Below are 230,686 nucleotides of genomic sequence, written 5' to 3'. Positions count from 1 at the left end.
CGGAGGAGCCGATCCGCGGCCGGCTCGGGCATCCCGGCCGTGCGACGATTGACGGCCTCCCACCAGAGCTGTTGTTCCGGCCCCGTCCAGACCGTGCCGGGCGGGCCGTCGAGGACCTCGCGGTAGTAGACCTCGTTGTTCGCCAGGGCCAGCGTGTAGCCGCCGTGCGTGGTCGTCCAGACGAACTCGCCGAGGGCGAGCCGATTGCGGACCGCCCACGGCGTCAGGACGACCGCGAGGGCGAGGCCCAGGCCCAGGCCGCGCATCGTCCGCTCGCGCCGCGTCCCCGGCGAGACGAGCGCCGCGGCCAGGGCGGCCAGCCCCGCGCCGGGCAGGATGCTCGGCCGGCAGAGCGAGGCCAGGCCCAGCAGCAGGCCGCAGCCGGGGGAGGCCCAGCGGTCGTCGGACGCGGCCCTCGCCAGCGCCGCGGCGAGCAGGAACGCCGTCAGCGTCTCGGTCATCACGGAGCGAGCCTGCCAGACCAGGACCGGGTCGAGCGCCACGATCAGGCCGGCGATCATCGCCCGCAGCGGCGAGGCGCCGAGCCTTCTCGCGGCGAGCATCGTGCAGCCGGCGGTCCCCGCCCCCAGGGCCAGGTGGAGGATCGTCAGGCCGATCGCCGGCCGATCGCCCGAGGCGGCGACCAGCGGGGCGAGCACCAGGGGATACAGCGGCGGCCTGTACGCCGTCGCCCGGCCTCGCTGGGTCAGCCCCTCGCCGTCCGCCAGCGACCGGGCCAGGGGGAGGTAGTTGTCCGGGTCCTCGAACCGGGCCCCGGCGGCGGCGACGACCGCAAGCCGTGCGACGACCGCCGCCAGGAGCACCAGCGAGGCGAGCAGGGCGGGCGTCCACCGGTTGTCACGACTCATGGGGGGGCTTAATCTAGGATCACCCGAACCCGGGCCCGACGTCCGGGGTCCACGCCATGATACTCGCTCCCCCTCCGGGCGTCAGCGACCCTTCCCCGACGTCCTGGCTTCCCGAACCCCCTGCCTGGTGACGACCATGTCCGACCGGCCGCTCGTTCTCATGTTGACGGATATGGATCAGTACGGCATGCGGCTGCTCGAAGAAGTCGCCGAGGTCCGCCGGGTCGACCCCAAAGACCGCGCGGCCGTCGAGGCCGGGATTCGCCAGGCCGACGGCCTGATCACCCGCACCGCCGGCGCGATCGACGCGGCGCTGCTGGCGCTCGCGACGAGATTGAAGGTCGTCGGCCGGCACGGGGTCGGCTTCGACCACATCGACGTCCCCGCCGCCACCGCGCGCGGGATCCAGGTGGTCTACACGCCGGGCGCCAACACGCAGGACGTCTGCGAGCACGTCGTCGCGATGATGATCGGCCTCTCCAAGCACTTCCCGACGATGATGCGCGAGTTGGAGGCGGGGAACTACGCCGTCCGCACGACGATGCGCGGCCGCGAGATCCTCGGCCGGACGCTCGGCATCGTCGGCTTCGGCCGGATCGGGCGACGGCTCGGCGAGATCGCACGCCTGGGCTTCGGGATGCGGGTGATCTACCACGACATCGTCCAGGCGCCCGAGGAGGTCGAGCTCCGCGCGGGGGCGGTGCGCGTGGGGCTGGAGGAGCTGTTGCGGGCGTCCGACTACGTGAGCCTCCACGTGCCGCTCGACGCGAGCACCCGGAGGCTGATGAACCGCTCCGCGCTGGCGCACATCCGCGAGGGCTGCATCCTCATCAACACGAGCCGGGGGCCGGTCGTCGATGAGGAGGCCGTCGCCGACGCTCTCGACGCCCGCCTGCTCTGGGGCTACGGCGCCGACGTGTTCGACGTCGAGCCGCCGCCGGCCGACCACCCCCTGATCGGCCGGCGCGACGTGATGCTCACCCCCCACAGCGCCGCGCAGACCGAGGAAGGGCTGCGGAACATGGCGACGTTCGTCGCGCGCGGCGTGCTGGACGTCCTCGCCGGCCGCACGCCCGAGAACCCCGTGAACGACCCGACCGAGGTCGAGCGCAGTCGGCTCGGCCTCGGCCTGGAGCGACTCTACCGACCGGCGGTCTGAGCGACCGAGGCCGGAGCGGCCTGGGCGGCCGCCGTCCGGGCCTTCTCCAGGCCCCTGGCGAGAAAGTCCTGGAACACGGCCGGCTCGTTGTAGCCGCCGAGCGAGGCGACGACCTTCCCGTCTGGCGAGAGGATCACGTAGAACGGATTCGTCTGCTCGGCCGCCAGGTCGAGCTGGCGTTCCTGGTTGGCCATCGCCAGCTCCTCGCGCTGCTCGGCCGTGAGCGAGGCGATCGGCACCCGATCCGTGTAGAGCTGGACCGCGACGAACTCCTTGAGCAGCCTCGTCACGTCCGCCTTGGGCAGGACGTTTCGCTCCATCAGCCGGCAGTTCGCGCAGTTGACGCCGGTGAAGTCGATGAGGACCGGCAGGTTCTTCGCGGAGGCTTCCTCCTTGGCCTGGTCGAGGCTCATGCCCCAGAGCACGCCGTGGAAGTTCTTCTGCTCGCGCTGGGCCTTCTCGGGGTCCGTCGAGGTGGCCTTGACCTCCTCGTCGGTCGCCCCGCCGGCCACGCGGACCTCGGCGACCAGCTCGTTCGAGTCGGGCGGCAGGATGCCGACGATCATGCGATCCCAGATCAGCCCTTGCGGCGGGCGGCCGAACAGGGCGGGGGCCATGTAGAGCGCCAGGCCCAGGAAGAGGCAGCCGAAGACGATGCGGCCGGGGCCGACCTTCACCTCGTCATAGTCGTGGTCGGTGCGGAAGAGGCCCAGCAGGTAGATGCCGCAGACCGCCGAAAGCACGATCCAGGCGGTGAGGACGAGCTGGGCGTCGAACCAGGCGTTCTCGGGTGTGACGTAGCCGAGTTCCGCCGTGTTGAGGAACTTGAGCGCCGCGCCGATCTCCACCAGGCCGCCGACGACCTTGACCGAGTTCATCCAGTCGCCGCTCCGGGGCATCTTGGCCATCAGTCCGGGGGCCAGGGCCAGCAGGAAGAACGGCAGCGCGATCACGGACGCGAAGGTGGCGAGCCCGACGATCGGATAGAAGAAGTCGCCCCCGGCGGCCATGACCAGCAGCCCGCCCACGACCGGGAAGGTGCAGGTGAACGACGTGATCGTGAGCGTCAGCGCCATGAAGATCACGCCCAGGAGGCCGCCGCGGCCCTCCCCCTTGGACGAGGCGTTCAGGAGGAAGCTCGGAAGGCTGACCTCGAACAGGCCGAGCAGGCTGAGGCCGAACGCCAGGAAGAGGGCGGCGACGACCAGGTTCAGCCACGGGTTATTGGCCAGGTTCTGGAGGAAAGCGGCCGAGAAGAAGAACGAGAAGAAGACGCCCACCAGCGTGAAGATGCCGATGATCGCCGCGCAGTAGGCGAAGGCCAAACCCGTCGTCTTCGCCTTGCCGTCCTTCCCCTGCTTGATGAAGAAGTTCACCGTGATCGGGATCATCGGCCAGACGCAGGGCATCACGAGCGCGAACAGGCCGCCGAAGGCGGACGCGATCAGGAAGGGGACGAGCCCCTGCTGCGCCGTGCGCGCGATCTCGCTGATGGGTGCCGCGCCGGCGGCGGGCTCGGCAGGCGCGGTTTCGGTGACCGAGGGGGAGGCGGCGGCCGGAGCGACGGCCGCCGTCGAGGCGTCGGCCGACGGCGCCGCCGGGGTGGTCAAGGTCGTCTCGGTCATGGCGACGGCCGGACCCTGGGCCACCTTCACGACGACCTCGTCGAGCGTCTGGTAGGTCGGCGGGAAGCAGGCGTTCTCGTTGCAGATCTGGTAGAGGATCTGCGAGCGGACGGGGTGGTCGCCGGCCTTGGCGTCGGCGGGGACTTTCAGGTCGACGGACCAGGTCACCTCGTCCTCGAACGACTCGACGATCACGCCGGGGCCGAACGCCGGCTCGGGCTTGACGTTCGGCTCCTGCGAGGCCTTCCAGGTCTTCCCGGCTTCGAGCGATCCGGTCTCGAACAGGTCGAACGCGGTCCAGATCGGGCCGTTGTCGCCCGCGCCGGGCTTGGCGACCTCGTAGATGTGCAGGCCCGGGTCCATCTTCACGGTCACCTGGTACTTCACCGAGCCGCCGGGACGGACCTCTGCCGGCTCGACGGAGGGGGTGATCGTCACCCCCTTGGGACGCATCCGCTCGGGCGAGTCCTTCTTCTTGGGGGCGGCGGCCGGCTTGAGGGCGACCTCGACGGCGGCCGGCGGGGCTTCGGGCTTTGCGACCGGCTCGGGGGCGGCGGCGGCCTGGCCGCCGGTCACGGTGAGGGTCGCCTCGGGGAGGGTCCATCGGCCGGGGAAGCTGCAGCTCTGGGCGTTGCAGATCTGGTAGCTCGCCTGGACCCTGACCGCCCTCGCGCCGGGGGCGGCGTCGGCGGGGACCTTGAGCGGAAGGCTCCAGACGACCTCGTCCTCGAAGAACTCGAAGGTCTTGTTCTCGAAGGCGGGCTCGGCCTTGGCCTCGGGCTCCTTCGAGGCCGACCAGTCACCGGCCTTCTCCAGACCGCCGAGGTCGAACGGATCGAAGAGGGTGTGGCGGGGCCCCTCGTCGCGCTGGGCGGCGGCGTAGGTGTAGATGTGCCACCCGGGCTTGAGCTTGGCCCGGACCCGAAGCTGGACCACGTCGCCGGGAGCGGCCTCGGCCGGCTCGATCGCGGCCGTCACCTCGACGTCCTTGGGCTTCGCCCGGGGGCTGCTGTCCTTCTGGGCGGGCTTCGGAGCGTCGGCCGTCGCGGACGGGGTCGCGAGCGAGGTCAGCAGCAGGCCGAGCGCGAAGGCGCGGGCCAGGCCCGGCGCGCGGCGGCCGACGGGCGACCCGGCGAGGGGGAGTAGCGGCATCGGGGGGGCCCCTGAGTGGACACGGTCGCGGCGATTGGCCGCGCACATCTGAACTCCTTAGTCAGCCTTATCGTATGTCCGGGCCGCCGGGGGGGCAAGTCGTCCGGCGACGGCCCGCCGCGCGGCGCCCGCGGTTCGCATTGACCGTTCCGGCCTCCTCGCCTACCATGCCCGACCGCCTCGGATCGGCTTGCTCCCCTGCGTCCCCACCCGCGCCCTCGGCGTCCGAGCGATCAGGAACCCGGAACGGTTCGACTCTTCAGACAGGATGGGGCCGAATGCGCAGAATCCTCCTCGGCGCGATCCTCGCGGCGAGCGCCGTCGCCGCCGCATGGATGGCCGTGCTCGACCGCCAGAATCGCCTGCGATGGGACCACTGGGACGTCGTGAAGCCCGGCGTCCTCTACCGGAGCGGCCAGCTCACGAGCGACCAGCTCACGGAGGCGGTGCGGCGCTACGGGATCAAGACGGTCGTCAACTTCCAGCTCCCCGGCGGCGAGGCGGCCGAGGAGCGGGAGCTGACCAAGAAGCTCCACGTCGGCTTCGTGAACCTGCCGATGCCCGGCGACGGTTTCGGCCGCGAGGAGCAGTTCCGCAAGGTCCTGGAGGTCATCGACGCTCCCGACCGTCGGCCGGTCCTCGTCCACTGCGCCCGGGGGACCTGCCGCACCGGGTCGGCCGTCGCCATGTATCGCTTCGAACGCGACGGCTGGACCATCGACGACGTGTCGGCCGAGGCCCGACGCCAGACCTACCGCGAGGGCTGGATCCCGGGCTACATCTTCGCGATGGCTCGCAACAAGCCGGATTCGGACCTCCACCACCCCATCACCATCGACGAGCGGAACCTCCCCGAAGAGCCGATCGCCGAGGAGGCCGCCGATGAGCGTTGACGGCATGAAGACCCAGACCCCGCGCCCCGAAGCCCTCCGCCGCTTCCGCGCCGACGAGGGGAAGGTCGTCCTGAAGATCCCCGAGGCCCGCGCCTGGTGCGGCCCGGCGCTCGTGGTGCTCGGGCTCGTCTACGTGCTCGTCGGCGGGGCGGATTCCGACCTGACGGGGGCCGACGCCCGCACCGGACTGGCCGCCAGCTCGGGCTTCGGCCCGCTGGGGCAGGTCTACGGCCAGTGGAAGCCCGACGTCTGGCCGCTCCGCGCGGCGGTCTCCCGCCTGGTCTACCTGCTCGGCGAGCCGGGGAAGACGGAGAACGGGGCGGTGCTCTGGCCCTCGGCCGTCGCCGGCCTGGTCGCCGGCTGGCTGGTCGCGCGTCGGCTCATCGCGGCCGGCAAGACGACCGCGGCGCTCCTGTTCGGGTTCGCCTGGTTCGGTTCCGGGGCCTTGATGAGCCACGCCGCCAGCTCCGGGGTCGATTTCCTGACCGGGATGGCGACCATCGCCGCGCTCGACCGGCTCGTCGGTCGCAGGTCGGATTGGATCGCGGGCGTCTGGGCGTCGGTCGCGTTCCTGGCAGGGGGTTGGCCGCCGCTGGTGGTCCTCGCCCTGGCGATCATCGTCTTGGGCCGTCGCGACGCGGACTTCTCGCTGAAGTTGGTCGTCCCGCCGGCGCTCACGGCCGTCGCCTGGCTCGCCTGGACGGTCCAGGTCGCCTCGGTCGAGGCCGCCGCTGCGGCCTTGGTGTGGCCGGTCACCCAACGCCTGGCCTGGACCCTGCCGACGTCGTTCGGCGCGTTCGCCGCCGCGCTGGCCTCCCCGCTCACCCAGAAGCCGGCCTGGGCCGTCCCGATCGGCGTGTTCCTGCTGGGCCTGCCGCTCTCGCCGTTCGGCTTGCTGCTGGCCGGCGGGGCGCTGCGACGCGATCTCAAGCAGGAGGGCTCCACGATCGAGCTGGACTGGCTCCGGATCGCCGTCGCGGTCTTGATCGGCGGGACGGTCGTCCCGGGCCTGACGTCGGCCGCCGCCTTGCCGGCGCTGGCCGGGCTGCTCGTGGCCGCCGCCGCCGGGTTGGAAGCCGCCTGGAACGGCCGGCTTTCTACCCCCGCGCGTCGGGCGTTCTTCGCGATCGTCATCGCCCTGACCGCGGCTTGGGTTTTCGTCTCGCTGTACGCGACGTTCGTGCTGACGATCGTCTTCACCTACTACCGACCCGTCGGCGTGGTGCTCGCGGTCGGGACCCTGGCCGTCGCGGCCCTGGTCTGGCGAGCCGTGGAAACCTGGAGCGCCCGCCGCTCGGTCGTGGCGATGCTCGTCCTGACCGCCTGCCTGAAGTGGCTGCACTGGGGCTTCTACACGCCCGAGTGGAGCTATCGATACGGCCAGGGCCCCTGGGGCCGGGCGATCGGCCAGTGGACCTTGCCGCACTGGACCATCCACACCCTCCACGAATGGCCCGAGGACCTGGCCTGGGCCGTCGGGCGGCCGATCCGCCTGATCCACAGCCCCCAGCACCTCGCCTTCCCGGAGACCGCCGAGAGCAAGCACGTCCTGCTGCTCGAATCCGAGTTCGACAACTGGCCGCCGAGCGCCCCCCGGCTCACCAAGGTGGCCGCCTTCGAACCGCCCAACCCGTTCGGGAGCCGCCGCATCCTGGCCCGGACCGAGGGCGTGCTCCTGACCCCTTCGGGTCGCCTCGTCTCCCGGGTGCCCGCCCCAGAATAGCCGGTTGCGACGCGAGCGGGCGACTCATCGCGAAAGGAGGAGGGGACCGAACCCTCTTCCTTTTCTCTTTTCACAACATTCGAAATCTTCGACCAATCCACGAAGCACGAACGATTTAAGGGACCTCGGCTTCATTATGATGGGATCGTCACCCGAGCTTCGGATCCCGGGCCGGCTTCGCTCTCGGTCACAACCAGGAGAATCGGTCGTAGGGATGAATTGGGGATGGTTCGCATTGCGGACAAAGGTCGCCGAAGTCGACCTCTGCGGGAAGGCGCGGCCGGCGAGGGCCGAGGCGACCTGAACGCGGCCGCATCGCGAGCACCCCCGACGAGGGCTCCGGGAAAGCCCGGCACCTTCCGGCACCGAACAGGAGGCGCGGCGACATGATCGGCAAGCTCAAAGGCATGTTCGCCCCGGCCCCTCCCCAGGGGGGCAGCCGTCGCACCGGGGTCAACGTCCAGAAGCGGTTCCTGATCCAGTCGGACGTCTCCTCGCAGGGGAGCATGTCGCACGTCTACAAGGCGCTCGACACGGAGACCGGCAAGACGGTCTGCCTGAAGATCCTGGATCAGGAGAAGAACGACGCCGCGCAGGCTCGCGCCTCCCGGCACGAGGATCGCCCCGCCGAGGGCGCGATCGCGGTCCAGATCCGCCACCCCCACGTCGTCCGCACCCTGGAGCATGGGACGACCTCGCGGGGCGAGCAGTACCTCGTCATGGAATATCTCAACGGGATCAGCTTCGAGCAGATCCGCGACGGCCGCCTGGCGCGGACCGCCGAGAAGCTGGAATGGCTCGCCCAGGCGGCCGAGGGCCTGAACGCGGTCCACCAAGCCGGCTTCATCCACCATGACGTCAACCCGCGGAATTTCCTGGTCCTCCGCGATCGCGACCGTCAGGCCAAGGTGATCGACTTCGGGCTGGCCGTGCCGAACACCCCCGCGTTCCGGAAGCCGGGGAACCGTACCGGCTGCCTCGCCTACATGGCCCCCGAACTCCTGCGCCGCGAGCCGATCGACGAGCAGATCGACGTCTTCGGCTTTGGCGTCGTCGCCTTCTCCCTCCTCACCGGCAAGCTCCCCTACGACGCCCCAGCTTCCCCCAACGCCCTCCTCCAGCGGTTCGCCACCCCCCCGAGCGATCCCCAGGCGATCAAGGCCAAGCTGTCCGACGAGGTGCGGGACGTGCTCCTGAAGCTCGTCGCCGTCAGGAAGAGCGACCGCTGGCCCTCGCTGGCGACCCTCGCCGACCACCTGCGAGCCATCCCTCCCAAGCGCCCCCTGCGCTGATCGAGCCCGCCCGACGGTCCCTACAGTCCGCTCCAGCCGACCGCGCCCCCGGTACGCGCACGTTTTCCATCCCCGCCATTCGCGATCGCCTCGGCCCTTCATGGCCCAAGCCAGGTACCTCACGGAATTCTAGAGCCGGGATGCTTGACACGCAATCGCTGCCCCGCTAGATTTTGGCGCTGAGATTGAATCTCAATCGCACGACAAGCCCGGTCAGGCTCGACATTGCGAGTCGATCGGGAGGTCGTTCCCCACCACGAGTGGGGCGCGGGCACGCCGGGGGGTCGCCTTTCGGGAAGTCGGAAGGCGTGGGACCACTCCCCGGCGGCTCGCCCTTGAGGTTTGAGACATCGCGTTCGACATCGCTTCCCGACTCGACACCAGGCAACGGAGCCCCTCGATGACGAAAAGTTCCCGGCGCAGCAGAGGTTTCACGCTGATCGAGCTGCTGGTGGTGATCGCGATCATCGCCGTGTTGATCGCCCTCTTGCTGCCGGCCGTTCAGGGCGCCCGCGAGGCGGCCCGTCGAATCCAGTGCACGAACAACATGAAGCAACTCGGCCTGGCCATCCACAACTACCTGGACTCGAACAACGCGCTCCCCCCGGCCGCCCAGGGCGGGATCATGCGGGTCTACATGAACTACACGGGGTACAGCTTCCTGCTGCCGTACATCGAGCAGACGAACGGCTACAACCTGTTCAATTTCAGCCTGGGGCAGTACTCGGGCGGGACGAGCTATCAGGGCTGGTCGGAGTGGGGGAACAGCACGGGGTACGCCTTGCAGCTCGGCATGTTCCTGTGCCCGAGCAACCGGGCCACGGGCGAGGTCGGAACCACGGCGAGCAACGGCTGGTCGGTCCCGAAGGCGGCGGTGACGGATTACCTCTTCAACGGCGGGGCCAACCGCTACGTCGTCAAGGGCTATGGCGAGACGAGCCGGATGGGCCCGTTCGGCATCGACACGGCGACCCGGCTGGCCGAGATCCAGGACGGGACGAGCAACACCTTCCTGATGGGCGAGGCCGCCGGGGGCAATCAGCGGAACAGGTTCTACGCCTCCGGGACGACCAACCGCGTCTGCCTGCCGCTGGCCGCGTACAGCTCGGCGGGCCCGGTTTATTACGACAACCTGATGTTCATGGCCTATGGCCGGTCCCGCACCTGGACCGTCGGCGGCGCTCCCGCGCGGATCATCGGCGGCCTGGTCGCCCGAACCGTCGACTCGGTGGGCAACGCCTACGCGGTGAACGACTGCGGCGGCGAGTCCTACACCGACGCGGCCGAGCCCGCCCCAGGGTTCCCCTTCCCGACCTCCGCCCAGCGGCTGCCGAATTTTCGCTCGGCCCACCCCGGGACGACCAACTTCCTGTTCGGCGACGGCACGGTCCGCAACGTCAAGGACTCGATCTCGCCGACCGTCTACCAGGCCCTCTCCACGATGGGCGGCGGCGAGGTCGTCTCGTCCGACGCGATGTGAACCGGCCCCGTTCCGGCGGTCCTTCCTCCAAGGAGAGCGAATGTTGATGTTCCTGAAGCGTCCCAGGCCGTGGCTGGCCTGCGTCGTCCTCGTCGGGGCGACGGGATGCGACGCGACCTCGCCGCCGGCCAGCCCGGTCGTCGCGATCGACTCGGACGAGGGCCGCAAGGCCCGCGCCGAGGACGAGGCCGAGCGGGCGCTCCGCAAGCAGATGGAAGCCAAGGCCCTCTCGCGGAAGAAGAACCTGAAACTCCCCGAGGACGGCTGAGCCGCGTCGCCGCGCCGGCCCCTCGGATCCCGACTCTGATACGACCACGAACGACCCCACCGAATTCCTCAGCGAGCCCAGACCGATGAGTTCCCCACGCCTACGCATCTTCCTCGCCGCCGCCGTCCTGGCGGCCGTCGCCCCCCAGGCCGCCCGGGCCCACTTCATCTGGCTCAAGGCCGAGTCGGGTGCGAAGCCCGGGACGACCGTCATCCAGGCGTTCTTCAACGAGGCCCCGGAGCCGGATCCGAAGTTCGTGAAGTACGTCAAGGAACTTCGCCTGTCCGTCGACGGCCAGACGGTCCCCTCGGAGACGACCGAGGCGACCCGAAAGGCGACCTGGGCCGGCAAGCCTCCCGTCCTGGTCGACGCCGAGCGCGACCTGGGCGTGATGGCCAAGGGGAGCGCATCCTATCGTCTCTACTACACCGCCAGGGCCCAGACCGAAGTCGTGGGCGAGAAGGTCAAGGAGGCCGGCGAGAAGCTCCGGGTCCGCCTGGTCGCGACCGACTCCGCGCCGGTCCTGGAAGTCCTGTTCAACGGCGAGCCGGCCGCCAACGCCCGCGTGAAGGTCTATTCGTCCGAGGCCACGGACGAGGTCACGACCGATGCCCGGGGCAGGGCGGTCGTCGACGGATTGGCCGACGGCCGGACCGCCGTGTGGGCGAACCACGTCGACCCGACCGGCGGCGAGCTGGAGGGCAAGTCGTACACCGAGACCCGCTACTACGCCACGCTGACCTTCACCCCCGCCGCCGCGCTCCTGGGGGGCAAGACCCCGCTCGAAGCGACGACCCTCGCCAACATCCCCGACCCGGCCGTCAACAGCTTCGGCGGCGCGGTGGTGGGCAAGTGGCTCTACATCTACGGCGGCCACGTCGGGAAGACCCATAGCTACGACGTGAACACCACCGCTCGGAACTTTCGCCGCCTCCACCTCAAGGACGGCAAGACCTGGGAAGAGCTGCCGATGGAGCAGGACCTCCAGGGCCTGGCCCTGGTGACGGACGGCCGGTTTCTGTATCGGGTGGGAGGGATGGTCGCGAAGAATCAGCCCGGCGAGGAGCACGACCTCCACTCGGTCGCCGACTTCGCGAAGTTCGACCCCGAGACCAAGACCTGGACGCCCCTCGCGCCGCTTCCCTCGCCGCGCTCGACTCACGACGCGGTGGTGATCGGCCGCACGATCTACGCAGTTGGAGGTTGGAACATGAAGGGGGCGGACGCGGAGAACGCGTTCCTGGAAGACGTAGCCGCGTTCGACTTGGATCGGCCCGCAGCCGGCTGGAAGTCCATCCCGCAGCCGTTTCGCCGGCGCGCCCTGTCGGCGGCCGGCCACGACGGCAAGCTCTACGTCCTGGGCGGATTGGTCGGCGGCGCCATGTCGGTCGACCGCCGGGTCGACGTCTACGATCCCGCCACCGGGGCGTGGTCGACGGGCCCTGAGCTGCCGTCCGGCGGGCGTACCGAGGGCTTCGGGACATCGGCCTTCGAGATCGCCGGCCGGATTCATTACAGCGGAGCCTCCGGCCGGATCTTCCGCCTGGGCGACGGCGGCACGTGGGAAGCCGTCGGGTCCTGGGCGCTCCCCCGGCTGACCCATCGCCTGCTTCCCGGGCTGGGCGACACGATCCTGGCCGTCGGCGGCAACGCCCGAGGCGCGGCGCAGACGCCGGTCATCGAGGCCGTCCCGGTCGTGACCGTGGGGCCCGCGGCGACCGTCTCGACCAGCCGCTGATCGGCCGTTACCGAGGACGCTCGCATCGGGCCGCGGTCGAGGCCGGAGGGCCTCGACCGCGGCTCACGCGCCTCCCGGATTGACTCGCCTCCCGCAAAGACTAAGATTATTTCATCAAGATGCCGCGTCGACGCGGGTCGTCTCCTCTCCCTCCGAGACGATCTCGACGGCACCCGACGACCCGACCGGGCCCCAGCCCGCAACGGTCGCGACGCTCGAGCCGTCCGATGTGGGGCGGGCTCCGGCATCCTCCCCGCGCGTCGGGAGGCTTCACGCCATGTCATCGGGATTCGCTTGCTGGCCGATTCGACGCGTTGAACGCGTCCCGGGGGTCGAACTCCCGTGAACCTTCCCGACGTCGAGGCGGTTGAAGGACGACCGCGAGCCGGCGCGGGGCCGGACCTCGAAGCGTTGAACAGCTGGATCGAGCACGCCGCGCACCTCCTGCCGTCGCAGGGCCCGATCACGGTCTTCGTCCACCACAACACGCTCCACGCCTTCGAGGATCTTCCGTTCGATCGGGCCGTGGTCGAGGCGGCCTCGATGTTCGGCTGCGAGCCCTACCTCGGCGAGGAGACGTTCCGCGACGCCCTGTCCCGGGGCCGCATCCTCCCGGAAGACCTGAGCTGGGCGCTCCTGGAAGACCTGGGCGACGAGGCCGATCGCCTGATCGGCTTCATGGGCACCCGCTACCACCTGCGGATGGCGATGCTCGAACACCCCCTGCGATTGGGGAGCGACGCCGAGCTTCACTGGGTGATCGCCGAGACCGATGCCCTGCACCGATTCCGGGACGAGACCTCGCCCGAGATCCGCCTGCGGCTCGTCGACCAGACGCGGCGCTGGATCATGCGGGAGTATGCGGGCGGCCGCGAGTCGATCGGCAAGGCCGGCCGCGACGTGGTGGACGCGCTGATGGCCTCCCGCGAGTTCCGGGCGTCCCGAGTCGAGCAGTGGTCGCCCGCGACGTGGGAGGCATTCACGCTCACGCTGCTCTGGCGGATCTGCCACAACGGCACCCACGGAGTGAAGCGGAAATCGGCCGCCGACCCCGCCCCCGTCCGCCATCGCGACCTCTTGTTGGCGGCCTCGGGCGTGGACCTCGACCTCCTCGTCAATGAGGTGGCGATCCGCTTCACGTCGGCGTTCCTGGATCAGGGTTTCGCCGCCTGGGAGTTGCCGGGGCGCGACGGCGGCTATTACCGATCGTTCCTCGACATCCATCGCGACGCCCGCCCGATCGCCGAGTGGCTGGCCCCGCTGCCGGCGGAGGCCAGGCGGATCCAGGCGGACGGGCTCACGCCGCTGGCGTCGATCGCCGAGTCGCTCCACCTGCTGAACGTCCCGGCATCCGAGGCGCCCGGCTATCTCCAACGCACGCTGCTGGCGCTCCGGGGCTGGGCGGGGATCGTCCGCCAGATGGAGACGAACGCTGAGTGGGCCGCTCGCCCGGCCCCGCCGGGGACGCTCGTCGAGTTCCTGGCGATCCGACTCGTCCTGGAGCGGCTGGCCCTGAGGTGGACAAGTTCGGGCTTCCTCGGCTTCGACGCGCCTCTGCCCGATCTGCGGCGGCTGCTGGGCCAGCAACGCCCACACGCCCCGCGATCGAGCGTGGACCAACGGGCCTATCTCGTCTTCCAACTCGCCCAGGTCCGGGGCTGGGGCCCCGTGGAATTGGCGAGGCTCTCGAAGGACGAGTGGGCTCGGCTCGTCACCGAGATCGAATCGTTCGACGGCGTCGGTAGACGCCGGGTCTATCAGCTCGCCTACGAGCGACGGTACGAGGTCCAGGCCATCCGTGCGCTGCTGGCGCACCATCCGACGCGACGGGCCGCGACCGTCGCCGGCACCGCATCGGGGGCGGACGCGGGCCCGGCGCGGTTCCAGGTCGTCTGCTGCATCGACGAACGCGAGGAGTCGTTCCGGCGGCACCTGGAGGAGGTGGAACCGCGCTGTGAGACCTTCGGCATGGCCGGCTTCTTCGGCGTGGCGATGTATTACCGCGGCGTGGCCGAGGCCCAGTTCCGGCCGCTCTGTCCGGTGAACGCGAAGCCGCGGATCTACGTCCGCGAGGAGCCGATCCGCTCGCTGACCGGGGCGAGCCGATTCCAGCAGGCGCTGCGGCGCGGCCTGGGGCGGCTGGCGCATCGCGTCCATGTAGGGTCGCGCACGTTCGTCGGCGGCGTGTTGACGGGGCTTCTGGGCTCCGTCGCCACGCTCCCCCTGCTGGCGAGGGTGCTCCTCCCGCGCGACACGGCCCGGGCCCGCGGGCTCTGGGATCGGATCGTCACGCCCCAACTGACCCAGCTCAGACTGGAGCGGATCGCGCCGGACCCCGGTCCCGAGAACGGCCGGCTCGGCTACAGCGTGCCCGAGATGGCCGTCGTGGTCCTCGGCGGCCTGCGGGCGATCGGCCTGACCGCGGCGGAGCGTTTCGCGCCGCTGGTCGTGATCCTGGGCCACGGCTCGTCGAGCCTGAACAACCCGCAGGCGGCGGCGTACGATTGCGGGGCCTGCGGCGGGGCGCGCGGCGGCCCCAACGCCCGCGCCTTCGCGCAGATGGCCAACGACCCGCGCGTCCGAACGGCGCTGGCCGCTCGCGGGGCGGCGATCCCCGACGCGGTTCACTTCGTCGGCGCCTTCCACAACACCTGCGACGACTCGATCGCCTGGTACGAGCTGGACCGACTCCCCGCCTCGCACGAGGAGCGTTTCGAGGAGGCCTCGGCCGCACTCGACGCCGCGCGCCGACGCAACGCCCACGAGCGTTGCCGGCGGTTCGAATCGGCCCCGCTGTCGCAGTCGTGCGACGAGGCGGTCCGGCACGTCGAGGGGAGGGCGGGGGACCTCTCGCAGACGAGGCCCGAGCTGGGCCACGCGACCAACGCGCTGTGCATCGTCGGCCGTCGCGAGCGAACCCGGGGGCTGTTCCTGGATCGTCGCGCGTTCCTGACCTCGTACGACCCCTCGGGGGACGACGAGGCCGGGACGATCCTCGCCGGGCTTCTCCGTGCCGTCTTCCCCGTGTGCGGCGGGATCAACCTGGAATACTACTTCTCGCGGGTCGATCCCGGCGGCTACGGCTGCGGGTCGAAGCTGCCTCACAACATCACGTCGCTGCTCGGCGTGATGGACGGCCCGTCGAGCGACCTGCGGCCGGGCCTCCCCTGGCAGATGGTCGAGCTTCACGAGCCGATGCGGATCCTGATCGTCGTGGAAGCGACGACCGAGCGGCTGGCCCGGGTTCTGGAGGCCGACGCTTCGATGACGCGGATGGTCCGCAACGGCTGGGTGCGCGTCGCCGCGCTGGACCCGGACGGCCCCGTGGTCTACGTCCATCGCGGCGACGGATTCGAGCGACACGACGGGCCCGTCCCGGACCTCCCGCGGGCCGCCTCCTCGCTCGATTGGTATCGGGGCTGGCGCGACCACCTGGGCTTCGCGTCGATCGTCCCGGCTCCGACCGCCTCGCCGGCCGGGATCACGCCCGACCAGGAGTCTCGATCGTGAACGAGTGGGTCGCGCGATTCTTCGGGCTCGGGGCCGTCGCCGCCCCCGCGCTCTTGCTGGCGGTCTTCGGGCTCTCGACCTTCTTCACCCGGAGGCTCGGCGAGAAGGCGATGGCGCGGTGGACGGCCGCGTGCGTCTCCTACGGCCTCTTTTCGGTCGTCGGCATGCTCCTGGCGATGCTCTGGACGGGCGATCGCGAGGTCCCGGTGGAGATCGGCGATTGGGTGGCGCTCCCGGCCGAGGGGTTCCACTTCCGCCTGAAGTTCCTGTTCGACCGCCTCTCCGTGCCGTTCGCCGCCCTGACCTTCGTGCTGGTGGGCGTCACCGGGGCGTTCGCCGACCGCTACCTCCACCGCGAGCCGGGCTACCGGCGGTTCTTCCTCTACTTCGCCGTGTTCCTGCTGGGGATGGTGGTGGCGTCGCTGGCGGGGACGATCGAGACCCTGTTCCTCGGCTGGGAGCTGGTCGGTTTGGCCTCGGCGCTGCTGGTCGCCTTCTTCCACGAGCGCGCCGCGCCGGTGTTCAACGCCCAGCGGATCTGGACGGTCTATCGGTTCTCCGACGCCGCGTTCCTGATCGCCGCCCTCACGCTCCACCACCTTTCGGGAGCGGGAGACTTCGCGACGCTGACCGGCTCGGGCCCCTGGCCGGCCTCGCGACCGACGATCGCTCCGGGGCCGGCCCTGGGGATCGGCCTGCTGCTGCTGCTGGCGGCGGCGGGGAAGTCGGCCCTGGTTCCGTTCTCGGGGTGGTTGCCGCGGGCGATGGAAGGCCCGACGCCCTCCAGCGCGGTCTTCTACGGGGCGCTGTCGGTCCACCTGGGCGCCTACTTGCTGCTCCGCGTCGACCCGATCCTGAAGGCGTCGCCTCCGCTCTGTGCGTGCGTCGTCGCGATCGGCGCGGCGACGGCCGTGTTCGGGGTGGTGGTGGGTCGCGTCCAGACCGATGTGAAGACGGCGTTGGCCTATGCGTCGCTCACGCAGGTCGGCGTGATCACGGCCGAGATCGGCCTGGGGTTCCGCTACCTGGCTCTGGTCCACATCATCGGCCACGCCTGCCAGCGGACGCTCCAGTTCCTCAGATCGCCCTCGCTGCTCCAGGACTATCGAGTGCTGGAGAACGCCCTGGGCGGGCCGATCCCGCATGTCGCGGGCATCGCCGAACGTCGATTCCCCGCCGAGCTTCGGAGGCGGCTCTACCGCTTCGGCCTGGAGCGAGGCCGGCTCGACGAGGCCCTCGACCGCTTCCTCGTACGGCCGTTCGTGCGCGCGTTCCGCTGGTGCGACGGCATGGAGCGGCGCTGGACGGATTTCCTCTCCGGAGGCCGCCGTCCTCATCACGACCACGACCACGACCGACCCCGCCGCCACGCCGCCGTCCCCCAGTCGTCCCCGGACGGCGAGGCCCTCTCATGAACACGATCCGACTCCCCTGGCTGGAAATGGCGATCCTGGCACCGGCGCTGGGCTCGATCTGGGTGAAGTTCCGCCGCGATCCCGAGGTCGCCCGGGGTCACGCCCTGGCGATCGGTGGGCTGAGCCTGGCCTTGACGATGGCCGCCTGGGTCGACTTCAAGCTCCTGGGCGGGCGAGACGCATCAGGTCCCTGGCCTTTCTCGGCGCTCGGCCTGGGCGCCCCGCCGCTGGCGGTCGACGAGCTGAACGCGCCGCTCATGCCCCTGGGCGCTCTGCTCTATCTGCTTACGATCCTGGGGACGCTCCGGACGAAGTTCCGCGAGTTCTCGCTGCCCCGCACCCTGGCCTCCGAGTCGATCCTCCTAGCCCTCTTCGCCGCTTCGACGTCGTGGGGCGTGGCGTCCATGATGGCCCTTTCGGTGGCGCCGCGCTACCTGGAGCTGGCTTCGAATCGGCTGCCGTGCCGGGTCTACCTGATCCACATGGGGATGTTCATCGCCTTCCTCGTCCTGGGCGAGCTGGGCGTCGAACGCGGCTCGGGGCCCGGGGATCAGCCGGTGTGGGCGATCCTGCTGCTCACGCTTGCGATGCTCATCCGCGGCGGGGCGGCCCCGTTCCACTGCTGGATGACCGACCTGTTCGAGCGTGCGACCTTCGGAACCGCCTTGCTGTTCGTCACGCCGATGACGGCCGCCTTCGGCGTCGCTCGCCTGGTCGTGCCGGTCGCGCCGACGTGGGACCTGCGGATGATCTCGGTCCTGTCGCTCGCGACCGCGATCTACGCCGCCGGCATGGCCCTTGTCCAGCGCGACGCGCGGCGGTTCTTCTGCTACCTCTTCCTCAGCCACTCGTCGCTGGTGCTGGTGGGGATCGAGACCGCCACGCCGATCGGGCTGACGGGGTCCTTGAGCCTCTGGCTGTCGGTCTCGCTCTCCCTGACCGGCTTCGGCCTGGTGCTGCGATGCGTCGAGGCGAGGGTGGGGAGGATCTCGCTGGCGGAGTTCCTGGGCCTGTACCAACAGATTCCGACCCTGGCCGGGCTGTTCCTGCTGACGGGGCTGGCGAGCGTCGGTTTCCCCGGCACGGCCGGTTTCATCAGCATCGAGATGATCGTCGAGGCCGCGATGGAGACGATGCCGGTCGTCGGCGCGCTGGTCGTGATCATGACCGCACTCAACGGCCTGGCGGTGATCCGGGTGTATTTCCAGATCTTCGCCGGGAGGTCGGACTCGTCGTCGATCGACCTGAGGATCCGACGGCCGGAACGGATCGCCGTGGTCGTCACGTCGCTCCTGATCTTTGGCGGGGGCCTGTGGCCGCAGTGGGGCGTGGAGGGCCGCTACCACGCCGCGCTGCGGCTCCTGGAGACGCGATCCGGCAGCGGCGAGCGTGCCGATGCGCGCGAGCCCATGGGCCGCTCGGCGGCGATCCGCCGCGCGGCCGATGGCGGAGGCGATCGAACTCAAGGCTTGCCGTCGGCGCCGACGGCCACGGCCTTCGGCTTCAAGTGAGTGGCGATCTCCCTCGCCACCGCCGCCAGCTCCTCGGGACCTCGGGGCGCGTGGGCGAGATTGACGTGATCCTCGCTCGACTGCTCGTAAGGGAGAGTCGGCATGCAGACCTGATGGACCCGCACGTCATAGACCCCGTACAGCACCTCGATCCCCTTATGCCCGCTCTCCTCGACCTCCTGCTGGATCGCCAGCGCCGTGTGGGCGGCGTTCAGGCAGACGGCCGACTCGATCAGCGCGTCTTCGTAGCCGGGCATCGTGGAGGCGTTCGGGCCCCAGACCTCGCGGAGCATGTTGTCCGACTCGCGGACCGCCACGAAGATCTCCTGGAAGATCGACCGCAACTCCGGCGAGTAGTCCGTGGACCAGAACGAGCCCGGATTCAGATAGGCCTTGACCGCCCCCTTCACCGCGCCGCAATTCGTGTGGCCGAGCGAGACGATCACGCGGACGCTCTCGCGGAGCGCCAGCAGCGTGAAGTCGATGCTCCCCATCGCCACCTCGCCCAGGACGTTGCCCGCGTTGCGGACCACGAACAGGTCGTTGAAGCCCTGGCCGAAGAGCATCTCGGTCGGCACCCTCGCGTCGGAGCAGCCCACCACGACGGCGAACGGCTTCTGGGTCGGGAACTCATGGGCCTCGGAAGTTAGGATCGACCGCAGGCCGCTGGCGTTGGTGATGAACTGCTGGGGTTCGGCCCCGGCCCCGGCCTCGCGGCAGGACTTCATCCATTCGGCGAAGGCGCGGTTGCCGGCCATCAAGGTCTGCCGGGCCTCCTCCCCTGTCGCGGGTTGGGCGGCGGGCTCTTTCTGCGAAGGATCGTAACGGAACGTGTAATCGATCATCCAGAAGGCTCCATGTGCTCGTCGATTCGATTCGGCCGGACGGCCCGGCGCCCCCGCACCATCATCAACGGGAAAGCGACGGCGCTTCGAGCACAATCAGATAAAAATTCGTCAACCAATCGGCGCGGCCTGGCTCTCGTCTCGCTAGACGCGGGCGGCGTGGACCACTCGGGGGTGGCCTTGCAAATCACGAACCGTAGGCAGGACTTGATATTCGGGGTGACGAGAGAGGATGGCGCGAGCGGCCTCGTCCTGCCCGGCTCCGATCTCGATCATTAGTCGTCCGCCCGACTTGAGGAGCGGGATCGCCTGGGCCGCGAGGCGTTCGATCAGCTCCAGCCCGTCGGCGCCGCCGTCGAGGGCGAGCCACGGCTCGTAGTCGCGGACGTTGGGCTCGAGCCCCGCCAGGTCGCCGGAAGGGATGTAGGGTGGGTTGGAAACGATCAGGTCGAACGGCGGCCGATCAGCGACGGCGGCGAGCAGGTCGCCTTGCACGAACTCGATCCGATCGGCCACGCCGTGCCGCTCGGCGTTCCCGCGGGCCACGGCCAGGGCGTCGGGCGACACGTCGATCGCCGCGAAGGAGGCCGTCGCGTGCTGCTTCGCGCAGGCGACGGCCAGGCAGCCGGAGCCGGTGCCGACGTCGGCGGCGCGCGGGGATTCGAGGCGCTTGGCGGCTTCCACGAAACCCAGCACGAGGTACTCGGTCTCGGGCCGGGGGATGAGGACGGCCGGCGAGACGTCGAACCTGAGCGAGAAGAATTCCTTCCGACCCACGAGATACGCCACCGGCGCGCCGTCGGCCCGGCGTTTCACCAGGTCGCGGTAGGCGGCGCGGGGGGCGTCCTCCACGACGTCCTCGTAATGCGTGTAGAGCTGCACCCGCTCGAAATCGAGGACGTGGGCGAGCATGACCTCGGCGTCGAGGCGGGGGCTCTCGGCCCCTCGCTTCTTGAGGTAGTCGGCGGTCCAGGCGATAAGCCGGCCGATGGTCCACTCGGCGTCCGGCCTGGGGGCCGGCGTCGCGGGCCCGGCGTCGTCGGTCGGCGCGGGGTCTCGGGTGTCGGGCCGCATGTCCCCTCTTTCCGTGGCGTGAGGGCCGTTCAGAGGTCGCCGAGCTGCTCGCGACGGTCGTGGTCGACCAGTGCCTTGAGCAGCCCCGCCAGGTCGCCCTGGATCACCTGGTCGAGGTTGTAGAGCGTCAGGCCGATCCGATGATCGGTCACGCGGTTCTGCGGGAAGCTGTAGGTACGGATCCGCTGCGAGCGATCACCCGAGCCGATCAGCGTGCGCCGGGCCTGGTCCCGCTGGGACCGCGTCCGCTCCTGGAGCAGGTCGTAGATGCGCGAACGGAGCACGCGGAACGCCTTCGACTTGTTCTTGTGCTGGCTCCGCTCGTCGCGACAATTCACGACGATGCCGGTGGGCATGTGCGTGAGCCTCACGCCGCTCTCGGTCTTGTTCTGGTGCTGGCCGCCGGGACCGCCGGAGCACATCAGGTCGATGCGGACGTCCTCGTTGCGGACGTCGATCTCGACGTCCTCGGGCTCGGGGAGGACGGCGACGGTGGCGGCGGACGTGTGGATGCGGCCCTGGGTCTCGGTCTGCGGCACGCGCTGGACGCGATGGCCGCCGCTCTCGAACTGGAGGAGCCGGAACGCCCCCTCGCCGGAGACGCTGAACGAGACCTCGCGGAAGCCGGCCAGCTCGGTGGCCTCCATGTCGAGCAGCTCGATCTTCCAGCCCATCGACTCGGCGAAGCGCCGGTACATCTCGTAGAGGTCGCGGGCGAAGAGCGCGGCCTCGTCGCCGCCGGCGCCGGCGCGGATCTCCATGATGAGGGCCGCATGGTCGGTGCCGGACTCGCGGTCGTACAGCATGTTGCGGAGCGACTCGGCGTCGACCTCGCGGCGGTCCCGGAGCCCGGCGACCTCGCCCTCGGCATAGGCGCGCATCTCGGAGTCGGCCTCGCCGGCGAGCAGGCCTTCGGCCTCGTCGATCTGGCGGCCGAGGTCGAGATAGCGGCCGTAGAGGGTCGCCACCTTGGCGATCTTGCCACGCTCCCGCGACAGGGCGGTCACCCTCGCGGAGTCGGCCGCGACGGCGGGGTCGAGCAGGGCCTGCTCGATCTCGAGGAAGCGTCGATAGTCCGCCTGGAGCTTCTCGAACACGGGGGGATGACCTGCCAGGGGCCGGGGACCGAGGGCGACCGTCGCGATGCGCCGTCACGCGAAACGGCCCGGCGGTGGCGGTCGGGGAATCCGCCACGCGGGCCGTGGTTCGTGAGATCCTCGCGGAAGGACTAGGCCTTGGCGGGCTCGGCGGCGGCGGGCTCGGCGGCCTTCTTGGCCTTGCCGTAGGTGCCCCCGAACTTCTTGTTGAACTTGTCGACCCGGCCGGCCGCGTCGACGAACTTCACCGACCCGGTGAAGAACGGATGGCACTTGGCGCAGACTTCGACCGAGATCTTCGGCCGGGTGCTGCGGGTCTGGAAGGTGTTGCCGCAGCCGCAGGTGACCGTGGACTCGACGTAATTGGGGTGAATGCCGTCTTTCATCGCCGTCTGTTTTCTCGATTGAGAGTGGCGACCGGGCGGAATCTCGCGCTGGCCCCGGCCGAAGTCGTCATCTTATCACATCCCGACGCCGCTTCCCAAGGTCATTTCGGGGCCGACAGCCGCGCGGCGACTTCCTTCTCGACCTCGTCGTAGGTGAACTGGTTGTTGGGATCATCCATGGTGAACCGCTTCACCTCCTTGCCGTCGGGGCCGTACAGGAAGACGGCCGGGATCGCGCTGATGTCCAGCCGGTCGAACCCCGCGCCGAACTCTTCCTTCAGCAGGACGTTCGTGAAGGTCGCGTGCTTCTCCTTGAGGAACTTCTCGGCCTCGGCGATCGCCTTGGAGTCCTCGGCGTCGTCGAGCGAGAGCGAGACGACGGCGAGCCCCTTGGGGCCGTACTTCTCGTGCATCTCGACGAGGTGCGGGAAGTTCTCCTTGCAGGGCGCGCAGGTGGTGGCCCAGGCGTCAACCAGGGTGTACTTGGCTCCGTCCGTCGAGGCGAGGTGCTTCTCGAACTCGGCCCAGGTGAGCTGCTGGAGCGCGATCGGGCCGGCCTTGGGATCGTCGGCGCGCCCCGGGGCCGCGAGCGAACCGGCCAGGCAGGCCGCGAGGACGAGGGCGGACTTGCGGAACATGGTGTTCGATTCCTCGGAGTGGCCGGGGGGGGTAAGCGAATCGAGCCGCCGGACGAGGAGTCCGGCGGCCCGAGGGGGTTTCAGGAGCGGCGAGGCCGAGGGGCCTCCTCGGCTCACTTCTTGGTGTACTGGATGCCGCAGCCGAAGGGCTTGGTCTCTTCGATCGCGGGGGACTTGCCGGCGAGCAGGGCGTCGACGGCGTCCTTGACGTAGTGCTTGGTCGCCTTGGCTTCCTGCATGTTGTCGTCGAAGGAGCCCAGGTAGCGGATCGTGCGATCCTTGTCGAGGACGAAGAACGACGGCGTGTTCACGGCGCCGTAGGCCTTGCCGACGGCCTGGGTCTCGTCGTACCCGTAGATGTAGTTGATCTTGCCGTCGTTCTTGTCGGCGACCCGCTTCTTGATGGCGGGGAGCTTGTCCTGATCGATGTCGTTGACGCAGAGGCCGACGACGCGGACGCCCTTGTCCTTGTACTCGCTGGTGAACTCGTTGAGGCGGTCCTCGCAGCCCACGACCGCGGGGCAGTGGTTGGCCAGGAAGACCACGACGACGACGTCTTCCTTCACGTCGGACAGCGTGAGGCTGGTCTGCTCGCCCGAGGGCGAGACGGCCGGGATGCCCGAGAAGTCGGGGGCCTTGTCGCCCGGCTTCACGACCTTGTTGTAGCGTTCGCCCGCGAAGGCCGGGGCCACGATGGCCAGGGCGGCCAGGCTCAGGAGGACTTTCCGCATCGATGCTGACTCCGTCTGGGGTTTGAGGTCTGGGCCGGTAGTCGAAGGAGCGACTCCCTCGCCCACAGGACGAACCACCGATCGGTCCACGCGAGAGGCTCGCCGTCCGTCGGCGCGCCCGTCGGTACGCTCAGCTTTCTGGAGAAAGCGTTGTCGCTGGTCTACTGGGCCGGTGAAACTGCAGGCTTTCGAAGGCTTTGTATTTTGCGGCCGTGTTGGAATCGTCGCCACTCGCCGACGCGACGATCGCTCGATTATAGGTCGCACCCGCGGCCAGTCAACAACCCAGTCAATCCCGCCCAGACGCCCGTGGACGAGAGGTCGCATGCAGTCTGGGTGCCTGCGAATCGCTCAGGACCGCCGGCCGCTCCAGAACACCGCGTTCGTGATCGAGAGCCGGACCGAGGGGTGGAAGAGCACCGGGAACGACTCCGAGCCGGTGCGGAGGTAGACGACCCGGCCCTTGTCGACGGTCCAGGTCATCCCGCTGCGGACGGTCTCCCCGCGCTCCCACGACGAGACGAAGACGACGGTCTCGGGCTCGGGGACGGCGAAGGGCTCGGAGAACATGTCGGTCTTGGGGATGGAGAACGAGGTCACGCCGGCCGCGATCGGGTGCTCCGGCGCCTTCACCGTGATGAACTCGGGCCGACCGTCCTCGCGCCAGCTCCCCGGCTCGCACGGCATGCTGTCCATCAAGAGGCGGAACGGCTTGCTGCCGCACGACGCATAGAGGGCCACCAGACCGAGCCTCCCCTGGCGGACGCGGCCGGCGACGGCCTGGGCGCGGGCGTCCGGGACCTCGTCGTGGCGGGCGCGGCCCCACCAGACCAGGACGTCGGTCCGGTCCAGGTCCGAGTCCGAGAGCCCGTCCTCGGGCTCGCCGAGGCGTGCGCGCGTCACCGCGAGGCCCGGCTGGCGGGCCAGGGAGTCGGCCAGGACGACGTCGACCCCGTCGGGATACGCCGAAGGGGACGACTCCCCCTCGCACCAGACCCGGACGCGGACCGGGGCGACCGACTGCGCGCCGGCCGCCGAGACGCCGAGGGACGCGGCCAGGAGGGCGGCGGGGAAGAGCCGGCGCACGAAGGATCGGCGTTCGATGTTCACGGCGGTTCTCCTGGATGGGGGCGGGTTCCAGGTCGCGGGCGGGGCGGGGGGCGGGGCGGATTCGGAGGGTTCCGTCGAGAGGCGTCGACGGATGGGGGCCGGAAGTCTCGCCGTCTCCAACGATTAATCATCGTACGGGAGCGGCGTCGCGATCACAACTCCTTCCCGGCCCGGGACGGAAAGGTTCTGAAGGCGCGGATTGCGAACGGGCCGGGACGCCCCGCCGCGATCGGCGGGGGCCCGGCCCGGAGGCGGATTGGTCGTCGGGTCGCCGCGACTGCGGGCGCGGCCCGCGGATCAGCGGCCGTTGAAGCGAACGTCCTGGATCACGTCGCCCTGGGCGTGCTCGATGAAGTGCCAGGAACACTCGTCGGCGACGACCTGCAGCAGCTTGTTCTTGAAGGTGGACTCGCCGACGCCGGAGTCCATCGGGATCGGCCCCCGGATCGGGAAGGTCGTCTCCTGGTAGTCGTCGTAGATCGACTCCGACTCCTTGGGCTGGTCGGTGATCGGCTTCCCCTTGCTGTTCGTGGGGTGCTTCAGCTCGAAAGCCTGAATATGCACCTTGGCCGATCCTTCGAGGACGTTCAGGCTCCCGGGGTGCCGGGTCTGGAACATCTCGACCTCCAGCACGACGACGACGTCGGCCTCGAAGTCCTTGGCGGCCTCGGAGGGGTCGGACCACTTGGGATGGCCCTGGATCCAGTCGGCCACCTTTTCGCTGTCGACGGTGGTGATCTTCTTGTTCTTCTTGAGGTTGTTGGCGAACTGCCGCGCCAGGTCGCGTTCGAGCCCGGGGAAGCGGGCCAGGGTCCCGTCGTCGGCGGCCGAGAGCACGACGACCTTCTTCCCCTTAAGCGAGGGGCCGGGGGCCGGGATCGTGGGCTCGAAGGGCTGCAGGAAGTAGAAGAGCGTGCGCGGGTCGCAACCCGTGAGGGTCACCAGCAGGCTCAGGGCCGCCACGGTGGCGGCGAGACGTCGCATCCTCGTCATCGTATGGGGGTGCATCCTTCGCCCCCTCCTTCCTTGGTTCGGGCGCGGGCGGGACCGGGCCGGTGGCCGGCGCCGCGCCGGCGGGGGCCAGGTGGGCCGGGCCGTCAAGAAATCGCTTCAACCAGAATGCGGAACCCACCAGGACGATCAGGAACAGCAGGCCCACGAGCGGCTCCCCCGGCGACCGGAAGCCCCAGGGCTTCCGCGTCCAGGCGGCCACCAGCAACCAGGCGATCAGCGGGCCGGCGAGCAGGCCCACGAGCGCACCCGCCGGGTTCGCCCCCCAGGCCCGATCCAGCCGCCCCCTCGTCGCATGAGCCACGGCCGTCGTCGCCCCGCAGAAGGGGCAGTAGCGTCCCGTGTCGACCAGGAAGGAGCAGGGAGCGAGGCCGAGCTGCTCGTGCGAGCCATACCCGCGAGGGTCCGGCTCCAGCGAGCGGGCGACCGCCAGCATGATTCCCAGGCCGACCGCCAAGGCCGTCAGGAGCCACCGGACCGGCTGCGAGATCGGGGGCCGATTCAAGGGGTGTGCGTGCATCGCAGGGGATGGACCGAGGGCCTATCGAGACGCCGGCGGTCGGAACGCGAATCATGCGGAAATGCCGACGCAACGTACCGGGCCGCCCGATTCCTGGCAACCCCGGTTCAGAGCTTCTCCACCCACTCCTCGGCCTCGATCATGGCCGACTGCATCCGACGCTCGATCTCCAGCCGGCCGGCCTCCAGCGCCTCGCGGTCGGCGTCGGGGGGGATGAAGACCGGCGCGGGGGTGACGGCGGCCGCCTTGGAGCCGGGCTTGGGGACGCAGAAGCGGTCCCAGCTCTTCGCCCGCCAGGCGTCCTTGAACGCCAGACCCGTCCCGACCACCGGCAGCCCCGTCCGGCTGGCCAGGTAGGCAATCCCCTGGTGGACGTGCCGACGCGGGCCCCTCGGGCCGTCCGGCGTCACGCAGAGGTTCCCTTCGAGCTTCCCCGTCATCTCGCGCAGGGCCCGCGCGCCGCCCCGCGTGCTGGAGCCCCGGACCACGCCGAATCCCAGCCTCTTGACGACCTGCGTGATCATCTCGCCGTCGCGATGGTCGCTGATGAGGATGTTCATGCTCGGCCAGTTCCAATAGTAGGCCGGGAAGAGCATGACCTCGTGGAAGAACGCGTAGATGTAGCGTTGACCCGCTCGACGGGCGACCTCGGGGTCGACCGCGGGGTCCTCGTATCGGAAGTGGAAATCCCAGGTTCGGCCCAGCCCGCGGATCAGCTGCGAGCCGACGCATCCCACGGCCTGGATCAGGAGCGGATGCTGGATCTTCATGCCCGCCTCGCCTTCCTTCCCTGGAAGTGAACCGTCCGCCCCGATCGGCGACGACGCACCGGGGGCGCGAGGTGGAGACTAGGCGAAAGCCGCCAATCCCGCCAGTCCAGTTCGCGTCCCCGCCGCCCAACTCAACCTCGCTCGTTGCGGCGAGCCAGGGCGTCGGCGGCGGCGAAGATGAGGATCACCAGGCCGGTGACGAACGTCCGATACTCCTCCGGGAACCCGCTCATCGTGATCTGTGTGCGCAGGGCCTGGAGCAGCAGGCAGCCGGCCGCCGCGCCGAGGACGCTCCCGCGCCCGCCCTGGAGCGAGACTCCGCCGACGACGCACGCGGCGATCGAGTCGAACTCGTAGCCGACGGCCGTGTCGGGCTTGGAGACCCGAAGCCAGCTCAGGAAGAGGACCGTCGCCAGGCCGGTAGCCAGGCCGCTGAGGGCGAACGTCCAGGTGCGGAGCCGCACCGTGCGGACCCCCGCCAGCCTCGCCGCGTCGGCGTTGCCGCCCAGCGCGTAGACGTGCTGGCCGAACACCGAGCGTCGCAGCACGAGCCACGCGGCCAGCGCGACCGCCAGGAAGACCAGGCCACGATAGGGGATGTAGGTCGACCCGATCTGGAAGCCCGAATCGACGGCCTGGAAGACCCGGATGTTGGAGATGGGCCGCCCGCCGAGGGCGATGAATGCGGCACCCCGGAAGATCAGAAGCGTGCTCAGGGTGGTCACGAACGGGTTCGTCCGCACCACCGAGACGAAGAACCCATTGATCGCCCCGAGCGCGAGCCCGACCGCCAGCGCCGCGGCGATGCAGGCCGGGCCCGACCAACCTGCCTCCGAGAGGCGCCCCACGGTCGCCGCCGTGAGCGCCAGCATCGCCCCCTGCGACAGGTCGAATCCTCCGCCGATCAGCACGAACGACTGGCCGATGGCCAGCACGCCGACGATGCTCGCCTGGGTCAGGATGCTCGTGAGCGTCCCGGGCGTGAAGAACCGCTCGGTCCGCAGCATCAGGACCAGGGCGCCCGCGATCAGGAGGATCTGGGGGAGGCGGCTGAGGACGGAGCGGAGCGGGCGCGGCATGACGATTCCCTTGGGGCTTCGGCTTCGATGCGGGCGGGCCGTCTCAGCCCTCGACCATGGCGGCGACGACGGCGTGCTCGGTGAGCGCGGGGGGTTCGAGGACCTTCGCGACCCTCCCCTCGCGAAGCACGAGGCAGCGGTCGGCGAGTCGGACCATCTCCTGGGTGTCGGACGTGATCAGGAGCACGCTGCGGCCGGCGTCGGCCAGCTCGTCGACCCAGCGGTGGATGGCCTCGCGGGTCTTGACGTCGATGCCCCGCGTCGGCTCGTTGAGGATGAACAGCTCCGGGTTCCGCGCCGCCCAACGCGCCAGCAGCACCTTCTGCTGGTTTCCGCCCGAGAGCGTGAGCACGCGCTGGGAGAGCCCCGAGGCGGCCACCTCGAACTTCTCGCACCACGTCCGGGCCAGCTCGCGACGGCGACGGCCGTCGATCCATCCCCAGCGCGACAGGTCCCGGTCGCTGGCGATCGTCATGTTCTCCAGGACGCCCTGCGTGGGGATCAGGCCCCGGCCCCGGCGGTCGGCGGGGACCATCGCGACTCCCCGACGCGCCGCCTCGACCGGGTGGCGGGGCCGGAACGGCCGACCTTTCCAGGCGATCTCGCCCGCCGCCCGCGAAGCATCCCCGAAGAGGATGGCCGCCAGCTCTTCGTGCCCCGCGCCGGCGAGGCCGGTGAGGCCGACGACCTCGCCGGCGGCGACGGTCAGGTCGAGCCCGCGGAGCGTCTTGCCCGCGACCCGGGTCGCGTGCAGGAGCGGCTCGCCGGCGGGCTTGCGGGGCGGGCGCTCGCGGACGTCGACGGCCTCGCCGACCATGTGGGCGACGACCTCGCCGAGCGTCGTCTCGGGCGTCGGCCACGAGCCGACCCGCGAGCCGTCGCGGAGGACCGTGATCCGGTCGGCGATCGCGAAGACCTCCTCCAGATGGTGCGAGACGTAGAGGATCGCGAGGCCCCGGGCCCGAAGGTCGCGAAGGACCGCGAAGAGTCGCTCGGCCTCGGCCCGCGAGAGCGCGGCGGTCGGCTCGTCGAGGACCAGCACCCGGACGTCGCGGCCGAGGGCCTTGGCGATCTCCACCTGCTGCCGCTGGCCGATCGCCAGCGTGCCGACGTGGGCGTCGGGGTCAAGCGCGAAGCCAAGTTCGTCGAGCCGTCGCCTCGCCTCGCGGGCCATCGCCCGGCGGTCGATCCAGGGTCCGAATCGGGGCTCGGCCCCCAGCGCCAGGTTCTCGGCCACGGTGAAGGGGTCGACCAGGCTCAACTCCTGGTGGATGATCGCGATCCCCTCGGCGATCGCCGAGGCCGGGTTCGCGAACCGGACCGGACGCCCGTCGATGGCGATCGAGCCCGAGTCGGGACGCACCACGCCCCCGAGGATCTGGATGAGCGTGGACTTTCCCGCGCCGTTCTCGCCGCAGAGGGCGTGGATCTCCCCGCCGCGCAGCTCCAGGTCGACCCCCTTGAGCGCGCGGACGCCGGAGAAGGAACGGGTGAGGCCGTTCAGCGAGACGCGGCGAAGCTCATGCGGGTCTTGGGGCATCGGGCAGTCGGGGTCGGAGAGGTTCGCGACGGGCTCACGGGCGACGACGGGGCGAATGCGCGGGGAATTTGACCTCCGGCTCGTCGGCGGTCGGGCCCTTCTTGCGCTTCGCCGGGGCCTCCCGGCCGGACGACGGCTTGACCGGGGCGGCCCGGGCCTTCTTGGCGGCCGGGTCCTCGAACAGCTTGGGGATGACGTCGTCCAGCGTCTCGACGAACCGGAAGGTCAGGTCGGCCTTCACGTCGGCGGGCAGCTCGACGAGGTCCTTCTCGTTGTGGTGCGGCAGCAGGACCGTGCGGATGCCCGCGCGGCGGGCGGCCAGCACCTTGTCGCGGACGCCGCCGACGGGGAGGACGCGGCCGGTGAGGGTGACCTCTCCGGTCATCGCCAGCTCCATCCTGATCGGGCGGTCGCGGAAGAGGCTGATGAGGGCCGAGGCGATCGCCACGCCGGCCGACGGCCCGTCCTTCGGCACCGCGCCGGCCGGGACGTGGATGTGGACGTCGGTCTTGGCCATCTTGGCCGCGTCGAGCCCGAGCTGCTTGGAGTGGCTGCGGAGGTAGCTCATCGCCGCCTGCGCGCTCTCGCGCATCGAGTCGCCGAGCAGGCCGGTGAGCGTCAGGCCCCCCTTGCCGGGCATGCCCGAGGCCTCGATGAACAGGATCTCGCCGCCGGTCGGGGTCCAGGCCAGGCCGGTGGCCACGCCGGGGACGCCGGTGCGGTCGGCCAGCTCGCGGAAGTATCGCGAGGGGCCGAGCAGCTCGCCGACCTGGACGGGGCCGACGGTCACGGCCTTCTTCTTCCCCTCGGCGCGACGGCGCGCGACCTTCCGGCAGACGGCGGCCACCTCGCGCTCCAGGTTCCGAAGGCCGGCCTCGCGGGTGTAGTCGGAGATCACCTTGCGAACGGCCTGGTCGGTGATGTCCAGGTCGTCGGGGACCAGGCCATGGGCTTCCAACTGCTTGGGGATGATGTACTTCTGGGCGATCAGCGTCTTCTCCTCCTCGCTGTAGCCGGGGAGGTTGAGCACCTCCATCCGGTCGAGGAGCGGGGACGGGATCGACTCCAGCACGTTGGCCGTGGCGATGAACATGACCTTCGAGAGGTCGAAATCGACGTCCAGGTAGTGGTCGCGGAAGGTCCCGTTCTGCTCGGGGTCGAGCACCTCCAGGAGCGCGGCGGACGGGTCGCCTCGGAAGTCGTTGCCGAGCTTGTCGACCTCGTCGAGCATGAAGACGGGGTTGTTGGTCCCGGCCTTGCGGATCCCCTGGATGACGCGGCCGGGCATGGCGGCGACGTAGGTCCGGCGGTGGCCGCGGATCTCGGCCTCGTCGTGGACGCCCCCCAGGCTGACCCGGACGAACTCCCGACCCAGGGCCTTGGCGATGCTCTTGCCCAGCGAGGTCTTGCCGGTCCCAGGCGGGCCGGCGAAGCAGAGGATCGGGCCCTTCATGTCCTGCTTGAGCTTGCGGACCGCCAGGTATTCGAGGATCCGCTCCTTGATCTTCTCCAGGTCGTAGTGGTCCGTATCCAGAATCTTCCGCGCGCGGCGGAGGTCCAGCCTATCCTTGCTGGCCTTGTCCCAGGGGAGCAGCGCGAGCCAGTCGAGGTAGGTGCGGACGATGGAGTACTCGGCCGAGCTGGGGTGCATGCCGACGAGCCGCTCCAGCTCGCGCTCGGCCTCGCGCTGGACCTCCTCGGGAGGGTTGGCGGTCTTGATCCGCTCCCAGAGCTCGGCGACCTCGGGGTTCTCCCCCTCGCCCTCCCCCAGCTCGTCCTGAATGGCCTTGAGCTGCTGGCGCAGGAAATGGTCGCGCTGGGCCTTGGACAGCTCGGAGCCGACCTGCTCCTGGATCTTGGTGGAGAGTTCCAGCACCGCGAGCTGCCGCGAGAGGAACTGGGCGAGCCGCTCCAGGCGGACCCGCACGTTCACCTCGCCGAGCAGGACCTGCCGCTCCTCGATCGAGAAGGGGAGGCTCGACGCCAGCAGGTCCGCCAGCCGGCCGGGCTCGTGGGTGTTCATTGCGGCGACCTGCAGCTCCTCGGGGATCTGCTGGCTCTGGTCGACCATGCGCTGGAACAGGCGGTTGACGTGGTGGACCAGGGCGTCGACCTCCACGCCTCCCTCGTCGACCTCCTCCAACGGCTCGACTTCGCCGATCAGGTAGGGTTCGGTCTGAACGACGTTCACCAGGCGGGCCCGAGTCTGCCCCTGGCAGACGATCCGGGTGGACCCGTCGGGGAACTTGAGCATCTTCAGGACGGTGCCCACGCAGATCGTCGGGAAGAGGTCGTGCATCCCGGGATCGTCGATCTCGGGATGGAGCTGGCTAGCCAGGCCCACCAGCCGCTCGCCGACCATGATCTCGTCGATCAGCCGGATCCCGCTCGGGCGGTTCACCACCAGCGGCACCACCGTCTGCGGGAAGACCAGGTCCGACCGCAAGGGCAGGAGCGGCAGGCGATTCGGACGCCCCGAGGGCTCGTCCCCCGCCCCGGCCGAGGCCGACTCCGCGCGTGCCTCGTCTCGCCCCCCCCGATGCATCCCTTCGTCCCGCGCCGTCGGACGCTTCCGTGCCGACGACTTCTTCGTGCGTGAGTGCATGAAACCCTATTCTGCTCTCTCTCGAAAGCACGCGGATGAGGCCACGCCCCGGCGAGCCTCGGTCGGGGCGGACTCGTGAATTGTGGTCCAACATGCCGCGAAAGGGAAGAGGTGACCCGACGACCCCCGGCGCTCCGACGTAAATTCACAACCCGCCGTCACCTAGGGCGTCGATCGACGTACCGGCCGGTGTTCAATTCGAAACGAATGTTCACTGCCGCCACCAGTCGTCGTCGCGTTGGCCGAAGGCCCTCATTTCGTGCATGGACTGGAGCATCTGGAAGTTCAGGAACGCGAAATAGCCCATGAACACGGCGAGGAACAGGTTCCCCGATCGGACCCCCAGGAGGAGGGCGAGCACGCCGGCCGTCAGCAGGGAGAGGATGTGGCTGCGTCGGACGCCATGGTTCGGGTCCACCTTCGACCAGACGACCTGCGTGGCCTGGCCGCCGTCGAGCGGCCAGATGGGCAGAAGGTTGACGAGGGTCCAGTAGAGGTTGATCTGGAGGAGGTCGAAGTAGAACTCGCCGGCGTTGCGCCCGGGGAGCTTCCGACCGGCCTCGACGAGGGTCCCCATGTCCGGCGTGACGCCGACGACCAGTTTCATGAACTCCAGGTGGTCGCCGGGGGTCATCCCGGTGGCCAGGCTGGTGACGACGAGCGTCAGGAGCAGCAGGAGTAACCCCGCGCCGGGCCCGGCCAGGATCACCGCGAACCGCTGCCAGGGCGTCCGCTCGGTCCCGGAATAGCAGAGCCCGCCGAGGCCGTACAGCACGATGGAGGGGGAGCCGCCGAACCGCTTGCCCATCAGCGCGTGGCCCATCTCGTGGACCACGATCGAGGCGAAGACGCAGGCCATCCAGATCGCGACCCTGCCGATGTCGCCGTCCTGCCATCCGAGGATCGCCGTGACCAGCCAGAAGAAGGGATGGACGCGCACCGGCACGTCCAGGAGCTGGAATCGCAAATCGTAGGGCGTACTGGGCGCGACGCTGCTCATCAGATCCTCGCAGTTCCCCGTCGCCGGACGACGGGCCTGGAAGCGGGTTCGGGGTCGAGCCTACAATGGTACCGTCGCGCCCGGCCCGTCGGCCAACCGATCGCGGACGCCCCGGGCGGACCTCCTCCCTCCGACTTCATCGACCTGCTCATGAAATTCACGAAGATGCACGGCCTCGGCAACGACTACGTGTACGTCGAGACCTTCTCCCAGCCCGCGCCGGCCGACCCGGGCGCGCTGGCCCGCGCGGTCAGCGACCGCCATTTCGCCATCGGCTCGGACGGGCTCATCCTGATCATGCCGAGCGAGCGGGCCGACGCCCGGATGCGCATGTTCAACGTCGACGGCTCCGAGGGCGAGATGTGCGGCAACGGCGTGCGCTGCGTCGCCAAGTTCATCCACGACCACGACATCGCCCGCAAGCCCCGCGTCACGGTGGAGACCGGCCGCGGGGTGCTCACGCTCGACCTCACGGTCGAGGCCGGCGAGGCGAAGCTGGTCCGGGTCGACATGGGCGTCCCCATCCTGGCCGGAGCCGAGATCCCGACGACGCTCCCCGGCGACCCCCCGATCGACGTGCCCCTCGAGATCGGCGGCAAGGAGCTGCGGCTCACCGCCGTCTCCATGGGGAACCCTCACGCCGTCCTGTTCGTGGACGACGTGGACGCCTTCCCGCTCGAAGCCCTCGGCCCCCTGATCGAGCGCCACCCCACGTTCCCGAAGCGGGTGAACGTCCACATCGCCCAGGTGATCTCGCCGCGCGAGGTCCGCATGCGGACCTGGGAGCGGGGGTCGGGCATCACCCTGGCTTGCGGCACCGGCGCGTGCTCGGTCGCCGTGGCCGGCGTGCTGAGCGGCCGGACGGAGGGCCGCGTGCTCGCCCACCTGCCGGGCGGCGACCTCCACCTGGAATGGCCCGCTCGCGACGCCTCGGTCTTCATGACCGGGCCCGCCACCGAGGTCTTCTCCGGCGAATGGCCCGACGCCTGATCGCGACCCACGTCACGGTCCCCCCTCGAGGACGAGGGGGGGGCCGTCGTCAATACGCCGGCTGGTGCTGGTCGACGTTCGCCTTGTTGATGAGGCGGAGCGGCGTCACGATCTCTCGGTCGACAGTCTCGCCCTTGAGCTTCGCGGCCATGACCTCGACCGCCCGGGCACCCTGCTCGCGCGGGTCTTGCAAGATCGTGCAGCTGAGCCGGCCGTCGCGGACGGCGTCGAACGCGGCTTTGCTGCCGTCGAAGCCGAGCACGACCACGTCCTTCCAGCCTTCCGCCTGGGCGACCTCGGCGGCGGGGAGGGCCATCTCGTCGGACTGGGCGACCACGGCGCGGATGTCGCCGGGCTTGAAGCGGCGGACCAGGTCGGTCATCACGCTCTTGGCCTTGTCCTCCTGGAAGCCGGCGAACCGGCTGTCGGCCAGTTCGATCTCGGGGTGCTTCTGGAGGATCGCCGAGAGCCCCGCGTTCCGCTTGCGCTGGGGGCTGGACCCCTCGGTCCCTTCCAGGTAGACGATCTTGCCCCCCTTGGGGCCGAGCAGCCGGACCAGCTCCTCGCCCTGGAGGACGCCCCCCTCGGCGTCGTCCGCGCCGACGTAACTGACGACCTCGCCGCCGTTGATCCGACGGTTGAGCGCCAGGATCGGCACGTTGGCTCGGTTCGCGGCCTCGACGGCCGGGACCAGGGCGTCCTCGTCGCGGGGGCAGAGGATCACGGCGTCGCGGCCCAGGTTCAGCAGGGTTTCGACCTGCGCGATCTGCTTGGCGTCGTCGTCCTGTCCGTCGCGGACGTCGACCTCCACGCCCAGTTCCTTCGCCTTGGCCTCCATCCCTTCCTTCATCGCGAGGAAGAACGGGTGGTTGAAGGTCGGCAGGACCGCGCCGATCCGCCCGGGGCCAGACCGCGTCGAGGACGACGACGGCCCGCCCCCCCCGGGGCCGGTCGATTCGGCGCATCCGAGGGAGAGCAGGGGGGCCACAAGCAACAGCAAGGCCGGCAGCGCCGGCCGCTTGAGGGGGGGCATCGGTTCGGCTCCGGGGGCGCGACGCGACGGCCTCGGAGGGTCGCGTTCGGGAAGGTTCGCCTGGCCGGACCATTGTGCCCCCCCGGCCAGGGTCGGTCAACGCGTCACCGGATGTCCTGGGGTTCGATCGTCACCTTCCCCTGGACGCGGAGGATGGGCAGGAACGACTCGAACGGCGAGACCCCCTCCAGGCTCGACTCCGACAGCTTGATGTGCGTGGCGTCCACCTCGGACTGGTCGAACGACGAGTCGAGCGCGACCCAGCGGTTGTTGACGTAGACTTCGTGCCACATGTGGAAGCCGAAGCCCTTGGTCTTCATCTCCTTGCTGTCGACGTAGATCAAACCCACGGCGACCCGCGCCGGGATCCCCCGGGCCCGCGACATCGCGGCGGCCAGGACCGAGTGCTCGGTGCAGTCGCCGGTCAGGTTGAGCGCGGCCTCGCTCGCCGGGGCGAACGTCGTCTCGAAGTTGCTCCGCATGTTCTGGAAGACCCAGCGGTTGATGCGGACGGCCGCGTCCCAGGGGTCGGAAGCGTTCCCCGCGGCCCGATCGGCCAGGCGCTTCACGCGGGCGTCGCCGCTGGTGATCATGCCGTTGGGGCGGAGGAACTCGGGGTCGACGGCCGCCGTCCCCGCCTCACCGTCGTTCGGGCCCATCGTCTGGATCGTCAGGGTGGCCGACTTGCCGTCTCCCGAAGCCTGGAGCGACTGCCGACGGTCGGCGGGGATGATCTTGGTCGGGTCCTCGTCCTTCAGCGTGACCAGGTACTTGATGGAGCGGGTCTGGTAGGGGGTGGGGATCTCGCGGGCCGTCTTGACGATCGTGCCCCGGATCTGGTCGTACTTGATCCGGCCGCCGGGGGCCTTGGCCCCTTGCTCGGTGGTCCGGTAGGTCGTCATCCCGCCCAGCAGGTCCACGTCCTGCTTCAGCACCTGTCCGCCGGCGTCGACCCAGAGGACCGCGCTCAGCTCGGGCCGGGCCTGGCCGTCGAGCGTGGCGAGCTGCTCGACCTTGCGGAGCGGGCGCTTGGCGCCGTCGCCCAGCTCGATGTCCGAAGTCGGCCCAGCCTTCAGCTCGATGTCGACCACCCGGTTCAGGTCGGGGATGTACATCTTGAGCGTCCGGCTCTCCCCTTCGGTCATGGGCTTCGCGGCCATGCTCTGCTCGGCCGCGTAGGGGCCGCGGACCTCGGGCCCCCAGGGGATCACCTGCTCCTGGCGCTGCTTCGTGCCTTCGAGGATCAGCTTCATCTGGCCCTTGATCGCATCGCCGTAGACGCGGATTTCGTTGTCGCTGGTGAGGGTCCGGGTGTCGAGCCGGAGGACCTCGCCCTCGGGCGTCTCGATCGTGCCGTACATCATCTTCTGGGTCACCACGTCGTCGCCGCGGCGGAAGCTCAGCACCGTGTCGACCCGGACTCGGTGCAGGGGCCGGCCCTTCTCCGTCACCTTCTCGATGAAGGTGTGGATGTAGCCGATCTTGTTCCCCGCCAGGAAGACCGCGTCCCAGGCGTCCTGGGCCCGTGCCGCGGGGCCCGCGCCGAGCATGGTGAATGCCGCGGCGAGAGCGAAGGCGAGGAGCCGCGGCGAGGAGCCCAGCAGGCGCGGGCGGCGAAGTCGAATCCGGTTCATGACCCTGGACCCTTTCCCTGGACGAGCATCGAGGCCGACTCGGACGCGCCCGGCGCGCGGAATCCCCCCGTCCCACTATCGGCGAAAGCCCGGCGGGGCCTCAAGCTCAAGTACCGCCCCGCTCCTCGGCGCGGACTGAGTCGGCTGCTAGACTGGGGCTCGAACACCCCGCCCGCCATCCCGCAACCACGACCGCCGGTCGGCTGGACGAGCCCCCATGGAGATCCTGGAGACCGAGCGGCTGATCCTCCGTCAGTTCCGCGACTCCGACCTCGACGCCTACGCCGAGATGACGAGCGACCCCGAAGTCATGCACTACCTGGGCTCCGGGCCGATGAACCGCGCGGAGGCCTGGCGGAACATGGCCACGATCCTCGGCCACTGGACCCTGCGCGGCTTCGGGATCTGGGCCGTCGAGGAGCGCGACGGGGGCGCGCTGATCGGCCGGGTCGGCTGCTGGCGGCCCGAGGGATGGCCGGGCCTGGAGATCGGCTGGATGCTCCGCCGCGCCTCGTGGGGGCGAGGGTTCGCCACCGAGGCCGCGAAGGCCTCGCTCGACTTCGCCTTCGACCGGTTGGGGGAGCGCCACGCCATCAGCATGATCCACGGCGACAACCAGCCCTCGGTCCGGGTGGCCCGACGGCTGGGGATGCGGCTCGAAGGCCGGACCGAGGTCTTCGACATCCCCGTCGCCGTCTACGGCATCCGTCGCGGCGGCCGGATCGCGTCCCCCGCGCCACGCTGAAATCATCGGGAGCGGCGATCAGCCCGCGTCCTTCTCTCTGTTGCGCCTGCGGGTGGCGGCGGCCTTCGTCGCGGCCTCCGACCGCGCCGAGGCCGGCCTCGCGGCCGAGGCGGCCCCGCCCGCCTTGCCGCCCTTCTCGCTGGAGACGTTCGTGTCGGGCACGCCACGCCCGCTCCCGGACTGGTTCCCCCCGCCGGTCTCCTTGTTCACCGTGGCCCAGGCTCGGGCCTCGGCTTCCTTCTCGGGGGTCCCGCGTTCCTCATAACTCCGGGCGATGTGCTCGGCCTGACGCTTCTGCTTGTCGGTGTACTTCGTCTTGTCCCCGCGCGGCATGATTGAAATCTCCTTCACGCGACGATGCCCCAGGTTTCGGCCGCCGTCGGGTGAAGATTCTCTCAATTCGCATTCCCAATGGATGTGAGATCCTGCGGAATTTTTCAGGATCTCCGGGTCGGTGGGAAGGCGTCTGTATGTTCGCGGACGGTCCTGGTGGTTAGAATGGGAGAATTTCGAGAATCCGGCCCGGAAGCCGGATTCGATCTACCATTGGACCCGCAATATCTCTATACTTTGGCTTGGCTGGAAACCGAACGAGCGCGTGCCGAAGATCCCACAGAGCTTCTCGTCTGCCTCTTCCGCCTTTCCACCGCATGGGCCGGACCGCCGGCCCCTTTCTGGACCCGGAAAGTGAGAGTAGTGGGTCGAGTCGAGTCGCCACGCTAGGAGTTTGCAAGGTGGGCAAGAAACTGTACGTCGGGAATCTTTCGTACCGCGTCAACAGCTCGGACCTCGAGCAGCTGTTCTCGCAGTACGGCACCGTCGAGAGCGCCGAGGTCATCTCGGACCGCGAGACCGGCCGCAGCAAGGGCTTCGGGTTCGTTGAGATGAGCTCGGACGCCGAGGCTCAGGCCGCCATCGACGGCCTTCATGATCATGAGTCCGACGGTCGTCGTCTGACCGTCAACGAGGCTCGTCCCCGCGAGCCCCGCTCGGGCGGCGGCGGCGGCTACGGCGGCGGTGGTGGCGGTCGCGGCGGCTACGGCGGCGGCGGCGGCTACGGCGGTGGCGGCGGCTACGGTGGCGGCGGTGGCCGCGACCGCTATTGATCGCGAACGGCCTCCCAGCCTGAAACACAAATCATGAACGTCCCCCGGGCCTCCTCTCCCGCGAGGCCCGGGGGACGTTTCGCTTTCGAACCGGTTCGTCCGCCTGGCTCAGCCTTCGGGCTTGGTGCGCATCACGGCGAGCGGGCGGAGCACCGCCAGCATCGTGTTGAGGTGCGCCAGCCGGGGGCCGAAGCGGTCGACGAAGTCGCTGAGCGCGAAGTCGCCGTCGACGAGGTTCTCGTGGTTCTCCTCGACGTAATCGGCCATCTCGCCGATCAGCGCGGCGTGGACCTGCTCCAGCCTGCCGAGCGCGTCCCGGCTCGCGTCGAGGACCCGCTGGTGGCCGTTCTGCCAACGCTCCAGCTCCGCGATCTGGCGGGCCCGCTGCTCCCGGTTGACCTGGACGATCTCGCGGGTCAGTTCCAGCTCCTGGCGATTGACCTCCAGGTTCTGGCGGAGCACGTCGAGGGTCTGATTCTGCAGGTTCACCAGATGATGCAGGAGGACGATCGGATCGTTCGGGCCGGGCGACGGGTTGGTGGGGCCCTGGCCGGTCGGCGAGACTTCCATGCGGTACGTCCACGACGCCGAGGATGGGTTCTCGGGAGTTGACACTCCGACCTCCTTCGCTGGGACAGGCGGGGCCGACGGAAAGGACGAGCGTCGAAGGACGGCCCGGAAGATCGGCCCGACCGAAGAGTCGCTCGGGCCGTGGAAGACGGACGTCCTCAGTATAGGCGACGCCCCGCCGACCGTACAGGGGACGTACGGCGGGGCTCGGACCTGCCCGGCTCACAGCGTCAGGTCTTCGTCCTCTTCTTCTTCGTCCTGATGCACCGCGTAATTGAAGGCGTCTGGCAGGGCGTCGACGAGATCGCCGGCGATCAGGCCGACCTCGCCCGACTGGTCGCGCGCCATGTCCCCGGCCAGGCCGTGCGAGTACACGGCGAGCTGGGCGGCCTCGAAGGCGGCCAGCTTCTGCCCCAGCATCGCGGCGACGACCCCCGTCAGCACGTCGCCGGCGCCGCCGGTCGCCATGCCAGGGTTCCCCGACGTATTGACGTAGACCCGCTCGCCGTCCGTCACCAGGGTCCCCCGCCCTTTGAGGACGACGACGAGGTGCTCGTTCCGGGCGGCGAATGCGGCCGCGCGGGCCTCGCGCTCGGCCTGCACCTGGACCGTGGTCAGCCCGGTCAGGCGGGCGAACTCGCCGGGGTGCGGGGTGACGATGGTCGTCCGGCTCAGCCGCTCGACGAGCGCGAGGTCCTTCGCCAGGGCGTTGAGCGCGTCGGCGTCCAGGACCAGCGGCTTGCCCAGGGAGACGGCCCAGCGGACCAGCTCCAGGATGTCGGCCGATTCGCCCAGGCCCGGGCCCATCGCCAGGACGTCGGCCTTGTCGGCCAGCCGCTCCAGCGCCGGGCGGGAGGCGTGGAAGTCGACGAACCCTTCGGCGTCGTTCGGCAGGGGGTAGGTCATGTACGACGGCTCGAACGAGGCGACCGTCGGCTGGACCTCGGCGGGCGAGGCCACGCGGACGAGCCCGGCCCCCGATCGGATGGCGGACGCCCCGGCCAGAGCGGCGGCGCCGGCCATGCCACGGCCCCCGGCGATGATGAGCAAGGAACCGTAACGCCCCTTGTGGCCGTCGGGGGATCGCTTCGGGAGCTTGGGGATCGATTCGACGCGCTTCAGAGCCATTTCAGTCCGACTTTCCATTCGAAGGGCCGCCGGCCTGCCCGCGCGCCGTCCCGGCGCGTTGGGCGATGAGGCCGGCCACGTATCCGCCGTTGAATCCGGCGTCGATGTTCACGACCACGACGTTCGACGCGCAACTGTTGAGCATCCCCAGGAGCGCGGCGAGCCCCTGGAAGTTGGCCCCGTAGCCGATGCTCGTGGGGACCGCGATCACCGGGCAGGACGTCAGCCCTCCCACCACGCTCGGCAGCGCGCCTTCCATCCCGGCCACGACCACGAGGGCGTCGACGTCGGTGAGGCGGTCGCGACGGCTGAGCAGCCGATGCAGCCCGGCGACGCCGACGTCCACCAGCATGTCGACCTCGCAGTTCCGGGCCTCGGCGGTCACGCGGGCCTCCTCCGCGACGGGGAGGTCGCTCGTGCCGGCCGTCACCACGGCCACCCGCCCGACCTTCGGCCCCTCGGCCTCCGGCCCCGGCTTGTGGAAGGTCCGCGCGACCGGGTTGTAGACCCCCTCGGGAAACGCGGCCTGGATCCGATCGGCGCTCCGGGGATCCACGCGCGTCACGAGGCAGCCCTGGCCGTGCTCGACCAGCTTGCCGACGATGGCCACGATCTGCTCGGCCGTCTTGCCCAGGCCGAAGACCACTTCCGGGAACCCGCAACGGGCCCGACGATGGAGGTCGACGTGCGCGAAGCCGCCGGTCTCGGCGAACCCCTGCTGCTGCTGCTCGAACGCCTGCGCGGCCTGCTCGGGCGTAGTCTTCCCGGCCGCGACGGCCTCGAAGAGCTGCGCCAGGTGACGTGGGATCATAGGGCCCGGATTCCACCTGCGAGGGAGAAGGATTCGCGACGTCCGCCCACCGCGGCGATCGCCGATCAACCGTAACAGGGGGCGCGGGGAGACCGCAACCGGATTGAGCTACCGGCGCCGACCGCCGTCGTGCTAGCCTCGGTTCGACGACGCGCGTCGCGGTCGGACCAATCGACGCCCCCGGGACCTCGACCGAATGTCGACCCTCCCCCCAGAGCGCTCCTCCGCCGGCCGGGGTCGCCCCCCGATCCCGGTCGCCTATCCTCCCCGCCCCTCTGCGCGCCCGACCAAGCCGACCCCGGCGATCGTGCTCCCGCCCTCCGAACCGGTCCCGCAATCGCGCGCGAACCTCTGGAAGGTGGCCACCCTCAAAAGCTGGGGAGGCTCGGTCGGCCTGCACGCGGCGCTCCTGCTGACGCTGGCCCTCTGGTACTTCGTCCCGCCGTCGCGACCCCCGATCGAGTTCGACTCGCGGCTGGGAGGCTCGCCCTACGGCGTGCCGGAAGGGCTGACGCTCCTCGGAGGCCTCAACACCCCCGACGAGCAGCCGGGCCTGGCCGACGAGCTGCTCGAAGCTTCGCCCACGCCCGAGCCCCTGCTGGAGACGACACCCGTCGCGATCGAGCGACCACCCCTGAACGGTCGGACCGCGAGGCCGACGGCCGGCGGCGGCCCCCCCAACGAGGAGAACCCCGGCGCGGGGGACGGCTCGGGCTTCGGCCTCGCCCGATTCGGCGACGGCAGCGAATCGATCCGAGGCGTGGCGGTCAAGGTCGGCGACCCCCAGTTCACCCTGCTCTGGGACGCCGACGTGGACCTCGACCTGCACGTCATCGAGCCCGGCGGCAAGGAGATCAACTGGGAGGAACGCAAGGGAGAGCAGGGGGGCGAACTCGACGTCGACAACACCAAGGGCTACGGGCCCGAGAACGTCTACTGGCTGGTCGAGACCGACGGCCCCGGCTCGGCCAAGGTCCGGGGCGCCGGGCCTCCAGGCGTCTACCGATGGTATGTCTCCTACTACGGCGGCTTCGGGGGCATCCCCAAGCCGACCTCCTGGCAGGTCCGCATCAAGCACGCCGGCCGGGTCAGCATCCAGCGCGGCAAGCTCCGGTCGCTGGACGAACACAGCAAGACCTTCACCTTGACCGTAGGCCCCGGGGTGCCGGGGCTCGCCAACGAGGCCGACGAAGGCTCCGCGCTGCCCCCGGAACGCCCCTGAATCAAGGGACGCATCCAATCAGGCGGTCGTGCGGAAAATGGAAATCATGCTGAATGATGCGACGTTCGCGTCGAATATCGACGGTACACTCGGGGTACGAGTGATCAGGTGAGGGAATCGCTCTCGCGGCAAGGGGCGATTGATTGTAGAGTCGGCCCACATCCTCCATTCCGCCGCCGAGGAACCGTCGCGTTCCTGCGTCCACCCCACGGGCCTCTTGAGGTCAATCATGGCGAGCAGTCTTCGCGAAGAGCTGGCGTCGCTCCGAATCGAGAGGTCGAACAACGCCCGATCCGTCGAGCGCGGCCCCGTCGCGGCCGATCGCGGCCCGGGGTGGGACGCCGGCCCGAAACTGGCGACGGAATACCGCCGTCGTCGCGGGCTGGGCCTGAAACTCGTCTCGCTCCTGTTCTGGCTGATCCCGCTGGGTGTCGTCGGGGGTGCCGGCTTCATCGCGTATAAACAATACGATCAGATGCGATCCAAGCCCGAGGTGACGCTCGGCCTGGTCCAGACGATGACCCTCGGCGAGGCCGAGAAACTGCTCAGCTCCAAGGGCTACCTGAAGTCGCGCTACCAGGCCATGATCGGCACGAAGATCGCCGGCCGGGTTGAGGAGATGCGCGTGGTCGAGCGGGCGACCGTCAAGAAGGGGGAGATCCTCGCCGTCATCGAGCACCACGACATGGACGCCATGCTCCTCCAGCGCCAGGCCGCCCTGAAGCGGGCCGAGGCCGAGCTCGAGGAGGCCAAGGTCGACGTCTGGGACAAGGACCGGCAGGAGAAGCGGCTGGCCCGGCTGTTCGAGAAGCACATGACCCCCCAGGAGGACTACGACAAGGCGGTCGCCGCCCGCCGCTCGGCCGAGGCCCGGATCGCCGCCACCGAGGCCGCCATCCAGGTGACGAGGTCGAACATCGAGGAGATCGAGGCCACGATCAAGCACCAGATGTACCTCTACGCACCGTTCGACGGCACCGTCGTCGAGAAGCAGGGCGAGGTGGGCGAGATCATCAGCCCGATGGCCATGAGCTCGTCGCTCGGCCGCTCCGCCGTGGTGACGATCGCCGACCTGCGGAACATGGACGTCGAGGCCGACATCCCCGAGGAGCAGATGTACCGCGTGAAGGAGGGCCAGCCGGCCGAGATCTCCGTCACCGCCGTCCCGACCAAGCGTTATCGGGGCCGGCTGCGGCAGATCACGCCGATGGGCGACCGGACCCGCGCCACGGTCAAGGTGAAGGTCGAGATCCTCGACCCCGACGACAAGCTCTTCCCCGAGCTGGCCGCGACGGTCCACTTCCTCCCCGACAAGCAGTTCGCCGAATCGGAGGCCAGCCGGTCGTTCCTGTACGTCCCGAGCGAGGCCGTCTTCCAGGAGAACGGCCACGACTGGGTCTGGCTGTTCGACCGCAATTCCCGCATCGCCCGCCGGAAGATCGAGGTCGCCAACTCGAACCGGGGTTCCACTCGCGTCGAGTCCGGGCTCCAGGCCGACGACAAGGTCGTCCTAAACCCCCCGTCGACCCTCCGCGAGGGCGACCTGGTCCGCGAAGCAAGCCGCTGAGGCCTGCGCCGGGCGAGAAGCTCACCGATGGGTCCGGACCGCCGGCGGCCTCCCCCGAGGCCCCGCGCGATCGGACGGAGTCCGATCCGCCATCCCTTTCCGAGAGGACGTTCATGGCCGCGTCGTCGATCGAGCTGCGAGGGGTCGAGAAGGAATATCGCCGCGACGAGTTCGTGGTCCCGGTCCTCTCGGACCTCGACCTGACCGTCGCCGAGGGCGAGTACCTGGCCCTCATGGGGCCGTCGGGCTCGGGGAAGACCACCTTGCTGAATCTGGTGGCCGGCCTCGACGTCGCCACCCGGGGCCAGGTGATCGTCCACGGCCAGGACCTCGGCCGGCTCTCCGAGTCCGAGATCACCCGCTGGCGGGCCAACAACGTCGGCTTCATCTTCCAGACCTACAACCTCATCCCGGTGCTCACGGCGTCCGAGAACGTCGAGCTGCCGCTGCTGCTCACCAACCTCTCCCGCAAGCGACGCCGCGAGAACGTGGCGACGGCGCTACGCGTGGTCGGCCTCGAAGGCCGCGAGCACCACTACCCCCGGCAGCTCTCCGGCGGCCAGGAGCAGCGCGTGGCGATCGCCCGCGCCATCGTCACCGACCCCTACCTGCTCGTCGCCGACGAGCCCACCGGCGACCTCGACCGCCACACGGCCGACGAGATCCTGGAGCTGCTGGAGCAGCTCAACCGCGAGTTCCAGAAGACGATCGTCATGGTCACGCACGACCCGCTGGCCGCCCGACGCGCCGGCCGGGTCCTCCACCTCGACAAGGGTCGTCTCATCGACGACGTGATCAACGAATCCCCGATCTCGGCGGCCTCGTGACATGAAATACCTGACCTACATCCTCCGCAACGCCCGCCGCAACCCGGTCCGCACCGGGCTGACGGTGGCGTCCATCGCGATCTCGATGTTCCTGATGATGATCCTGACCTCGTTCTTCGCCGCCATGCAGGAGGCGAACAGCGCGAGCAAGCAGTACAACCGGATCATCGTGATGAACGCCAACGGGTTCGCCGGGCAGGTGCCGATCGCCCGCGTCCGCCAGGTCGAGGCCATGGACGGCGTCGTCGCCGCCACCCCGTTCTCCTGGTACGGCGGCAAGTACCAGAACCAGCGCGTCCTCTTCGCGCAGTTCGCCGTCGACGCCGACAAGGTCTTCGACACGCTCGACGAGTACAAGCTCGCCCCCGAGCAGCTCGCGGCGTTCAAGGCCGAGAAGTCGGCCGCGGTGATCGGGCCCAAGCTCGCCCGCGAGTACAACCTCAAGATCGGCGACCCGATGCCCCTCCAGGGGGACATCTACCCCGTCGACCTAAAGCTGAACATCCGGGGGATCTACGAATCCCCCCGGAACACCGACCAGCGGATGGTCCTGTTCCACTATGACTACCTCGACGACCAGCTCCGCCAGCTCGGCTCGACCGCGGGGGGGTCGTCCTCGCAGACGGCCGCGGGCAACGCCGGGATCGTCTTCGTGAAGTGCAAGGACGCGGCGACCACGGCGAACCTCTGCAAGAAGATCGACGACGAGTATCGCAGCACCGACTTCCCCACCCGGACCCAGACCGAGGAGGCCTTCGGCCAGATGTTCTCCGAGATGATGGGGGGGCTGAAGGACATCGTCTACTGGATCGGCTGCGCCGTGGTCGTCTCGCTCCTGTTCGTCTCCGGCAACGCGATGGCCATGGCGATGCGCGAGCGGACGACCGAGGTGGCGGTCCTGAAGGCCATCGGCTTCAACCGCGGGCTGGTCCTGGGCATCGTGCTGGCCGAGGCCGTGCTGGTCGCCGGCCTCGGCGGGGTGCTCGGGACGCTCGGGAGCAAGGCCCTATTCGACATCGTGGACATCTCGCCGTTCACCGGCGGGTTCCTGCCGTTCTTCTACGTCCCCTGGTCGGTCGCGCTGGCGGGGCTCGGGGTCTCGCTCTTCCTGGGGTTCGCCAGCGGCCTGGTGCCGGCGGTGCTCGCCGCGAATTCGTCCGTGATCAACGGTCTCCGCAAGGTCGTCTGAGGGCGTCATGATCCCATTCAAGTACAACGTCCGCAACCTCCGCGTGCGCTGGAAGACGACCCTGATGACGGTCCTGGGGACCGCGCTATTGGTCGCCTCCTCGTGCATCCTCTTCGGCCTGGTGGAGGGGCTGGAGCACAGCCTGAAGGTCTCCGGCGACCCGCTCGACCTGATCGTCCTGCGCAAGGGGGCGACGGCCGAGACGACCGGGGGCTTCGAGTCCAAGAAGGCCGACGAGCTGCTCACGCTCAACGGCATCCTCCGCGACGGCGAGGGCCCGGTCGCCGCCAAGGAGCTTCTGAACATCGCCGTGGCCGAGCGCGTCTCCGGCACCTTCAACAACCTCATCATCCGAGGCGTGCAGCCCGCCTCGCGGAAGCTCCGCCCCGACTTCAAGATCGTCGCCGGCCGCGACTTCGAGACCGGCAAGGGGGAGTGCATCCTCGCCAAGCCGCTGGCCGGGATGCACAAGGGCGGCCAGATCGGCGGCGAGCTGGTCTTCGGCGAGAAGGAACGCTACCGCGTCGTCGGCCTCTTCACCGCCGGCGGCAGCTCGGCCGAGAGCGAGATCTGGGCCGACCTCAAGGACGTGGAGCGCAACACCGGCCGCGACGGCTCCGTCTCCTGCGTCCAGATCCGCGCCGCCGGCCCCGCCGAGTTCGACCAGCTCCGCAAGGAGATCGAGGACGGCGCCCAGTTCCGCCTGGCGGCCCACCCCGAGTCCGAGTACTTCGCCACCCAGTCCGACGCCAGCACCTTCTTCAAGGCGGCCGGGACGATGATCGCCGTGTTGCTGACCTTCGGCGCCATGTTCGCCGCCGCCAACACGATGTTCTCGGCCGTCAAGTCGCGGACCCGCGAGATCGGCACCATGCGCGCCCTGGGCTTCTCGCGCGGCGACGTCCTGCTGTCGTTCCTGGGCGAGTCGCTGCTGCTCTCGCTCCTCGGCGGCGGGATCGGGCTGCTGGCGACCCTCCCGATGAGCCTGCTCTCGATCGAGACGATGAACGGCAACACCTTCGCCTCGGTGAACATCAACTTCCGGTTCGGCTGGTGGGTCATGGCCGTCGCCCTGACCATGACCCTGGTCATGGGCCTCTTCGGCGGCATGCTCCCGGCCCTCCGCGCCGTGCGCCTGGAGGTCATCGCGGCCCTCCGCGAACTCTGACGGCGGCGATCGTTACCGCGCGTGCTCCAGCCGGACGATCGTCCGTCGGTCGGGGAGCGAGTCGCGTTCCACCTCGAATTCGGCCCCGGCGATCCGCACCACCGGATCGTCGGGGAGCCGCTCCAGAAACGCCTCGATCGGCCGGATGTCCAGGTTGATCCTCGGCGTCTTGTAGTGCATCGGCACGACGAGCTTCGGGCCGATCGCGTCCAGGAGGGCGGGGATCGCGTCCATGTCGATCGTCGGCGTCCCGCCGGCCGGGACCAGGACCACGTCGGCCCCCGCGATCGGCGCCAGCTCCTCGGGCGTCAGCAGGTGACCGAGGTCGCCCAGGAACGCGACGTGCAGGCCCTCGGACCGGAAATGGACGATCGCCACCTCGTCGCCGGGTTTCCGCTCGGGGGTCTCGTAAACCCGGACCGACTCGAACCGGACGCCGCGGAAGTCCTCGCCTCCGTCGGGGATTTCGAGCGCGCGGACGACGTGGAACGGCGGCGTGATCTGCCCCAGGTGGCTGTGATAGCGGTCGTTCTCGTGGCTGACGACCACGACGTCGGCCGGCTCGGCGATCGGCTCGTAGCCGCCGGAATCGGGCGAACGATACGGGTCGAGGATGATCCGGACGCCCGCCGTCTCCACTAGGAACGCGGCGTGGCCGTACCACTTGATCAGCATGTCGATGGCCTCGGGGACGGGTGAGGGGGTGGCGTCCGGGACGCCGCCCGCCTAGTCTATCGGGACGCCTATCGGGACGCGACCTCGACGCTGAAGTCACAGGGCGCCGCCGACGCCGTTAGAGGCCCGGACAAACCCCCATCCAATCACCGAAGCGATAGCGGAAAGCCCTGGGGTTTCGACGTGCTCTCGCACGCACGAGTGGGGTTTTGTCCGGGCCTCTAAAGCAAATTGGTACGCTCAGGCAGGGACTGGCGGACCCGCTCACGAAGTCCGGCAGGCCGGCGAGGTGGGTGTCCTGGGAAGTCCGGGATGGTGCTCGAATCCGCACCGTATATGAACCATCCATGGGGAGGGTGGTCACGGCGTTCCCGGACCTGACCACACCGTTTTCCGGCATCCGCATCCCATAGGCGATGGAGACGTTCATGTCTTTTGAGGCGAGGATCAAGAACCTGGGCAAGGCATTCGATGGCAGGCTGGATCATGGCCTGATCTCGAACGCTGTAGGTTATTCCGAATTCGGGGAAAATGGGCTTGCTGTCGAGATGATTGCCGATTGTCTCTTCGACAGCGATGTACGGATCACGCAAGACGAGTTTCAAGAGTTACTCGAACTCGCCCGGCTAACCCATGCCGATGTCGAGCGAGTTACACTGCTGGGACCACTCGCCATGTAAGAGACCCGGACAAGACCCCATCAATCACCGAAGCGATAGCAGAAACCCCTGGGGTTTCGACGTGCTCTCGCACGCACGAGTGGGGTGTTGTCAGGGCCTCTAAGGTCGGCGAACGACCCGCGCGCTGGAGATCCCCCTTTTCGTGTCCATGCTCGACCGTCTTTCCCGACCCATCGACCTCGCGCCATTCCTGAACCGGCTCGTCGAACTCGTCTCGCGGCGGCCGCTCTCGGCCTGCCTGGAGATCGGCGTCGCGCTCCGGGTCTGGGTGTACCTGCAAGGCCGTCCCTACTGGATGGATGAGGGGTCCCTTCTGGCCAACCTCCGCGGCGTCGCGCCATTCGACTTCTCCAGCCCGCTGAAGTCCGACCAACTCGCCCCCCCCGCCTTCCTCGCGGCCGAGCGGCTCGTCGTCCAGATGCTGGGAGAGTCCCCCTTTGCGACCCGGCTGATCCCCCTGGCGTGTGGGCTGGGGTCGCTCTGGCTTTTCCGCGAGGTCGCCCGCCGGACGCTCCTCCCCGCGGCGGCCGTGGTGGCGATGTTCCTGTTCGCCGTCGGCGACGACCTCGTCTATTACTCGAACGAGTTGAAGCCGTACTCGACCGACCTCGCCGTCGGCCTGCTCGTGACGTTCGCGAGCCTGAAGGAGCTGCAAGACCCGCCGAGCCGTCGCCTACGCCTCGGGCTCGCCGTGCTGGCGGTCGCCTCGCCCTGGGTCTCGTTCGCCTCCGTCTTCGTGGTCGCCGGCTGCGGCCTGACCCTGCTGGTCGACGCCCTGCGTTCGGGTCGTCGAGGCGACGCGGCGCGGCATCTGGGCCTGGCGGCCGCCTGGGCCGTCAGCGTCTTGCTGGCGCACCGGATTTCAAGCCGGATGCTCGTCCCGGCGACGACGATGTACGTCTTCTGGGACTTCGCGTTCCTGCCGCCCGCGCCCACGAGCCGGGAGTCATTGGCGAAGTTCGCCGGGATCCTCCTGGAGACGTTCGTCACGCCGCTGAACCTGACCCCGAGGTTGATGCCCTACGCCTTCGCCCTCTTCGCGCTGGCCATGACCCTGCTCGGGGCCCGTCGACTCGCCCGACTCGACGCCCGCGTGGTGGCGATCCTCGCCGTCCCGATCGTCCTGGCGATGGCGGCATCGGCGGCGCGACGCTACCCGTTCCACGGTCGCCTGATCCTCGGACTGGCCCCGGCCTTCTTCCTCCTCATCGCCGAGGGGCTGCAGGAGATCCGATGCCGCCGCGGCCGCGCCTGGTATCTCGCCGCGCTTGCCTTCCTGCTCGTCCATCCGACTTTCGACGCCCTCTACCAGGCCGTGCCGCCCCTGACGCGCGAGTTCAACCGGCACGGCGACCTGCGCGGCAACCGATTCCTCGAGTGACCCGATCGACGCGCGGAGCGTCTTCCTCGCAGGCCGAACGGAACTCAGTCGTCCTCGTCGTCGGCGTCCAGATCGTCGCCGTCGCCGGTGCTCGCCCGGCCGTCGAAGGGGTCGAAGTTTCGCCTGTCGACGGGTTCGGTCAGGACGCCCGCGGTGAGAAGCCACTCGATCGCCGCCGTCAGCCCGTCGCCGGCTTCGTGGATTTCCTCGTCGTCGTGGGGCAGCACATAGAGTCGGTCCGGCTCGGAGGGGTGGAAGACGATCTCGTCGCCGTCGAGGGTGTCGGCGACGATGACGCACTGGAGCGTCCGCTCCTTCGTCAGCACGTCCTTGCCGGCGTCCCAGAACCAGTACTCGTCGATCCGCTCTCGCCAGGCGTGGACATTGTTGTCGCCTTCGAGGATCTGGTGGGGGGGGTACACCCGGAGGTAATCGGCGAGCACGCCCTCGCCGAAGCGGGCGATGTAGTTCCGATAGCCCGCGGGGAATCGCGTTCCAAGCCCACGCTCGGCCTCGTCCACGTCGGCCGTCGCGTTGTGGAACAGGGGCGCCTCACCGACCTGGACGTCGTCGAGCGTCATGCTGCCGCCTCGATGCGGGGATCGACACGCCCGTCAGAGTACGAGAGGTGAGGCATCACGCGAAGGCCGGGACGGGGAAGTGGGCCTCGCGGAGGAATCGGCCGGAACGCCCCATCCCAGGGGAGGGGAAAGGGTCGCCCGGACGTGTTCGAGCGGAGAGGGGGGGATTCGAACCCCCGATACGGGGTTAGCCGTATAACGGTTTAGCAAACCGTCGCTATCGACCACTCAGCCACCTCTCCTCGGTCGATCACGACCCCCGGGTCGAAGGGGGTCGATTGCGGAGATTGAAGCTACCAAAGCCCCCCGCGATCGTCAATCCGATGCCGACGCCCGTGCCTGGGATTCCGGCTTCCTCACGCCCGACGCCTCGCGCCGCCGCCTCGAAGATCCGCGCGAGGAATCGGCTTCCTGATTCTCGATCTCATACAGAATCATCCTGAGGGATCGTGCGCGCCGAACGCAATGCGGAGAAGGAGGGGATGCGTGTCAGGTCCTCGATCGGAAGTCCCGGACGACTCGGGACCGTTTCGAAGCGACGTCGATCGCATCGCAGTCGGGTGAAAAGCGCCGAACGAAGCCAATTTCCGACGCCGGACCACACCGCGCAATTCATTACTTCAGAATAACTTAAGACCGACCGAAGCCTCCAAGCCGGCGTGCGAACGAACCCAATCGAAGCCGATTTCCGCAACACGCCCTCCCGGCCGATCGGAATCTCCAGGCATGGGGGACCGCGAGGGAAGCGTCCGTGGTCGAAAGAAAGACGACAGGCCCGCCCGAAGAAAATCGTGAATTCTTCGGCACCGGGATTGCTTTGGCATTAAAGCCGTTTCATGTTTCGAGGTGAGGACCGAGGGTTGATGATTGCTCCGAATCCCTGGATCGCGGCGACCCTGTTCGGGGGAGTTTACGCGGCGTTGGCGCTGGGACGGTTTCCGGGATTCCGGCTGGACCGACCGGCGATCGCGCTGGTCGGCGCGGCGGCGATGATGGCGTTCGGCGTGATGGACCTGCACGAGGCCGCCGGTGCGGTGGACGTCGACACGATCGTCCTGCTGTTCGGGATGATGGTGCTGGCCGGCTACCTTCGGCTGGCGGGGTTCTTCGCCCTGGCGACGGACCTGGTCGCGGCCCGGCGGCCGGGCCCGCACGCGATGCTGGCGGTGGTCGTGGCGATGTCCGGCGTCCTCTCGGCCTTCCTCGTCAACGACGTGGTCTGCGTCGCCCTGACGCCCCTGGTGCTGGAGCTTTGCCGACGACTCCGGAGGCCCGCGGTGCCCTATCTGGTGGGCCTGGCGACGGCCTCGAACGTGGGGTCGGTGGCGACGATCACGGGGAACCCCCAGAATATCATCATCGGCTCGCTCTCGGGGATCTCGTACGCCCGGTTCGCGTCGCGGCTGGCCCCGGTCGCCGTTGCGGGCCTGCTCGTCACGTTCGCAGTGGTGGCGGTCGTCTACCGGCGATCGCTGAGGACGCCCGACCACCCCGAGGTTTTCGAACACCAGCCTTCGCGGGCCCGGAACCATCGCGGCCTGCTGATCCGGAGCGGCCTGGTGACACTGGCGACGGTGGGCCTGTTCTTCGCCGGGGCTCCCGTGGCCACCGCGGCGCTGCTGGCGGCGGCCGTGCTGATGCTGGACCGCCTCCGCCCCGATCGGGCGTTCGCGGCGGTCGACTGGCCGTTGCTGGTCATGTTCATGGGCCTGTTCGTGGTCGTCCACGGCTTCGAGGCGAACGTGGTGCGCCACTGGGACCTGGCCTGGATCGCGGGGGAGGGCTCCCCGGTGCTCCCGTTGAGCCTGGCCTCGATCTTCCTTTCAAACCTCGTCTCGAACGTGCCGGCCGTCCTGCTGTTCAAGCCGGTGCTGGCGGTGATCCCCGACCAGGAGCAGGGGTGGCTGGCGCTCGCGATGTCGAGCACGCTGGCCGGCAACCTGACGGTCCTCGGTTCGGTGGCGAACCTGATCGTCGTCGAGTACGCACGCCGCGACGGCGAGGACCTGGGCTTCCTGGAGTACCTCAAGGTCGGCGTCCCGCTGACCCTCGCCACCGCCGCGCTGGGGATCGCCTGGCTCGAATTCACCCATTACTGAATCTTCATCCCGAGATCCACATGACCGACACCGACACCGACGCCGAGGCGAAGCGGGGGCCGTCCCCGAGGAGCCTCGCCTGCCTGGACGCCCTGAACTTCTTCCTCGCCGACGTCCGCGACGGCCTGGGGCCGTATCTGGCGATCTACCTTACTTCGCAGCGGCACTGGGACCCGTCGCAGGTGGGGGTGGCGATGGCGGCCATGCTCGTCGGCACGATCGTCACGCAGTCGCCGGCCGGGGCGATGATCGACCGGGTCCGCTGGAAGCGCGCCGCCGTGGCGGGGGCCGCGGCGGTCGTCTCGGCCGGCTGCCTCGCCATGGTCGCTTATCCGGGCTACTACGTCGTCGTGGGATCGCAGGCGATGATCGGCGCGGCGGCCTCGGTCTTCCCGCCGGCGATCGCGGCCCTGACCCTGGGGATCGTCGGACATCGTCGGATGGCTCGCAGGACGGGGCGGAACGAGGCGTTCAACCACCTGGGCAACGTGGCGGCGGCCGTCCTGGCGGGGGCGGCCGGTTATCTGCTGGGGTACTGGTCGATCTTCTGCCTGGTCGCGTTGATGGCCGCCCTGAGCGCGGCGACGGTTTTGGTCCTGCCGGAGGCGGAGATCGACCACGACCGGGCGCGCGGCGCGGTCGAAGGCGAGGAAGGGGGCGCGCAGGTCGAGTCCGTGGCCGAGCTGTTCCGGGACCGCCGGATCCTGGCGTTCACGGCCTGCGCCGTGATGTTCCACTTCGCCAACGCGGCCATGCTGCCGCTGGTCGGCCAGAAGGTCACGCAGGGGATGGACCGGGGGACGGCGGTCCTGATGTCGGCCTGCATCATCACCGCCCAGCTCGTGATGATCCCGGTCGCCCTGGCGGCCAGCCGGCTCGCCGAGAGCTGGGGGCGGAAGCCGGTCTTCCTGATCGGATTCGCGGTCTTGCCGATCCGGGGGCTGCTCTACACGCTCACGGCCAATCCGTACCTGCTGGTCGGGATCCAGCTCCTGGACGGGATCGGGGCGGGGATCTTCGGCGTGGTCTCAGTCCTGGTCGTGGCGGATCTGACGCGGGGGACCGGGCGGTTCAACTTGACCCAGGGGGTGCTGGCGACCGCGACGGCCATCGGCGCGGCCCTGAGCAATGTGGCCTGCGGCTATATCGTCAAGGCCGCCGGCTTCGACGCCGGGTTCGGCACGCTGACGGCGATCGCGGTCGGGGGCCTCGCCCTCTACGCCTGGGCGATGCCCGAGACCCGAGACGTCGAGCCAGCGCAGGTCGGGGCGTCCTCGGGTATGGAGGCCGAGCCCTCCGCCAGCCCGGCGTGAGGCGGCCCGGAGTCGGCTGGTCGGACCGGGCCGGTGCGAGTAACCTGTTTGGCGCGCGAGCCCCGGGTGGGGCGACGGACGCGCCCGCCCCTCGACCTCGGAGACCCCCACGGATGATCGCGATCACGGGAGCCGCCGGATTCATCGGCTCGAACCTGGCCCATCGGCTGTCGGCGGCGGGGAGGGAGCTGATCCTGGTCGACCACCCCCTGACGGCGGCCACGGCGGTCAACTGGGCCGGTCTGGGCCGGTTCCGCTTCGTGCCGATGGAACGTTTCCTCCTCGACCTCGAACGGGACGAGGGCCGGTCGATCGAGGCGATCTTCCACCTGGGCGCCTGCAGTTCCACGACCGAGACCGACTGGCAGTTCCTGCTGGAGAACAACGTCGGCTACACCCGGAGCCTCTGGACGTGGTGCACGACCGAGAAGCGGCCGTTCCTGTACGCCTCCAGCGCGGCCACCTACGGCGACGGCTCGAAAGGGTTCGACGACCGGACCCCCGCCTCCGAGCTCGAACCGCTGAACCTGTACGGCAAGAGCAAGAATGACTTCGACGCCTGGGTCCAGGCCGAGATCGCGGCCGGCGGCGCGACCCCGCCGGCTTGGGCGGGCCTCAAGTTCTTCAACGTCTACGGCCCTCGCGAGATCCACAAGGGGAAGATGGCGAGCGTCGTCTGGCACGCCCGCCGGCAGATCCTGGAGACTGGCGAGGTCCGGCTGTTCAAGTCCAACGACCCCGCCTTCCCGGACGGTGGCCAACGACGGGATTTCGTCTTCGTGGAGGACTGCATCGACCACATGCTCTGGCTGTGGGAGCACCCCGAGGCCTCGGGCATCTACAACAGCGGCACCGGGACCTCGCGGACCTTCCGGGACCTGGCGACGGCCGTGTTCACGGCCCTCGGCCGCGAGCCGACCATCCGGTTCATCGACATGCCCCCCGAGCTTCGCGGCCAGTACCAAAACTTCACCCAGGCCGACATGAGCAAGCTCCGCGAAGCCGGCTACGCCAAGGCCCCGACCGCCCTCGAAGACGGCGTGCGGAAGGCCCTGGCCTGGGGCGACGCCCCCTGATCAGGGGGCGAGCCGGAGGACCGCCGCCGCCTCGGCGGGGATTTCCAGCATGAGGCCTTCGGGCGTTGCGACGAGGCGGGCCTCGCCGAACAGGACCTCGGCCGGGCCGGCGGCGACCGCCGGCAGTCGCAGGCTCGCCGGCTTGGCGTCGCGGTTGATGGCGACCAGCAACCGCGAGCCCTCGAACTCGCGCAGGAACGCATAAGCCTCGTCCGTCGCGACCAGGCTGGTCAGGCTACCCCGCCGCAGTGCCGGCTCGGCCTTGCGGAGGTGGAGAAGGTCGCGATAGGTCCGGAAAAGCCGGTCCTCCTCGGGCGTGCGGCCCTCGGGCGTGAAGGCGTCGCGGGGGTCGCCGGGGAATCCCCCTGGGTAGTCGCGACGGTCGTCGGCGTCTCCCGGGAGGCCGATCTCGTCCCCCCAGGTCATCTGGGGGATGCCTCGCGAGGTCAGCAGGAACACGGCCGCCAGCCGGAGCCGCGCGGGGGTCACGCCCGGGACGCTCGCCAGGCGGTCGACGTCGTGGTTGTCCAGGAACGTCGTCAGCAGCTCCGGGTTCGGATACAGGTGGTCGCGGCCGAGGCTTTCGGCCAGGAACGAGGTCGGGTCCTTCCCCTTGAAGACCCCGGTCGCCGCCCCGTACATCGGGAAGTCGAAGACCGATTCCACGCCGGGGTCGACGCCGTCCCAGCCGGCGCGGCCTCCCTGGAAGAAGGAGAGCTTCGGGGCGTCCCAGATCATCGCCTCGCCCACGGCGCGGAGGCCGGGCCGGGCGGCCCGCATCGCCGCCGACCAGTCCCGCCAGAACGCCCGATCGACCATCGGGAACGTGTCGAGCCGCACGCCGTCGGCTTCGAAGAGGGTCGCCCACCAGAGCGACTGCTGGATCGCGTAGCGGGCCACGCGGTCGTCGCGCATGTTGAGGTCCGGCAGGATGCCGAGGAACCAGCCGTCGGTCACGCCGCGGCGGTCGGCCTCCAGGGCGTGGGGATCGACGAGCGCCTCGTACCGGAAGGTGCAGGGGATCGGGCGATCGAGCGGGCCGTGGAACCACGCCTCGGTCGGCGGGCGTTCCCGCCAGGGGTGCTTCGGGCCGGTGAACCCCAGGAGTTGATCCTGCACGACCTTCAGCCCCATGGCGTGCGCCTCGGCGACCAGGGCGCGGTACTCGGCGAGCGTCCCGAAGCGGGGGTTGATCGCATAGAAATCCACCGGCGCGTAGCCGTGGAAGTCCGCCAGCTTTCGCGGCTCGCCGTCGATCCGGGAGTCGAGCCACGAGTCGGCCGTCTTGTAGATCGGCGTCAGCCAGAGGGTCGTGACGCCCAGGTCGGCGAGGGCGGGCAGGCGCCTGCGGATCCCCGCGAAGTCGCCGCCGTGGTAGGCGTGCGAGTCCTTGCGATCGTACATCCGGTCGCCGTCCGGGGCCTCGTTGTTCGTCGGATCGCCGTCGGCGAAGCGGTCGGGCATGATCAGGTAGAGGACGTCATCGGGGCCGAACGGCCGCAACGGCCGATTCGGACGGGCCAGGAGCTCCCAGGCGACCCGGGCCTCGCGGCCGACCGTCAACTCGCAACGGCCCGGCGCGACGCCGCCGGGGATCACCAGGTCCACGAACGCCGACCGGCCGTCGGCGGCCGCCTCGACCTTCTCCAGCCGCAGCGGTCCGGCGGTCACGCGGACCGGTTGCCCGGCTAGCCCGGAGCCTTCGATCAGGAGGGTGATCGACCGATCCTCGGGCTCGACCCACCAGGAGGGGGGGCCGACGCGATCCACCGTCTGCCCGCCGGCCGAGCTGAGTGCGATCCCGAACATGCACCCGAGGGCCAAGATCCCCGACGCCAGCCCGCTCGACGGACGAAGACGAGCCCAGCCCGATCCGACGCCGCAGTCCCTGTCGGAGAGGCAACGACCGGAGGGCTGTTCCCGCCGCGACGCGTCGGTGGCATGAGGGAATGCCTGGGTCATCAAGGCTTCACATCCAGGATCAGCACTGCTTTGGCATGAATTTCGGTTCATGAATCTGACGTAAGGTGCGATTCCATTGGACATAAGGTTCGCAAAACCACTTGAACTGAGATGCGACGCTTCTAAACTGACACCATATTCTTCATCGAAATTTCACCATCCTTAGGGTCGACGCCAAAGTGGGGATGAACCTTGAGGATCGTGACCAAGAGATCGTTGGACGGGTCTGTTGAAGCTTCGAAGGTGGGGTTCCAGGTCGCCCTGGGTCTGATCCTGGCGGATCTCGTCGTGATCGCCATGCATATCGTCCAGTGGGCGACGCATTTCGCCCCTCGCGGGTTCTCGCTGGGCGATGATCGAGGTTTCGGCGAGCGATTCCAGTACGCCAAGCTGCTGGCGTTGGTCGCGCTCCTGGCTCTCCTCCACCGGCGGCAGCAATGGCCGATCCACGCCGCGCTCGTCCTCGTCTTCGGATACCTCCTGGTCGACGACGCGCTGATGATTCATGAGCGTCTCGGCGAACACCTCGCCGAGCGGTACGCGCTGTCGCCGGCGTTCGGTCTTCGGGCAGTCGACTTCGGGGAGCTGATCGTCTCGGCCGTCGCTGGGTCGGTGCTGTTGGCCCAGCTGGGGCTGGCCTACTGGTTCGGCGGCTCGGAGGAGCGCGTGGTGGGGCGGAACTTCATTGGACTGCTTCTGCTGCTGGCCTTCTGCGGCGTCGGCTTCGACATGCTCCACATCATGCTGAGGGCTTTCGACAGCACGATGGAGATCCTGGAGGACGGCGGCGAGATGATCGCGGTCAGCTTGATGGTCGCCTACGCGGCCTCCCTGCATCATGGCGGCTCGACGAACGTCGAGGAAAGGCATCGCGAATGGGCCGCGACGGAGGTCGGGGCGTAATGCCTGGCGGACGGAATCGGTGGCCGTCCCCGGGGGATCGAATCGGGCTCGCGTCCGGGGCCCTTCGATGTCGAGGCCCCGGACGCGATGGATCCCTCCCTCACTGATCGGACGGCGGGGCGGTCACGCCTCGGCGGCCGTAGTAGAACATCGCCGCACCGAAGGCCATCATGACCAGGCCCCACCAGAGGTTGACGTTCAGGCCGAGCGACTTGGCGTACAAGTCGGGGTTCGTGAAGTGGGTCACGGCCCCGAAGCCGGCCATCAGGCCCCCCAGCGAGAGGAAGAGGAGCCCGATCGGGGTGCGGATGTCGAGATTCACGGCGTCGGCTCCTTAACGGAAGATGAGGTTGAGGGCGACGCTCAGCAGCACCACGACGACCCCCAGGAATTCGGGCTTCTTGTACCAGACCAGGGTCCGGTCGACGTCGTGCCTCGTCAGCGAGTAGACCAGGCCCTTCAGCTCGTCGTCGGGGCGCGGCCGGGTCAGCATGCTGACCACGATGGTCACGACGAAGCAGACGGTCCAGGCCCAGATGGCCGTCCAGAAATTCTGGGCCATCTCGTTGCGATAGGTGTGCGCGACAAACGCCCATCCCCCCTTCACGCCGGAAGCGGCCCCCGCCGGGAGCGTGAGTCCGTGGTGGATCGTCGCGGCGACGATCCCGGAGAGCAAGCCGTAGAACGCCCCGTGCGCCGTGGCCCGCTTCCAGAACATGCCGAGCAGGAAGGTCGCCAGGAGCGGGGCGTTGACGAAGGCGAAGACGAGCTGGAGCAGCTCCATGATGTTGTTGTACTGGGCCGCGATGTAGGCTGCGGCGATGGAAATGACCGTGCCGAAGAGCGTGGCGAAATGCCCCATCCAGAGGTAGTGCTTGTCGCTGGCCTGCGGCTTGATGTACGCCTGGTAGATGTCGAAGGTCCACACCGTGTTGAAGGCCGTGATGTTCCCGGCCATCCCCGACATGAAGCTCGCCAGCAAGGCCGTGAGCCCCAGGCCCAGCATGCCGGTCGGGAAGTAATACAGCAGCATGTTGGGGATCGCCAGGTCATAGTCGAGGACCGGCTTGCCGTTCGTGTCGACCTCGACCTCCCCGCTCGACGTCAGCTTGGCGGGGATGATCCCGATCCCGGGGGCGTGGCCCTCGTTCGCCCCCAGCCCGCCCGCCTCGGCGTTCGCCGGCGCGGCGGCCGGGGTTGGAAGTGACACCGCGATCAGGCCCGGGAGGATGACCAGGAACGGGAAGACCATCTTGGGCAGCGCGGCGATCAACGGGGTCCTTCGGGCCGACGTCATCGAGTCCGCCGCCATGGCCCGCTGGACCACGAGGAAGTCCGTGCACCAGTAGCCGAACGAGAGCACGAACCCCAGGCCCATCGCCAGCGCGAACCACTCCACCCCCAGAGGGTTGTTCTCCGCGTTCGTCATCCCCTGCCAGGCGTGGCCGAATCCCTTCAGCCCCTTCGCCTCCAGGCTCTCGATCATCCCGCTCCAGCCGCCCACGTTCTTCAACCCCAGGTAGACCAGGGGGAAGAAGCCGGCCACGATCAGGAAGAACTGGAGCACCTCGTTGTAGATCGCGCTCGTGAGCCCCCCCAGGTAGACGTACCCCAGGGTGATCAGCGCCGAGACGACGATGCTGAGGTGGAAGATCCAGCTCCTGGGCAGGCCCAGCGACTGCATGACCGGGTCGAAGATGTGCAGGCTCTCGATGAGCTTGGCCATCGCGTACATCGAAGCCCCCGACGACATCACGGTCATCGCGGCGAACGTGATCGCGTTGAGCCCCCGGGTCTTCTCGTCGAACCTCAGGCGAAGGTACTCCGGCACTGACCGGGCCCGCGAGCCGTAGTAGAACGGCATCATGAACAGGCCGACGAAGACCATCGCCGGGATCGCCCCCAGCCAGTAGAAGTGCGCGGTCGCGATCCCGTACTTCGCCCCCGAGGCGGCCATCCCAATGACTTCCTGGGCGCCCAGGTTCGCCGAGATGAACGCCAGCCCGGCCACCCAGGCCGGGATCGAGCGGCCCGAGAGGAAGAAGTCCGTGCTGGTCTTCATGTACCGCTTCAGCGCGAAGCCGATGCCGAGCACGAAGGCGAAGTAGATCACCATGATCAAGTAATCGATCCACGCCAAGCTTTGCATGCGTCTATCCTATGCCTTCGCACGGTCGGGTTCGGGACGGGGGCGGTCCGGCGCGTTCGGCCGAGGGAACGCCGCCGCGGGACGGCCGTCGGGGTGATGGAGTCGAGGGGTCAGCGCGCGGAGAACTTGTAGACGGTCGTCTGCCGGTAGGTCTCGCCGGGCCGGAGGACCGCGTTCGGGAAGTTCGGGTGGTGGATGGAGTCCGGGAAGTGCTGGGCTTCCAGGCAGAGGCCGTGATGCTTCTTGTAGGTCACGCCCGCCTTGCCGACGTTGGAGCCGTCCAGGAAGTTGCCGCTGTAGAACTGCACGCCGGGCTCGGTGGTGGTCATCTCCAGGACCCGGCCGGTCTTGGGGTCGTGGACCGTCGCCGAAGCGCCGGGCCTGCCGTCGAGGACGAAGTTGTGGTCGTAGCCGCCCGGGTCGCCGGTCATCTTGTCGATCCGCGCTCCGACGGCGGTCGGCCTGGTGAAGTCGAGCGGCGTGCCGGCGACGGGGGCGATCTCCCCCGTGGGGATCAGGGTGTCGTCGACCGGGGTGTAACGCGAGGCGACGAGCGTCAGCTCATGGTCGAGGATCGAGGCGTCGGTCCGGCCGCCCAGGTTGAAGTAGCTGTGGTTCGAGAGGTTGATCGGCGTGGCCTTGTCGGTGGTCGCCGTGTACTCGATCTTGAGGGCGTCGTCGGCGGTGACGGTGAAGGTCACGCTCACGTCGAGCTTCCCCGGGTAGCCCTCCTCGCCGTGGGGGCTGGTGTAGGTCATCTCGACGGCCGGTCCGTCGGCGGCCTGGAACGGCCGGGCCTTCCAGATCACCCGGTTGAAGCCCTTGCGGCCGCCGTGGAGCGAGTTCGGAGGGTTGTTGATCGCCAGCGAGTACTCCTCGCCGTCGAGCGTGAACTTCCCCTTGGCGATCCGGTTGGCGACCCGGCCGACGGTGGCCCCGAAGTAGGGGTGCTCGCCGAGGTAGCCTTCGAGCGAATCGAACCCGAGGGCCACGTCGTCGACCTTGCCGTCCCGGTCCGGGACCTCGATCGAGACGACCGTCGCGCCGTAGGTGGCGACCTTGACGGTGATCCGACCGTTCTGGAGCGTGTAAAGGTCGACCGTCTCGCCGTCCTTCGTCTTGCCGAAGTCCATCTTGCTCAACCCCTTGACGTCGCCGAGCGCGGGGCCCGGGGCGACGATCGCCAGCGAGAGGAGACACCCCAGGAGCGCGACGGGGGCACGCCCCGCGCCGGATGCGAACGCATTCATGTCGAAACCTCGCCATCCCCGAAGGGAGACCACGACCCGGGACCGGTGGGGTCGCGAAGGACCGCGCGTCGGGACGCGTCGGGATCGCGAAACGGACCCATCGTGACCAGCCCGGTGGCCGAAAGCAACCGAGTAGCGGCGCGGAGGGCCGGTTGGGACCGCGGCGGGGCCTCGCCCCCTGCGCGACTCCGGGATCCCGAGCGGGGATCCCGAGTCGAATCGTTGCAAGCGACTCGTCTTGACAGGATCGGGGTCGAGCCTATGTTGACGGGGCGTCAGCCGTCCTTCGCGGAAGCGGAGGGGGGCCGCGCAGGACGACCCGCCAGGAAGTCGATCGACTTCCGCACGGTGCGCTCGCATATGGACAGCGAGCATGGTCTCGACGCCGAGGTTCAGCACCTCAAGGAGATGAGATGACCCTACGATCCCGATCCCTCCGGATCACCGCCCTGCTCGCGATCGTCCTGGCCGCGCCCGTCGTCGCCCCCGCGGGCGTGATCGTCAACATCGACGCCCGCTACTACGGCTACGCCGAGAGCGCCACGATCCCGGCCGTGGGCGAGGTCGTCACGCCGGTCGTCGACGCCCCCGGCGGCCTCGCGAACCAGCTCATCCTGACCGCGGGGACCTACAAGGTCACCAACGCCTCCGGAGAGTTCGGGGCGCTCTTCGACGCGTTCCGCTTCAACGTGTCGACCGGCGAGTCCTGGGTCTGGAACTTCCTGATCACCAACGCCTCCGAAGGCAACAAGGCCGTCCTGTTCGGCGAGGGATCGGGCCTGGGGGCGACGGCGGAAGACGTGGCCGCCCAGTCGGCGGTCCAGGACTACTCCGCCACCTTCACGCTGACCAAGAACGCCGCGCTCAACTTCATGATCCGCGACTACTACCTCGGCGACAACGCCGGCGGCGTCTCGCTGCTGATCCAGCAGGTCGGCCCGATCATCCCGGTCGCCGTCCCCGAGCCCACCGGCCTGGTCCTCCTCGGCGTCGGCTCTCTGCTCGCCGCGGCGACGCTGGTCCGCCGCCGCTCGGCCTGATCGAAGGCGCGACAACGCCAAAAACGATCGAGGCTCCGTCGGGGATCGACCCCGCCGGAGCCTCGTCGCATCCTGCATCCACGCCGGGAGCCGATCAGAGCCAGACCTTCAATCGCGACCGCAGGGAATCGGGCAAGCGACGGTCGACGATCCGCTGGATGTGGTCGGGGTGCAGCCGGGTGCTGAAGTGCGAGGCCACGATCACCTCGTTCTCGAACCGATCGGCGCGGGCGATCAGGTCGTCCAGGTGGGTGTGGCCGTACTTGTGGATGACCGACGCCCGCTCGTTGGGCGCGACGAAGGTCATCTCCATGATGAGGATCTGCGCCCGGTAGGCTTCCGGGAAGCCGTCGAGCCCGGCCGGGGCGGTGTCGCCCATGTAGGCGACCTTGGGGATCCGGATCTCCGACGAGACCTCGACGCCGGAGAGGCGGATGTCGCGGATCTGCTCGCCGGAGAGGTCGTGGTATTCGGGCTTGAGCTTCTTGCGACGCTCCCAGACCAGGAACCCCAGCGACGGGATGGTGTGCCGCGTCGGGAAGGCCTTCACGACCAGCTCGCGCGACAGCTGGATCTCGTCGCCGGGCGCGACGCCGACGAGTTCGCAGGGCATGCGGCCCCGGTCCAGGCGCTGGAACGCGCGCAGGAGCTGGTGGACGCCGTCGACCGCGTCGGTCGGCAGGTAGATCGTCGGCGGCTCCATCTTCATCATCCGGCGGCGGGCGACGAGGACGGGCAGGGCGGCGATGTGGTCCAGGTGGGCGTGCGAGACGAACCAGTTGGGCGTGGTCATGAACGACCACGGCTGGACCCCCAGGTCGAAGCCGAGCTTCAGCTCCGGCACCCGCCAGTACGTCTGGACGGCGGCCCGGGAATAGCCCTCGATCGTCAGGCCCTTGTGGGACATCGTGCGCACGGGCGCGTTGTCCACGGGGTGATCGAGCGACTCCACATCCGATTCGATATCGACCGACACCCTACTCTCCTTCGGCACGACGCGGGGGGCATGGCGGACAGGCATCCCCGTATTATAAACAAACGAAGTACGGCCTGAACACGGCGGCCTGGGCCGCCGGGCCGCGCTCGAACTCGGGAGTCGGCGTCATGATCGGGAGCGTGCGGGTGTTCGGCCCCGCCTACCTGGACCGTGTCCTCCGAGTCGACCGTCGGCTGCTCGACGCGTCGTCCGGCCCGCCCCTGGATCAGAGCGTCGAGGGCCGCCTAGGGTTCGGCGAGGTGGACGGGGGCTCCCTGACGCTCGTGGACCCGACGGGGGCGGCCCTCGCCGTCGACCTCCCGGAGGGCTGGCCTGGTCCTTGCGGCGACGTGGCCCTCGACCGCCCCCTCGGCGCGCCTCCCGGCATCCGATCCGAGGTCCGTGCATCGGACTGGGACGACCAGCTCGGGGGCATGGGGGCCGGATTCGCCGCCGCGCTCGGGGGCGAGCTGGTCGCGGCCCTCGGGCCGGAACACGACGCGACGAGCCGGGCCGTGGCCGGGCTGCTTGCTCGCCACGGCGTCGCCGGCCGTCGGATCCGGACGGCCGGTCCGGCCGACTGGACGCTCCTGATCTCAAGCGGCGAGCACGGGGATAAGCTCGCCGTCGGGTTCCGCGGCTGCCACGCGGCGCTCGGGCCGGAGGACGTTCGGCCGTCGCTCGGCGAATCGTGCGACGTGCTCGTCGTCGCGGGCCTGTCCAATCGGCTCTCGGCCGAGATCCTGACGGCGCCCGGCCCGGCCTTGCGGGTCTTCGCGCCGGCGATGCGGAACATGCTCGAACGCGACTTCCCATTGCGGAGGGCGATCGGCCCGGTCGACCTGCTGTGTTGCAACCGCGCGGAATGGGACGCGTTGGAGGATCGCGAAGAGGTCGCGGCCCGGCTCACGATCCTGGTCGTGACCGAGGGGGCGTCGGGGGCCTGGGCCCGGTTCACCGATCCGCAGGGGGAGTCGCGGCGGCTCCAGGTCGGGGCGTTCCCGAGGGCCCGGCCGTCCCGCGACACGAATCGAGCCGGGGAGGCCTTCGCCGCCTTCCTGATCACGACGTTGCTGGAGCGGGGCTGGCGGCCGTCCTCGTGCACCGCGGCGGTCGTCGACGTCGCCGCGGCGATGCGCCGGGCCTCGGCCGCGTCGGCGTTGGTGCTGGATTGGGTCGGGTTCGGCTTCCCCTCGGCCGCCGAGGTCGACGCCGCGCTGTCGCGAGGGATCGTCGACTGAAATCGGCCTTCCGGGTACAATGGCCGATCGCCCCTCCCGGACGCGCCGGTCGGGGCGTCCACCGGACGGTTGCGAGAGGGTCGGCCGATGACGCGACGTAACGTGATGTTCGCCCTGGCGGGGCTGGTCGCCGGCATCCTCGCCGCGGCGAGGATGCCGCTGCACGCCCAGCGGCCCCCCCAGGAGCACGCGGTCGAGCCGCCGGCGGCCGTCGGGACCGCCGCCGTCCCCCAGGTCGAGGGGAGGCCCACGCTCCAGGACGCCCTCCTGCGCCCCTACACGTTCGACTTCGGCAAACCGACGGCCCTCGATCAGGTCGCGAAGCGCCTCTCCCAGGATCTGGGAGGCGAGGTCGTCCTCGACCTCGCCGCGCTCGATCGGCTGGACGTCCGCAAGGAGGACACGGTCGAGCTGGAGCTGAAGGGGAGCCGGCTCAAGACCGGCCTGAAGCTGCTGCTCGACCAGGTGGAGCTGACCTATCGGGTCATCCCGGAGGACAACCTCATGATCCTGACCGACGCCGAGGGCTCTGAAGACCCCCTGGACAAGGTCTGGGCCGAGATGGGGCACATGCACCGCGAGCTTCACGACATGCAGGACGCCCTCGACGAGATTCTCGACCGGGCCGACTCGAACGACGGGCTCCAGCTTCGACAGCCGACGATCATCGACCCCATGCCCGGCATGCCCGGGGCCGAACCCGGCGATCCGGGCGCCGACCCCGTGCCCCCGGACGAGGCCCCCGAGCCGGCCCCGACGAGGCGTCCCCGCACGCGGCTCTGAGCGGGGTCAGGGGGTCCGTTTCTCGCGCTTCCAGGCGGCCATCCGGGCGGCGGCGCGGACGGCCTCGATGAGGCTCCTCGGGTCGGCGACCCCTCGCCCGGCGATGTCGAAGGCCGTCCCGTGCGCGACGCTGGTGCGGATGATCGGCAGCCCGAGCGTGATGTTCACACCTCGCCAGAACCCGACGGTCTTGAGCGCGATGTGCCCCTGGTCGTGGTACATCGCCACGACCGCGTCGAAGGAGCCGGTCAAGGCGTCGCGGAAGAGGGTGTCGTTCGGATACGGGCCCGAGGCGTCGACGCCCTCCTCGCGGGTCTGGAGCACGGCGGGGCGGATGATGCGGATCTCCTCGTCGCCGAAGAGCCCGTTCTCGCCCGCGTGGGGGTTGAGCGAGGCGACGGCGATCCGGGGCCGACGCCCGGCCGTCAGCGGCCGCAATGCACGGTCGGCGAGCCGGATCTTGGCGGCGACGGACTCGACCGTGATCGCGGCGAACACGTCCCGGAGCGCCATGTGGAGCGTGACGTGGACCACGCCCAGGCCCTGGCTCTTTCGCGGGTCCTCGGCCGCGTCATCGGAGGGCAGATAGAGCATCATCGCGTGGTCGGGCGTCCCGCAGCGCTCGGCGAGGATCTCGGTGTGTCCCGGGTGCGCGACGCCCGCGAGGTGCAGCGACTCCTTGTTCAGCGGCAGGGTCGCGATCGCGTCGATCCTCCCCGCGAGGGCCAGGTCGACCGCGTGCACGAGGTAGTCGTAGGCCGCGCGGCCGGCGCGCGGGTCGACCTGCCCGGGAAGGACGGTCGACACGTCCGCCGCGCCCGGCGGCTCCAGGCAGGGGATGCAGAGCGGCGAGGGGTCGGCTTGCTCCGGCGTGGCGATCGATTGCACGCGCGCGGGGCCGTCGACCAACTCGGCCGCCCGGCGGAGGACCTCCGGGGCGCCGACGACGAACGGCAGGCAGAGGGCGTGGAGCGTGGGATCGCTCCAGGCGCGGGCGGCGACTTCGGGCCCGACGCCGGCGGCGTCTCCCAGGGTGAGTGCGATCTTCGGTCGGTCCATGTCGGCGATTCTCGGTCCGCGGCAGGTCGATTCTCCTCGACCCTTATTATAGGGGCGGAACGGCCCGCCCGCTCGAAGCCGTCGCGTCGGCTGGTCATCGGCGGGGGGGATGGGTTAAGATTCAAGGCCATGACCCGCGTCCGGCGCAGCCGGTCGCGTCGGCCTTCGCCTTGGCTCGCGAGCGATCCGAACGCCATTCCTCCAGTCGCGCGACCAGACGGTTCCGGCCATTCGACGAACCCCTCGCGGGAGCCCCGCCGATGCTCAATCAGGAACTCAAGGACGCCGTCGTCTCCCGGGTCCTCACCAAGGTCCGGACCCCCGGCCAGTACGTCGGGGGCGAGCTGAACAGCGTCCCCAAGGACCACCGGACGGTCGCCGGGACGGTCTGCCTGGCGTTCCCGGACACCTACGCCCTGGGGATGAGCCACCACGGGATGCAGGTCCTCTACAGCCTGATGAACGACCGCGGCTGGGCCTGCGAGCGGGCGTACGCCCCCTTGCCCGACTTCGAGGCCGCCATGCGGGCCGAGGGCCTGCCGCTCTACGGGCTGGAAACCTTCACCCCGCTGAACCAGTTCGACGTCCTGGGCTTCTCGCTCCAGTACGAGATCTCCTACACCAACGTCCTGACGATCCTCGACCTGGGCGGCATCCCCCTGCACGCCGAGGACCGCGACGCCGACGACACGCTCGTCATCGCCGGCGGCCCGGGGGGCCAGAACCCGGAGCTGCTCGCCCCTTACGTCGACCTGTTCGTGATGGGTGACGGCGAGCCCAGCCTGCCGATCGTCTGCGAGCAGTGGCGGGCCCTGCGGGACTCGGGGCTCTCGCGCGAGGAGAAGCTCGCGCGGATCGCCGGGGCGGTGACCTGGGCGTACGTCCCCCGCTTCTACGAGCCGGTCTACGCCGAAGACGGGACGATCGCCGAGATCCGCCGCCTCCGCGACGACGTGCCCGCCGGCATCCGCCCCTGCGTCATCCAGGATCTGGAAGGTTCGCCGCTGCCGACGAAGCCGGTCGTCCCGTTCGTCGAGACGGCGCACGACCGGATCGCCATCGAGATCATGCGCGGCTGCCCCTGGCAGTGCCGTTTCTGCCAGAGCACGGTCATCAAGCGGCCGATGCGGTATCGGACCGTGGAGACGATCGTCGAGTCCGCCCTCGAATCGTACCGGAACACCGGATACGACGAGATCAGCCTGCTCTCGCTGTCGACGAGCGACTATCCCGACTTCGAGCGGCTCGTCACCCGGATGAGCGAGGTCTTCACGCCGCTGGGGGTCAAGATCTCGCTCCCCAGCCTGCGGATCACCGAGACGCTCAAGAAGATCCCCGCTCTGCTGCAGGAGGGACGGCGGAGCGGCCTGACGCTCGCGCCCGAGGTCGCCCGCGACGACATGCGGGCCCAGATCCGCAAGCCGATCAACAACCAGGACCTGTACGACGGCTGCGCCGAGGCGTTCCGGCGCGGCTGGCGGAAGGTCAAGCTCTACTTCATGTGCGGACTCCCCGGCGAGCGCCCCGCCGACCTCGACGGCATCATCGAGATGGCCGAGACCATCGCCCGCATCGGCAAGGAAGTCACCGGGCGGTTCGCCGACGTCACCGCCAGCGTCTCGAACTTCGTCCCCAAGCCCCACACGCCGTATCAGTGGAATGGGATGAAGGACCGAGAGTACTTCCACTGGGCCCACAAGTACTTGAAGTCGCGGGTCAGGATGCGCTCGGTCACGGTCAAGGTCCACGACGTCGAGCGCAGCCTCCTGGAAGGCATCCTGACGCGGGGCGACCGCCGCGTGGCCGCCGCGATGGAAGAGGCCTGGCGCCGCGGGGCGCGGCTCGACGCCTGGACCGAATACTTCGACCCCTCGCTCTGGTGGAAGACGTTCGAGGACCTGGGAATCGAGGTCCCCTTCTACAGCCAGCGCGAGCGGCCCGTGGAGGAGGTCCTCCCCTGGGACCACATCCACATCAAGTACGGACGCGACTATCTGGCGAAGGAGCAGAACCGCGCCGTGGTCCAGCTCGAATCCATGGCCGGTGCCGTCTGACGACGAGTGGAGGGTCATCCCATGTCGATCGCCTCGAATCCTCGCCTGATGACCGCCGAGGAGTTCCTGCAGGCCGATCTCGGCGACGGCCAGTTCGAACTCGTCCGGGGGGAGGTCGTCCGCTTGTCGCCGCCGCTCTACGAACACGGCTTCATCTGCTCGAATCTGACGTTCCACCTCGGATCGTACGCGCGCCGCACCGGATTTGGACATACCGCGTCGAACGATACTTCCGTACAGACCCAGCGCGGCCCCGATACGGTCCGCGGCCCCGACGTGCTCTTCTTCAGCAACGCGCGGTGGCCGAAGCCGAAGCCGGCCGCGGTGATCCCGCCGATCGCCCCCGACGTGGCGGTCGAGGTGGTCTCGCCGGGCGACCGCCGCGGCGAGATCGAGGCGAAGGTCGGCGAGTACCTGGCCGCCGGGACGCTGGCCGTGTGGGTGGTCTACCCCCGGAAGCGATCGGTCGTCATCCATCGCGACCCCGAATCCCCGCCGGACGTCCTCAAGGACGGCGACGCCATCGACGACCAGCCGGAGCTGCCGGGGTTCCGATGCCTGGTCTCGGAAATCTTCGACGGCTGAGAGGGAGAACGACGAAATGTCGATCGCATCGAAGCCGCGCCTGATGACCGCCGAGGAGTTCATGAAGGCCGACCTCGGCGAGGGGCTGCATGAACTCGTCCGAGGGGAGGTCGTCGACGTGACGCCGCCGCCGAATACCGAGCACGGATTCGTTTGCGCCAATCTGACGTACTACCTGAGCGACTTCGCCCGTCGCACGGGGCTGGGCTACTGCCTCTCGAACGACTCGGCCGTCCAAACGACGCGAGGGCCGGATACGGTCCGGGGGGCGGACGTGTGCTTCTACAGCGAGGCCAGGCAGCCGCGTTCTCAGGTCGGCTCGAAACTGAGTCCCATCGCCCCCGACCTCGTGATCGAGGTCGTCTCCCCCGGCAACCGCCGCGGGGAGATGTTTGCGAAAGTCGCGGAGTACCTGGACGCCGGCGTCCTCGCCGTCTGGCTGGTCTACCCGCGCGAGCGTTCGGTCGTCATCCACCGTGAGCGTGAGACGGCACCCGTCGTCCTGAAAGAAGGCGACGCGATCGAGGACCAGCCCGAGCTTCCAGGATTCCGCTGCCAGGTCTCGGACCTCTTCGCGTGAAAAGAACAGCCATTCTCGCGAGCCTGGCGCTCTTCGCCGCGATCGCCTGGAGCGTCGTCGTCCGGGTTCCCCTGATCGTGAACGCCCCGACGCACCTGGACAGCGACCTGGCCGTCGACGGGCTGACGCTCCGCGAGGCCGTGACCGGTCATTGGCGATGGCACTATCCCGGCACGCCCTACATGGGGACGGGGGCCGTCCTGCTGAGCTATCTCCCGGCGAAGGCCTGGGGCGCATCGCCCGCCACGCTGGTCGTCGGCGGCACGCTCGCCTACGTCCTGCTGGTCGCCGGCGTCTTCGCGGCGGCCTGGGCCGGGTTCGGCCCGAGGGTCGCGGCGTGGAGCCTGCTCCCGCTCGCCTTCGCCTCCACCGGGACGATCTGGCTCACCGGGCGGATCACCGGCGGCCACATGCTTGCCGCGGCGTGGAGTGCGGGGGCGTGGCTGATCCTGGCCTGGCTCATCCGAAAGGGGGGGCGGTGCGGGGTGCTTCTTCTGGGCCTCTGGTGCGGCCTGGGGCTGTGGCACGACTCGATGTTCCTGATGACGCTGATCGGGCTCGTCACCGCAGGGGTTCTCGCCGCGATCGCGACCCGAGGCGGTCGGTCGACCCGGGCGACGACCGCTTGCGGGCTCTTGCTGCTGCTCGGTTTCGCGATCGGCGTCGCGCCCAGGCCGATCGGCCGGGCGCTCGAACCGCACGACGCTTACAACGAGCAGTTCGCCTGGAGCCTCGACCCCGCCTTGCTCCGGGAGCACGCTGGGATCCTGTTCCTCGACTGCCTCCCACGCCTGATCGCCGGGCATCGCCTGCCGGGCCTGGAGGCCGATCCCGACCCGGCCCTGCTGGGCGGTGGGGCCCCGGTCCGGCGGGCGGGATCGCGCGGCGCCGAGGCCGGCTGGGTCGCCGTGGCAACGACGGGCCTGACGTCGATCCTGGTCGTCGTCACGATGGGGATGGTCGCGGGGAAAGCCGTCCTACGGGGGGAACTCGCCGGCCGCGCGATCGCCGCGGGCCTGCTGACCTCCTCGGCCGCGATCCTCGCCGCGTTCGTCGCCAACCGGAACATCTTCAACGCCGACAATTACCGATACCTCGTCCTGCTGCTGATCCCCTGGTCCCTTGGGGTCGGCCTCACGCTGGACGCGCTGTCGAGGCGGTCGCCGGAGGGCCTCGTGACGGCCCTGGCGATCGCGATCGCGTTCGGGCTCGCGTTCACGATGGACGGGGCCGCGTGGTATCGTCGTCTGGGCTGGCTCGACGAGCGCGGGAAGATCGTCCGCCGGACGGTCGACGACCCCGCCCTCCGGTGGCTCGACGCGCATCCCGAGGTCGACGCCTTCGCGGCCGGCTACTGGGACGCGTATCGCCTGGCGTTCCTGAGCGGGCGTCCGCTGCGGGGCGTGCCCCACCCAATCTACCCGAACCGATTCCCCGAGTGGTCGCGGGGGCTCCCAGGCGGCCGGCCGGCGGTGCTGATCGCTCGGCCGACGATCGAGGACCGGAGATTCTTGGACCAGGCGCTCGCCGAAGGCGGCCGGGCGCTCCACCGCGAGCGGGGCACGACGATCGCGTCCCGTCCGCCCGCCCAGGCCGAATGAGCAGCGAGGACGTTTCGTGTCGCAACCGGAGCCGGGCGTCGCCGTCGCCGAGATCGAGGCCGAGTCGAGCTGGTTCCGGCCGCCGCGATGGGGGCCCCGCGACCTCGCGGCGCTGGCTGTCTGGACGGCCGGCCTCTGCTGGATCTTCCGCGACGCCGTCTTCCTCCGCGGGGCCTTCTTCTACTTCGACGTGACCGAGATCAACTACCCCTACCGTCACTTCTTCGCCGAGGAGCTGAGGGCGGGCCGGTTCTCGCGCTGGTGCCCCTGGCTCTACTGCGGGATGCCCCTCTTCAGCGAGAGCCAGGCGGGCTATCTCCACCCGCTCAAGTATCTGCTCTATCCCTGGATGGAGACCTGGAAGGCGTTCAACCTCGACACCGTGCTGTCGATCTGGCTCGCCGGCGCGGGGACTTACGGCTGGCTCCGGCGACACGTCGGCCCGGCCGGGGCTCTGACCGGGGCCGCGCTGTTCGGGGCGGGCGGCTTCACCTGGGCCCACCTCGTCCACACGAGCATGATCAACGCCCTGGCGAGCGTCCCGTTCGTGATCTGGGCGCTCGAATGGTCCTGGGGCTCGGGACGGTGGCGAGGCGTCGCGCTGGGGGCCTTCGCGCTGGCCTGCCAGGTCTTCGCCGGCCATCTCCAGGACGTCATCCTCTGCTCGGGGATGGTCGGCTTCTACGGGCTCTTCCGGGCGGCGACCTCGGCGGATCGGGCCGAGGCCCGGAACGTCCTCGCGCGGACGTTCGGCTTAGTCGCCCTGGGCGTCCTGCTCTCGGCCGTGCAGTGGGTCCCGTCGAAGGAGCTGCTGGATCGTTCCCCGCGGGCCGGGGGGTTGAGCTACGACGAGTTGACTTACGGGTCGTGGAGCCCCGAGCTGCTGCCGACCCTCGTCGTGCGCGAGGCCTACGGCACCCGCGCCCGCGACACCGACTGGATGGACGGCTTCTACCCCTACCACGAGATGAACGCCTACCTCGGGCTGCTCGGCCTCGCGCTCGCGGTCGTCGGCGCGGCGGGGCCGGGGGGGCGGGACCGCTGGACGACCTGCTTCGCCCTGCTGACGATCACCGGCGGCCTGCTGATGCTCGGTCGGTTCACCTTCCTGTTCGACTACGCCAACCGGATCCCGATCGCCGGCAGCTCGCGCGAGCCGGTCCGGCTGCACCTGTGGGTCTCGCTGGGCGTCGCCGCCCTGGCGGCGGTCGGAGTGGAGCGGCTCCAGCGGCCGGGCGTGGTCAGCCTGCGTGCGGCCCTGTCGCTCGTCGGCCTGCTCGTCGTGGCCTCGCTGCCCATCCTCGCTTACGTCTATTCGCCCGTCTGGACCGATCCCCGGCGCTGGGCGACGCCGTACCACCTGGACCGTTACCGCTGGCTCGGCCGCGAGTTGCTGGTCGGGGCCGCACGGACCGGAATCCTGACGATCGTGGGTCTGATGCTGGCTCACCGAGCTGCGCGAACCGCGGACGGAAAGATCCGCTCGCGAACGGCCGCCCTCCTGCCGGTGCTGGTCCTGGCCGACCTGCTGGGCTCCCACGCCGTCGACCCGGTCACGGTCGCTCCCGAGTACTGGACCTCGCCGCCGGAGACGGTCAAGCGGCTCAGGTCCGACCCGACGTTCATCCGCGTCTACGGCAAGGGCGACCGGAGCGCGGGGGAGCCGGGGTACGCCTCCGAGCCGATCGACTTTTTCAAGGCCCGGGACGCCCTGGACTGGAGCCTGCCCGCCGCCTGGGGCCTGGCCTCGGCCAAGGGCGAGACGCCGATGATCCCGAGGCGGATCCTGGACTACTTCGACCATACCCAGTACAAGGCGGGACGATTCGACCTCGACAGCGTGAGCCACGTCGTTACGGGCCGGGGCCTTCGTTCCGTCTTCGTCCCCAACGAGCCGGCGGGCGAGGCGTTCCTCCACGTCAATCCGAACGCCCGCCCCCGCGCCCGTCTGGAGGGCCGGCCGATCTACGCCTCGGGCCGCGAGGAGGCCGTGGAGACCCTGACCCGGTTGGGGCCGGAGGTGCAGGAGCGGCTGGTGGTCGAGGACCCCGCGCGTCCGCTCGACGAGGCGGCGCAGGTCGCGGGGACCGCGACGATCGAGGTGGATCTCCCCGAAGAGGTCGTCGTCTCGGTCGTCGCCGAGACCCCCGCCTACCTCGTGCTGGCCGACACGTTTGACCCCGGCTGGTCGGCGACCGTCGACGGCAAGCCTGCGGCGATCGCGCCGGCATATGTCGCTTTCCGTGCGGTCTACCTGGAGCCGGGGCCGCACCGGGTCGTCTTTCGATACTCACCGGCGGGGTTCACGGCGGGGCTGGCCGCGACGGCGTTCGGAGGGCTGCTCGCCCTGGCGATGATGGTCCGCCCCGGAAGGAGGGCGGCCTCGGCGGATCACCAGGACCTGCCCGCGGCGGGGCGCCTGCGGCGAGCCTGGCTGATCGCGGCGGCGATCGTCGTCCTGGCGTCCATCCCCCGGATCGGCCCGGACGGGCTCGGCGTTCAGGCCCGTTGGAAGCGCGCCTGGCACGGCTTCACCTGGGGGGCCGGGATCGAGGCCATGCACGAGAACCGACGTTGAACGCGGTGGTCGAAACGGCGGACCGGGCGGAGTTGACGGGAGGTCCGGGTGGGTGCGGCGGGAAGGGCCGTGTCGGGGCCGGAAAGGTCGGGGAAGGGATTGTATTCCGAGGCGGGTTCGCCTATTGTGGTTCACTTGAAGTGTAGAGGGTTTCACAAGATCGGCTTTCACAGCGAAGGCCGGGGTTTTGGGGCGAGCGATGGCGATCACGAAGGAGAAGAAGCAGGAACTGATCGGGTCTTTCAGCCGGGGCGATCAAGATACGGGCTCGCCGGAGGTGCAAATCGCCCTCCTGACCGCCCGCATCAACGATCTCACCGACCACTTCAAGACGCATAGCAAGGACCACGCCAGCCGCCGCGGGCTGCTGATGATGGTTTCCAAGCGGTCAGGCCTGCTCAAGTATCTGCGGCTTCACGATCGGAAGAAGTATCTCGAACTGATCAGCCGCCTGGGCATCCGCAAGTAACGCGAAGGGGATCGCCCCACGCCGTGACCCGGTCGATCGGCCCCTCGCGCGAGCGGCGACGGCGCTTCGCTCCTGACGACGAGGGCCGTCGGATCGTCCCGAGTGATCGGCGGGCAGCGAGTTCCTCGCGGTTGCGAGCGTGCGTCGATCCGTCGCGATCGGCCGACTTCCCGCCCGAAAGAGACGGCCGGCCCTCCGGGACCGGCCCTCTTTGCATATCTCCCGCACCGCCGGCGTCCGACGCCCGCGAGGCGGGTGTGGCGGCCTCGGCCGATCCGCCCGACGAGGCGGCGAGCCCCGCGATCATTTCCACGCCCCACGACTCCGTGTCTCATCCAGGTACCTTGCATGTCTACATCGCCATTTTCGCGTAAGGTCGTCGAGCGGACGATCGGCGACCGCACCATCAGCATCGAGACGGGACGCTTCGCCAAGCAAGCCTCCGGAGCCGTCGTCGTCCGTCTGGGCGACACCATGACGCTGGTGACGGCGATGCTCGGCCCGGGCCGCGAAGGCCTGGACTTCTTCCCGCTCACCGTCGACTACCGCGAGAAGACCTACGCGGCCGGCAAATTCCCGGGCGGCTTCATCAAGCGCGAGGGTCGGCCGACCACCAAGGAGATCCTCACCTGCCGGCTGATCGACCGGCCGATCCGGCCGCTCTTCCCCGAGTGGTACCGCGACGAGGTGCAGATCCAGGCCGGCCCGATCTCCGCCGACCGCGTCAACGACCCCGACGTCCTCTCCATCTTCGGCGCGTCCGCCGCGCTGCTGCTGGCCAAGGCGGCCTTTTTCGGCCCCATCGGCGCGGTCCGCCTCGCCCGGGTCGAAGGCAAGCTCGTGGCGTTCCCCACCGTCGAGGAGGTCGCCGCCAGCGACCTCGACCTGATCGTCGCCAGCACGGCCAAGGCCGTCGTGATGATCGAGGGCTTCGCCGAAGAGCTCCCCGAGCCCGAGATGGCCGACGCCATCATCGAAGGCCACCGGATCAACCAGGAGCTCATCGCGCTGCAGTACGAGCTCCTGGAGGCCGTGGGCCTGGAGCGGCCCGACCCCCGCCCGACCCCGCCCGACGCGCTCAAGGCGCACATCCTGGAGCATTACGGCTCCCGGCTCCGCGACGCCAAGCAGATCGTGATGAAGCAGGAGCGGACCGCCACCACCAAGGCGATCCTCGAATCGATCATGGCCGACCTGATCCCGGCCGACCGCGAGGCCTTCGCCCTGCCGCCGGGCGGCCCCGGCGAGAACGCCCACACCGCCGTCCCGATCACCAAGGAGCGGCTCAAGAGCGTCTTCCACGCCGCGGAAGAGGTGGTCGTCCGCGAGCTGATCCTCAGCGGCAAGCGCCCCGACGGCCGCGGCCCCCGCGACCTCCGCGCGATCAAGTGCGAGGTCGACGTCCTGCCCCGCGCCCACGGCTCGGCCATCTTCCAGCGCGGCGAGACCCAGGCCCTCGTCACCACGGTGCTCGGCACCGGGGCCGACGAGCAGCGGGTCGACGGCATCATGGACGAGTACACCAAGAAGTTCATGCTGGACTACAACATGCCGCCGTTCTCCGTCGGCGAGGTCCGCCCCATCCGCGGCCCCGGCCGCCGCGAGATCGGCCACGGCGCCTTGGCCGAACGCTCGGTCGCCCCGATCCTGCCGCCCCCCGCCAAGTTCCCGTACACCGTCCGCGTCATCTCCGACATCCTGGAGTCCAACGGCTCCAGCTCGATGGCCTCGGTCTGCGGGGCGACCCTCAGCCTGATGGACGCCGGCGTCCCGATCAGCGACCCCGTCGGCGGCATCTCGATCGGCCTGGTCCAGGACGACGAGAGCGGCCGGCACGTCCTCCTGACCGACATCATCGGCGAGGAAGACCATTACGGCGACATGGACTTCAAGGTCGCCGGCACCCAGCGCGGCGTGACGGGCATCCAGCTCGACCTGAAGAACCACGGCATCACCGAGGACGTCATCCGCGAGACCCTCGAGCAGGCCCACGAGGCCCGCCTCGAGATCCTCCGGGCCATGCTCCGCTCCATCAAGCGGCCTCGCGAGGAGATCTCGACCAACGCCCCCCGGCTGATCCAGATCCAGATCAACCCGGACAAGATCGGCCTGCTGATCGGCCCCGGCGGCAAGACCATCCGCCGCCTCCAGGACGAGACCGGCGCCAAGATCGACATCGACGACAGCGGCGTCGTGACCCTGGCGAGCATCGACGCCTCCGGCGCCGAGGCGGCGCGGGACAAGATCCTGGCCATGACCGAGGGCGTCCAGGTCGGCCGGATCTACGAAGGCCGCGTCACCTCCATCAAGGAGTTCGGCGCGTTCGTCGAGATCCTCCCCGGCAAGGACGGCCTGGTGCACGTCACCGAGCTCTCCAGCGGCTACGTCACCAACGTCGCCGACGTCTGCCGGGTCGGCGACCCCATGCTCGTGAAGGTGATCCTGGTCGACGACCAGGACCGCGTCAAGCTGTCGCGCAAGGCGGCCCTCGCCGAGCGGGACCTGCCGGACGAATTCGCCTCGAAGACGCGCCCCGCCGGCTCCGCGGAGCGCCCCCCGCAGGGCGGCGGCGGCCCGGGCGGTCCCGGCGGACCTCCCCCGCGGCGGACCGACGGCGACCGCGGCCGGGGCGGCTACGGCGGCGATCGGGGCGGGGATCGCGGCGGACCGCGCGGCCCTCGCTGAATCGAGCGGAGCCTCGCCCGGCTCCCCCTCCACCACTCCACCCGATCCGGGGACGCTCGGGCTCACCGCCCGGGCGTCCCGCCTCACGTCATCCCCCTGGCGGCCCTTGATCGAAACATCGCCCGCGGACCGGCGGATCGAGACCATGGCCCACCCACTCGCCGGAACCGTCGTCGCACCCGCCTCGGAGCACGACGCGGCCCCTCCCTCCGGGCCCGACGTCGCTCGGCGACTCCGCGAACAGAACGCCCAGATCGCGCAACTCGCGGGCGGGCTCGCGCACGAGATCCGCAACCCGCTCTCGACGCTCTCGCTCAATCTGGACCTCCTCGCCGAGGATTTCCAGGAGGCCGAGACACCTCGCGAGCGCCGGGCCGGGGCGCGGATCGAACGCCTCAAGCACGAGGCACGGCGGCTCCAGGACATCCTGGAAAACTTCCTCCGCTTCGCCCGCCTGCAGGACCTCAAGCCTTCCGAGACCGACCTCAACGCGGTGGTCGAGGAACTTTGCGACTTCTACGAGCCTCAGGCTTCCGTCCGGGGGGTCATGGTCCGGACCCATTTCGCCCCCGATCTGCCCAAGGCCGCGCTCGACGCCGACGCCTTCAAGCAGGCCGTCCTCAACCTCATGCTCAACGCCGAACACGCCATGCCCGACGGCGGCGAGCTGATCCTGACCACCCGCCGCGACGGGCCGTTCGTCGTGCTGGACGTGATCGACACCGGCGTCGGCATGCCCGAGGAGACCCGGCTCAAGATCTTCGACCCGTTCTACTCCACGAAGAAGGGCGGGACCGGGCTGGGCCTCCCCACCACCCGGAACATCATCGAGGCGCACGGCGGTTCGATCGAGGTCCAGAGCGTCCCGAACCGAGGCTCGCGATTCTCGATCCGCCTCCCGGCCGCCGGGGCCCGGACCGCGCCGCCCCGGGCCGATCGGGCCAAGGCCCCCGTCTCCGCGCCGCCCGTCGCTCCCGGAGTGTCGAGTAAGCCCTGATGGACCAGCAGATCCGCGTCCTCGTGGTCGACGACGACGAGCCCCACGCCGAGGCCGTGGCCGAGAGCCTGGCGCGCGTGGGGTACGAGTGCGTCGTAGCGACCAGCGGCCGTGAGGGCCTCCGGCTGATCGAGGAGCAGAGCTTCGACATCATCATCTCCGACCTCATCATGGACGGGGTCGGCGGCCTGGAGATCCTCGCCAAGGCCAAGCGCGAGCTGCCCGACGCCGAGGTCGTCATCCTCACGGGCCACGGCACGATCAAGACCGCCGTCACCGCGATGCAGGCGGGGGCCACGACCTACCTGACGAAGCCGCTCGACATCGGCGAGTTGCGGACCGTCGTCGACAAGGCCTCGCAGTCCCAGCGGCTCGCCCGCTCGAACATCGAGCTCCAGAAGCAGCTCAACGAGAAGTTCGGCTTCGAAGGGGTCGTGGGCAATTCGGCGGCGATGCACACCGTCGTCGCGCGCCTGCGGCAGATCGCGCCGACGTCGGCCTCGGTGCTCATCACCGGGGAGAGCGGCACGGGCAAGGAACTCGTCGCCAAGGCCCTGCACAACAACAGCCCGAGACGCTACAAGCCGTTCGTCGCCCTCAACTGCGCCGCGCTAAGCGACAACATCCTGGAGAGCGAGCTGTTCGGCCACGTGAAGGGCGCCTTCACCGGGGCCGACCGCGAGCGCAAGGGGTGGTTTGAACACGCCAACGGCGGCACAATGTTCCTGGACGAGGTGGGCGACATCCCGCTCGGCACCCAGGTCAAGCTGCTGAGGACCCTGGAGAACGGCGAGATCGTCCGCGTCGGCACCAACGAGCCGGTGAAGGTGAACGTCCGACTGATCTCGGCGACGAATCGCGACCTCGCCGAAGGGATCGCGTCGGGGGCGTTTCGCCAGGACCTCTACCACCGCCTAAAGGTCGTCAGCGTGAAGCTCCCCCCCTTGCGCGAGCGCCGCGAGGACATCGACCTGCTGATCGACCACTTCCTCAAGGAATACACGGTCGTCCACGGCAAGAAGATCACGTCGATCACGCCCGCGGCTCGCAAGCTCCTGCGGCACTATTCCTGGCCGGGCAACGTCCGCGAGTTGAAGAACGTCGTGGAGAGCATGGTCGTCATCGACTTCGACGGCGTCGTCGACGTCGACGACCTGACCGAAGACCTCCAGTCGGGCGTGGCCGGCGCCCTGGCCGACTCCCACGAGGGGGTGGACGCTTTCATCGGCAAGTCGCTCGAAGACATCGAGAAGCACTACATCACCGAGACCCTGAAGCTGACCGCCGGCAATCGCGAGGAGGCCGCCAAGCTCCTCGGCATCGGCGAGCGGACGCTCTACCGGAAGCTCAAGGAATATGCGTCCTAGGTCGAAGACCTGGGCGGCCGGACGTCGTGGCCCGACGCCAGGATCTCCGCCTCGCGCCGCAGGTTCGCCAGCGCAACGGGATCGCGAGGCGTGAAGCGGTCGGTCAGGAAGATTCGGCCTCGTGCGAGCATCGGCCTCAGGAACAGGTCGAGGCGACCCTGGCGGAACGCCTCCTCGCCGATGACGGGAGCGTATTCACGCCGGACGCCATCGGCATAAAGGGCGTAGTCGTCCCAGCGGGCGGCGAGGATGGAGAGATCCACGTCCAGGAACGCGTCGATGCCTGCGTCTCCGGTCGTTTCGTGGCGATGCGTCGCCAGGACCATGGCCTCGGCCCGCGCCAGTATCGGCTCGGCGACCGCGCCCGTCATGAGCTGGCGGAGGGCCGCCGCGCTCTGGGCCTCGTTGTCGTCGCGCGACGGGTCGTAGACGGCGTCGTGGAAGAAGAGGGCGAGACCCGCGGCCTCGCCCTCGCGGAGCAGTGCCGGCAGGGCGCCGGCCTCGTCGAGCAGGTGGACGATGTGGCCGACGCCGTGATAATGGCGACCGGCCGCCGTGTACTGCTCGACGAGGTAGTGGTCGCCGACCGCGGTCGCGACCTCGGCGAGGCCGAGCCGGGACGCCAGGAGTTTCCAGGCGCCCCGGAATCGGTCGAGCGCGGTCATTCCTCGTCCTGCTGGTCGCGTTTGCGGAGCTGGGCGAGGACGCCGACGTCTTCCAGCGTCGAGGTGTCGCCGGTGCTCTCGACGCCGGCGGCGATGTCGCGGAGGAGCCGCCGCATAATCTTGCCACTGCGGGTCTTGGGCAGCGACTCGGTGAAGTGGATCTCGTCGGGCCGGGCGAGGGCGCCGATCTCCTTCGTGACATGGGCCCGCAGTTCCTGCTTGAGCTTGTCGCTGGGCGCCTGGCTCGTCTCCAGGGTGACGAAGCAGGCGATGCCCTGGCCCTTGATCTCGTCGGGCTTGCCTACGACGGCGGCCTCGGCGACGGCGGGGTGGCTCACCAGGGCGCTCTCGATCTCCATGGTGGAGAGCCGGTGGCCGGCGACGTTGAGGACGTCGTCCACGCGGCCGAGGATCCAGTAGTTGCCGTGCTCGTCGCGGCGGGCTCCGTCGCCGGTGAAGTATTTGCCGGGGACGTCGCTCCAGTACTGGTTCTTATACCGCTCGTCGTCGCCGTAGATGGTGCGGAGCATCGACGGCCAAGGCTTGGCGATGACCAGGAAACCGCCCTCGTTGTCGCCGACCGGCTGTCCGTCCCGGGTGACGATCTCGGGAATGATGCCCGGGAGCGGGCGTGTGGCCGAGCCCGGGATGGTCGGCGTGGCGCCGGGGAGGGGGGCGATCATGATCGCGCCGGTCTCGGTCTGCCACCAGGTGTCGACGATCGGGCAGCGGCCGCCGCCGATGACCTCGTGGTACCACATCCAGGCCTCGGGGTTGATCGGCTCGCCGACCGATCCCAGGAGGCGGAGGCTGGAGAGGTCGTGCTTCCTCGGGTGCTGCTCGCCCCACTTCATGAAGGCCCGGATGGCGGTGGGGGCTGTGTAGAGGATGGTGACCCGGTAGTCCTCGATGATCTTCCAGAAGCGGGCCTCGTCGGGCCAGTTGGGCGCGCCTTCGTACATGACGCAGGTGGCGCCCTGGGCGAGCGGACCGTAAGTCAGGTAGGAGTGGCCGGTAACCCAGCCGACGTCGGCCGTGCACCAGTAGGTGTCGTCGGGCTTGAGGTCGAAGACCCACTTGGTGGAGAGGCTCGCCTGGAGCAGGTAGCCGCCCGTGGTGTGGAGGATGCCCTTCGGCTTCCCCGTCGAGCCCGAGGTGTAGAGGATGAACAGCGGGTGCTCGCTGTCGACCGGCTCGGGGGGGCAGTCGGCCGAGGCGTTCGCCTCCAGCTCGTGCCACCAGTGGTCGCGGCCGGGGGTCCAGTCGATGTCGTGGCCGGTCCGCTTGTAGACGACCACGCCCGTGATCGTCGGGCACTCCTTCACCGCGCCGTCGGCGTTGACCTTGAGCGGGACGACCTTGCCGCGTCTCCACCCGCCGTCGGCCGTGACGAGCACCTTGGCCTTGCAGTCCTGGATGCGTCCGGCGAGGGCCTCGGAGCTGAAGCCGCCGAAGACCACGGTATGCGGGGCGCCGAGGCGGGCGCAGGCCAGGGCCGCGATCACCAGCTCGGGGATCATCGGCAGGTACAGGGCGACCACGTCCCCCTTCTTGACGCCGAGGCCCTTCAGCACGTTGGAGAACTTGCTCACCTCGCGCTGGAGGTCTTGATAGCGAAGGACGCGGCGGTCGCCCGGCTCGCCCTCGAAGATCAGCGCCGCCTTGTTCTTGTCGGGCCCCTGGCAGTGGCGGTCGACGCAGTTGTACGAGGCGTTGAGCTTGCCGCCCACGAACCACTTCGCGAATGGGGGATTCCAGTCGAGCACCTGGTCCCACTTCTGGAACCAGTCGAGCGACGAGGCCTCCTCGGCCCAGAAGGCTTCCGGGTCGGCCTTGGCCCGATCCCAGATCTCCTGATACTCGTCGAGGCTCTTGATCCCGGCGGCCTTAGCGAAGTCGGCGGGGGGCGGGAAGACCCGGGTTTCTTGAAGGACGCTCTTGATCGATCCGCCGCCGCTGGGATTCTCGGGGGCCATGCTCGCACGCTCCAGGATCGCTTGTCGACCACGGGAAAGGGGGGGGGAGCCCGGATCTTAAACCCCTTGTGAGGCCGAGTCAATCGTCCGAAGCTAGGCCCCGACGGCCTCCGCCGTCGCCTCCAGCAGGATCGCCATCTCCAGCCGCTGGAGTCGGCGGGCGAGCCTCTCCTCATCCGTCCCGGGGCGAGAGCGTGTGCATAGTTCGATCATCGCGTGCGGGTCCCAGCCCTGGGAGCCCGTCAGGCGACCCGCCCATCTCGGATTGCCGTGGGCTTCGAGCAGGGGCCCCGCATCCTCGGCCAGGGCGGGGAAGAGGGCGTGCCGGCCGACGCGACGGAACCAGTAGGCGGCGTTGCCGGGGTCGGGCTCGCGGCGATGGGCGATCCCGTGCCAGTAGGCCGAGAACCGCCGCTCGCCCAGGTCATCGGCCTCCTGCGCCGCCTCATGACTGGCCTCCCAGGCGTCGAGGATCTGAAGCAGGCCGGCCGAGAGCGTCAGCCGGATCGGACGCTGGGCCCTCGGGAGGAGCTCGGCGAGGGCTGCCTCCGTCACCGAGGCGACCAGCCCGGGTCGATCCGGCGGACGCCGGACGAGCGAGGGTCCGAGAGAGCCGTCCTCGCCGAACGCCGCGGTCGCGACCGCGGCGACGAGGTCGCGGGGATGCTCCCCGAAGACTCGCGCCGGGGTCTCCCCCGCCTCAAGACGCCGGATCGCCTCGTCGATCGGCAGGCGGGAGGCCGCCAGTATGGGGAGTCCGTCCGGGGCGAAGGTGATGCGTCGTTGGAACCCACTCACGCGGCCTCTCCGATCCGGGCCTGGGTCACAGGAAGAATTCCTTGAGGATCCGGAACACGTCCTGATAGGTGGCGAAGACCATCAGGCAGAGGACCAGGAGCAGGCCGACGTAGGTGCCGGCGATGAGCGCCGAGTCGGGCAGGGGCCGGCCGCGGACCTTCTCGGCGATGAGGAAGACCATCTGGCCGCCGTCGAGCGGGGGGATCGGCAGGAAGTTGAGCACGGCGAGGTTGATGCTGATGAAGCCCAGGAAGTTGAGGAACTCGCTCAGGCCCGACTTGGCCGCCGCGTAGGCGACGCGGCTGATGAGGATCGGCCCGCCGACGTTGGTCATGCTGACGCGGCCCGTGAAGAGGCTTCGGATCGTCGCGTACATCACGCCGACGTTCTCGACCGTCTCGTTCAGCCCCTCGCGGAGGGCGTCCGCGAAGGCCAGCGGGGGGAGGACCTTGAAGGCGTCGGAGAACGCCAGTCCGCGATCGGGGTCGAACCAGTCGGGGACGATCTCGGGCCGGAGCGAGACGACGTCGTCGCGGCCGTGCACCTTCAGGCCCAGGGCCTGGATCGGCAGGGACTGCATCAGGCTGAAGGCGAAAGGCCAGGCGGTCGTCCCGTCGTCGAACTTCAGGGTCTGCTCGCGGGGGACCAGCCAAGTTTCCGTCCCCGTCGGGGCCCCGCCCCGGGGGCGCCCGCGCGTGGCGGGGATGGTCACGGAGTCGAGCACGTCGCCGGCCTTCAGCCCCGCCTTCTCGGCCGGCGAGCCGGCGGCGACGGACTGGACGACCGGCTTGATCGGGAAGCAGATCCCCAGCCCGGGGATCTGGAAGTCCTCTGCCGGCGAGAGCTTCATGGGATTGAACGTCGGCGGGGTCGCGTCCGGGGTCACGTCGAGGGCCACGACCTCCGGGGGCTTCCCGGCCTCCTGGGCGCGCTGCACCTCGACGGTCATGGGCGAGCCGGCGTGGTCGAAGACCTCGAGGGGGAGCCGCATGGGGTCGAAGTCGTCGCGACCGTCGACCTTGACGATCCGATCGCCCGCGCGGAAGCCGGCGCCTTCGGCGGGGGAGCCCTTTTGGACGGCCCGGATCGGCTCGGCGGCGAAGCGGAGCCCCAGGTCCACGAAATGGTTCGGCGGTAGCGTGGCCTTCCGCTCTCCGGAGGCCCCCGCGACCGGCTTGCCGCTGAAGGTCCGGGCCTCCAGGACGAGGTCCAGGGGCTTGTCGCGATGGCGGGCCGCAAGCCGCTGGAAGTCTTCGTTCGTGGCCAAGGGCGCGGGGGATTCGCCGGCCGGGGCGGCGGCGAGGATCCCGAGGACCTCGGCCTCGGGAAGCTCGACCGGCCAGGGCAGGGAGGCGGGCTCGGGCGTGCCGGCCGGCGCCTGGTAGTCGACCACGTCGAGCGACGAGCCGGGCCGGACGCCGATGGTGGGCCGGTCGCTGGTCGCCTCGCGACGGGGACGGATCGGCACGACGAGGGGGGATTCGGCCCCGGCGCGCCGGATCTGGAACCGGACGATCTGGCCCTCGCTGCTGAGGTTCACGGCCTTCATCAGGTCCTGGAAGCCGATGTCGCCGCGATCGTCGATGCCGACGATGTCGTCGCCGGGCCGCAGGCCGGCCTCGAAGGCCGGCGATCCGGCGAGCACCGCGCCGACCTTGGCGGAGAGCTTCTCACGCTCCTGGCCGAAGACGTAGGCGAAGCAGGCCATGCCCAGGAGCAGGTTCATGATCACGCCGGCGGAGATGATCGCCATCCGGGCGCCGACCGACTTGTTGTTGAACGCGCGCGGGTCGCTCGCCGCGGTGGGATCCGGAGGGCCTTCGCCGGCCTCGCCCCCCTCGCCCAGCATCTTGACGAAGCCGCCGAGCGGGATCGCCGCCAGGACGTACTCGGTCTCGCCCCGCTTGAACCCGAAGATGGTTCGGCCGAAGCCGATGGAGAACTTCTCGACCTTGACCCCGTTCCACTTCGCCAGGAGGAAGTGGCCGAGTTCGTGGATGAAGATGACGAACCCGAGCCCGAGCGCGACCTTCGCGATGTTCCAGAGCCAGATCAGGGTGTCCAACGTTGCACCTCCAGGCGAGCCTTCGCGTCGACCTTCCACAGGCGGTCGAGCGTCGGGCGGGGATCGTATTCGTGATGGTCGAGCGCGGCCCGGCAGGCCCGGGCGATGTCCAGGAAGCCGATCTCGCCGCCGAGGAACCGGCCCACGGCCGCCTCGTTGGCGGCGTTCAGGGCCGCGCCGGCCGTGCCCCCCTGCTTCATGACCTCGAAGGCCAGGTCGAGCGCCGGGAAGGTCTCGCGGTCGGGCGGCTCGAAGTGGAGGGCGGACGGCCGGGTCAGGTCGAGCCTCGGCCCCGGGCACGGGTGGCGGTCGGGGTAGGTCAGGGCGTACTGGATGGGAAGCCGCATGTCCGGAGGCGAGAGCTGGGCGACCACGCTGCCGTCGACGAACTCGACCATCGAGTGGACGACGCTCTCCGGATGCACGACGACTTCGATCTGGTCGGGCTCCAGGTCGAAGAGCCAGCGGGCCTCGATCACTTCCAGGGCCTTGTTCATGAGCGTGGCGGAGTCGATCGAGATCTTGGGGCCCATGCTCCAGGTGGGATGCTTGAGGGCCATCTCGGGCGAAACGTCCTGCAGCTCCCGGCGCGTCTTGCCCCGGAAGGGACCGCCAGAAGAGGTCAGGATGACCCGCTTGACCTCGCGGCGGTCGCCGGCCTGGAGGGCCTGGAAGATGGCCGAGTGCTCGCTGTCGACTGGGAGGAGCCGCGCGTCGCGGCGACGGGCGAGGTCCATGATCAGCGGGCCGGCGACGACGAGGGTCTCTTTGTTGGCCAGCGCCACCGTCTTGCCGGCCTCGAGGGCCGCCCAGGCACCTTCCAGGCCGGCGGCGCCCACGATCGCGTCGAGCACGCGGTCGGTCGACTCGTCCTGGACCATGCGGAGGACGCCGTCGCGGCCGGTGAGGATCTCGACGTCGGTGCCGCGGAGGGCGTCTCGGACCTCGGCGACGGGCTGGTCGTCCGTCATGACGACGAATCGGGGCGAGGCCGCCCGGGCCTGCTCCGCGAGCCTTCGCCAGTTGGAGTGGGCGCTGAGGCCGTGGGCCCGCAGCCGCGCGGGGCCTTCCGAGCCGATCACGTCCAGGGCGCTGCGGCCGATCGAGCCCGTCGAGCCCAGGACCACGACTCGCGTGGTGGAATCCCCTCGCTCCATCTCCTCTCCCATTCTTTCCCGCCGTCGCGGACGCCCGCGTCGGGACGCCGTCCTCGCGACTCAAGTCGCGCCGCGCCCGATCCTTGGGCCAAACCCCCGCAGTGCCCACTAGCACTATAGGAACTCCCCCGATCGGCGACAAGGCTGCCGATCGGGGGCGCGGTCGGGGCGAGGCGGGGCCCGCTCCGGGGCCCCTGGATTGGATCAACCGACCTCGCAGCAGGCCCGGTCGCGCCGGGCCAGCTCCCGGAGCTTGGCGAGGGAGGCGTCCTGGATCTGGCGGATGCGCTCCTTGGAGACGTCGAGGATCTGGCTGACCTGGCTCAGCGAGTGGCATTCCCGCCCGTCGAGGCCGAACCGGAGCTGGACGACCAGGCGTTCGCGGGGCTTGAGTTGGTCGATGAGCGACGCCAGCCGCTCGTCGCGGTCGCGGTCGTCGACCTCGTCGGGGGGCGGGCTGCTCAGGGTGTCGATGAGGCTCCCCCGGCCCTGATCGCCCAGCGGGGCGTCCAGCGAGACGGCGGGCCGGGTGGCGGCGTGGATCTGCTTCAGGGTCGCCTCGGCGGCCTGGGAGCGGATCTTGCGGGGCTTGAGGGCGACGGCCTCGGCTTCGGCCTCATTCGAGCTCTCGGCGAGCTTCTGCAGGTGCCTCGGGTTCAGCCGGACGGGGTAGACCCCGGCCGCCACGGCCCGCTGCAAGGCTTGGCGGATCCACCAGACCGCGTACGACGCCAGTCGCGTGGTGTTCGAGACCTCGTACCGATCGATGGCCGTCAACAGGCCGCAGAAGCCCTCCTGCAGGAGGTCGGACGCCGAGAGGCCCCGGTCGCGGTAGCGTCGGGCGACATGGGCCACCAGCCGCAGGTTGGCCATCGCCAACCGGGTTCGCGTCGCGTTGTAGTTCCGGGCCACCGCCAGCAGCACGGCCTCCTCGTCGCCGACGGGCGAGCCAGGGGCCAGCACCGCCCGCACGAACTCCTGGACGTCGAAACGCTCGCCCGCCTCAGCGTCGAGGGCGGGCCCGATCCGGCGGGCCGAGGCTTCGGCCGCGAGGAGCAGTCGCTGCTCGTGAAGTTCCAGGAGCAGCCCACGCTCCTCTTCCGGCGTCAAAACGCGGACGTCCGCGCGACCGAGCAGGGCTGGGTTGGAGAGATCGTCGTTGCGAGACCGTTCGGCGGAGATCATATCCCACGTTCCTTTCCCGACCCGATCGGCGGGTCGCGTCGTGCCGCCTCGACGCGCCCGGGCCCTCGGCCCGACCGAGCCGCGGGCGCCCCCCGATCGGGGCGGGCCGCGTGCGCGGACGGGGCCGTCGCGTCGGCTAGGGACGCGAGGGGGCCCGGCGACGCCGGACGCATCGGAAAGCGCTCGTTAGAAGAAGGACGATGTATCGATGAGGGGAGCCGAGGCGGGCGGCCGACTCATCTTTGGTGGATCATCCGCGAACGCCGAAGTTTCGCGAATGCGGCATCGATCGCGATCGGCGCGAGGACCGGCCGACGCTTCGGGAGGAGGAAGAAGAGGGCGACCGAGGCCGCGTCGATCCGATACGAGAGCCCGGCGACCAGGCGGCCGATCGACCGGCCCGCCTCCTGGAACCCGGAGACCCCCGCCAGGACGACCCGGCGGCAGAGTGGATGAGGGCGGGACGAAGCGGATCCGAAGAAACCCCGGGGCCGGCTTCGGCGATCAGCGGTCCGACTCGGGTTTTCCATGGCTCGACCTCCGTCCGTATGATAGAGAGGGTGAAAAGAGTCGACCGACCCTTCTCCCCTCGACTCAATTACGAGCGAAGTCGCCGATCGTCACAGTCGACGCGCCGTTTTTTCGCCTCGACGTGCCGCCGGGAAGCCCCGAATGCTCGGAAATCGGCCGTCCTGAAACGACTTACGTCAAGGAGTCGGACCTTGGACCCCGGCGATCCGAACGTCAAACTCTCCGAATTGCTGACCCAGACGACCCTCCTGTACGAGGCCCAGCACGGGACCCCCGAAGAGGCCGACCTGGCGAAACAGCTCCTGATGCTTCGCTACTCCGGGGCCGTCCATCGGTATCTGATCAAGGCGCTCGGCGACGCCGAGGCCGCTAAGGACCTGAACCAGGAATTCTCCCTCAAGTTCCTGGAGGGCCGGTTCCGCCAGTTCGACCGCAGCCGGGGCCGTTTCCGCGACTACCTGAAGCGGTCGCTCCACAACCTGATGGTCGACTACTACCGGAAGCGGAACGTCGTCGATCAGCTCGACACGGCGTCCGGAGAGGCAATCGTCGGCCACGACGACCTGGCGGACTTCGACGAGCAGTTCCTCCAGAGCTGGCGCAAGGACCTCATGGAGCGAGCCTCGAACTCGCTCCGGGAGCACGAGTCCAGCACCGGGCAGCCCTTCTGGGAGGTCATGCGGCTCCGCCTGGCCAACCCCGACATGCGCTCGCCGGAGCTGGCGTCGGAGCTGGCGCAGCGGATCGGCCGGCCGATGTCGGCGGGGAACCTCCGCCAGATCCTCCACCGCGCCCGCGACAAATTCACGGAGTTCCTCGTCGAGGAGGTCCGCATCTCGCTCAAGAGCCCCACCCGCGACGAGGTCGAGGAGGAACTCGGGGACCTTCGGCTGCTGGAGTTCTGCAAGCCCTCGCTCGACCGGATGAGATTCGACTGACGCTCAGCGGGCCCGCTCGGATCCTGCGATCGCCTTCTCGATCGCCGGCGCGAACAGGTCGGCCATCCGCATGAAGCCCAGGTCGGTCGGGTGCGAGCCGTCCACGGTCGCCTCGCCGTCGTCGCCGAGTTGCGGGCTACCGTCCAGGTAGCCGAGGCCAGCGACCCCCTCGTCCAGCAGCTTCTGATAGGCCACCTTGAACGCCGCTCGGCTCGTCTCATTGCGTTTGCGATGAGCCTTCAGGAAGGTCGAGTCCGTGTAGGAACGATCCTCCACGAGCAGGATCGGGACGTCGGTGCGGGCCTTGCGGATGGTCTTCACGAGCGGCCCGGTGCGCTCGGCGACCATCTCGGCGGTCATGTTCGGCAGGCAGTCGATCACGAAGACGGCCGCGTCGATCTCGACGAGCAGGTCGGCGATGGATCGGTCCATGGTGCCGTTGCCGCTGAAGCCCAGGTTCACCACCGGGCGATCGAGCCGACGGCCGATGATCGCCGGGTGCACCATGCCCGGCCTCGACGCACAGCCGCCGTGGGTGATCGACGTGCCGTAGAAGACGATCGGCCGGGCCGATTCCGGCTTGCGCGGGTCGGCCGGGCGGAGCTCGGCGCCGGTGGGGACGCCCACCTCGACCGACGAGACGCCGTTGTACAGCGGCAAGTACAGCAGATACTCGCGACTCCCCGGATCGAGCCCCTTCGCGAGCGACTTCGTGTTCGACTTCTCGGTCGGCTGCCCCACGGCGACCCAGCGCCACTTGCCGTCGCCGTCGCGGGCGTACAGGTCGACCCCGCTGACGCCCGTGGCGGGCATGTGGGCCATCGCCAGCCGGTCCTTGTTCAGCGTCCAGCGCGCCTGGATCTCGGTCGCGTCGGTGACGAAGCGGACCGCGATCCCCGCCGAATCCCTCGACAGATTCCAGACCGGGGGTCGGACCACCCCTTCGGCCTTCGCCGGCAGGCGGTCGAACGGGGACTTGAGGTCGGACTCCTTCCAGACCTGACCCTCGATCGTCAACGTGCGGACGTCGCGCCAGGCGATAGGCTCCTCGGCGGCGACCCGGGCCGCGAGGAGCAGGGGGATGCACAGGAGGACCAGCGGCTTCAATCGAGGAAGTGCCATCGGTGGCTTTCGACTCCACGGATCGGTTCATCGGCGAGAAAGCGGCCGAGGGGCCGGACGTTGCGATGTTAGCTCGCTCGGCCATGCCGTGCCACCGGCCGACGGCCCAGACCGTGGGCGGCCGCAGGCTCGATTGACAGGTTTCGGGGTTCCCGCTACAGTCCCGCCGCACGTCGCGTCCGCAGGGCGACGACGGGTGGACGAGACAACTTGAGAAGGCATCGGCGAGTCATTCGCCCCGTTCGACGACTGCGGTCCAGGCGCGTGTTCGGGCGATCCCAAGGACGGTGAACGCATTCCGGCACGTGTCACATTTTGACGGGCGAGGGTGAATCATGGACGATGTCCCCGCCGGTCCGGCGAGCGCGGGGCCGGGGAGGCCGTCGCTTTCCGTCGTCGTTCCCGTCCACAACGGGGGCGTCGACTTCGAGCGATGCCTCCGCCGGCTTCGTGAATCGACCTGGGCCGACTATGAGCTGCTCGTCGTCGACGACGGCTCGAACGACGGATCGGGACCCCTGGCCGAGCGTCACGGGGCGTCCGTGCTGCGCCACGCCCGGCCGCTCGGACCCGCCGCCGCGCGGAATTACGGGGCGGAGAAGGCGACGGGCGACCTGATCTTCTTCCTCGACGCCGACGTCGCCGTCCACCCGGACACGATCGACCGCGGCCTGGCGAGGTTCCAGGAAGACCCCGACCTCACCGCCCTCTTCGGCTCGTACGACGACCGGCCGCTCGCGCCGGGGCTGCTCAGCCGGTTTCGCAACCTGCTGCACCATTACGTCCACCAGCAGGGCGAGTTCGTCCGCGACGCCCGACCGGCCCACACGTTCTGGACCGGCTGCGGCATGATCCGACGCGCGGCGTTCCTGGAATTCGGCGGCTTCGACCCCCGGCTCTACGCCCGGCCGTCGATCGAGGACATCGAGCTGGGCTACCGCCTGACCCGCGCCGGCCGGAAGATCCTGCTGGCCCGCGACGTCCAGGCGACCCACATGAAGCGCTGGACCCTGTTCGAGGTCGTCCGCACGGACGTCTTCCGGCGCGGCGTGCCCTGGATGCTCCTGATCAAGCGGAGCGGGACCGTCGAGACCGACCTGAACGTCCAGGTCGGCCAGAAGCTCTCGGTCGCCGCCACCGGCGGGCTCTTGCTGGCGACCGCGGCGATCCCGCTCGCCCCCTGGTCGGCCCTCGCCGCGCTCGCCTGCGGCGGCGTGGTGCTGGGCCTGAACCGGGGCCTGTACCGGTTCCTCGGCCGCCGTCGCGGGGTGGGGTTCGCGGCGGTCTCGTTCCCGCTGCACCTGCTTTATTTCGTCTGCTGCGGCGTCTCGGTCGTGATCGCCCTGACGCGATGGTACGCGATCGACCGGGCGGCCCGCCCGGTCGCCGAGGGCCGCGTCGACCGCGGCGGACGGCCCATTCCCCCGCCGACCTTGGTTCGGCTGGCACGGAGGCTCCAGCGATGGACGACGCGATCAAGGTAGCCGTGGTCCAGGGGGACCGCCGACGCGGGGCCGTGGCGCAGGCGCTCGCCCTGATCGCCGACGACGTGCGGGCCGCCGTGCAGCCTTACGGCTCCGCGACGATCGTCCCCACGCTCGACGAGCTGGGTCGCGGTTGGGCCTCCACCGACCACGACACCCTCTCGGCGACCGTCGACGCGCTCATCGCCTCGGGGGCGCGATCGCTCGACGTCGTCGCCGGCAAGTTCGACGCCCGTCCGTCGGCCTCGACGTGCTACGAACGGCTGGGCTACCTCGCCGAGACCTCGGGCAGGCCGGTCGCGTATCACGACCTCGATTCCGAGCCCGACGCCTGGACGCCGCGTCAGGCCGTCGTCGGCGGTCGGGCGGAGACCCTCCGCCTCTCGTCGCGGGCCGTCGCCGCGGGCTGCCGCGTGTCGCTGGCCGTGGCGCGGACGGACGGGACGTTTCGGCTCGGGCTGGGCCTTCCCGCGATGGCGGCCGTCCTGCAGCGCGACGACCGCAAGGGCTTCGAGGCCGGGATGTTGGCGCGTCGGGTCCCGTCCCGGCTGGTCCCGGCTTGCAGCGTCCTGGAGACCTGGCGGGGCCGGCTGGCCCGCGCCTGGCTCGCCGTCCGCTCGGTCGACGGCGGGATGCGGCTGACCGGGGCCGAGCGGAGGAGTCTCGACCGGATCGAGCGCGCGACCGAGCGGCTGTCGGCCGTGGCGGCGATCGCACCCCCTCGCATCAGCCTGATCGACGGCTTCTCGGGCATGCACGGCCAGGCGCCCCGGCTCGGGACGAGCCTGCGGCTGGGGACGGTGATCGCCGGCACCGACCCCGTGGCGGTCGACGCGGTGGCCGCGGCCATCATGGGGTTCGACCCGCTCGACGTCGCCTACCTCCGTCGGGCCCAGGCGGCCGGGCTCGGCGTGGCCGACCTCGCCGCCATCACGATCGTGGGCGAGCCCTGGTCGCAGGTCCGCCGGAATTGCCGCCGCCACGCGTCGGATCGGCTGCTGCGACTCGTCCAGGGCGCGTCCGTCGCCGAGGCGACGGCCAGCCCCGGACCTCATTTCCGTTCCCGTCGCCGCAAGGCGAGGTTGCGTCGGTCCTCCCGCGCCTGACCGAGCCGAAACCGGCCGGACACGAAGCGCCGAACCCTGGAGCCTTCCGAAGATGCGCCTTGGATTCGACGGAAGCTGTCTGGCCAACCGCCGGGGATTCGGCCGGTTCGCCCGACGCCTGCTCGCGGCCCTCGCACCGAAGGCGGCCGAGCAGGGGCACGAGGTCGTCGTGATCCTCGACGCCCAGTCGGCCGGGACCGTCGACCTGCCCGAATCGGTCGTCCCGCGGATCGTCGGCGTGCGCGAGGCCCCCGGCGAGGCGGCCTCGGCCCGGGGCCGTCGCGGGCTGTCCGACATGCTCGCGATGGGGAGGGCGGCCTCGCGGGCGAAGCTCGACCTGATGTACTTTCCCGCGACCTACAGCTTCTATCCGGTTTGGGGCGTCCCCCGCGTCGTCGTCACGATGCACGACACGCTGACGATGGAGCACCCCGAACTGGTCTTCCCGACCCGTCGCGGCCGGGCCGCCTGGTGGCTCAAGGAGTGGGTCGCGCGACGGTCGTCGGACCGGATCGTGACCGTCTCGGAGACCTCGAAGCGATTCCTGATGGAGCGGCTGCGGCTCGACGCCGACCGCATCCGCGTCGTCGGCGAGGCGGCCGATCCGGTGTTCCGGCCGATCCGCGACCAGGAGGCCGCGGACGCGGCGCTGGCCCGGCACGGCGTCGGGGCCGGTTCCCGGTTCTTGCTCTACGTCGGCGGCCTGAGCCCGCACAAGAACCTGCCGAGGCTGGTCGAGGCGTTCGCGGCGTCGGCCCCGGACGACGTGACCCTCGTCCTGACGGGGGACTTCCACGACGTTTTCCACACCCACGTCCCGGAGATCCGCGCCGCGATCACGCGGCACCGGCTCGACGGTCGCGTGATCCTCCCCGGTTTCGTGCCCGACGAGGACCTGGCGGCCCTCTACGGTCGGGCCTACGCCCTGGTCTTTCCATCACTGCTGGAGGGCTTCGGCCTCCCGGCGGTCGAGGCGATGGCCTGCGGGACGCCGGTGGTCGCCAGCCGGGCGGGCTCGCTCCCCGAGGTCGTCGGCGACGCCGGGCTGTTCTTCGACCCGCTCGACGTCACCGACATGACCCGCGCGCTCGGCGCGATCCTGGGCGATCCGGGCCTGCGCGGATCGCTCGCCGCCGCCGCCCTGCGACGGTCCGCGAGCTTCGACTGGGGCCGCTCGGCGACCTCTCTCCTGGCCTACTTCGACGAGTTGGTGCCGGGCGGACGTCCCGAGTCGGGGGCCGGCCGTTCCCGGGGCCCGCGCCGGACCTCCAGGGGGGCGGGCGGGGAACTGGGGTTGAATGAAATCCCTCGGGATGCGCAACTAATCCGTTCGCCAGTCCGGGGGGGAGAGTCGCGACGATCTGGTTGATTGCGAACTAGGATTGAAACGAACCTCATGGAGTCGACCGCCTTGTTACCCACCCTCATCTTCTACGCGGCGTTCGCGATCGGCGAGGCGGTCTGCCTGGCGGTCGCGATCAACGTCACGCACGGCTACCCCTGGCGCGTCCGCTGGATCGAGAAGGCGACGCTGGTCGTCCTCGCCGCGTGCGGGCTCGTCTCCTTCGAGCTGACTCGCCGCTACTGGATGGTCCCGGTCTCGGAATGGCCCCCGCTGCTGATCGCCTTCGCCGCCGCCTGCTGCCTCGCCGCGATGGTCGGGCTTCCCGCGGCCACCTTCGCCCGGTCGCGGCGGGCCCGGTCCTGGCGGGAGATCCCGCGTGAGCGTCGCGACGCCCTGCAAGACGCCCCGCGCGGGGAGTTCATAGGCGACGGCTCGTATTCCTGGATGTTGAAGCTGCCGGGCAACAGGTCGCTGAGCCTGGAGACCCACGACTGGTCGGTGACCTTCCCGCAGCTACCGGCCGAGATGGACGAGATATCCATCCTGCACCTCACCGACCTGCATTTCTCCCGCGCCTACGACCGCCGCTATTTCGAGGCGGTTTGCGACGTCGCGGCCGACATGCCGTCGGACCTGGTCTTCGTGACCGGCGACCTGATCGACGACGACGCGTGCATCGAATGGATCGCGCCCTTGCTCGAACGCCTGCCGGGCCCGCTGGGCCGGTTCGCGATCCTGGGCAACCACGACCATCACAACGACATGGAGCGGATCGCCGCCGCGGTGGCCGCATCAGGGTTCACGGTCCTCGACGGCGAGGTCGCGACGATCGACGTCAACGGCCGCAAGCTGGCCGTCGGCGGGACGTGCGCCCCCTGGGGCCCGGACATCCCCGACGAGGCGGTCCCCCAGGCCGACTTCTCGATGCTCCTCAGCCACACCCCCGACCGGGTGTACAAGTCGGCGCGCCAGGGCTGGGATTTCATCCTCTCCGGCCACAACCACGGCGGCCAGATCCGACTCCCCGTCGTCGGCCCCATCCTGATGCCCAGCCTCTACAGCCGACGGTTCGAGCACGGCTTCTTCCGGGTGCCGCCCTCGCTGATGTACGTCAGCCAGGGCGTCGGCGCCAAGCATCCGATCCGCTATGGCTGCACGCCGGAAATCAGCCGCTTCACCCTCGTCCGCGCGGCCTCCCAGACGCCTCGCGACCAGGCCGCCCCGGCCCGCGAATCGGTCGGCGCCTGACGGAGGCGCGTCGTACGAGCGCTACTCGGATCGGGCCGGACTCGCCGGATCGGACGCCGCACCGGCCTTCAGGTGCTCGTCGAACCAGTCGGCGAACAGCGGCAGGTCCTCGAACAGCGTCGGCCAGCCGTGGCCGGCGCCTGGGCGGACGATCAACTCGTTGGCGACGCCGGCCTCCTTGAGCTTCGCGGCGATGGATTCGGACTGCTGGAGCGGGACGAGGTCGTCGGCGTCGCCGTGGATCATGAGGACGGGCGGGTCGTCGGGGCTGACGTGGGTGATCGGCGAGATCGCCCGCGCCTTCTCGCGCAGCTTCGCCTCGTCGGTGATCGGCACCCAGAGGTTCGACGCCTCGTCTCGCTCGCGATAATCGAACGAGGCGCGGAAGGGCGCCTGATGATCCATCGGCCGGATCATCGACTTGCCCGCCGCGCCAAAGTTCAGGAAGTCGGTCGGCGGGAAGAAGCAGGCCACGGCCGCGACTCGGCTCGACTCGCGATCGATCGGATCGGCCGCATCGGGATCCCCGGGCGAACCCGCGAGGCCGAGCATCAGCGACAGGTGCCCGCCCGCCGAGGCCCCGAAGACGCCGAGCCGTTCGGGATCGACGCCGAATTCGGATGCGTGCGCGCGGATGTACCGCACGGCCCGATTCACGTCGGCGACGATCTCGTCGACCTGGAACCGAGGCTGGCTGCCGTGGACCACGGCGAAGACCGTGTAGCCGCGGTCAAGGAACGGCTTGAGGAAGACCGGCTGGATCATCTCGTGCGACGAGAAGAAGCCGCCGCTCGCCATGAAGATCACGCCGACGCCCTTGGCGCCGGCCTTCGGCTTGAACACGTCCATCGTCAGCGCCGTGCCGTACTTCCGGCCGTAGACGACGTCCTCCTTGCGGTCGTAGGTCGGCTCGTCGCCGAACGAAGGAGCGAGGGAGAGGAGCGCGGCGGCCAGGGCGGCCGAGAGAATCTTTGCGCCTCGCGTCATGTTCGAGGTTCTCCTAACGTATGTCGACGGACGGTGGTCCGGTCGGGACCGGGCGACGTCGCCCGATGATGGGCCCCGTGGCAGCAAATCCGGCGTGTCGCGGCGTTTCATTGTTGGCACCGGGATTCGGGCCGCTATACGATCCAGTCGCTTTCCAACCGCCCACCGCGAAACGTCCGGAATCGTCCCGAGGAGTCGTCGAGATGGCCGTGGAATCCGCAGCGCTGATCAAGGTCCTGAACAAGACCTGCCTGAACGCCCTGCAAGGCGCCGCCGGCCTCGCCCTCACCCGCACGAACCCCAGCATCGAGGTCGAGCACTGGCTGGTCAAGCTGGTCGAGCAGCCGAACACGGATTGCTCCCGGATCTTCCGCCAGTTCGAGATCGACCCGGCCGTCGTGCTCCGCGAGCTGACGAAGACGCTCGACGGCTTCCGACGCGGCGTCCAGCGCAACCCGGAGATCTCGCTCTCGATCGTCCGGCTGATCCAGAATTCCTGGGTCCTGGCGTCGCTTCAGTACCACGCCCCCGAAGTCCGCTCGGGCGTGCTCCTGCTGGCCCTCCTCGATCACGAGGAGCTGGGCCGGATGGCGCGGACCGCCTCGCGCGAGTTGGGGAAGATCAAGACCGATCAGCTCCAGCCGAGCCTGATGAAGATCGCGGCGGGGTCGGACGAGGACGACGGGGCTTCGGCCGCCTCGGCCGCCCCCGCCGCCGACGGCTCCGGTTCCGCCTCGGCCGGGACGGCCGCCGTCAGCAAGACCCCCTCGCTCGACCAGTACACGATCAACCTGACCGAGCGGGCCCGTCGCGGCGAGATCGATCCGGTCGTCGGCCGCGAGGCCGAGGTCCGTCAGATGGTCGACATCCTGATCCGACGCCGCCAGAACAACCCGATCCTCACCGGCGAGGCGGGCGTCGGCAAGACCGCCGTCGTCGAGGGACTCGCCCGGCGGATCGCCGAGGGCGACGTCCCCCCGGCCCTTAAGAACGTGGTCCTGCGCACGCTCGACCTCGGGCTCTTGCAGGCGGGGGCCGGCGTGAAAGGGGAGTTCGAGAATCGGCTCAAGCAGGTGATCGCCGAGGTCAAGGCCTCGCCGACCCCCGTCATCGTCTTCATCGACGAGGCCCACACGCTCATCGGCGCCGGCGGCTCCGCCGGCCAGGGCGACGCCGCCAACCTGCTCAAGCCGGCCCTCGCCCGTGGCGAGCTTCGCACCATCGCCGCCACCACCTGGGCCGAGTACAAGAAGTACTTCGAGAAGGACGCGGCGCTCGCACGTCGCTTCCAGGTCGTCAAGGTCGAGGAGCCCAGCGAGAACGTCGCCGTCCGGATGATGCGGGGGCTGACCGCGATCCTGGAGAAGCATCACGGCGTGCGCATCCTGGAGGAGGCCGTCGAGGCCGCCGTCAAGCTCTCGCACCGCTACATCCCCGCGCGGCAGCTCCCGGACAAGGCCGTCAGCCTGCTCGACACCGCCTGCGCCCGCGTGGCGATCGGCCAGAACGCCGTCCCCCCGGCGGTCGAGGACTGCCGACGCGACATCGAGCACCTGGAGCTGGAGATCCAGATCCTCGACCGCGAGCGGGCCACCGGCTCGCCCAACGACGCCGACATCGACGCCCGCCGGGCCGAGCTGGAGACCGCGAAGGCCCGGCTGTCCGCCCTGGAGGCCCGCTGGGAAGACGAGAAGACGCGCGTCGCCGAGATCCGCGAACTCGCCCAGAAGGTCGAGGCCCTCTATCGCGAGGAGCAGGCCGGACACGCCGCGTCCGCGACCAACGGCGAGCCGTTCCGTCCGTCCGAGGACCTCGCCGCCCAGCAGGCGGACCTCAACGCGAAGTCCGTCGAACTGCGATCGGTGCAGGGGGAGGAGCCTCTGATGCAGGTATTCGTCGACGAGCAGACGATCGGCGAGGTCGTCTCAGGCTGGACCGGCATCCCCGTCGGCAAGATGCTCGCCAACGAGATCCAGACCGTGCTGAACCTCCGCGCCCGGCTGGAGCAACGGGTCATCGGCCAGTCCCACGCCCTCGAAGCGATCAGCCAGCGCATCCGCACGGCCAGGGCCAACCTGACCGACCCCAGGCGGCCCATCGGCGTCTTCCTCCTGGTCGGCTCCAGCGGCGTCGGCAAGACCGAGACCGCCCTCGCGCTGGCGGAGGCCCTCTACGGCGGCGAGCGCAACCTCATCACGATCAACATGTCCGAGTACCAGGAGGCCCATACGGTCTCGGGCCTGAAGGGCTCTCCACCGGGCTACGTCGGCTACGGCGAGGGGGGCGTCCTAACCGAGGCCGTGCGCCGCAGGCCGTACAGCGTCGTGCTGCTGGACGAGGTGGAGAAGGCCCACCCCGACGTCCTGGAGCTGTTCTTCCAGGTCTTCGACAAGGGGACCCTCGAGGACGGCGAGGGGCGGGAGATCGACTTCAAGAACACGATCATCCTGCTGACCTCGAACGTCGGCACCGACACGATCCTGGAACTCTGCCGCGACGCCGAGGCGACGCCCTCGCCGGAGCAGCTGAGCGAGGCCGTCTGGCCCGACCTGCTGGCCGCGACCACCGAGCGCGGGGTGCAGATCTTCAAGCAGGCGTTCCTAGGCCGCCTGATCGTGGTGCCGTACTACCCGATCTCCGACGAGGTGATGCGGCGGATCATCACACTCCAGCTCGGTCGGGTGGCCCAGCGGATGAAGGAGAACCACGACGCCGCGTTCACCTACGACGAGGGCGTGGTCGAGTGCATCGGCGGCCGCTGCAAGGAGGTCCAGACCGGGGCGCGCAACGTCGACCACATCCTCACCCGATCGGTGCTGCCGGAGATCTCGCAGGAAGTCCTCTCGCGAATGGCCGAGGCCCGCGGGGTCTCCCGCGTCCACGTCTCGGTCGGGGACGACGGCGGCTTCGCCTACACGATCGAGTGAGCACGACTGGAGGAGCGCCCGCTCAGGGGCGCTCCTCGACGACGCGGATCATGTAGCCGCCGATCGCGAAGATGTCGCCGGCGTCGGGCCGGGCCGCCGCCCCGCACTGGATCTCCTGCATCGCGAGCAGTTGCAGGAACGTCCCGTTGGTGCTCTTGAGGTCTTCCAGGAAGCACGCCCCGTCGGAGAACGTCACGCGGGCATGCTCGGAGCTGACCCAATCGTCGCCGGTGAGGGCCAGGTCGCAACGGGCCCCGCCTCGCCCGATCCGCGTGCCGGGCTCCTCGGTCTTGGTGACGGGGTGGCTGAGGTAGGCCCGGCCGTCGGGCCCGATCAGGTCGAGGAAGCCGAGCGGGACGAGGACCCGAGACTGGAAGACTTCCCCCTCGGGCGAGCGCAGGGGCTCGACCAGGGCCGCGACGTCGTCCCCCGGTCGGAACGCCAGGACGTGACGGCCGATCCGAAACCGCGCCCCCGGGGAGAGAGGCGCAGACCGGTTCGGCCTGAGCTTGAGGTACACGCCGTTGAGGCTGGGGAGCGGCTCCACATAGAGCTTGCCCTCGTCGATCATCAGGCGGACGTGGTGCTCCGCGAGATCCTCGGGGTTCGGATTCCAGTCCTGGAAGGTCGACCTCCCCAGGTCCAGATAGGACCCACGGACCGCCCCGAGGTCCGACCATCGCCGCAACGTCGTGTTGTAGAACTGCAGGGTCAGCAGCGGGTTCTTCTGCGAGGGGAAGACCCGGTCGATCGCCATGGTGCGATTCGAGTTGTCGTCGGCCGCGGGTCGCGGGGGCGCGAATCCCGGGGCCGCCGTCCACCGGCCCGGGACGTCTCTCGGCGGCGCCGGGGGCTCGAAGCTCGCCGGCGGGGCAGGAGGAGTGGGCGGCGCGGGGGCGGGCCGCCAGGCCGGCGCGGGCGGCGGGAGCGGCGAACGGCCCGGCTCGTCCGCCGGCGCGACGCGGGTCGGGACCGAGGAGTCCATCGGCGGCTCGACGAGGGGCGGCCGGGCCTGCGGGCTGGGCGGAGGCTCGACCTGCTCCCAGGGGTTGCCCACGGGCGCCAAGGGCTCGAGCATGGTCCAGCCCGGGTGCAGCGGCTCGTCGACGCGCGAGGCGGGAGCGGCTGGCGGCTCGTCGGCCCCCCAGGGTTGATAGGCCCTCGGGGGAGATGGCGAGGCGGGCGGGGGCGAGGCCGGCCCCCGGTCGCGACGCCCGCCGAAGCCGGGGACGGGCGGGATCGTCGCGTAACTCTCGGCGTCGGGCTCGGGGCGGGAGGGGGCCGGGGGCCTCGGCGGGACCGCGCCCGGACGGGAGGGCGGGAGCGTGGGCGACGAGCCGGCGGGGGGCGTGTCGCCCGACGGCCGGCCGGGCTCGTCCCCGCGCTCGCGATCGAGTTCGCGAGCCAGCTTGCGACGGGCTCCGGGGGGCAGCCCAAGTGTGCGGTTGTCGTCGTCAGGCGTCGTCATGGTCGGCCCCCGAAGCGTGCGTCGGTTCGCCGCGGCCGGGCGTCCGCGGGGCCTGACGGGCGTTGTCGAACCGCGTCACACCGACTTCAATCTTAGTAATGTCTTACGGGAATGACGAGCACCTCGTCGATCCGCTCGCTTGCGGCCGGGGAACGCCCCGCTATCATGGGGCTCGGTCGGTCCGCCATCGCCGCCGAGGGCGGGCCGCCGCGCGGGGGAGCCTCCCCCCGCCCGACGCGAGAGCCATTCCGGCGCGGCGCTTCCTGGGGAGCCTTCGGATCATGGCCGGCTACGTCCAAGCTAACCGACCGTTGACGATCACGACGCCCCTGGGGCCCGATCGCCTGTTCCTCGTCGGGCTCCGCGGCTCCGAGGCGCTCTCGCAGCTCTTCCGCTTCCAGTTCGATCTGATCGCCGAGCACGAGACCGACGTGCCCTTCGATCAGCTCCTGGGCAAGAAGGTCACCGGCCACGTCAACGCGCCCGGCGGCGGCGTCCGCCATTTCAGCGGCGTCTGCAACCGGATCGTGCAGGGGGGGCGGGACGCGACGTTCACGACCTACCACATGGACGTCGTGCCCGAGGCGTGGTTCCTGACGCGCCGCACCCAGAGCCGGATCTTCCAGCAGGTGGGCGTCCCCGAGATCCTGAAAAAGGTGTTCTCCGGGCTCCCCGTGCAGTATCAGCTCAAGGGGAAGTATGAGCCGCGCGACTACTGCGTGCAGTACCGCGAGTCCGACTTCGACTTCGCCTCACGGCTCATGGAGGAGGAGGGGATCTTCTACTTCTTCACGCATGCCGAAGGCGGCCACACGATGATCGTGGCCGATCAGCCGGCGGCGCACCAGGACGTCCCCTTCGACACTTCCGTGACGTACGAGGCCATCGAAGGGACGGCGCTCAAGGAAGACCGGATGACCCTGCTGGAGAAGAGCCAGGACCTGCGGCCGATGAAGGTCGTCCTCTGGGACCACTGCTTCGAACTGCCCCACAAGCACCTGGAAGTCGAGAAGCTGATCCAGGACTCCGTGCAGGTCGGCGACGTCTCGCACAAGCTCAAGATCGGCAACCCCTCCCAGCTGGAGCTTTACGACTGGCCCGGCGGCTACGCCCAGCGGTTCGACGGCGTCGACCCCGGCCGCGGGGATCGGCCGAGCGACGTCCAGAAGATCTTCCAGGACAACCAGCGGACAGCCCAGATCCGGATCCAGGAGGAGGCCGCCGACGCCGTGCAGCTCGCGGGCGCGAGCCGATTCCGTCAGTTCACCGCCGGCCACGTCTTCAACCTCAAGGAGCACTTCAACGCCAACGGCGCGTACGTCCTGACCTCGGTCAGCCACTCCGCGAGAATGACCGGCAATTACCGCTCCGGCGACTTCGACGAGACCGTCTACGAGAATTCGTTCACCTGCATCCCCTGCGCGGTGCCGTTCCGCCCCCGTCGCGTGACGCCGAAACCGGTCGTGCACGGCACCCAGACGGCCGTCGTCGTCGGGCCCAAGGGTGAGGAGCTGTACACCGACAAATACGGCCGGGTGAAGGTCCAGTTCCATTGGGACCGCGAGGGGAAGAACGACCAGAACAGCTCGTGCTGGATCCGCGTCGCCCAGCCCATCGCCGGCAAGCGGTGGGGCGGGTCGTTCTGGCCCCGAATCGGCCAGGAGGTCGTCGTCGACCACCTGGAAGGGGACGTCGACCAGCCGATCATCATCGGCACGGTGTACAACGCCGAACAGATGCCCCCCTACCTGGGCAAGGGGCCGGACTCCAAGCACAACGACGACAACCTGGTGAGCGGGTTCAAGTCCAACACCAGCAAGGGGGGGCAGGGCTACAACGAGTTCCGCTTCTTCGACGCCAAGGACAAGCAGCAGATCTTCCTCCACGCCGAACGCGACTACGACGCCCGCGTGAAGAACGACTGCATCGAATGGGTCCAACACGACCGCCACTCGATCGTCGGCAAGGAGGACGAGAAGAACGAGGCCGGCGACCACAGCGAGGAGATCTGGCGCGACCACAACGCCCTGGTGCATCGCAACCGCGTCGAGCACGTCGAGGGGAACGTCGAGCTTTTCATCGGCGGCGGCCCCGGCGGCGGGAACCACGACGTCCAGATCGAGGGCTCGCGGACCGAGAGCGTCGTCCGCGATCAGCACCTCACGGTCGGCGGGGAGCGTCAGGAGAAGATCGGGACGACCCACGTCACCGAGGCGGGCCAGGAGCTGCACCTCAAGGGGGGCATGAAGGTCGTGATCGAGGCCGGGATGGAGCTGGTCATCAAGGCCGCAGGCGGCTTCGTGAAGATCGACGCCACGGGCGTGACGATCGAGGGGACGATGGTGAAGATCAACTGCGGCGGCGGGACCGGCTCCGCGAAGTCGGCCAGTCCGAAGAAGCCGAAGAAGGCCGCTCCCCGGAAGCCGAAGGAAGCCGACGACGCCAAGACCGGGGACAAGTCCTGCTCGTGACGAGATCCCGAGCGAAAGGGGAATCCGACCATGCCGCAAGGGCCCGCCGCACGCGTCGGAGACCCCGTCGCCCACCCGCTGCCGCCGATCCTCGGCCCGGGGCCGGGGAGCCTCAACGTGCTGATCGGCGGCAAGCCCGCCTGGAGAGCTATGCCGCTGGCCGCCGCCCCCGGGATCACGGCCGCCAAGGCCGCCAGCGACGCGGCGATCACGACCGCGATGGTCGCCTCGACCGCCGCCGCCGGGACGCCCGCCTTCCCCGCCGCGAAAGCCGCCGAGGTCGCCGCCCAGCAGGCGGCCACCGCATCGATGACGGCCGCGATGACCAGCGCCGGCATGGGCGCCGACCAGCACATGTGCTCGACCCCTCTCGCCCCGCCGGCCTCCCCCCCGCCGCACTCGACCGGCATGGTGGTCACCGGCAGCCTGTCAGTTCTGATCAACAACCTCCCCGCCAGCCGTGCCGGCGACACGATCATCGAGTGCCTGGGCCCGCCCAACAGCATCGCGATGGGGATGCCGACGGTGATCATCGGCGACGCCATGTACGTCGGCGGGGTCGGCGCGATGGCCTCCGCCGCCGAGACCGGCGAACCCTTCGTCGAGCTTTGAAGCCAGGCGCGTCCCGGGCCGTCGACGCCCCAGGTGGGAGCCCACGATGAGTCGAGTCCTCGTCCTCGAAGTCCGGTCGGGTCCCAACGCGGGCCGGTCGTTCGCGCTCGAGGCCGGCGCCGAGGCGGTCGTGGGACGGGCGGAGCCCTCGGCCATGGTGCTGGTCGGCGACCGAACGATGTCGCGTCGCCATTTCTCGGTCGAGTTCGACGGCCGCGAGGGACGCGTCCGCGACCTGGGCAGCTCCCACGGGACGACCGTGAACGGCTCCGAGGTCGAAGCCGGGCTCGTCGGCCCAGGCGACCTCATCGGCGCGGGGGAGACCCTGTTCCGCGTCCGCCTGGAAGCCGGGGCCCCTTCAGGAGCGGTCCTCGTCGCCGCGACGCCCGCGGAACCCCTCGGCCCATCGCTCGGCTCCGCCGAAACGACTCTCCCCCACGCGTCCGGTTCGCCGCAGGACCGAGCGATCGCCATTCTCCGAGGGCTCCGCGACCCCCTCTACTCGATCCTGGACGCCGCCCGCGGCCCGGACGTCTACCGGCGGGTGCTGGAGTGCCCGGAGCGCCATCAGTCGATGTTCGACGAGCCGAGAGCGTCCGAGTTGGCGGTCGTCGCGCCCTACCTGATCGAGCTGCCGAGGCACTCCACCTTCCTCGACGCCCTGGTCCGCGACGGTTGGGGCAAGGCCTGGGGGGTCTTCCTGACGTCGGTCCGGCCGTTCGACGAACTGCGGGCCGGGCTGTTCCGCCTGGCGACGAGGAGGACGGCTTCTGGCGGGGAGGGGGTATTCCGCTTCTACGACCCGCGAGTCCTCCGGACCCACCTACCGGCGGGCAAGCCCGCCGAAGTCGCGTACTTCCGGGACGTCGGCTCGTACCTCTGCGAGCGCGAGGACGGCGGGCTGGATCGGTATCGGGCCGACCGGAACGGCGTCGCGATCGAGACGATCCCGCTCGACGACGGCGGTTGAGGCGTCACCCCCAGACCGATCCGCTGGCGCGCCGGAGGCCGACGACCCACTCCTGATGCCTCCGCGCCGCGTCCCCGTGCGAGTGCAGGAAATACTCGGGGGGGGCCACGGCCCCGGCGCGGTAGCGGCCGTCCTCATGCACCCGGTAATGGCAGAGTTCGCAGAGCACCACGCAGTTGTCGGCCGAGGCCAGCCAGGCGTGCCCGGCCTCCCCCGCCCGCCCGGACTGGTTGGGGATCACGTGGTGGGCGTGATCCATCTGGTCTTCAAGCGGGTCGCCGCAGCAGGCGCATCGACCGCCCTGACGGACGAGCGCCTCGCCCCGGACGGCGGTCGAAAATCCGAACGCTCGGCTCATCCTCGGAACTCCTTCAAGCGATCAGCAAGGACATCGACGCCAGCCGGCCGAGGCTCTCCTCGACCAGATCCGGGACGGCCGCGTCCACCGCCGATGGGTCGACGAGCGGGCGGCCGTCGAAAGTGACGACGAACTCGCCGGAGATGATCCGCTCCTTGAGGCCTTCGGCGAGCTCGGCCCTGTCGCGGCTGCCGTCGAGCATCCCGAGCAGCAGGCGACCCAGGGCGTCGGGCTCGACGCCGCGGCCCGGGATGTTCGTAATCCGCCGCCCTTGACCGGCCTGGTGCCTGGCCAGCGGGCTGGCGGTCGGCCTCTCGCCCGGCTCGGCGGCGAAGCGCGGCGGCCGAACGCTGAGAGCGACCAGATCGACCGAGAAGGTCCGCAGGAGGGCGTCAGACAGGTACGCGCGGGCCTCGTCGTCGGAAAACGGCTCCGCCCGTCGCGACCGCAATCGTCCCTGGACGCGCGACAGCAATTCCTCGAAGGGGAGCATCCGAGGGCGAGCCTCGGCCAGCTCCAGCATCGCGGCTTTCAGGAGCGGGTGGTTGGTCGTGAGGGTCGCCCCTCGGTCCGGGACATGGAACGAGACGGGCTGGTCCGAGGAGAAATCCACCTCGGGCGAATCCGGCATGACCACGGCGCCCATTGACATCGAGGTGAGGACGGCGGGCCGGGGGTCGTCCGGCTTGTCCGACGCCCGTCGAAGGAAAGTCCGGCGGAAGGTGCGATTGGTCACGAAATCCACGTACTGCTCGCGGGCGATCTCGTCGTGCGTCCACTCCGCGATCCGCTCGCGGGCGCTGGCGGGCAGATGGGCGATCAGGCCGTCGGACTTGGCCTCGGCGACGTAGGCGAGCCCGGCGGCCCCGGCGTCGGCCATGAACTGGTGGAAGTAGACCGGATTGTTGGTCTCCTCCAGGTGCTCGTGATAGAGGTACGCATCGTCCACGCCTTCCAGGAACTCCCCCTCCGCGCGGAGGATCGCGGCGTAGGCGGTGTTCGGGTCGGGCAGGACGTCGACCAGATCCTTCAGGAAGGCCCGCGCCGACCGCGCCGAGTCACGCATGGCGACGGAATCGCGGACGTGGAACGCCATGAGGTCCCGCGCCAGGCCCCGCGCGTGCCAGCCGGGGAAGGTGTTGTAGCTGACGTAGGCCAGCCCCCCGGGGGCGAGGTTTTCCGCGAGGATCGCCAGGATCTTCTCGCGGACCGGGGCGGGGACCCAGGAGTACACGCCGTGGCAGACGATGAAGTCGAATCGGCCCAGGTCGGCCCCGACGTCGAGGATGCTGGCGGCGCGGAGGTCGACATTCTCCAGCCCCAGGGCCGCGATCGTCGCCTTCCCTTCGGCGACCTGGCGGGCCGAGAGGTCGATCCCGACGAACCGCGCCTCGGGCAGCTTCAGGGCCATGGGGATCAGGTTCCCCCCCATCGCGCAGCCCAGTTCGAGCACGCGACAGCGCTCGACGGGAGTCGGCTCCAGCCCGTGGAGCCGCGCGACCGTGGCCATGTGCTCCGGATGGGTGTACGGGAAGCAATTGTCGGTGTAGGGCAGCTCGTCATAGCTGCTGGCAGCGGGATCGGACATGGGCGGCCTCCCGAGGGACGTGGACGACGCTCCGTTCAGGCCGACGCGGTCGGACGCCCCCGGCGGCGCAGGCCAGGGGCGAGCAGCACGACGATCCAGGTCGCGGCCAGCACGCCGAGCCCGACCCAGGCGAGCCACCCCAGGCCGCTCGACGCGCCGGGGCTGACAGCGTCGAGCCTGGGCGCGATCGCCAGTAGCCAGATCGGCGTCGCCAGCGCGACGGCCGCGAGCCCGAGGCCCATCGCGGCCTTCGCATAGCCCCGGTCGACGCGCCCCGCCTCGCGGGCCCACGTCGTCAGGCGGGCGTCGGCGACCAGCTTGCTCTTCGGGCCCCGGACGAGCCCCGAGACGAAAGCCTGGTCCGCCGGCTCGGCCCCACAGAGCGCGAAGTAGCAGCCGCGCACCATCAGGGACTCGGCGCGGGCGTGGGTCGAGAAGGCGGTCTCGACGAGCGTGCGCAGCGCGGGCAGGTCGCGACGCATCTCGGCGTTCAGCTCGACGAGTCGGCCGTTTCCGTCCTTTTCCAGGTAGCCCTCGGCCATCAGGCTGAGCGACCAGCTCTGCAGCCACTTGACGAACCAGCGCAGGCCCTTCTCGGCGACGGCGTGATCGAACGGCCGCGAGCCCGGCGTGGAGAACCCGCAGCGACTGTTGCGGAGCGAGGCCGGCATCCGGGCCGCGAACTCGCCGAATCCCGACCGGCCGTCGCGAAGGCAGAAGACGGCGATCACCGGGCAACGGACCTTGAGGCCCGACTGGATCGCCTGCAGGTCGTTCCGCAGGGGGCCGATCGTCTTGAGGGCCTCGGGACCGGTCGCGTCTTCCAGCGGGATCAGCACGGCGATCCCCCGGAGCGGGGGCGTCTCGGGATTGAGCGCCGCGATCCATCGGCAGAGCCGGCCCAGCCGGGCGGCCCCGTCGCCCTCGCCGCCGGCCCACGAAGCGGCCCCGGAGCAGCTCAGGAAAAGGCCCTCGGACGAGGCGAAAGCGTGTACCGGGGCCTCGGGCGAGGCCGGGGCCTGGGCGAAGAGGCTCATCCCCGAAGCCCCGACCAGGTCGGCCGCCAGGGTTTCGTCGCGAGCGAGGAGCAGGAATACGTCCTGCGCGCCGGCGTCGTAGCTGGCCTGGCTCAGGCGGACGGCGATCTCGTCGAGGGCCGAGTCCAGGTCGGCGAAGGTCGGGTCGGCCTCCTCGCCCTCATCCCGCCCGCCGCGGCCCAGCAGCATCGCGGTCAGGTGCGGTCCCAGCCCGAGTACCGCGAGGCCCAGGAAGAGGATCCACGGACGCAGCCAGTGGGCGAACACGGTCGGCAGCCTCGGGTCGAGGTCCAACGTCCCGAGGTCGTACGTCACCACCAGAAAGACCCAGCCGATCGCCAGCAAGACCAGGATCCAGCGCACCGGATGCCTGGTCCATAGCAGGGCCAGGCCCGAACCGACCGCGGCCAGGACGCCGTAGACCACCAACAGGACGTGAGTGTCGAGGAGCGACTTGAGCAACGGTTCACCCCGCCTCGTCCGGACGCCGCCCGTCGGGGTCGGTCAGCCGGCGGAATAGTACTCGTGATGGACCGAGAACAGATAGGCCGCGAGCGTGAGCAACATCGTGACCCCCGCCAGCGCACTGACCCTCACCAGCAGGGAGGGCCCCCCGAGCGGCCGAAGGCCGACGCCCCCCTCTTCCTCCGCGAACGGGCGGGCCTCCACGGCCCCCGCCTCGCCGATCCGGCCGTAGACCCGCTCGACCCAGTCGGTCATGCGGTCGGGGTCGTAGGACAGCTCGCCCCGGAATCCCAGGGTGACGCATTGGAGATAGGCCTCCAGCGGGTCCAGGTCGCCCTGGGCTTCCAGCTCGTCGGCGTGCTCGAAGAACCGCCAGGCGCGGTCCCGGCTGCCGAACGTCAGCCACTCCAGGACGTGTTCCTCCGACCCCCAGCCGACGGAACGCCCCCACTCGGAATCGGTCAGGACCTCGTCGATCCAGGCCACCAGCCCGAACCGCGCCCGGTCGAACGAGCGCGCGAGCGTCGGGTCGGTGACGGCCCGACGTCCGGTCTCGTCCAGCCAGGACTGGACCTGCCGCATCACCTCGTCCAGCGTCCGGGCCTCGCCCCGCGCCAGGCGGCGCTGGAGTTCGATCACCCGTCGGAACAGCGGCATCACCAGGTCGGCGAACCCGTCGGTCATCTCCGGCCCCCGATCATTGAGCCTTGACGACGAACACGGCGAACTGCAGGTTCACCGTGCGCTGCGTCGCCGGGTTGGTGAGGGCCAGCATCTGGGCGCTCAGGAACTTGCCGCGTTCCAGCTTGAAGCGCAGGCCCAGCGTCCGGGTCCGCACCACGTCCTTCCAGAACTCGGCGTGGCGGACGATCTCGAAGTAGACGACGCCGCGGGGCAGGGCGGGGGGGATGCGATCCAGGGGCTTCATCGCCAGGCCGGCGTTGCCGCTCTTGAAGATCGACTCCACCTGATCGCCGCTCCCCAGCTTCCAGTCGGTCGACTTCATCAGGGCGTCGCATTCCGCGTCGGTCAGCTCCGTCGTCTCGACGCCGACATAGAGCCTCGTGCCGTCCAGCGTCCAGTCGGGGTCGAGCGGCACCTGGAAGCGCGGGCCTTCCAGCTTGAAGTACCGCTTTTCGAAAGGGACCCGGGCCAGCTCGCCGAGCAGCCGGCGGATCTCGGCCAGGACCACGGCGAAGATCGGACCGATGTCGTCGTGGTCGTAGCTCGGGATCTTGATCGGCCGTCGCGCCTCGCCGAAGATCGCGAACTGGCCCAGCAGGCGGCAAAGCTCCGTGTACATCGCCAGCGGGTGCAGGCCGCGCGTGAAGAGGATCGCCTGCCAGGCGGCCGAGGCCGTGTTCAGCGCCGAGAGGCGGAGGATCCGCTCGGCGTCGCCCAGCACCTGGCTGTCGAACGCGACCTTGCGGCCGAGGGCCTGGGCCGCCTCCTGGTCGATCCACGCCTCCACCTGGCGGAACAGCGACTGGACGTCGTCGTGGAGCGGCCGCCAGGAGTCGAGTCCCAGGACGGGGGGGACGTAGCCGCGGTCGATCCGGGGCGGGGCCTGGTCGCTCGCCGATCGCTCGATGCGGGCGATGGGGAGGACCTCGAACCCCGGGGCGAGCTGATCCTCCAGGAGGATGCGGGCCTGGAGGTTCCGGAACTCGACCTCCTCCTCGTCGCCGCCGGTGTTCTCGTCCGGGCACTCCAGCGATCCGACGACGAAGCGTGGCGTCTGCTCGGTCGCGTCCCGGAGGGCGTTGGGACGGCCCGGCTGCCAGGCGGGCACGGCCAGGTAGGCCGTCGTCCGCTCTCGCCGCGCCAGCGCCGGCCCCAGCTCGACCGGGTCGAGCGCGGCCTCGTCGGGCACCACCAGAGTCGTCCCGTCCTTGAACCGGGCCTGGCACGAGGTGACCCGGAGGGTGCGGTTGGCGATCGCGTCGGCGTCGAACTCGATCGAGCGGAGGCCCCAGTCGTGCGGGTGCAGCCAGTCCTCGGACTCGCGGATCCGCTCTCGGGTCCAGCGCTCGGCCGACTGGAAGTGATGGGGCTTGAGAAACATCCCCTCGAACCAATGCACGGGCCGTTTCGGCATGCCTCGCTCCCCGTCCGGATCCCCGTTTACCCGTCCCGACCAAGTCGAGGCGGATTCAATTTAGCATGCGTCTCCGGGCTCCACGAGTGGTCGCGCCTCGGATTCGGCCCCGCCCGCCTCGATCACGATCGGGGCCGCAGGAACGCGTCGTCGGCGTCGCGTTCGAAGTCCCGGCCCTTGAGCCACGACGTCCGGCCCAGGCGGGCCGCGCCGGGCCCCTTCGCCACCCGACAGGCCGGGACTTCCTCCTTCTTCAGGACGAGCTGCACGTCGAAATCCAGCTCCCCTCGGTCGTAGAAGCGGATCAGGTCCAGCAGCCGATCCGAAGCGGCGCCGCCGGGGAGGAATCCCTGGAACTCTTCCAGCGTGAGCGGGCCCATGCGGACCCGGAACTTGCTCTGGACGTCCCAGACCTTGCCGCCGACGACCGCGTCGCAGCCCAGGCGGTTGAACGACCCGCGACGACCCAGCCGGCTCCGCTCCTCGGGCCGGAGCCGCAGCCAGCGGCCGACGAAGGAGACCACCCGCGCGGGGCGTCCGAAGTAGTCGACGATCAGGCGTTCGAGCATCATCGCGGAACGCCGCTGCTGCGCGAACAGGCCCGCGTAGAAGAGCAGGGAATCGTCCGGCACGGCGAGCCGGCCGCGCAGCGATTCGGGGCCGAGCCCCAGCAGGTGGAACAGCGTCGCGGCGAAGGCGTCGCCGTCCGGGGAGTCGTCGCCCGACGGGGCGCGGCCCTTCTCCCACTGGGTCGGCAGGTCGTACTTCTCCCAGGCCCGGAAGAAGAGCGAGACGATGCGGTGGTGGAACAGGTCGAAGAATTCGACGGCCGCCCCCCGACGCTTCGCCTGCGGGCCGAGCAGCTCCTCGGTGTAGACCGTCGGCAGGACGCCGCTCGGCCCGAGCAGGCCGATGAACGTCGTGGTCAACGTCGGCGGCGGTCCGGGATCGGCCGACTCCCCGCCCTCGGACTTCGGCGCGGTCGGCCGGTCCAGGTGCTCGATCCGGTCGATGGCGCTCGCGGGGAAGCTCAGGGAGACGTACTGCGCAAACCGGACGGCCTCGCGGCCGAACGGGCCGTCGAGCCCGACCGGCGCGCGATCGCCGGCGACTCGCGTGAGGATGCGCACCGCCTGGAAGAAATCGAACCGATACGGCTCCTCGCGGAGACGATCGATCAGATCAGCGTCCGATCTCCGCTCCGAGCCGGCCATCGCCAGGTCCCTCGCCGTTGTTTGGTGGTCGCCACGAGTCGCGTGAAGCCGTTCAGGTCGACGTAGCCGCCGAAGAACCGATCGAGGACCGAAGCCAGGAGGAACGCCCGAGCCCCGGGAAACGCGTCGTCGTCGAGGACCAGACGGATCTCCAGGCCCAGCGAGAGCGGCTTCCCCATCAGCCGGCGCCGCCGCGCGGCGGCGCGCGACGGGTCGTCGTCCGCTTCCGGGTCGGGATAGGCCACCCGGGCGGCGATCCGTTCATGGGAGACCTCCAAGACGCCCTGGACCATCTTGGCATTCGCGTCGTCGATCCGGTCGTCGCCGCTCGGGAAGTTGTAGAGGGCCAGCAGCTCGCGGAGCGCGCGGGCCCCGTCGGCGGGGTCGTCGTCCGGACCCGAAGGTGCGAGCGACAGGTGGTTCAGCCCCAGCTGCGAGATCAGGCGCCACTGCACCGCGCGGCCGGCGGGGGGCCGCATCGGCCGGGTCGGCTGCATCAGGAGCCGGGCGCGGCCCGCCGCCGATTCGGCCTCGGCCTCCAGGAAGCCCTGGTCGCCGCCGAACGGCAGGTGGCACGGCAGGCCTCGATTGGTGCAGGTCAGGTGGGCCGTGATCTTCTCGACCGCCGGCGTCGTCGGGTCGAAACGGTCGTCGGCGAAGGCCAGGTCGACCTCGGTGCCGGAGTCGAGCGCCGAGGCCTGCCGGCTGGAGAACCAGAAGGCCTCGCGATCGGTCTCCCTCGCCCCGTGCCGCATCGCATAAAAGGGCTGAAATTCGTACGCATCTTCCAGGTACGAGCCCGAGCTGACGACCCGATCGACCGAGAAGACCTCGTAGCCGGTCGGGTGCTCGACGCTCGGCGTGACCCGGTACTCGGTCCGGAGCCGGGTGAGGGGGATCGGCTCGGGGACCCAGCGGAAGAGGTTCACGGCCGGCGTGCAGCCCAGCCGGAAGTTCGTCGGCCGCACCGTGACGTCCGACCGCGGCGAGCCGTCCAGCCAGAAAAGGAGCCCGATGGTCGGGCCGAGCTTTGTGCGGGTCCCCAGCGGCGGGTGCGAGCCCTCGTGCGACTCGTTCAGGAACACGTCCACGAACTGGAACTTCTGGGGGAAGGCGAAGAACTCCTGGAGCAGACGGTAGCCCGGGAACGAGCGGTCCGGGTAGGGGTACAGCGCCTCGTCGGGGCCGAACCCCACGGCCCTGACGGCCGTCTTGGGCAGGATCCGCCGCGAAGGGCGGCCGTCGGCCTCGCCGACGACCCAGACCTCGGAGACCCGATTCAGGAAGCATTCGTGGAGGACCGAGGCGACCGGCTCGCCCCCGTCCAGGAAGAAGCGGAGCGAGTCCAGCCCGGCGAGCGACTCCCAGCCGCCGGGGGCCCGGCATCGGAGCGTGAGCTTGAGCAGGCCGACCGCGCCCGGGGGCTTGTCCGCCTGGACCACGCGGTCGGGCGCCAGGACGGCGCCCTCGACCGTCACCGGCCAGAGGTCCACGGGATAGGCCGTCCGGAACCGGCAACGCACGCCCTCGACCTCGACGGCGGCGGTCAGCGTCGTCCCCGCCGGGACCGTCCGTCCTTCCGAGGCCTGGGACGGGTCGCCCGCCCCCTCGAACTGGACGACCGCGGCCGACGGCAGCGGGCGGAGGTAGTGGGGGTGGACCACCTCCAGCAGCGCGTTCGAGATCTCCGGGAAGCGGTCGTCGAGCTTCTTCCGCACCCGCGCCGCGAGCAACGCGAAGGCCTGCATCAGGCGTTCGACGTGGGGGTCCTCGCATCGCCCGGCCGAGAGCGCCAGCAACCCCGCGACGGCCGGCTGCGCGCGGGCGAACTGGTCCCCCATGTCGCGCAGGTAGACCAGCTCGCGGCTGTAATAGTCGAGCAGTTCGTCGGTGACCTTCAACGCCGCCTCCGATCGCCGCCGCGGGGGGCGGCGGGCTCCCGATTCACTCGGCCCCGCGGACCAGGAACGCCTTGCTGCCCAGCTCCAGCACGGTGTCGAACTCGATCGGCTGGGCGATCGGCTTGACCTTGATGACGGCCGAGACCCGGTAGTGGAGCATCGATCGGGACTGGTCCTTGCCGGCGGGGTTGAACTCGACGCGGACGTCCTTGAGCCTCGGCTCGAACCGCCGGATCACGTCCTCCAGCGTCCGTTCGAGCCGTTCGCGATCGCGAGGATCGCCGGTCCAGAGCGCCGAGAGGTCGGGGAGCCCGTAGCCGACGATCGAGGCCCGGAGGACCTCGGAGCCCTCGATGGCCTCGCCCACGCAACAGCGCGAATTCAGGAGCCACTCCAGGTGCGACAGGACTTCCTTTCGGAGCCGGTCGAGCCTGGAGGCCGAGGAGGTCGCCAGGGCGTCGCCGGAGAGCAGCGACGGCTCCGTGAGCCGCTCCCAGAGCGAGTGCGGGAAGCGGGCGCCGTTCGTGGACTTCGCCATGGCGAGACTCCGGGGCCGCCGGCCGCGCGGCTCGGGGACGCGAAAACGCGGCCGCCCCGGATGCTCGGGGCGGCCGCGCGGTTTCGAGGCCCCGGGGGCCGCCGACTGCGGTCAGACCTTCTTGTTGGCCTTGACGTCGTAGCCGGCCTTGACCGCCCCGCCGAGGGTGCCGTCGGCCTTCTGCTCCTTGTACTCGTACTCGATCTTCGAGAAGTTCAGGCTGATCTGGTCGGTCGGCACCACGTCGCCGTTGGACCCGCCGGTCTGGTAGCTGGAGACGATCAGGTCGCTCATCGTCACCTTCAGGTATTCCTGCTGCTCCTTGCCGGCCTTGCGGCAGGTGAGGACGGCCTTCTTGATGTGCTCGCCGGTGGCGCACACCTCCATCAGCTTGGGGGTGGCCTTGTTCATCCGCATGACGAAGTGGAAATCCTGCATGGCGACCTTGCCGGACCCCATGCCGCCGCGGTGGGCCGCATCGCCGGTATTGGTCTGGCCCCAGCTCCAGGATTCGACGTCGATCTCCCCCTTGTGCTTGGAGTCGGTCGATTCGCCGTCGATCCCGTCGAGCTTCAAGAAATAGTCGACTGCCATGGGTCGCTCCTCTGGCTGATTCGCCCCCGGGGGGGCCGTTTGTCACCGTGCGCCTGAAGACAAGTCACGAAGTCGGAGACGTCGCCCTGGTCCTTCAGGGCCGGGATCGCTCCCGATCGATCGAGGGATCACTTCGAGGAGGCCCCCGCGGGCAGCTCGGAGACCAGCCGCATGGAGACGGTCAGCTCGTCGAGTTGGTAGTGGGGCCGGAGCAGGGCGATGGCCCGATAGCAGCCGGGCCGGCGGGGGTCGTCCTCGACGCTGATCCGGGCGTCGAAGAGCGGCCGCTCGCGTTTGGAGTTCTCGGAGGCCCGCTCGTCGGGCGTGACGTAGTTGGTGATCCAGTTGTTCAGCCAGACCTCGCAGTCCTTGCGACTCATGAACGACCCGATCTTGTCGCGGGCGATCGCCTTCAGGTAGTGGGCGAACCGGGAGGTCATGAGGATGTAAGGCAGCTGGGTCGACAGCCGGGCGTTGGCCGTGGCGGCGTCGGTGTCGTACTCGAACGGCTTCTGGCACGACTGGGCGGAGAAGAACGCCGCGTAGTCGGTGTTCTTGCAATGGGCCAGGGCGATGAAGCCCAGGTCGGCCAGCTCCTTCTCGCGGCGGTCGCCGACCAGGGTCTCGGTCGGGCACTTGTTGGCGATCTCGCCGTCGTCGGTGGTGAAGCTGTGGAGCGGCAGGCCCTGGACCAGGCCCCCGTTTTCCACGCCCCGGATCCAGGCGCACCAGCCGTACTTGGCGAAGGCGTCGGTCATCCGGGCGCCCATCGCGTAGGCCGCGTTCGACCAGAGGTACTTGTCGTGGGCGCGGCCGTCGACGTCCTCCTCGTAGTTGAACTCCTCGATCGGGACCGTGGCCCGGCCGTACGGGGCGCGGATCAGGGTCCTGGGGAGGCAGAGGCCGACGTAGCGGGAGTCCTCGCTCTCGCGGAACGACTTCCACTTGTCGTACTCGCGGGAGCGGAAGATCTCCGCGAGGTCGCGGGTCTGGGGGAGCTCCTCGAAGCTCTCCCAGCCGAACATCTGGGGGGCGGCGGCGGCCAGGAACGGGGCGTGCGACGCCGCGGCGACCTGGGAGATCCGCTTCAGGAGCGCCAGATCCTGGGGATGCTTGCCGAACTCGAAGTCGCCGATCAGGGCCCCGTAAGGGGTGCCGCCGTAGACGTCGTATTCGGACGAATAGATCTTCTTGAACAGGGCGCTCTGGTCGAACTCCTTCGCCCGCTCGAGGTCGCGGAGCAGCTCCTTCTTCGAGGTGTTGAGCACCCGGATCTGGAGCATCGGGCTGGTCTCGGACTCGTGCACCAGGTAGTGCAGCCCGCGCCACGAGCCTTCGAGCTTCTGGAACTCGGGGTCGTGCATGATCTCGTTGAGCTGGACGCTCAGGAGCGCGTCGATCTCGGCGATCCGGTCGTTGATCATCCGCTCGGTGTCGGCGGAGACCTTCATCTCGCCGGCCATGATGTCCTCGACGAGCTGGCCGACGAGGTCCGAGTGGTACTTGCGGAGCTCGGCCTCCCCCTCGCCGACGCGGTTGGCCTTGAGGATCTCGTCGAGCAGGTTGGCCTCTGGGGTCGCCTCGGAGGCGACGGCCTCGGGGGCGGACGGCCGGGCCTTGGGTTCGTCGGCGGTGCTCATGCCTGGGGCTCCTCGGGGCTGGTCGTCGCCTGGTCGCCGTGGCCGGTCTCGCGGCCGAGCCGGGAGAGCTGGTCGGAGTCGTGGATGATGCGCTGGAGCAGCGACTCGAGACGGTCGTTCGTGACCACCTTCGACTTCAGCTCGGCGAGCTTCCGCCGGGCCTCCAGGAGCTTGCGGAGCGGCTCGATCTGCTCGACCACCCGGGCGGGCTCGAAATCCTCGATCGAGTCGAACTTCAGCTCGACGCCCAGCTTGGAGCCGTCGTCTTCGAGCTTGTTGGGGACGCGGAGGGCGAGCCGGGGCTTGATGCCCTTGAGCACGCGGTCGAAGCTGTCGCGGTTGATCTCCACGAACTTGCGCTTCTCGTCCTTCAGCTCCGGCTGCGGCGGGGCGTCGGGGTCGGGGTGCCCGGCCAGGTCGGCCAGGACCCCGAGGACGAACGGCAGCTCCTTCTTGACCTGGGCCCCGCCGATCTCGACGTCGTAGGTGATCTGGACCCGGGGCGGGCGGACCCGGTCGAGCTTGTGCTGGAGACTCTCATCGCGCGGCATGTCGTGCGCCCTCGTCTGTTTGGGATCGTTCGGATCCTGGGCACGGGACCAATTCTTCGGCGAACCGGCTGACGTCTTTTTTATGGCGACCCGCCGCCGTGCGGCGGCGGTCCCCCGAGGGCCGCCTCCCGGCGAGTGCGTCGGGCCGCCGCACCTCGTCGCGGCCCGTCGCGCCGAGTATTCTGCGGCCGGACGACGCGGGAATGCAAACGAAAAATCGGCCTCGTCCGATCGCCCGCCCGCCCCCCCGGGCTTCCCCGGCGACCCTCTCCGCCCCTCGCAGGAGAATGCGGAGAATCCGGCCTGCTGTGACGCTTCAAGACCGTACTCAACGCCATTTTTCGGGACATGCCCGCATGATATCAGAACCGCGCCGCGGACGCCCCGCCACGCTTCGAAAGCCGGACTAAACCAAATTTGAACAAGCATAGTTTGATATAATAATATCAATTTTCGACCTCGAAACCGATCGCGGGGCGAGGATCGCGCCCGACGCCGGACCTCCTTGAGGGCGGGAATATGGGAAACGCCGGGGGACGGGGCGAAATAAATTTGTTTTGGAGGATTACGTCGGCTATCCTAGTTCGACCAACGCGAGAGCCCCCGTAACCGAGTCGGCCCGGTCCGTGTTTTTTCAAACATCTCGAACCGGAGCGCCCCCCGAGGCGGATTTCGCGAAACCCGGAAAAGGCGCTTGCAAATCCGGACCGCCGGCGATCCAATCAATGCAATCAAACATGGCGGTTTCCGCCGTGAGTCCCTCGTGCGTGGGGCGTCGAGACCCATCGGTTCGGCCGCCTCGCGACGGCCCGGTCGCCGAGCCCGAATCCCCAAAGCCCTCCCCCATGAGGCGAGGACCGTCGAGCCAAACTGCTGAGGTACGATTCCCATGAGATGGCTGGATAGAACGACCGGTCGGCGGGCGGATCGTGCATCGAAACGGCGTCGGGGCCTTCCGACGGTGGAGATCTTCGAGGATCGCACGCTTCTGACGGCCTTCTTCGTGGACAACAACGCCGACTCCGGCGCGGGCAGCCTTCGGCAGGCGATCCTCGACGCCAACGGCGACTCGACCGACCCGGTGGACACGATCGAGTTCCGATCCGGCGCCTCGGCCATCGTGCTGTCGACGCCGCTCGCCTCGATCACGGGGCCGGTCGTCGTCAACGTCACCGGCCGGACCGACGTCACGATCGACGGCGGCGGCACGCTCGACGGGTTCACGCTCGCCGCCGGCTCCGACGGGAGCACGATCCAGGACCTGACGATCCGCAACTTCGCGGGGGCCGCGATCCGGATCCTGTCGGACGACAACCAGATCCTCGGCAACACGCTGGGCGGGGCCTCCGCGACCGTCGGCCACGGCGTCCTCGTCGAGGGCGGGTCCGACAACACCGTCGGCACCTCGGGGTCGGGCAACACGATCGGCTTCGCGACCATCGCGGGCGTCGCCGTCTCCGGCTCGACGGCGACCGGGAACCTCATCCGGTCGAACCTCATCGGGGCCGGCCAGGGCGCCCCCATCGGCGTGCTCGTCGACGGGGCCCCGGGGAACACGATCGGCGGGACGGCCGCCGGGGCGGCGAACGTGATCGGCTCCAGCTCGGTCGCCGGCGTCCGCCTCCTCGGCTCGGGCGCGACCGGAAACCTCGTGCAGGGTAATCTCATCGGCGTCGGTTCGGGCGGAGAGTCGATCGGCAACGCGCACGGCGTCCAGATCTTCGACGCCCCGGGGAACACGATCGGCGGGGCGGCCGCGGGCAACCTGATCGGCAACAGCGCGGTGGCGGGCGTGCTCATCGCCGGGTCGGACTCGACGGGAAACGTCGTCGCCGCCAACACGTTCGGGACGACGGTCGCGAACGCGGCCGCGCCCAACGCTTACGGCGTCCAGATCAACAACGCGCCGAACAACTCGATCGGCGGGACGACGGGCCTGGGCAACGCGATCGACGCCAGCACGGCGGTCGGCGTCCAGATCTTCGGGCCGGACTCCACCGGCAACACGGTCGTCGGCAACGCGATCGGCCGGAAGGGGACGACCGGCCCGCTCCAGAACGGGATCGGCGTCCAGATCAGCGGGGCCGGCGGCAACACGATCGGCGGGACGGCGGCGGGCTCGGCCAACGTCGTCGTGCTGGCGAGCACGGCCGGCGTGCAGATCGTGGGCCCGACGCCGGCGGGCAACGCGGTGATCGGCAACTTCATCGGCACCGACGCCACCCTCGCCGCCGGGCTCGGCAACCCTTTCGGCGTCCAGATCTTTAATTCGGACGACAACACCGTGGGCGGCTCGCTCGCGGGCCAGGCGAACACGGTCGGATTCAACGCGCTTGCCGGCGTCGGCGTCCTCGCCGGGACCCGGAACTTCGTCCTGAGGAATCTGTACGTCGGTTCGAACGGCAGTCTGCCCCAGCCGAACCCCGCAGGGGACATCAACGTGGGCGCGGCGGCCAACGGGGGCATCCTGCCTCCGGTCATCGCCACGGCCTCGCTCGAGGGGGCGAACCTGAGGATCCGGTTCACGGCGGACCTCGCGGCCGGGACGACCGTCGAGGTCTACACGCTCGACGCGACCGCGCCGGGCCGTCGGACGTTCTTCGCCGCCGGCCAGATCCAGGCCGGGACGCCGAACGAGCTGCTGGTACCGAGCGGTTCGCTCACCGACGCCGCCGTGCTCCTCGTGACGGCGTCGCGCCCGACCTTCGGCACCTCGGCGTTCTCGAACACCGCTTCGGTGGGCGACCTGCTGACCGTCACGACGAACGTCGGCGTCGAGGCCGGGTCGCTGCCCTGGGTCATCGCCAACCTCAACGCCGGCCTCGGCGGCGAGATCCGGTTCCAACTCGACCCGGGCGAGCGGACGATCCTGGTCGCCGCCGGCTCCCCGCTGCCGGCGTTGACGAGCCCGGCGACGATGACGGTGCCCGCCGGCGTGCGGATCACGATCCAGGCGACCGGCCCGGCCACGATCTTCGACGGCCTCGTCCTGGCCCCGGGCTCCGACGGGAGCGTCGTCCAGGACCTCGACTTCGTCGGCTTCGGCGGCGCGGGCCTTCGCGTGCAGTCCGACGGCGTCACGATCCGCCGCGGCCGGTTCGACGGCGGCGGCGTGGGCCTGCTGCTCGAAGGGGCGGGCAACACGGTCGAGGACGCCACCTTCGTGCGGTCGTCGATCGCGGGCGTGCAGATCAGCGGGCTGGGCGCGACCGGGAACATCGTGCGAGACAGCTTCATCGGCACCGACGCCGCGTCGACCCCCGGCCTGCAGAACGCGGTCGGGGTCGTGATCCTGGGCGCGAGCGGCAACACGATCGGCCAGCCGGGGCGGAGCAACGTGATCGCCGACAACGCCCAGCAGGGCGTCTCGCTGCTGGCCGGCGATCGCAACGTGATCCAGGAGAACGCGTACCGGGCGAACGGCCCGGAGGTCGGCGGCGTCTACGGGCTCGCCAACAGCCTCTTCGTGGCGCCGGGCTCCAACCAGGGCATCCTGCCGGCCCACCTCCTCAGCGCCTCCCAGGGGCTCGCGGCGCTGAGCCTGCTGTTGCAACTCGACACGACGTTCGCTTCCAACCCGGAGATCGAGGTCTACCGGATCACCGCGACGACGGCCGAGTTCCTGGGCCGGGGGTCGGCGGGCTTCGCGTCCGGTTCGGGCGTCGCGACCTTGCCCATCGCCGGGGTCCTGCCGGGCGACCGGCTGGCGGTCACGATCACCGGCGACGTGCTGGAGGGTTCGATCAACGACCCCGGGGACTCGACGTCGGCCTTCTCGAATCAGGTCCTCGTCGTCACCCCGAACGTGGTCGTGAACACGAACGACTCGGGCGACGGTTCGTTGCGGGGAGCCGTGAACTATGTGTCGACCTTGCCGGCGGACGCCGACCGGAGCATCATCTTCCGGATCCCCGACGAGCTCAGGGACCCCGCGGGCAACTGGGTCATCTATCTGGCCACCGACATCCTGATCCCCTCGCAGGTCTACATCGACGGCTGGAACACGCAGCCGTCGTCCGAGCCCTTGCCGGGCCAGTTCATCAGCCCCTCGGTCTGGCTGGCTCCCCGGCCGCTCAATGATCCGGAGAACAACCCGGACAACACCCAGGCGGCTCGGGGCCTGGTCTTCCAGGCGGGCTCGGACGGGAGCCTGGTTCGCGGCCTGGGATTCCGCGAGTTCGTCACGGCGGCGGTGGAGATCCAGACGAGCAACGTCCAGGTCGTGGGCAACCTGATCTTCGGGTCCTTCCTCCCGGACGGGACGCCGCAGGGGTTCGGCGTTTCGATCACCGGCGGGACGGGGAATCTGATCGGCGGCTCGGCGCCCGGGCTGATGAACGTCGTCGGCCGTTTCGAGACGGCGATCCGGATCGCCGGCCCGGGTTCTAACTACATCCTGAGCAACCAGATCGGCACCAATGGGTTCACGAGCTACCGGAACATCGACGGCGTCTCGATCGTCGACTCGCCGAACAACCTGATCCGGGACAACCTGATCGGCAACAGCACCTCCGGCTCGGCCGCCGTCGAGGACTACGGCGCGGGCGTGCGGATCACGGGACTTGGCTCGGTCGGCAACCGTGTCGCCGGCAACTCGATCGGCGTGCTGCCGTTCCGCGATCTCGAAGCGTCGGCGGGCAATGACGTGGGGATCTACGTCGACGCATCCGGGAACACCATCGGATCGCTCCGCAACGGCGAACAGGGGATCGCGGGCACCCAGAACGTCATCGGCCGGAACATCGTCGGCGTGATCCTGACGTCGACCGCGACCGGGAACGTGCTGGCCGGCAACTTCGTCGGCACGGACCCGTCCGGCAGGGCCCTGGGGAACACGCAGGATGGGATCTGGCTGCGGGGGGCCCGGTCCAATTTCGTCGGCCAGCCCGCCGCCACGCTCGTCAACGTGATCGGCTGGAACGCCGGCGCGGGCATCCGCCTGGACTCCGGAGCGTCCGACAACCTGATCGGCAACAATGTGATCGGCTCCAGCCTGCAAGGCGCCCCGCTCCCCAACGGCCGGGGGATCGTCCTGGGGGACGCCAGCCGCAACATCCTCGGCCCGCTCGCCGGCGCCGGGCCCAGCCCGTGGGACCCGACGAACCGGGCCCTCCTCGCGGGGGCGAATTTCATCTCCGGGAACGTCGTCGGGGTCGTTTTCCAGGCTGGGAGCCGGGACAACCAGCTGCGAGGAAACGTCGTCGGGGCCTATCTGGCGTTCCCGGGCAATCAGGGCGACGGGATCCGGATGGAAGCGGGCGCGAGCAACTGGATCGGCGGCGGCCTCGCCGGCCAGGCGCCCCCCGCGGCCCTGACGCCGGGCGTGGCGAATGTCATCACCGGGAACCTGAACGGCGTCCACGTGGGCGAGTCTACCTCGGACGCGCTCATCGCGGGGAACTGGATCTATGCGAACCGGCTGAACGGCGTCCGCGCGGTCGGCGACATGGGGGGCGGGGTGCAGCTCGCCTCGATCCTGGGCAACTACATCGGGACGACGTTCGACGGGGCGTCCAACCGGACCTCCGACGGTGCCCCGACCGGCAACGGCCTCAGCGGCGTGCTGCTGAATCCGACCGGCTCCGTCCCGACGGGCGCCGCCTGGTCCGTCGACGTGCGGGCGAACCTGATCTCCAGCAACGGCCTGAACGGCGTCGGCGTCGACAGCCTGCTGGTCGGCGAGGTCTCGACCTTCAACGGCTCGGACCCGACGCGATACGCGCGGGTGCTCGTCGCCGAGAACGTCATCGGGCTGAACCTGGCCGGGCAGGCCGTGGACGCCCGCGGCGTGCCGCTCGGCAACGGTCTCGACGGCGTTCGGATCATCAACGTGGGGGGGGTGCAGGTCGGCAGCTACGCCACGGGCGATCGCCCCTGGTCGAACGTCATCTCGGGCAACCTGGGCCGAGGCGTCGAGGTCTTCTGGCCCGAGGGGACGGCGCCGGCCACGGCGACGTTCGGCGTCTGGATCGTCAAGAACGTCATCGGCGGCGACCTCATGGGCCGGGCGCCCCAGGACGCGGAGACCGGGACCGGCAACCTTGCGGACGGCGTCTTCGTCTTCGGCGACGCCCGCGCGAGCATCCTGTCCAACCGGATCGTCGGCAATCGCGGCTCGGGCGTGCACGCGACGGACTCGCTCGGCCTGGGGGGGTTCGGCGGCTCCCTCTTGATCGAGTCCAACGAGATCGGCACCGATCGCGAGGGCGAGGACTACAACAACTCGGGCGACGGCGTGTTCCTCGACCGGCTCCTTCGCGGGGAAGGCTCGACCGGGGGCGAGGTCGCGCTGATCCGCCGGAATGCGATCGGCGCCAACCGCGGCAACGGGATCACCGTGCAGGACTCGGTCGACGTCGGCATCAAGGGCAACCTGATCGGCTCGATAGGCGGCATCGCCGGGAACGCGGCCCAGGATCACGGCAACCTCGGCAACGGCGTCTTCCTCAACCGGGGCTCGCGGGTGACGATCGGCGGCGCGGCGGCCGGTGACGGCAACATCGTCTCGGGCAACCAGGCCACCGGGGTGATCCTGAGTGGTGGCGGCGCCCACGTCGTCCTCGGCAACCTCATCGGGGTCGGCGCCGACGGCGCGTCGAGCGTCGGCAACCTGAACTCCGGGATCATCGTCAGCGCCTCGAACGGCAACGTGATCGGCGTCGATCCTTCGGGACGAGGCGTCGGCAACGTGATCTCGGGCAATCGGCTCTACGGCGTGCTGATCGCCGGGGGGAGGACCGGTTCCGATTTGAACACGGTGGCCGGCAACCGGATCGGGACCGACCTCCGGGGGGGCGCGGCCGTCGCCAACTTCGCGGACGGCCTCTTCCTGCTCGACGCCTCGAACACCACGATCGGCGGCGCTTCCGAGGCGAGCCGCAACGTCATCTCGGGGAACCGCGCCCAGGGGATCCGGATCTTCGGTGCAGGGGCGGTCGGCAACGTGCTCGTCGGCAACTTCATCGGGGTGGGAGCGGACGGCACGACCCGGATCGGCAACCAGGGCAACGGGGTGATCGTGGAGAACGCCGGGCCGAACCGGATCGGCGTGGGCGGGCCTCTCGGCGGCAACGTGATCTCGGGCAACGCCCAATCCGGGGTGGTGATCGCCAGCACGGTAGGCCTGAGTTCGGACTCGCAGGTGCTGGGCAACCTCATCGGGCTCGACGCGTCCGGCGAGACCCCCGTGGGCAACGGCGGTGCCGGGGTGGTCGTCTCGGGCGCGGCGGGGGTGCAGGTCGGCGGGACCGGTGCAGGCCAGCGGAACTGGATCTCCGGCAACGGCCAGTCGGGCGTCCTGGTGTCCGGGGCTCCGATCCAGGGCGCCCCGCCGACGATCTACGGGAACACGATCGGCCTGAACCGGGCCGGCGACCGGGCGATCGGCAACGGCGGGTCGGGCGTGCAGATCGTCGCGGCCTCGGGCGTCGAGGTCGGCTACAACGTGATCTCGGCGAACGCGGTCGACGGGGTCCAGATCTTCAGCCCGGTCGCCGTGGCGCCGGCCGATCGCAACCGGATCGTCGGCAACTTCATCGGCACCAACGCGGCCGGGACCGGAGCCCTGGGGAACCGCGGCGTGGGCGTCGACGTGATCAACGGCCACGGCAACGTGATCGGCGGCGCGACGCGGAACGTCGTCTCGGGCAACGGGGCCCACGGCGTCGTCGTCGAATTCCAGGCCAACCGGGGCTTCGAGGGCGCCGGCAACGTCGTCGACGGCAACTACATCGGCCTCGACCGGAGCGGCTCGCGGCGCGTGGCCAACGGCCTGTTCGGCGTCCTGCTGAACAACGCGGTGGACACCGTCGTCGGCTACGCGACGGGTTCGCCCGGGTTGGCGACGATCCCGGGAACGCTCGTCCCGGCGCCCGGCCAGGCGAGCAACGTCATCTCCGGCAACGGCGCGGCGGGCGTCGTGCTGACGGGCTCCACCACCGGGACCCGGGTTCGCGGATCGTTCCTCGGCGTCGATGCGCAGGGCCGGGCGTTCAACGACGTCGGCGCCGGGCTGGACCTGTACAGCCGGGTCGGCGTGCTGATCGAGTCGCGGGCGTCGAACAACTGGATCGGCGGCCTGGTCGACGGCGAGGGAGGCGTGCTCGAAGGCACCGGCAACATCCTCACCCAGAGCGCCGCCGGAGACGTGCCGAACCTTCTGGGCGTCCAGGTGAACTCGCCCGAGGCGCTCGGCAACCGCATCCAGTCCAACCTGATCGGCCTGGACGCGCAGGGGCGGAGCGGATCGAACTCGATCGGCGTGCTGCTGGCCAACGCGCAGGACGTTAGGGTCGGCGGCTATCTCCCCAGGCAGGCGGGGATCGGGCCGAACTCGCCGCTGGGCAACGTGATCACAGGCAACGCGCTGGCCGGCGTGGAGATGATCGGGTCGCTGGCGACGCGGAACGTTCTGGTCAACAACTTCATCGGGACCGGCGTCTCGGGCCTCGATCGGCCGGCCCCCAGGATCCTCCCCACGTCGAACCCGCGGTACAACCCCTCCCAGGAGAGCGGGGTCCTGATCGTGCAGAGCTCGGGCAACACCGTGGGGGCGGTGGGCGCCGGGAACCTGATCTCGGGCAACCGCTACGGCGTGAACATCGCCTCGCTCGACGCCAACGCCCCGGCGTCGAGTCGGAACGTCGTCCAGGGGAACACGATCGGGACCGACGTCACCGGGCTGCGGGCCCTGCCGAATTTCCAGTTCGGCGTGTTCATCACCGCCGCCTCCGACAACCTGATCAACTCCAACCTGATCTCGGCGAACGGCCTGGCGGGCATCGAGATCTTCGGCGGCCGGAGCCAGCTCGGCGGCTCCGGGACCGCGATCGCGCTCGGCAACACCATCACCGCGAACCAGATCGGGGTCGACGCCTCCGGCCGGGTGGCCTTCGCCGTGAGCGACGGTTCGCAGATCATCGGCTCGATCGCCCAGCATCCCGAGATCACGCTGCCGGACGGCAACGTCGTGAATTACGGCTTACAGTCCCACGGCGTGGTCGTCATCGGCTCGTCGGGCAACCGCGTCGGCCTGCCGGGCGAAGGCAACGTGATCTCGGGGAACATCCTGACCGGGGTTTACATCAGCCGCCGCGACGACCAGTTGAACTTGTTCGCCCTGCCCGTCGACAACGCGGTGCAATCCAACAACCTCAACGTCAACGGCATTTACGGCGTCTTCCGCTACGACGCGCCCAACGGCAACCCCGTGGCCGAGTCCCCGGCGTCGAACGCGAACACCTTCACCGGCACGCCGATCCCCATCGGCGACTTCGTGACCGGGATCGACGTCTCCACGCCGCAGACCCGCGCCCAGTCGATCCTCCTGGGGCCGGCCGGCGGCGCGCCCCGCGGCCCTCGCCGCACGCCGAGGAGGCCGCGCGGCCTCAACACGGCGACGCCCGGCTCGACTCTCGCGGCCTCACGGCCCGCGCTGGCCAGGCCCGCCCTCTCGCAACTCGCCCAGGCGATACGGCCGCGGTGAGCGCGGCCCGCGAGGGCCGGCTCCATTCGAAACGCGAAGCCGAAGCCGGGCCCGCTCCATGCGGCCCCGGCTTCGGCTGCGTTTCGGGTCGAAAAGGGCCGGCTCAGAAGACCGGCGGCTGGATCGGGATCTGCCCGGCGCGACTGCGGCCGTAGAAGATGTTGAGGTAGACGCAAAGCTCGGCGTCGAAGGGCCGGGGGCCGGTCACCGGGGTCACCAGGGCCGTGCTGAGCAGGGCCGACCGCCGGAACTGGAAGTTCAGGCCGTAGGTCAGGTTCACCACGTCGGCGTTGCCCGCCGGGTCGAGGCGGTTCTTCCAGTCGCGGTGCGTGAACGGCGAGTTGACGTGGACCTCGAAGTTGGGCACGAACGCGGTCAGGAACGCGTTCGGATCCTCCGAACGATAGAGAAAGTATCCGATGCCGATGTCATTGAACATCATCGTCACGTCGCGCGAGCTCGACGTGAACTGGAAGGCGCTGAAGCCCTGGAGGTAGAAGTCGCCGAAGTTCCAGATGTAGCCGAGGAACGGCTGGAACGACATGTTGTTCATCCCGAACACGTAGGGGGCGCCGGCGAACCGACCGGGGGCGGTCGGCGGGGCCAGGGCGAGCCCGACGCTCGCCAGGCTCCCCGTCTGCACGTTCTGCTTGAGGATGTACTTGGCGAACAGGCTGAGGTTTCCGGTCGCCGTGCTGGTCGGCGTCTGGATCCCCCGGACCGTGGAATCCGCGCTCAGGGTCTCGATCGGGAGCCGCATGCCGAACGAGCCGCGGCCCTCGTCGAAGGTCTTCTCGAAGCCCATCACGTGCCGGAAGATCTCCATGTTGCGGACCGGCGAGCGGTCGTAGATGTTCTGGGCTTCGCCGACCTCGCTGTAGTAGTTGAACGTGTAGAAGAAGCGGTCCTGCGGCCGTGGCGACTGGTTCTCGGACATCTTCAGCGTCCGGATGTTGGGCGCGAAGAGCGCCGCGGCCCGCGCCCCGGGAAGCGGCGGCGGGCCGACCGACGGCGGCCCCTGCAGCGGCCGGGCGAACCGCAGGTTGACAGGCGACATGTCGCCGATCATGTTCGGCGGGAAGTTGGACTCGGACGCCCCCGCCCCCCCGGGCCCCGAGAAGCCCGCCAGGGCCGGTTCGAACGCGTCGGCACCCGCCGCGCCTGGGCCCGCGCCAGCGGCCGCGGCAGCGGCGGCGGCCGCTGCCGCCGACGAAAGTCCCCCGCCGTCTCCGGCCCCCGCACCGGCCCCCATGTCCGCGCCGACCTCCGCTCCTCCCATCCCGGCGCCACCGAGCGGCGAGCCCGCATCGGCACCATAGGTAGGTCCGGGGTAAGGCTCCACCCCCCCCATGCCGCCGGCCGCCCCGGCGGCCGGGGCCCCCGCGCCATATCCTCCGACGATCTGTCCCGAAGCGCCCGGCGCGGGGATCACGCCGTAAGGCGTGGAGACGGCGGATTGGGACGACGCCCGGCCCTGCGCCGCCGGCCCCGACCCGTAGCCCGGGACGACCGACGCCTGGGGCGAGCCGCTCGGCCGGGCGGCGTTCGGAGACTCGTAACCCCGCGGATAGGCCAGGGGGGCCCCGACCCCGCCCACGCCGGCGATCGGCGAGATGTAGACGGATCCTGTCGGGCTTTGGCCGCTCGCCTGGGCGAGAGCGGCCGGCGTCGCCGCGAGCGGCGTGAGGATGAGCCCGGCGGCGAGCCAGGGACGATACGCTCGATTCATCGAATGTTTCTCCGCTTTCGACGACAGCCGTCCCAAGACTCGGCTGAACTCCTCCCTCGCGGTCCGGGATCGAGGCGATCCCGAACACCCGACGTCGTGCCCGGCCAAGGGGCCGCACCGACTCCACAGGCTGTATCGGCTGTCGCGATGTTCCGGATCGCCCGATTTTTCGGATGTTTGCGGGTTTTTCCGACAACAATCTGGAATGATGTCATGGCCCGGTCGTCCACCACGCCGGCGACAGCCGTCACGGGAGCGCCGGCCCTGACGTAAAGTTCCGTCACGAGGGGGCTTCGACGCGCCGAGCAGTCGACCCCGGCGGGCCCCGTCATTTCCCGCGAATCGTCCTCACCGTCCGAAGCGAGCGAAGGCCATGACCCACCCCGTCGCAGCCGCAGCACGCATCGACCGCCCGGCCGCCCGCCACGAACGTCGTGGCGGGTCGGGGGCGGGCCTGGCCTGGGTCCTCGCCTTCATCGCGGCGACGATCCTCGTCGGCACGACTTGCCGGGCGCAAGCGGTCCCTCGCGACTTCGCCAGCCCGATCCTGACCATGAACGTCCAGGGCCACACCGACCTGATCCAGGCCCTGGTCTTCAGCCCGGACGGCAAACGGCTGATCTCGGGCGGGCGGGACAAGGTCGTCCACGTCTGGGAGCTGGACGAAGGTCGGCCGCGGCTGGAGCGATCGATCCGCCCGCCCATGCGACGCCGGGGGGGCCGCGTGTATGCGCTGGCGATCGCCCCGAAGCCCGGCCCGAACGACCAGCGCCTGCTGGCGGTGGCCGGGCTGGGAGCGATCGGGGCTCGCGGCGGCATCCTGATCTACCGATTCCCCGGCACGGGGCCGGGGGGCTCGGGCGAACTGGTCGTCGAGCTTCCCGCCGGCCGCGCCGAGGAGCCGGCCGCGAAACGACGGGGCCACGCCGGGGCGGTCTTCGCCATGGCCTTCTCGCGGGACGCGAACCGGCTGGCCTCGTGCAGCGAGGACGGGACCGTCCGCGTCTGGGACCTGGAAGGCGAGACCCCCCGATGCCTCGCGGTCCTGCAAGGCCACCCGGGGATCGTGAAAGGCGCGGCGTTCCTCGACGGCACGCGGATCGTCAGCGTCGGCGGCCCGCGTGACGGCTCGATCCGGCTCTGGGACTGGAAGTCCGGTCGACAGCTTGCGGTCGCCTCCCCCTCGCCCGAGGACCTCGCCAGGGACGACGGCCAGGCCGTGACGATCACCGCGATGGCCGCCAGCGCCGACGGCAGGTCCATCGTGGTCGGCCGCGAGGATGGGAGGCTCGAACGTTACGACGGCGCCGACCTCGGCAACGGGGTCGTCCTCAATCCCGAGGCCGTGCGAGAGCTTCGCCCGGTCGAGGCCTTGGCCTTCAGCCCCGACGGCCGATCGGTCGCGGCCAGCATCCTCCACAAGTCGGCGAGCGTCGAGGAATACCCTTCGAAGGATTGCGACGTCGAGCTGCGCGAGATGCCCACGGGCCGCCGGATCGAGACCGTCCGCACCGCGAAGGGCCTGGTCGCGGCCCTGGCGTTCAGCCCCGACAATCGATTCCTGGCGATGGCCGGGGGCGCGAATCAGGAGATCGTCGTCCGCGACCTGCCCGCCCCCGGCCGCGTCGACCCCGGCCTGGAGGCCGACGGCCCGGGGACGATGCTCTGGGACGTCGCGTTTGCGGACGCGAAGCCGACCGTCGCATTCCGCCGATCGCGGGGGGAGGGCGAGGGACCGCCCCCCCGGGAGGGCTTCGACCTCGCCGAGCTCCGATTCGTCGACGTCCCGCCCGACGCCGCGCTGCAAGGCCCCGTCAAGACGCTCGAAGGCTGGAGCTTCCGGCCCCGCGCGTTCGATCGCCCGGCCTTCGTCCCCGACCGAGGCGAGACGTTGGAGATCGCGCTCAATCAGCTCGACGGCCGATGGTCGAGCTATACGTTCATCCCGGCGAACGATCGGGCGGGCCATCCGGCCCCGTGCGCGGCGATCGGCACCGAGGACGGCGGCATCCTCGTCCACAACCTTCGAGATCGCTCCCGGACCCGGCTGTTCCAGGGCCACGGCGGGGCCGTGCACGCGATGGCGCCCTCGGCCGACGGCCGCTGGATGGTCGCCTGCTCGGCCGACATGACCCTGTCGCTCTGGAGCCTCGCCGGTTGCGACGCGACCAGTCCCCTGGGAGCCGACCTGGGCCGCGACGCCCAGGGTCGGGTCGTCGTCTCGGCCGTCCGCCCGCGATCGGCGGCCGTCCTGATGGGCCTCCAGGCCGGCGACGCGATCACGGCGGCCCGTCGCGAGAAGCGCCGCGAGCCGATCGACGTCGCGCGGCTCGACGCGGCCCTCGCCGCCGTCCCCCCCGACCTGGAGGACCAGGTCGCCCTGGTGATCGCCCGCCCGGGCGCCGCCGCGCCGTTCGTCCTGATGACCTCGCGGGCCGACGTCCCCGCGCTCAGCGTCTTTCCGGCCGCCGACCGCGAGTGGGTCGTCTGGATGCCCGAGGGATTCTACGAGACCTCGATCGCCGGCGACCGCCGACTCCTGGGCTGGCATCTCAACCACGTCGACGTGAGGAACCCCGCCGACTTCCGCTCGCTCCCCTCCGACTTCCACCCGATGTCGCGGTACGAGGCCCAATTGCGAAGGCCCGCCGTGATCGACGCCCTGCTGCGGACGGGCGACCCGGTCGCGGCTCTCGCCACTGTTCAGGGTGCGCCGGTTGTCAGGACTCCGCCGGCGATCCGGCTGATCGACCCCGCCCCGGCCGGCGAGGCCGCCCCGATCGTCGCGGCCGGCCCCGAGTTGAACCTCCAGGTCGAGGCCGAGGCGGCCGCGGATCGCCGCGTGGCCTCGATCACGATCCATCAGGGGGGCCGCCGGCTGCCCACCCGCACCGCCGGTCCCGGCCTCGCGAGCTTCCGGGCCGTGGAGCCCGTCCGGCTGACGCCGGGTCGGAACGCGATCACGGTCGAGGCCGTCGACGACCTGGGCGTCCGGGCCATCCAGGAGTTCGCGATCGTCCTGGCCGAGCCCGCCGCGCCCGCCCCGCCGCCGGTCGTCCGTCGCGATCCCCGGCTGGTCGTCCGCGCGATCGGCGTCGAGGAGTTCCCCCGTCGCGACGTCTCCGCGATCCGCAACGCCCGGCGCGACGTCGAGGAGCTGGCCGCGTTCTTCCGCGAGCCCGACGGCCGGGCCCACTTCGCCGAATCGGCGATCGATTCCAAGGTCCTGACCGATCCCGACGCCGACGCGATCGTCGGCCTGTTCGACGACCTGGCGAACGGCGTGCGGTCGGGCGAGCTGAAGCCCGGCGACTCGGTCTTCGTGGTGCTCGAATCGCACCTGTTCAAGGCCGGAGAGGGGGGCGCCCTGGTGCTCGCATCCGACTCACGGGCGGAGGATGCGCCCCCGAAGGCGGCCTCGGCGGCGGCCATCGCGGAGCGTCTGGAAGAGGTCGCCTCGCAGGGCTGCCTGGTCGTGGTCCTGGTCGACGCCCTGCACTCCGGGGCCTCCGCGTCGGCCAGGGCCGCGTTCAAGGAATGGGCGCGCGACCTCTCCGGCCGCCGGGGCGTGATCGTGATGGCGGCCTCCAAGCACGACCCATCCGAGCGGCTCGACGAACTGGGCGCGTTCGCCCGCGCGGTGCTGGCCGCGTCCACCGTGGCCGGCGGCTCCTCCACCCAACGAGGCGGCGTCGACTCGCCGACGTCCCTCCACGACTTCCAGGCGAGCGTGCTCCGGCTCGTCTCGGAATACACCGCCCGCCGCCAGTTCGCCGGCTTCTATCCCCCCGAAACCCTCTCCGGCTGGCAGAAGATCCGCATCTTCGACCCCCAGCCCGCCCCGGGCGACGACCTGGTCCGTCGCTGAGGACTCCCGAAGTCGTCCAGTCGGCTGCTCCCCTCGCAGGACGAGTCGACCCGGGGCCCGGATGACCGAACCCCGAGGCCGAGCGAAGGGCCCGGAGCGGATCTCAGGGCGTCCCGGTCGGCCCGACGACCTCGATCAACGGGAATGATCCTTGCTGCTCCGAGTCGCGGGAGACGGCGGCCGCGGGGCGAACTTCCTCGGCCCCGGGCACGCCGCGCAGTACGAGTTCCGGGAACGCCTTGGCGAGGCTCGGCAGGGCGGCGTCGGCATACTGGCGGAGTTCGTCGGTCTCCACCCAGCCGTCCTGGTTCAGGTCGGCCGTGGGCCGCCGCTCGAAGATCGGCAGGTCGGGCGTCGGGCCCATCCCGCGCTCGCCGAGGCCCCGCAGCAGCGTGTACGTCAGCAGGCCGTGCTTGAGCCGCTCGGCCTCGCCGGCGCGCTCGCCCCGACGCGAGGCCAGGATGTACGACGTGCGCGACCTGTACGCGTCTTCCTCGGCCAGGACCCGTACGGCCCTCCGCTGCTTGGAGCGGACCACCGGGTCGTCGAACAGGGCCTCGGCCTGACAGGCGTCGACGATCACGAGTCGCTGGAGCGCCTGGGCCGCCGCCAGGTTCTGGTGGATCAGGCCGTAGGGGAGCAGCGTCCGGTCGAGGATCGGCGCGGCGGCACCGGCACTGGGGGGAGCAGCGGCCTTCGGGTCCGGGCCGCGAAGGGCCACCAGTTCCGGCCCCGCCGGCATCTCGGCCGAGGGGAGCAGCAGGCAGAAGAACCCCTGGCGAACGTCGGTATGCCCCGCGAGGAAGACGACGATCCGGTCCTCGGGCCTGCCCAGAACGCGTCGGCGGAGCGTCTCGAAGGCCGCGTCGAGCGACTGGCGGGTGACGTCCTCGTTCAGCAGCACGATCGGCTCGACCACCTCGGTCTCCGGGTCGGCCCGGCCGTTGCGGCGGAGGAATTCGGCGATCGACCTGGCGTCGACGTCCGCGTAACGAAGGGCCTGGCGGCCGTACTTGCTGATCCCCAGGGCCAGTACGTGGGTCTTGCCGAGCGTCGGGCCGTCGTACCGCAAGTCGAGCCGGTTGGAGCGGGCGTCCACGCCGCCGGGCTTGCCGGCCAGTGCGTAGAACGTGTTCTCGCCGCCGACGAGCGTGACCATCGTCCGCACCTCGCGGCCCTGCCGGCGCATCTCGCCCGGGATCGGCACGCCGTTGTGGTAAAGGCGCAGGTCCTCGACGTCCGGGTCGCTCAGTCGGATCGCCACCTCGACCCGACGCTGCTTCCCGCCGACGGCCGCGACCGGCTCAAGTTCGACGCGCGGCGGTGCGCCGGCCGGCAGGTCGACGGGCGGCGGCACCTCCTCGGCGCGGGCGAGCCGCTCGGCGAGGTCGAAGACGTGACGCTGGCGGCGGAGCTGGTCCAGCCGAGCGGTCACGCCGTCGGCCGCGGCGGGCGCATCCTTCGGGTCGAGCCTCCAGGTCACGCGCCGCTCGCCCGAGGGGGAGGCGTCGTAGAGCCCTTCGGGCGTGAACACCACCCAGTCGAGCGTCTCGGCGGTCGAGGCCAAAGTGCCGATCAGGGTGCGGTCGGCCAGCCGCCAGAGCCGGACCGTGGTGTCGTCGCTGGCGCTCGCCAGGACCTTGCCGCCGGGCCAGAAGGCCAGGGCGTTGACCATCTCGAAATGGCTCGGTCCCGAGCCGAGGGGGATCGGCGAGCCGGGCCGCGCGGGGTCGAAGAGCGCGATGCGCCGGTCGTCGCCGGCCGCCGCCACGAGCCGGCCATCCGGCGAGAACGAGGCGGCGCGGACCATTCCCTGGAGCGGGGCGAGGGCGTCCACCGGCTTCTCGGCGCCGGGACGCCAGAGCTGGAGCCGGCCGTCCTGGAGGCCGACGACGACCTCGCCGGCCACCTTGGGAGACGCCGCGAGGGCCGTCACCGGCGGCCGATCCGCCGCGACCGACGGGCCCAGCGTCCGCACCAGCCTCGGCTCGCGACCGGACAGGTCCCAGGCCTTCACGAGGCCGTCGTCCGAGCCGGTGAGCATCTCCGCGCCGGCGTTCGCGAAGGCGACGAGGCCGATCGCGTCGTCGTGGCCGCGGATCGGTGCCGAGACGAGCGACCCGTCCTCGGATTTCCAGACGCAGGCGAGCGGGCCGTCCCGGCTGCCGGCGGCGATGCGGCCGTCGGGGGAGACGGCCAGGCGGTGGAAGCCCCAGCTGGACGGCCCCGCACCGTCCTCGGTGAGCGGACGCTCGAAGACGATCGGCTTGCGTTCGAGCGACGCCCGGTCGTGCACCACGATCAGCCCGTCGCCGTCGATGAGCGCCAGGTCGCCGTTGGGCAGGAACTCTCCGGTGGGCCGGAAGCCGGACGCCCCGGCGATCCGTCGCGCGCCGCGGCCCTCGCCGAACTCCCAGAGCAAGGCCGCGCCGCCGTCGCCCACCTGGAGCATCGCGCGCTCGTCGGCCGAGACGGCGACGTGCCGCGCCCGCCCGCGACTGGGCGCGACGCCGGGCCGGGAGCGTCCGGTCGGGATCTCCCAGAGACGGACGCCCCCCGCGCCGTCGCCGGCGGCCAGGGCGTCGCCCCCCGGCGCGAACGCGAGCGACATCGCCGCGCCGGGGCCGCCGACGTCTATCGGGATCGGATTCGCCTCGGATCCGTCGGCGGACAGCTCCCAGACCCGAACGTCGCCCCGGAACGCGTCGCAGGTCGCCACGAGCCGGCCGTCGGCCGAGGTCGCCGCGCGGCCGATCGTCCGTTCCATCGTCAGCTCGGTCGGCTCGCGGCCGGGCGCCAGGATCGAGATCTTGCGTCCCGAGGCCGCCGCCAGCCAGAGCGGGGCGGGCTGGATCGAGGTGACGGCGGCTTCCAGTTTGGCCCGGGGCCGGACCTCGCCGCCGGGCAGGGTGATCTCGTTCAGGGTCCCGTCCTGGAGGCCGAGGTAGGCGGTGGAGCCGTCGTCGGAGAGCGCCAGGGCGGTCGGACGCGAGTCGCCCGTCGGCAACGCGGTGAGCAGCTTCCCGGACGGGTCGTAGGCGTGGATTCTTTCGGCCCCGCCGCGATCCGGCGCCACGACGGCGAACGCGACCGGCCCCGCGACTGCGGCGACGGCGGCGAGACGGGCTTTCGACTCGGCGACGGCGGCGGCCATGCGCATCCGCTTCCCGGCCACGGTCCAGAGGATGCAGCGTCCCTGATCGTCGAGCGTGACAAGGCGACGTGCCGAAGGCTCGGCTCCCGCGTCGTCGCCGGCCGTCGGCAGGAAAGCGACCTGCTCGACCGGGCCGCGATGGACGGGCGCGCCGATGAAGTCGATCGGCGCGTCGGCGACGAGGTCGTAGACGAAGACCTCCCCCTTGCCGCCGCCGGCCGCGATCAGCCGGCCGTCTCCGCTCCGCGCCAGGCTCCAGACGCCGTTGAGCGCCGGCGAAAGGACCCGAGCGAGGTTGGCGTCGGCGGCGTCCCAGAGCCGCACCGTCGAGTCCTGACTCGCGGTGAACAGACGGGCCCCGTCGCCGCTGAACGCCAGGGCCGTCACGCGGTCGGCGTGCCCGCGCTGGAGGATCGGCTCGGCCTTGGCTCGCGGGGGGCGTACGTCCGAAGGCCAGAGGCTGAGGTCGGCGCGGAAGCCGCCCGAGGCCCGGAACCGCTGAGAGGCCAGCTCGGGCTTGCGCCGGAGGCGTTCGAGGCAGGCGGCCAGGTTCGCCGGCTCGCGCCGGGTGCCGAGCGATTCCAGGAGCCCTTGCGCCAGGAAGCCGCCGCCGTCGCGCGGGGACTGTCCCGAGGGCCTGTCGCCGGCCGCCAGCCAGGCGGTCACGCCCGGCCACCGCACGATCCCCCGGAGCATCCGCTCCCCCCCCTCGAACCGGGCGGGGTCGCCGAGCACCCTTGGCGACTGAACGCGACCGGCGGGGGACGTGTCGAGCAGGCAGACGATGGAGTAGTCGCCCGTCGCCGCGAGATCCTCGATCGCGTCGCCCGGACGCCACCCGGTCGCCTCGACGTCGGCGCCTCGGGCGTCCATCGGCAGCAGGACATCCCGCGCCGAGCGGGTCGGATGGTCGCCCTCGGGGCTCGGCAGGCCGACGGCCTGGCCGGCGAAGAAGATCAGGATCGAGTCGCCGGGCTTCACCTTGCCGGCGAGCCATTCGCGCACGCCCCGGTCCAGCTCGGCCTTCGTGGCGGGCCTCCGCTCGGGCCGACGCGCCGGGTCGGCGAAGCCGAGGTCCTCGGCCTCGCGATCGCTCAGGAGCAGGACGTGGTCGGCGGGCCAGCCGGCGGCGTCGATCAGCCATCGGCCCAGGGCCGCGGCGTCGGCCGCCGCCCCCCGGCATCGCGGGAATTCCGTCGAGTCCTGGTAGCGCTCGATCCCCACGAGCATCGCCCAGAGCTGGGGCTTCGACGCCGGCGCGGGGCCGCCCGGCGGGGCCTGGGCCGAGGCCGTCGCCGCCAGGGCGAGCCAGGCGAGCAGGGGGGCGACGCCGCGTCCGGCCGTCCGCGTCGCGGGTCCTTCCCGAACCGACCTCATCGCGCGGCTCCCTTCTCGACGGACGCCGGCTTCAGGTCCTCGGCGACCGCCACCTCGAGCACCATGCGGAAGCCGACGTCCTCGATCTTGGCCCGGTTCGGCGCCCGATATTCCAGCCCGGCGGAGTCGGCCCGGTAGCTCACCCGGGCGGTCGTGGGGAGCGAGGCGTAGGAGCCCCCCCGGATGGCGTAGCGGGCGTCCTCCAGGTCGCTCGCCGGGCGTTCGACCGGGTCGACCAGCACCGGCCGGTTCGGATACGGCCTCCAGACGTCGCGGCACCATTCGCGGACGTTGCCCGTCATGTCGTACACCCCTTCGAGGGTCCGGTCTCGCGGGAACGACCCCACGGGGGCCGGCCGCTGCGGGAACAGGCCGATGTTGGCGTTCTCGTGGGGATCGGACGAGTCCGCCCAGACGTAGGGCCCGCGCCGGCCTCGCGACCGCGCCGCGAACTCCCACTGCGCCTCGGTCGGCAGCCAGGCCCCGAGCGAGCGGGCGAACTCGGAGCAGGTCGATCGGGGCAGGGCCGAGGCCGGGTACGCGGCGGCCCCGGGATCCTCGGGGAACCCGACGTCGAGCGCCGCGGCGTCGTACTCGTCGAGGTCGCCGCCCCGCGCCAGGCCGGTCCGCCGCCGGTAGTCCTCGAACTGCGCGATCGTCGTCTCCCTATCCTGGATGTAGTACGTGGACAGTGCGACTTTGTGATGCGGCCCGTTTTCTTCGTTGCGACGCCCCTCGTCTTCCTCCCCCATCAGGAACTGGCCCGCCTCGATCAGGCGGAACGCGATCGGGCTGGCTCCGTTCCGGACGACGACGGCGCGGGGAAGCCTCAGGGCTCCCTCGTCCCCCTCCGACGAGTCGGGCTCGGCCCCCTCCGGCAGGTAGATCCGCCCGTGCAACGCCAGCCGACGCCGGTCGTCGCCGAGTCCGGTCGTCACCGCCGACGGCCATCGCATGCCGTCGAGTTCGACGATCGCGGCGTCGGGTTCGGGCTCGTAGGGCCGCCCCGCATAGCGTTCGAGGAGGAACCGGGCGACCTCGGGCGAGACCCCGGTCGGGACCGGCGGCGGGGGCGGAGGCTGCGCGCCGTTCGACGCCCCCCCCTTGCCGCCGCCCGAGAGGCTCGTCGCCAGCATGACCAGCGGGATCAGGGCGGCGAGGACGAGCGGGATCGCCGCTAGGCGGGTGAGGCGGAAGCGGCCGGGGGTCGGGTGGACCTGCGTGAGGGGGAGGCTCCCGTGGGGGTGCGGGGTCAGGACCGGCAGGGGGGCGCGTCTCGGGGTCACGCCCGTGCCTCCCGGCTCGGTCGACTCGACCGAGAGGTCCAGCTCGCCGGCCGCGGCGCGGAGCGCGTTGTACAGCTCGGCGGCGGACGCGGGCCGCTCGCCCGGAGACTTCGCCAGGCATCGCAGGACCAGCTCCTCGACGGCCGGCGGGATGTCGGCGTCGGGGGCCGCCTCGCGAAGCGGGCGGGGGGGGACCTTGGCGTGCTGGTAGAGGACCTGGGTCCAGTTCCCCTTGAACGGCAGCTCGCCCGTCAGCATCTCGTAGAGGATCACGCCGAGGGAGTACAGGTCGCTGCGGTGGTCGATCGGGGTCCGCACCTGCTCGGCCACGTCGAACGAGTTCTGCTCGGGGCTCGAATAAGCGGGAGTCCCTAACACCCCCTGGGTGTTCATCGTCACCGAGGTCGCGGCGTCGCCAACCCCCTGGATGATCTTGGCGATGCCGAAGTCGAGGACCTTGACCCCCTGGGCTCCGGTCTCGGGGTCGGTCACGACCATGATGTTCTCGGGCTTCAGGTCGCGGTGGACGATCCCCCGATTGTGCGCCAGGCTGAGGACGTCGCAGATCCCCCGCATGATCCAGAGGATGAACGGGAGCCGGCCGGGCTCGCCGCGATGGATCATCCGCCGGAGGCTGTCGCCCTGGACGTACTCCATCTCGATGTAGGCCGTGTCGCCGACGATGCCCGTGTCGTGGACGGCCACGGCGCAGGGATGCTTGAGCTTGGCGAGGATCCGCGCCTCCAGCTCGAACCGGGCTCGCACGCGCGGGTCGCCGGCGATCCCCTCGCTGATGACCTTGAGCGCGCGGGGCTCGTCCAGGCCCAGGTGGTGGACCAGCCAGACGCTCCCCATGCCCCCTTCGCCCAGCATGCGGACGACCCGATACTTGTTCAGCAGGATCGCGTCCGGCCCGAAGACCGAGGGGATCCGCACCCCCTCCGGGTCCGCCCCGCCCCCGGCCTGCGGGGATTTGTGCGGGGCGGTGCGGGCGGCCGCCGGGTCCTGCGGCCCGGGGGAGGGGGGGGCCTCACCCGAGGCGGGCGGGGGCTGGGGCGTGTTGAAGAAGGCCACGGTCCGGTTCGCGGGCTCGTCCCGCACCGGCTCGTCCTCGTCCCGTCGGTTCATGGCTCGGTCCTTCCGGCGAAGTCTTCCGCGACGGCCCCGTCCTTCGGTTCCAGGACGTCGGGCGCGGCGAGGGCTCGCGGCTGCGGGCCTCGGCCGGAGGTCCCTCCGGTCACGGCCCGTTGAACTCTCTGGGCTGGAGCCGGTCGTTCTCGATCTCGGCCGACCAGGTGAACTTGATCGCGCCCGGCGGCGTCCGGGGCTGGGTCATCGTGAACGACTTGCCGGGCATGATGAGCTGCGAGGGGGCGAACGACGTCTTGATGCCGTTGATCATCCCGGAAATCTCGCGGCCCAGGATGGGCTCGCGCACCGGGTCGTTCGACTTGCGGACGAACTGGACGACGAAGCACTCCTGCGGGACCCCGTCGTGCTCGGCCACGCCGATCGACGGCCGGAACTCCATGTAGCGTTCGACGTCCACCTGGCGGAAGCGGACCGACAGCGGCTTCATCGGCTCCTTCTTCTCCAGGAGACGCCAGGCGACCCGCAGGTCGCGCGGCTTGTCGATCGCGGCCTGGGCGGACGTCACCACGCCGGGGAGCGATAGGGTCTTGCCGGCCGGGAGGACGAGCGACTTCTCCTCCTCGTCGACCGGGATCTCGGGCTCAGCGCCGCCCGGGTCGGCGAGCGTCCGCCTGTAGAACAATGTGAGGTCGCGGAACGTGACGTTCGTGAAATTCAGCCGGTAGGACGCCGATTTGCCGCGGTGCATGGCGCCCTCGCCGGGGTGGAACTTGAATTGGTCCTCGATGAGCGCGGCGGTCTTGTCGCCGAACCGCGACCGGAGTTCGTCGAGGTCGTGGGAGATCTGGAGCTTGACCAGCTCGGCGTAGGCCCTGGGGACGACGGTGAGCGGGACGGCGGCCCTCTGGTCGACGCGGCCCCGATAGAAGGCCATCGCCCGCAGTTCGTACGTGTCGGCGTTGATCGCCGGGTCCACCTGCCGCACGACCAGGTCCCCCAGCGACGAGTCGGCCCCCGGCCCGACCTCCCGCAGCGCCCCCGGGGGCGAGGCCGCCGGCGTCCGGCGGGCGTCCTGGACGCGGAGGCCCTCGGGGGGCGAGGCCAGGCCGACGAACGCGCGGCCGGCCGGGACCCGCCCCTCGCGGCCCTCGTCGGGGGGGGCGACGCCGAGCCTCAGCTCGGCCAGGCCGTCGTCGCCGATCTTGAGCGGGGAGCCGGCGGCGGGATCGGTCCGCAGGGCCAGCGAGCCGCCGCCCACGAACGGGTCGCGAGGCTCCTGGACGCCGAGGCCCCGCGCCAGCGCGACGGCCTCCTGGACCGCCGAGGGGGCGCTGGCGACGAAGTCCTGCTGAAGCCGCTCGGCGTGGAAGACGAGCGTGCGGAGCCTCGCCAGCCGGTCCCAGGCGTCGACGAGGCCGTCCGCGGCGCGGGCGTCGCTGCGAAGCTCGCCGCGGCCCATGAGCCGGATCGCCCGGTCGTCGGCCTGGAGCGAAGCGTGGAGATCCTCCGGCTTCTTCGGCTCGCCGCCGAGCCGTCGGGAGCGATCCACGCGGGCGCGTTCGCGGAGCCTCGCCGCGTGCTCGGCGTACTTCCAAAACGCCGGGACGGCGGCGTCGACCGAGTCGGGCGAGCCGGGCGCCCCCTTGGCGGCCTCCCAGGCCTGGGTCACGAGCGCCGCCCCCGCGTCGGCGGGCGACGCCCCCCCGGCGATCTCGCGGAGCCGCTCGTCGAGCGCCGCGAGGCCCCCGGCGACGCTCCAGAAGCCCGGGTCGGCCGGCCGGACCTCGTCGGCGTCGATCGTGCTGCGTTCCGGCTCGACCCGGACCCTCTCGGCGCGGCGGACGAGGGCTTGCAGCAGCGACCGTCGGGACTCGGCCGGGAGCCAGGGCGTCCCCAGCGCGGCGTCGATCGCCGTCCAGTCGCGGCCCTCGGAACGGGCGGAGTCGTGCAGCCCCTTCTCCAGAGCGGCCAGCGACGTGCGTGCCTTGCGCGAGGCCTCCGACAGGACTTCCAACCGGCCCTGCACCGCCTGCGCGAAGTCGCCGCCCGTGGGAATCGGCCGATCGAGGGCCTGGGCGAGGGCCTCGGCGTCGTCGAGCGCCTGCGAGACGTCGGCGGGGAGCGGGCTGTCCTCCAATGAGCGGTCTTCCGGCCTGCGCGCCCTGGCTCGCACGGCCCACTCCGCGAGGTCCGGCAGCTCGGCCGCGACCCGCTCCCAGGTCGCCCGCCCTTCCTTGTAGGCCTGGATGGCGCGGGAGGCCGGCTCGTAGTGGGAACGGCCGAGGATCGGGATGGATTCCAGCAGTTCCTTGCCGGCCTCGTCCGTCGCCTGGTCGGGCGCGAAGACCCGGTCCTGGAGTCGTCGCCGCTCGTCGTCCCCCTTCGCGATCGCCGGCCGGATCCAGTCCAGCCCTCGACGGTCGGCCGCCAGGGCCTCCTCGGCGCGGGCGCGGACTTCCACCAGGCGATGCAGGATGGCCGAGCGACGCTCGTCCCGGAAGTGGTCCGGCACCTCGAAATCGCGCGCGAATCGCAGGGACCACGCCGGCAGTTGCAGCTCCAGATAGCGTTCCGGGAAGCCGTGCGGCACGGCGTCGGCCAGGGCGCGCGGGGGATCGGGGCGGGCCGGCGAGGGGGGCTTCGGCCCCGCGTCGGGCTTCGCGCCGGCGTCGGCTTTCGGGGCCTCAGCGGGGGGCGGCGGGGCGTAGAGGGCCCGATCGGCCGGCGCGGTGTCGGTCAGGAAGAGCAGGGCGTCGGTGACGGCGCGACGCCCCTCCTCGTCCCCCCCGGCGGGGCGGAACGGGAAGCTCCGGGCTCGTTCCTCGGCCTCTTTGAGCGCGGACTCGACCTCCTCGCGGCCCCGGCTCGCCGTGCGAACGTCCTCGCGGACGACCTCGATCGAGGCGGGGTCGGACCACGCGGCGCGGAGCCGACGCTCGGCGCGGACCAGGCTCGCCTGGTACGACCGGAACCCGGCCGGTTGCGAACGATACGGTGGCGGAGAACGGTCGAGCAGGGCGTCGTGACGCTTCCATTCCTCCAGCAAGTCGTTCAGCAAGGCGACCCGGGGCTCGACGGGCGGGGGCTCGGGCTTCGCGGCGGGCTCGCCCTTGGCAGCCTCCTTCGGAGCCTCGGCCGGCGGCCTGGGCGGCGGGGCCGGCTCCTCGACCTTCTCGGGGGCGGCGGGGCGGGGGACGAAGGCCAGCGCGATGGGCCGTCGCGCCTCGCCGATCCTCGCGATCAAGGGGGTCTGGACGGCCCGGCGATGGTCGCGGGCCCATCGCGAGACGTGCTGGTGGACATAGCGATGCAGCCCCTCGACGGTGACGCGGCCGAGGATCTCGGTCGCGTCCCATCCCCTCGCCTCGCCCGCCAGCCCCTCGCGGAGGAAGTGCGCGAAGGCCGACCGTCCCAGGGCCTCCGACCCCCAGCTCTTCTGCCCCGGGGCCGCGGAGGTCAGGACGTAGACGGCGTGCTCGCCCGGCTCGATCGATTCCACGACGTCGACCAGGCCGCGATACGGGGCGTTCGCATACACGCCGAGGTCGCGGTCGCTGTCCACCTGCGCCAGGTCGAGGGCCAGGACGACGTCGCACTTCGCCGCTTTCACGATCTCTTCCAGGAACGCGCGGAGGGTCGTCGAGCCGAGTTCGGGCTCGGGGCCGGCGTCGAGCGTGGGGGCCGAGACGTACAGGAGGACCGGGCCGCCGGGGCGCGAGCAGGCGGCCCGCGCGGCGTCGAGCAGGCCGTCGGCGGCCGAGGCCGCCTGGTGGCCCTCGTCGGCCGAGTCGAGCAGGGTCCGCACGTCGGCAGCCGGGAAGGGCGCCTCGGCCGCGGCCAGGTCCTCATGGCCGAGGTGGTGGGCCTCCACCCGCAGGCCCTGCGCCCGCTGGTGGATGAACCAGAGCGCCAGCCAGGCCAGCAGGACGACGGCCGAGACGAGCGCCGACGCCTCCAGGATCGCCAGGGATTGACGAGGCTTCGAGAGCTTCCTGCCGCGCGAGGTCGCGGTCGCCATCACGGTCAGACCCCGGGCCCTTGGGTGTTCGAAATGGATCTGAAATCGCCTTCGACGCGACTCGTTCCGTCACCTTACCGACGCGCGGCGGGCGGACTCAACGAAAAACCGGACCGGCACCGTCGACATCGACGTCCCGGCCGGGCGTCTCGACCGACTCCGGCGCGCGAAAGACGCCCCGGGCGGACCCGGGGCGTCTTGCAAGGAGCGGCGATGTCGTCGACAGGCGTGGTCAGCGGGTTTCCGTCAGCGAAGCCCAGGCCTTGGGGGGCGGGATGCTGATCGAGGTCCGCTGCACGGCCCGATCCTCGGTGCCCGAGGGGGCGGGGGTCAGGTTCAGCGACGTGCTCTCGGGCGGGGCCGGGGAGGGGATCGGCGGCACAACCACTTCCGGGACGATCGCCGGCGGGGTGGCTTCATCCAGCTTCATTTCGTCGACGGGCAGGTCGGGGTCGACCTTGATGCGGGTGTCCGGGTCCGTGGGCTGGTCGGGCTTCATCCGGGTTTCCGGCGGCGGGACGACGACCGGCTCGGGCTTGTCGGGGATGATCTTGACGTACTGCGGGCACGTCATGTTGTTGGCGATCTCGTCGAGCGTGCGGAAGGTCATCACGCCGTTGAAGAAGACCATGCCGTAGAGCGGGCCGGGCATCGACGAGCCGCGCTGGAGCGGCGGGCAGCCGGGGGGCTGGTTGGGGGCGGGAGGATCGACGCCGATCGAGTCGCCGCCGCCGATCGGGCTCATGCCGATGTAACGCCAGCCCTTGAGGATCTTCCGACTCCCCCTCACGTCGAAGACCGACTCGTAATAGCCGATCGGGACGTTCGTCGCGGCGACCACATACTCCGGCAGCTTCATCGGGTCGGCCCCGGGCGGGGGCGGGGCGGGGGCGGCCTCGGCCGGCTCCGGCGGCGGGGCGGGGCCCCCCACCGCGACCAGGTTCCAGCCGTCCTTGAGCTGGATCTGGGGCGGCTTCTTGCCCTTGGGGGTGATCGAGTACTCCTCGGAGAAGTCCGGCAGGTACTCCAGCTTGATCTTCACCATCCGGCCCGTGGCGTCGGCCGGGGTGACCAGCAGGTACGGCTTGGGACGCCAGTAGCGGATGCCGCCGTCGTCCGCCCCGGGATCCTTGACCACCGAGACGCCGGCGCACCCGGCGGACAAGCCGACGACGAGGCAGGCGAGAATGTTCCGAGGGGTCATCATGACCGGCTCCTTTATTTGCATCCGTGCTACCGACGCACCATGTCCTGGGCGCCGACCCGTGCTTGGCATGAGCCTCCGGCCGATTCCTTCGTCCGGAGGCCGCGGCGGACCCTGCCGCGGGGCCTCGTATTGGGACGACGGTGCCGGAAGGCCCGGACGCCGCGTCGACGCCGGTATTATCGGCCCGGCAAGAGATGCGGATTCTCGGAATCCTCGGAATTCTTCCGGATTTTCCGCGGCACGTTCAAATTCGCAGGATCAGGAGTTTTCGATCTCGATGGCCATCGCGAGGTCGAGCTGGCAGAGCCGATCGTAGACCGTGGCGGCCCGGGCCTCGTCGCGACCCCGGAGGCAGCGATAGAGCGAGGAGAAGACCCGGGCGCAGAGGCCCGAGTCCTCCCACTGCTCCAGCTTCTGCTCGTCGATCCGCCGCGCCAGGTTCTCGAGCAGCGGCAGGGCGAGGGCGTCCCGCCCGAGCGCGATGCACAGCTCCGCCTGCTGGAGCGAGCGCAGGAATCGCTCGCGACCGCTGGAGGCCTGGCTGGCCGCCTTCGCCATGACCGAGAGGGCCTCGGCCGCCCGCCCCTCGCGGAACAGCTCCTGGGCGCGGTCCCAGGCGTCGACAGGACGGCTCGGCCGTTCCTCGCCGGGGGCCTCGTCCTCGCTGGGGGGGGGCTCGGCGGTTCGGTGGAAGCCGGCGAAGTCCACGGGCTTCTCGGCGGGTCCGCCGAGGATCTCGCGCTCATGCAGCCAATCCAGCGTGGCTCGGGAGGCGCAGGGAGTGCCGTCTCGCAGGTGGGCCTCGGTCCAGTCGCGGTGCTCGTCCAGTCCAGCTCTCAGGAAGGCTCGGCCGGCCCGGGCGGCGTCTTCGTATCCCAGGCCCTCGAGCGCCCGGTCCGCGTACCAGTGGAGGTCGAGCCAGCCCCGGCCTTCGGGGCGGCCCATCGCCTGTTCGGACTCGGCGAGCAGGATCGTCCAGTTTTCCTCGTCCTCGGCCCGAGACGACAGGAAGAGTTTCTCGCGCACCTCGCTCGACGGGGCGGGCAGGTTCGCCGGGTCGAGCCCCTCGGGCCGGAAGACGGCGCCGAGCGCCAGACCGCGGAGCACCAGGTAGGGGGTGGGGTCGGAGGGGTCCTGGGATCGCAGAAAATGGGCGGCCTCGGCGATCTGATCGTGGGCCTCCTCGACGGTCGCCGGCTCGCCGGACGTCCGCCTCCGCGCCGGCTTGCGGGCGGGCCGGACAGTCTCGACGGCCGGAGTGGACCAGCCGTCGATCGACCCGGTCGAATCGTCGGCCTCGGACGAGGCGCCCCAGCCGTCGTCCCCGTCCGACTCCTCGTGCTCGGGTGCCGGCTCGGCGTCGGCCGCGGGGCTCTCGTCGGGCTTCCTGGCGAGCACCTGACGGGCGAACTTGCGGAGCGCCAGCAGGGCCTCCTCGACTTTGCTGAGGCGGGGCCGATTCTTGCCCGTCCATCGGTCGGCGATCCCCTGGTTGATCGCCTCGACGACGGCGAGGCTCTCCTCGCAAGTTTCCAGGAGCTGCACGTAGAAGTCGCGCGAGGTCGCCTGCACGGCCTCGTCGAACCGATCGCCGGTCAGGCGGCCTTCCAACGCCGCCTCACGCAGGTCGTCGCTCTCATACTTCGCGTTGGCCAGGATCTCGGTCTTGCGCGACTCCTCGTAGCGGAGGAACGTATACGTGTAATCCGGGGCGCCCGGGACGTACGTCACGATCGCGCCCCGCACCAGGAACGGGAACAGGCGGTCGTGGTCGATGAAGTCATACACCGCCTCGCGAAGCTCCAGGTCGCCGCGCTCGGGGTGGGCGGCGTCCCAGTAGGCGTCCTGGATGGCCAGCACGAGCTTCAGCCCGTCGCGCACGCCGACCAGGCCGTGCTGGTGGGCGAGGGCCTCGGCGACCCAGGCGGCGATCTGGAGGTCCTTCGACTTCTCGGCCAGGAGCTTCGAGCCGAGCTTGCGGATGGCCGGCCAGTCCGACGTCTTCTTGTCGCGCGACCAGACGTCGTCGCCGCCGGCGTCCTCGTCGGCGCGTCGGGCCTCCTCCAGCTCCGCGTACTCGTCCTCCCAGCGGAGGTATTCGCCGACGGGGTCGGCCTCCGAGATCGGGGCGACCAGCTCGTCGATGTCCAGCACGGCGGGAAGGCTCATGGTCGATCCCCGGTGACGATTCCGGCTGCGCCGTCGCGCCCGGGCGACGTCCACCGAAGTGTATCGCGGCCCGGGTCGGACGCAAACGGCCGAGGCTTCAGAAGCCGCCCGCCTGCGGGTCGGCGTAGACGGGGCTCGCCAACGACTGGCCCGAGGGGGCCGGGGCGTAGTAGGGCTCGGGAGCCACGCAGTTCCCCTGGGGCATCGGGCAGAAGCCTTGCGGAAAGGCGCAGTTGCCCTGCGGGAACGGGCAGTAGCCCTGGGGGTAATAGCAGGCGCACGAGGCCGGCCCCTGGGCCGAAGCCTGCGGCGAGGCGACCACCGGCGCGGGGACGATCGGGGTCGGCGGCGGCAGCGGCGTGACAGTGATCGGCTGGGGCGTGAAGGGGCGCCCCTGATAGAGGACGGCCGACGCCTGGGGCGCGCCATAGACGGCCTGGGGCGAGGACTTCGCGGGCGAGACGCCCTGCGCCCGGGCCGACGTGGCGGCCGTCAGGGCCGCGACGGCCAGGCAGGCGAGGCGGAGGGTCCGACGAGGGTGAGACATGGACGACTCCGGGGATGCTCAGTGGGGTGGACTCTGGTCGGGGTTCGACGCGGTGAGACACGCGTCGCTTCCAGTATATCCCATCGTTTCCCGGACGTGGGACGGTCCCCGACGTCAGCCCTCGTCGCTCGCCAGCAAGGACGCCCAGGCCCCGGGGCTCACGCGCGAGTAGTACCGGCCCTCCGAGCGGACGACTTCGAGCGGGCACTGATAGACCTCGGAGAGCAGGTCCGACCGCAGGACCTCCCCCGGCTCCCCCTGGGCGGCGACCCGGCCGTCCTGCAGCACCAGCACCCGCGAGACGGCGGGGGGAAGCTCCTCCAGGTGGTGGGTGATCAGGACGACCGTCGGCGGGTCGTCCTGGTCGTGGAGCGACTGGATGGTGGCGAGGACCTGCTCGCGCGCCAGCAGGTCCAGGCCCGAGGTCGGCTCGTCCAGCAGCAGCAGCCGGGGCTTGCGGACCATCGCGCGGGCCATCAGGCAACGGATGCGTTCGCCGCTGCTCAGGTTCTGATACGGCGTCTGCATCACCGAGCGGAGGCCGACGGTCGCCAGCAGCCGCTCGGCCTCGCGGCGGATCTCGGGCGTCGCCTCGCGATAGAGGCCGACCGTCCCGAAGGCGCCGGTGGCCGCGATGTCGAGCGCCGACATCTCGGGGTCGGGCTCGGCCAGCCCGGTCGGCTGGACCAGCCGCAGGTCCTCGCGAAGCTCGTGCAGGTCCACCTCGCCGAAGGCCTCGCCCAGCACCGAGACGGTCCCCTCGGTCGGCCAGAGGTAGCCCGAGACCACCCGCGTCAGCGTGCTCTTGCCGCAGCCGTTCGGCCCGAGCACCGCGACGCAGGCCCCGGCGGGGACGGTCCAATCCACGTCCTTCAGGATCCAGCGACCGGCCCTATAGACCCCAACCCCTCGGGCCTGGATCGCCGAGGTCTCGGGAGATGCTTCTAGGGAATGCGAAGTCAAACCGGCGTGATCCATGGGAAGGCGCTCGCGGCGGTGGGGCGGGAAAACGAACCCGCGCGCCGGAGGGCCGGCGCGCGGGCTTCAAGGATACCGGATCGAGCCTTCGACGTGCGTCGAGGTTCGCGGATCGGTCGGTCAGAACGTGGGGATGTCGATCCGGTCGCCGCGGCTCATGGCCGACTCGTGGGCGCAGAGGCCGACCATCGTCCAGTTCGCCGAGGTCTCGGCGTCGGGGAGGGCGGGGCGGTCCCCCTTCACGGCGCTGAGGAAGGCGTGGACGAGGTGCGGGTGCGAACCGCCGTGGCCGCCCCCCTGGAGGAACGACAGGTGGTCGGCGTCCTGGATCGCGGCGGGCTGGGTGAAGCGACGGATGCCCTCGGGGAGCAGGTGGGCGTAGTCGGGCACCTTCACGCGCTTCGGGATGTCGGGCTCGGCGATCGGGTTCTCGGCGGTGCTCTTGGTGTGGATCACCGGGTCCTCGCCCTCGACCTGCTGCCACTCGAACGACTTGCGGCTGCCGGTGGCGTCGAAGCTCTCGCGGTACTGGCGGGCCGTGTCGAAGAGGCTGCGGGTCACCTCGGCGACGACGTCGCTGTCCTTGATCGTGAACGTGGCGCTCTCGACCGCGAAGGGGCTGTTGTACTTGGCGACCAGGTCCTCGCGGATCCGGCCCGAGCCGTGGCAGACGACGCTCTCGGCGTGCTTGCCCAGGAGGGCCAGGCACGGCGAGACGCAGTGGGTGGCGTACCACATCGGCGGCAGGCCGGGCCAGTACTCGGGCCACCCGTCCATGTCCTGCTGGTGGCTGCCGCGGAGGAACTGGAGACGGCCGAGTTCGCCCTTCTGGTACAGCTCCTGGACGAACAGGTACTCGCGGCTGTAGACCACGGTCTCCATCATCATGTAGACCTTGCCGCTGGACCGCTGGGCGTCGACGACCTTCTTGCAGTCCTCGATGCTCGTCGCCATCGGCACGGTGCAGGCGACGTGCTTGCCGGCCTCCAGGGCCTCGATCGACATCCAGGCGTGGTCGGGGATCGGCGAGTTGATGTGGACCGCGTCGATCTCCGGGTCCTTCAGCAGGTCGCGGTAGTCGGTGTAGCGGCCCTTGATGCCGTACTTCTCGCCGACCTCTTCCAGCCCCTTCGGGTCGCGACGGCAGACTGCGGCCATCTCCGCGCCGGGGTAGTTCTGATAGATCGGGATGAACTCGGCCCCGAAGCCGAGGCCGATGATCGCCACGCGGATGGGCTTTTCGCTCGCCATCGTCGAAGATCCCCTGGTTGTCGTCGCCGATCGACCCTGTCGAGAGTGGACTCCGTCTGGAGTAAGGTGCAGGATAGTGGGGCCCGAAGTCGAAGGCAAGCGTACCGCGAGGATTGACCAGCATGCCCGAGTTCTCCGCCTCCCGCCCCGTCCGCGTCGGCTTCATCGGCCTCGGCGCCGTCACCGCCTACCACCACCTGCCGGCCCTCCAGCTCGACCCCCGGGCCCGGCTGGCGGCCATCTGCGACGCCGACCCCGCGCTCCTGGAGAAGCGGAAGGCCGAGTGGGGGATCGAGAACGCCACGACCGACCCTCTGGCCCTCTGCCGCGACGACTCCATCGACGCGGTGATCATCGCGACCCCCAACGACACCCACCGGCCGATCGCCGTCGCCGCCGCCGAGGCCGGCAAGCACGTCATGGCCGAGAAGCCCCTGGGCCTCAACGCGGCCGAGGTCGGCGACATGTACGAGGCCGCGCGCGACGCGAGCGTCGTCCACATGACCGCCTTCACCTACCGCTTCGCCCCGGCCATGCGCTACCTCCGCAGCCTGGTGAGGTCGGGCTCGATCGGCGAGCCGCGGCACTTCCGCTCGCAGCGGTTCCTCGACTGGCCCGAGACGAGCTGGGGATGGCGGCAGTACAAAGACCGCGCCGGGGCCGGCGACCTGTTCGACATGACGATCCACCGCATCGACTTCGCCATCGACCTGATGGGCCCGATCGCCCGCGTCTGCGGCGCCGTCGCCCGCTTCGCCCCCCGCGACAGGACCGCCGACGGCCAGCCCTGCAAGCCGTCCGAGGTCGACGACTGGTCCTCGCTGATCGGCGAGTTCGAGTCGGGCGCGACCGGCGTCTGGGAGGGGACCACACTCGCGAAGGGCTACCATCGCGAAGGCTTCGGCCACGAATGGGCCGAGATCAACGGCTCCGAGGGCTCCGTCGTCTACAGGCTCCACGAGCCCAACGTCATCCTCCTGGGCAAGACCGGCCAGGACCTCGCCCCCGTCCCCGTGCCGGACGAGTTCCTGAAGCCCGCCGGCAGCCCCCGAGACCCCTCGGAAGGCGCCCCCGCCACCGTCTTCCGCTACGACCTGATGTGGGAGTTCATCTCCGCCATCGTCGAGGGCCGCCCCGCCGTCCCCGATTTCCGCGACGGCCTCAACGCCCAGATCGTCGCCGACGCCGTCCTCGACTCCCACCGCCGCCGCGCCTGGGTCGACACCCCTACTGCGCCGGAGTGAGGCTTTGACCAAAAAGACTTCCCCCTCGCGGGGGGTAGGACGTTGGGACTCGCGTACGTCCCCTTAGTACCTAGCGTGCCGAAGGCCGGGTGGAGGTGAAAACCTGCCAGGCAGTTGTTTGTGGAGTTCTGGTCGTTCCCCTGACGTCGGCGAGTGGGCCGACGGACTCTTGAGAGATTGACGTGATGGCGAATCCGGAGTTGGGGCTACTCTGGGCGAACAAGCCCGGTTGCTTCTTGCCAGTCGCCGAATTCTGGGTGGGCCGGGACTTCCTGTGGTTCGTCCTCTACATCGACGACATGGACCGCCGTTTGAAGATTGAGATCCTGCCTTCGGATAGCCGAGCGGTCGCGTACGAGCTCGACTTCGCGCAGGCCGATCATCTCGTCCAATCAGCCAGCCGAGAATTGGTGGCGATGGCTGAGGCCGAATGACCTACCGCGACGCCCCCGGGGACAGACCCGACACTCCATGAACGGCCCCATACGTCGCCAGATCCTGATCCCCATCGTCGCCATCCAGTCGGCGACGATCGTGGCGATCACGGCGGCGGCGGTCGGGCTGGCGGCCTGGCGGGACGAGCGGCAGAGCGCGGCGCGGCTGGCGGGGGTGATCGAGGTGCTGGAGCGTTCGACGTTCCCGCTGACCTCGCAGGTGCTGACGCGGATGCACGGGCTCTCGGAGGCCCACTTCGTCGTCCAGGACGCGGCGGGGCGGGCGGTCGCGGCCAGCGACGAGACGCTCGGCGCGGAGGCCCCCGGGCCGCGCGCTGCGCCCGGCGTCCGGCCGGCGGACTCGCGGTCGTGGCGGCAGTGGCCCACCACGACGGTCGCGGGTCGGACCTACTTCGCGGCGCGGATCCCGGCCCCGGCGTCGAGCGTCGGACCCGGCGCGTCGCTTTTGGTCCTCTATCCCGAATCGAGCTGGCGCGCCGCCCTCTGGGACGTGGCCGCCGCGCCGGTCGCGCTGGGGCTGGCCGCGATCGCCTTGACCGCTCAGGCCACGCGGTGGTTCGCGGACCGGATCGGTCGCCGCGTGCATCGGCTGCGCGAGCAGGTCGCGCGGATCGCCGACGGCGACTTCCAGGAGATCGAGCCGGGCGAGGACCAGGACGAGGTCGGCGACCTGATTCGATCCGTCAACCAGATGAGCCGGCAGCTCCGCGACATGCGCCGCACCATCGCCGTGGCCGAGCGCACGCAGCTCCTGGCGCAGCTCGCGGCCGGGTTCGCCCACCAGCTCCGCAACACGCTGACCGGCGCTCGGCTCGGCGTCCAGCTCCACGCCCGGCGCACCGGGGCGGGCGAGGACTCGGCGCTGGCCGTGGCCGTCCGGCAACTGGAGCTGGCCGAGGAACAGGTGAGAGGACTCCTGACCCTGGGCCGGCTCGAACAGCGTCCGCATCGGCCCTGCGAACTCTCCGCCCTCCTGCGCGACGTGGCCTCCCTGCTGGACGCCACGACCCGGCACGCCCGGGTGGCCCTGGAGGTCGAGACGCCCGACGCGCCCGCGGTCGCGAGCGTCGACGAGCCGAGCGTCCGCGCCGCGGTGCTCAACCTCGCCTGGAACGGGCTGGAGGCGGCCGGGCCGGGCGGCCGAGTCTGCTTCCGGTTGATTGCGGACGAGGATCCGATCATGATCGAGGTCGGCGACGACGGCCCCGGACCACCGCCGGATCTCGCCCCGGGGATCTTCGACCCGTTCGTGACCGGCAAGCCCGAGGGCGTGGGCCTCGGCCTGGCCCTGGCCCGCCGGGTGGCCGAGGTCCATCGCGGAACGCTGGGCTGGCGTCGCAACGACGGCTGGACCTGGTTCCGCCTGACCCTGCCTCGCGACGAGGCCGAGACGGAGACGAGCCCCGCCCATGAGTCGCGTCCTGATCGTGGATGACGAGGCCAGCATCTGCTGGGCCTTCGGCGAATTCCTGGGCGACCTGGGCCACGAGGTCGCCGTAGCCTCCTCGGCCGAGGAGGGGCTCGACGCCGCGCGCGGCGGCCCGTTCGACGCCGTCGTGCTCGACGTCCGCCTGCCGGGCATGGACGGCCTGGCCGCGATGGGGGCCTTCCGCGAACGCCTGGGCGGGGCGCCCATCATCATCATCACGGCCTTCGGCAGCCTCGACACGGCGGTCCGGGCCATGGAGGCCGGGGCCTTCGACTACCTGGTCAAGCCGTTCGACCTCGACCAGGCCGGGGCGGTCGTGACCCGGGCCATGGAGTCCGGCGCGGCCGGGGCCGGCCCCGCGAAGGCCGACTCCGGCGCGGGCCCGAGGTTGGTCGGGTCGTCGCCGCCCATGCAGGCTTTGTTCAAGCAGATCGCGCTCGTCGCCGCGACCGACGTCCCCGTCCTCATCACCGGCGAGAGCGGCACGGGCAAGGAGCTGGTGGCCCGCGCCATCCACCAGAACAGCCCGCGACGCGCCCGCACGTTCCTGCCGATCACCCCGGCCGCCCTCAGCCCGGGGCTCGTCGAGGGCGAGCTGTTCGGCCACATGCGGGGCTCGTTCACCGGCGCCAGCCAGGATCGCAAGGGGCTGCTGGAACTGGCCGCCGGCGGGACCGTCCTCCTCGATGAGATCGGCGACGTGCCGCTCGGGATGCAGGTCAAGCTCTTGCGGGCGATCGAGCATCGCGAGGTCACACCCGTCGGCGACGCCCGACCCCGGCCGATCGACGTCCGATTCCTCGCCGCGACGAACCGCCCGCTGCCGAAGCTGATGGCCGACGGCCACTTCCGCGAGGACCTCTTCTTCCGCCTCAGCGTCTTCCCGATCCACATCCCCCCGCTCCGCGACCGCCTGGAAGACCTCCCTGAGCTGGCTCGGCACTTCCTGAAGGAAGTCGACCCGCGCCAGGGGGGCGACGTGGCGCTCCGGGACGACACGCGGGCGGAGATGATGCGAAGGCCCTGGACGGGGAACGTCCGCGAGCTTCGGAACGCCATCGAACGCGCGGCGATCGTCGCGCGGGGCGGGCCGATCCTCCCCGAGCACCTCCCGCCGCCGATCCTCTCGACGGCCGAGGACGGCCCCGGCGGCGACGGCCTCGACGCCCGGATCGCCCGCTGGACCGACGCGGCCCTGAACGAGGCGGCCGGGACGACGGAGGAGGACGCGGAAGACCCGAACGCCGAATCGCTCTACGACCGCTTCCTCGCGCAGGTCGAGCCGCCAATGCTGCGGGCCGTGCTCCGCCGCGAGTCGAACAACAAGGCGGTCGCCGCCCAGCGGATCGGCATCCACCGCTCGACGCTCCGCCAGAAGCTCCGCAAGTACGGGCTCGACTGAACCCTCGCCCCACCCACCGAGACCCCGATGGACCCGACCTCGCCCTCCCCGGACCCCACCCCGCCTCCTCGGACGATGCCGTCTCTCCGATCGCTCGGGATCCTCGCGGCCGTGCTCGCGCCCGTGGTCCTGGCGGGGATCTACGGCGGTTTCCACATCGCCGACACCACCCCCCAGTGGGTCTACTGGGCGATCGGCCTGCGGGTGCTCCAGGGGATCGACGCGCTCTACGCAGTCGCCGTGTTCGGTGCCGTCCTGGGCCTGGCCCTGGCCTGGCACGGGCTGAGTCGGCGGGGGCGGTCGCCCCGTCGAGAGCGATCGTTCCGGATCGTCCTCCTGACCGGCTCGATCCTGCTGGGGGCGCTCGGGCTCGAAGCGGCCTCCGCGATCATCCTGGCGCGACAGGGGCGGCGGTCGGCCCTCCCGGCCGGCGGGTCCGCCTCGGCGAGGGATGACGAGAAGGTCGGCCGCAAGCTGCCGAAGCCGATCGACGAGGTGGAGCTGCCCACCGAGTTCCCCGAGAAGTCCGATCGCCTGACCGTGGCCGTCGTCGGCGAATCGAGCGCGGCGGGCGTGCCGTTCGATCGCTGGCTGTCGATCGGGAGCGTGGTGTCCTGGGGCCTCGAACGGGCGATACCGGGCCGGGCGTTCCAGCACGAGACCCTCGCACGATCCGGCGACACCCTGGAGGGGCAGCACCAGCACCTGGCCGAGATCCGCCACCGGCCGGACGTGCTGATCGTCTATTGCGGGCACAACGAATTCTCCGCCCGCATCCCCCTCTCGCGCGACCGGGCCTACTACGCCGACGCCGACAGGCCGAGCCTCGCGTCGACGCTGGCGGAGAAGGCCGTGGCCTGGTCCTTCGTGCACAAGCTCGTCGCCCGCAACATCGAGAAATGCCGGATTGCCATCCCGCCGCCGTCGAACGGGAACCGGGCGCTCATCGACTCCCCCGCCTACACGCCCGAGGAATACGACCTCCTGCTGGGCGACTTCCGACGCCGTCTCGAGGCCATCGCCTCCTATGCCGAAAAGCTGGGCTCGATCCTCGTCCTGATCGCCCCGCCGGGGAACGACTCGGGTTACGACCCGAACCGCTCCTACCTCCCGCCGGAGACCCCCGAGATCGAGCGGCAGGCCGTGGAGCGGGCGTATCTCGCCGCAAAGGGGCTCGAAGAATCCGACCCGTCGGCCGCCATGAAGGGCTATCGCGACCTGCTGGAGCGGGCGCCCGGCTTCGCGGCGGCGCGCTGGCGGCTGGCCCGGCTGCTGGCGGAGCAGGGGGACACGGCCGGCGCGTATGAGCAGGCCATCGCAGCCCGCGACCTCGACGGCTACCCCCAGCGCTGCCCGACGGCCTTCCAGGAGGTCTATCGCGACACGGCGCGCCGCCACGACGCGATCTACGTGGACGGCCAGGCGTACTTTCACGCCGTCAGCCCGGACGGCCTGCTGGACGACCGCCTCTTCCACGACGCGATGCACCCCTCGTACCGAGGCCAGCTCGCCCTGGCCCAGGCGGTGCTCCGGGGCCTTCACGCCCGCCGGGCCTTCGGTTGGCCGGCCGACGCCCCCGAGCCGGTCCTCGATCCGGCCGAGTGCGCGGAGCACTTCAAGCTCGACCCCGGCGCCTGGCGGACCCTCTGCCTCTGGGGGATGATGTCGTACGAGATCACCGGGCCGGCCTCGTTCGACCCGACCCTCCGCCGCTTCAAGTACGAGGCCTTCGCCCGCGCGGCCGACTCTATCGAGATGGGCGTCCCCCCCGGCGCGGCCGGCTTCCCGGGCATCGGCCGCATGGAGCCGATCCCGGTCGTCCCCTACGGCGACGCAACGGCCCCGGCCGTCCCCTAGGTCTTCATCGCTGCGTTCGCATTTCCGCGTCGTGGCGCATCGTGTCAGTAGGGGACGGTACGCGCAGCTCTCGGCCGGCGTCTCTCGTCCGCACGGCAAGCGTGATGGGACAGAGACTCGGCCCGCGCGGAGTCGCCCAGAAAGCGCGCCGAACGAAGCCAATTCCGGGGGCCGAAGCCTCATCGCAAGACCATTACCAGAAAGGTTTTCGGTCCGACGGGTTCGATCGCAGTCCGGCGCGAACGAAGCCAATCTTTTGACACTCTTCACTCAGCACCACCAAGTCGTGGCGGAAAGACTCAGGGTGCCACGGGTTCGGAGAACCCGTGGACTGGCCGGGGGACCTCGGCCACGGCTCGGGAGCGGCCCGACGCCGATTCACGGGTTCTCCGAAGCCGTGGCACCCTGTTCAACGTCCCTCGACGACCCCGAAGCGGGGGTGTTGAGTGAGGAGCGTGGAAAAACGCGCCGAACGAAGCCAATTGCCGACGAGCAGAAACGCCCGCAAAGCGTTACCCGATCGAATGTTGCATTCGATGGCTTCGTTTTCGACCCGGCGCGAACGAAGCCGATGTCGGGCCGACTAGATCGGGACGACGGCGGTGCCGGCCAGGTGGTCGTGAGGGCCTCGGCTGGGGAAGAGGAGTGCCATGGCCACATACGCGACCAGCAACAGCAGGCCGGCGAGCCAGAGCGTCCAGGCGGTCATGAGCGATTCGGGGGAACGATGCTGGAGCCATTGCGAGGCCACGAACAGCAGCGACGGGGGCGCCCAGACGAGGAACGCCCGCAGGCCGCAGGCGAGCGGGCCGGCGGCGCGTCCGTCGCGGCCCACCAGGGCCAGGCCCGCGAGCGGGTAGCTCACGCCCCCGCGCAGGATCATGGCCCAGGCGGTCCACGCCAGCGGGATCGCCGTCAGCAACTGCAAATCCCAGGGGACCAGATCGGGCAGGACCTCCGGGCTGCTGAGGACCAGGAGGAAGAGGAGCCCCGGAGACATCAGGAAGGACTGGATCAGGAGCTGGACGGCCCGCCTCCCCGCGCGGACCTCGGTTGGCCGCTCGGCGGCGGCGACCAGGTCGGCGCGGAGGTTGGCCAGCCGGGGGTAGGGGGAGCGGTGGCCGGTCAGGCGATCGAGCAGCACGCCGGCGCGCTCGGGGACGGCCCCACGGATCCGCCCGTTCGGCTCGCCATCGCGCCGGGACCAGGCGGCCAGCGAGAGCCGGCGGTGGGGCCGGTCCCCTTCCATGGCGAGCTTCGCCACGTCGCGGAGGAAGGCGAAGGCCCGGACCTCCTCGGGGTCGTGGGAATCGGTCCCGGGCGAGGGTGTCGGCGGGGGAGGGTCGTCCTGGTCGCCCCAGGCCAGGGGGTCGACGAGCTGGACCCGGCCGTCGTCGTGAACCCAGACGTGATCGACGGAGACGCGGTCGGGCAAGGTGCCGTCGCCGCGGGCCGCCTCCAACTCCTCGGCCAGGTCGGTGAGGATCGGCAGCACTTCGGCCCAGGCGAGCGGGCCCGACTCGACGGCCTCGCGCAGCCGGCGGCCGGCGGGGGCGGTGAAGGCGTCCCAGCGGGCGTCGGGCTGGTCGCCGCCGCCGATCCATCGCGGCCGGGTCAGGCGGTTGAGCGACCTTCGGGTCGCGCCTGGCGGGGCCGAGCCCGGGTCGCGGAGCACGAGCCAGACCTGGCGGTCGAGCGTGGCGTCGCGGCCCGAGAGGACCTTGCACCCCCCGCATGCGGAGACGTCCCCGTCGATCCGGTAGGGACCGACCTGCGCGACCGTGCCCTCGCCCGGCCCGGCGGCGCGAGGCCGCATCCCGGAGGCCGGCCGCCGCCGGACGACGCGCCGGAACCAGTGCCGACGACGGGCCCGCACGACCCGGATCACCCGAGTCCCGCTGGCCCACTCGTGCACGCCTCGGAATCCCGAACGCTGGCGCATCGGGGCCGCGAGGACGGCCAGGCCGACCAGGTTCAGCCCGGCGAGGAACGCCGTGTGATAAAGCTTGCCCGTCGCATGGGGATCGGGCGGGAAGGCCGCGTCGTAGACCTCGGTCCCCAGCCCGAGCAGCAGGACGAAGATCAGCGAGCGGACGAAGGCCCGGCCGAGCCCGGGAGGCTCACCATCGGTCGCCCGGGCCACCCGAAGGCCGACGATCCACTTGCCGACGGAGGCCGCGAAAAGCCCCTCGGCCAGCGTGAAGTAGAGGATCCAGGCGCCCGCGCCGATGATCTCGACCATCCGCCCGTGCCGCTCGTTGAAGGCCAGGGTCTCCAGCACCCGCCCGCGATGCTGCAGGAACGTGACCGCGAAGGCCGCCCAGGCCGCCATGTAGAAAAGCGCCAGGTCGAGCGCCTGGGCCCCCACCCGCAGGCCGATCGAGCCCATGTCGACCCGCTCGGGGACGAACGGCAGGAGGGCGTCGTGCAGCTCGCGGAGGTTCCGCCAGCGCCGCGAGCGGTCCCGATCCAGCCCCTTGAGGATCACCGACTCCAGCGATCGCGAGAGGCCCGGGGCGTGCGTGCGGGGGGGCGGCGCCGGCTCCGAGACGATCCGAGCCAGGGCCTCGGCCGCGTCCTTGGCGAGGACCGGCGCGCGGCCGGTGAGCAGGTAGTAGAGCGTCGCCGCGACCGAGTAGACGTCCGTCCGCTCGTCCAGCGGCTCGCGCTTGATCTGCTCGGGCGAGGCGTAGAGCGGCGTCCCCAGGAAGGCCCCGGTCCGCGTCAGCTCGGCCCCCCCTTCGAGCGACTTCGAGAGCCCGAAGTCGCCGATCTTGACCCGCCCGTCGTCCCCCAGGAAGCAGTTCGACGGCTTGACGTCGCGATGGATCATCCCCAGCTTGTGGAACTCGGCCAGGCCCTCGATCGCGTCCAGAACCTTCGGGATCGCCTCCGCCGGCTCCAGGGGCCCGCGATCCTCGACGAGCGACTGGAGGGTCGTCCCCGGCATCAGCTCCATGACGAGGTAGGGCCGCCCCTCTTCCTCGTCGACCGCCAGGACGAACACGCAGCGCGGATGGGTCACGGCGCTGGCCGTGCGGCCCTCCTGGCGGAACCGCTGGAGGGCCTCGTCCGAGGAGAGGTTCGCCGGGGCGATCAGCTTGAGGGCGACCCGCAGCCCCTGACTCTCCTCGACCGCCTCGAAGACCGTGCCCATGCCCCCCGAGCCCAGCTTGCGGAGCAGGCGGTAGCCGGCGATCCGTTCGGGGAATCGCTCGTCGTCGCGGTGGCGGGGCGAGCCCGAGGCCGGGGTGAAGTCCGCGGTCTCGTCGGCCGAGGAGAAGGGTCGCGTGCGATCGGGGTCGGAGACGTCGGCCGGGTCGAGCGGGGCCCCGCAGTAGCCGCAGAACTTGGGGGCCTCGCCGGAGAAGATCAGGACGCGATGGCAGTTCGAGCAGGCGGCCCGCCCCTCGGACTGTCCGGTCTTCTCCAGGGTCGGCTCGCGCTCCGCCATCGTGGACCTTCATGGGTTGGCGCGCGGGGGAAACCCGGGGATCGGCCCCTCGAAAGGGGGACGGCGTGCGGTCCGCCCGCGCGAGTCGCCTCTCCTCCCATGGTCGCGGCGGCCGCGACGGCCGTCAAGGGGAGCCGCCCGCCCCCCCGGCCTTCCACGCCGCGGCCTCCTCGCCGTCGATCCGCAGCGTGAGGCACTTGGCGCTCCCGCCCGACTTGATGAATTCGGAGAGGTCAAGCGGCCGAGTCGCGTAGCCCAGCCGCTCCAGGTCCTCGGCGAGTCTCGGCGCCCCCCGGTTCAACATCACGGTCCGGCCGACGACCACCGCGTTGCAACTGAAGCTCTGGGCCTCCTCGGCCCGAACCTCGATCAGGGTCGGGATCCGGGCCCGGATGACCGACCGGCCGTACTCGTCGAACGCGCCGGGGTAGTAGAGGGCCGCGTCGGGGGCGATCGGGCAGAAGCAGGTGTCCAGGTGATAATAGCGCGGGTCGACCAGCTCCATCGGCAAGACCTCGACCCCGAGCCGCTCGCCGACCCACTGGTGGCTGCGCACGTCGCTCCGGAAGCGGTAGCCGGCGAACAAGGTCTCGCCGCAGAACAGGGCGTCGCCGGCCCCCTCGAAGTTCATCCCCTCCGGCGGCGAGACGACCTCGAAACCCCGCCCCCGCGCCCAGGCCTCGAAGTGGGGCGTCTCCCCCTGGCGGACCCCGAAGCGGAACCGCGACACGATGAACGTCCGACGATGGACCAGCCCGGCGTTGGCCGTGAAGACCAGGTCGGGCAGCCCCGGCGCGGGGGCCAGGCGGTCGACCTCGACCCCCAGGTCCAGGAGCGTCGCCTCCAGCGCGAGCCACTGGGCTGAGGCCCGCGCCGGGTCGGCCCCCTGGCGGACGTTCATCCAGGGGTTGATCTCGTATTCGATCCCGAAGTGGTCGGGCGGGCACATCAGGATCCGCGGCGCGGCGTCGGTCACGGCGAGGGCCCTCGTCGAAGGGTCGGGTCAGCGGCCGGCGGCCTCGCGGTCGGCGGTCAGCTCGACGGCCAGCGAGCGCAGGAAGGGCTCGACGTCGGTCACGATCCCGATCGTCTGGAACGAGCCCCGATCGGCCAGCTTGGTCACTGTGGCCGGGTTGATGTCCACGCAGACGACCTTCACCCAGGCCGGCAGCAGGTTGCCCGTGGCGATCGAGTGCAGGGCCGTGGCGATGCAGAGCGCGAAGCCAACCTCGCGCGAGGCCGCCCGCATCCGGTCCTGGGCCTCCAGGACGTCGGTGATCACGTCCGGCAGCGGGCCGTCGTCGCGGATCGAGCCGGCGAGGACGAAGTCGGTCCCGTTCTTCACGCACTCGTACATGATGCCCGAGGTCACGACCCCCTTCTCGACGGCGGCCTTCAGGCTCCCCAGGCGTCGGATCGTGTTGATCGCCCGCAGGTGGTGCTCGTGCCCGTGCTCGATGCTCTCGCCCTTGGCGATCGAGACCCCCAGGCTGGTGCCGTAGAGGGACTGCTCGACGTCGTGGGTCGCCAGCGCGTTGCCGGCGAAGAGGGTCTGGATCCAGCCCTCTCGGATCAGCCGGGCGACATGAGGCGCGGAGCCCGTGTGGACGATCGCCGGCCCCCCCACGAGCAGGACCTTCTTGCCCGCGGCGCGGGTGGCCCGGATGCCGTCGGCCACGCTCTGGAGGCTCACGGCCTTGGGCTTCTCGCTCGACACGTTCGAGTTCATGAAGCCGAAGAGCGACGTCTCGCGGGGACGCTCCTCGGGGATCACGCGCACCCCCGCGTGGCCGACGACGATCGGAGTTCCGAGCGTCACGTGGACCATCGGGATGCAGCGGGCGCGGCCGGCCTCGACGTCGAGGGCGATGCCGCAGTCCATCTCCTGATCCTCGACGTCGATCCAGAGCCCTTTCGACCGCACCTGGGTCCGCTGGTTCGTCGTGCTGTAGAAATCCTCCGGGAACGCCGAGGCCACGTCGGCCGCCGCGACCCGGGCGTCTTCCAGGTTCACGGGCGACGCACCGTGCTCGACGAGGTCGCCGAGGATCTCGGCGAGCAGCTCGGGCGACTCGGCCCGGATCCCGATCCGCGCGTAGCTCGGGTCGGTCCGCTTGACGCCGATCCGGCACTCGTGGATTTCGAACGTCCCCCCCATCTGGAGGATGCGGTCGAGGATCTTCGGGAGCAACAGCGAGTCGACGATGTGTCCCCGGACCTCGATCTCGTCGGCGGCCCCGGCGATCGCCCGGGCCTCGGGCTTCTTGGTCTTCGTCTCGTCCTCGCTCGCCATCGCGTCGCCTCCGGTCACTCGGACAGCCGTTCCAGCGCCTGGGCCAGGTCGGCCCGCAGGTCGCGCACGTCCTCAACGCCGACGCTCAGCCGGACGAGGCCGTCGTCCACGCCCCTCGCGGCGCGGACCTCGACGGGGATGCTGGCATGGGTCATCGTCGCGGGGTGCGAGATCAGCGACTCGACCCCCCCCAGGCTCTCCGCCAGGCTGAACAGACGGGTCGCCTTCAGGAATCGCGTCGCGGCGGGCCCGCCCCCGCGGAGCCTGATGCTGATCATCCCGCCGTATCCGTCCATCTGCCGCCCCGCGAGCGCGTGGCCCGGATGCGAGGCGAGGCCCGGGTAGTAGACCCGCTCGATCTCCCCGCGCGACTCCAGCCAGGTCGCCAGCTCCAGGGCGTTGGCGTTGTGCCGCTCCATGCGGAGGGCCAGCGTCTTCAGGCCCCGGAGGGTCAGCCAGGCGTCGAACGGGCCGGGGACGCCGCCGGCGGCGTTCTGGTAGAACTGGATGGGTTCCAGGAGCGACCGAGGGCCCATGACGGCCCCGCCGACCACGTCGGAATGGCCGCCGATGTACTTCGTGGTGCTGTGGACGACGAGATCCGCGCCAAGGCCGATCGGCCGCTGGACGTAAGGCGAGGCGAACGTGTTGTCCACGGCCAGCACCGCGCCGGCTTCGTGCGCCACGCGTGCGATCTCCCGGACGTCGAGGATCTGGAGCAGTGGGTTGGTGGGGGTCTCGATCCAGACCAGCTTCGTCTTCGGGGTCGTGAGGGCTTCGAAGCTCGCGGGGTCGGACGCCTCGGTATAGCGGGCGACGACCCCCATCGGCCGGAAGACCCGCTCCAGGAGCCGGTAGGTCCCGCCGTAGAGGTCGGCCGAGGCCACGAGCTCGTCCCCCGGCCGGAGCGTCGAGAGGACGGCCGTCGACGCCGCCAGGCCCGAGGCGAACGCCAGGGCTCGCTCCGCCCCCTCCAGCGAGGCCAGGCAGGTCTCCAACGCCGCGCGGGTCGGGTTGCCGCTGCGGGAATATTCGTACCCCTTGTGCGAGCCCGGGGCCTCCTGGGTGAAGGTGGAGGTGGCGTAGATCGGCACGACGGTGGCCCCGGTCGTCGGGTCGGCGTCCTGGCCGGCGTGGATGGCCCGCGTGGCGAAGCCGTGCGGTTCCTTCGGCGGATCGTGGCTCATGGTCGGGGGCGTCCCGGGTTCGGGGTGGGATCAGGGTTCGCCGTTGCGATTCCAGTACTGGACGAGGTCGATGCGGGTCACGATGTCGACCACGGCGCCTTCCGAGGTCGCCAGCACGCCGGGGTTGCCGGCGAGCAGCAGGCGGTAGGCCTCGTCGAGGTTCATCTTCACATCGACCTGGGGGAGGGGGCGGGCCATGACCTCGCCGACGGGGACCTTGGCCGGGTCCCGACGGTCGTGGAGGATCCGGGCGACGGTCACCTCCTGGATGCTCCCCACGGCGACCCCGCGGTCGACCACCGGGAGCTGCGAGATCCCGGCGTCCTGCATCGCGGCGACGGCCTCGCGGACGGTCGTCTCGGGCGTGACGGTCGCCAGCGACCTGGGCCCTCGGTGCCGCAGAAGGTCGCCGACGGACTCGCTCGGGGCGTCCTCCCAGCTCAGCCCGGCCTCCTGGAGCCATTGGTCGTCGAAGTACTTGCTCAGGTAGTTCCGGCCGGTGTCCGGGCAGAGGGCGACCACGAGGTCGTCGGCCGTGAGTCGGCGGGCGAACCGCAGGGCGGCGGCGACGGCCGTCCCGCTGGAGCCGCCGACGAGCATCCCCTCCTTGCGGGCCAGCTCGCGCGCGACGTGGAACGCCTCGGCGTCGCCGACCCGGACCCATTCGTCCACGACGTGGCTGTTCAGGGTCTTGGGGACGAAGTCCTCGCCGATCCCCTCGACCTTCCAAGGCTTGGGAGAGTCTCCCGAGAGGACCGAGCCCTCGGGGTCGGCGCCGATGATGCGGACCTCGGGATTCTTCTCCTTGAGATACTTGCCGACCCCGGAGAGCGTGCCCCCGGTCCCGGCTCCCGCGACGAAGACGGTGACCCGGCCCCCGGACTGCTCCCAGACCTCCGGCCCGGTCGTGCGGTAATGGACGTCCGGGTTGGCGAGGTTCGCGAACTGGTTGGGCCGCCAGGCGTCGGGGATCTCCCTCGCCAGGCGGTCGGCGACGCCGTTGTAGCTCTCGGGCGAGTCGGGTGGGACCGAAGTCGGGGTGACGACGATCTCGGCCCCGAAGGCGGCCAGGAGGCGGAGCTTCTCGCCGCTCATCTTGTCCGGCAGGACGAAGATGCAGCGGTAGCCCTTGACGGCGCCGGCCATCGCCAGGCCCACGCCCGTGTTCCCGGCCGTCGCCTCGATGATCGTGCCGCCGGGCCGCAGGTTGCCCCGTTTTTCGGCGTCCTCGATCATCGCCAGCGCCACACGGTCCTTGATGCTCCCGCCCGGATTCAAGGCCTCCAGCTTCACCGCGACCGTGGCCGCCAGCCCCTCGGCGACGCGCCTCAGCGGGACCAGGGGCGTCCGTCCGATGTGATCCAGGATACTTCCCTGCATGACCGGCCCTCCTCGTCCGCGGCGTTCCGATCCGAATCGAGAGGCGCGTCGACCCCGGCAAAGTCTATCGGCATTGTAGCAAGCCGGCCCGACTCGGCGACCCCGGTCGGCCGAGCGGGCATTCGAAATGAACTCGGCCGACGCCCCATCGTCATGGGACGCCGGTCCGAGGCCTGCACTCGTTGTAAGGTGGGCCGCCGCGTCAGGGGGCGACGTGGATGGTGGCCGTGAGGTCGAGCGGGGGCTCGCCCGGGATGTCGGTCGTGACGCGGAAGACGCGTCGGAGGTCGCCCCGGGTCGTCCCCTCCTCGGGCTTGTAGGCCACCGAGAGGATGTGCATCGCCTTGCGGGTCCCGTCGGTCGGGGACACCGAGAAGCCGTCGCCGGCCCCCTCGACGGCGGTGATGGCGAACGGATGGGAGGCGCGGATGATGAACTTGCCCTGCTTCCCCTCGGCCGAGGCCGCCTCGCCCATCGTCAGGAGCGAGGGGGAGGCCGACAGGTCTCCCCGGACCCAGCCCGTGACCATAACCGGGACGCTCCGCGCCTCGCGGTCGTTGCTCAGCAGGCGGATCTCGTCGCGGATCGGGCCGGCGGGGGCGTCGGGCTTGATGCCGACGTCCAGGCGGTACGACACCGCGCCGTTGGGCTCCCGCTTGGTCTCCACGAGCTGGGCCGTGATCGCCCGGCTGGCCGAGACCATCCGCTCGAATCGCCAGTTGGCCCCGTTGATCCGGTCGATCGTGAGCGACTGGGCCGAGGCCTGACCCTTGACGACGGTCCCGAAGTCGATCGAGCCGGGGTTCAGCACGATGTCGGCCAGGATGTGCGAGGTCACGTACAGCCGCACCTCGGCCTCGCGGCCGCTGGCCGTCACCAGGGTCACGAACAGGATCGTGGCCTTCTCGCCGAGGAAGTTGCGGGTGTCCATCTGGGCCTCGACCGTCGCGGACTCGCCGGGATTGACCGACGAGGCGCTCGCCCGGCCGCTGGTGCAGCCGCACGAGGGTCGGAGGTTGAGGATCGTCACGGGCTCGCCCAGGCGGTTCGTCAGCACGAACTCGTGCTTGACCTTCGCGCCCCGGGGCACCGGCCCGAAATGGTGGGACTTCTCCGCGAACAGGGAATCCGCCCAGTTCGCCGCGAAGCCCGTCGTCGTCCCGATCTGCCATGCCGCCAGGCAGCCCATGAGGGCCGCGATCATCCTGCGCCGAGTCATCATCGCCTCCTGCGACCCCAACCCTGGGCATCTGAAGGGCGTCGAAGCTCCTCGCCCCCCACTAGGGACTTTGTATCGGCGTCCGCCCCCCCGGCGCTCACGGCGCGACCGCCGGGCTCCCCGACCCGGTCCGCGTTGCGCCGACTGGTCCGATTGTAAGGGCGGCTTGGCGGCCCCGGCCGGGCGTCTTACCATGGGGAGGCCCCGACGAGAAGGCGAGGTCGCCTCCCGGGGCCGGATCGGCCGCCACCTCCGAGTGAGCCATGAGCGACCAAGAGAAGCCGCGCCCCGCGCTACCGGCCGACGCCCTGAGCCTGCCGGCGGAATACTACCTCGACGAGGCCCGTCACGCGACCGAGCTGGAACGCCTGTTCCTCGGCCGCTGGTTCTACGCCGGCCGCGAGGCCGAGATCCCCGACCGGGGCGACTACACGCTCCGCGAGATCGGCGACGAGAGCCTGATCCTGACCCGGGGCGACGACGGGCGGATCCGGGCCTTCTTCAACGTCTGCCGCCACCGGGGGACCCGCCTCTGCGAAGAGCCCGCCGGGACGTTCGCCGGGGCGATCCGATGCCCTTACCACGCCTGGGCCTACGACCTCGCCGGCCGGCTCCTCGGCGCGCCCGGGATGGACCGATCGCCCCACTTCCGGGCCGAGGACTACCCACTTGTCGAGGCCCGCGCCGACGACTGGGACGGGCACGTCTTCCTGAACTTCGCCGCCGACCCGCCGCCCCTCGCCGAGCAGCTCGGAGACCTCGTTGCCAGGTTCCGACCCTGGCGGATGGCGGAGCTGAAGCTCGCCCATCGGATCGTCTACGACGTGGCGGCCAACTGGAAGTTGATCGTGCAGAACTACTCCGAGTGCCTGCACTGCCCGGGGGTCCACCCGGCGCTCCAGCGGCTCTCCCACTTCCTCAGCGGCGAGAACGCCCCTCCGACCGACTCCTACCTCGGCGGGGCCATGGACCTCCGCGACGGGATCGAGACCCTGTCGGTCGACGGCCGGCTCGTCGGCGAGGTCGTGCCGGGGCTCCAAGGCGAGGACCTGCGGCGGGTGCACTACTATGCGGTGCTTCCGAACCTGCTCCTGAGCCTGCATCCCGACTACCTGATGACGCACCGGCTCCGGCCCCGAGGCCTGGGGCGGACCGAAATCGTCTGCGAGTGGCACTTCCGGCCCGAGTCGACCGAGGCCCCGGGGTTCGACCCCCGAGCCGCCGTCGATTTCTGGGACCTCACCAACCGCCAGGACTGGCACGTCTGCGAGCAGATGCAGCTCGGGCTGCGGTCCCGGGCGTATCGGCCGGGGCCGTACTCGCCCCGCGAGGACCTGCTGCACGCCTTCGACAAGCTGGTGCGCGGGGCGGAGTAGGCCTGCGGTCGAGGGGGTTCAGCCGTCGTCGCCGATGGCTTCGACGGGGCAGGACTCCAGGGCCTCGCGGCAGAGCGCCTCCTCCTCGGGCGAGGCGGGCTGACGGGCGACGAAGCTGCGGCCTTCGTCCTCGTTGCGGGCGAACACGCCGGGGGCGGTCTCGTGGCAGAGGTCGCAGTCGATGCAGTTCTCATCGACGTAGAAGCGGCCGGATGCGTTTTCGGGAGTTCTCAGGGCGGGATCGGCCATCGGGTTCAACCGCCCTTCACGGGGCGGGCCTCCCTGCTCCTCTTCAGAGCGGGTATTCCTCCAGGGCCGGCTTGAAGGCGACGTCGCCCTCGCGCTCGGACCGGGCCTCCCAGTAGAAGAGGAAGAGCAGAATCGAGAAGAAGACGGCGAAGACGTCCAGTACGGAGTCGCAGAGCGCCCGCGCCAGCGGGTCCTCCAGGATGCCGACCGCTTCGGCCGCGCGACCGACGAGGATCGAGAAGCCCACGATCAGCAGGAAGGACGCCGAGGCCGCGCCTACGATCGGCCAGGCTCGGCCCGAGACCAGCTCCGCGCTCCGTCGGCGGGTCTCCAGGATCGGGGTCGGTTCCAGCACGGCGACCTGGTCGACCAGGCAGTAGCGGACCGTCAGGACCAGGCCGGGGAGCAGGAACAAGGCCCGGAGGGCCGGCGGCAGGCCCGGCAGTAGGAAGCCGAAGCAGGAGATGAGGATGAAGAACGCGGCGACGATCCGGGCGGCGAGCACCCTCAGCCAGGAATCGATGCCGGCGCGGACGGCCTCCAGGAACGTGATCGACCGCCCGCCCATGCGGGCGGCCAGCAGCGTGACGACGCCGGCCGCGGCGATCGGGCCGAAGAACTTGTCGACCAGGACCTTGAGTCGCAAGGCGGCGAACTGATCGGCCGCGTCGAAGTTGCGGGCGACGATCAGCTCGACCGCCGCGTTCGACGGCAGGGCGATCATCAGCACCAGGCCCGCGATGACCGCGAGGTGCTCGAAGAGCAGCTGGAAAGAGGCCGCGAGCTTGCCCGCGACGGTCCCGGGGACGACGAAGGGCCCGGGCCGCGCCCCCCTCGGCTGATGGGCCGGGGGGGCGTCCGGGTCCGCGAACTCGGCGGGGGCTCCGACGCGGGCGTCGCAGTACGGGCAGCGGCCGGCGGTCGCCTCGAGGCGCTCGCGGGTCAGCAGGGCCCGGCACGAAGGACACTCCCAGAAGCGAGGCATGCGGCGGAGTCCCGGGGGGGATGGCTCAGACGGTCTTGGCCTTGATCCACGGCATCAGCGCCCGCAGCCGCTTGCCGACCACCTCGACTGGGTGCTGGCGCTCCAGCTGCTTGCGGGCGTTGAAGTAGGGGCGGTTGGCCTTGTTCTCCAGGATCCACTCGCGGGCGAACTGGCCCGAGCGGATCTCCTTGAGGGCCCGACGCATCGCGGCGCGGGTGTCCTCGGTGATGATCTGCTCGCCGCGGATGTAGTCGCCGTACTCGGCCGTGTTCGAGATGCTGTACCGCATATAGTCGAGGCCGCCCTGATAGATCAGGTCGACGATCAGCTTCAGCTCGTGCACGCACTCGAAGTACGCGCTCTCTTCCTGGTAGCCGGCCTCGACGAGCGTCTCGTAGCCCATCTTGAGAAGCGCGGAGAGGCCGCCGCAGAGGACGACCTGCTCACCGAACAGGTCGGTCTCGGTCTCTTCGGCGAACGTGGTCTGGAGGACGCCGGCGCGGGCGCCGCCGATCCCCTTGGCGTAGGCGAGGGCCTTGGCCTTCCCCTCGGCCGAGCAGTCGTCGGCCGTGGCGATCAGGCAGGGGACGCCGCCGCCGCGGACGTACTCGCTGCGGACGAGGTGGCCGGGGCCCTTGGGGGCCACCAGGGCGCTGTCCACGCCCTTGGGCGGGACGACCTGGCCGAAGTGGATGTTGAAGCCGTGCGAGCAGAGCAGCAGGTCGCCTGGCTTGAGGTTCGGCTTCACATCCTTGTTGTAGACGTCGCCCTGGACCTCGTCGGGGAGGAGCATGTTGACGAGGTAGCCCGCCTCGGCCGCCTCGGCCGCCGACACCGGCTTGAAGCCGTGGTCCACGGCCAGATCGTAGTTCGCGGAACCCGGCCGCTGGCCGACGACCACGTTGACGCCGGAGTCGCGCAGGTTCTGGGCGTGCGCGTGCCCCTGGCTGCCATAGCCGATGATCGCCACCGTCTTACCCTTGAGCAGCGAAAGGTCGGCGTCCTGGTCGTAATACATCTGGGCGGGCATCACGGTCTCCTCGTCGGCGTCGTCAGCGAAAGGTGAGGGGGGAAAAGAAGCCCCGGCGCCGGGTCGTCCGGCGGCCGGGTTCGTTGCAGAGGTCGGGTCGATGCACTCCGGGCGGGGGCGTCTTCGGCCGGGGCCCGTAGCGTGGGGGGTCAGAGTTCCGAGTGGCCGTGGACCATGGGCTCGGCGTCCTCGACCGGGGTGGGGGCGGGGGCGTCGGGCTCGTCGAACCGGGGGACGCCGCGGACAAGGGCGATCCGGCCGGTCCGGGCCAGCTCCAGGATGCCGAAGTCGCGGACGGCGTCGATGAACGCCTCGACCTTGCGCTCCTGGCCCGAGATCTCGATGATGACCGCGTCCGGGCTGACGTCGACGATCCGGCCCCGGAAGATCTGCACCAGCGACTGGATCTCCATCCGGTTCGCGGGCGTGGCCTTGATCTTGATCAGCATCAGGTCGCGCTCGACGAAGTCCTCGCGGGAGATGTCGTGCACCTTGACCACGGTGACGATCTTCTCGAGCTGCTTGCGGACCTGCTCCAGGTACCGCTCGTCCCCCTTGACGACCACGGTGATCCGCGAGAGGACCGGGTCCTCGGTCTCGCCGACGGCCAGGCTGTCGATGTTGTAGCCACGCGACGCGAACATCCCGGAGACGTGGGCGAGTACGCCGGGCCGGTTCTGCACCAGGGCGGAGAGGACGTGGCGGTTGCCCCGCGTCTGCGAGGGTTCCTTGGCGGAGGAGTTCGAGGACTGAGCCGGTTCGTTTGCCATCACCACTTCCTCAAGATCGGCGGCGGGCCCGCCGAGAGTCGTCGGCCGGATTCCGGCGACGGTTTCGATGAATCGGAGCCCTGGTTCGGATCGTTCGCACGCGGACGCGACAGTGTACCACAACTCGCGCCGTCGCCGACATGCCGAGAAAACCAGAGCCCCCCGGTCGCCGAGAGGTTCGGCGCCGGGGGGATGTTCGGGGCGTCCCGACGTGGTCGCGGCCGGCTCGGACGGGCGGTCACTCCTCGGGGGGAAGCCCGAGGGAGCCGCCGCCGGGAAGCGACGGCAGGCCGCCGGGTCCCCCGGGGAAGCCGCCCGGGAAGCCGGCGGGGCCGGCCTCGGCCTTGGGCTTCTTGGGGATCACCAGCGCCGCGCGGTCGAGGTTGATCGAGCGGAAGCTGTCGCCGGGGGTCAAGTAGTACCAGGCGGCGAACCGGTCGGTCAGCTCCTCGGCCTTCTTCTTGCCCTCGGCGACCTTCTTCTCGTAGTCGGCCTTCTCGCGGGCCGCCTTCTCCTCATCGGCCTTGGCCGTCGCGGGGTCGGGGGCGATGACCTGCTCGGGCAGCTCGCCCTCGGCGGGGGCCGGCTTCTCCTCGGCTTTGGGGGCCGGGATCAGCGACGGGTCGAAGGCGACCGTGACCATGACGTAGCGGTTCTCGGTCGACCCTTCGGACTTCGTCTCGTCCTTCTTCGCCGGGTCGGCCTTCGTCTCGACGTCGTCCGGGGTGCCGGCCGACAGGTCGTCTCCCTTGCCGAAGGTGACCTCGCCGAACCGCAGGGTGTAGACCACGCCGTCCTCGGTGTAGACGCGGACGTCCCCCTGGTTCGAGAGGAGCTGGCCGTCTCGGGTCATGTAGAAGCCCTTCCCCTGGAGCGAGGCGACGGTCGACGCCGACAGGGTGATCCCCTTGTCGTCGGCCTTCTTCAGGTCGCGGGTCAGGCCGGCGGGCTTGGCGCGGACGCCGACGATCTTGAGGTCGCCGAGCGCGGTGGTGAGCGCCCGGAGCTTGTCGTCGTCGAGCTGCTTGTCCTCCGGCAGGCCGCCGGCGAGGGTCCAGGGGTCGGTCGAGTTCTTGCGCTCGACGTCGAGGATTTCCCCCTTCTGGTAGCCCTGTTCCAGGTTCACCTTGTAGTTGTCGAACTCGACCTTGCGGATCTTGCCGGCGTCGAGCTTCAGCAGGTTGGTCTCGATCCAGTCGGCGAACCGGGTGGAGGGCTCGGCCTTCAGGTTCACGCCGTAGACCCGCTTCGAGCTGGGCACGCGGACGTAGAACTGGCCCGAGCGGTCCTTGATCGGCTCGCCGATGATGAAATCGGCCAGCACCCCCTCGGAGGCGTCGCGGAGGGTGATCCGCTTGCCTCGGCCCTTGAGGGCGCTCACCTTGGCGTCGAGCGGGTCGATCACCCCCATCGCCTCGTGATCGTCGGGCGAGTCGGTGCGGATGGTGTCCTTGGTGAGGTCCATGAGCGCCGCCGCGGTCTTGGAGAGGCGGTCGCGGGCGTCGGCCGGGTAGTTGTAGTGGGACGGGATGACCCACCGATTGTTCTCGAACTTCACCTGGAACCGCGAGGCGGTGGCTGTGGAGGGGTCGAAGTCGACCACCTCCAGGTTGGTGCAGGCCAGCGGGTCCTTGAAGTCGGGGAAGAAGGGCTGGCCCTGATCGTTGAACGCGTCGCTGCGGACGGTCCGGTCGCGGGTCGCGACCATCGCCAGGCTGGCGAGCGTCAGGGCGACGGCCGCGAAGATCCCGGTTTTCGATATCTCGGTCATCGTCGGTCCTCTTGGATCAACTGCTCGGATTCTCGCATCATTCGACGATCGACGATCGGGTCAGGCCAGCCGCTTGGGGCTGGCGCCGAGGTTCTCGCGGCGGAGCCGGGCCAGCAGGACGAGCAGGCCGAGGATCAGGGGGGGGAGCGGCGGCACGCCGGCGGCCAGGTAGCGGACCCGGTTCTCGATCGCCCGGGTCTTGAGCTCGGACTCGGCCTTCCCCTCGCGGATGCTGTTGAGCTTCTCGTCCTCGATCTTCTGCTTCTCCACATCCAGCCGGCGCTGGGCGACGTCCTGGAGGTTGGTCAGCATGATCTCCTTGGTGCGCTCGTCGAGGTCGGTGCGGGAGCGGACCTGGTCGACCTGCTTCTCGAAGGCCTTCTGGGCCTCGTCGAGCTTGGCCTTGGCGGCGTCCTCGGCGACCTTTGTCTGCTTCTGGAGGTCTTCCAGGAAGAAACGGGTCTGGTTCTCGATCGCCGTCAGCGTGCGGTGCTGGGGCCGCTTCTTGCGGAGGGCGACGAACGACTCGTCGCCGGCCAGGACGTCGACGCAGTTGAGCACGAAGGTGACGTTGTCGAAGTCGAGGTTCTCGATCTTGCGGCGGCGGATCTCGAAGAACTGCTCGGAGACCATGTCCAGGTCGGCGATGGCGATGACGTTGACGTCGGCGGGCTTGGCGTCGGCAGGCTTCTCGTCCTTCTTCGCCTCGGCCTTGGGGGGCTCGGCCTGGGGAGCGCCCTTGATCCGAGCGGCGATCGTGTAGCCGGTGCCGCTGGCGAAGTGGCGGCGGCGGGGGTTGACGCCGGAGACCCCCATGAAGCCCTGCTGAACGGCCTCGGACCAGGCGATCACGCCCCCCTGGTCGCTCGTCCGCAAGAGCGGGGTGAACTCGGGCCCCGCGCCGCCGGACCTGGACCGGAGCAGGCCGGGGAAGAGGGCGACGATCTCCTGGAGGCCCGAGGTGGCCGGCTGGTCGGGGTTGAAGGCGTCGGCCTCGCCGCTGCCGCGGCCGATGAAGACGACCTCGGGGGGCATGTCGGCCAGCTGCGGGTGCGGGTTGTAGGTGTTCCAGACGATCTCGGTCGACGGCCAGTCGAGGCCCATCAGGTCCAGGAGCGGCTGGAGGTTCCCCTTCGGCTCGGGCTGGGCGCCGCCGCCGAACGGTCCGCCCGGGGGCGCCTTGGGGACCTCGGGGGCGATCTGCGGGTTGTCGACCGGGAACGGGTCCATCAGCAGGAGCGTCGGCCCGCCGGCCTTGACGTAGGCCGTCAGGTTGTCGATCTGGGGCTGGGTCAGCGACGACGGCTGGGCCACCAGCAGCACACCCAGGTCGGTGGCGATCGGGGCGTCGGGGGCGACCGTGCTGACCTCGTACTGCTTCTTCAGCTCGCTGACGATCGACCATTCGGGGGTCTGGCCGAAGCTCCGCTGGTCGAAGCCCCCCATCAACTTGGCGTCGGTCGTGAGGATCCCCACCTTCTTGCGGGCGCTCCGCGAGACGACCTGGATCGACCGGGTCAGCTCGTACTCCACGGGCAGGCCGCGGTCGAAGAAGGGGATGACCACTTCTTCCAGGCCCGACGTGAAGGCGACGCCCAGGAAGATCTCGGACGAGCTCTGCTTGGCCTGGTCCTGGGAGAAGACCCGCCGGGGCTCGATGCCGAACCGCTTCTCGGCGTCGCGCGCGGCCTCGGAATAGACCTCGGTCGGGATCAGGTTGAGCTGGAGCCGGCCGCCGCTGCGGGCCTGGTACTCCTTCAGGTAGCGCAGCAGGTCGTTCCGGGCCTCGACGTACTCGCTCGGGACCTCCGGGCTGTAGTAGGCCTGGATCAAGACCGGACGGTCGGTCGGGATCTTGCCGATCAGCTCGATCGACTCGGCGGAGAGGGTGTTCAGCCTCTCGCTGCTGGCGTCGGCCCGCCGGTCCCAATGCTCGATCAGGACGTTGGCGCTGAAGAGGGCGACGAGGAGCAGCGCCAGCCGGGCCGCGGAGTGCAGGCCCAGGCCCTTGCTCGACTCGCCGCCGGCCCAGTGGCGCCGGCCCAGGAGGAGCATGTTCAGGTAGATCATCGCCGCCGCGAGCGAGACGAAGTAGAAGACGGCCGAGAGGGAGATCACGCCGTCGCCGAAGTCGGCGAACTGCGAGGGGACCGACCAGCCTTCGAGCTGGCGGCGGAGGTTGCCGCCGGTCGACGAGCCCAGCCGCCCCACGAAGATCGGCAGGGCGCAGAAGAGAGCCCCCAGGATGAACGCGACCGTGACGTTCGACGACAGCAGCGACGCCACCATCCCCACGGCGATCAGCATGGACCCCATGAGCCAGTAGCCGAGGTAGGTCGAGAACATCACCCCCGCGTCGGGCGAGCCCAGGTAGGAGAGCACCAGCAGGTGGCTCGTCGAGAAGAGCAGGGCGACGGTGTAGATCCCCACGGCCGACAGGTACTTGCCCAGGACGACGTCGAGGTCGTGGGCCGGCAGGGTGAAGAGCAGCTCGTCGGTCCCCTGCCGCCGCTCGTCGGCCCAGAGGCTCATCGTGATCGCCGGGACGAACAGCAGCAGGAGGTACGGGATGTAGGTGTTCAACTGGTCCAGGTTCGCCAGGTTGCTCGTGAAGAACTCGGGCATCCAGAAGGCGAGGATGGAGCTGACCAGCACGAACAGCGTGATGAACACGTAGCCGGTCGGGTTGCTGAAGTAGCTCTGGAAGTTGCGCTTGAAGACGGCCCAGATGACGTTGGCCCGGAACGGGCGGATCGCGGCCCGCGCCGGTCGGGCGACGGCGGGCGCGGGCTGCTTGCTGGATTCGGTTTGAAGCGTGGCCACCGCGGGATTCCTCGATTGGGGCGTCAAATGGTCGGGAAACGGGCGGCGGGGGGCGGGACGGGCCCCCCGGGCCTTCCATGCGGATGTCGGTGCGAAGTCGGCGTCGGGTCAGACCGGCTGGGCGGTCAGCTTGTAGAAGGCTTCCTCGAGCGAGCCGTTGCGCTTCGCGAGGTCGGCCGGCGAGCCGTCGAAGACGATCTTGCCGTCGTGGATGAACAGCACGCGGCCGGCGATGGGCTCGACCTCCTGGAGGATGTGGGTCGAGACCAGCACGGTCTTGGTCCGGCCCAGCTCGCGGATCAAGGAGCGGACCCCCTTGATCTGGTTCGGGTCGAGGCCGCTGGTCGGCTCGTCGAGGATCAGGACCTCGGGGTCGTGGAGGATCGCCTGGGCCATCGATACGCGCTGGCGATAGCCCTTCGATAGCTTGGCGATCGGCTTGTGGGCCACGGCCTCCAGGGCGCACTGGGCGACGACCTCGTCGAGCCGGGTGCGGAGCCTCGCGGCCGAGAGCCCGCGCGCCGAGCCGAAGAACCGGAGCAGGCCCAGGGGGGTCATGTCGGTGTAGAGCGGGCCGTTCTCCGGGAGGTAGCCGAGGCGTTCCGCCGCGGCGATGCGGTCCTCCTGGACGTCGATCCCGGCGATCCGGGCCGAGCCGTGGGTGGGCGCGGTGAACCCCGTGAGCAGTCGCATGGTGGTCGTCTTGCCGGCGCCGTTGGGGCCGAGGAAGGCGACCACCTGGCCCTTCGGGATCGAGAACGACACGTCGCGCACCGCCAGGAACGACCCAAATTGCTTGCAAAGCCCGTCGGCTTCGATCATGACCGGCGTAGACATGCCGATGCGTACCTCCCAGGCCCTGGTGACAGACTCATTACGGCCGGCCCGCGCGGGACGCGGGCCCTCGCCGCTCCGGAAGCGGCCGGCGGTCGATGGGGGGACCGCCCTTCACGACTCCGGTCGCGGATCGACCGCCGAGGATGCTCGATCGTCAAGCATCCTTACGCGGATCCGCCGGAAGGGGTTCATTATGCGCCCGCGATAACGGCGATGCAACGCCGCCGGAGACGTCCTCTCCAACCCCATGCACCCATCAACCCAGACCGGGCCGGCCGAATTATTTCAAGGAGGGTCACGTCCCGCCCGCTCCCGCCGTAATATAAGGTTAAAGATGACGCGGCGACCCCGTCCGGTCGCGTCGCCGCGAGCCCGTCGACCCGTCCGGCGCACGTTCGCCCAACCCGGCCTCATCAACGTGGGAGTGCCCTTCATGCCGAAGCGTGATGGAAGGACCGACGCCCGGGGGGGCTTCGGGACGTGGCGCTCGGTCGCCGCGACGGCGGCCGCGGCCCTGATGCTGGCCTCGGCGGCGATCCGGTCCGAGGCCGGCGACCGGCCGGCCCCCAAGTCCGCCGGCTCGGAGCGGGCCTCGCCGGGGAGCGTGAACTTCCTCGACCCGCTGCTCCAGGAGGCCTGGAAGGAGGCCGGGCTCAAGCCGCCTCAGGTCGCCCGCGACGACGAGTTCCTCCGTCGGGCCTACCTTGACGTCCTGGGCCGCATCCCGACCGTGGCCGAGGCCCGCGCCTTCCTCGCCTCCCGCGAGCCGGACAAGCGGGCCGCACTGGTCGACGCGCTGCTGGACCACGTCGACTTCCCCAAGAACTTCGCGACCGAGTGGACCAACCTCCTCATCGGCCGGGGCCGCCAGGAGCGCAACGTCGACCGAGACGCCCTCACGGCCTGGCTCCGCAAGCAGTTCGCCGCCGGCCGCCCCTGGAACGAGGTCGTCTACGACCTGGTGACCGCGAGCGGCTCGAACAAGGAGAACGGCGCGGTCAACTTCACGCTGGCCCACCTGGAGGCCGAGGCCGTGCCGCTGACCTCGCGGACGACCCGGCTGTTCCTCGGCCAGCAGCTCCAGTGCGTCCAGTGCCACGACCACCCCCAGAACGACTGGAAGCAGGCCGATTTCTGGGGTGTCAACGCGTTCTTCCGGGGCCTGAAGGCCGAGGAGAAGCGGGCCGTCGACGCCGCCGGTGTCGAAAAGTTCGACCACATGGAGCTGTCCGACGCCCCCACCGACGCCTTCGCCCGCTTCGACCGCCGCAACGGCATGATGGGCGTGGCCTTCCCCAAGTTCATCGACGGCCGCAAGATCGAGAAGCCCGACGGCGTCGTCCGCCGGGTGGAGCTGGCGAAGTTCATCACCGACCCGGAGAGCGACCTGCTCCCCCGCGCGATGGTCAACCGGACCTGGGCCCACTTCCTGGGGCGGGGGTTCGTCAACCCGGTCGACGACATCGGCCCGCACAACCAGCCCGCGCTCCCGGAGGTCTTCGACAAGCTGACCGAGGAATTCCGGGAGGGGGGCTGCGACGTCAAGCAGCTGGTCCGCTGGATCACCTCGTCGGCCGCGTACCAGGCTTCGAGCCTCCGGCCGGGCAAGTCCCGCCCCGAGGACGACCTGTTCAGCGCAATGGCCCTACGCCCCATGTCTCCGGAGCAGCTCTTCGACTCGCTCCTGACCGCCACCGCCGCCCATCGGGCCGGCTCGGGCCGCGACGACGCCAAGCGCGAGGCCTGGATGCGGCAGTTCCTGTTCGCCTTCGGCAACGACGAGGGGGACGAGGCGACGAGCTTCCAGGGGACCATCCCCCAGTCGCTCATGATGATGAACGGCGATCTCATGCGCGACGCCCTCTCCGGCAAGCCGGGGAGCTTCCTGGCCGACGCCCTGGATCAGGCCGGCCGCCAGCGGCGGTCGCCGGCCTCGTTCATGGTGGATCAGCTCCACCTGGCCGCGCTCAGCCGCTTCCCGACCGCCTCCGAGCGGAACGCTTCCGTGCGGTATCTGGAGTCGTACCCCGACGCCCTGCCGTACCTGCAGGACCTCTTCTGGGCCCTCTTGAACTCCAACGAGTTCATCCTGATCCATTGACCCCGACGCGGACGTCCCCAAGGAGCCGAAGCTCATGACGCCCCCTCTCGTCACCCCGCGCGGGATGCACCGCCGGCACTTCCTGGGCCACCTCGCCGCGACGGCGCTCGGGATCCCGGCGGCGCAGTTCTTCTCCAGTCTCCGCGCGAACGCCGCGGCGGCGAAGAAGGCCCATCGCAGCTGCATCGTGCTCTGGATGTCGGGCGGCCCCAGCCACCTCGACATCTGGGACCTCAAGCCCGACAGCGAGAAGAACGGCGGGCCGTTCAGGCCGATCGCGACGTCCGCCCCCGGCGTGATGATCAGCGAGCACATGCCCAACACCGCCAAGCAGATGCACCACCTCAACGTCCTCCGCTCGCTCGACTCCAAGGAGGGCAACCACGAGCGCGGGACGTACCTGATGCACACGGGATACGTCCCCAACCCGACCGTCGTCCACCCCGGATGGGGCTCGACGGCGGCCTTCGAGATCGGCGGCCGGCTCGACGACTTCGACCTCCCCCATTGCGTCTCGATCAACACCCCCGGCCAGGGGGCGGGCTTCCTGGGGATGTCGTACACTCCCTTCATGGTCCAGAACCCCAACGCGCCGATCGCCAACCTCGCGCCGCCGGCCGACGTGGACGAGATGCGGCTCGACCGCCGGCTCCAGCTCCTCAGCCGCGTCGAGAACGAGTTCATCAAGCAGCGCGGGGCGGCGCCGGCCGTCGACCACAAGGCGGTCTACGCGAAGACGATCCGGATGATGAACTCCAAGTACAAGGACATCTTCAAGCTCGACTCCGAGTCCCCGGCGGTCCGCGAGGCCTACGGCAAGCACTCGTTCGGGTCGGGCTGCCTGCTGGCCCGACGGCTGGTCGAGCAGGGGGTGACGTACGTCGAGGTCGCGATGGGGGGCTGGGACACCCACGCCGACAACTTCGACGCCCTCTCGAACCGCCTCCTCCCCGAGCTGGACCAGGGCATGGGCGCCCTGACGGCCGACCTGGCGAGCCGGGGACTGCTGGACACGACGATGATCGTCTGGATGGGAGAGTTCGGGCGCACGCCCCGGATCAACCAGAACGCCGGCCGCGACCATTGGCCCCGGAGCTGGTCGGTCGTTATGGGTGGGGGCGGCATGAAGTCCGGCCAGGTCGTCGGCTCGACCGACAAGGACGGCGTGGACGTCTCCGACCGGCCGATCGGCGTCATGGATCTGGTCGCCACGATGACCAAGACGATGGGCATCGGCCTGGACACCCAGTACACCTCGCCGCGGGGCCGGCCGATGAAGGTCGTCGACGGCGGCACCCCGATCGCCGAGCTGGTGGGCTGAACCCGGGGACTCGTCCGGCCTCGCCGCGCGTCAGAAGCCCGACCCCGCCTCGCGCGGGGCGGGCCCTCGCGTCAGCCAACCCCACGCCAGGGCGGCGGCGCCGGCCGAGAGCGCCAGCGGCCCCCCCGCGACCGCCGCCAGCGAGAGCGTCGCGGCGGCGATCAGGCTCTGCGCCCCGGCCTGGCCGGCCGAGGTCAATCCCGCCAGACCCAGGCCCATCAGCAGGGCCAGAAGGAGCAGCGAGCGCGCGCGGCCCTCGCTGACCGCGACGTACTCCGGCGCGCGATCGCCTTCGACCTCCAGGCGCATCGGCGGGTCGGTCAGCCCCGGCGCCGGCCCGGCGAAGTAGGCCGGCCGCCCCAGCCGACGCACCCGCTCGCGGTCGACCTGCTCGGGTACGCCCGCGCCGCTCGGGGCCACGTCCGGGCCCTTCCCGCGAAGTCCGAGGTAGGACCATGCGGCGGCGACCGGCTCGTCCAGGCCGGTCGAGCGAAGCGCCTCGACGACCTGGAGGCGCGACGCCTTGACCACCTCCAGGTCGCGAGCCGCGCGGTCTCGACGCGCCCGGTCCGCGCCCTTGGAGGCCGCCGCCAGTACACGCTCGGCACCGCGCAGGGCCGACTCGTGCTCGATGAGGAGCGAAACCAGCAGGCCCCGGTCGCGACCCGACCCGCGATCCATCGCCGCGATCAGGTCGAAGGCCCGCCGGGCCGCGCGGTCGGCCCGATCCAGCTGGAGACGTTCCGGCGCGATCGGCGTCAGGCCCACCGAGGAGGCCTTGAGGGTCGCCTCCGCCGGGACGTGGACGCTGAGCAGGGTCGGGGTGCGGCCGTCCCCCACCCGGGGCAGGTCGAGGGCCAGGGCCCCCCCTCCCGCGCCGGCGGCGGGGCGGTCCACGGCCCAGGTCAGGCTGACGACCCTGGCGGTCTGGTCGCCCAGCGGGACCGTCCACCGAGACTCCCGGTCCAGGAGAGGCGTGACCGCCGCGCCGTCCACCGCGGCCCGGAGCAGCCGCCCGCGCCCCGGCGGCGCGATGATGAGGAACTGGCCCGATCGCGGCTCGGTCCGATACGAGGCCGAGCCGAGCATCGAGCCGTCGGCCGCCAGCACGCAGGCGACGTCCGCGTCGCGCACCCTCGCGAACGAACCGTCGGCGTCCGCCCCCACGTCCTCGCCCGGCGGGGCCTGGACGACGAGCGACCATTTATCGCTCTCGACCTCGACGTGATAGGCCCGCGCGGCCAGGCCGGTCGCGCCCCCGAACTCCTCGTCCTGGAATCGCCCTGCGTAGGAGATCTGCCGGAGCCCGGCCGATCCGGCCGTCGTCGGCACCGACTCCGTGGCGAACACCAACGCGATCGACGTGTCGACCAGCCCTTGCCCCAGCGGGACGACCTGCGGGAAGGCCATCTCCTGGCCCGAGGCGATCGGCGAGCGGGACCTCAGGACCAGCCGCTGGGACCCCCAGATCGGCCGATCGGGGGTGATGGTCCAGAACGTCCAGCCGTCTCGAGACTCGGTCGTGAGCTGGTGGTCCCGCCCCGCGAGCCGTATTCGCGCGTCGTCCCCCGCCCAGGCGGCGGGCACCTTCAGATGGATCGCGTCCAGCGGCCCCCCCGCGACCTCGTAGCGGAGCACGGCGACCCACTCGGCCGAGTCGGGATGGATTGTCGCCTGGCTCCCGACCACCACGTTCGTGCGCGGGGGCCGGGGGGCCCATCGCAGCTCGCCCACGCGGCCCGGGTCGTCGATTCGATAGGTCTGCCGGATCCGCGAATCGCCGGAGTCCGAGGGTTCGGACGACACGAGCGTCGCTCCCCCGGGCGTGGTTGGCAGGTCGACGCCCCCTCGCGAGAGGACCTCCAGCGTCCCCGCCGCGTCTCGCCCTTCCGAGGGGTCGACCCACGGGAGCCGGATTCGGTGCTGTCGCGGGCCGGGTCCGGGCCCGAGCTGCGACACCGGGATCCTGCCACGCACCGTGATCGTGCGCCGGGACTTCAGATCGATCCGGTCGAAACGGACGCGGAGGGGCTCGCCCGGCGGTCGGCTCCAGTCGGTCATGCCGGGCGACTCGACATCCAGCACGAGCAGCTCGGCCGGCAGGGCCAGCTCCGCGCGATCGAGGAGGCCCGAAATCTCCGACATCTCGACCTCGTAGCGGCAGTCGACCCGCCCGGCCTCGATCTGGAGCTGGACCGCCGGCCTGCGCCGCCATCGCGTGGGAGTCGGCCCGGTCCGGAACTCGACGACGTCCTGGGGCTTGAATCGGACGGTCCCGGCGAAGGTCAGGACGTCGTCGGGCAGGGCCCCCCACGACCGGACGAAGCTCTCGTCGCCCACAGGCTCGGCGTCCCTTGGCGGTTCGAGCCGGCCCGTCCAGTGCCCCGGCCGTCGGACGGCCAGGAGTCCCGCCTCGCGGTCCACGCCCAGGGGTTCGAGGCGCGGGAAGCGCCGGGCCGTCGGCCCTTCGATCCCGGCGGCGGCGTCGGTGCGCAAGGGACGCCAGAAGTCCAGGAACACGGTCGTCCGATCCGGCAGAGGGGGATCCACCCGGGCGATCCACTCGGGGTTCTGGTCCGTCCCCGCCCACGACGCGTCGACCAGCCCCGGGATCTGGACTGATCGCGGCACCAGGCCGGGCTCCAGGGCGATCCGGATCGTCGAGGTCCGCCGCCGGGTGCGGTAGGTCAGCCGGGCGCGGACTCGCTCGCCCGCCGGGTCCAGGTCCCAGAGCATCAGGCTCTCGACGGTCGCCGAGGGCTGGCCGACCTCCGGCTCGGCCGAGGTCCAGGAGACGCCGATCCGGTCCACGGGCCCGAGGACCGCCTCGATCGTCTGGTCCCCTTTGGCGACCACGCGGCCCCGAGCCGCCAGTTGCTGAACCGGCCGGGCCCCCGGGGGCTGATCAAGCGTCAGGCGTGCGGACGGCGAACGGTTGATCTTCAGGTCGATCGTATCTAGGGAGCCGTCGCGGTCCGGCGTGACGGAGCGTCGGATCCGAAGCCGACTGGTTCGGCCTCCGGGCAGGACGACCGCCGCGACCTCGCCCCCCGGCTTGACGATCACGGGCACAGGATCCTCTGCCAGCGTCGCGGCCAGGTCGCGGGCGCCGCCGACGGGGAACTCGAACGCCGTGGCCGGTCCGTCGTCGACGCGCACAGTGTAGGTGCTCTCCACGGTCAGGTCGGGCTCGGCCGCGCGGGCGATCCGATGCTCGGCCATGACGATCGCGGCGCGCTCCTCGGCCGGGGGCGGCGGGGCCTCGGACCAGCCGCGGAGGCGTTCGTGGTCGGCCTGGCGGAGGATCACCAGCGAAGGGGCCGCGGCGGGATCGAACTCCCCGTCGTAGGGGAGCAGGGCGACGATCGGGGCGACCTCGCCCGGTGCCGGATCGGCGGAGGCCCGAGAGAGCCCGGCGGCCGCGAGGGCCCAGGCGGCCGCGCGGAACCCGCGACGTCGGAGCAGGGCCGTCCCGCCGCGACGCGACGGGCCGGTCGCGCCCCGGCGTTCCCGGAACGTCGAGCGCAGGAGCCGGCCCAGGCGGATGAGCAGCGTCACGAAGGCCCCGACGAAGACCCCGGCGGTCAGCGGGGCGGGGACCGCCGCCCACCAGTCGTGCAGGGCAACCGAGGCGATCATGAGCAGCAGGGGGGCGATCAGGCCGCGGCGCGGCGAGACGGCGCGGCGGAGCCCGACGGCCAGCACCACGAGCGCGGCGGCCCACCCCGTCAGGGCGCGCGTGCCGGCGTCCGCCGTCGAGACCCAGGCGTCGGCGGGTGGCCAGGCGCTCGCGGTCAACCTCCAGGTCGACCAGCCCGGGGCCCGATCCCGGCCGTCGATCGGTACGACCGATGACGACTCGGCGGCCGTCGGCTCGCCTCGCCAACGCGCGGCCGACTGGAAGCGGTCGGTCGCGTCCGATCCCCAAAGGACCGCCTCCGCCACGGCCGAGCGCCACGTCGGCGGACCCGAGGGCGAGCCTGCGGCGCGGCGCGAGGTCACGACCAGAGCGTCGTCCACCACGACCAGCGTCAGCCCTCGGGCCTGGAGGCCCGACAGGGATACCGCCGCCCTCCCGGGGTCGGGGGGGATCGGGGCGAATCGCGATCGAGGCCCCATCCCTTCCGCGGCCAGGGCCGAGCGATCCACGAGCAGCGGCTCGGGCGAGGCGTCCCAGCGCATGAAGGCCTCGGCGAGCGTCAGGTCCTCGCCCGGAGACTCGCCGAGCAGGTCGTCGAGCCGCCGAAGGGCGTCCTCCCGCGGCGCCCGCGTCGCGGGGCGCTCGCCGGGCCAACGCCATCGGGAGACCCCCAGGGCCCCGAAAGGCCAGACCGGACGGGGCTCGGCCGCGTCGACCACGAATCCCGGGCCGGCCTCGCCGAACAGCTCGCCGGGCGGCAAGGACAGGTCCCAACTGAACGAGAGGCAGGGGAGGTCGATCTCGGGCGCCGCGGGCCGGAGCAGCCCGTCTCCCGGAGGGCCCGCCGATTCGATCCGGTAGTCCAGCACCACGGCGCGCGTCCCATCGCCGGTTCCGGGGGGCAGGGGGATCGTCATCCGGCCTCCCGAGCGAATGGGGTCGACGGCGCGGCCGTCCACCCGCGCCGAGGCCAGCACGGCCCCGGCCGGCTGCCGGAAGCTCAACGCCTGCGTCTGATCGGCCGCCACGAGCATCCAGAGGCGGTTGGCCGAGCGTCCGTCGCGGAACGCCCGCGTCTTCAGCCGGGCCTCGCGGATCAGCCCCGGAGTCGGTGCCGGGGTCAACGGCTCGGTCGCCAGGTCGAGGCGGCAGCTGGCCGACGAATAGGTCAACGCCTGTGTGTTCCAACCCGCCCCGGCCGGGACCGGCGCCGAGGCTTCCGGCCCCGGCGCGAGGGCCTCGGCGAGCGACGGTTCGATCCGGCTCAGCCCCTCGCCGTCGATCCGCGTACGGACCTTCTCGGGGGTCTCGATCACCACGACGCCCCGAGGCGCGTCCACGCCGGCGAGGCAGGGCAGGGGGATCGTCCCACGCCCGTCCCACGGGAGGGCCGCGGAGAAGCGCACCGCGGCCCTGCCCCGCAGCGAGGGCTCGGCGGTCAACTCCAGGGCCACGCCGCCAGCCGGGAAGCCCAGTCGTCGGCGATCGGGCTCGGCCAGGATCGTCGGGGCCAGCCGGGCCCCGGTGGCCGCATCGGTGAACGTCCAGGCGGACAGGCCGCCGGCCGGCTCGCCGATCCAGGCCCGGACCGCGGAGGCCCCCGCGCCCGCCCCGGCGATCGTGATGCTGCCCGAGACCGCCACTCGCCGGCCGTCGTCTTCCAGCCTCGCCTTGAGTTGCACCCAGCCCCTGGGGCTCGGGTCCGCCCGGCGGACCTCCACGGGCGCCTCGGCGTCGTCGGCCGTCCATCGCCAGGCGAGGACCGGCCGAAGGTCCGCCGTGGCCGGGGACGCGGGCGGGAGCAGGCCCGGCGCCTGGGCGGCGTCGATCCAGGCGATCCCCTTCACCGCGCCCGGCTGGAGCTGCACGCCGCCCTCGATCGAGGCGACCCAGACTTCCTCAGCGATCCGCCCGCGGGTCGGGCGAAGGCGCGGGAGCATCAGCCTCGCGGGCGCGTCGGCTTCGGCCTCGGCGGCGGGCGCGACCGCCCCCACGACGAGAGTCCGGCCGCCGGGGGCCGCGTCCGAGGCCGGTGCCAGCACGCGGAGCCGGGTGGATCCGTCGGGGAGGACGGTCCGGCTCCAGGGGACCGCCTCTTCGACGCCCGCCAGCTCGACGCGGTCGACGGCCCAGCCGGGCGAGATCGCCAGTTCGTGCTCCGGGACGGACCCGGGCAGGCCCAGCCCCGAGACCTCGCATTCGAACCGGATGGACGACGGGCGGAGGGCGATCCGCCCGCGCACGCCGTAGATCGGCTCGACTCCGGCGGGCCGGAACGTCAGCTCGGCCACCGGGCCGGGCGAGGACGAGTCGAAGACGAGCACCGTGGCCGCCGCGTTCGCGGCCTCCCCCGGCGGCGGCGGGACCCGGCGGCCCTCGCGTTCGCGGCACTCGCGGACGACGTGGCGCTCGTCCAGCACGACGGTCGTGGAGCCGCCCGTCCAGGAGAGCGGGGCCAGCGGGCGGATCCCCGGCACGATCCAGGGCCCCTCGGCCGGGACCCGCGCATGGCCGCGGAAGCGTACGGAGGACGCCTGGTGGCCCGTCGCGGTCATCGTGACCACGACCTTACCCGGCGCGCCGGGCTCCGCCCGAAACTCGCGCACGTCCGGCCCCTCGACGCTCAGCAGCTCCAGCCCGGGATCGAGCTCGACCGCGAACGATCCGTCGCCGGGCTCGTCGGCCTGGTACGTCCAGTCGGTCGTCCAGTTGACGGGCCGGGTCGCCAGTCTTTCCGCGGCGTTGAGGTCGATCCGGGTCGGTCCGCCGACCCAGATCCGGGCCGGGTTCCCGGACGCCCGCGCCTCCGCCAGGTTCGTCAGCCGGAGGTCGAGGCCGCCGACACGGCCGTGAAACCGCCAGGTCTCGCGTCCCGGCCCGTCGCCCGGCGAGGGTCCCTCGCGGCGGGCCGCCGCACCCGAGGGCTCCCAACCCTCCGGCACGTCGAGGGTCAGGCTCGTCGTCTCGTCCCCCGGCAAGGAGAGGGCGAAAATCCTGCCCCGCGAGTCCGGCCGCGCCCGCAACTCCCACTCCAGGACCGTCGTCGTCTCGCCGGGGACCGCAGGATCGGTCGCCGGTTCCAGGCGGAGGAGCGTCTTGCCCACGGTCGAGGCCGCGACCGTCGCCGCGGACTCGGGCCCTTTCAGGATGGCAGGCGACCAGGGCTCGATCGAGACCGTGGAAGGCCCGGGCGGGCTCGCCGAGACCAGCTCGGAACGGCCGACGAGCACGCCGGGACTGAACCGAGCGTGGTGTCGGGCCCGGACCAGCCGGGGGCCCCCCCGTTCGCGATCGCGACCCCGGGCCTCGATCGTCCGCAGGAGCCCGTCGAACTCTTCCGCCGTCAGGACCTTCAGCGGCGTATCGGCCGGGAACTGGGAGCCCACCTGACTCGAAGGGATTCGGACGCGGATCACGGCGGGGGGCTCCCCGTCGACCGGCCCCGCGCCAAACGAGGGGGCGATCGCGAGGGTTGCGAGGAGCCACTTGAGTAGGGAGAGCCTCGACCGGGGGGCCTTCATCGACGTCACTCCGTCCTGAGGCCCTGCTCGCGACGCGAGCTGAGCGGGGGGTCGGCCTCGAGGCCGGACGGCGGCGAGAGATAATCCATGGTCGAGGAAGTCCGGACACGAATCGCGGTCGAGTCGTCCGATCCGACCCCCACGGATCGCTGGGAGGTGTCTGGCACGACGACGTTGGGGCCGCCGGCCGGTCGTGGCGGGGCCGCGGCGGCCGCCTCTCGCAGCGCCATCCGACGGCCCAGGTAGGCCAGCAGCCCAAGCGCGACGCCGAAGCTCGAGGATTGGATGACCAGGGCGAAGACGCCGGCGGGCAGGAACATGGCCGCCGACAGCCCAACGGCCGCCGCGGCGCCGAGGATCCAGGGGGCCGACGAAGGGACGAACGTCAGCCCCGCGACCGCGGCCAGCGCCAGTCCCGAGCAGACGAGCACGGTCCAGGCGCGCGAGACCACCCACGGATGGATCGGCGAAGGGGGCCCCGCGCGGCTGAAGAGATAACCGTGGGAGGCGTCCTCGACGTCGAGGGCGTCGTCGACGGCCGCCGCCGGGGCGGAGGGTCCGGCGGCCCAGGCGATCAGCTTGGCCGAGCCCGCGACGGGCCTTCGCTTCCAGGCGTACACGTCCCAGTACCACTCGTTCTCGTCGGCCCACCCGCGAGGCTGGCCCGCCACGGCCTGGCTCCAGGGGACCTGGACGAGCCAGTAGGTCTGAAGCACCTCGGCTCCGTCGAGCAGCGCGGGGGCCAGCCAGGGCCGACGGACCGAGGCGGCCGGCAGGTGGTATTCCAGGTCGACCAGGACCGGCCGGGCGGCCGACTCGGCGGGCAGGTCGAGCCGGCTCGCCGCACCGCCCGGGCCCAGGTCGATCCGCTCCAGGGTCTTCCCGTCCACCCGGGCTCGGAGCCAGCGGGCACCCTCCGGGAGGGTGATCGCGATCGACGCGGGGTGGGAATCGACCGCGTACCAGGCGCGCACGCGAAGGTCCCCCTCGGGTTCGAGCGTCGATCGGATGAGCGCCCGCGAGGCCACCACGGGGGGCAGCGCGACGGCCTCCGCCAGCCGCGCCGAGACCGCCAGGCCCTCGGCGGCGTCATCCCGATCCAGTCGGAAAGCTCGTATCGAGCGCGCTCCGATGCGAGCTTCCTCGTCGACCTCGGCCCAGGCGGGATCGTCGACGACGAGTTGGACCTCCGGGTCGGAAGCCAGCTCGACGAGACAGTCGCCGGGCTCGCCCGTCTCGGGCTCGATCCAGGGGATGCGCAGGGCGGTCGGGGCGGCCGTGTCGAGAGGCCTTCCCAGCGGGATTCGGTACTGGAAGGTCAACGAGGCGGCGTCGACGACGGGGCGGTCGAACAGGAGGCGAGCCCGTCGCGCGCCGGACTTGGCGTCCTCCAGGTCCTCGGTTCGGATCGGCTGCTTGTCCCCGGAAGCCTCCCAGCGGGCGGAGACGCCCTCGGGGACGACCACGTCGAGCGAGGCGAGCGCCCCGTGGCGGACCTGCAACGTCGTCTCCTGACGAACCTCGACGGTGCGCCGCGAGACCCGGGCCGCGAGCCTGGTCCGCCGGCGGACGATCAAGGGCCGGCGTTCGAGGCGGAGGTCGAGCGTGGCCGGGTTGCGGCCGGTCTGGAGCCGGAGCGGGGGCGGGCCGGGGTCGGCCTCGGACTTCGACGCGGCCGCGGGCGACGCCTCGGCCGCCGTTTCCTTGACGAGCGCGGGGTCGCGCGGCTCAAGGCCGACGTCGCGGCCGGCGCGAACGACGAATGCGCTGGACGTCGACACCGCGCCCTGCGGCGCGAACAGGCCGAGACTCGCATCTCCCGGCCCCGGCGCGGCCTGACGCCCCGAGAGCTTCAGGGCGAACGACGGACGGTCTCTCCCCTGGGGCGTGAGGCGGATTTTCAGCACGCGGCCCGCGGCGGGGTCGCCGCCGGCCGTCGCCCCCGGCTGGGGCGGCGTGGCGGACTCGACGAGGTCCGGCGGCCCGACCGAGACAACCTTCATGTCCGCCGGAACGGCCACCTCGATCTCGAACAGGGTCCCCCGCACTCGCCGCACGAGGAGCGTCGTCTCGTTGCGCACCACGTCGGGGTCGATCGAGAGTTCGGCCGTCGCCGACGTCGCGAAGAGGGGCGGGGCGTCCTCCACTCCCATCGCCAGGTCGAAGGGCTGCTCCAGGAACTGGAGGGCCAGGGTCGTGTTGGGACGGGCCTTCAACGCCGTGGGGAGGTCGCGGGGGTCGATCCGCCGCAGGCCCTGGGACTTGACCACGCTCACGAACAGGTTCGGCCCGGTGCAGGTCGCGCCGAGGAATCCCGACTGCTCGCCGGCGTCGGCCAGCGGATACCCCGAGAAGTGCAGGACCCGCGAGCCCGACGAAGGCCTGCGCGTCTCCAGGACCAGCCGCCGCGACTCGCCCGCGCGCATCGGCTCGGCGAGCTGGATCGTCAGCAGGTTGCCCCCCTGGGAACGTTCGATCCCCGAGGCCGGCACCTGGTCGTTGAGCTGGATCCGCGAGACGGCCTCGTCGTCCTCCAGGCGGATCTGGAGGCCGCGGGCGACGCCCCGGGCGCAGGCGATCGCCCAGGACGATCGGACCGCGACCGACTCCGCATCCACGTCGACGGCGATCTCGACCTGGGCGGAGAGCAGTGGCGCGGCTCGCTCGCCGGCCTCGCCCGGCTCGCTCCAGCTCACGACGAGGGGGGACCTCGGGGAGACGCTGGCGGAGGCCAGGACGCCGTCGCCCTCCGCGGCGGGCGTCGGCCGGACGGGCTCGCCGGGGCGGGCCTCGACGTCGTAGGCCCTCCTGGGGAGCACCAGATCGAAGGAGGTCGCGGCGGCCATGGGGATCGCCAGGTCCAGAGACCGTCGCTCGGCGTTGATCCGGATCGGCGCCGTCAGCTCGATCCGGAGCCGGTGCGTCCGGGCGCCTTCCAGCCTGGCTTCCCACCGCTCGCCCGCCCCCAGCCGCATCTCCAGCTCGCGATCGCCTTCGCGTCCGCCCAGGACGATCGAGCCGTCGATCCCGAGCGGGACCCACGCAGGTCCGGACTCCTGGAGGGCGCAGGCGATCGTCAGCTCCACCCGGGCGCGGTCGCCCTCGACGGTCCCCCTGACCTGGACGGCCTCCACGTTCGAGCCGGCCGGGTCGCGCACCCCGTCGGCGGCGGCCTTCATGCGCTCGGGGGTGGGGCGGGTGACGATCCAGTCGGGCGCGACGATCTTCCTCCAGAACTCCTCGGCGTCGGCCGCCCTCTGGAGGATGATCACCTCGCGGGGCCATGCGGGCGTGGCCGGGGTCGGCCCGGCGGGGGGTGCGGCCTCGATCGGGGCCGGGACGACCGGCGCGGGCTGCTGGCCGCGGGCCGTCCCGACGGCCGCCCAGCAGGCGACGAGCAGCGCGACGCGGACGCCCAAAATCCCGGACGGTGTCGAGTCTCTCAACGCATCAGCACTCGTTGGACAGGATGCCCGGCGCGATGTTGCGGTTCGGGATCGGCGCCGGCGGGGGCGACGGGAGCGGGCGACCCGACGCGAGCGTCGCCGCGACTGGAATATACCACGCAGACCGCCCCCTTTCCAGGAAACGCGCGGCCGCCGGGCCGCCCCCGAGTCGGGACGGACCCGACGCCCTCGCGGGTCACTTCGCGGCGGGGGCCGCCGGCCTGAGCTGGCGGTCGTCAAGGAGTTTACGCCAGGCGGCGTAACCTTGTTCGGGCCGATCGACGTCGTAGGCGGGGGCCTCGCGACCGGTCAGCCGCTTCAGGTTGTCGATCGCCAGTTCGCGGACGGCCAGCGATTCTTCGGTCGGCGCGAGGTCCTGGACGAGCGACTCCAGCGTCTCGGCGCTGGCCGCGTCGGCCGCCGGGAAGCCCAGCAGGAGCTTGCCCAGGCGGTTGCGGTCGACCGCGCCGAAATCGAGCTGGAGCTGCTCCCAGGCCCGCCGAGACGCCGCCTCGCCCGCCGCAAGCTCCTCGCGGATCGCGGCGATGGCGGCCTGACGCGCCTCGGGATCGGCGGGGCGATCGAGGATCGGGGTGAGCAGCGAAAGGTCGCCGAGCCCCCTCAGGGCGGCGACGGCCATCCGCTTCACGTCGGGGTCCTCGTTCTCGGTCGCCGACACGATGTCGGCGAGGACCGGACGGTCTTCGGCGAACTCCTTCAGGCAGCGTTCCCGGAGGGCAGTCAGCTCGGCCGAGGTCGGCGCCCCCGCGAGCCATTCCGGAGCGTTCGCGCCTTCCAGGCGCTCCACGGCGCCGGCGGCGTTCAGCCGGACCGAGGCCGGGCCCTTGACCGTCTCGGTCGCCTTGACGCCCTTGATCGCCAGCTCGCCGCCGGGTCCGACGTGGATGGTCAGCGAGGGGGCGTCGCTCGGGCTGACTCCGTACGACCAACGGGCGTCGGACTCGAACCCGACGGCCAGGTCGGCCGGGCGTTCCAGGTCCACGGTGCGGCCCTGGAACGCGACGTGCAACGGCCCGCCGGAAGTCGACGGTTCGGCCAGGAGCCGACCCCGCACCAGTTCCAGGGCGGGGCCCCCGTCGGTCGCCGCGGCGAGCAGGCGCACCTCGGAGTCTTCCAGCACGTCGAACGCGCCGTTGGCGGTCGCCAGCCGTCCTGCGAACGGGGGCGGGGCGATGATGCGGTCGCCCGGGGGCACGGAGTCGCCTTCGCGGCTCCGGACCCACTCCCGGGACTCGCCGTCGTAGCGCAGGAGCATCCCGTCGATGTGCGCGATCACCGCGGCGGCCCCGTCGGGGACATCGACGGCCGCCGCGACGGGCGTGGTCGCCGCGTCGGCCCCGGCGGCTTCGGGCATGGGCTCCTCGGCGGCGACCTCCGGGGCCGGCTCCTCGTCCTTGACGGCCTCCGTCGGGACCACGGGGGGAGGGGCGGGAGGCTCGACCGCCGCGACGGCCGGCTCCGCCGGTCCGCCCCGGGCTCCGATGCGCGACGGCACGTCCCGGGCGATCGTCGGCGCGGCCGAATCGTCCGACTTCAGGCTCTCGTAGGCCGACCAGCTCAGGAGCGCGATCAAGGCCAGGCAGGCCGCCAGCGGCCCGAAGCGTTCGAGCCAGTGCGACCGCGCGGGGCCCTGGACGACCCAGGGCACGATCGGCTGCGTCCTGGGGTCGGCCGCGGGCTCCCCTTCTTCGGCCGAGGCGGCATGGGCCTCGCGTCCCTTGACGAGGAGGTACATCCGCCCCTTAGCCTCGGGCGGGACCTGCACCCGCTGGCCCAGCAGGCTCAGGATCTGATGGACGCTGGCCGCCTCCGCCAGGTTGACGTCCGACGTCAGGCATTTCTTCTCATACTCGGCGACCTGTTCGGCGTTCAGGTCGTTGTCGAGATAGCTGGCGACAAGGTTGGGGTCGGTCGCGTCCGGGCCGTTCTTGCTCGGCACCGTGAGCCGTCGCTGCCGGGTCACCCGATGGATCCGTTGCACGAGTTCCTGGGCGAGCGGACTGCTCCCCACCTGCTTGCCGATCTCCCGCACCTGGACCGGCGGCAACGTGTCGTCGAGCCAGGCCAACAGCGTCCTCAAGGTCAGTCGCATCGCAAATCCCCCCGCACCCTCGCGATCGCCCCGCCGGGATCGCCCGGCCGTCGTCGCGTCCTCTCGTCTCCGCCAATATCAGTGGCGGCCGGCGCGGGGATCCGTGCGAGATTCTCGATTTCGTCCGAAAGTCGCGGGCGAGGCTTAATCGGCGAGCGGCATGTGCGGATTCCAGACGACCTCCCAGAGATGGCCGTCGGGGTCCAGAAAATAGCCGGCGTAGCCGCCCCAGAAGGTCCCGCCGGCACGCTTCGCGATCGCAGCCCCCGCGCCGGCCGCCTTCGCCATCACGGCGTCGACCTCCTCCCGAGAGGCGAAGTTGCAGCCGAGCGTGAACTCGGTCGGGCTCGGGGGGTGCAGGGCGACTCCGGAGTCGTGTGCCAAGCTCGCACGCGGCCAGATCGCCAGCTTGAGGCCCGGCTGGAGGTCGAAGAACGCCACCGCACCGTGCTCGAATTCCGTCCCGATGATCCCCTCCGTCGCCAGCCCGAGGCCGTCCCGGTAGAACCGTAGGGACCGTTCCAGGTCCTCCACGGCGAGGGTGATCACGCTGATCCGAGGCTTCATCTCACATCTCCCTCTTCGATTCACCGCCCGTCCGAATCCGGTACAAACGGAACCAGGGGTCGCCCTCGCGGGCGCCGTAGAGCGGTTCGAACGACTCGGGGTGGGTGTCGGCCCAACCGCGCTCGATCGGGAACCCCTCCGGGTCGGCGACGTTGTGGGCACCCTCGCCCGGGTTCACTCGGGTCGTGACCAGGAGTTGCACGCCCTCGGCCCGGAGGTTCGCGAGCCAGGCGTCGTAGTCGGGACGTTCGCGATCCCAGCCGGGGCGGGAGTTGGGCCATTCGCCCCGCCCCTCGGCGACGGCCCTTCGATGGAAGTCGTGCATCAGCCAGCCCCGAGGGCCCTCGACGTTCACGTATCGGACGTCGTTCCGGAGCCCCGCCCCCAGCAGATAGTAGGGGATGTTGGTTCCGGCGTACGCCACCCGCGAGCCCGACGGACCGGACCGCGCGTCCAGCTCCATCCATCCCCGATAGAAGTCCGGGAACGCCGGGAAGGCGAGAAGCCTCGGATCGCGGGCGAAGGGGGCCACCTGCGACCAGCCGACGGCCGCGAGCAGGGCGATCGCCGTCAGCCCGGCACCCCAGGTCGCGCGGCCGCGGAGCCCCCGCCACAGGCGCGAGATGGTCCAGACGAGAAGCCCCGCGACCAGGGCCAGCGCGGGAACGTCGAACGCGGCGAGGACGTCCTGAGAAGACCGGGCGGCGGCCAGCCGCGCCAGGTCGGACGCCAGCGGCAGGATCGCGCCCACGGCGTTGGGGATCTGGGGCGTGAGGTCCCAGGGGATGTCGGCGTCGCGAGGGCCGAACGGCCAGGACTGGGGCGTCGTCAGGTGCAACGCCAGGATCAAGGTCGCCGCGACACGGAGCCAACGGCCCCGGTCGAGCAGCCGGGCGAGCGGGACGACGGCCAGCCCAAGCCCCTGCAGCATGAACCGTTGCTGCGTCCTGTACGGGATGAACAGCCAGTAAAGCGACACATTGAGCAAGGCCCCCAGGGCGAAGGTCCAGACCCAACCGTCCCCCCGGTCGCGTCGCCGTCCAAGAGCCCAGACGCCCAGGACCGCCGCCAGCCAGAGCGGGACCGAGCGAGCGTCGAGGACGCCGACCAGGGTGTCGACCAGCGCCCGCCAGTTGGAGACGGGGATGAAGTAGATGCTCTCCCGCATAGCCTCAGACCCGTACCAGCCCGAAAGCCAGGTCCGGCTCGCGACCTTCACCGTCAGGGGATACAGCGGGTTGCCGGTCAGGATCGCATTCCGCGCGTACCAGAACATGGAGGTCGCCGCGACCCCGGCCACGATGACCGCCGACCCTTTCAACGTCGGCGGGATCCTCCGCGTCCGCCTCGCGACGGCCCAGCAACCGACGAGGACCAGCGGAGGCACGAACAGGTTGCCGACCGATTTGGTCCCCAGGGCCTCGCCGGCCGCCAACCCTCCCAGCAGGAGTGCGGGCCAGTCGTCCCGGCCCAGACCGTAGCGGAGGAAGTAGAAAGCGGCCGTGAGATAGCCCGCCACGAAGATCGTGTCAACGTTGGCCTCGAACGTGAACAGGAGCAACGGGCCGGCCGTGGCGAACAAGGAGGTCGCCACCAGCGCGGCCGTCCGCCCGGCCCCCAACTCGCGGGCGCAGCCGAAGGCCGCTACGCAGGCCATCAGGAGGAACGGAGCCTGGCCGACGCGGGCGAGTCGGTCGCCGCCCCAGGTCGTCATCAGCCAGGCGAACCAGAGGTCGCCGTTGGCCGGGAAGTAGGTCGCCGCGCTCTCGCCGAACGGCGAGGCCACGAGGAACAGACGCCCCTCCTTCCACCAACGCGCCGCGAAGTACAGGTGGTAGATCGGCCCGTCGCTGACCACCTTGACCGGCATCAGCAGCGATGACGTCCCCAGGACGAGGGCCGCCCAAAGGGCCAGCCCGACGGCGAACCATCCCTCCCGGCCGATCGCCTCGGCGTCGGCCGGCGGAGGGGCCTCGATAGCCGGCCTGCCGAGGCCGCTCGCCCGGCCCAGGAGCGCGCCCGACGCCGCCCAGGCCAGCAGCCCGCCGACGTGCAAGACCCCCAGCGTCCCCAGGAACTGGACGCCCACCGTGGTCCAGACCCAGGCGAGCAAGGCCGAGGCCAGCAGCCGGGGCGGCCCCGGCGGCTGTCGAAGGCCGAGCGTCGCGCCCCACCATCCGCCGAGCAGGACGAGCGTGTTGCCGAGGAGGAATGTCAGGACCATCATGTTCCGCGTCGATCCCCCCGGACTCGCCGACTCCGCGCCCACGCAGGTCTCTACTTTACACGCTGCGGAACCTGCTGCTATGATCCCGGCGCGGAGAGGGATCGCAGGATTCGGGGCGGCGAGTGCGCCCGTTGCGGGAGGGAGTGCCGCTGATGCTGGGACAGACGCTGTCGGCCGCCGATTACCTGGCTCGCGTGCGCGACGAGATCGCGAGGCTCGACGCCCGCTCCGTCGAGAACGTAAGCGAGGTCATCGAGAGGGCCTACGACGCGAACCGGTTCGTCTTCATCATCGGCAACGGCGGCTCGGGTGCCAACGCCTCGCATCTCTGCGAGGACCTGGCCAAGTGCACCCTCTGCGACTTCGAGTCCCAGAAGCGGCTCAAGGTCCTGAGCCTCACCGACAACACCGCCGGCATCATGGCCTGGGCCAACGACGAGGGCTATGAGCGGATCTTCCTCGAACAGCTCAAGAACCTGGCCTCGCCCGGCGACGTCCTGATCGCCATCTCCGGCTCCGGCAACAGCCCGAACATCTTGCGGGCCGTCGAGTGGGCGAACGAGCACGGGATGGAGACGGTGGGCTTCACCGGCTTCTCGGGCGGGAAGCTCCAGGCGATCAACACCCACAACCTGCACGTCGGCATCGACGACATGGGGATCGTCGAATCCCTCCATCAGGTCGTCTTCCACTGGCTGATCGACGACCTCCACCGGCGGTTCGCCGCCAAGCATCGCCCGGCCGCTCGCAACGGCGCCAGGGCGGGCCTCTAGGCCGTGGCCGGCGATGCGGCATGGCGGCTCGGCGTCGAGATCGGCGGGACGAAACTCCAGCTCGGCCTCTCCCGACGTCCGGGCTCGATCGAGATCCTGAAACGGTCGTCCATCGACCCTGCCCGAGGCGCCGAAGGCATCCGCCGCTCGATCCGCGAGATGTTCGACGTACTGCGCGCCGAGGCCGGGATCGAGGCCGGAAGCGTGCAGGCCGCGGGCGTCGGCTTCGGCGGCCCGGTCGACGCCGAGGCGGGCCGGACGGAGACCTCGTTCCAGGTCGCGGGCTGGACCGGTTTTCCGCTGGCCGACTGGATTCGCGAGACCCTGGGCGTCCCGGTCGTCACGGTCCACAACGACGCCGACGTCGCCGGGCTGGCCGAATCGCGCCTGGGCGCGGGCGTGGGATGCTCGCCGTTGCTCTACCTGACGATCGGCAGCGGGATCGGCGGGGCCTTGATCCTCGACGGCCGCATCTATCGCGGGGCGGGGCGGGGAGCGGCCGAGATCGGCCACCTGCGAGTCCCCTCGCCCGATCCGGCCTCCCGCGAGGAATGGCCCGAGCTGGAGGCCGTCGCCTCGGGATGGGGGATCGGCCGGCTCGCCCGGCGCGAGGCCGAGGCCGTCGCGGCTCGCGGCGAACGCTGGAGCGTTCTGGACGCGGCGGGGCTCCCGGAACGCATCACCGCGGTCGAGATCGCCAGGGCGGCGGAAGCCGGCGACGCTCTCAGCCGGGAGATCCTGGATCGGGCCCGCCGCGCCCTGGTCTTCGCGCTGGGGCAGGCCGTCGCGCTGCTCGCGCCGAGGCGTATCATCCTCGGCGGCGGCGTCTCCCTGATCGGCGAGGATCTCTGGTTCCGGCCGATCCGCGAGTCGCTCGACGCCCAGGTGTTCCGGCCGTTCCGCGGATCGTTCGACGTGCTCCCCGCCGTGCTGGGGGAGGAGGTCGTCGTCCACGGTGCGATCGAGCTGGCCGGCGACGCCCTGGCCGCCGCCTCCTGAACGAGATCCCGGCGGATGACGGACGACGGCCTTATCGGCGGCAGGCCGCCTGATCGAGCAAGTGCTTGACGTGCTCGTGGTCCGCCGGCTTGACGACGTGGTGGTCGAACCCGGCCTCGCGGGAGCGGTCCTGGTCCTCGTCGGTGCTGTAGCCGGTCATGGCCACGAGCATCGCCTTGTCCAGCTCGGGGATCCGGCGCAGCAGCTCGGCCACGCGGTAGCCGTTCATGTCGGGAAGGCTGATGTCGAGGAAGACGGCGTCGGGCGTGAAGCCGCGGACCGACTCGATGGCGTCGGCACCGTTGAAGGCCGTCCTGACGTCGTGCCCTTCGAACTGGATCAGCATGGCGAACATCGTCGCCGCGTCGACGTTGTCGTCGACGATCAAGACCTTGAGCCCGGTCGCCACCGCCGAGTCTCCGTTAGCGTTCGCAAAATGATCCACGGGTCGCCTCCGGGTCGTCTCTCGAACAAGGCGCGGATCGCTCGACCTTCCGAGAAGGCCGTCGACCCGCCATCGCCGCCCGCCAATACATCGAGTCGTCCGCCAAAGCCGACGAGAACTTGCACAAAAGATCGTACCGAGCGAGCGAGTCGGGCCGGACCGGTGAGGGACGTTGAAGCGGAATCCGCTCAGGGGCGAGCGACGGTTGAAATACTCAGACTTGAGGATCCGGTCAATCCGCAATGCAGGAGGAGCGACGAGCGACGTCTGGATTCCCGCGAATCCCATGGGCGCAACCGACCTCGACTCGACTGCCGCATGGAGTCGGTCGATCCCGATGACGGATGCTTGAAATTCATGATGGATCGATCCTACACGAAACGGCGGCGCGAGACAATCGGTCGGGCGACGATCCCGACGCGGCGAGGCATTTCGGGGACGATCGCCGGAGGCGCGTCCCCTCAACCTTCCATCATTCCACCGGCGTGGGAAGCGGGTCGGGCAGGCTGCCCGCCGGCGGCGACGGGGGTGGTATCGAGATGCGATCGGCCGCAGGAGACGTCGGCGTTGCCAGGGCCCGATCGGCCGAGGGCGTCGGCAAGGGGTCCGGGAGGCCGCCCCCCGGCGGCGTCGAAGGCGGCGGGGCCGGGATCTTGTCCCCCGTCGACGTCCCGAGCGGGTCGGTGAACGGTTCCGCCTCCGGGCTCATCGGGGGCTCCGGCATGCTCGGCGTGACGGGCGGGCCGATCGGAACCGGGGCCGCCTCCTCCGCCGGCGTCTTGTGCGTCCGGAAGCGATGCCAGAACGGTTGCATCGGCCTCGGGACGGGGATCGGGAACAGGTAGTTGCCGCCGCCGAGGGCCTGATAGGTCTCGATGACGGCCACCAGTTCCTGCTGCTTGGTCTCGACGAGCACCGTTCGGGCGTCCCGGAGGTCGCGCTGGGCGAAGAGGACGTCCACGTAATCGGCGCGGGCGAACTGGAAGAGCCTCATCGCGACGCGGACCGATTCTTCCAGGGCGTCCAACTGCCGCCGCCGGACCTCGATGCTGCTGCGGTAGTTCTCCACCCGGGCGAGGCGGTTCACCAGCTCGACGAAGGCGTTGAGGACGACCCGCTGGTAGCTGTAGACGGCCTGCAACTGGCGGGCGTCCGCCGTCAGGTAGTCGGCCTTGATCGCCTTCCGGTTGATGAACGGCACGAGCACGTTGCTGGCGGCCCCCGCAATCAGGCCTTCCGGCGTGAGGAACATGTACCTGGGGTCGAAGCTCTGGTAGCCGACGGTCGCGGAGATGAACCCCTGGGGATAGAAGCGTTTCCGGGCGACCAGCACGTCGAGCCCCGCGGCCGCCAGCTCGCGTTCGGCCTGGCGGATGTCGGGCCGGTTGCGGAGCAGCTCGGCGGGCACGCCCAGACTCAAGTCGTGCAGCTTCAGGTCGATGAAGTCCCCGGTCATCCGCTCGACCCGCTGGGGATTGCGTCCCAGGAGGAAGTTGATGCGGTTCTCGGCCTCGATGATGTCCTGGCGGACGATCTGCTTCTCGCTCTGGTTCCTGCGGACCTCGGCCAGGAAACGCTGAACGGGCAGCTCGGTGCCGCGTGCGCCTTCCTTCACGGTCCTCGCCGTCTCCAGGCTCTGTTCCTGGATCTCGATCGTCTGGTCCAGGATCTCGAGTCGCTTGTCGAGGGCCATGAGCTGGTAGTAACTGCCCGCGACGTCGGCGATGAGACGGGTCGTGAAGAAATTCCGGCTCTCGGCGGCGGCGTAATAGCGCATGACGGCGGCGTCGCGCGCGTTGTGCAACTGCCACCAGACGTCCGGGGTCCAGAGGAACAGCGGGGCCAGGGTGAAGTTGGGGAGCGGGTTGGGGAGGAACCGGCCGGGCGCGTACTCGTCGCTGAAGATGGCGGCCCCGGGGATCGTGAATTGGCTGAATTTATCGATCGACGCCCCCCCCGCGGGAGAGATGGAGGGGAGGTAGGCCCCCTTCCGGGCGATGATCTCATTGCTGGCGATCTGGACGTTCTCCGACAGGATCCTCAGCTCCTGATTGCCGGCGATCGCCTGGCGCATTAGCTCGACGAGCATGGGATCATCGAAGAATTCCTCGACCCTCAGGGCGGCCGAGCTCTCCGCGCTGTCCGCCGCCTCGAAGACCGGCGGCAGGTCGGACTGCGGGTCCGCCTTGCGCAGGTCGTAGGAGTCCAGCACTCCCGGCCCCGGCTTGGGCCTCCTCTGCGCGGGGATCCAACACGACGGCAGCACCAGCAGGAAACCGCAGGCGATGGCGATCGCCGCGACGGGCTTCAAGGGCCTGTCGGCCCTCGGGCATGGGAACCAGTTCATCCGCTGCATCCTTGTAGGTTTCGCCCCGAGGGCGCCGCGACCTCTCGTGGCGAAAAGATGAAAGGCCCGATGGACCTCGGGCGACCCGGCCATCCTGGCGGGCGTCAAGCCTCGTGCAACCGTCCTGACCGATCGTCACGCGTGTGGAGACCCCCAAAGGGGACCCGCCGAGCGGACGCGAAGGATTGTCCTAGGTAAGCGAGGGCCGAGATGGGAACGGGGCCCGACTCCAGGGCGAGGATCGCCCCGCGGACGAACTGGGAGCATGTCTCCTGCTTCCTTTAAAAGAACCTCATGCAGCCGTCAACCCGAATTCGACGCGAAGCGCCGTCGACGCCTCTTGCTTGCAACCGAGGGGCCTGGCGCCCGCTGGGGCTCGGCCTCCGGTGCGACCACCAGGCCATCCGGCTCAGGAATCATGACCGACGATCTCGCTCAACGGTGCGTCCGACTCGTCCTGCAAGAGCTTCCGTCCGTCCGCCATCCTGCCGAACAGGTAATAGAGCCCGGGGATGACCAGCACGCCGATCACCGTGCCGAGGAGCATGCCGCCGACCGCGGTGGTGCCGATGGTGCGGTTGCCGATCGCCCCCGGGCCGCTGGCCCTGACCAGCGGGATCAGGCCGGCGATGAAGGCGAAGGAGGTCATCAGGATCGGCCGGAAACGCAGCTTCCCTCCTTCGATCGCGGCTTCCCGGATGCTCAGCCCCTCGCAACGCCGCTGGACCGCGAATTCGACGATCAGGATCGCGTTCTTGCCCAGCAGGCCGACCAGCATGACCAGGCCTATCTGCGCGTAGACGTCGTTGGACAGCCCCATCGCCTGGAGGCAGAAGAACGAGCCGAAGATCCCGATCGGCAGCGACAGGATCACCGACAGCGGCAGGATGAAGCTCTCGTACTGGCCCACCAGCACCAGATAGACGAAGACCACGACGATCAGGAAGATGAAGATCGCCAGGTTCCCCTTCTTCGCCTCGTCGTACGAGAGGGCCTCCCAGCCCAGGCCGAAGCCGGGGGGCAAGGTCTGGGCGGCGACCTCCTCGATCGCCTGGATCGCCTGGCCGCTGCTGTAGCCCCGGGCCGGCGAGCCCTGGATGGCGGCGGAAGGATACAGGTTGTAGCGATTGATCTCGTTCAGGCCTTGCCGCTTGTTGAGCGTCATGAACGCGGAGTAAGGGACCATATCCCCCTTGTCGTTCTTGACGAACATATTCTGGAAGTCCTCCGGGTAGCGTCGGAACTCCGGCAAGGCCTGGACGAACACCTTGTAGAACTGGCCGAAGCGGACGAAGCCCTGCTCCCACGTGCTGCCCACCACGATCGACAGGTTGTCCATCGCCTTGCCGATGGACACTCCCTTCTGCATCGCCTTGTCGTTGTCGATGACGATCTCGTATTGGGGATAGCTGCTGGCGAAGAAGGTGAACAGGCCTTTCACCTCCTTGCGCTTGGATAGGGCGGCCATGAACTTGTCGGTGACCTCGCCGAGCCGCTTGTAGTCCATCGAGTTCGTCTTGTCGAGCACCCGCGTGGAGAACCCGCCGGCCGCCCCGAATCCCGGCACCGCGGGCGGCTCGAAGAATTCGAGCTTCACGTCCGACATCGCGCGGCAGTCGTGCTCGAGCCGCTCGATGATCTCCTTCGAGGTCATCTTGCGGTCGGCCCAGGACTTCAGGTTGATCAGGCAGGTCCCGGCGTTCGAGCCTCGGCCCTCGGTCAGGACCTCGTAGCCGGCCAGCGAGGAGACCGAGCCGATCCCCGGGATCTTCTCGGCGATCTGCTGAAGCTCGTGAGACTTGCTGTTGGTGTACTCGAGCGTCGAACCGGGGGGGGTCTGGAGGACCGCGTAGATCATCCCCTGGTCCTCCAGCGGGATGAAGCCCGTCGGCAGGTGCGTGTTCACGGCCACGATGCCGAACCCGAAGGCCCCGATCACCAGCATCGTCAGCAGCCGGCGCGGGACCAGGGTCTTCAGCAGGCTCGCGTAGCCCCCGGTCACCTTCTCGACCATGCGGTCGAAGAGCCGCAGGAAGATCGCCAGCGGGGTGCGGCTCTTGTGGCCGGTGTGCGGCTTGAGGAGCATCGCGCAGAGCACGGGCGTGAGCGTCAGGGCGACGACGCCGGACAGGACGATCGAGGTGGCCATCGTGATGCCGAACTGGCGGTAGAAGGTCCCCACCGGGCCGGTCATGAACGTCACCGGGACGAAGACCGCGGTCATGACCAGCGTGATCGCGATGATCGCGCCGCTGATCTCTCCCATGACCTCCTGGGTCGCGCGGTAGGGGGACAGGTGCTTCTCGTGCATCTTGGCGTGGACCGCCTCGACCACCACGATCGCGTCGTCGACCACGACGCCGATCGCCAGCACCAGCGCGAACAGGGTGATCAGGTTGATCGACAGGCCGAAGAGCTGGAGGCAGAAGAACGTCCCGATCAGCGACACCGGCACCGCCAGGGTCGGGATCAGCGTCGAGCGGAAGTCGCCGAGGAACAGGAAGACGACCAGCGAGACCAGCACGAAGGCCTCGAACAGCGTGTGCACCACCTGCTCGATCGAGGCCTCCAGGAAGCTCGAGACGTCGTAGCTGACCTCGTAGGTCATCCCCGAGGGGAACGACGTCTCCTTCATCTCCTTGAGCCGCTCCTTCACCTCCTCGATGACGACCGACGCATTCGTGCCCGGGAGTTGCTTGAGCACGATCGCCGCCGACGGGCGGCCGTCGATGTCCGAGTAGATGTCGTAATAGGCCGCGCTCAGGTCCACCTTCGCGACGTCCTTCAGGCGGAGGATCTCGCCGTCCGGGTTCGCCTTCAGGATGATATCCTCGTACTGCTCCGGCCGGTTGTACCGGCCCACCCAGGTGAGGACGTACTCCTTCGTCTGCGACTTGACCCCGGTCGCCTGGCCGAGCCGGCCCGGCGAGCCGATCATGCTCTGCTCGCCCAGCGTCTTCACCACGTCCTCGGCGGAAATATTGTAGGCCCGCATCCGGTCCAGGTTCAGCCAGACCCGCATGGCGTACTGGCGGTTGCCCAGGATCGTGGCGCTGCCGACGCCCCGCACCCGCTTGATCTCGGGCACGAGGTTCGCGAAGGCGAAGTTGTAGAGGAAGTTCTGGTCGTGCCCGTCCTCCGTGCTGAAGATGTTCACATACATCAGCATGCTGGACATGTTCTGCATGACGATGATCCCCTCCCGCTCCACGAGGGGTGGGAGGCGGTTCTTCACCGTCTGGATGCGGTTCTGGACGTTCAGCACCGCCACGTTCGGGTCCGTGCCCGGCTCGAACACGATCGTGATCGCCGCCTCGCCGGCGCTGGTGGCCGCGGAGGCCATGTAGCGCATGTCCGGGACGCCGTTGATCGCCTGCTCCAGGATGATCAACACGGAGTCGACAAGCACGTTGGCGCTGGCGCCCGGGTACGAGATCGCCACCACCACGCTGGGCGGCGCGACGGAGGGGAACTGGGAGATGGGCAGCGTCTGGATCGACAGCCCCCCCAGGAAGAGGATGATCGTCGAGATCACGATGGCCAGCGCCGGCCTGTGGAGGATTTTCGCGAACATGGGTCTCACAGGGTCGGAGGGTTCTGCACCGGTCGTCCAAACCGACTCGATCGCGCGATCGTGGCCGGGCGGTTATTCGGCCCGGTTCTTCAGCTGCGACATGACCAGTTCCGGAGGGCTGAATTCGTACTCGACCTCCTCGCCGTCGTGGACCTGCGCCGCACCCTCCAGGATGATCTTGTCCCCGACGCCAACCCCCTTGTCGACGATGAAGACGTCCTCCAGCTCCTCCTTGATCGTCACCTCGCGCTGGTGGGCCTTGCCGTCCTCGCCGACGACGAACAGGTAGCGCTTGGCGAGGATCTCGAAGGTGGCGCGCTGCGGGATCACCACGGCGTCCTTCGAAACCTTGCTGAGGAGCACGGTGCCGGTCTGGCCGTGTCGCAAGAGCCTGTCCGGGTTGGGGAAGTCCGCGCGGAAGGGGATGTTGCCGGTCTCGTTGTTGAACTGGGCCTCGATCGCGCCGATCTTGCCGGGCTGCTCGAACTTCCTGCCGCCGGCCAGCATCAGCTCGACCTTGGGATTCTCGTGGCGCCGATCCAGGCCGTCCATGTAATCCAGGTATTGGGCTTCGGGCACGTTGAAATAGACCCACATCACGCTGTTGTCCGACAGTGTGGTGAGGACGTCGCCTTCCTTGATGAGGCTGCCCAGCTGTTGTTGCAGGCGGTCGACGATCCCGTCGAACGGCGCGCGGACGTTGGTGAAGTTCAGCTCGGCCTTCGCCAGGCTCGCCTTCGCCTGGGCCTTCGCCAGCTTGGCCTGGAGCAGGAGCACTTCGTTCTGGGAGACCACCTTGGATTCGGACAGCATCTTCGTGTTGTTGTATTCGAGCTGCGCGAGGTCGGCCTCGGCCTTCTCGGCCTCCATCCTCGCCTGGTACAGCACCGGGACGACCTTGAACATGAGATCGCCCTTCTTCACCGCCTGGCCCTCCTTCACCAGCACCTGTTCGAGATACCCTCCGTCCAGCGCGCAGATGTTAATATGTCGCTGCGAATGAATCTGGCAGACGTACTTCTCGGTGAGGATCTCGTCCCTCTCCTGCGGGCTGGTGACCACGATCCGATGCGCCTCGTGATGGGCCTCCTCCTCATGCTTCTGGAAGTACCGCTCGTATTGGCCGACCAGGTAGCCCTTCAACCGCCTGGCGGTCGCGCCGAGATCGTCGGTATAGACGTGCATCCTGCGCGAGTAGGGCTGTGGGAGGACCTCGACTCCCAACTTCGACGCTCCCACCACCGCGCCGCTCGAGACGGCGACGAGCAGGACCAGCGTCGTGATGGGTCGGCGGACGGCGAAACGGAAAGGGCCCAGCATGGCGAGGACGAAACGCTTCATGGCCTGACCTGCTCCTGGCGGTTCGTGGATGGGGGACCTCCCCAGTTCCGTCGAGAAAACCACCGACGTCGAAGGCGCGAGGAGAATCCCCACGATGATGGCGACCGGGTTGGGGCGCGCAGGACCTGGCGCGGACGAGACCTCGGACGAGGCCGCGCGTGCAGCGCTCCGGACGAGCGACCTTTTGCACGTGACGATCGACGAGTTGTCGAGGCCCAACGGCCTGCTCGGAGCAACCGCCGAAACTTCACCCGGGCGTGGGTGCGAGCGCCCCGGACGGGAGGCTCAACAGCGCAAGGGACGAGTCGCGCCCGAGATCGACGAGCGGTTCACCTTGCCGATCGCATCAGGACGTGGAGAGGGGAGGAGGTCGAAGGACGGCGGGACCGGCAGGAATGCCGAGGTCGATTCCTCCTCTTCGTCGACGTCCATCACTTCCTTGAAATCGAGCTGGTTGGTTGGACACAGCTCGAAGGAGAGACGTCGTTGCTGACACTTATCGAGATTCCATCGCTCCATTTTGCAGTTGGAGCGATAGCGATGCGTCAGGACGCGTGAGGAAGCGGCAGGAATCGATGCGCCCGTCCGGAGGCCGACGGGAGCAATCAGTGTCAGCAGGACCGCCAGGGCCGCCGAGATGGCGATACCATAGTTGACGATCCCTTTGATCATCGGCAGTCCAACTCCGGGACAGATGAATAACGCTTAAGATTATAGGCAGCTGATCCTGGCTGGTCAACTCGGCTTCCTCATCGACTCATCGAGAGCCCTTGAAGCTTGGATTTGGCATCCCGACCGAGTCACGCCGGATTCTTCACCCGATTCGATGGGCACCTGCAATGTATGGTGCAGCCATAGGACACTCCGACGAAAGACAACCAAGAACAGCCGATTAACCATTCGGACAATACTGAAAGAACAGCCGCAACAGTATCAATGCAAGCCATCCTTCCGTGGCTTTCGACACAGAGAATGGCACGGCGGCTTGCAGCGCGAAGCGGAGTCATGACGGGATTCCCGTTCCTGCATCCACTGAGGGCTCGAAATTCTGGGAATCCGGGTGGCCATAAAGTGATTCGTCCCGGCCTCGTGGCGGGATCGACCTCGGCCACATTAACAGGACTGACCAGCCCTATCGACTGGTCACGTCCGGATCCAAGGATCTCCGGGGTGCTCCCCGGTTTGCACTTCGACCCTTCCATGTAGGGTCTGAGCGGCCTGCGATAGAATAGCCGGTAGGATCAGGCTATTCACCGAGGCTCAACACGAACGGCACCACCCTCTTACGAATGGGAGGGTCGTCGTCGTTTGGCCGGACATGTCCGGCATCGTCAGCGGAGGAGGTGGGATTCGAACCCACGGTAGGCTTGCACCTACACCGGTTTTCGAGACCGGCCCTTTCAACCACTCAGGCACCCCTCCGGTGTTCGTGGCTGGTCAACGCAGTTTAGTGGAAAGACGGCGTTCGTGGAAGAACAGACTCAGGATTTCGCTGCATTCCACCTCCAGGACGCCCGAGGAGAGGGCGACGCGATGATTCAGCCGCCGATCGTCGGTCAGCCGGTAAAGGCTCCGGCAGGCCCCGGCCTTGGCGTCGACCGCGCCGTAAACCAGCCTGGCGATTCGGCTCTGGACGATCGCCCCGGCGCACATGACGCAGGGCTCCAGGGTGACGTAGAGCGTGCAGTCGTCGAGCCTCCAGCGTCCCAGGGTCCGGCCCGCCAGCGTCAGGGCGATCCGCTCGGCATGGGCCGTCGGGTCGTGCAGGGTCTCGCGCAGGTTGTAAGCCTGGGCGACGACCATCCCCCCGCAGGCCACGACCGCGCCGACAGGGATCTCGCCCAGCCCCGCCGCTTCGCGAGCCAGCGTCAAGGCCCGATCCATCATCGCCAGGTCCCGAGCCTGTTCCGCACCGCCGCCATCCGCGTCGCCGCCGTTTGCCATCCGACCACCCTCTGGAAATCGCGACGGTCCCTCGAACTTAATGGGAGACGAGGCGGCCGTGTCGACGGCCGCCGCCATCGACGACCCTTCGAGGAGCGTTCGGCCGTGTCGCGACTACTGGCATTTTACCGTGGGACGGGCGAGGACGCGGCGGGCCGGACCCTGGCCGACGTCTGGGCCCTCGACGACGACGCGATGGAATTCCACCACGACTTCATCCAGTGGATGTTCCCACTGGAGGAGCCCAGTCGGTTCAATTTCCAGGCGCCGGTCCTCGACGAGGAGGACCTGCGGGCCTTCCGCGACGATCCCGCCTTGCGCGAGAACCTCTTGCGATCGTTCGATCGCTTCCTCGCCTTCCTGGGCCTGGCGAGGGAGGACGACACGGTGGCGCCCGCGGCGGATTTCGAGTCCAAACGGGGGATCTTCCTCTCCCCGGACCACAACTGGCTGAGGATCACCCGCGTCCTCACGAGCCTCCGACTGCTCGGGCTTGGCGAGCAGTCGAAGGCGTTCCACCAGGCGCTGCTCCGCCTCATGGAGGAAGGCCGAGCGCGGATCACCCCGGAGACCCGCCGCTACTGGGCGGCCGCGACCGATCCCGCCCTGGCCGAGAGGGAGTGATTCGGCTTCCAATCGGGCGGCGGGGCGAGGGGAGGCTTCCGCCGCCCCGCCGCTTGGACACCATCGGGCTTTCCGAAGCTCGATCATGGGGCTACGTCAGGCGACGACCACCTTGCGGTCGCCCCCCATGTCGAAGGCCTTGAAAACGGCGGCCGCGGCGGTGCCGCCGGCGAAGTCGGCCGCGAGCGGGATCCAGATTGAGTTCCACTTGGCCAGGTCCATCGCCGCGGCGCCGACCGCCACGGCCGGGTTGAAGGCCCCGCCCGACACCGGGCCGACGGCCAGGGCGCCCACGACCACGGTGAAGCCGATCGCCAGGCCGTAGAACGAATTCCCCGCCGTGCCCGCCGCCGTGGCCGCGTTCAGCACCACATACACCAGGGCGAACGTGAACAGGAACTCGACGAGCAGTTGAGCGGCCACCGCGTACTCGATCGGCGATGGGGGCGGCGGCGCGGGGGCCCCGGTCGCGCTCGCCTTGATGAAGTTGACCGCCAAGGCCGCGACGATGCCGGCCGCGAACTGGGCGATCCAGTAAGGCACGGCGTCGGCCCAGCTCAGCTTTCCGCGGAGCGTGACGCCCAGGGTGACCGCCGGGTTGAGGTGCCCGCCCGAGTAGTGCCCCGTCGCGTACACCATGATCATGAGCGACGAGCCGATGGCCAGCGCGGCCATGGCCGCCTGGTCGGGCGACTTGACGGTCATCCCCACCGTGAAGACGAGGAAGAACGTGCCGATGAATTCCGCGACCATCTTACCGACCAGCATGGGGGGCTCCTTAAGAATCGTGCTGCTTCACCGAGAGGTGAAATCGAGACGGCGAAAGGCTGAGGCCGACGAGGAAGTGGAAAGGGATTCGCCCGGATTCGCCCGGTCGTCGGCGCTTGTCGGGATGGACGAGGGTTGCCCAGCCATCCGGGAAACGCGAATTCGTTTGTTTCTACAGAACATATAATCCGAACCGCGTCCCGAATCCAACACTCCGGATAGTTTTTTGGGATCACGACAAGAGGAGGGCTGGTGCATCCCCGACGGCGACGCGAGAGTTCCGTCAAAATCGGGAGCAATCGCAAGAATCGCTTTTGCGGCCCTTGACCGTTTGCTATAAAGGAAAGCTGCTGGGAAGCCGTGAAGCCGATCGATCCGTGCACTTGACGCGTGGACAAAGTCGCGACCCGGCCCCCCGCACCGGACTTTCGCCAAGTCGTCTCGACGCGAATTCCAGGTTTCCGGAACCTCCATGCGATCCCGTCTCCGCACGATACTCCTGATCTCGTTCGTGGCTTGCCACGCGATCGTGCTGTCCGCGGGTCCGAGCCTGCACGGGCTCCTCGGTTTCGATCACGATCAGTCCGGCCTGTCCGCCGCGGACACGAGCGAACGCGGAGGCGGTCCCCGCCACGCGCTCGGTGGGACGTCGCACGACTGTGCGGCCTGCCATCTGCTCTCGCTCACGTCGCACAACCCGGATTCGGTCGTCGGCTTTACGCTCCTGCCGAGCGGCCGAGCGCCCGCCGCCTCGCACGTCGCGCCCCCTCCCAGCAAGGTGCCCGACGAGTCGCTCTCACGCGGCCCTCCCGCCACCTCCTCCACGTCCCACAACGTCTGATGTCGACGCCTCGCGTCCCTGTCCCTTCACCGGGATGACCGGGGCGCACGCGTTTCGGCGGCACGTGACGGCCCCTGGGCCCTCGTGCGCAGGCGACGAGCCGCCCCGGGTCTCGAAGCGCATTCGCTCCATCGTAACCGGCGCCCGGCGTCCACATCCCCTGGGGATGACGACGTCGCGTCGCGTTGGCCGCGGCGCGGCCGCGTGATGTAGACGTGGATCCTCTCCCGCGATCCTCCCGCCATCCATCTTTCCTCGATCATTTCCATTTCTTTCGATGGGAGTCTCCGTCCGATGCATGCCATCCGTCCCCGGCTGAAGGCCGGTTTCACGCTGATCGAATTGCTGGTCGTCATCGCCATCATCGCCGTGCTGATCGCCCTGCTGCTGCCGGCCGTGCAATCGGCCCGCGAGGCCGCCCGCCGCGCCCAGTGCACCAACAACCTGAAGCAGATGGGGCTGGCGATGCACAACTATCACGACGCCCAGGGACAGTTCCCGCCCGGCTATCTGACCCTGCTCGGCGGCAACGCCGCGATGGGCGCACCCGACGCCGACACGCGCGACGCGGGCCCGGGATGGGCCTGGGGGACCTTGCTCCTGCCGTACATGGAGCAGTCCACCCTGTACGCCGCTTGCAACGTGGACCTGCCCTGCTGGAACCTCGCGAACTCGACCGGGGCCCGGCCCTCGGTGGCGACCTACCTCTGCCCGTCGGTCCCCGAATCCTCGCGGGTCTTCGACGTGAAGAGCGAGACCGGCGCCACGATGGCGACGTTCAGCCGATCGCACTACGGCGCCTGCACCGGCCGTCAGGAGCCCTGGGCTTTCCCGGTCGACGACTGGTCCACGCTCTCCGACGGGGTCTTCGCCCGCAACGGCCGGATCCGCGTCGCCAGCGTCACCGACGGGCTCTCGAACACGATCTTCGTCGGCGAGCACTCCGCGACCCTGAGCGACAAGACCTGGGTCGGCGTCGTGCCTGGCGCGATCGGCTGCCCCACCACCAAGTTCGCGTTCTCCTCGTGCGACGTCGCCCCGACCCAGGTGCTCCTGCACAGCGGCCCCAACATCGGGGAGGCCCCCCCCCTGATCCACCCCCCCAACTCGCGGCTGGCCAAGATCTGCGGGATGTTCGCCGACCACCCCGGCGGCTGCAACGTGCTGATGGGGGACGGCAGCGTCCGCTTCGCCAGCTCCAACATCAGCCAGGTCGTCTGGCCGGCCCTCGCCACCCGCGCCGGGGGCGAGATCATCAGTTCCGACCAGTTCTGACGGGGGGACGAACGCCATGCCGAATCCATCGACCGGGCCGACCGCGTCCTCGCGCCGGCCCATGCACCTCGGCGCGACCGTCGTCGCGGCCCTGTTGCTCGCGGCCTTCCTCCTCGCCTCGGCCCCCGGCTGCAGCCGGGGGACCCAGGTCTCCGGTGAGAACCGCGAGCTGATCGTCTCGCTGGCGACCGCCGTCTCCACCCGCGAGGCCAAGTGGCTCGACGAGAACGTCGCGAAGATCGAGAAGCGGCGGGCCGAGGGCAAGTGCTCCGACGCCGAATACGCTGCGTTCCGGGAGGTCATCGATAAGGCCAGGGCGGGCGACTGGGACGCCGCCCAGGAATCCGCCTACGCCTTGCGAGACGCGCAGGAGCCCAACGCCGAAGACCTCAAGAACCTCGCCGAGCGCAAGGTCTCGCACGAGCCGAAGCTGGTCAATCCCAAGGGTAAGCCCATCAAGAAGTCCTGATGCGGCCCGAAGCCCGACGGCGGCGGCAGCCGTCGGGCTTGTTCGGTTCCATGCCCGAGATCCAAGGCCGCCTGTCAGAGGATGTAGCGGCTCAGGTCCTCGTCCCTGGCGACGTCTTCCAGGCGTTTGCGGACGAGGTCGGCGTCGACGACGATCTTCTCGCCGGCCCGATCCGGGGCCTCGAAGCTGACGTCCTCCAGGACCCGTTCGAGGATCGTGTGGAGGCGGCGGGCGCCGATATTCTGGGTCGATCGGTTTACCTGGAAGGCCAGGTCGGCCATGGCCTCGATCGCATCGTCGGCGAACTCCAGCACGACCCCCTCGGCGCCGAGGAGTGCCTCATACTGGCGGAGTAGCGAGGCCCGCGGCTCACGCAAGATCCGGGCGAAGTCGTCGCGGGCGAGGTCGTGCATCTCGACCCGGATCGGGAACCGGCCTTGCAGCTCGGGCATCAGGTCGGACGGCTTGCTGCGGTGGAAGGCCCCGGCGGCGATGAAGAGGACGTGATCGGTCTTCACCGGGCCGTGTTTGGTGTTCACCGTCGTCCCCTCGACGATCGGCAGCAGGTCGCGCTGGACCCCCTGGCGGGAGACGTCGGGCCCGCGCGAGCCCCCCTCGTCGGTGGCGACCTTGTCGATCTCGTCGATGAAGACGATGCCCGACTCCTGGGCCAGCTCGACGGCCGCCTGGTTGATCTTCTCGGGGTCGATCAGGGCGTCGACCTCCTGCTGGAGCAGGATCGGACGGGCGTCGCTCACGGTCGTCCGACGCGTCTGCGAGGACTTGGGGATGAGCTTCTCGAACATCCCCTGGAGGTCCATCTCCATCTGTTCGAGGTTGCCCGCCCCGAGGATCGACACAGGGGCAGCGGCTCGGCCGGGGACGGTGACCTCGACCTCGCGGTCCTCCAACTCGCCGGCGGCGAGCCGGGCGCGGAGCTTCTCTCGCGAGCGGGCCCGGCGCTCGGCGGCCTCGTCGGACGCGCCGGGGACGGGCGTGGGGTCCCAGGGCGAGCTTGAAGTCGGAGCCGGCGCGGGGAGCATGAGGTCGAGCAGGCGGTCCTCCACGCGGGCCTCGGCCTGCTCCTGGACCCGCTTGCGCTCGACGTTGCGGACCAGGACGATGGCGGCGTCGACCAGGTCGCGGATCAGGCTCTCGACGTCCCGGCCGTAGTAGCCGACCTCGGTGTACTTGGTCGCCTCGGCCTTCACGAACGGCGCGCCGACGAGGCTGGCGAGCCGGCGGGCGATCTCGGTCTTGCCGACGCCGGTCGGGCCGATCAGCAGGATGTTCTTGGGCGTGACCTGGCGGCGAAGCTCGTCGTCGAGCTGGCGGCGGCGCCAGCGGTTGCGCAGGGCGATCGCGACGGCGCGCTTGGCGTCGGCCTGGCCGACGATGTCGCGATCCAGCTCGGCGACGATCCGCCGGGGCGTCAGCTCGTGCTCAGGCACGGGAGTTCCTCCACCGTCAGGTGCGAATTCGTGTAGATGTCGATCCCGCCGGCGATGGTCAGCGACTCGCGGACGATCTCGGCCGCGGACAGTTCGGTGTGGGCCACGAGCGCCCGCGCGGCGGCGAGGGCGTAGCCGCCGCCGGAACCGGTGGCGAGGAGGCCGTCGCTGGGCTGGATCACGTCGCCGGAGCCGCTCACCATCAGGCTGTGGCGCGAGTCGACGACGAGGAGCACCGCCTCCAGGCGGCGGAGCATCCGGTCGGTCCGCCAGAGCTTGGCCAGCTCGATCGCGGCGCGGGGGACGTTGTCCGGATGGTCCTTGAGCTTCCCCTCGAACCGCTCCAGGAGGGCGAAGCCGTCGGCCGCCGAGCCGGCGAAGCCGACGATCACCCGGCCGTCCAGCAGCTTGCGGATCTTCACCGCGTCGGCCTTCATGACCTGCGTCCCCAGCGTCACCTGGCCGTCGCCGCCGATGGCGACCTTCCCCCCCTTGCGGACCGAGAGGATCGTCGTCGCATGCCACTTCAAGGGTTCGCCTCCGGTTCATCCGGGATTCCGAGCCACCTCGCCATCAACAGACCGAGACCGGCGTGACGATCGCCGAATCCCCGAGCATACGGAATCCCCGACCGCCCCGCCAGGCTCGCCGACGACCTGGGGGATCGCCAGGGGCCTGAGGAGCGGCCCCCCTCCGTGCCCCCCGGCGGCCCCTGGATCGGCTTCGATTGGGTTCGTTCGCGCGCGGAAATCGGGCTCAATGCGACGCACAAGTCGTTTCCAGTCAAGGCATTGCAACACAGTGGCTAATTGGGTTCGTTCGGCGCGCATCGCCGGGTTTCCGTCGCGTGGTTCGGCCGCTCGGCCTCGTCCGGAGCTTCGTCCGGGCGGGTTCGGCGCGTAGCGTCACCCCAATGTGATGATGCACCCGGTTCGCGAGATGGGTCGGCGAGAATTCGAGACGGACTCCATCCGCTCAATCGCGGCGGGTGGCCCGGGGATTGGCCCCGATCTCGGGCGGCGGCGAGTAGTGGGCGGCGTGCCCCTGGAGTTGGCTGCGGAGCCTGGCGCGTTCCTGGACCTGATCGGCGGTGTAGCCGAAGGGGAGCGCCGCGAGCTGCTCGTTCAGGCGGAAGATGCGGACGCGCCGTACCGGCTTGCCGCCTCGGAGCACCGGGAAGTCGTCCAGCGGCTCGCAGCTCCGGAACCAGCGTTCGTAGAAGCTGAACGGGGTGTAGTCGTCGTTGATCATCACCATGACCCCGTCGCGGCCGACCCAGTCGCCGGGCTGGCTCCAGAACGCGAAACCCCGCGCGTCTTCCAGGTTGTAGCAGACGACGGGCCGCCGCATGGCCGTGGCGTGCGCGATCTGGGCGCTCTGGTACCAGTTGCGGGTGAAGAGGAACGTGCGGGGGTCGTCGAGCAGGCCGAGCCGGTCGAGGCGGTCTGCAACCTGATCCCAGCCGTAGAGTTCGGCCGTCGGGTCGGTCTTCGCCGTGAGGATGCCGAGGCCGCCGTCCGGACCGCGTTGGAGCCAGCCGAAGTGATACTGCGACATCGTCGTCGCCAGCATCAGGATCGAGAAGCTCGCCGCGAACGCCAACCGCCGACGCGTCCGGGGCGGCTGCGTCTGCGCGCGATTCGCGATCTCCCGGCCGAGCGACGGGAAGAGCGGGAGCAGGCCGACCAGACCCCAGTGGGGCAGGACGGGGCGGAAACAGGCGACGGCCGTGAACATCGCCAGGGGCGCGACGCACAGGCAAAGCGCCAGCCGCTCGCGCTCGTGACGATCCTTCCAGCCGGCCGCGAGTCTCCAGCCGACGACGAGCAAAGGCGCCCAGATCCAGGGGAACAGGTAGGCCGCCTGCGCGGCGATGGCGCCCAGCAGGTAGTCGGGCCGGAACGTCGGGGCGCCCATCGCCCTCCCCCCCTGAAAGGCGAAGGAGGCCCAGCCGTTGGCGGCGTTCCAGGCGATCACCGGGCTGAAGATCAGGAGCCCGAGCGCGACCGCCAGATACGGCCCCGGCGTCGCCAGCAGGCGGCGACGGTTCGGACGGACGAGCAAATAGAGGACCGTCCCCGCCGGCAGGAAGACTGCGTGATACTTGCTCAACATCGCCAGGCCCCAGGCCAGGCCGACCCCGACCCACAGGCGTTTCTTGCCGGGTTCCTCGATCGCGAGATCCAGGCGGTCGAAGGTCAACAGCCAGAAGAAGAGCAGGGGGCCGTCGGGCAGCGCGAAGGTCCCCACCGCCAGCCCGTAGTATCCCGTGAGGTTCAGGGCGAGGGCCGCGAAGAAGCCCGCCCAGCCCCCGTACCATCGCCCGGCGATCCGGGCCATGAGCCAGGTCGAACCCGCGAAGAGGGCGACGAATCCAACACGCAAGGCCAGGGTCGAGAATCGATCACCCACCGAGTAGAGGCCGAGCATCTCCACCCAGGCGACCATCGGCGGGTGGTCGAAGTAGCTCGCAGCCGGGTGCATGGCGTAGAGGAAGTGATAGGCTTCGTCGTTCCCCAGTCCCAGGAGCAGGCCGGCGGCCAGCCGGAGGAGCGCGGAGGTCGCGATGAGCAGGAGCGTGGCGTGATGGGGCGTCATGAGCGTCGTCGCTCTCCGCGGGGACGTGGCGATCGGAAGCCGAGCCCCGTCTTACCCGGCTCCGGCCTTCCCGGCGAGATCAAAACGGCCGTCGAAAGTCCTGGCTTCGGGCCTCTGGCCGTCCCGTCGAGAAACCAGGCAGAATTTGCCCGCGGAGAGTGCAGAAACGAAGCAGGCTCGCCGACGACTCGCGAGAATTTCGGACGGGGATCCTTCCAGGGGGGTCGCCACGCCCCCGCAAGGAACCCGGCACCGACCTTCCGACGTCGCGGGGCGTGGTGGGCCTCCGAGTTCTCGACGGGGCTAGCGGGATGCGCGTAAGTCGTCGTCTCGCGTGCGATTCCGGCTGCGTCGGCGCGGTCGTGAGGCGGCGGCCGGAGTCGGGGGGAGGGGGGTCGAATCGGATAGAAGGGCCTTGCCGAGCCACGCGCGGAAAGTCGCGATGGTTTCGGCCCTGGTTTTGCTCTGCCTTGGATCATCACCTTCGCGATTTCTGAAGAATCGAGGCGGGTGATCTTGGCTCGGGGCCGAAGTGAGTTACATTTGACTAGGAGAGAAGCTCCTGCGGACCGTGAGCCTTTCACGTTCCATCGCGAACACAATCGGTCCCGGTAACGTCTAGTTGATAAAGGGTCTCGAAAGAGGAGAGGAAAGTAAGCCGTCGATCGTCGCGTTCCGGACTTTCGCTTCCAACATCTCGATGATATGAAGCCTGAAGCTCGGCGAATGGGAGAATCGGTAGACGCCTGGCGGCTGCGTCATGACAGAGGTCGACTATTCCAAATACGAATCGAGGAACGCCATGACCGCGAAGTTGGCCGAAACCCAGCTCTGGCAGCACAACCTTGTCTCGCTGATCCGCTCGGGGCTTTTCCTCCGAGCCGAGACCAAGGCGTGCAACGGTCTGTTCACGGTCGTCGGCGTTTACACGGACGAGTCGACGTCCGCCCCCCTGGCGAAATACTCCGACCCGAGACGCGCCGCCGACGCGGCCAACCTGGTCAACCGGTTGGCCCTGGTAACACCGCTCGTCGAGGCGAACTGACGCCTCGGGCCCGCCCGAGACGCGTGCCGGAAGATCAAAAAGCCGCCGCCTCGATCCCGCGTGATCGAGGCGGCGGCTTGCGTTTCGAAGGCGAACTTCTCGCCGCGGCCCGGCCTCGGTTCAGACGCGGGCCGCGGTCTCCCAGGCGGACTCCGGCTTGGGCTTGGCGGGGGGAGAGGCCGGGGAGGGCTCGACGGAGAAGCGGATGCCGAGCCTCCGGGAAAAGTTGACCATCGAATCGAGCAGCGAGTAGAAGACCGGCGTGACCAGCAAGGCCAGGATCAGCGAGAGCATCTGGCCGCCGATGATGACCTTGGCCATGCTCGCCCGGGCCCCGGCCCCGGGGCCCTGGCCGAGGGCCATCGGGACCATCGCCGCGACGAGCATGACCGTCGTCATCAGGATGGGCCGCAGCCGGGTGTGGTTGGCCTCCAGGATCGCGTCGTACCGCGAGGCCCCGCCGGCGCGGAGCTGGTTCGTGGCGTCGACCTGGAGGATCCCGTTCTTCTTGACGATGCCCACCAGCATGAACAGCCCGAAGAGGGCGTAGAGGTCCAGCGGCGTCCGGAACAGGTACAGCGAGAGGATGCCGAACGGCACCGTCACGGGCAGGGCCATGAGGATCGAGATCGGCTGGATCCAGCTCTCGAACTGGGCGGCCAGGATCAGGTACATGAACATGATCGAGAGCCCGAAGGCGATCGCGAAGTAGTACATCGTCTCGCCGAGGGTCTTGGCCTGGCCCGAGAGGACGTACGAATAGCCGGGGGCCATCTCCATCTTGGCGATGATCCCCTCGGCCAGCGTGACGGCGTCGCCGAGCGCGATCCCCTCCGGGTTGCCCAGGACGGTCACGATCCGCTCGCGGTTCAGCCGCTCGATGACCGAGGGCCCGCGCTCGTCGACGAGGGTGGCGAGGCTGGAGAGCTTGACCAGCCCGGCCGTGGGCGAGGGGAGGGTGAGCTGATACACGTCCTCGATCGAGCGGCGGAGGGCGGCGTCGGCCCGGAGCCAGACGTCGTACTGCTCCTCGCCGTCGCGGAAACGGGTGACGGGTAGGCCGCCGACCAGGACGCGGAGGCCGTCGGCGATCGTGCCGACGTTGACGCCCAGGTCGCTGGCGGCCTCGCGGTCGACCACCACCTGGACCTCGGGCTTCCGGAGCGACAGCGTCGTGTCGAGGTCGAGGATGCGGCCGTCCGCCCTCAGCCCGGCGATCAGCCGGTCGGCGTAATCCGACAGCTGGTCGAGGTCCGGCCCGCCCAGGTTGATCTGGAAGGTCTGCGGCCGGCTCCCCCCCTGGAAGGCCGACACGTCGTTGACGCTGGCGCGGAGGTCGGGATAGTCGGCCAGGAACTCGCGGGCCTGCTTCTGGACCTCGAACTGCGTGTAGTCGCGATCCTCCAGCTCCGTCATCCGGACGTAGATGGTCGCCCGGGTGACGTCGCCGGCGCCCTTCACGGCCCGAGCCCCGCCGGTCGAGCCGATGGACGTGAAGACGTGGAGCGTCCCCTTGAGCTTGCGGACCCGGGCCTCCAGCTCCTCCATGAGCTGCGACGTCCGCTCCAGGCTGTAGCCCTCGGGCGTGGTCACGCTCAGTTCGTACTCGCTCTGGTCGTCGCGGGGGATGAGCGAGAAGCCCACCGCCCTGCCGATCGGCACCGTCGAGACGATCGTCAGCAACGCCAGGATCACCACGATGATCTTGAAGCGGAGCGCCCCGCGGAGCATCGCGCCGTAGCCGCCGTCGACCACCCGCCAGAAGACTCCCGACTTGGACTTGGCCTCGTGCCCCTCCTCGGCCGGCTCCAGCTTGAGGAACCGGCTGCAGAGCATCGGCGTGAGGGTGAACGAGACGAACAGGCTCATCGCCACGGCGAACGCCACGGTGCCGCCGAAGCTGGAGAAGAAGCGGCCGACGATCCCCCCCATGAAGGCGATCGGCAGGAAGATGACGATCAAGGAGAGGCTCGTCGCCGTGACCGCCAACGCGATCTCGCGCGTCCCCTTGCGCGAGGCCGTCATGGCGTCGAGGCCGTCCTCCTCCATGTGGCGGAAGATGTTCTCGTGGACGACCACCGCGTCGTCGATCACGATGCCGATCGCCAGGATCAGGGCCAGCATCGTGATGTTGTTGAGCGTGAAGCCCATGTATCGCATGAACAGGAACGTGGGGATGATCGAGGTCGGGATGGCGAGCGTCGCGATCAGCGTCGTCCGCCAGTCCCGGATGAACAGCAGGATCGTCGCGGAGACCAGGACCGCGGCGAGCAGGAGGTGGAATTTCACCTCCTCGATCGATTTCTCGATGAACCGCGACTGGTCGCGGATGATCTCCAGGGCGATGTCGTCCGGCAGGGTCGGCTTGATCGACTCCAGCCGCTCCTTCAGGTCGTGGACGAGCTGGACCGTGTTGACGCCGGACTGCTTCTGCACCACCAGGCTCACCGCGCCGTCGCCGTCGAGGCGGGCGAGCGAGCGGGGCTCCTCGATCGAATCCTCGGCGCGGCCGACGTCGCGCACGCGGATCGGATAGCCGTTGCGGTTGGCGACGATCAGGTCGTCGAACTCGCGCCGGGTCTTCAGCCGGCCGAGCGTCCGCAGGACCAGCTCGCGAGGGCCCTGGTCGATCCGGCCGCCCGGGACCTCCAGGTTCTGCCGCAGGAGGGCCTGGCGGACGTCCTCCACGGAGAGGTTGTAGCCGGCGAGACGGTCGGTGTCGACGACCACGTTCATGGCGCGGGTGCGGCCGCCCACCAGGCTGATGGACCCCACGCCGGGCACCGTCTCCAGCCGCTCTTTGATCTTCTTGCGGGCCAGCTCGGTCACCTCGCGGAAGTCGCGGCGGCCGGAGACGGCGATCGTGACGACGGGCGTGGAGCCGGTGTCGAACTTGTCGATGATCGGCGGGTCGGTCCCCACGGGGAGGTCGGCCAGGATCGTGTTGACCTTGTCGCGGACCTCCTGAGTCCCCACGTCGCCGTTCTTCGAGAGCTTGAACTGCACGACGACGATCGAGACGCCCTCCTGGGTCGTCGAGCGCAGCTCGTCGATCCCGGAGACGGTGTTGATGATGTCCTCGATCGGCTTGGTGACGGTCGACTCCATCTCCTCGACGCTCGCCCCTTGCAGCACGGTCGTCACCGTGCAGACGGGGAAGTCCACGTCCGGGAACAGGTCGACCCCGATCTCGGTGTACGAGACCGCCCCCAGGACGAGGGGCACGAGCACGAGGACCCAGGTGAAGACGGGTCGGTTGATGCAAACGTCGGACAGGGACATGAGTGCGTTCCCGGTGGAAAGGCCGTGGGAGGCCCGCGCTTCGACCGCGGACCGGCTGGGTTCCCTACTCCGCGGCGGCGGGCTTCGCGCCCTCGGGCTCGGCGGCCTCGGCCTCCCGGACGACGATCCGGGAGCCGCCGGCGAGCTTCGAATGGCCGGTCGTGACGACGCTCCCCGAGGCGGGCATCGAGGTGCTGGAGACCTCGACCCAGCCCGGACCTTCCTTGCCGAGCGCCAGGTCGTCGACGGCGCGGACCTTATCGCCCTCGACCACGAACAGCTTGGTCACGCCCGCATACTGGACGATCGACTCGATGGGGACCACGATCGCGTCGGACGCCGAGTCGGTCACGATCACCGCCTTGGCGAAGCCGCCGGGCCGCAGCAGGCGTTCCTCGTTGCGGGCGAGGGCCTCCACCTGGAACGTCCGGCTGACGGGGTCGACCGAGGGGTTCACCCGCGACACTTTCCCCTCGAAGGTCCGATCCGGGTGCGAGGCGACCGAGATCCGGACGGGCTGACCTTCGCGGACCCTGCCGCTGAAGCGCTCGGGGACGTTCGCCCAGAGCCGCAGCGGGTCCTCGACGACGAGGTCGAAGACCGGATCCCCCTCGCGGACCATCTGCCCCTCGGAGACGGAGCGCGTCGTGATCGCGTAGAGGATCTCGCCCTCCTCGGCGGTCGGCGGCCGCTGGGGGCGAGGCGCGAGGATGGTGAGGTCGGCGAGCATCTGCTCCGCCTGGTCCCGGGCGACCCGATTCGCGAGGGCCAGCGCCACGACGTTCCGGGCGGTCGACTTGGCGTTGTCGTACGCGGCGACCGTCGTGCGGTAGTCGCTCTCCTGGTCCTCCAGCTCCTGGGTCGTGCCCGCCCCCTTGCGGCTGAGGTTGCGCTGGCGGGCCAGGTTCTGGGCCGACCGCTCCATCGCCACGCGGTACTGGACGACGCCGGGGACTTTGTCGATGACCTCATCGGTCTGGGGCCCGCTGACCAGGGTCTCGCTGATGCCGTAGCGGCGGATGAACTCCTCGGCCGTCTCGGAGCTGATGCCGAGCTTGACCAGCTCGGCCAGGTACCGCGACTCGGCGGCGTTGTACGAGAGCTTGGCGTCCACCGGGTCGAGCTCGACGAGCGGCTCGCCGGGGCGGACCCGATCGCCGATGTCGTGGAGGACCCTCAGCACCCTCCCGGACCGCTTGGTCCCCAGCGTCACCTGCTCCCAGCCCCGCAGCGAGCCGACGGCCTCGACCGTCCGCTCCACGGCCCGCCGCTCGATCGGCGCGACGGTGACGTAGACCGGCATGGGCTCGACGGCCTTGACCTCGGCCGTCTCGGGCCGCCGGGCGCATCCCGCCTGGCCGACGGCCAGGCAGCCCAACCCCAGGATCGAAAGGAAGACGCGGTTTCTCATCGGGGATGATCCGGGCCGCTCCGGCGGGCCCCCTCGAAGCCCCGGAGGAGTCCCGCGACGAGCACGCGCGCGCGGTCCTCCCCCAGCGGTTTGTCGTGATAGAGATGCTCGATGACCGACATGAACAGCAGGCCGCGGTACATGGTCGCGAACGTCTCGCGATCCTCCGCCGCCAGCACCCCGGACTCGACGCAGCGCCCGAAGGCCGCCTCGGTCCACTTCTCCAGGGCGCCCTTGCGGCACTCCGTCAGGAGGGCGACCTCCGCCTCCGGGGGGCCGAAGGCCACGGCGAGGAAGAATCGGGAGCGGTCGGGGTCCTCGCGGCAGAACGCGAAGTGGGCCGCCATGATCCCCTCGAGCGCGACGACGGGGTCGCCCGCCGTCTCGACGATCCTCTCCAGCTTCCGCGACAGCTCCTCCAGGGGCTCCACGAGGAGCGCCCTCGCCAGCCCCTCCTTGCTCCCGAAGTGGTAGTAGAGCGTCGGCTTGGCGACCCCCGCCTCCTCGACGATCTCCCGCGTCGACGTCGCCTCGAAGCCGCGACGCGCGAACAGCCGCGCGGCCGCCCGCGCCAGCTGCCTCGCCACCTCGCTCTCCTCGGACTTCCCGGGCGATGTCAACCGGCCACCTCGTTCCTGATCACGATCCCTCGGCTGCGGACGTATACCGACCGGTAGGTATTATGCCGGGCCGACCCAATCCCGTCAATCCGAAGAGCCCGCGCGACTCCCTTCATCGCAAGGCGTGGCTACAATTGGGGGCTGGAACAGGCCCGTGAGCGTCGGGGCCCCGATTCAGTCGAGAACCCGGCGACCTCTCCGACACCGTCGCCCCTCCGAGGACCTTCGCCATGAATCTGGAAAGGCCGATCACGGATCGGATCACCATCGCCGACCAGCCGGACGAGCAGGACCTCTCTCGGTTGCGCGAGGCGGGCTACGTCGCCGTGGTCAACCTGCGGAACGACGGCGAGCCGGAGCAGCCGATGGACGTGGAGCAGGAAGGGCGCGAGGCGGCGGCCCTGGGCCTGGCCTACCACCATCACGGCGTCGGCGGCCCGCCGCTGGCCGATCCCGGCGTGTCCGAGGCGTGCGACTTCATCGACCGCGAGGCGTCCAGGGGCAAGGTGCTGGTCCACTGCCGCAAGGGCGGGCGGGCGGCGGCGATCGTGCTGATCCAGCAGGCGAGGGCCCACGGCTGGAATCCCGAGGAGGCCGTCGCACGGGGCCGCGAGGAGGGAATCGTCCTGGACCCGCCGCTCCAGGCCAAGGTGGAAGCCTATCTGAAGTCCAAGTCCTGACGTCGTACGCGGGCCGCTTGACTCGGCAAACGGCCGCGTCCTAGAGTGGTCTTCGGGGCGCGATCGGCCCCTCGAAGACCTTTCTCCGACGCTGTGGGGAGACCGCCGTGCCACGTCCCAGCCGCGGATTCGTCGGCCCCATCATCGCCTGCCTCGGCGTCGCCCTCCTTGGGGAGATCGACCTCCGCGCCGGGGAGGACCCCCGCAAGGCCGAGGCCTTCCTGCTCCAGCTCCGCGAGCGCGGGTATTTCGACCTGGCCTCGGATTACATCGAGCGGCTCCGGTCCGACCCCGGCATCGGCGAGCCGCTCAAGGGCCAGCTCGATTATCACGAGGGCCGGGCCCTGATCGACGAGGCCTCGCGCACCACCGACCTGGCCCGGCGTCGCGAGCTGCTCGACCGCGCGGCGGGCCGGCTCGAAGCCTTCATCAAGGACCGGCCCGAGGACGCGACCACGCTGGAGGCGCTCGTCGAGATCGCCCGCAGCCTCTTCGAGCGCGGGCACCTCGCCCGGCTCGTCGGCGAGGACTCCCAGGACGCCGAGCGGAAGGCCGCCAAGCTCGACGAATCGCGCGCAACCTACCAGCAGGCGGCCGACGCCTACGCCCGCGCCGCCGAGCGGCTGGAGGCCTCTTACAAGACCAAGGCCGGCTACCTCCCCAACGGAGACCCGCGGATCGAGGAGCGGAATCGGGTCCGCAACGCCATGCTCGACGCCTCGCTCAAGCAGGGGATCGCCCTGTATGAGCTGGCCCAATCCCACCCGCCCGACTCCAAGGAGCGGGCGGAGATCCTCGACCAGGCCATCGCCCGGTTCGACGCCCTCTACAAGAGCAATCGCACCGAGCTGGCGGGCATCGCGGCCCAGATGTTCCAGGCCAAGTGCTTCGAGGAGCAGGGCAAGATCGGCGAGGCCATCGGCATCTACCACCAGGTCCTCGACCAGCCCAACCCCGCGCTCCGCGACCTGAAGCGGAACGTCCACTACTTCTACATCGTCGCGCTGACCAAGCGTAAGCAGTTCCCGCTGGCCGCGGACGAGGCCGTGAAGTGGCTGCAGACCTACGATCGCCGCGACGAAAGACGCTCGATGGAAGGGGTCGGCGTCTACTACGAGCTGGCCCGCAGCCTGGACGCCCAGATCACGCCCGAGACCCCCAAGGCCGAGCGCGACCCGGCCGCCAAGAAGATCGTCGAGGCCCTGTCCCAGGTCGTCCGCACCCCGACCCGCTACAAGACCGACGCGCTGGCGCTCCTGAAGAAGTACAAGCCCAACGTCGCCGTCGAGGCCCGCGAGATCGCCCGCCTGAGCTTCGACGAGGCCCTGAACCAGGGGGAGGAGGCGCTCGCCTCGCGCGAGTGGGACCGCGCCATCGCCCTCCTCCGCGCCGCCGGCGCCAAGGCCGACCCGCGCCGGAACGGCGAGCGGATCGACCTGGCCCGGTACAACCTCGCCTACGCCTGCTACATGAACAAGCAGCTCCCCGAGGCGGAAGTGCTGGCCGGGCATCTGGCCCGCCGCCGCCCGCGCTGGGAGTTCGCCCCGGCCTCCTCGTCGCTGGCGATGCAGGCGATCCTCGACCAGTACAACACCCCGCCCCACGTGGACCGCGCGGGGGACCTCGACCGCTACGTCGAGCTGGCCGAGTACACCGCCGCGACCTGGCCCGATCGCGAGGAGGCCGACGACGCCCGCATCATGCTCGGCCAGATCCACCAGGGCCGGGGCGAATACGACCGCGCGATCGCCGACTTCGACGGCGTCCGCGAGCGTTCGCCCCGCCGGCTGGAAGCCCGGACCCGGCTCGGCGGCGCCCACTGGGCCAAGAGCCGGTCGCTGGCCCGGGGCGGCGACGAGAAAAAGGCCGAGGCGGACGCCGAGGCCGCCCAGGCCGTCGCGATCCTCCGCCAGGCCCTCGACGACCGCAAGGCGGCCGGGGTCCCCGAGGGCGACGCCGGCTACCTCGGCAACGCCGCCGACCTCGGCTCGGCGCTGACGGAGTCCGGCAAGGTCGACGAGGCGCTCGCCGCGCTTCGGCCGATCGTCGAGGCTCAGGGCTCGAAGTCCGGGCCGGCGTACGGCCGTCTGATGGAATCGTACCTGCTCGCCCAGATCAACGCGGGGCAGGTCGAGCCGGCCATCGCGTCGATGCGGGCCGTTGAGGAGAGCGGCGACGGGGCGAACCGGGCGCAGCTCTACTACAAGCTCGGCCGACTCCTGGAGGGCGAACTCGACGAACTCCGGAAGGCGAATCAGCCCCAGAAGCTCGCCAAGATGAAGGAGTCGTTCCGCACCTTCCTCATGGCCCTGGCCCAGAGCAAGAACGGCCAGACCTTCGAGTCCCTTCGATGGGCCGCCGAGGGCCTGCTCTCGCTCGACGCCGGTGCCGAGGCCGAGGGGGTCCTTCGCGGCCTCATCGACGAATCGGAAGCGGACGCCGACTTCAAAAAGCAGCAAGGCGCGACCGAGCGGCTGCTGCGGGCCAAGGTGAAGCTTGCGAACGCCCTGCGCATCCAGAAGAAGTTCGACCAGGCCGCCTCGGTCGTCGACGAGCTGCTGGCCGACGCGACCTACAAGCGCTACCTCGACCCGCTGGTCGAGAAGGGCGAGCTGCTCGACGCCCAGGCCGAGGCCGGGCAGGGGAGCTGGAACGCCGCGGGCGCCCACTGGCAGGACGTGGCCCAGAAGCTCGGCCGGTCGCGGCCGAGGCCCGAGTCGTACTTCGACGCCTGGTACCGCGCCGCGGTCGCCTACGCGAAGCAGAAGCAGACCGCCAAGGCCCGCCAGACGCTGACCGCGATCATCCGGCTGAACCCCGGTGTCGGCGGCCCGGCGATGAAGCAAAAGTATGAAGACCTGCTCGCCACCTTGAAGTGACCCGGGAGGGCCGCCGCATGTCGCCTCTGGTACCGGTACGAAGCGTTCGGCTCAGCCTCGCGGCCCTCGGCCTGATCCTTGGCGCGGCGGACGCGAGCGCCGACGTCGTCAACCTGATCCCCGGCACGACCTTCAAGCAGGGGCAGGGGGGCGCGGTGCGGGGGCTGGTCACGGCCGAGTCGCCGGAGCAGGTCGTCGTCTCGCTCGGGAACTCGACGATCAACGTGCCGACCGACCAGATCGACTCGATCGAGTACCAGGGCCAGCCGGCGTCGATGCAGCTCGGCGAGACGAACGCCGCCGCCGGCCGCGCGGCGGAAGCCCTCGCCCAGTTCAAGAAAGCGGCGACCGAGGCCGCCGGCAAGCCGTTCGTCGTCGAGGCCGCCCAGTTCCGCGAGGCCGCGACCCTGGCCGACCTGGCCCTGACCGAGCCCGACCGCGCGAAGGAAGCCCTCGCGACCCTTGCCGCCTTCCTCCAGGCGCACCCGAAAGGCCGCCACGTCGTCCCGGCGCGAGAGACGCTGGCGAGGCTCCAGCTCCACGCCCAGGACCTCAAGGGGGCCGAGGCGAACATCGCCGAGCTGGCCAAGCTCGCCCCCGGCGCGGAGAAGGCGGCCGTGCTCAAGGCCCGGCTTCTCCTCAAGTCGGGCGATCCCGCATCCGCTGGGGCCGACCTCGACCGGCTGATCGCCGCCGCGACCGACGGCTCGCCCCGGCAGGTCGAGCTGAAGCTGGTGAAGGCCGAGACCCTCATCGCCGCCAGCAAATCCGACGAGGCCGAGTCGCTCGTCCGCCAGGTGATCGCCGCCGCCGACGCCGACGACGCGGCCGTCCAGTCCAGGGCCTACAACACCCTCGGCGACAGCCTCTCCGCCGCCGCCAGGCCCAAGGACGCCCTCCTGGCGTACCTCCACGTCGACCTGCTCTACGGCAAGGACAAGGAGGAGCACCCCCGCGCCCTCCGCCGCATCGAGCAGATCTTCCGCAAGATGGGCCAACTCCCCCGCGCCGACGAGTACGCCCAGCGGCTCAAGCAAGACTACCCGAACAGCGTCTGGGCCAAGCAGCCCCAGGGGTGATCCCATGAAACGCCTGGGCATCGGCTGCGCTTCGATCGCCCTCGGCGCCGTCGTGATCGTCGCCGTGCTGCTCGCGGCCGAGTGCCGAAGGGGGATCATCTCCGGGTGCAATCATGACAAGATCGACATCGGCATGACGCTGGCCGAGGTCGAGGACATCCTCGGCACGGGATGGGAGGAAACGAGGGAGGGATGGCTCCCAAGGCCACCAGGCGGCCCGGTCGTCATCGGAGATCGATTCTTCCGGTGGGAGGATCGGTCGACAGCGCGGGTCGTCTGGATCGCTATGAAAGAAGGCCTAGTCTGCGCGACGGACTACTGGGAGCCCAGCTTCTAACTGAGCCGAACCTCCTCCACTCGGACGGAGGGAGGTGCGAGGTCTCCCTGACTTCTTCGCCCTACCGGAGATTGTCCTCGCTGTCCTTCCCCTGCGTCTGCCGGCGCTGCATGGCGATCTGGAAGTTCAGGATCGTCCCCGTCAGCCAGAAGACGAAGCCGACGATCACGACGGACCAGACCTGTTCCGTCGTCAGGCCGAGCCAGTGGCCCGAACCGTCTCGCGAAGCGAGGGCGACCGACGAGAGGCCGAACATCTCCATCAGGAGCCCGAGGATGCGGAGGAGCTGGCCGGTGTGGCGCGGCATGGGCTTCGTCCCGAATCGAGGCGGAGGCGGGACGCCGGCCGAGGAGGAGGGCTCGCTTCGGCCGGCGTCGCGAAGGTGAAGGCGTCCGACGGGGGCGTCAGACGGCCGGCAGTTCGTATCCCTTGCGGGCCTCGCGGGCGAGCAGGGCGTCGGCCTCGGGGTCGTTCTTGAAGTGCTCGGCCTCGGCGTCCCAGTTCAGCTTGCGGCCGAGCTTGTAGGCGATGTTCCCCAGGTGGCAGGTGTTCGTCGACTGGTGGGCGATCTCGATGTCGCTCGTCGGCTTCTCGCGCGAGGCCAGGCAGTCGAGGAAGTTTCGGACGTGCGACGGCTGGCCGTCGTCCCCCTTCTCCTTCGAGCCCTCCAGGGTGATCTTGCGGGTCTCGCGGGGGCCGTGCACCAGCTTGATGCCGTAGGGCAGGCTCACCTGATCGGGGATCACCTCGAAACCCGAGCGGTCGAGCATCAGGCTCCCCTCCGTGCCGCAGAAGAGGATGCCGTAGTCGTGGCCGTTGAACTTGTAGCCGTTCCCCTTGCGCATCGAGTACGTCAGGGTGGTCTCGGGGAACTCGTAGACGACCTGGAGCGTGTCGGGGGTGTCGCGGTCGTCGTCGGTGGTCCGCACCCCGCCGGTAGCGTAGACGCTGTGCGGGGCCCGCGCGTTCAGCGCCCACAGGACGATGTCGTTCAGGTGGACGCCCCAGTCGCTCATCATGCCGCCGGCGTAGTCGAAGTACCAGCGGAAGAGGAGGTGGAAGCGGTTGAGGTTGAACGGCCGCTCGGGCGCGGGGCCGAGCCACTTGTCGTAGTCGACGTAGGGCGGGGTCTCGGCGTCGGGGGTGCGGCCCATGCCGACCGGGCTGATGTTCTCGAAGTTCCAGGTCTGGACCCAGAAGACCTTGCCGAGCTTCCCGGATTGGACGACCTCGACGGCCTTGCGGAAGTGGTTCGACGACCGCTGCTGGGTCCCCACGGCGATGATCTTGCCGGTCTTCTTTCCGGCCTCGATCATCGCCCGGCCTTCGGCCACGTTGTGCGCAACCGGCTTCTCGACGTACACGTCCTTGCCGGCCATCACGGCGTGGATCGTCGGCAGGGCGTGCCAGTGGTCGGGGGTGGCGATGATGACGGCGTCGAGGTCCTTGCGGTCCAGCATCGCACGGTAATCGCGGCCGGCGTCGGGGCGCTCGCCCTTCTTGACCTCCTTGATGCGGTCGGCGGTCTCGTTGGCGTGGCGGTCGTCGACGTCGGCGACGGCCACCAGGTCGACGTCGGCCTGCTCCAGGAACGTATCCAGGAGCTGATTGCCCCGGCTCCCCGCGCCGATGATCCCCAGCCGCTTCCGCTCGCTGGCGGCCGAGGCCCGTCCGATGGCCGGGGCCGCGAAGGCCGAAGCCGCCCCGACGGCGACGCCCGCCGTCCCCACGAATCCTCGCCTCGAGATGTTCTCGCTCGTCATCGCTGTTCGCCTCGCCTGGACTTGGATGGGATCGCACCGGAGGGGGAGAGGGTCGACGGACCCCCGTCGCCGATCGTACTGCGCGTCGGCGGCGAATGATAGGCCCGCGAGCCGTCGTAGAGTCGGACGTGGTCAGCAGCCGACCGGCTGCCGTACAATGTCCGAATCGCCGACCTATCTCCCTACGTCGCCGTGCGAGGCCCCCCGATGAACCACCTCCTCAAGAGGCTCGCCCCCGTCGCCCTGATCGGCCTGGCGGTCGAGGCCCAGGGCCAGAGCCTGCCGACCTCGGCCACGATCGACGCCGAGCCGATCCTGCTCACGGCCCCGGAGCGGTTCCACGTGATCTCGACCCTGGAGCCGATCCGCAAGGTCTCGATCGTCGCCCCGGCGGACGGGGTCCTGCGCAGCCTGGAGGCCGCCCTGGGCACCACGGTCCGGGAGACGCAGCAGGTCGCCGAAATGGACCGCGGCGAGGCCGCCGCCCGACTCAAGATCGCCGAGGCCGAGCTGCGCGAGAAGCAGGCGACGCCTGATGCGCCGAGCGCCTCGCCGGCCGTGAAGCAGTCCCAGGTCGAGGCCGCGGAGGCCCGCGTCGAACTCGCCCGGCTGGAGCTGAACCGGATGACCCTGCGGGCGCCGTTCGCCGGCCGGATCACGGCGACGCCCGTCTCCTCGGGCCAGTACGTCCTCAAGGGGACCGTGATCGCCGAGCTGGCCGACGTGACGATCCTGAAGGCGCTCGCGCCGGTGGACCGCCGCGAGGCCAAGCCGGGGGGCGAAGCGGCGGTCTCCATCGAGCAGGACGAGGCGTCCGCCAAGGTCCATTCGATCATCCCGCTGCCGACGGACGAGGAATACCGCCCCCTCCGCGAGCTGGCGGCCCCCTTCGCCGCCGCCTGGGTCCACCTGCCGAATCCCAAGGGGGAGCTGGAGCCCGGCCTCCGCGTCCGGAGCGCCAGCCTGCCGACCTCGCCGGTGGCCGTGGTCCCCCGCGTGGCCGTGAAGTCCCCCGAAGCCGGCTCGCCGGATGCGACCCTGCAGGTCATCCGAGCCGAGCACGTCGTCGACGTGCGCGTGAAGGTGCTGGGTCCCGTCGGGCCCGAACGCGTGCAGGTCTCCGGCGGTTTCCGGGCGAGCGACGCGCTCATCGTCTCGTCCTCGGTGCCGCTGCTGACGGGGACCTTCGTCCGCTTCGGCGCCTCGGGGAAGGTCGAGGGGTCCCCCCCGGATCCCGACCAGCCGGGCCGGGCGGCCTCGGTCGCGCCCACCTCGCCCGCACCGCGAGCGACTTCGCCGGCGGCCGCGACGAACCCGCCAGCGGCCCGGCCCCCGCGCCGGCCCGCATCGCCCCCCGCAGCAGGGGCCACTCCGTTCTAACTCACGCCCCTGGCGTGCGTCGTGCGGCCTCTCCTCGGCCTCGGGGGGGCCGTCAAGCCTTGGGTTCGTGCCGGAAAGCGGCCCTCTGCTCGATCGAACAGACGTTCCGCAACATCGTGGGCTCGCACGCGCCCAGGCGTCGGAAGTTCTCTCACGCCTGGCGAAGCGTCAGACCGGAGTTGTTCCCGGAACTCTCGTCCATCCGGTCCAGATCCTGCCCCGAGTCCTCCCAGAAACAGATGGGGCAGATCTCGTAGAACCCTCGCTCGTCCAGGGTGAAGTGATCGCGACAGGGACATTGGAATGCGGACATGGCGTGGTCGGCCTCCCGCCTGGGGACTCGGATCGCGGCCGGAGGTAGGGCCCGCTCGGCACTCGCCTACGACTTCGAGGCCTTGCGCCGGTTCTTGAGGTGCGTCCAGACGTTCCGCCCCTGAGTGCCGAGCTGGCTCGCGACCCGGCCCAGCTTGGAACGATTCGCGGCGGCCTGCAGGCGGCGGAGCAGGGCGGTCCGCTCGGCGCGGTGGAGTTGCGCGGCCAGGGAGGGTAGGACGTGCTCGATGATCCCGAACGGGGATTCGTCGGGCAGGCCGGCGGCCACGAACTCGACGAACGTCGGCGGCAGGGCGGCCCGGAGCGAATCGAAGAGGCTGCGCACGGCGGTCTCGCGGACGCCCTGACCGGCGGTCCAGTCGTAGGGCGGCTGCCACGAGGGTCCGAGTTCGACGCGGTCGACCCCCGTCACCACCACCAGGGTCGGCGGGGCCTCGCGGCTGGGGTGCTGGAGGAAGTAGGCGTCCCAGGCCTTCGCGAAGGCCACGTCGGCCGGCTGCAGGCTCTTCAGGCCGTTGATGACCAGGATCATCATGTCCACGTCCACCGACGCCGCCACCGCCGCCTCGCGCGACTGGCGATCCGACCGCGACTCGCGCTCGGTCGTCCCCTTCGTCGTGTATCCCGCGACCTCCACGTACTTGACCAGCTTCAGGCGGTCGACCAGCGATCCGTCCAGGCCCATCCCTTCGAGCCGGGCCCGGATCGGCCGGTCGTCCCCCTGGAAGACCTCCTGCGCCGCCCGGATGAGCCGCGACTTGCCGGACTCGCGGGCACCGACGACCGCGATCGACAGGGGCTCGTCGGGGTCGGTCTTGAGCGACGACATAGGCCGGCGGCGGGTGAGCCTCCGGTACTCGTCCACGCCGATGGCCAGTCGGCCGCTGAACAGCTCGATCAGGTGCACGCCCATCCGGTTGACGTACGCCTGGAAGAACCAGCGCAGGAGGTTCTGCTGCATGTTCTTCCACGCCGGCTTCACGATCAGCTCGCGGGTGCCGATCCGCGTCAGGCCGCTCAGGGGGTTGAGGAACGGCGAGACCAGGGCGTACAGGTCGTTGGCCTTCGAGATGTAGTTGCTCAGCTGCTGGGCCCGCCGCCAGTGCGAGATCGTGATCAGGTCGCCGCCGGGGATCTGGCGGGTCAGCTTGGCGAGGTCCTCGGCCGCCAGCTCAAGCGCGCTCAGCAGTTCGACGAGGGGCACCTCGTCGAGCGGGTGCGCGGAGTCCGGGTGGTAGTGCGTCGCGAGTCGCGCCATCAGGGTGCGGCCGGTCTCGATGTACCGATCGCCGTCGATCAGGGCGTCCATCGACAGGGCCTCGGACGCCTGGGCCTCCTGCTCGATGATGGACCAGGCCGCGCGATCCTGGGGCGAGAAGGTCCTTGGGGCGTCCCAGTCGAGGGGGGGCAGGACGGTCCGCGTGCTGGTCGTCCATCGCGCCGCCAGGATCGCGAAAGCGCCGCCGGCCGCGATCCAGGCGAGGACGCCGGGGATGATCCAGCCGTGCTCCCAGAGCCAGAGCGACCCCAGGACGATATAAACCCCGAAGGGCCCGAAGAAGAGGAGCACGAGGACCCCGGCGCGCCACTCCCGGAGGAGCGTCGCCAGGTCCATCCGCAATCGGCTGAGGGTCTCTCGTACGGCCGCCATGGGGCTCCCGCGTCTGCGGTTGGGGGTCGTCGCCGCTCTTCCTCTCAAGGAGAATCGGGACGCCCTGAGTGACGAAGCTCGCCGAACTTCTCCCGCGAATCGCGTGCCCGGCCGTTTGTCAGGCCCTGAGGGCGGCCCCGAGCTTGCGGGAGCAGGCGTCGACGACGTCCTTCACCGCCAGCTCGACCTCCTCGCCGGTCAGGGTGCGATCGTCGCGGCGGAAGGTGAGCCCGAAGTGGACGCTCTGCCGGCCGTCGGCCACGTTGCCGCCGCGGAACGTGTCCAGGTAGTCGACATGCCGGAACGACGCCCCAGCGGACTCGCGGACGACGGCCGCCAGCTCGGCCCAGGAGACCGCGTCGTCGAGGACCAGCGAGAGGTCGCGGACCACGGCCGGGAACGAGGGGAGCGGACGATACGCGGCGACGGTCCGGGCGCGATCGAGCAGGACGCCCAGCTCCAGCTCCACGGCCGAGCAGGCCGAGCGGAGGTCGAACTCCTGGACCTTCGCCGCGTCGACCTCGCCGATCCACCCCAGCCGGGCGTCGCCCACCGAGAGGACGGCCGAGCGTCCCTCGGCGAACAGCGGCAGCGAGGCCGCCTCGGCCGCGAGCGGCTCCGCGATGAGCAGCCGTTTCAGGAGCGTCTCGACCACCCCCTTGAGCCCCCGGAAGTCCAGGCCGGCGACGATCGCCAGCCGCGGCGGCTGGTGGGGCGTCCCGCCCCCGTCTCGGGGCAGGTAGACGTCGGCGATCTCGAACACCCGGGCATCGGCGACGCCGTGCGCCTCGTTGTGGCGGCGGACGGCCAGCAGGCTCGGGATCAGGCTCCGCCGCAGGGCGTTCTCCCGCTTCCGGCTGGAGTGGGAGACCCGCAGCGGCGCGGCGTCCGCGCCCTCGCCGTCGACCGGGGCGGCGAGCGAGTCGTCGACCAGGCTGAACGTGACGGCCTCGTCCATGCCCAGGGCCGTCAAGGTGTCGCGAATCGCCGTCTCCACCCGTTCGCGAGCCCCGCGCGGAGCGCTCGTGACCGGGATCGGCCGGTTTTCGACGATCTTCTCATAGCCGTGGATCCGCGCGACCTCCTCGATGAGGTCGATCTCGCGTTCCAGGTCGGCCCGCCAGGACGGGGGGACGGCGCGGATGGCCCCCACCGTCTCCTCGATCACCCGCAGGCCCAGGGCGTCCAGGATCCGGCGGACCTCCACGGCGTCGACCGAGATGCCCAGGACGCGGGGGATCTGCGCGAGCCGCAGGATGATCGGCTCCCGCTCGGGCGAGGGGCGGGCGACGTCGATCACCCCCGGATGGAGCACGCTCCCCGGGCAGAGGTCCAGGATCAGCTCGGCGCAGCGGCGGCTCGCCCAGTCGGCGATCTCGGGGTCGAGGGGCCGCTCGAAGCGGAAGCTCGACGGGCTGAACAGGCCCAGGGCCCGCGAGGTCTTCCGGACCGACATCGCGTCGAACCGGGCGGCCTCGATCAGGATGTTCGTGGTCCCCGGCCCGATCTCGGTCTCCAGCCCCCCCATCACGCCGGCCAGGCCGACCGGCCGCGAGGCGTCGGCGATGACGAGCATGTCGGGCTCGAGGGCGTAGTCCTTGCCGTTGATCGCCTTCAGCTTCTCGCCGGGACGTGCCTGGCGGACGACCAGCCGGCGCCCTTCCAGCTTGTCGAGGTCGTAGGCGTGGAGCGGCTGGCCGCACTCGAACATGACGTAGTTGGTCACGTCGACGATGTTGCTGACCGGCCGGACGCCCAGCGTCTCC

The 230,686-nt window shown here is 70.2% G+C and carries 162 protein-coding genes and 2 tRNA genes (2 of these 164 running past the window's edge); 67 read left to right on the top strand and 97 right to left on the bottom strand.

From position 1 onward, the window contains the following. Positions 1–869, bottom strand: partial view of a phospholipid carrier-dependent glycosyltransferase gene (locus G6O68_RS01880; RefSeq protein ID WP_165244182.1) — the 5' portion only. It extends 340 nt beyond the left edge of the window; the window shows 869 of its 1,209 coding nt (coding positions 1–869); its start codon is at positions 867–869; the stop codon falls past the left edge of the window. Between the two features lie 136 nt (positions 870–1,005). On the opposite strand from G6O68_RS01880, the gene G6O68_RS01875 reads away from it, so the two are divergent. Beyond that, positions 1,006–2,028, top strand: a complete 1,023-nt coding sequence (locus G6O68_RS01875) for a hydroxyacid dehydrogenase (RefSeq protein ID WP_165244180.1) — start codon at positions 1,006–1,008, stop codon at positions 2,026–2,028. On the opposite strand, the gene G6O68_RS01870 is transcribed toward G6O68_RS01875, so the two are convergent. Then, on the bottom strand, positions 2,010–4,805 hold the full coding sequence (locus G6O68_RS01870) for a protein-disulfide reductase DsbD family protein (protein ID WP_165244178.1): 2,796 nt from the start codon (positions 4,803–4,805) through the stop codon (positions 2,010–2,012). The genes G6O68_RS01875 and G6O68_RS01870 overlap by 19 nt on opposite strands. Before the next feature lie 278 nt (positions 4,806–5,083). Between G6O68_RS01870 and G6O68_RS01865 the strand changes: the two genes are divergently transcribed. The 9 genes from G6O68_RS01865 (at position 5,084) to G6O68_RS01825 (ending at position 18,635) form a co-directional block, all read left to right on the top strand. Beyond that, entirely contained in the window at positions 5,084–5,698 is a 615-nt protein-coding gene (locus G6O68_RS01865; RefSeq protein ID WP_165244176.1) for a fused DSP-PTPase phosphatase/NAD kinase-like protein, read from the top strand. Beyond that, positions 5,688–7,421 (top strand): hypothetical protein, encoded by a 1,734-nt coding sequence (locus G6O68_RS01860; protein ID WP_165244174.1) that lies wholly within the window; start codon positions 5,688–5,690, stop codon positions 7,419–7,421. Before G6O68_RS01865 ends, G6O68_RS01860 begins: the two co-directional genes overlap by 11 nt. Before the next feature lie 386 nt (positions 7,422–7,807). Continuing rightward, entirely contained in the window at positions 7,808–8,713 is a 906-nt protein-coding gene (locus tag G6O68_RS01855) for a serine/threonine protein kinase (protein WP_165244172.1), read from the top strand. A 400-nt stretch (positions 8,714–9,113) separates the two neighbouring features. Further along, a complete protein-coding gene (locus tag G6O68_RS01850) occupies positions 9,114–10,193 on the top strand; it encodes a DUF1559 domain-containing protein (RefSeq protein WP_165244170.1) in 1,080 nt (359 codons plus the stop codon). Positions 10,194–10,233: 40 nt separating this feature from the next. Continuing rightward, positions 10,234–10,461: a hypothetical protein gene (locus G6O68_RS01845; protein WP_165244168.1), complete on the top strand. Its 228-nt coding sequence runs from the start codon at positions 10,234–10,236 to the stop codon at positions 10,459–10,461. An 85-nt stretch (positions 10,462–10,546) separates the two neighbouring features. Beyond that, positions 10,547–12,199 (top strand): galactose oxidase, encoded by a 1,653-nt coding sequence (locus G6O68_RS01840; protein ID WP_165244166.1) that lies wholly within the window; start codon positions 10,547–10,549, stop codon positions 12,197–12,199. Between the two features lie 411 nt (positions 12,200–12,610). Next, positions 12,611–15,709 carry a DUF2309 domain-containing protein gene (locus tag G6O68_RS01835; RefSeq protein WP_165244164.1) on the top strand — a complete coding sequence of 1,033 codons (3,099 nt, stop codon included), beginning with the start codon at positions 12,611–12,613 and terminating at the stop codon, positions 15,707–15,709. Continuing rightward, positions 15,706–17,124, top strand: a complete 1,419-nt coding sequence (locus G6O68_RS01830) for a proton-conducting transporter transmembrane domain-containing protein (protein ID WP_206107987.1) — start codon at positions 15,706–15,708, stop codon at positions 17,122–17,124. The genes G6O68_RS01835 and G6O68_RS01830 overlap by 4 nt, the downstream gene beginning before the upstream one ends. Further along, positions 17,121–18,635, top strand: coding sequence for a proton-conducting transporter transmembrane domain-containing protein (locus G6O68_RS01825; protein WP_165244162.1), 1,515 nt, complete (start codon positions 17,121–17,123; stop codon positions 18,633–18,635). Before G6O68_RS01830 ends, G6O68_RS01825 begins: the two co-directional genes overlap by 4 nt. Here G6O68_RS01825 and G6O68_RS01820 read toward each other — a convergent pair. From G6O68_RS01820 to G6O68_RS01755, 14 genes are all read right to left on the bottom strand, one after another. Beyond that, on the bottom strand, positions 18,587–19,480 hold the full coding sequence (locus G6O68_RS01820) for a carbonic anhydrase (protein WP_165244160.1): 894 nt from the start codon (positions 19,478–19,480) through the stop codon (positions 18,587–18,589). The two genes, G6O68_RS01825 and G6O68_RS01820, sit on opposite strands and share 49 nt — an antisense overlap. A gap of 144 nt (positions 19,481–19,624) precedes the next feature. Beyond that, positions 19,625–20,554: a peptide chain release factor N(5)-glutamine methyltransferase gene (prmC, locus tag G6O68_RS01815; protein WP_165244158.1), complete on the bottom strand. Its 930-nt coding sequence runs from the start codon at positions 20,552–20,554 to the stop codon at positions 19,625–19,627. Between the two features lie 29 nt (positions 20,555–20,583). After that, entirely contained in the window at positions 20,584–21,651 is a 1,068-nt protein-coding gene (prfA, locus tag G6O68_RS01810) for a peptide chain release factor 1 (RefSeq protein ID WP_165244156.1), read from the bottom strand. 131 nt (positions 21,652–21,782) lie between these two features. Then, entirely contained in the window at positions 21,783–22,037 is a 255-nt protein-coding gene (gene rpmE, locus G6O68_RS01805) for a 50S ribosomal protein L31 (RefSeq protein ID WP_165244154.1), read from the bottom strand. Positions 22,038–22,138: 101 nt separating this feature from the next. Continuing rightward, positions 22,139–22,675, bottom strand: coding sequence for a TlpA family protein disulfide reductase (locus tag G6O68_RS01800; protein WP_165244152.1), 537 nt, complete (start codon positions 22,673–22,675; stop codon positions 22,139–22,141). Positions 22,676–22,788: 113 nt separating this feature from the next. Next, entirely contained in the window at positions 22,789–23,406 is a 618-nt protein-coding gene (locus G6O68_RS01795; RefSeq protein ID WP_165244150.1) for a redoxin family protein, read from the bottom strand. A 351-nt stretch (positions 23,407–23,757) separates the two neighbouring features. After that, on the bottom strand, positions 23,758–24,516 hold the full coding sequence (locus G6O68_RS01790; RefSeq protein ID WP_165244148.1) for a ThuA domain-containing protein: 759 nt from the start codon (positions 24,514–24,516) through the stop codon (positions 23,758–23,760). Positions 24,517–24,813: 297 nt separating this feature from the next. Next, a complete protein-coding gene (locus tag G6O68_RS01785; protein WP_390625345.1) occupies positions 24,814–25,479 on the bottom strand; it encodes a hypothetical protein in 666 nt (221 codons plus the stop codon). Further along, positions 25,370–25,963: a DUF2752 domain-containing protein gene (locus tag G6O68_RS33470; protein ID WP_390625344.1), complete on the bottom strand. Its 594-nt coding sequence runs from the start codon at positions 25,961–25,963 to the stop codon at positions 25,370–25,372. Before G6O68_RS33470 ends, G6O68_RS01785 begins: the two co-directional genes overlap by 110 nt. 191 nt (positions 25,964–26,154) lie before the next feature. Beyond that, entirely contained in the window at positions 26,155–26,817 is a 663-nt protein-coding gene (locus G6O68_RS01775; RefSeq protein WP_165244142.1) for a lysophospholipid acyltransferase family protein, read from the bottom strand. Positions 26,818–26,948: 131 nt separating this feature from the next. Continuing rightward, positions 26,949–27,896, bottom strand: coding sequence for an ABC transporter permease (locus tag G6O68_RS01770; RefSeq protein ID WP_165244140.1), 948 nt, complete (start codon positions 27,894–27,896; stop codon positions 26,949–26,951). Positions 27,897–27,939: 43 nt separating this feature from the next. After that, positions 27,940–29,436 (bottom strand): sugar ABC transporter ATP-binding protein, encoded by a 1,497-nt coding sequence (locus G6O68_RS01765; RefSeq protein ID WP_165244138.1) that lies wholly within the window; start codon positions 29,434–29,436, stop codon positions 27,940–27,942. A 34-nt stretch (positions 29,437–29,470) separates the two neighbouring features. Beyond that, positions 29,471–32,041, bottom strand: coding sequence for an endopeptidase La (lon, locus tag G6O68_RS01760; protein ID WP_165244135.1), 2,571 nt, complete (start codon positions 32,039–32,041; stop codon positions 29,471–29,473). Positions 32,042–32,252: 211 nt separating this feature from the next. Beyond that, a complete protein-coding gene (locus G6O68_RS01755; RefSeq protein ID WP_165244133.1) occupies positions 32,253–33,041 on the bottom strand; it encodes a site-2 protease family protein in 789 nt (262 codons plus the stop codon). A gap of 150 nt (positions 33,042–33,191) precedes the next feature. Between G6O68_RS01755 and dapF the strand changes: the two genes are divergently transcribed. After that, on the top strand, positions 33,192–34,031 hold the full coding sequence (gene dapF, locus G6O68_RS01750; protein WP_165244131.1) for a diaminopimelate epimerase: 840 nt from the start codon (positions 33,192–33,194) through the stop codon (positions 34,029–34,031). Between the two features lie 49 nt (positions 34,032–34,080). On the opposite strand, the gene G6O68_RS01745 is transcribed toward dapF, so the two are convergent. Together G6O68_RS01745 and G6O68_RS01740 are read right to left on the bottom strand one after the other, a co-directional pair. Further along, a complete protein-coding gene (locus tag G6O68_RS01745) occupies positions 34,081–35,064 on the bottom strand; it encodes a sugar ABC transporter substrate-binding protein (protein ID WP_165244129.1) in 984 nt (327 codons plus the stop codon). A 104-nt stretch (positions 35,065–35,168) separates the two neighbouring features. Continuing rightward, a complete protein-coding gene (locus G6O68_RS01740; RefSeq protein WP_165244127.1) occupies positions 35,169–36,698 on the bottom strand; it encodes a transglutaminase-like domain-containing protein in 1,530 nt (509 codons plus the stop codon). Positions 36,699–36,915: 217 nt separating this feature from the next. Here G6O68_RS01740 and G6O68_RS01735 point away from each other — a divergent pair, with 217 nt between their 5' ends. After that, positions 36,916–37,443, top strand: a complete 528-nt coding sequence (locus G6O68_RS01735) for a GNAT family N-acetyltransferase (RefSeq protein ID WP_165244125.1) — start codon at positions 36,916–36,918, stop codon at positions 37,441–37,443. A gap of 18 nt (positions 37,444–37,461) precedes the next feature. Here G6O68_RS01735 and G6O68_RS01730 read toward each other — a convergent pair whose 3' ends face one another. Beyond that, a complete protein-coding gene (locus tag G6O68_RS01730) occupies positions 37,462–37,776 on the bottom strand; it encodes a plasmid stabilization protein (protein WP_165244123.1) in 315 nt (104 codons plus the stop codon). Between the two features lie 401 nt (positions 37,777–38,177). Here G6O68_RS01730 and G6O68_RS01725 point away from each other — a divergent pair, with 401 nt between their 5' ends. Beyond that, complete coding sequence (locus G6O68_RS01725; RefSeq protein ID WP_165244121.1) at positions 38,178–38,549, top strand: RNA recognition motif domain-containing protein; 372 nt, start codon at positions 38,178–38,180, stop codon at positions 38,547–38,549. A 108-nt stretch (positions 38,550–38,657) separates the two neighbouring features. On the opposite strand, the gene G6O68_RS01720 is transcribed toward G6O68_RS01725, so the two are convergent. The 3 genes from G6O68_RS01720 to larB form a co-directional block, all read right to left on the bottom strand. Then, positions 38,658–39,164, bottom strand: a complete 507-nt coding sequence (locus G6O68_RS01720) for a hypothetical protein (protein ID WP_240910938.1) — start codon at positions 39,162–39,164, stop codon at positions 38,658–38,660. Between the two features lie 177 nt (positions 39,165–39,341). Continuing rightward, the gene (locus G6O68_RS01715; RefSeq protein WP_165244119.1) at positions 39,342–40,247 is read right to left on the bottom strand and encodes an NAD(P)H-hydrate dehydratase; all 906 of its coding nucleotides are present in this window, start codon (positions 40,245–40,247) and stop codon (positions 39,342–39,344) included. 1 nt (position 40,248) lies between these two features. Further along, positions 40,249–41,058 (bottom strand): nickel pincer cofactor biosynthesis protein LarB, encoded by an 810-nt coding sequence (gene larB, locus G6O68_RS01710; RefSeq protein ID WP_165244117.1) that lies wholly within the window; start codon positions 41,056–41,058, stop codon positions 40,249–40,251. 358 nt (positions 41,059–41,416) lie between these two features. Between larB and G6O68_RS01705 the strand changes: the two genes are divergently transcribed. The 5 genes from G6O68_RS01705 to G6O68_RS01685 all read left to right on the top strand — a co-directional run bounded on the left by G6O68_RS01705 (position 41,417) and on the right by G6O68_RS01685 (position 47,031). Continuing rightward, positions 41,417–42,280, top strand: coding sequence for a YfaP family protein (locus G6O68_RS01705; protein WP_165244115.1), 864 nt, complete (start codon positions 41,417–41,419; stop codon positions 42,278–42,280). 229 nt (positions 42,281–42,509) lie between these two features. Beyond that, entirely contained in the window at positions 42,510–43,847 is a 1,338-nt protein-coding gene (locus tag G6O68_RS01700; RefSeq protein WP_165244113.1) for an efflux RND transporter periplasmic adaptor subunit, read from the top strand. Positions 43,848–43,960: 113 nt separating this feature from the next. Further along, the gene (locus G6O68_RS01695) at positions 43,961–44,674 is read left to right on the top strand and encodes an ABC transporter ATP-binding protein (protein ID WP_165244111.1); all 714 of its coding nucleotides are present in this window, start codon (positions 43,961–43,963) and stop codon (positions 44,672–44,674) included. Between the two features lies 1 nt (position 44,675). Next, positions 44,676–45,863, top strand: a complete 1,188-nt coding sequence (locus G6O68_RS01690; RefSeq protein WP_165244109.1) for an ABC transporter permease — start codon at positions 44,676–44,678, stop codon at positions 45,861–45,863. A gap of 7 nt (positions 45,864–45,870) precedes the next feature. Continuing rightward, positions 45,871–47,031, top strand: coding sequence for an ABC transporter permease (locus G6O68_RS01685; RefSeq protein WP_165244107.1), 1,161 nt, complete (start codon positions 45,871–45,873; stop codon positions 47,029–47,031). A gap of 12 nt (positions 47,032–47,043) precedes the next feature. On the opposite strand, the gene G6O68_RS01680 is transcribed toward G6O68_RS01685, so the two are convergent. Beyond that, complete coding sequence (locus G6O68_RS01680) at positions 47,044–47,706, bottom strand: MBL fold metallo-hydrolase (RefSeq protein ID WP_165244105.1); 663 nt, start codon at positions 47,704–47,706, stop codon at positions 47,044–47,046. Between the two features lie 428 nt (positions 47,707–48,134). Between G6O68_RS01680 and G6O68_RS01675 the strand changes: the two genes are divergently transcribed. Together G6O68_RS01675 and G6O68_RS01670 are read left to right on the top strand one after the other, a co-directional pair. Then, entirely contained in the window at positions 48,135–48,386 is a 252-nt protein-coding gene (locus G6O68_RS01675; protein WP_165244103.1) for a MafI family immunity protein, read from the top strand. 142 nt (positions 48,387–48,528) lie between these two features. Beyond that, the gene (locus tag G6O68_RS01670; RefSeq protein ID WP_165244101.1) at positions 48,529–49,767 is read left to right on the top strand and encodes a glycosyltransferase family 39 protein; all 1,239 of its coding nucleotides are present in this window, start codon (positions 48,529–48,531) and stop codon (positions 49,765–49,767) included. A gap of 44 nt (positions 49,768–49,811) precedes the next feature. Here G6O68_RS01670 and G6O68_RS01665 read toward each other — a convergent pair whose 3' ends face one another. Both G6O68_RS01665 and G6O68_RS01660 read right to left on the bottom strand, forming a co-directional pair. After that, a complete protein-coding gene (locus G6O68_RS01665; RefSeq protein WP_165244099.1) occupies positions 49,812–50,348 on the bottom strand; it encodes an SMI1/KNR4 family protein in 537 nt (178 codons plus the stop codon). A 153-nt stretch (positions 50,349–50,501) separates the two neighbouring features. Further along, positions 50,502–50,590 (bottom strand) — tRNA-Ser (locus tag G6O68_RS01660). A gap of 621 nt (positions 50,591–51,211) precedes the next feature. Here G6O68_RS01660 and G6O68_RS01655 point away from each other — a divergent pair. The 3 genes from G6O68_RS01655 (at position 51,212) to rfaD (ending at position 54,836) form a co-directional block, all read left to right on the top strand. Continuing rightward, positions 51,212–52,447, top strand: a complete 1,236-nt coding sequence (locus G6O68_RS01655) for an anion transporter (protein WP_165244097.1) — start codon at positions 51,212–51,214, stop codon at positions 52,445–52,447. 20 nt (positions 52,448–52,467) lie between these two features. Next, positions 52,468–53,760, top strand: a complete 1,293-nt coding sequence (locus G6O68_RS01650; protein ID WP_165244094.1) for an MFS transporter — start codon at positions 52,468–52,470, stop codon at positions 53,758–53,760. A 113-nt stretch (positions 53,761–53,873) separates the two neighbouring features. Continuing rightward, positions 53,874–54,836 carry an ADP-glyceromanno-heptose 6-epimerase gene (rfaD, locus tag G6O68_RS01645; protein WP_165244092.1) on the top strand — a complete coding sequence of 321 codons (963 nt, stop codon included), beginning with the start codon at positions 53,874–53,876 and terminating at the stop codon, positions 54,834–54,836. Here the strand turns inward: rfaD and G6O68_RS01640 are convergent, their stop codons facing one another. Continuing rightward, complete coding sequence (locus tag G6O68_RS01640) at positions 54,837–56,645, bottom strand: alpha-amylase family glycosyl hydrolase (protein WP_165244090.1); 1,809 nt, start codon at positions 56,643–56,645, stop codon at positions 54,837–54,839. It abuts the gene before it with no gap. A gap of 396 nt (positions 56,646–57,041) precedes the next feature. Here G6O68_RS01640 and G6O68_RS01635 point away from each other — a divergent pair, with 396 nt between their 5' ends. Next, positions 57,042–57,701, top strand: coding sequence for a hypothetical protein (locus G6O68_RS01635; protein WP_165244088.1), 660 nt, complete (start codon positions 57,042–57,044; stop codon positions 57,699–57,701). Positions 57,702–57,801: 100 nt separating this feature from the next. On the opposite strand, the gene G6O68_RS01630 is transcribed toward G6O68_RS01635, so the two are convergent. The 3 genes from G6O68_RS01630 to G6O68_RS01620 all read right to left on the bottom strand — a co-directional run bounded on the left by G6O68_RS01630 (position 57,802) and on the right by G6O68_RS01620 (position 61,100). Further along, positions 57,802–58,023: a hypothetical protein gene (locus G6O68_RS01630; RefSeq protein ID WP_165244086.1), complete on the bottom strand. Its 222-nt coding sequence runs from the start codon at positions 58,021–58,023 to the stop codon at positions 57,802–57,804. Positions 58,024–58,035: 12 nt separating this feature from the next. Continuing rightward, positions 58,036–59,850, bottom strand: a complete 1,815-nt coding sequence (locus G6O68_RS01625; protein ID WP_165244085.1) for a sodium:solute symporter family protein — start codon at positions 59,848–59,850, stop codon at positions 58,036–58,038. Between the two features lie 110 nt (positions 59,851–59,960). Further along, positions 59,961–61,100, bottom strand: coding sequence for an aldose epimerase family protein (locus G6O68_RS01620; RefSeq protein ID WP_206107984.1), 1,140 nt, complete (start codon positions 61,098–61,100; stop codon positions 59,961–59,963). A 413-nt stretch (positions 61,101–61,513) separates the two neighbouring features. Here G6O68_RS01620 and G6O68_RS01615 point away from each other — a divergent pair, with 413 nt between their 5' ends. Further along, positions 61,514–62,140, top strand: a complete 627-nt coding sequence (locus tag G6O68_RS01615; RefSeq protein WP_165244084.1) for a PEP-CTERM sorting domain-containing protein — start codon at positions 61,514–61,516, stop codon at positions 62,138–62,140. 94 nt (positions 62,141–62,234) lie between these two features. On the opposite strand, the gene G6O68_RS01610 is transcribed toward G6O68_RS01615, so the two are convergent. After that, positions 62,235–63,047 (bottom strand): MBL fold metallo-hydrolase, encoded by an 813-nt coding sequence (locus G6O68_RS01610; protein WP_390625343.1) that lies wholly within the window; start codon positions 63,045–63,047, stop codon positions 62,235–62,237. Between the two features lie 197 nt (positions 63,048–63,244). Between G6O68_RS01610 and G6O68_RS01605 the strand changes: the two genes are divergently transcribed. Both G6O68_RS01605 and G6O68_RS01600 read left to right on the top strand, forming a co-directional pair. Beyond that, positions 63,245–64,357 (top strand): PfkB family carbohydrate kinase, encoded by a 1,113-nt coding sequence (locus G6O68_RS01605; RefSeq protein WP_165244080.1) that lies wholly within the window; start codon positions 63,245–63,247, stop codon positions 64,355–64,357. 87 nt (positions 64,358–64,444) lie between these two features. After that, a complete protein-coding gene (locus G6O68_RS01600) occupies positions 64,445–65,140 on the top strand; it encodes a hypothetical protein (RefSeq protein WP_165244078.1) in 696 nt (231 codons plus the stop codon). Between the two features lie 6 nt (positions 65,141–65,146). On the opposite strand, the gene pdxA is transcribed toward G6O68_RS01600, so the two are convergent. Further along, positions 65,147–66,199 carry a 4-hydroxythreonine-4-phosphate dehydrogenase PdxA gene (gene pdxA / locus G6O68_RS01595; protein WP_165244076.1) on the bottom strand — a complete coding sequence of 351 codons (1,053 nt, stop codon included), beginning with the start codon at positions 66,197–66,199 and terminating at the stop codon, positions 65,147–65,149. Positions 66,200–66,459: 260 nt separating this feature from the next. On the opposite strand from pdxA, the gene G6O68_RS01590 reads away from it, so the two are divergent. The 9 genes from G6O68_RS01590 to G6O68_RS01550 all read left to right on the top strand — a co-directional run bounded on the left by G6O68_RS01590 (position 66,460) and on the right by G6O68_RS01550 (position 79,115). Then, the gene (locus tag G6O68_RS01590) at positions 66,460–68,253 is read left to right on the top strand and encodes a TIGR03960 family B12-binding radical SAM protein (RefSeq protein ID WP_165244074.1); all 1,794 of its coding nucleotides are present in this window, start codon (positions 66,460–66,462) and stop codon (positions 68,251–68,253) included. Between the two features lie 21 nt (positions 68,254–68,274). After that, positions 68,275–68,838, top strand: coding sequence for a Uma2 family endonuclease (locus tag G6O68_RS01585; RefSeq protein WP_165244072.1), 564 nt, complete (start codon positions 68,275–68,277; stop codon positions 68,836–68,838). A 16-nt stretch (positions 68,839–68,854) separates the two neighbouring features. After that, on the top strand, positions 68,855–69,418 hold the full coding sequence (locus G6O68_RS01580; RefSeq protein ID WP_165244070.1) for a Uma2 family endonuclease: 564 nt from the start codon (positions 68,855–68,857) through the stop codon (positions 69,416–69,418). Further along, complete coding sequence (locus G6O68_RS01575) at positions 69,415–71,019, top strand: hypothetical protein (protein ID WP_165244068.1); 1,605 nt, start codon at positions 69,415–69,417, stop codon at positions 71,017–71,019. The genes G6O68_RS01580 and G6O68_RS01575 overlap by 4 nt, the downstream gene beginning before the upstream one ends. A gap of 16 nt (positions 71,020–71,035) precedes the next feature. Then, entirely contained in the window at positions 71,036–73,597 is a 2,562-nt protein-coding gene (locus G6O68_RS01570; RefSeq protein ID WP_240910936.1) for a YfhO family protein, read from the top strand. A gap of 199 nt (positions 73,598–73,796) precedes the next feature. Continuing rightward, on the top strand, positions 73,797–74,066 hold the full coding sequence (rpsO, locus tag G6O68_RS01565) for a 30S ribosomal protein S15 (protein ID WP_165244066.1): 270 nt from the start codon (positions 73,797–73,799) through the stop codon (positions 74,064–74,066). 348 nt (positions 74,067–74,414) lie between these two features. Beyond that, positions 74,415–76,751, top strand: coding sequence for a polyribonucleotide nucleotidyltransferase (locus tag G6O68_RS01560; RefSeq protein WP_165244064.1), 2,337 nt, complete (start codon positions 74,415–74,417; stop codon positions 76,749–76,751). Positions 76,752–76,896: 145 nt separating this feature from the next. Further along, positions 76,897–77,748 carry a two-component system sensor histidine kinase NtrB gene (locus G6O68_RS01555; protein ID WP_165244063.1) on the top strand — a complete coding sequence of 284 codons (852 nt, stop codon included), beginning with the start codon at positions 76,897–76,899 and terminating at the stop codon, positions 77,746–77,748. Then, positions 77,748–79,115 (top strand): sigma-54-dependent transcriptional regulator, encoded by a 1,368-nt coding sequence (locus tag G6O68_RS01550; RefSeq protein WP_165244062.1) that lies wholly within the window; start codon positions 77,748–77,750, stop codon positions 79,113–79,115. Before G6O68_RS01555 ends, G6O68_RS01550 begins: the two co-directional genes overlap by 1 nt. On the opposite strand, the gene G6O68_RS01545 is transcribed toward G6O68_RS01550, so the two are convergent. The 6 genes from G6O68_RS01545 to G6O68_RS01520 form a co-directional block, all read right to left on the bottom strand. Next, positions 79,112–79,780 carry an HD domain-containing protein gene (locus G6O68_RS01545; protein WP_165244061.1) on the bottom strand — a complete coding sequence of 223 codons (669 nt, stop codon included), beginning with the start codon at positions 79,778–79,780 and terminating at the stop codon, positions 79,112–79,114. The genes G6O68_RS01550 and G6O68_RS01545 overlap by 4 nt on opposite strands. Further along, positions 79,777–81,756 carry an acetate--CoA ligase gene (gene acs, locus G6O68_RS01540; RefSeq protein ID WP_165244060.1) on the bottom strand — a complete coding sequence of 660 codons (1,980 nt, stop codon included), beginning with the start codon at positions 81,754–81,756 and terminating at the stop codon, positions 79,777–79,779. The genes G6O68_RS01545 and acs overlap by 4 nt, the downstream gene beginning before the upstream one ends. A 93-nt stretch (positions 81,757–81,849) precedes the next feature. After that, complete coding sequence (locus G6O68_RS01535) at positions 81,850–82,554, bottom strand: hypothetical protein (RefSeq protein ID WP_165244059.1); 705 nt, start codon at positions 82,552–82,554, stop codon at positions 81,850–81,852. A gap of 25 nt (positions 82,555–82,579) precedes the next feature. Next, positions 82,580–84,619: a site-2 protease family protein gene (locus G6O68_RS01530; RefSeq protein ID WP_165244058.1), complete on the bottom strand. Its 2,040-nt coding sequence runs from the start codon at positions 84,617–84,619 to the stop codon at positions 82,580–82,582. Further along, the gene (locus G6O68_RS01525; RefSeq protein WP_165244057.1) at positions 84,607–85,776 is read right to left on the bottom strand and encodes a 1-deoxy-D-xylulose-5-phosphate reductoisomerase; all 1,170 of its coding nucleotides are present in this window, start codon (positions 85,774–85,776) and stop codon (positions 84,607–84,609) included. Before G6O68_RS01525 ends, G6O68_RS01530 begins: the two co-directional genes overlap by 13 nt. Positions 85,777–85,980: 204 nt before the next feature. Next, positions 85,981–86,961: a sigma-70 family RNA polymerase sigma factor gene (locus G6O68_RS01520; RefSeq protein WP_165244056.1), complete on the bottom strand. Its 981-nt coding sequence runs from the start codon at positions 86,959–86,961 to the stop codon at positions 85,981–85,983. Between the two features lie 722 nt (positions 86,962–87,683). On the opposite strand from G6O68_RS01520, the gene G6O68_RS01515 reads away from it, so the two are divergent. Further along, the gene (locus G6O68_RS01515) at positions 87,684–88,430 is read left to right on the top strand and encodes an RNA polymerase sigma factor (protein WP_165244055.1); all 747 of its coding nucleotides are present in this window, start codon (positions 87,684–87,686) and stop codon (positions 88,428–88,430) included. A gap of 3 nt (positions 88,431–88,433) precedes the next feature. On the opposite strand, the gene G6O68_RS01510 is transcribed toward G6O68_RS01515, so the two are convergent. Next, a complete protein-coding gene (locus G6O68_RS01510) occupies positions 88,434–89,552 on the bottom strand; it encodes an SGNH/GDSL hydrolase family protein (protein ID WP_165244053.1) in 1,119 nt (372 codons plus the stop codon). A gap of 335 nt (positions 89,553–89,887) precedes the next feature. On the opposite strand from G6O68_RS01510, the gene G6O68_RS01505 reads away from it, so the two are divergent. The 4 genes from G6O68_RS01505 to G6O68_RS01490 are packed head-to-tail and all read left to right on the top strand — an operon-like array spanning position 89,888 to position 94,735. After that, positions 89,888–91,036, top strand: coding sequence for a glycosyltransferase family 2 protein (locus G6O68_RS01505; RefSeq protein WP_165244051.1), 1,149 nt, complete (start codon positions 89,888–89,890; stop codon positions 91,034–91,036). Beyond that, on the top strand, positions 91,015–92,142 hold the full coding sequence (locus G6O68_RS01500; RefSeq protein WP_165244049.1) for a DUF362 domain-containing protein: 1,128 nt from the start codon (positions 91,015–91,017) through the stop codon (positions 92,140–92,142). Before G6O68_RS01505 ends, G6O68_RS01500 begins: the two co-directional genes overlap by 22 nt. Before the next feature lie 52 nt (positions 92,143–92,194). Continuing rightward, positions 92,195–93,511: a glycosyltransferase family 4 protein gene (locus G6O68_RS01495; protein ID WP_165244047.1), complete on the top strand. Its 1,317-nt coding sequence runs from the start codon at positions 92,195–92,197 to the stop codon at positions 93,509–93,511. Positions 93,512–93,553: 42 nt separating this feature from the next. Further along, on the top strand, positions 93,554–94,735 hold the full coding sequence (locus tag G6O68_RS01490; RefSeq protein ID WP_165244045.1) for a metallophosphoesterase: 1,182 nt from the start codon (positions 93,554–93,556) through the stop codon (positions 94,733–94,735). Between the two features lie 21 nt (positions 94,736–94,756). On the opposite strand, the gene G6O68_RS01485 is transcribed toward G6O68_RS01490, so the two are convergent. Continuing rightward, positions 94,757–95,722, bottom strand: coding sequence for an alpha/beta hydrolase (locus G6O68_RS01485; RefSeq protein WP_165244043.1), 966 nt, complete (start codon positions 95,720–95,722; stop codon positions 94,757–94,759). 203 nt (positions 95,723–95,925) lie between these two features. Between G6O68_RS01485 and tssH the strand changes: the two genes are divergently transcribed. Beyond that, positions 95,926–98,649: a type VI secretion system ATPase TssH gene (gene tssH / locus G6O68_RS01480; protein WP_165244040.1), complete on the top strand. Its 2,724-nt coding sequence runs from the start codon at positions 95,926–95,928 to the stop codon at positions 98,647–98,649. Between the two features lie 22 nt (positions 98,650–98,671). Here the strand turns inward: tssH and G6O68_RS01475 are convergent, their stop codons facing one another. Continuing rightward, the gene (locus G6O68_RS01475) at positions 98,672–100,117 is read right to left on the bottom strand and encodes an FHA domain-containing protein (protein WP_165244038.1); all 1,446 of its coding nucleotides are present in this window, start codon (positions 100,115–100,117) and stop codon (positions 98,672–98,674) included. A 281-nt stretch (positions 100,118–100,398) separates the two neighbouring features. Between G6O68_RS01475 and G6O68_RS01470 the strand changes: the two genes are divergently transcribed. From G6O68_RS01470 to G6O68_RS01460, 3 genes are read left to right on the top strand one after another with little or no spacing between them, the layout of a single operon-like run. Then, positions 100,399–102,588: a type VI secretion system Vgr family protein gene (locus tag G6O68_RS01470; RefSeq protein ID WP_165244036.1), complete on the top strand. Its 2,190-nt coding sequence runs from the start codon at positions 100,399–100,401 to the stop codon at positions 102,586–102,588. Positions 102,589–102,618: 30 nt separating this feature from the next. Beyond that, complete coding sequence (locus G6O68_RS01465; protein ID WP_165244034.1) at positions 102,619–103,200, top strand: PAAR domain-containing protein; 582 nt, start codon at positions 102,619–102,621, stop codon at positions 103,198–103,200. Positions 103,201–103,246: 46 nt separating this feature from the next. Next, a complete protein-coding gene (locus G6O68_RS01460) occupies positions 103,247–104,170 on the top strand; it encodes a DUF4123 domain-containing protein (RefSeq protein ID WP_165244032.1) in 924 nt (307 codons plus the stop codon). 4 nt (positions 104,171–104,174) lie between these two features. On the opposite strand, the gene G6O68_RS01455 is transcribed toward G6O68_RS01460, so the two are convergent. The 11 genes from G6O68_RS01455 to tssB all read right to left on the bottom strand — a co-directional run bounded on the left by G6O68_RS01455 (position 104,175) and on the right by tssB (position 116,154). Next, positions 104,175–104,528, bottom strand: a complete 354-nt coding sequence (locus G6O68_RS01455; RefSeq protein ID WP_165244030.1) for an HNH endonuclease — start codon at positions 104,526–104,528, stop codon at positions 104,175–104,177. A 13-nt stretch (positions 104,529–104,541) separates the two neighbouring features. Beyond that, on the bottom strand, positions 104,542–106,116 hold the full coding sequence (locus G6O68_RS01450) for a methyltransferase regulatory domain-containing protein (RefSeq protein WP_165244028.1): 1,575 nt from the start codon (positions 106,114–106,116) through the stop codon (positions 104,542–104,544). Between the two features lie 35 nt (positions 106,117–106,151). Then, complete coding sequence (locus tag G6O68_RS01445) at positions 106,152–107,615, bottom strand: type VI secretion protein IcmF/TssM N-terminal domain-containing protein (RefSeq protein WP_165244026.1); 1,464 nt, start codon at positions 107,613–107,615, stop codon at positions 106,152–106,154. 42 nt (positions 107,616–107,657) lie between these two features. Continuing rightward, positions 107,658–108,302: a DotU family type IV/VI secretion system protein gene (locus G6O68_RS01440; RefSeq protein ID WP_165244024.1), complete on the bottom strand. Its 645-nt coding sequence runs from the start codon at positions 108,300–108,302 to the stop codon at positions 107,658–107,660. A gap of 13 nt (positions 108,303–108,315) precedes the next feature. Further along, entirely contained in the window at positions 108,316–109,716 is a 1,401-nt protein-coding gene (tssK, locus tag G6O68_RS01435; RefSeq protein ID WP_165244022.1) for a type VI secretion system baseplate subunit TssK, read from the bottom strand. Between the two features lie 122 nt (positions 109,717–109,838). After that, positions 109,839–110,930 (bottom strand): type VI secretion system baseplate subunit TssG, encoded by a 1,092-nt coding sequence (tssG, locus tag G6O68_RS01430; RefSeq protein WP_165244020.1) that lies wholly within the window; start codon positions 110,928–110,930, stop codon positions 109,839–109,841. Further along, complete coding sequence (gene tssF / locus G6O68_RS01425) at positions 110,894–112,831, bottom strand: type VI secretion system baseplate subunit TssF (RefSeq protein ID WP_165244018.1); 1,938 nt, start codon at positions 112,829–112,831, stop codon at positions 110,894–110,896. The genes tssG and tssF overlap by 37 nt, the downstream gene beginning before the upstream one ends. Positions 112,832–112,874: 43 nt before the next feature. Continuing rightward, positions 112,875–113,369 carry a type VI secretion system baseplate subunit TssE gene (gene tssE / locus G6O68_RS01420; protein ID WP_165244016.1) on the bottom strand — a complete coding sequence of 165 codons (495 nt, stop codon included), beginning with the start codon at positions 113,367–113,369 and terminating at the stop codon, positions 112,875–112,877. Between the two features lie 111 nt (positions 113,370–113,480). Further along, entirely contained in the window at positions 113,481–113,963 is a 483-nt protein-coding gene (locus G6O68_RS01415) for an Hcp family type VI secretion system effector (RefSeq protein WP_165244013.1), read from the bottom strand. Positions 113,964–114,091: 128 nt separating this feature from the next. Next, positions 114,092–115,603: a type VI secretion system contractile sheath large subunit gene (gene tssC / locus G6O68_RS01410; RefSeq protein ID WP_165244011.1), complete on the bottom strand. Its 1,512-nt coding sequence runs from the start codon at positions 115,601–115,603 to the stop codon at positions 114,092–114,094. Further along, positions 115,600–116,154, bottom strand: a complete 555-nt coding sequence (gene tssB / locus G6O68_RS01405; protein ID WP_165244009.1) for a type VI secretion system contractile sheath small subunit — start codon at positions 116,152–116,154, stop codon at positions 115,600–115,602. The genes tssC and tssB overlap by 4 nt, the downstream gene beginning before the upstream one ends. A gap of 961 nt (positions 116,155–117,115) precedes the next feature. Between tssB and G6O68_RS01400 the strand changes: the two genes are divergently transcribed. After that, complete coding sequence (locus G6O68_RS01400; protein ID WP_165244007.1) at positions 117,116–125,638, top strand: beta strand repeat-containing protein; 8,523 nt, start codon at positions 117,116–117,118, stop codon at positions 125,636–125,638. Between the two features lie 103 nt (positions 125,639–125,741). On the opposite strand, the gene G6O68_RS32280 is transcribed toward G6O68_RS01400, so the two are convergent. Beyond that, positions 125,742–127,367 carry a hypothetical protein gene (locus G6O68_RS32280; protein ID WP_206107983.1) on the bottom strand — a complete coding sequence of 542 codons (1,626 nt, stop codon included), beginning with the start codon at positions 127,365–127,367 and terminating at the stop codon, positions 125,742–125,744. A 373-nt stretch (positions 127,368–127,740) separates the two neighbouring features. Between G6O68_RS32280 and G6O68_RS01385 the strand changes: the two genes are divergently transcribed. Continuing rightward, positions 127,741–131,235 (top strand): hypothetical protein, encoded by a 3,495-nt coding sequence (locus tag G6O68_RS01385; RefSeq protein WP_165244003.1) that lies wholly within the window; start codon positions 127,741–127,743, stop codon positions 131,233–131,235. Positions 131,236–131,338: 103 nt separating this feature from the next. Here the strand turns inward: G6O68_RS01385 and G6O68_RS01380 are convergent, their stop codons facing one another. From G6O68_RS01380 to G6O68_RS01345, 8 genes are all read right to left on the bottom strand, one after another. After that, positions 131,339–135,766: a WD40 repeat domain-containing protein gene (locus tag G6O68_RS01380; RefSeq protein ID WP_165244001.1), complete on the bottom strand. Its 4,428-nt coding sequence runs from the start codon at positions 135,764–135,766 to the stop codon at positions 131,339–131,341. Next, complete coding sequence (locus tag G6O68_RS01375; protein WP_165243999.1) at positions 135,763–138,180, bottom strand: bifunctional serine/threonine-protein kinase/formylglycine-generating enzyme family protein; 2,418 nt, start codon at positions 138,178–138,180, stop codon at positions 135,763–135,765. The genes G6O68_RS01380 and G6O68_RS01375 overlap by 4 nt, the downstream gene beginning before the upstream one ends. A 109-nt stretch (positions 138,181–138,289) precedes the next feature. Beyond that, positions 138,290–142,162 (bottom strand): hypothetical protein, encoded by a 3,873-nt coding sequence (locus tag G6O68_RS01370; RefSeq protein WP_165243997.1) that lies wholly within the window; start codon positions 142,160–142,162, stop codon positions 138,290–138,292. A gap of 232 nt (positions 142,163–142,394) precedes the next feature. Then, complete coding sequence (locus tag G6O68_RS01365; protein WP_165243995.1) at positions 142,395–143,369, bottom strand: hypothetical protein; 975 nt, start codon at positions 143,367–143,369, stop codon at positions 142,395–142,397. A gap of 258 nt (positions 143,370–143,627) precedes the next feature. Then, the gene (gene tssA / locus G6O68_RS01360; RefSeq protein ID WP_165243993.1) at positions 143,628–145,538 is read right to left on the bottom strand and encodes a type VI secretion system protein TssA; all 1,911 of its coding nucleotides are present in this window, start codon (positions 145,536–145,538) and stop codon (positions 143,628–143,630) included. A gap of 97 nt (positions 145,539–145,635) precedes the next feature. Next, complete coding sequence (locus tag G6O68_RS01355) at positions 145,636–146,085, bottom strand: hypothetical protein (protein WP_165243991.1); 450 nt, start codon at positions 146,083–146,085, stop codon at positions 145,636–145,638. 114 nt (positions 146,086–146,199) lie between these two features. Beyond that, on the bottom strand, positions 146,200–146,952 hold the full coding sequence (locus tag G6O68_RS01350; RefSeq protein WP_240910933.1) for an ABC transporter ATP-binding protein: 753 nt from the start codon (positions 146,950–146,952) through the stop codon (positions 146,200–146,202). A 231-nt stretch (positions 146,953–147,183) separates the two neighbouring features. Further along, positions 147,184–148,314 (bottom strand): Gfo/Idh/MocA family protein, encoded by a 1,131-nt coding sequence (locus G6O68_RS01345; RefSeq protein ID WP_165243987.1) that lies wholly within the window; start codon positions 148,312–148,314, stop codon positions 147,184–147,186. A 122-nt stretch (positions 148,315–148,436) separates the two neighbouring features. Here G6O68_RS01345 and G6O68_RS01340 point away from each other — a divergent pair, with 122 nt between their 5' ends. The 5 genes from G6O68_RS01340 to G6O68_RS01320 all read left to right on the top strand — a co-directional run bounded on the left by G6O68_RS01340 (position 148,437) and on the right by G6O68_RS01320 (position 154,701). Continuing rightward, positions 148,437–149,558 (top strand): Gfo/Idh/MocA family protein, encoded by a 1,122-nt coding sequence (locus G6O68_RS01340; protein WP_165243985.1) that lies wholly within the window; start codon positions 148,437–148,439, stop codon positions 149,556–149,558. Between the two features lie 185 nt (positions 149,559–149,743). Then, positions 149,744–149,992, top strand: a complete 249-nt coding sequence (locus tag G6O68_RS01335; RefSeq protein WP_165243983.1) for a hypothetical protein — start codon at positions 149,744–149,746, stop codon at positions 149,990–149,992. 37 nt (positions 149,993–150,029) lie between these two features. Beyond that, positions 150,030–151,448, top strand: coding sequence for a sensor histidine kinase (locus G6O68_RS01330; RefSeq protein WP_165243981.1), 1,419 nt, complete (start codon positions 150,030–150,032; stop codon positions 151,446–151,448). Then, on the top strand, positions 151,423–152,844 hold the full coding sequence (locus G6O68_RS01325) for a sigma-54-dependent transcriptional regulator (RefSeq protein WP_165243979.1): 1,422 nt from the start codon (positions 151,423–151,425) through the stop codon (positions 152,842–152,844). The genes G6O68_RS01330 and G6O68_RS01325 overlap by 26 nt, the downstream gene beginning before the upstream one ends. Before the next feature lie 111 nt (positions 152,845–152,955). Then, positions 152,956–154,701, top strand: a complete 1,746-nt coding sequence (locus tag G6O68_RS01320; RefSeq protein ID WP_165243977.1) for a hypothetical protein — start codon at positions 152,956–152,958, stop codon at positions 154,699–154,701. A gap of 583 nt (positions 154,702–155,284) precedes the next feature. On the opposite strand, the gene G6O68_RS01315 is transcribed toward G6O68_RS01320, so the two are convergent. The 6 genes from G6O68_RS01315 to G6O68_RS01290 all read right to left on the bottom strand — a co-directional run bounded on the left by G6O68_RS01315 (position 155,285) and on the right by G6O68_RS01290 (position 164,234). Further along, entirely contained in the window at positions 155,285–158,155 is a 2,871-nt protein-coding gene (locus tag G6O68_RS01315; protein WP_165243975.1) for a protein kinase domain-containing protein, read from the bottom strand. Between the two features lie 124 nt (positions 158,156–158,279). Next, positions 158,280–159,104, bottom strand: coding sequence for a dimethylarginine dimethylaminohydrolase family protein (locus G6O68_RS01310; RefSeq protein WP_165244617.1), 825 nt, complete (start codon positions 159,102–159,104; stop codon positions 158,280–158,282). 54 nt (positions 159,105–159,158) lie between these two features. After that, positions 159,159–160,448 carry an ornithine cyclodeaminase gene (locus G6O68_RS01305; protein WP_165243973.1) on the bottom strand — a complete coding sequence of 430 codons (1,290 nt, stop codon included), beginning with the start codon at positions 160,446–160,448 and terminating at the stop codon, positions 159,159–159,161. Between the two features lie 14 nt (positions 160,449–160,462). Further along, positions 160,463–161,635, bottom strand: coding sequence for a cystathionine gamma-synthase (locus G6O68_RS01300; RefSeq protein ID WP_165243971.1), 1,173 nt, complete (start codon positions 161,633–161,635; stop codon positions 160,463–160,465). A gap of 30 nt (positions 161,636–161,665) precedes the next feature. Continuing rightward, on the bottom strand, positions 161,666–163,015 hold the full coding sequence (locus G6O68_RS01295) for a cystathionine beta-synthase (RefSeq protein ID WP_165243968.1): 1,350 nt from the start codon (positions 163,013–163,015) through the stop codon (positions 161,666–161,668). 202 nt (positions 163,016–163,217) lie between these two features. Beyond that, positions 163,218–164,234, bottom strand: coding sequence for a DUF1573 domain-containing protein (locus G6O68_RS01290; protein WP_240910929.1), 1,017 nt, complete (start codon positions 164,232–164,234; stop codon positions 163,218–163,220). A 263-nt stretch (positions 164,235–164,497) separates the two neighbouring features. Between G6O68_RS01290 and G6O68_RS01285 the strand changes: the two genes are divergently transcribed. Beyond that, positions 164,498–165,610: an aromatic ring-hydroxylating oxygenase subunit alpha gene (locus G6O68_RS01285; RefSeq protein ID WP_165243966.1), complete on the top strand. Its 1,113-nt coding sequence runs from the start codon at positions 164,498–164,500 to the stop codon at positions 165,608–165,610. Positions 165,611–165,628: 18 nt separating this feature from the next. On the opposite strand, the gene G6O68_RS01280 is transcribed toward G6O68_RS01285, so the two are convergent. From G6O68_RS01280 to G6O68_RS01250, 7 genes are all read right to left on the bottom strand, one after another. Continuing rightward, the gene (locus G6O68_RS01280) at positions 165,629–165,859 is read right to left on the bottom strand and encodes a ferredoxin (protein WP_165243964.1); all 231 of its coding nucleotides are present in this window, start codon (positions 165,857–165,859) and stop codon (positions 165,629–165,631) included. 43 nt (positions 165,860–165,902) lie between these two features. Beyond that, positions 165,903–166,844, bottom strand: coding sequence for a hypothetical protein (locus G6O68_RS01275; protein WP_165243962.1), 942 nt, complete (start codon positions 166,842–166,844; stop codon positions 165,903–165,905). Between the two features lie 25 nt (positions 166,845–166,869). Continuing rightward, complete coding sequence (ilvC, locus tag G6O68_RS01270; RefSeq protein WP_165243960.1) at positions 166,870–167,874, bottom strand: ketol-acid reductoisomerase; 1,005 nt, start codon at positions 167,872–167,874, stop codon at positions 166,870–166,872. A gap of 149 nt (positions 167,875–168,023) precedes the next feature. After that, complete coding sequence (gene ilvN, locus G6O68_RS01265) at positions 168,024–168,644, bottom strand: acetolactate synthase small subunit (protein WP_165243958.1); 621 nt, start codon at positions 168,642–168,644, stop codon at positions 168,024–168,026. A gap of 238 nt (positions 168,645–168,882) precedes the next feature. Next, positions 168,883–170,415 carry a DUF4340 domain-containing protein gene (locus G6O68_RS01260; RefSeq protein ID WP_165243956.1) on the bottom strand — a complete coding sequence of 511 codons (1,533 nt, stop codon included), beginning with the start codon at positions 170,413–170,415 and terminating at the stop codon, positions 168,883–168,885. 60 nt (positions 170,416–170,475) lie between these two features. After that, complete coding sequence (locus G6O68_RS01255; protein ID WP_240910928.1) at positions 170,476–173,238, bottom strand: Gldg family protein; 2,763 nt, start codon at positions 173,236–173,238, stop codon at positions 170,476–170,478. A gap of 108 nt (positions 173,239–173,346) precedes the next feature. After that, complete coding sequence (locus G6O68_RS01250; protein ID WP_165243954.1) at positions 173,347–174,075, bottom strand: ABC transporter ATP-binding protein; 729 nt, start codon at positions 174,073–174,075, stop codon at positions 173,347–173,349. 433 nt (positions 174,076–174,508) lie between these two features. Between G6O68_RS01250 and G6O68_RS01245 the strand changes: the two genes are divergently transcribed. Both G6O68_RS01245 and G6O68_RS01240 read left to right on the top strand, forming a co-directional pair. Then, the gene (locus G6O68_RS01245; RefSeq protein WP_240910917.1) at positions 174,509–176,176 is read left to right on the top strand and encodes a DUF1549 domain-containing protein; all 1,668 of its coding nucleotides are present in this window, start codon (positions 174,509–174,511) and stop codon (positions 176,174–176,176) included. A 34-nt stretch (positions 176,177–176,210) separates the two neighbouring features. After that, positions 176,211–177,497 (top strand): DUF1501 domain-containing protein, encoded by a 1,287-nt coding sequence (locus G6O68_RS01240; protein ID WP_165243952.1) that lies wholly within the window; start codon positions 176,211–176,213, stop codon positions 177,495–177,497. A 30-nt stretch (positions 177,498–177,527) separates the two neighbouring features. On the opposite strand, the gene G6O68_RS01235 is transcribed toward G6O68_RS01240, so the two are convergent. From G6O68_RS01235 to G6O68_RS01215, 5 genes are all read right to left on the bottom strand, one after another. Further along, a complete protein-coding gene (locus tag G6O68_RS01235) occupies positions 177,528–184,553 on the bottom strand; it encodes a hypothetical protein (protein ID WP_165243950.1) in 7,026 nt (2,341 codons plus the stop codon). A gap of 110 nt (positions 184,554–184,663) precedes the next feature. After that, positions 184,664–188,104: a hypothetical protein gene (locus G6O68_RS01230; RefSeq protein ID WP_165243948.1), complete on the bottom strand. Its 3,441-nt coding sequence runs from the start codon at positions 188,102–188,104 to the stop codon at positions 184,664–184,666. A gap of 196 nt (positions 188,105–188,300) precedes the next feature. Then, positions 188,301–190,217, bottom strand: coding sequence for a hypothetical protein (locus G6O68_RS01225; protein ID WP_165243946.1), 1,917 nt, complete (start codon positions 190,215–190,217; stop codon positions 188,301–188,303). A gap of 144 nt (positions 190,218–190,361) precedes the next feature. Then, on the bottom strand, positions 190,362–190,784 hold the full coding sequence (locus G6O68_RS01220) for a VOC family protein (RefSeq protein WP_165243944.1): 423 nt from the start codon (positions 190,782–190,784) through the stop codon (positions 190,362–190,364). Position 190,785: 1 nt separating this feature from the next. After that, positions 190,786–193,011 (bottom strand): phospholipid carrier-dependent glycosyltransferase, encoded by a 2,226-nt coding sequence (locus G6O68_RS01215; RefSeq protein WP_165243942.1) that lies wholly within the window; start codon positions 193,009–193,011, stop codon positions 190,786–190,788. Positions 193,012–193,163: 152 nt separating this feature from the next. Between G6O68_RS01215 and G6O68_RS01210 the strand changes: the two genes are divergently transcribed. Together G6O68_RS01210 and G6O68_RS01205 are read left to right on the top strand one after the other, a co-directional pair. Then, on the top strand, positions 193,164–193,784 hold the full coding sequence (locus G6O68_RS01210; protein ID WP_165243940.1) for a D-sedoheptulose-7-phosphate isomerase: 621 nt from the start codon (positions 193,164–193,166) through the stop codon (positions 193,782–193,784). Between the two features lie 3 nt (positions 193,785–193,787). Continuing rightward, positions 193,788–194,783 (top strand): ROK family protein, encoded by a 996-nt coding sequence (locus G6O68_RS01205; RefSeq protein WP_165243938.1) that lies wholly within the window; start codon positions 193,788–193,790, stop codon positions 194,781–194,783. Between the two features lie 31 nt (positions 194,784–194,814). Here the strand turns inward: G6O68_RS01205 and G6O68_RS01200 are convergent, their stop codons facing one another. The 7 genes from G6O68_RS01200 to tadA form a co-directional block, all read right to left on the bottom strand. After that, positions 194,815–195,192 carry a response regulator gene (locus tag G6O68_RS01200; protein WP_165243936.1) on the bottom strand — a complete coding sequence of 126 codons (378 nt, stop codon included), beginning with the start codon at positions 195,190–195,192 and terminating at the stop codon, positions 194,815–194,817. A 508-nt stretch (positions 195,193–195,700) separates the two neighbouring features. Next, on the bottom strand, positions 195,701–197,575 hold the full coding sequence (locus tag G6O68_RS01195; protein ID WP_165243934.1) for a TolC family protein: 1,875 nt from the start codon (positions 197,573–197,575) through the stop codon (positions 195,701–195,703). A gap of 409 nt (positions 197,576–197,984) precedes the next feature. Further along, positions 197,985–201,149, bottom strand: a complete 3,165-nt coding sequence (locus tag G6O68_RS01190; RefSeq protein ID WP_165243932.1) for an efflux RND transporter permease subunit — start codon at positions 201,147–201,149, stop codon at positions 197,985–197,987. A gap of 72 nt (positions 201,150–201,221) precedes the next feature. Continuing rightward, positions 201,222–202,490 (bottom strand): efflux RND transporter periplasmic adaptor subunit, encoded by a 1,269-nt coding sequence (locus G6O68_RS01185; RefSeq protein ID WP_240910915.1) that lies wholly within the window; start codon positions 202,488–202,490, stop codon positions 201,222–201,224. 285 nt (positions 202,491–202,775) lie between these two features. After that, positions 202,776–203,162: a hypothetical protein gene (locus G6O68_RS01180; RefSeq protein WP_165243930.1), complete on the bottom strand. Its 387-nt coding sequence runs from the start codon at positions 203,160–203,162 to the stop codon at positions 202,776–202,778. Between the two features lie 663 nt (positions 203,163–203,825). Further along, a tRNA-Ser gene (locus tag G6O68_RS01175) sits at positions 203,826–203,912 on the bottom strand. A gap of 15 nt (positions 203,913–203,927) precedes the next feature. Continuing rightward, the gene (tadA, locus tag G6O68_RS01170) at positions 203,928–204,434 is read right to left on the bottom strand and encodes a tRNA adenosine(34) deaminase TadA (protein ID WP_165243928.1); all 507 of its coding nucleotides are present in this window, start codon (positions 204,432–204,434) and stop codon (positions 203,928–203,930) included. A 105-nt stretch (positions 204,435–204,539) separates the two neighbouring features. On the opposite strand from tadA, the gene G6O68_RS01165 reads away from it, so the two are divergent. Next, entirely contained in the window at positions 204,540–205,058 is a 519-nt protein-coding gene (locus G6O68_RS01165; protein ID WP_165243926.1) for an opioid growth factor receptor-related protein, read from the top strand. 96 nt (positions 205,059–205,154) lie between these two features. Here the strand turns inward: G6O68_RS01165 and G6O68_RS01160 are convergent, their stop codons facing one another. Next, positions 205,155–205,826: an MIP/aquaporin family protein gene (locus tag G6O68_RS01160; protein ID WP_240910913.1), complete on the bottom strand. Its 672-nt coding sequence runs from the start codon at positions 205,824–205,826 to the stop codon at positions 205,155–205,157. A 472-nt stretch (positions 205,827–206,298) separates the two neighbouring features. Between G6O68_RS01160 and G6O68_RS01155 the strand changes: the two genes are divergently transcribed. From G6O68_RS01155 to G6O68_RS01145, 3 genes are all read left to right on the top strand, one after another. Next, entirely contained in the window at positions 206,299–206,667 is a 369-nt protein-coding gene (locus tag G6O68_RS01155; RefSeq protein ID WP_165243923.1) for a hypothetical protein, read from the top strand. 294 nt (positions 206,668–206,961) lie between these two features. Further along, the gene (locus G6O68_RS01150) at positions 206,962–207,942 is read left to right on the top strand and encodes a DUF1559 domain-containing protein (protein WP_165243921.1); all 981 of its coding nucleotides are present in this window, start codon (positions 206,962–206,964) and stop codon (positions 207,940–207,942) included. Positions 207,943–207,958: 16 nt separating this feature from the next. Next, complete coding sequence (locus tag G6O68_RS01145; RefSeq protein ID WP_165243919.1) at positions 207,959–208,411, top strand: hypothetical protein; 453 nt, start codon at positions 207,959–207,961, stop codon at positions 208,409–208,411. A gap of 74 nt (positions 208,412–208,485) precedes the next feature. Here the strand turns inward: G6O68_RS01145 and hslU are convergent, their stop codons facing one another. The 3 genes from hslU to G6O68_RS01130 all read right to left on the bottom strand — a co-directional run bounded on the left by hslU (position 208,486) and on the right by G6O68_RS01130 (position 212,460). Continuing rightward, positions 208,486–209,862, bottom strand: a complete 1,377-nt coding sequence (gene hslU, locus G6O68_RS01140; RefSeq protein ID WP_240910911.1) for an ATP-dependent protease ATPase subunit HslU — start codon at positions 209,860–209,862, stop codon at positions 208,486–208,488. Continuing rightward, a complete protein-coding gene (gene hslV / locus G6O68_RS01135; protein ID WP_165243917.1) occupies positions 209,844–210,392 on the bottom strand; it encodes an ATP-dependent protease subunit HslV in 549 nt (182 codons plus the stop codon). Before hslV ends, hslU begins: the two co-directional genes overlap by 19 nt. Before the next feature lie 445 nt (positions 210,393–210,837). After that, on the bottom strand, positions 210,838–212,460 hold the full coding sequence (locus G6O68_RS01130; RefSeq protein WP_165243915.1) for a glycosyltransferase family 39 protein: 1,623 nt from the start codon (positions 212,458–212,460) through the stop codon (positions 210,838–210,840). Between the two features lie 802 nt (positions 212,461–213,262). Between G6O68_RS01130 and G6O68_RS01125 the strand changes: the two genes are divergently transcribed. After that, positions 213,263–213,505, top strand: a complete 243-nt coding sequence (locus G6O68_RS01125) for a hypothetical protein (RefSeq protein ID WP_165243913.1) — start codon at positions 213,263–213,265, stop codon at positions 213,503–213,505. A gap of 120 nt (positions 213,506–213,625) precedes the next feature. On the opposite strand, the gene G6O68_RS01120 is transcribed toward G6O68_RS01125, so the two are convergent. The 3 genes from G6O68_RS01120 to G6O68_RS01110 all read right to left on the bottom strand — a co-directional run bounded on the left by G6O68_RS01120 (position 213,626) and on the right by G6O68_RS01110 (position 218,785). Beyond that, on the bottom strand, positions 213,626–216,787 hold the full coding sequence (locus G6O68_RS01120; RefSeq protein ID WP_165243911.1) for an efflux RND transporter permease subunit: 3,162 nt from the start codon (positions 216,785–216,787) through the stop codon (positions 213,626–213,628). Between the two features lie 64 nt (positions 216,788–216,851). Continuing rightward, positions 216,852–218,198 carry an efflux RND transporter periplasmic adaptor subunit gene (locus tag G6O68_RS01115; RefSeq protein WP_165243909.1) on the bottom strand — a complete coding sequence of 449 codons (1,347 nt, stop codon included), beginning with the start codon at positions 218,196–218,198 and terminating at the stop codon, positions 216,852–216,854. Then, entirely contained in the window at positions 218,195–218,785 is a 591-nt protein-coding gene (locus tag G6O68_RS01110) for a TetR/AcrR family transcriptional regulator (protein ID WP_165243907.1), read from the bottom strand. Before G6O68_RS01110 ends, G6O68_RS01115 begins: the two co-directional genes overlap by 4 nt. A gap of 263 nt (positions 218,786–219,048) precedes the next feature. On the opposite strand from G6O68_RS01110, the gene G6O68_RS01105 reads away from it, so the two are divergent. The 4 genes from G6O68_RS01105 (at position 219,049) to G6O68_RS01090 (ending at position 223,793) form a co-directional block, all read left to right on the top strand. After that, positions 219,049–219,498: a beta-lactamase hydrolase domain-containing protein gene (locus G6O68_RS01105; RefSeq protein ID WP_165243905.1), complete on the top strand. Its 450-nt coding sequence runs from the start codon at positions 219,049–219,051 to the stop codon at positions 219,496–219,498. Between the two features lie 107 nt (positions 219,499–219,605). Continuing rightward, positions 219,606–222,377 carry a tetratricopeptide repeat protein gene (locus G6O68_RS01100; protein WP_165243903.1) on the top strand — a complete coding sequence of 924 codons (2,772 nt, stop codon included), beginning with the start codon at positions 219,606–219,608 and terminating at the stop codon, positions 222,375–222,377. Positions 222,378–222,394: 17 nt separating this feature from the next. Beyond that, on the top strand, positions 222,395–223,456 hold the full coding sequence (locus G6O68_RS01095) for a tetratricopeptide repeat protein (protein WP_240910908.1): 1,062 nt from the start codon (positions 222,395–222,397) through the stop codon (positions 223,454–223,456). A 4-nt stretch (positions 223,457–223,460) separates the two neighbouring features. Continuing rightward, positions 223,461–223,793 carry a hypothetical protein gene (locus tag G6O68_RS01090; RefSeq protein ID WP_165243901.1) on the top strand — a complete coding sequence of 111 codons (333 nt, stop codon included), beginning with the start codon at positions 223,461–223,463 and terminating at the stop codon, positions 223,791–223,793. Positions 223,794–223,854: 61 nt separating this feature from the next. Here G6O68_RS01090 and G6O68_RS01085 read toward each other — a convergent pair whose 3' ends face one another. Both G6O68_RS01085 and G6O68_RS01080 read right to left on the bottom strand, forming a co-directional pair. Beyond that, positions 223,855–224,100, bottom strand: coding sequence for a hypothetical protein (locus tag G6O68_RS01085; protein WP_165243899.1), 246 nt, complete (start codon positions 224,098–224,100; stop codon positions 223,855–223,857). Between the two features lie 97 nt (positions 224,101–224,197). Then, a complete protein-coding gene (locus tag G6O68_RS01080) occupies positions 224,198–225,556 on the bottom strand; it encodes a Gfo/Idh/MocA family protein (RefSeq protein WP_165243897.1) in 1,359 nt (452 codons plus the stop codon). Positions 225,557–225,763: 207 nt separating this feature from the next. On the opposite strand from G6O68_RS01080, the gene G6O68_RS01075 reads away from it, so the two are divergent. Next, a complete protein-coding gene (locus tag G6O68_RS01075; RefSeq protein WP_165243895.1) occupies positions 225,764–226,936 on the top strand; it encodes an efflux RND transporter periplasmic adaptor subunit in 1,173 nt (390 codons plus the stop codon). 151 nt (positions 226,937–227,087) lie between these two features. On the opposite strand, the gene G6O68_RS32630 is transcribed toward G6O68_RS01075, so the two are convergent. The 3 genes from G6O68_RS32630 to pheT all read right to left on the bottom strand — a co-directional run. Continuing rightward, the gene (locus G6O68_RS32630; RefSeq protein WP_240910907.1) at positions 227,088–227,249 is read right to left on the bottom strand and encodes a CPCC family cysteine-rich protein; all 162 of its coding nucleotides are present in this window, start codon (positions 227,247–227,249) and stop codon (positions 227,088–227,090) included. A 66-nt stretch (positions 227,250–227,315) separates the two neighbouring features. Continuing rightward, the gene (locus tag G6O68_RS01065) at positions 227,316–228,920 is read right to left on the bottom strand and encodes a GTPase (RefSeq protein ID WP_165243893.1); all 1,605 of its coding nucleotides are present in this window, start codon (positions 228,918–228,920) and stop codon (positions 227,316–227,318) included. 118 nt (positions 228,921–229,038) lie between these two features. Then, a protein-coding gene (gene pheT, locus G6O68_RS01060; RefSeq protein WP_165243891.1) for a phenylalanine--tRNA ligase subunit beta crosses the window boundary here: on the bottom strand, positions 229,039–230,686 show its 3' portion. Its footprint extends 374 nt past the window's final position; 1,648 of the gene's 2,022 nt are visible here — the last part of the coding sequence; the start codon falls outside the window, past its right edge — the gene reads right to left on this strand; the stop codon is at positions 229,039–229,041.

Origin of the sequence: Paludisphaera soli (genome assembly GCF_011064595.1) — a bacterium.
GTDB lineage: Bacteria > Planctomycetota > Planctomycetia > Isosphaerales > Isosphaeraceae > Paludisphaera > Paludisphaera soli.
This window is presented reverse-complemented; position numbering and strand designations above follow the sequence as displayed.

Bases quoted from the DNA above. Each gene is read 5' to 3' on its own strand.
- G6O68_RS01875 (WP_165244180.1), top strand. From the start codon at position 1,006: ATGTCCGACCGGCCGCTCGTTCTCATGTTGACGGATATGGATCAGTAC.
- G6O68_RS01870 (WP_165244178.1), bottom strand. From the start codon at position 4,805: ATGCCGCTACTCCCCCTCGCCGGGTCGCCCGTCGGCCGCCGCGCGCCG.
- G6O68_RS01865 (WP_165244176.1), top strand. From the start codon at position 5,084: ATGCGCAGAATCCTCCTCGGCGCGATCCTCGCGGCGAGCGCCGTCGCC.
- G6O68_RS01860 (WP_165244174.1), top strand. From the start codon at position 5,688: ATGAGCGTTGACGGCATGAAGACCCAGACCCCGCGCCCCGAAGCCCTC.
- G6O68_RS01855 (WP_165244172.1), top strand. From the start codon at position 7,808: ATGATCGGCAAGCTCAAAGGCATGTTCGCCCCGGCCCCTCCCCAGGGG.
- G6O68_RS01850 (WP_165244170.1), top strand. From the start codon at position 9,114: ATGACGAAAAGTTCCCGGCGCAGCAGAGGTTTCACGCTGATCGAGCTG.
- G6O68_RS01845 (WP_165244168.1), top strand. From the start codon at position 10,234: ATGTTGATGTTCCTGAAGCGTCCCAGGCCGTGGCTGGCCTGCGTCGTC.
- G6O68_RS01840 (WP_165244166.1), top strand. From the start codon at position 10,547: ATGAGTTCCCCACGCCTACGCATCTTCCTCGCCGCCGCCGTCCTGGCG.
- G6O68_RS01825 (WP_165244162.1), top strand. From the start codon at position 17,121: ATGAACACGATCCGACTCCCCTGGCTGGAAATGGCGATCCTGGCACCG.
- G6O68_RS01820 (WP_165244160.1), bottom strand. From the start codon at position 19,480: ATGATCGATTACACGTTCCGTTACGATCCTTCGCAGAAAGAGCCCGCC.
- prmC (WP_165244158.1), bottom strand. From the start codon at position 20,554: ATGCGGCCCGACACCCGAGACCCCGCGCCGACCGACGACGCCGGGCCC.
- rpmE (WP_165244154.1), bottom strand. From the start codon at position 22,037: ATGAAAGACGGCATTCACCCCAATTACGTCGAGTCCACGGTCACCTGC.
- G6O68_RS01800 (WP_165244152.1), bottom strand. From the start codon at position 22,675: ATGTTCCGCAAGTCCGCCCTCGTCCTCGCGGCCTGCCTGGCCGGTTCG.
- G6O68_RS01795 (WP_165244150.1), bottom strand. From the start codon at position 23,406: ATGCGGAAAGTCCTCCTGAGCCTGGCCGCCCTGGCCATCGTGGCCCCG.
- G6O68_RS33470 (WP_390625344.1), bottom strand. From the start codon at position 25,963: ATGCTGGCGGTCGCCCGCTCGCTGGAGCCGGACCCTCGCGGGTATGGC.
- G6O68_RS01775 (WP_165244142.1), bottom strand. From the start codon at position 26,817: ATGAAGATCCAGCATCCGCTCCTGATCCAGGCCGTGGGATGCGTCGGC.
- G6O68_RS01770 (WP_165244140.1), bottom strand. From the start codon at position 27,896: ATGCCGCGCCCGCTCCGCTCCGTCCTCAGCCGCCTCCCCCAGATCCTC.
- G6O68_RS01765 (WP_165244138.1), bottom strand. From the start codon at position 29,436: ATGCCCCAAGACCCGCATGAGCTTCGCCGCGTCTCGCTGAACGGCCTC.
- lon (WP_165244135.1), bottom strand. From the start codon at position 32,041: ATGCACTCACGCACGAAGAAGTCGTCGGCACGGAAGCGTCCGACGGCG.
- G6O68_RS01755 (WP_165244133.1), bottom strand. From the start codon at position 33,041: ATGAGCAGCGTCGCGCCCAGTACGCCCTACGATTTGCGATTCCAGCTC.
- dapF (WP_165244131.1), top strand. From the start codon at position 33,192: ATGAAATTCACGAAGATGCACGGCCTCGGCAACGACTACGTGTACGTC.
- G6O68_RS01745 (WP_165244129.1), bottom strand. From the start codon at position 35,064: ATGCCCCCCCTCAAGCGGCCGGCGCTGCCGGCCTTGCTGTTGCTTGTG.
- G6O68_RS01740 (WP_165244127.1), bottom strand. From the start codon at position 36,698: ATGAACCGGATTCGACTTCGCCGCCCGCGCCTGCTGGGCTCCTCGCCG.
- G6O68_RS01735 (WP_165244125.1), top strand. From the start codon at position 36,916: ATGGAGATCCTGGAGACCGAGCGGCTGATCCTCCGTCAGTTCCGCGAC.
- G6O68_RS01730 (WP_165244123.1), bottom strand. From the start codon at position 37,776: ATGCCGCGCGGGGACAAGACGAAGTACACCGACAAGCAGAAGCGTCAG.
- G6O68_RS01715 (WP_165244119.1), bottom strand. From the start codon at position 40,247: ATGGCTCTGAAGCGCGTCGAATCGATCCCCAAGCTCCCGAAGCGATCC.
- larB (WP_165244117.1), bottom strand. From the start codon at position 41,058: ATGATCCCACGTCACCTGGCGCAGCTCTTCGAGGCCGTCGCGGCCGGG.
- G6O68_RS01700 (WP_165244113.1), top strand. From the start codon at position 42,510: ATGGCGAGCAGTCTTCGCGAAGAGCTGGCGTCGCTCCGAATCGAGAGG.
- G6O68_RS01695 (WP_165244111.1), top strand. From the start codon at position 43,961: ATGGCCGCGTCGTCGATCGAGCTGCGAGGGGTCGAGAAGGAATATCGC.
- G6O68_RS01690 (WP_165244109.1), top strand. From the start codon at position 44,676: ATGAAATACCTGACCTACATCCTCCGCAACGCCCGCCGCAACCCGGTC.
- G6O68_RS01685 (WP_165244107.1), top strand. From the start codon at position 45,871: ATGATCCCATTCAAGTACAACGTCCGCAACCTCCGCGTGCGCTGGAAG.
- G6O68_RS01680 (WP_165244105.1), bottom strand. From the start codon at position 47,706: ATGCTGATCAAGTGGTACGGCCACGCCGCGTTCCTAGTGGAGACGGCG.
- G6O68_RS01675 (WP_165244103.1), top strand. From the start codon at position 48,135: ATGTCTTTTGAGGCGAGGATCAAGAACCTGGGCAAGGCATTCGATGGC.
- G6O68_RS01665 (WP_165244099.1), bottom strand. From the start codon at position 50,348: ATGACGCTCGACGACGTCCAGGTCGGTGAGGCGCCCCTGTTCCACAAC.
- G6O68_RS01655 (WP_165244097.1), top strand. From the start codon at position 51,212: ATGATTGCTCCGAATCCCTGGATCGCGGCGACCCTGTTCGGGGGAGTT.
- G6O68_RS01650 (WP_165244094.1), top strand. From the start codon at position 52,468: ATGACCGACACCGACACCGACGCCGAGGCGAAGCGGGGGCCGTCCCCG.
- rfaD (WP_165244092.1), top strand. From the start codon at position 53,874: ATGATCGCGATCACGGGAGCCGCCGGATTCATCGGCTCGAACCTGGCC.
- G6O68_RS01640 (WP_165244090.1), bottom strand. From the start codon at position 56,645: ATGTTCGGGATCGCACTCAGCTCGGCCGGCGGGCAGACGGTGGATCGC.
- G6O68_RS01625 (WP_165244085.1), bottom strand. From the start codon at position 59,850: ATGCAAAGCTTGGCGTGGATCGATTACTTGATCATGGTGATCTACTTC.
- G6O68_RS01620 (WP_206107984.1), bottom strand. From the start codon at position 61,100: ATGAATGCGTTCGCATCCGGCGCGGGGCGTGCCCCCGTCGCGCTCCTG.
- G6O68_RS01615 (WP_165244084.1), top strand. From the start codon at position 61,514: ATGACCCTACGATCCCGATCCCTCCGGATCACCGCCCTGCTCGCGATC.
- G6O68_RS01610 (WP_390625343.1), bottom strand. From the start codon at position 63,047: ATGTCCCACAAGGGCCTGACGATCGAGGGCTATTCCCGGGCCGCCGTC.
- G6O68_RS01605 (WP_165244080.1), top strand. From the start codon at position 63,245: ATGATCGGGAGCGTGCGGGTGTTCGGCCCCGCCTACCTGGACCGTGTC.
- G6O68_RS01600 (WP_165244078.1), top strand. From the start codon at position 64,445: ATGACGCGACGTAACGTGATGTTCGCCCTGGCGGGGCTGGTCGCCGGC.
- pdxA (WP_165244076.1), bottom strand. From the start codon at position 66,199: ATGGACCGACCGAAGATCGCACTCACCCTGGGAGACGCCGCCGGCGTC.
- G6O68_RS01590 (WP_165244074.1), top strand. From the start codon at position 66,460: ATGCTCAATCAGGAACTCAAGGACGCCGTCGTCTCCCGGGTCCTCACC.
- G6O68_RS01585 (WP_165244072.1), top strand. From the start codon at position 68,275: ATGTCGATCGCCTCGAATCCTCGCCTGATGACCGCCGAGGAGTTCCTG.
- G6O68_RS01580 (WP_165244070.1), top strand. From the start codon at position 68,855: ATGTCGATCGCATCGAAGCCGCGCCTGATGACCGCCGAGGAGTTCATG.
- rpsO (WP_165244066.1), top strand. From the start codon at position 73,797: ATGGCGATCACGAAGGAGAAGAAGCAGGAACTGATCGGGTCTTTCAGC.
- G6O68_RS01560 (WP_165244064.1), top strand. From the start codon at position 74,415: ATGTCTACATCGCCATTTTCGCGTAAGGTCGTCGAGCGGACGATCGGC.
- G6O68_RS01555 (WP_165244063.1), top strand. From the start codon at position 76,897: ATGGCCCACCCACTCGCCGGAACCGTCGTCGCACCCGCCTCGGAGCAC.
- G6O68_RS01550 (WP_165244062.1), top strand. From the start codon at position 77,748: ATGGACCAGCAGATCCGCGTCCTCGTGGTCGACGACGACGAGCCCCAC.
- G6O68_RS01545 (WP_165244061.1), bottom strand. From the start codon at position 79,780: ATGACCGCGCTCGACCGATTCCGGGGCGCCTGGAAACTCCTGGCGTCC.
- acs (WP_165244060.1), bottom strand. From the start codon at position 81,756: ATGGCCCCCGAGAATCCCAGCGGCGGCGGATCGATCAAGAGCGTCCTT.
- G6O68_RS01525 (WP_165244057.1), bottom strand. From the start codon at position 85,776: ATGGAGCGAGGGGATTCCACCACGCGAGTCGTGGTCCTGGGCTCGACG.
- G6O68_RS01520 (WP_165244056.1), bottom strand. From the start codon at position 86,961: ATGATCTCCGCCGAACGGTCTCGCAACGACGATCTCTCCAACCCAGCC.
- G6O68_RS01510 (WP_165244053.1), bottom strand. From the start codon at position 89,552: ATGGCACTTCCTCGATTGAAGCCGCTGGTCCTCCTGTGCATCCCCCTG.
- G6O68_RS01505 (WP_165244051.1), top strand. From the start codon at position 89,888: ATGGACGATGTCCCCGCCGGTCCGGCGAGCGCGGGGCCGGGGAGGCCG.
- G6O68_RS01500 (WP_165244049.1), top strand. From the start codon at position 91,015: ATGGACGACGCGATCAAGGTAGCCGTGGTCCAGGGGGACCGCCGACGC.
- G6O68_RS01495 (WP_165244047.1), top strand. From the start codon at position 92,195: ATGCGCCTTGGATTCGACGGAAGCTGTCTGGCCAACCGCCGGGGATTC.
- G6O68_RS01485 (WP_165244043.1), bottom strand. From the start codon at position 95,722: ATGACGCGAGGCGCAAAGATTCTCTCGGCCGCCCTGGCCGCCGCGCTC.
- tssH (WP_165244040.1), top strand. From the start codon at position 95,926: ATGGCCGTGGAATCCGCAGCGCTGATCAAGGTCCTGAACAAGACCTGC.
- G6O68_RS01475 (WP_165244038.1), bottom strand. From the start codon at position 100,117: ATGACGACGCCTGACGACGACAACCGCACACTTGGGCTGCCCCCCGGA.
- G6O68_RS01470 (WP_165244036.1), top strand. From the start codon at position 100,399: ATGGCCGGCTACGTCCAAGCTAACCGACCGTTGACGATCACGACGCCC.
- G6O68_RS01465 (WP_165244034.1), top strand. From the start codon at position 102,619: ATGCCGCAAGGGCCCGCCGCACGCGTCGGAGACCCCGTCGCCCACCCG.
- G6O68_RS01460 (WP_165244032.1), top strand. From the start codon at position 103,247: ATGAGTCGAGTCCTCGTCCTCGAAGTCCGGTCGGGTCCCAACGCGGGC.
- G6O68_RS01455 (WP_165244030.1), bottom strand. From the start codon at position 104,528: ATGAGCCGAGCGTTCGGATTTTCGACCGCCGTCCGGGGCGAGGCGCTC.
- G6O68_RS01450 (WP_165244028.1), bottom strand. From the start codon at position 106,116: ATGTCCGATCCCGCTGCCAGCAGCTATGACGAGCTGCCCTACACCGAC.
- G6O68_RS01440 (WP_165244024.1), bottom strand. From the start codon at position 108,302: ATGACCGACGGGTTCGCCGACCTGGTGATGCCGCTGTTCCGACGGGTG.
- tssK (WP_165244022.1), bottom strand. From the start codon at position 109,716: ATGCCGAAACGGCCCGTGCATTGGTTCGAGGGGATGTTTCTCAAGCCC.
- tssG (WP_165244020.1), bottom strand. From the start codon at position 110,930: ATGGCCGGCTCGGAGCGGAGATCGGACGCTGATCTGATCGATCGTCTC.
- tssE (WP_165244016.1), bottom strand. From the start codon at position 113,369: ATGGCGAAGTCCACGAACGGCGCCCGCTTCCCGCACTCGCTCTGGGAG.
- G6O68_RS01415 (WP_165244013.1), bottom strand. From the start codon at position 113,963: ATGGCAGTCGACTATTTCTTGAAGCTCGACGGGATCGACGGCGAATCG.
- tssC (WP_165244011.1), bottom strand. From the start codon at position 115,603: ATGAGCACCGCCGACGAACCCAAGGCCCGGCCGTCCGCCCCCGAGGCC.
- tssB (WP_165244009.1), bottom strand. From the start codon at position 116,154: ATGCCGCGCGATGAGAGTCTCCAGCACAAGCTCGACCGGGTCCGCCCG.
- G6O68_RS32280 (WP_206107983.1), bottom strand. From the start codon at position 127,367: ATGAATCGAGCGTATCGTCCCTGGCTCGCCGCCGGGCTCATCCTCACG.
- G6O68_RS01385 (WP_165244003.1), top strand. From the start codon at position 127,741: ATGACCCACCCCGTCGCAGCCGCAGCACGCATCGACCGCCCGGCCGCC.
- G6O68_RS01380 (WP_165244001.1), bottom strand. From the start codon at position 135,766: ATGAGGTCGGTTCGGGAAGGACCCGCGACGCGGACGGCCGGACGCGGC.
- G6O68_RS01375 (WP_165243999.1), bottom strand. From the start codon at position 138,180: ATGAACCGACGGGACGAGGACGAGCCGGTGCGGGACGAGCCCGCGAAC.
- G6O68_RS01370 (WP_165243997.1), bottom strand. From the start codon at position 142,162: ATGGCGACCGCGACCTCGCGCGGCAGGAAGCTCTCGAAGCCTCGTCAA.
- G6O68_RS01365 (WP_165243995.1), bottom strand. From the start codon at position 143,369: ATGATGACCCCTCGGAACATTCTCGCCTGCCTCGTCGTCGGCTTGTCC.
- tssA (WP_165243993.1), bottom strand. From the start codon at position 145,538: ATGAGCCTTCCCGCCGTGCTGGACATCGACGAGCTGGTCGCCCCGATC.
- G6O68_RS01355 (WP_165243991.1), bottom strand. From the start codon at position 146,085: ATGTCTCACCCTCGTCGGACCCTCCGCCTCGCCTGCCTGGCCGTCGCG.
- G6O68_RS01345 (WP_165243987.1), bottom strand. From the start codon at position 148,314: ATGGCGAGCGAAAAGCCCATCCGCGTGGCGATCATCGGCCTCGGCTTC.
- G6O68_RS01340 (WP_165243985.1), top strand. From the start codon at position 148,437: ATGCCCGAGTTCTCCGCCTCCCGCCCCGTCCGCGTCGGCTTCATCGGC.
- G6O68_RS01335 (WP_165243983.1), top strand. From the start codon at position 149,744: ATGGCGAATCCGGAGTTGGGGCTACTCTGGGCGAACAAGCCCGGTTGC.
- G6O68_RS01330 (WP_165243981.1), top strand. From the start codon at position 150,030: ATGAACGGCCCCATACGTCGCCAGATCCTGATCCCCATCGTCGCCATC.
- G6O68_RS01325 (WP_165243979.1), top strand. From the start codon at position 151,423: ATGAGTCGCGTCCTGATCGTGGATGACGAGGCCAGCATCTGCTGGGCC.
- G6O68_RS01315 (WP_165243975.1), bottom strand. From the start codon at position 158,155: ATGGCGGAGCGCGAGCCGACCCTGGAGAAGACCGGACAGTCCGAGGGG.
- G6O68_RS01310 (WP_165244617.1), bottom strand. From the start codon at position 159,104: ATGTGCCCGCCCGACCACTTCGGGATCGAATACGAGATCAACCCCTGG.
- G6O68_RS01305 (WP_165243973.1), bottom strand. From the start codon at position 160,448: ATGGCGAGCGAGGACGAGACGAAGACCAAGAAGCCCGAGGCCCGGGCG.
- G6O68_RS01300 (WP_165243971.1), bottom strand. From the start codon at position 161,635: ATGAGCCACGATCCGCCGAAGGAACCGCACGGCTTCGCCACGCGGGCC.
- G6O68_RS01295 (WP_165243968.1), bottom strand. From the start codon at position 163,015: ATGCAGGGAAGTATCCTGGATCACATCGGACGGACGCCCCTGGTCCCG.
- G6O68_RS01290 (WP_240910929.1), bottom strand. From the start codon at position 164,234: ATGACTCGGCGCAGGATGATCGCGGCCCTCATGGGCTGCCTGGCGGCA.
- G6O68_RS01285 (WP_165243966.1), top strand. From the start codon at position 164,498: ATGAGCGACCAAGAGAAGCCGCGCCCCGCGCTACCGGCCGACGCCCTG.
- G6O68_RS01280 (WP_165243964.1), bottom strand. From the start codon at position 165,859: ATGGCCGATCCCGCCCTGAGAACTCCCGAAAACGCATCCGGCCGCTTC.
- G6O68_RS01275 (WP_165243962.1), bottom strand. From the start codon at position 166,844: ATGCCTCGCTTCTGGGAGTGTCCTTCGTGCCGGGCCCTGCTGACCCGC.
- ilvC (WP_165243960.1), bottom strand. From the start codon at position 167,874: ATGCCCGCCCAGATGTATTACGACCAGGACGCCGACCTTTCGCTGCTC.
- ilvN (WP_165243958.1), bottom strand. From the start codon at position 168,644: ATGGCAAACGAACCGGCTCAGTCCTCGAACTCCTCCGCCAAGGAACCC.
- G6O68_RS01260 (WP_165243956.1), bottom strand. From the start codon at position 170,415: ATGACCGAGATATCGAAAACCGGGATCTTCGCGGCCGTCGCCCTGACG.
- G6O68_RS01250 (WP_165243954.1), bottom strand. From the start codon at position 174,075: ATGTCTACGCCGGTCATGATCGAAGCCGACGGGCTTTGCAAGCAATTT.
- G6O68_RS01245 (WP_240910917.1), top strand. From the start codon at position 174,509: ATGCCGAAGCGTGATGGAAGGACCGACGCCCGGGGGGGCTTCGGGACG.
- G6O68_RS01240 (WP_165243952.1), top strand. From the start codon at position 176,211: ATGACGCCCCCTCTCGTCACCCCGCGCGGGATGCACCGCCGGCACTTC.
- G6O68_RS01225 (WP_165243946.1), bottom strand. From the start codon at position 190,217: ATGCGACTGACCTTGAGGACGCTGTTGGCCTGGCTCGACGACACGTTG.
- G6O68_RS01220 (WP_165243944.1), bottom strand. From the start codon at position 190,784: ATGAAGCCTCGGATCAGCGTGATCACCCTCGCCGTGGAGGACCTGGAA.
- G6O68_RS01215 (WP_165243942.1), bottom strand. From the start codon at position 193,011: ATGATGGTCCTGACATTCCTCCTCGGCAACACGCTCGTCCTGCTCGGC.
- G6O68_RS01210 (WP_165243940.1), top strand. From the start codon at position 193,164: ATGCTGGGACAGACGCTGTCGGCCGCCGATTACCTGGCTCGCGTGCGC.
- G6O68_RS01195 (WP_165243934.1), bottom strand. From the start codon at position 197,575: ATGAACTGGTTCCCATGCCCGAGGGCCGACAGGCCCTTGAAGCCCGTC.
- G6O68_RS01190 (WP_165243932.1), bottom strand. From the start codon at position 201,149: ATGTTCGCGAAAATCCTCCACAGGCCGGCGCTGGCCATCGTGATCTCG.
- G6O68_RS01185 (WP_240910915.1), bottom strand. From the start codon at position 202,490: ATGAAGCGTTTCGTCCTCGCCATGCTGGGCCCTTTCCGTTTCGCCGTC.
- G6O68_RS01180 (WP_165243930.1), bottom strand. From the start codon at position 203,162: ATGATCAAAGGGATCGTCAACTATGGTATCGCCATCTCGGCGGCCCTG.
- tadA (WP_165243928.1), bottom strand. From the start codon at position 204,434: ATGGCAAACGGCGGCGACGCGGATGGCGGCGGTGCGGAACAGGCTCGG.
- G6O68_RS01160 (WP_240910913.1), bottom strand. From the start codon at position 205,826: ATGCTGGTCGGTAAGATGGTCGCGGAATTCATCGGCACGTTCTTCCTC.
- G6O68_RS01155 (WP_165243923.1), top strand. From the start codon at position 206,299: ATGCGATCCCGTCTCCGCACGATACTCCTGATCTCGTTCGTGGCTTGC.
- G6O68_RS01150 (WP_165243921.1), top strand. From the start codon at position 206,962: ATGCATGCCATCCGTCCCCGGCTGAAGGCCGGTTTCACGCTGATCGAA.
- G6O68_RS01145 (WP_165243919.1), top strand. From the start codon at position 207,959: ATGCCGAATCCATCGACCGGGCCGACCGCGTCCTCGCGCCGGCCCATG.
- G6O68_RS01130 (WP_165243915.1), bottom strand. From the start codon at position 212,460: ATGACGCCCCATCACGCCACGCTCCTGCTCATCGCGACCTCCGCGCTC.
- G6O68_RS01125 (WP_165243913.1), top strand. From the start codon at position 213,263: ATGACCGCGAAGTTGGCCGAAACCCAGCTCTGGCAGCACAACCTTGTC.
- G6O68_RS01120 (WP_165243911.1), bottom strand. From the start codon at position 216,787: ATGTCCCTGTCCGACGTTTGCATCAACCGACCCGTCTTCACCTGGGTC.
- G6O68_RS01115 (WP_165243909.1), bottom strand. From the start codon at position 218,198: ATGAGAAACCGCGTCTTCCTTTCGATCCTGGGGTTGGGCTGCCTGGCC.
- G6O68_RS01105 (WP_165243905.1), top strand. From the start codon at position 219,049: ATGAATCTGGAAAGGCCGATCACGGATCGGATCACCATCGCCGACCAG.
- G6O68_RS01095 (WP_240910908.1), top strand. From the start codon at position 222,395: ATGTCGCCTCTGGTACCGGTACGAAGCGTTCGGCTCAGCCTCGCGGCC.
- G6O68_RS01090 (WP_165243901.1), top strand. From the start codon at position 223,461: ATGAAACGCCTGGGCATCGGCTGCGCTTCGATCGCCCTCGGCGCCGTC.
- G6O68_RS01085 (WP_165243899.1), bottom strand. From the start codon at position 224,100: ATGCCGCGCCACACCGGCCAGCTCCTCCGCATCCTCGGGCTCCTGATG.
- G6O68_RS01080 (WP_165243897.1), bottom strand. From the start codon at position 225,556: ATGACGAGCGAGAACATCTCGAGGCGAGGATTCGTGGGGACGGCGGGC.
- G6O68_RS01075 (WP_165243895.1), top strand. From the start codon at position 225,764: ATGAACCACCTCCTCAAGAGGCTCGCCCCCGTCGCCCTGATCGGCCTG.
- G6O68_RS32630 (WP_240910907.1), bottom strand. From the start codon at position 227,249: ATGTCCGCATTCCAATGTCCCTGTCGCGATCACTTCACCCTGGACGAG.
- G6O68_RS01065 (WP_165243893.1), bottom strand. From the start codon at position 228,920: ATGGCGGCCGTACGAGAGACCCTCAGCCGATTGCGGATGGACCTGGCG.